Origin of the sequence: Caulobacter sp. UNC358MFTsu5.1 (assembly GCF_000712075.1) — a bacterium.
Classification (GTDB): Bacteria; Pseudomonadota; Alphaproteobacteria; order Caulobacterales; family Caulobacteraceae; genus Caulobacter.
Window position 1 is genome coordinate 53064 of the sequence record NZ_JONW01000007.1, and the last position, 230686, is coordinate 283749.

Consider the following 230686-nt stretch of genomic DNA (forward strand, 5'->3'; position numbering starts at 1 on the left):
CGCCGGACGAGGCGATCGAGGCGCTGGGCGCCTTCGCCCGCCATATCGGCCTGGCTTTCCAGATCCGCGACGACCTGATCGACGCCCAGGCCTCGCCCGAGGCGGCCGGCAAGGACGTCGGCAAGGACGCCGCCATGGCGACGGTGGTCTCGACCCTGGGCCCGGCCGGCGCGCGCCAGGCCATGGAGGAACACCTGGCCAAGGCCTCCGACGCCCTGGCCGCGATCGGTCGCGGCGAGCTGTTGGGCCGCTACGTCGGCGACCTCTTCGCCCGGCGCAAGGCGGCGGCGTGACCCCCCCATCCGTTTCGTCGGACCCGCCCGTCGCCGCGCCGGTCCTGACGGTCAGCGGCGCGGTCCACGCCTATGGCGGCAAGCCCGTCCTGCGCGGCGTCGACCTGGTGCTGCATCCCGGCGAAATCTACGCGCTGCTGGGCCCCAACGGCGCGGGCAAGACCACCCTGATCCGCGCCATCTGCGGGCGCATCCGGCCGGACGAAGGCGTGGTCCTGCTCAAGGGGCTCGATCCTACACGCGTAGCGGGCGCCCGGTCCGGCCTGGGGCTGGTTCCCCAGGAGATCGCCCTCTACCCGAACCTGACGGTGGTGGAGAACGTCCAGACCTTCGCCGCCCTGGCCGACGTGCCGCGCGCCGGTCTGCCGGCCGCCGTGCGCCGCGCCCTGGAGCTGACCCGAACGATCGACCGCGCCCATGTGCCGATCAAGCACCTGTCGGGCGGCTATAAGCGCCGGGCCAACATCGCCGCCGCCATCGTCCACGAGCCCGGTCTGCTGATCCTGGACGAACCGACCGTCGGCGTGGACCTGGACGCCCGCGAGGCCGTGGATGCGGTGATCCGGGGCTTGCGCGACCTGGGCGTGGCGGTGCTGATGACCACCCACGACCTGGACCAGGCCGGCGCCCTGGCCGATCGCGTCGGCTTCCTGCGCGAGGGGCGACTGGTGCTTGAAGGCGAGCCCCATGCCCTGATCGCCGAGGCGTTCGGCGAGCGGATGGAGGTCCAGGTCCACCTGGCCCACGAGGTCGACGCCGCCGGCGAGGGCCGCCTGGCCGCCGAGGGGCTGGAACGCACCAGCCGGTCGACGGTCTGGACGCGGCTGGACGCCGACGGCTATGCAGCGGCGGCGAAGCTGGACAAGGGGCTGCGCGAAGCGGGTCTGACGCCGCACGAGATCCGGGTGCGCGAACCGTCCCTGGCCAATCTGTTCTCGCTGGTGGCCGACCGGAAGCTGGCCGCGTGATGCAGCCGCTGTGGAAGATCGCCGCCATGGTGCGGGTGATGGCGCTGGACCTCTGGCGCGACCGCGGCGCCCTGCTGATGACCTTCCTGCTGCCGCCCCTGGTGTTCCTGATCTTCTCGTCGGTGTTCGCAGGGACGACGGGCGACGACATCCAGTTGAAGCTGGCGGTGGCCGATACCGCCCACACGCCGGACTCGGGGCGGCTGGCGGCGGCGCTGGCGGCCTCGCCCGAGGTCCGCGCCGAGCGGGCGCCGACGGCCGGCGAGGTGCGGCGGCGCGTGAAGGCCGGCCTGGCCGACGCCGGCCTGGTGATCCGGGCCGACCCGGCCTCGGCCGAGAAACCGTTCCTGATCGTCGCCGATCCCGCCCGCGCCGTCGCCGCCCCCTTGGCCCAGGCTCGCGTGCAGCAGGTGCTGGCCAACGCCCTTCCGGACGTCACCCTGCGCCGCACGATCACCCAGCTGGAGCCCGCCCTAGGCGGCTTCACCGACGAGCAGATCGAAAACGCCGACAGCGCCGCCGCCCTGATGCGCCAGACGCCCACCCACGACGACGGCGGTTTCTTCGAGCGCGAGGCGATCAAGGACGCCAGGACCGGCGGCGGGGTGATCGCCTACTACGCCGGTGCGGTGATGATGCTGTTCGCCCTGTTCTCGGCCATGCAGGGGGCGCTGGGCCTGATGGACGAGCAGAGCACGGGCGTGGCCGACCGGCTGCTGGCCGGCACGGCGGGCATGGGGCCGGTGGTCAGCGGCAAGTTCCTGTTCCTGGTCGGCCAGGGGCTGGTCCAGGCCCTGCTGATCTTCGCCACCGCCCAGGTCGTCTACGGCGTGGCGGTGGTCCAGCACCTGGCGCTGTGGTTGCCGACCACCCTGGCGGCCAGCGCCTGTGCGGCGGGGGTGGCCCTGGGGCTGGTCTCGCTGTGCCGCACGCGTGAACAGGCCCAGATGCTGTCGACCTTCGTGATCCTGGTTCTAGCGGCCATCGGGGGCAGCATGGTGCCGCGCTTCCTGATGCCGCCCTGGCTTCAGGCGGCGGGCTGGCTCACGCCGCACGCCTGGACCATTGAGGCCTATCAGGCGATCCTCTGGCGCGACGCCGGGATCGGCGGGGTGTATAAGGCCTGGTGCGTGCTGACCGTCGTCGGGCTGTTCGGCCTGGTGGTCGCGCACACCTTGGCGCGCCGGCTTCGGCGGTAGACGGGACGACGATGGCGACCCTCGGTCTGGACCTGGCCCTGTTCCTGGCGGCCCTGGCCTTCATGGAAGGCTTCGCCTGGGTCACGCACCGCTATGTGATGCACGGCTGGGGATGGGCCTGGCACCGCTCGCACCACGAGCCGCGCACGGGCCGGTTCGAGCTGAACGACCTATTCGCGGTGGTGTTCGCCGCGCCGGCCATCGTGGCCATCTATTTCGGCGTGCACGGCGCGCCCTGGCTGTTGCCGATCGGCCTGGGGATCACGGCCTACGGCGCGATCTATTTCGTGTTCCACGACGGTATGGTGCATCAGCGCTTCAAGGTCCCGCTGGGCCGCTCGCGCTACTGGAAGCAGCTGATCCAGGCCCATCGCATCCACCACGCGGTTCACACCAAGGACGGGGCGGTGTCGTTCGGCTTCCTGCTGGCCAGGCCGGTGCGGGAGCTGAAGGCCAAGCTGCGCGAAAGAGGTGTCGACGCCTAGAACGACAACCGGGGAGGGGACGATGACGGAAACAACGACGACCGGGACAACGGTCAGGACGCCTTGGCACCTGTGGCTGGTGGGCGTCGTGGCGGTGCTATTCAACAGCATCGGCGTCTATGACTTCGTGATGAGCCTGGCGCAGGGGCCCAGCTACCTGGCCAACGCGGGCATGACGCCGGCCCAGATCCAGCACTTTCAGCAGATGCCGGCCTGGATGACCCTGGACTGGGCGGTCGGAGTGTTCGGCGCCCTCGCGGGCTCGGTGCTGATCCTGCTGCGCAACAAGCTGGCCTGGCCGGTCCTGGCCGTGTCGCTGGCGGCGTTCCTGCTCATGCAGGTCTACACCTATGTCCTGACGGACGGCGGCAAGATCATGGGCCAGTCGATGGCGATCACCAGCGCCGTCATCGCGGGGCTGCTGGCGTTCTTCATCTGGTACGCGTGGTGGATGACGCGGCGGGGGGTGTTGAAGTAGGGCGCAGGGCGGCGAATGCTTGCCCCCTACGGATCGCTTCGCGATCGTCTTCCCCCATAGGGGGAAGAGCCGCGCCGCTCCGCCCCTATGGGGCGGACAGACCGCGAAGCGGTCAGGTGGGGGCAAGTGGGTGCGTTCGGGTGCTCAGATCCGCGACCACAGCGCCGGCCGCTCCGGCGCCTCGCCCCAACGATCCAGCGTCGCCGACCTCAGCGCAATGACGCCGCCTTCCAGCGCGCGCCAGGCCTTCATCCGGCCGCTGACCACGACCCGCTCGTCCCAGGCCGCGTCGCCCGCCTTCACGACGTCCAGGCCGATCTGGCGATAGACCCCGCGGGCCGCGCCGATCGCCCAGGCGCAGCGCAGCGGCAGGTCGCGCAGGCCCCAGCGGGCGGAGGTGTAGTAGGGCTCGGCGGCGTCGACCAGGCGCTTGGCGAGGACGGCCACGGCGGCCCGGTGGGCCGGATCGGCGACCGCGTCCTCGGGCACGCCCGCCTCGGCCAGCCAATCGCCGGGCACGTAGACCCGGCCGTTGCGGGCGTCCTCGACGATGTCGCGGGCGATGTTGGTCAGCTGGAAGGCCAGGCCCAGGTCCTGGGCGCGGCGCAGGGTGGGCAGGGCGTCCGGCTTCACCCCCATGACCAGGGCCATCATGGTCCCGACCACGCCGGCCACGCCCCAGCAGTATTCCAGCAGTTCGTCGAGCGTCTTGTAGCGGCGGCCGGCCACGTCCATGGCGAAGCCGTCGATCATGTCGAGGGCATAGCGCTCGGGGATGCCCCGCCGCAGGGCCACGGTCTGGAAGGCGGCGAACACCGGGTCGGTCGGCGTCTGGCCCGCCATGGCCGCGCGGGTCTGGGCGTAGAGCGCTTCCAGCCGGGCCGGGGCGTCGGCTACCGGGCTCATGCCGTGGCCCAGGGTCTGGCCGTCGATCACGTCGTCGCAATGCCGGCACCAGGCGTACAGCATCTCGGCGTCGGCCCGGGTCTGGGCGTCGAACAGGGCGGCGGCGGCGGCGAAGCTCTTGCTGCCCTTCTGGATGGCCTCCCGACTTTTCGCCTCCAGGTCGCTCATGCGGGCAGCGTCTCCCCCTCGACAACGTAGTCGTCGATCATCAGCCCCGCCGTCGCCTTGGCCGATCCCACGACGCCCGGGATGCCCGCGCCCGGATGGGTGCCGGCCCCGACGAAATAGAGGTTGGGGATCACGTCGTCGCGGTTGTGGGTGCGGAAGAAGGCGCTCTGGGTCAGGATCGGCTCCAGCGAGAAGGCCGCGCCTTTCCAGGCGTTCAGATCCTTGACGAAGTCGTCCGGGGTGATGAACCGGCTGGTGACCAGATCGGCCGAAAGTCCTGGAATGTAGTGCTTTTCCAGATAGGCCAGGATCTTGTCGCGGTACTTGGGCCCCTCGACCGACCAGTCGATGTTCGCGGTCTTCAGGTTGGGCACCGGCGACAGGGCGTAGAAGGCCGAGCAGCCCTCGGGGGCCATGGCCGGGTCGCTAGCGGTGGGGTGGTGCAGGTACAGCGAGAAGTCGTCGGCCAGGCCGTCCTTGCCGTAGATCTCGCCGATCAGCTCGCGATAGCGGTTGCCGAAGCAGATGGTGTGGTGGCGGATTTCGGGGTGGGTGGTCTTCAGGCCGAAATAGACCACGAACAGCGACGGGCTCCAGCGCTTGGCCTCCAGGGCCTTGCCGACCTTGGCGCCCCTTGGATCGTCCGCGAGCAATCGCCGATAGGTGTGCATGACGTCGGCGTTGGAGGCGACGGCGTCGAAGGCCTCGAACTGGCCGTCGGCGCGGATCACGCCGGTCACGCGGCCGGCCTTGGTGGTGATCTTCCGGATCGGCTGGCCCAGGTGGATCGTCCCGCCCAGGTCTTCCAGCAGCTTCACCAGCGCCCGGATCAGGGCGTGGGTGCCGCCGCGCGGGAACCAGACGCCGCCGCGCCGCTCCAGGGCGTGGATCAGGGCGTAGATCGACGAGGTGGCGAACGGGCTGCCGCCGACCAGCAGGCTGTGGAACGACAGCGCCTGGCGCACGTGCTCGTCCTTCACGAAGCCGGCGACCTTGTCATAGACGCTGCGCCAGGCCTGCAGCTTCATCAGGGCCGGGGCCGAGGCGATCATGCTGCCGAAGTCGAGGAACGGCACGGCGCCCAGCTCGACATAGCCCTTCTGGTACAGTTCCTCCGAATAGGCGTGGAAGCGGCGGTAGCCCTCGACGTCGGCGGGGTTGCGCCTGGCGATCTGGGCGTCGAGCTTTTCCTGGTCGTTGACGTAGTCGAAGACGTCGCCGTCCTCCCAGACCAGCCGATAGAACGGATCGACCGGCAGCAGCTCGACATAGTCCTCGATCCGGCGGCCGCCGAGTTCGAACAGTTCCTTCAAGCAGTCCGGGTCCGTGACCACGGTCGGGCCGGCGTCGAAGGTGAAGCCCTCGTCGTGCCAGACATAGGCCCGGCCGCCGGGCTTCTCGCGCCCTTCGAAGACGGTGACGTCGAAGCCCGAGGACTGCAGGCGGACGGCCAGGGCCAGGCCCCCGAACCCCGCGCCGATCACGGCGGCCTTCGGCTTCGGCGTCGTTGTCATGCGTCTTGTCCCCCGAACACCGAGCTCTCGCCGATGCATTTGATGGCCGCCGAGATCGGCACCGGCGGCTTGCCGATCAGGATGCGGGCCTTGTCGAACCGGCTCAAGCGCGCGGCGTAGAAGCGTTGGATCAGGCCTGGCGACAGACGGTAGAAGCGCTCGAGCACCTTGTAACGATCCCCCGGCGCGCACGCTCGGAACAGCATGCGATTCAGCAGGCGCAGGAAGCGCCGCCGACGCCAGACGGTCTTGGACTGGGCCTCGACGCAGGCGCGGACGGTGGCGCTGGTGATGCGGGGCAGGGCGGCGATGGTCTCGGCCAGGCGCGCGGCGTCGGGCAGGGAATAGCCGGTGGTCGGCTGGAACAGGGCCGCGCGCAGGCCCACCTCGGCGATGTGCGGCCGCGCCTCGCGCCAGTAGGCGTCGATGTCGCCGCCAAGGGCGATGGGCAGGACCCCGTCCTCCTCGCGCTCGACCTTGGCGATGGTCCAGCCCTGGGCCTTGGCGTAGGCGGCGATCGACCGGCGCAGGGCGGGGCGGTCCAGCGCCGGGCCGTCGCTGTAGCGGGTGTCCTCGATCAGCAGCCGCGTGGCGTCCAGGGGCAGGACATAGACGAAGCGGTAGCCGTCCTCCTGCGAGACCGTGGCGTCCATGATGATCGGCCGGGTCAGGCCGTGCGGGGCGGACAGGCGCACGCCCTGGCCGACGAACTTCTGGTAGCCCAGGGCCAGGCTGCGGCTCTTGCGCGGGCCGCGGCCGTCGATCACCGCCCCCGCCGCGATGGTCCGGCCGTCGGCCAGGGTCACCTGGTGCGGATTGACGTCCGACACCTTGGCCGACAGCCAGGCGTCCTGGCCCAGGGCGGCGGTCACCGTCTGGTGCAGGCGTTGGGAAGTGATGGCCAGGTAGTCGGTCGGCAACTGCCGGCTGTGGCCGGGAAAGCGGACCTCGTAACCCGACCAGCGATGGACGATCAGGGGCCGCAGCCAGCCGGCCTCCACCGCGTCGACGTCGGTGGCGAAGTGGCACCAGGTGTGCTCGCCGCCGACGGTCGGGCCCTGTTCCAGCAGGATCACGCGCAGCCGGGGCCGCAGGCTCTTCAGCCGCAGGGCGATCAGGCCGTTGGCCAGTCCGCCGCCCACCAGGACGACGTCGGCGCGCTGGGAAGACGACGCGGAGACCATGCTTCGGCTCTAGCATGATTGGGCGAAGCTCAAGCGACTTCTGACGCGCGTCCGCACATATTGCTTGTGACCGACCGAGAGGCTAGGCACGCGCAAACAGGAGACGCCGATGTCGGAAGCCAGAATCATCGACGGCAAGGCCTTCGCGGCCAAGCTTCGCGAAGACGTCGCCGCCGAGGTGGCGCGGCTGAAGGCCGAGCACGGCCTGACGCCGGGCCTGGCCGTGGTGCTGGTCGGCGAAGACCCCGCCAGCCAGGTCTATGTGCGCAGCAAGGGCGAGCAGACCCTGGCCGCCGGCATGCATTCCGAGACCCACCGCCTGCCGGCCGAGACCAGCCAGGCCGAGCTGCTGTCGCTGGTCGAACGGCTGAACGACGATCCGGCCATCCACGGCGTGCTGGTGCAGTTCCCCGTTCCCGACCACATGAGCCAGGCGGCCATCGTCGCGGCGATCTCGCCCGACAAGGACGTCGACGGCCTGACCGTGACCAACGCCGGCCGCCTGGCCAGCGGCCTGCCGGCCCTGACCTCGTGCACCCCGGCCGGCTGCATGGTGCTGCTCAAGGACGTGGTCGGCGACCTGTCGGGCAAGCGGGCGGTGGTGATCGGCCGCTCGAACCTGATGGGCAAGCCGATGGCCCAGCTGCTGCTGCAGGCCGACTGCACCGTCACCATCGCCCACTCGCGCTCCAAGGACCTGCCGGGCATCTGCCGCGAGGCCGACATCCTGGTGGCCGCCGTCGGCCGGCCCGAAATGGTCAAGGGCGACTGGATCAAGCCGGGCGCGGTGGTGATCGATGTCGGCATCACCCGCTTCCCGTCGCGCGATCCGGTCGCCGCGGCCGCCGGCAAGACCCGCCTGGTCGGCGACGTGGCCTTCGACGAGGCCAAGGCCGTGGCCGGGGCGATCACCCCGGTGCCGGGCGGCGTGGGCCCGATGACCATCGCCATGCTGCTGGCCAACACCGTCAGCGCGGCCAAGCGCCTGAACGGGGTCGCCGAATAGTGCGGATCCCGGCCGCCCTGGTCCTGGCCGCGGGCCTGGCGGCCTGTTCCCAGCCCGTCCCGCCCGCGCCGACGCCGGCCCAGGCCCTGGCGCTGGCGCCGGCCGATCCGCGGCTGGCGGCGCTGTACGGCGAGTCCTGCAAGGCCTGCCACGCGATCCCCGGCACGGGCGCGCCGCTGGTCCATGACCGAAAGGCCTGGGACCCGCGCTGGAAACAGGGTGAGGCCGTACTGCTGGACCACGCCGTCCAGGGCTTCCAGGCCATGCCGGCCGGCGGGCAATGCGCCGCTTGCACCCCGAACGATTTCAACGCTCTGATACGCTTCATGGCGGGGCGCGAAGATCCCGCTCGATAAGATCGCGGGGGGCGGACGGATGACGATATCGAGACGGGGGGCGCTGCTGGCCGGCGCGGGCCTGGGCGTCGCGGCGGTCGGCGGCGGCTATGCGGTCGCCACCCACGACAAGCCCGAGCCGCCGGCCCCGCCGACCACCGACGCCAGGGGCCATCTGCTGTGGCGCAACTGGTCGGGCGTGCAGCACGCCTATCCCGCCGCCCGCCTGGCCCCCAAGACCGAGGCCGAGGTCGCCCAGGGGCTGAAGACCGCCGTGGCGCCGATCCGCCCGGTGGGGGCCGGCCACTCGTTCACCGCCCTGGCGCCCACCGACGGCACGCTGGTGTCGCTGGACGGGCTGTCGGGGATCATCGCGTGGGAGGGCGACGAGGCGATCGTCGCGGCCGGTACGCGTCTGGGCGCCCTGGGACCAGCCCTGGCCGCCAAGGGCCGGGCCATGGCCAATCTGCCCGACATCAACAAGCAGGCCCTGGCCGGGGCCCTGGCCACCGGCACCCACGGCACGGGCGCGACCCTGAAGGCCCTGCACGGCGACGTCGCCGCCCTGCGCCTGATCACGCCCAAGGGCGAGGTCATCGACTGCGGCGCGCATCGCGACGCCGACGTCTTCCAGGCCGCGAAGGTCTCGCTGGGCGCGCTGGGGGTGATCACCCAGGTCCGGCTGAAGACCACGGCCAACCGCCGGCTGGAGCGTAACGTCTGGCTGGAACCGTTCGAGGACGCCCTAGCCCAGGCGGAGGCGCGCTGGGCCAAGCACCGCAATTTCGAGTTCTACGCCGTGCCGTTCACGGGCCTGGCCGCCTGCATCAGCCACGACGAGACCGACGCGCCGGCGATCCCGCGCGGCCCGGACCAGGACACCGTCTTCCTCGACGCCCTGAAGGGCCTGCGCAACCTGCTGGGCTTCTCGGCCCCGCTGCGCAAGGCGGCCGCCAGGGCCCTGCTGGGCGGGACCAAGCCGGAAAAGGCGATCGACGAGGGCTGGAAGCTGCTCTCCACCGAACGGCCGGTGCGCTTCAACGAGATGGAGTACCACCTGCCGGCCGGCGTGCAGCTGAAGGCCCTGGCCGAGATCGTGGCCATCATCGAGAAGGAGCGGCCCGACGTCTTCTTCCCGATCGAATGCCGCCGCATCGCGCCCGACGACGCCTGGCTGTCGCCTTCTCAAGGCGAACCTCGGGGCTCCATAGCGGTCCACGCCCACTACAAGGACGAGTTCGCCTTCCTCTACACCCTGATCGAGCCGATCTTCCGCCGCTACGGCGGCCGGCCGCATTGGGGCAAGCTGCACAGCGTCTCGGGCGACCAGTTGGCCGGGCTCTATCCGCGCTGGAACGACTTCCTGAAGGTGCGGGCCCAGCTCGATCCGGACGGGCGGATGCTCAATCCGTACCTGAAGGGGCTGTTCGGGGTCTGAGCGCTCAGGCCGTCCGCGCCAGCACCACGTGGCCGCCGCGCTCGGGCCCGGCGCGGCCGGCGCCGGGCCAATAGCGTTCGGCGAGGCCTTTCGGGCCCAGGTCCTCGATCTCGGCGAAGCCCAAGCCCGTCAGCGTCTCGCGCAGGGCCGGCGGTTCGAAATAGCTGAGCCACGGCTCGCCCAGCGCCGCGACGCGCTCAGAGCGGGCCTGGTGCGCCGCGCGGGCCTCGTCGGACAGGGCGGCGGGCGGGTCGGCGTAGTCGAAGGCGACCTCGGCGCCGCCGGGCAGGCTCCCGATCGCCGCCAGGGGGGCGCGCACCGCCTCGGGCGTCAGATAGGGGATCACGCCCAGCCACATGAAGAAGGTCCGCCGGGTCGGGTCCAGGCCCGCCGCCGCCAGGCCGTCCAGCAGGGCCTCGCGCTCGAAGTCGACGGGGGCGTGGACGACGTCGTCGGGGACGGCGATGCCGGCTTCGTCCAGGCGGCGACGTTTCCAAGCCTGGGTGGCGGGATGGTCGACCTCGAACACCCGCAGCCGGTCGGCCAGCGGATTGCGGTAGGCGAAGGTGTCCAGCCCCGCGCCCAGCACCACCAGCTGGCTGACGCCGCGCTGTTCGACGCCGGCCGCCAGGGCGCTTTCGGCCAGGTGGGCGCGGGCGGCGATGAACACTCGCATCCCCCGCCGCTCGGGATGGGCCAGGGCGTCCTTCGCCACGCTTTCGGCGTCCTGGCCCAGGATGCGCAGGGCCAGCGGATCGCTGAAGATCAGGCCGCGCTCCAGCACCTGATGGGCGGCGCGGTGCGTGGCCGCCATCCAGGCCGTGCGGCTGGGTTCTTGTTCGAGCATGTGATCCCCTGCGTGGTCGAGGTCGGGAGATAGGGCGGGGACCGCGCATGCAAAAGGCCCCGGCGCGGACCGGGGCCTTTGGAAAGGTCTAGTTTGGGAAGGTGATCAGCCGGCCAGGTATTCGGCGACCTTGGCTTCCAGCTCGGCGGCCAGGACCTTGCCCACGGGGTGGGTGTCGACCTTGATGTCGTCGCGCACGCAGGCCTTGATGGCGTCGATGTGGGCGTCGACCAGGAACATCGGCGCGCTCAGGCGGGTCTCGGGGTCGTCGATCAGCCGGCACAGCGAGGCGGCCAGGCGGGTGATCAGCGGGAATTCGTAGGTGGCGCCCAGGCCCTTCAGGTCGTGGGCGCGCAGATAGAGGGTCTCGACCGTCTCGGCGGTCAGGCCCTGGGCGCGGACTTCCTGGCGGGCCGCTTCCAGCTTGACGATCTCGTCGTTGAGCCACTGGGCGAAGTTGCCCGACAGGCTTTTCAGCGCGGCTTCGGCCTTGGCGATGGCCGCCATATCGATCCCGCCACGACCGCCAACCTTGAGCTTGAGCATGTTCGGCACCTGAATCACTTCCGCGGCGGACTTGTTGGTCACGGACGCTTCCCCCTGGGCATTGGTCTGAAATGTAGGATCAAGGCGTTAACATTAGATGAGACGCCCATTTCTACCCTGACCAAAGGGCGGGGAGCGCCCTGACCAATAAGTCCAACGTTGTCAGGCCGAGAACTGCTCTGTCAGGACCCGCTCCTCGAGGCTTCGACCGGCGTCGAAGAGCATGGAGAGGCTGGCGCTGCTGTCCTCGGCGATGTGGACCTCGACGACGTCGCGGACCTCGAAGTTATCGGCCACGGCGCTGACGGGTCTCTTATCGCATTCCAGGATCTCGAACGTCACCCTGGCCGACTGCGGCAAAAGCGCGCCGCGCCAGCGCCTGGGGCGGAAGGCGCTGATCGGGGTGAGGGCCAGCACCTGGGCGCCGATCGGGATGATCGGGCCGTGGGCCGACAGGTTGTAGGCGGTGGAGCCGGCCGGGGTGGCCAGCAGGGCGCCGTCGCAGACCAGCTCGCCCATCCGCACCTTGCCGTCGATGCTGATGCGCAGCTTGGCGGTCTGCCGGGTCTGGCGCAGCAGCGACACCTCGTTGATGGCCAGGGCCCGGTGCTGCTTGCGGTTGGCGTCGATGGCGACCATGGCCAGCGGGTGGATCACGGCCCGCTCGGCGGCGTTGATCCGCTCCAGCAGGCCGTCCTCGCTGTACTCGTTCATCAGGAAGCCGACCGAGCCGCGGTTCATGCCGTAGATCGGGGTCTGGCGCTGCAGGGTCTCGTGCAGGGTCTCCAGCATGAAGCCGTCGCCGCCCAGCGCCACGATCACCTGGGCGTTCTCGTCGCCGACGTCGCCGTAGCGCGCGATCAGCCGCTCGCGCGCCTCCTGCGCCTCGGGGCGGTCGCTAGCCTTGAAGGTCAGGCGAGTCACGAAGGGCAGGGGCTGGAACATTGCGCCAAGTGGCTGGATCGGCGGCGGGTTGTCAAACCGGTGCTGGGCCTCAGTCGCGCAGCGGGTCTTGTTCGTCGGTGAAGGTCCCCGAGAACCATGCGGCGAGCGCCCATCGCGTCGCGACGCAGGCGATCGACGAGACGATCAGCGTCGCGACCAGGGCGGAACGGATGGTCGGGTCGAAATGTCGTCCGCCCGCCAGGTCGAAGACCAGCAGCGCGCCGGCGATCAGGGCCAGGGCCAGGGTCGTCCACAGGCAGCGGACGGCGTGGACCCGTCCCCGATTGGAAGAGAAGCCGCTCATCGGTCCCTGGGGTCTCAGGCCGCGCTGACCGCCTGGCGGAAGGCCATGGCCGCGATGTCGGGCGCGAACGGGCCGAACGCGCCGCTGGCCTTGCGGGCGGCTTCGGGGCCGCCGCCGGGGCGACCGCCGTTCAGTTCGCGCACATGGGCCAGGATGGTCGGGAAGACGCTGCGGTCGATGCCGACGGCCGAGCAGGCCAGGGCCAGCAGTTCGGGGCGGTTGCTGTCGATCGCGCGGCGGACCTGGCGCACGTCGAAGCGGCCCAGGCGGGCCAGGGCGAACAGGAACAGCGGCAGGCGGCGCTCGCGCAGCACCCGCAGCAGGTAGCCGGGCCGCAGCTGGCCGGCGGCGTCCAGCTTCTCGACCAGGGCCGCCTCCATCTCCTCGCGGTCCTCGGCCTGCTCGACGGTCGGCTTGTCCACCAGCGGCGCCCCGGCGTGGGCGGCGCGCAGCGAGGCTTCGACGGCCAGGGCCATCTTGTCGGGATCCAGCTGGAAGCGGCTGATCAGGCTGTCGCGCAGGGCGCGGCCCACCCACAGGTACAGCTGCTCGGCCAGGTCGCTGGACAGGTTCGGATGCCGGGCCAGGGGCGAGCGCAGGGCGACCACGTCGCGCGCCTTGTCGACCAGTCGGCGCAGGCCCTCGGGCGAGATCTGGGCGGTCGGATTGCTGGCCAGGGCGGTCAGCACGGCCGACTCGTCCTTGGCCAGGATGGCGTCGACCACGGCCGGCGACAGCTGGGGCCGGCGGGCGATCTCGATCTGGTGCTCCAGGGTGGCCTGGACCAGCAGGCGGATCAGGTCGTGGTCCTGCAGGATCGGGCTGCGGGCGATGATCGGCCGGGCGATCTCGATCTCGTCGAGCGCCAGGATGTTGATCAGGGCCGGCGGGGCCCAGGTCGCGTCGGCCAGGCTCTGGGCCAGGCGGGCGCGGATGTCGCGCTCGGCCTCGACCACCAGGGTCATGAAGATCGAATCGAGCAGGATCTGGACCTCGGGCGCGGTCGGCTGGCCGCGCGCCTGGCCCGCGTCGCACATCTCCACGATGCCGGCGAGCAGGCGCTCGCGATCGGCCGGCTCGCGGCTGCGGGCCAGGGACAGGAGCTGCGCGGTCTGGGCGGCCTGGCTCAACCAGCCTCCTCGAAATCCAAGCTTAACCAAGACGGACCTTGGCGGCGTCAGATGAAAACATGCTTAAACAGGTGAATCCACGCAGGGCGATGACAAGCGTCGCGATGCCGCAGGACAAGACCGTCGGAAGCACGGCGAGGGAGACGAAAGACGCATGGGCCAACCTCTGATCCTCGCGCTCGATCAGGGCACCACCAGCACCCGGGCCATCCTGTTCCAGGCCGACGGCAAGCCGGTCTGCGACGCCAGCCGGCCGCTGCGCCAGAGCTATCCCCGCGACGGCTGGGTCGAGCACGACGCCGAGGAGATCTACGCCGCCTGCGTGGGCGTGCTGCGCGACACGGTCGAGAAGTGCGACCGCGACGCCGCCGACATCGCCGCCCTGGGGATCACCAACCAACGCGAGACGGTGGTGGTGTGGGACAAGGCCACCGGCCGCCCGATCCATCCGGCCGTCGTCTGGCAGGACCGCCGCACGGCGGATGTCTGCGACCGCCTGCGCGACGCGGGTCACGAACCCGCCGTCACCGCCGCCACGGGCCTGCTGCTGGATCCCTATTTCTCGGGCACCAAGATCGCCTGGATCCTGGACAAGGTGCCCGGCGCGCGGGCCCGGGCCGAGGCCGGCCAGCTGCTGTGCGGCACGATCGACACTTGGGTGATCTGGCGGCTGACCGGCAACCGGGTCCACGCCACCGACGCCACCAACGCCTCGCGCACCCTGCTGTTCGACATCCAGGCCCAGGCCTGGTCGGACGAGATGCTGGCGCTGCTGAACGTGCCGCGAGCCCTGCTGCCGACCGTGTTGGACTGCGCGGCCGACTATGGCGAGGTGACGGCCGACATCCTGGGGCGGCCGTTGCCGATCCGCGGCGTGGCCGGGGACCAGCAGGCGGCGCTGATGGGGCAGGGCTGCATCCGGCCCGGCGAGATGAAGGTCACCTACGGCACCGGCGGCTTCATGCTGGTCAACACCGGCGAGGATCGTCCGCATTCCGCCTCGCGCCTGCTGACCACCGTGGCGGCCCGGGTGGGCGGCCGCACGACCTACGCCCTGGAAGGCTCGATCTTCGTGGCCGGGGCGGCGATCCAGTGGCTGAACGAGGGCATGGGCGTCACCGGCGGCCCGCGCGGGGCCGAGGCCCTGGCCCGCTCGGCGCGCGACGGCCACGGGGTGGTCGTGGTGCCGGCCTTCACCGGCCTGGGCGCGCCCTGGTGGGACGCCGAGGCGCGGGGCGCGGTGTTCGGCCTGACCCGCGACGCCGGCCTGGCCGAGATCGCCCTGGCCACCTTCGACAGCTGCGTCTTCCAGGGGCGCGACCTGATCGAGGCCATGCGGGCCGACGCGCCCTCGGCCTTCGAGGACGCGGCCCTGCGCATCGACGGCGGCATGGCCAGGAGCGCCTGGTTCAGCCAGCGGCTGGCCGACCTGACCGGCATCCCCGTGCACCGCGCCAGCTACCAGGAGACCACGGCCCTGGGCGCGGCCCTGTTCGCCGGGGTCGGGGCGGGGGTCTACGCCTCGGTCGAGGAGGCGGTCCAGGCGCGTCCCGAGGCGGAGATGCTGACCCCGGGCGTCAGCGTCAACGTCCGCGAGGAGGCCTATGCGCGGTGGCTCGACGCCTTGCCCAGAGTGCGTTCGTGAGTACGAGTTCCCAAATGACCTACCCCATCGTCGGCCGGATCCACCGCCTCTCCCCGAAGCTCGACGCCGTGATCGCGCCGGACGCCCGGATCCAGCAACTGGCCGACGGCTTCATCTGGTCGGAGGGGCCGGTCTGGGTCCGCGACGGCGGTTACCTGGTGTTCTCGGACGTGCCGGGCAACGTCATGTACCGCTGGAGCGAGACGGACGGCCTGTCCGAGTTCCTCAACCCGTCCGGCTATGACGGCCCGCCCACCGACGCCTTCGCCGAGCCGGGCCAGAACGGCATGGCCCTGGACGCCGCCGGTTTCCTGCTGGCCTGCGACCACGGCAACCGGGCCCTGGCCCGGATCGACCTGAAGACGAAGAAGAAGACCTTCGTGATCGACCGCTGGCGGGGCAAGCGGTTCAACAGCCCCAACGACCTGGCGGTGGCCAAGTCGGGCGCGATCTACTTCACCGATCCGACCTACGGCCTGAAGGGCCGCAACGCCTCGCCGCTGCGCGAGCTGGACTTCAACGGCGTCTATCGCCTGCGTCCCGACGGCGGCCTGGACCTGCTGGACGCCGACCTGACCTTCCCGAACGGGATCGCCCTGTCGCCGGACGAGCGCCGGCTGTACGTCTCGGTCTCCGATCCCGACGGACCCGAGCTGGTGGTCTACGACCTGGGGGTGGACGGCCTGCCGACGGGCAAGGAACTGTTCTTCGACGCCATGCCGCTGCGGGTCGCCGGCGGCCCGGGCCTGCCGGACGGCATGTGCCTGGACACCGGGGGGCGGCTCTACGCCACGGGGCCGGGCGGGGTGCTGGTGCTGACGCCGGAGGCCGAGCTGATCGGCGTGATCGAGACCGGCACGGCCATCGCCAACTGCGCGTTCGGCGAGGACGGGAGTACGCTGTTCCTGGCCTCGAACCACACGCTGGCGCGAGTGCGGCTGAAGACGACGGGTCTGGTCTGGTGAACCGGCTGGGGACAGTCGCATGCGACTGTCCCCATCAGTAGACTCGGCGCCTACGGATTGGCGTCCAGATACGCCTTCACCCGGGCGAACAGCTCCTCGAACATCGGCGTGGTCAGCCGGCCGGTGTTCGTGTTCAGCCGCGAGCAGTGATAGCTGTTGAACACCCGATACGGACCCGCCTGGAACTCCGTGCCGTGGCCGGGCAGGCCCGCCGAGGCCTTCAGGCCCAGGGCTTTCAGCAGGTTGCGGCGCGAGACGTCGCCCAGGGTGACGATGGCCTTCAGCTTGGGGAACATCTCCAGCCGCGCCGTCAGGAACGGCCGGCAGTTGTTCTCTTCCGAGGTCTCGGGCTTGTTGCCGGGCGGGGCGCAGCGGACGGCGTTGGTCACCGCCGCCCCGATCAGCTTCAGGGAGTCGTCGGGCCGGGCCTCGAACTTGCCGGTGGCGAAGCCATACTTGATCAGGGTGTCGTAGAGCAGGGTCCCGGCATAGTCGCCGGTGAACGGCCGGCCGGTGCGGTTGGCGCCCTTGCGGCCTGGGGCCAGGCCCACGACCAGCAGTCGGGCCTCATGGTCGCCGAACGACGGGGCGGGGCCGTTGAACCAGTCGGGATACAGGTCCTGGTTCTCGCGGCGATAGGCCACCAGGCGCGGGCACAGCGGGCAGTCGCGCGGCGGCTCGGCGGGCGAGGGGACGACCTCGCCGGGGATGTTGGAGTGCTGGGCCATGACTAGTCCTCGTCGTCCTGATCACGCTCGGCGCCGCGCGCCGGCTCGGTGACGAAGCGGGGCAGGGGGTTCCGGCTGGCCTGCGGACGGCCGATGATGTTGCCCAGGTCGGCCAGGTCCACGAAGTTGTCGGCCTGGCGGCGCAGGTCGTCGCTGGTCATCGGCGGCTGGCTCTTCATGGTGGAGACCACCGTGACCCGGCGGCCCTTGCGCTGGACGGCCTCGACCAGGGCGCGGAAGTCGCCGTCGCCCGAGAACAGCACCAGGTGGTCGACCGTGGCGGCCATCTCCAGCATGTCGACGGCGATCTCGATGTCCATGTCGCCGCGCCAGCGCTTGCGGCCTTGGCTGTCGGTGAACTCGCGGGCCGGCTTGGTCACCAGGGTGAAGCCGTTGTAGTCCAGCCAGTCGACCAGCGGCCGGATCGGGGAATACTCCTCGTTCTCGGCGATGGCGGTGTAGTAATAGGCGCGCACCAGCACCCCGCGCTTGCGGAACTCGTCCAGCAGCTTGCGGTAGTCGATATCGAAGCCCAGGGCCTTGGCGGCCGAAAAGAAATTGGCCCCGTCGATGAACAGCGCCAGGCGCTCGGTCGGGTAGAAGGTCACGTGATCGGAATTCCTTGAAAAATCAGCTCGATCAAAATGGACTGGACCAGGCGGTGGTGGTCGCCCTGGGCTGCAGCCTGCCTGGATCATACCCGAGTCGCGAGGCCCTGCTGGAAGCGGCCGTCGAGGCCCTGGCGGCCGAGGGGCTGGCGGTGACCGCGCGCTCGTCCTGGTGGACCTCGGCCGCCTGGCCCGACCCGACGGCGCCGGCCTATCTGAACGGCGTGGCGCTGGTCGAGACGGCCCTGACGGCGGACGGGACCCTGGCGGCCCTGCACCGCATCGAGGCCCGCTTCGGCCGCGTCCGCGCCGAGGCCAACGCTCCGCGCACCCTGGACCTGGACCTGATCGCCCACGGCCGGACGGTGCTGGAGGGCGCGGTGGTCGTCCCGCATCCCCGGGCGCACGAGCGGCTGTTCGTGACGGGACCTCTGGCCCAGATCGCGCCGGAGTGGCGGCACCCGGTCAGCCGACGGACGGCGGTGGATTTGACTACGACCGCCTCGGTGGGAACGGACGCGAGACCTGTGTGAGACTTGGGGACACGCGCATGCGCATGTCCCCGGCCGCGGCTCCGACGGGGATATGCACTTGTGCGTGTCCCCAACCGCTTCAGCGACATTGCCAAACTTTAATTCGCCCCCCGGCCAAGGCGGTTCGATAGTCCGCGCCAAATCGTGCTGAGCGCCCTCGCGCCCGCGCCCCCTGGGGACCATCCTTCATGACCTTCACCCGTACGCTGCTCGCCTGCGCCGCCGTCGGCGCGCTGCTGACCTCCGCGCCCGCCTTCGCCGCCGACCTGAAGAGCGGCGTCGACAAGTCGGCCTTCGACACCTCGATCAAGCCGGGCGACGAGTTCTGGACCTACGCCAACGGGACGGCGATCAAGGCCAATCCGATCCCGCCGGACCGCAGCAGCTACGGCGTCGGCGCCATCCTGGTCGAGAAGACCGCCAAGCGCACGGTCGACCTGATCCAGGACGCGGCCAAGGCCGGCGGCAACGCCGACGCCAAGAAGGTGGGCGACTACTACGCCAGCTACATGGACGAGGCGGCCATCGAGAAGGCCGGGCTGGCGCCGATGCAGGCGGGCCTGGCGCGGATCGCGGCGATCAAGACCCGCACCGACCTGGCCAAGGTGCTGGGCGGCAACGTCCGCGCCGACGTCGACGCCCTGAACGCCACCGACTTCTACACCGACAACGTCCTGGGCCTGTGGGCTTCGCCGGCGTTCGACGACACCAGCAAGTACGCGCCGTTCCTGCTGCAGGGCGGCCTGGGCATGCCCGACCGCGAATACTACCTGTCGGACAAGGACGCGATGAAGACCGTCCGGGCCAAGTATCAGGCCCACATCGCCAAGGTCCTGGCCCTGGGCGGCGTCGCCGACGCCGAGGCCAAGGCCGCCCGGATCATGGCGCTGGAGACCAAGCTGGCCCAGGCCTCGGGCAGCCGCGCCGACAGCGCCGACGTCCAGAAGGCCAACAACAGCTGGACCCAGGCCGACTTCGCGACCAAGGCCCCGGGGCTGGACTGGAAGACCTTCTTCACCGCCGCCGGCCTGGGCGACCAGCCGCGCTTCATCGTCTGGCATCCGACCATGGTGGTCGGCCTCGGGCAGGCCGCCGCCGGCGAGAGCGTCGACACCTGGAAGGACTACCTGGCCTTCCACTACCTGGACCACTATTCGAACCTGCTGCCCGAGGCGTTCGTGGACGAGCGCTTCGCCTTCTACGGCAACGCGCTGTCGGGCACGCCGCAGCTGGCGGCGCGCTGGAAGCGCGGGGTCAACTCGACCAACGCCGTGCTCGGCGAGGTGGTCGGCAAACTCTATGTCGAGCAGTACTTCCCGGCCCAGTCCAAGGCCGAGGTCGCGTCGATGGTCGACAACATCAAGGCCTCGTTCGTGCGTCGCATCGACGGGCTGGACTGGATGGACCCGGCGACCAAGGCCGAGGCCCGCCGCAAGGTCGAGGTGTTGAAGGTCGGCGTCGGCTATCCCGACAAATGGCGCGACTATTCGGCCCTGGAGATCGTGCGCGGCGACCCGGTCGGCAACGTCCAGCGCTCGGAGAAGTTCGAGACCGCCTACTGGATCGGCCAGCTGGGCAAGCCGGTCGATCGCGGCCAGTGGGTGATGACGCCCCAGACCGTCAACGCCGTGAACCTGCCGATGCTGAACGGCCTGAACTTCCCGGCCGCCATCCTGCAGTCGCCGTATTTCGACGCCGAGTTCGATCCGGCGGCCAACTACGGCGGCACCGGAGCCACGATCGGCCACGAGGTCAGCCACAGCTTCGACGACCAGGGCGCCCAGTTCGACAGCCAGGGACGCCTGCGCAACTGGTGGACGCCCAGCGACTACGACCACTTCCAGAAGGCCGGAACGGCCCTGGCCGACCAGTTCGACGGCTACAAGCCGTTCCCCGACCTGGCCGTGAACGGCAAGCAGACGCTGAGCGAGAACATCGCCGACGTCGCCGGCCTGGCCGCGGCCCTGGACGCCTACCACGCCTCGCTGGGCGGCAAGCCGGCCCCGGTGATCGACGGCCTGACCGGCGACCAGCGGTTCTTCCTGGCCTTCGCCCAGAGCTGGCGCGGCTATGACCGGCCCGAGGCCCTGCGCCAGCAGCTGGTCACCGACGGCCACGCCCCCGACCAGTACCGCGCCGACACGGTCCGCAACCTCGACGCCTGGTACGCCGCCTTCGACATCAAGCCGGGCGACGCCCTGTACCTGCCGCCAGAAAAGCGCGTGAAGGTCTGGTAGGGCAGGTCCTTCAAGTCCCGGGCCTCGCGCCCGGGACGCTCTTGCCCGAGAACCGCCGATGGCCCCGATCAAGGTTGATCCCGCCCACGTCCGCGAATTCGTCGACGCCGACGCCTTCCATGACTGGCTGTCGCGTCACCACGACAAGGAGGACGAGGTGTGGATCAAGATCCACAAGGTGGACTCGGGCCTGCCGTCGATCACCGCCAAGCAGGCGATCGACGTGGTGCTGTGCTGGGGCTGGATTGACGCGGTCCGCAAGGCCTTCGACGACAAGAGCTTCCTCCAGCGCTACACGCCGCGCGGCCGCAAGAGCATCTGGAGCCAGATCAACGTCGACAACGTGGCCCGCCTGGTCGACGAGGGGCGGATGACCCCGCACGGCCTGCGCGAGGTCGAGGCGGCCAAGGCCGACGGCCGCTGGGACCGCGCCTACGCCGCCGGCAAGGACATGAAGATCCCCGACGATCTCCAGGCCGCCATCGACGCCAGTCCGAAGGCCAAGGCGATGCTGGCCAAGCTGTCGGCGCAGAACCGCTTCGCCCTGGCCTTCCGCACCCACAACATGAAGACCGAGGCCGGCCGCAGGAAGAAGATCGAGACCTTCGTCGCCATGCTGGAGCGCGGCGAGACGATCCATCCGCAGAAGAACCGTTAGGGCGGGGCGCCTCCGCGCCGTTCCGCTGGACTTCTCCCGACGAACACGGCATAAGCGCCCCCTCGCGAAAGCCGGGACTCTACCGATGCGGCGTTGTGTAACGCCGCCCGAGACCCTATTTTGCGATAACCAAGGCTCATAGCCCGAGGAATTCATGGCCCGCGTCACCGTCGAAGATTGCGTCGAGAAGGTCCCGAACCGCTTCGCTCTGGTCCTGCTGTCCGCCCACCGGGCGCGCGGCATCTCGGCCGGCGCCTCGCTGCTCGTCGATCGCGACAACGACAAGAACCCCGTCGTCGCCCTGCGCGAGATCGCCGACGACGTGGTCGATCACGAGGGCCTCAAGGAACAGCTGATCACCACGCTGCAACGCGTCGATGAGCACACCGAAGCCGAGGAAGAGGCCGAAACCCTCGCCCTGCTGGCCGATCCCACCCACATGCAGATGAGCGAACTCGAACTCGTTCGCGCCCTGCAGAGCGACCGCGACGGCGGTCAGGAGGAGCGGTACTGAGCCCCGACGGCGCAGACCCTCTGATCCTTGAAGCGGCGCCCGCCGCCGCTCCGTCCGAACGCGCGCCCGATCCTGGATCGGGCGCGTCGTCGTCTGTGGCCCCGGCCGCTCCCCCCGCCAATGATGGCCCGGCGCCGACCCCCGCGCCCAAGCCGCGCCAGAAGTTCCTCCGCCAGTACGAGCTGATCGAGCGCGTCCACGCCTACGATCCGACGGCCGACGAGGCCCTGCTGAACCGGGCCTATGTCTACGCCATGCGCATGCACGGCTCGCAGACCCGGGCCAGCGGCGACCCCTACTACGCCCACCCGATCGAGGTGGCCGGCATCCTCACCGAATACCGGCTGGACACCGCGACCATCGTCACCGCCCTGCTGCACGACGTGATCGAGGACACCCCGGTCACCAAGGAGGAGATCGCCAAGCTGTTCGGCGAGGAGATCGCCGAGCTGGTCGAGGGCGTCACCAAGCTGTCGAAGCTGGAGCTGCAGGCCGAGCACGCGCGCCAGGCCGAGAACCTGCGCAAGTTCATCCTGGCCATCTCCAAGGACGTCCGCGTCCTGCTGGTCAAGCTGGCCGACCGTCTGCACAACATGCGGACGCTGCACTACATCAAGAGCCAGGCCAAGCGCGAGCGCATCGCCCGCGAGACGCGCGACATCTACGCGCCCCTGGCCCGCAACATCGGCTGCCACCGCATCTGCACCGAGCTGGAGGAGCTGTCGTTCGAGCACACCAATCCGGTGGCCCGCAACGCGATCATCCGGCGCCTGGACACCCTGCGCGCCGAGCAGGGCGGGGCGGTGGCCCTGGTCAGCCAGGAAATCTCGGCCCGCCTGGAATCGGCCGGCTTGCCGGCCCGGGTCTTCGGCCGCGAGAAGTCGCCCTATTCGATCTGGCGCAAGCTGCAGCGCAAGTCGATCGGCTTCTCCCAGATGTCCGACATCTACGCCTTCCGCGTGATCGTCGACTCCGAGGAAGACTGCTACCGCGCCCTGGGCGTGGTGCATCGCGCCTGGTCCAGCGTGCCCGACCGCTTCAAGGACTTCATCTCGACCCCCAAGCGCAACAACTACCGCTCGCTGCACACCACCGTGGTGGGGCCGCGCGGCATGCGCATCGAGATGCAGATCCGCACCGAGGCGATGGACCGGGTCAACGAGGACGGGGTGGCCGCCCACTTCCGCTACAAGGACGCCTCGTACGGCCTGGACCTGGAAGGCATGGAGGCCGCCGGCGGCCGCGATCCGCTGGCCAACCTGCGCCAGCTGGTCCAGGTGCTGGAGCACGGCGGCGACGCCGAGGAGCTGGTCGAGCACGCCAAGCTCGAGATGTTCCTGGACCAGGTGTTCGTGTTCACGCCCAAGGGCAAGCTGGTCAGCCTGCCGCGGGGCGCGATGCCCCTGGACTTCGCCTATGCGGTCCACACCAGCGTCGGCGACACCTGCATCGGCGTGAAGATCAACGGCGAGCTCAAGCCGCTGCGCACCCTGCTCAACAACGGCGACGTGGTCGAGGTGGTGCGGGGCTCCAAGCCCGTGGTGCCGCCGGACTGGCGCTCGCTGACGGTGACGGGCCGCGCCCGCTCGGCCATCCGCCGCCACATCCGCCAGACCGAGAAGGAAGAGTTCCTGCGCCTGGGCCGGGCCTCGGTGGAGCAGGTGTTCGAACGGGCCGGCAAGAAGCTGAAGGACGTGTCGCTGCGGCCGATCCTGGAGCGCTTCGCCCTGGAGACGGAAGAGGGCCTGTTCGACGCGGTCGGCCGCGGTCGCGTCCTGCCGGGCCAGGTGCTGGAGACGGCCTTCCCGGGCATGAAGGACGCGGTGATGGCCGAGGCCACGGCGCGCCGCAAGATCGAGGGCGCCACGGCCGCCCGGCTCTATGTGCGCGGCGGCGGCCTGACCCCCGGCGTGTCGCTGCACTTCGCCCACTGCTGCAGCCCGGTGCCGGGCGACCGCATCGTCGGCATCGTGCGCGAGGACGGCGAGGGCCTGGACGTCCACACGATCGACTGCCCCAAGCTGGCCGAATACGAGGACCGCGAGGACCTCTGGCGCGACCTGAACTGGACGCCCGAGGCCGAGCGCGAGACCGTGTCGCTGGCCCGCCTGCACGCCACGATCGGCAACGCGCCGGGCGTGCTGGGCCAGGTCTGCACGATCATCGGCGAGGCCGGCGGCAATATCGTCAACCTGCGCATGCACCACCGCCAGAGCGACTTCTTCGACGTCGATATCGACGTCGAGGTGCGGGACGCCAAGCACCTGACCAACATCTCGGCGGCGCTGCGCACCTGCCCGACGGTCGAGACCGTGGACCGGACGCGGGGCTAGGGCCTCACTCCGCCGTGGACTTGGCGCGCAGCATCCGATCCACCCGCCCGGCCAGGTCGGCGACGGCGAAGGGCTTGGTCAGCACCTCCATGCCGGGCTGGATGTGGCCGTGGTTGAGGACCGCGTTCTCGGCGTAGCCGGTGATGAACAGCACCTTGAGGTCCGGGCGCAGCACCCGCGCGGCGTCGGCCACCTGGCGGCCGTTCAGGCCGCCGGGCAGGCCCACGTCGGTGATCAGCAGGTCGATCCGCGCTTCCGACTGCAGGACCTTCAGGCCCGCCGGGCCGTCCGCCGCCTCGGCGCAGGCGTAGCCCAGCTCGGCCAGGGTATCCATGATCAGCATGCGGATGGTCGGCTCGTCGTCCACCACCAGCACGGTCTCGCCGGCGCTGGCCTGGGGGAACGGGGCGAGGGGAAGGACCTCCTCGATCTCCTCGTCGCCGAAATGGCGGGGCAGGTAGACGCAGACCATCGTCCCGTGGCCCAGTTCGGAATAGATGCGGACGTGGCCGTGCGACTGCTTGGCGAAGCCGTAGACCATCGACAGGCCCAGGCCCGTGCCTTCGCCCAGGGGCTTGGTCGTGAAGAAGGGGTCGAACACCCGCTCCTGGATCGCCTTGTCCATGCCCACGCCGGTGTCGCTGACGCAGACGGTGACATACTGGCCGGGCTCGATGCCGCGCTCGGCGGCCGCGCGGCGGTCCAGCCAGGTGTTGCCGGTCTCGATGGTGATGCGCCCGCCGTCCGGCATGGCGTCGCGGGCGTTGATGCACAGGTTCAGAAGGGCGTTTTCCAGCTGGTTGGCGTCGACCAGGGTCGGCCACAGGCCGGCGGCGGCGACGGTCTCCACGGCGATCGAGGGTCCCACGGTGCGCCGCACCAGGTCGACCAGCTCGGTCATCAGCCGGTTGATCACGACAGGCTTGGGCGACAGCGTCTGGCGGCGCGAGAAGGCCAGCAGGCGATGGGTCAGGGCGGCGGCCCGCCGCGCGGCCCCCTGGCCGGCGGCCAGGTAGCGCTCGACGTCGTGGGTGCGGCCCTGGGACAGCCGCGTGCCGATCATCTCGAACGAGCCGGCGATGCCCGACAGCAGGTTGTTGAAGTCGTGGGCAAGGCCGCCGGTCAGCTGGCCCACGGCCTCCATCTTCTGGGCCTGCCGCAGGGCGTCCTCGGCCTCCTTCAGCCGCTCCTGCTCCAGCAGGCGCTCGGTGACGTCGTAGACGAACTGGTAGGCGCCGGTCCGTTCCCCGTGCTCGTCCCGCAGCACGCCGAACCGCATCTCGTAGCAGCGGCGGTCGCGGTCGGGCGAGCCGAACTCGGCGACCTCGACGAACTCCTCGCCGGCCAGGGCGCGAGCCCAGACCTCGCGCACCTGGGCCTGGTTCTCGGGCTGGTCGGCCAGCAGGTCCAGCATGCTGTCGCCGACGCTGGGCCGAAGGCCGAAGATCCTTTCGAACTCGCGCGCGGCCGCCCCGTTGATGGCCAGCCAGCGGAAATCGAGATCGGCCACCTGGACGAAGGCGTTGGTGCCCTCGACGATGTCGGCCAGGATCCTGCGTTCGGCCAGGGCGGAGGCGACGCGGGCCTCCAGCGTCTCGTTCAGCTGGCGCAGGGCCAGTTCGGCCTTGCGGCGTTCGGTGACGTCCTGGAACAGCACCGCCACCTGCCGGCGGCTGGGCGGTTCGATCCGGAACGACGACAGCGACAGGTGGCGGCCGGTGGCGATCAGCTCCTGCTCGAAGCGGATCGGCTGGCCGGTCCGCAGCACGGCGCCGTAGCGCTCGACCCAGCTGTCGGCCTCGTCGCCGACCATCTCGCGCAGCTTCTGCCCGACCACGTCGGGGATGCCGGCGTGACGGGCGTAGGCGGCGTTGGCGTCCACGTGGACATAGTCGCTGAGCGGCCCGTGCGGGCCGTCGAAGAACTCGATGATGCAGAAACCCTCGTCCATCGAGTCGAACAGGGTGCGGTACTGCCGCGCGTCCTCGTCGCGCTTGCGCAGCGACAGCCGCAGGTCCAGCTGGCTCATCACCTGGCGGGCCAGGACCTGCAGGGTCCGCTGCTGCAGGGCGGTCAGCGCCTTGGGTTCGGTGTCGAGCACGCACAGCGTGCCGATCGGCAGGCCCTCGGGCGTCTTGAGCAGGGCGCCGGCGTAGAAGCGCAGGCCCGGCTGGCCCGTCACCAGCGGATTGCCCTGGAACCGCGCGTCGGTCGTGGCGTCGGGCACCAGCAGGAAGTCGTCCTCGAGGATGGCCTTGGCGCAGAACGAGGTCTCCAGCGGCGTCTCGCGCACGCCCAGCCCGACCTCGGCCTTGAAGAACTGCCGGTCCTCGTCGATCAGGTTGACCACGGCGATGGGCGCGCCGCAGATCTCGGCCGCCAGTTGGACGATCTCGTCGAAGGCGGCTTCGCGCGGCGTGTCGAGGATCTCGTAGCGGCGCAGCGCCTGGAGGCGTCGCGCCTCCCGCGTTTCCCGCTCGGCCCCTTCGGCCTCATCCATGATGGTCACGACACCCGCCCCAGGCCTCTACGGCTTTCCCGACGCCATGAACCCCGCGCCGCCCGTCGGCTATGACGCTTAGCTTGGCGATGGGTTCCCGAAAATCCTATCCGACCGGCGCAGGCTCGTTCGTCGCCGCCAGGCGCAGGGTGTGCGACAGCTCCTCGACCGAATAGGGCTTGTGCAGCAGCGGGAAGCCGTGATGGGCGTCGGTGGCCAGCACATGGCTGTAGCCGCTGGTCAGCACCACCCGGGTCGAGGGCCAGCGCGCCTTGACGATCCGCGCCAGCTCGACGCCGCCGATCCCGGGCATGACCACGTCGCTGAACACAATGTCGAACGTCGCGCCACCCTCCAGCCGCGCCAGGGCCTCCACCGCGTTGCACGCCAGCTCGGTGCGATAGCCCAGGTCCTGCAGCAGCTGGGTCGCGAACTCGCCGATCGCCGCGTTGTCCTCGACCACCAGGACGCGCCCGTCATGGCGGCTGCGGAGCGGTGCGCGCGAGGCGTCGGCGGCGCTTTCGACGCGCCGGGTGCGGGGCAGGTAGAGGGTGAAGGTCGAGCCGTGTCCCACGCGGCTTTCCACCGCCACATCGCCGCCCGACTGCTTGGCGAAGCCGTAGACCTGGCTCAGGCCCAGGCCGGTGCCTCGCCCCACCTCCTTGGTGGTGAAGAAGGGCTCGAAGATCCGCGCGAGGTCGTCCTCGGCGATGCCGTAGCCCCCGTCCGCCACGGCCACGGTGACGAAGTCGCCGCGGCTGGCCGCGTGGCCGCGGATGGCGGGGATCGCGTCGGCCGCGTCGATGCGGACCGCCAGAACGCCTTCGCCGTCCATGGCGTCGCGGGCGTTGATCGCCAGATTGATCAGGGCGGTCTCGAACTGGTTGATGTCGGACTCCACGAAGCAGTCCTCGCACAGGGTCGAGATATCCAGCCGGATGGGCGCGCCCAGGATCGACCGCAGCATGTCGCCCAGGGTCTCGACCTTGGTGGCGACGTTGAAGTGCTCGGGCTTCAGGGCCTGGCGGCGCGAGAAGGCCAGCAGCTGGCTGGTCAGCTTGGCGGCTCGGTCGGCCGTGTCCGAGATGGCGTCGATGTAACGGCGGCGGCGGTCGATCGGCAGGTCGCGGCTGCGCAGCAGGTCGGCCGACGAGCGGATCACGGTCAGCAGGTTGTTGAAGTCGTGGGCGACGCCGCCGGTCAGCTGGCCGATGGCCTCCATCTTCTGGGCCTGGCGCAGGGCCTCCTCGGCCTGTTTCAGCGCCTGCGCCTGCTGCTTCTCGTCGGTGATGTCGCGGCCGTAGCCGTAGACCAGGCCGTCCTCGAACGCGGTGTTCCACGAGATCCAGCGCACGCCGCCGTCCAGGGTGCGGTAGCGGTTCTCGAAGCCGGTGACCTGAGAGCCGTGGAAGACCGCCTCGAGCGCGTGGTCGGTGACGACGGCGTCCTCGTTCACGACGAAATCCGCGATGCGACGGCCGACCACGTCCTCGACGCGATGACCCAGGATGCGGGTCCAGGCCGGGCTGACCGATTGGAAAACGCCGTCACTATCGACCACCACCATCAGGTCGCGGGCGTTGGTCCAGATGCGGTCCGACCGTCGCCGCTCGTCCTCGACGTTGCGGGCCTGGGCGAAGGCCCCGGCCGCGCGGTCGGCGACCAGGGTCGCCAGGTCGCGCAGGCCCTGGTCGTCGCGACGGTGCGGGTTGAGGCCCAGCACCAGGATCGCCGCCGGCTCGCCGTGCGCGCTGGGGATCGGGACGATCAGGCTCTCGGTCGGCGGGATCGACCAAGCGCCCGTCGGATAGGTCCCCTGGGGCAGGCGGAGTTGGACCGGGGCCGGGCCGATGTCCTCCAGCGGCCAACGACGCTGGAGCAGGTCGCGCCCTTCCTCGGTGGCCGAGCAACCGACCAGCCCGCCCAGCGGGTCGCTCACATAGGCCAGGGCGAAGGGGAAATCCTCGGTGTTGGCCGCCAGGGCGTCGCAAATCCCCTGCAGCACGGTGTCGTGGGTCACCGCACCGATCAGGCATTCGCCCAGGCGACGCAGGGTCCCCAGCCGCCGCTCGCTGATCACCCGCTCGGTCTCCTCGGTGACGACGCACATCAAGCCCTTGATGTCGGTCCCCTCGCGCAGCGGGCTGTAGGAGAAGGTGTGGTAGGTCTCCTCGGGATAGCCGCTGCGCTCGAGCAGCAGCAGCAAGGCCTTGTTCCAGGTGGGGACGCCCTGGCGCACCGAATGGACCTGGGCCTCGACGTCGGCGTAGACCTCGCGCCAGACCTCGTGGAACGGCCGGCCCAGGGCCGTCGGATGCTTGATCCCCAGGGTCGGGATGTAGGCGTCGTTGTAGAAGAAGCGTAGATCGTCGCCCCAGCCCAGCCACATCTCGAACCGCGAGGTCAGCATCATGGCCAGCGGCGTCTTCAGGCCGGTGGGCCAGGTCTCGGGCGGACCCAGCGGGGAATCGGACCAGTCCGCCTCGCGCATGCGGCGCGCCATCTCGCTGTCGCCCGGGAAGACCTGGGCGAGCGTCAGGCTCCTGTCGAGAGGCGCAAGGTCCACGAGGTTTCCAGCGAAGCGGCGAACAGCTTCGCTATAACGCCGCTTTTCGGAAAAAGCTCCGGCCTAGGCGCGGACGGCCGCGTGCAGGGTCTTCAGCGTCTTGAGCAGGCCCGCCGCGTCGGTGAGGGGCAGGCAGCTGGGACCGTCGCACAGGGCCTTGTCGGGATCGGTGTGGAATTCCAGGAACACGCCGTCGGCGCCGGCCGCCACGGCGGCCTTGGCGATGATCGGCACGCCTTCGCGGCGGCCGCCGGTCGAGCCGCCGGCGGTCCGCGGGTCGGCGCCCGGCAGCTGGACGGCGTGGGTCGCGTCGATGGTCACCGGCACGCCCAGGTTCTGCATCTGCTGGATGCCCAGCATGTCGACCACCAGGTTGTTGTAGCCGAACGAGGCGCCGCGCTCGCACAGCACGATCTGCAGGTCCGGCGCGGCCTCGCGGGCCTTGTGGATGATGTTCTTGCAGTCCCAGGGGGCGATGAACTGGGCCTTCTTGACGTGCAGCCAGCCGCCCTGGGCGGCGGTGGCGCGCGAGGCGGCCACGATCAGGTCGGTCTGACGGCACAGGAAGGCGGGGATCTGCACCAGGTCGGCGACGGCCGCCACCGGCTCGGCCTGGTCGACCTCGTGGATGTCGGTGGCGATCGGCACGTCCAGCTTGGCCTTGACCTCGGCCAGCATGGCCAGGCCGTCCTTCAGGCCCGGACCGCGGTAGCTGGTGATCGACGAACGGTTGGCCTTGTCGAAGCTGGCCTTGAACACATAGGGCAGGCCCAGCTCGGCGGTGACCGCCTTGAGCTCACGCCCGACCTCCAGGGCCAGGTCCAGGTTCTCCAGCACGTTCAGGCCGGCGATCACGGCCAGAGGCTGGCCGGCGCCCATCGAGATGTTCCAGCGCTTGAGGGTGACGACGGACATGGCGGTGTTCCTGGTTCGCCGGCGGCGGTCGCCGGCTGCAAATCAAGCGGCCAGCTTATGCCCGCTCTAAACCTTTGAAGCCAGGGCGGCGACCGCGTCGAGCGTCGCGGCGGTCAGGGGCGAGGGCAGGGCGTCCAGCGGGAACCAGCCCCAGTCGGCCAGGGCCTGCGGTTCCTGGATCGCCGGTTCGCCCACGCAGCCGTCGGCGCGGTAGGTGACGGCCACCCAGTGGCTGTCGTCGGCGATCATGTCGGTGACGCACAGCACGGGACCGGCGACGATGGTGATCCCCAGCTCCTCCAGGATCTCGCGTTCGGCGCAGGTCCGGCCGCTCTCGCCCCAGTCCAGCTTGCCGCCCGGCTGGCCCCAGTGGCCGGCTTCCGGATGCCGCTTGCGCTGGACCAGCAGGATGCGGCCCTGGCCGTCGAGGATGGCGGCGCCGCAGCCTATGCGAGGGCGGAGAGGGACGGATGATTCATCGGACATGCGTCCTTCCCTACACCGGCCTGCGCGTCGCGCCAGTCCAGGGTCTCGCCGATCTTGGCGAAGGCGGCCGCGACACGGTTCATGTCGGCCAGGCGCTGATAGACGTCGGCGTGGACGGAACCGTCCGCGCGCATGGCCAACAGGTCGAGTTCGGCGGCCTTGTGGAAGAGGTTGGCCGAGGTCGCGACGGTGTATTCGGTCATGGGAAGCCCCTGGGTCGTCCCGCCCCGCGCACGCGGGGACCACACCACAGCGCGCGAGCTTCGCCGTTGTTCCCTTCTCGGGCGATCCGGCGCGTCGCGGTTTGTAGACTCGCACGGGTTCGCTATATCCACCTCTCATGACCAACGACGACGTCCTCGACGAATTCCGCGCCGCCGGCGCCCTGCGCGAAGGCCACTTCGTGCTGTCCTCCGGCCTGCACAGCCCCGTCTTCCTGCAGAAGAACCTGGTGTTCATGCGGCCCGAGCGCTGCGCGCGCCTCTGCAAGGCCCTGGCCGAGAAGATCGTCGCCACGGTCGGCAAGCCCGACGTGGCGGTGTCGCCGGCCGTCGGCGGGATCATCCCCGGCTACGAGACCGCCCGCTGGCTGGACGTCGCCTCGATCTATGTCGAGCGCGAGGGCGGCGGCTTCAAGTTCCGCCGCGGCTTCCACCTCGAGCCCGGCCAGAAGGTCGTGATGGTCGAGGACATCGTCACCACCGGCCTGTCGTCGCGCGAGTGCATCGCCGCGATCCAGGAAGCCGGCGGCGAGGTGATCGCCGCGGCCTGCATCGTCGACCGCTCGGGCGGCAAGGCCGACGTCGGCGTGCCGCTGGTGGCCCTGGCCAGCCTGGAAGTCCCGGCCTATCCGGCCGACGCCCTGCCGCCCGAACTGGCCGCCATCCCGATCGAGGACCCGGGCAGCCGGCGTCTGAAGGGCTGACCGGCATGCTGCGGCTCGGCGTCAACATCGACCACGTGGCCACGATCCGCAACGCGCGCGGGTCCAGCTATCCGGAACCGGTGCGGGCCGCCGAACTGGCCCTGGCGGCCGGCGCCGACGGCATCACCGCCCACCTGCGGGAAGACCGTCGCCACATCAGCGACGCCGACATCGCCCTGCTGACCGACCTGTGCCTCAAGCGCGGCAAGCCGCTGAACTTCGAGATGGCGGTCACCGACGAGATGGTCGGCATCGCCCTGCAGGCCCGCCCGCACGCCGCCTGCCTGGTGCCCGAGCGCCGCGAGGAGGTCACCACCGAGGGCGGCCTCGACGTCGTGAAGGGCGCCAACCGCATCGCCGACGCCACGGCGCGCCTGCGCACCGTCGGGGCGCGGGTCTCGCTGTTCATCGAGGCCGATCCGGTCCAGATCCGCGCCTCGGTCGAGGCCGGGGCCCAGGTGGTGGAACTGCACACCGGCGCCTATTGCGACGCCGCCCGCGAGGGCCACGCCGACAAGGCCGCCGCGATCCTGGAGCGCCTGAAGGCCGGCGCCGCCCTGGCCGCCGACCTGGGCCTGGAAGTCCACGCCGGCCACGGCATCGACTACGCCACGGTCAAGCCGATCGCCGCCATCCCGCAGATCGCCGAGCTGAACATCGGCCACTTTCTGATCGGCGAGGCGATCTTCGTGGGCCTGCCCCAAGCCATGCAGCGCATGCGGGCGCTCATGGACGCGGCTCGCCTGGAGCAAGCGGCGTGATCATCGGGATCGGCTCGGACCTGTGCGACATCCGCCGGATCGAGAAGTCCCTCGAGCGCTTCGGCGACCGCTTCACCAACAAGGTCTTCACCGAGATCGAGCGCAAGCGGTCCGAGCGTAAGCCCGACCGCGCCTCCAGCTACGCCAAGCGTTTCGCCGCCAAGGAGGCCTGCTCCAAGGCCCTGGGCACGGGGCTGAAGGGCGGGGTGCACCTGGCGGGCATGGGCGTGGTCAACCTGCCGTCCGGCAAGCCGACCATGGCCCTGACCGGCGGCGCGGCCGAGCGCCTGGCCAGGATGGTCCCCGAGGGCATGACCCCGGTGATCCACCTGTCCCTGACCGACGACCACCCCTACGCCCAGGCCTTCGTGATCATCGAGGCGGTGCCGACGGTCTAGGCCCCCGCTTTGCACCTCCGATCCCCGAGCGCCTGAAACGGCGCCGTTCTGGGACGGGGGACCCACATGGCGATCTGGAGCGATATCGAAGGCAAGCAGGCCCAACCGGCGCGTCGCAGGCGCCAACTGATGCCCTGGCAGCAAAGGCCGTTCGCCTGGCTGCTGGTCGGCTGGGGCTTCTTCGCCCTGGTGCTGGCGGCGGTGTTCGCCACAATTTGAGCCCGTATTGCACGGTCAAGCTGTGAGGGGGCGCTGCGTCGCCACGCCCTCGCCATGAAGGCGAGTTAACGGGCGCCGCGCTTGCCCCCGTCGTAAACCCCGTCTAGCTAGGCGCGTCGGGTTCGCCCGCAGCCCATTCCGTCGAGAGCCCTACAGCGCATGACCGAAGCCGCCGACATCGAAACCCCCGACGACAAGGCCGGGGCGGTCAAGGAGTTCATCGAGATCGTCAAGACGGTCGCCTACGCCCTGGGCATCGCCCTGGTGCTGCGGGTGCTGCTGTTCCAGCCGTTCACGATCCCGTCGGCCTCGATGGAGCCCAACCTCTACCAGGGCGACTACATCATCGTCTCGAAGTACAGCTACGGCTGGTCCAAGCACTCGATCCCGTTCAGCCCGGGCCTGTTCGACGGCCGCATCCTCGGCAAGGCGCCCAAGCGCGGCGACATCATCGTCTTCAAGCTGCCGCGCGACCCGCACGTCGACTACATCAAGCGCCTGATCGGCCTGCCCGGCGACAAGGTCCAGGTGCGCGGCGGCGTGGTCTACATCAACGGCAAGGCCCTGGAGCGCAAGGAGCTGCCCTCGGCCCTGGTCGACACCGGCTACGGCACCATCCGCGCCGGCCGCTTCGAGGAGACCAATCCCGAAGGCCGCAAGTACGCCACCCAGGACTACGGCCCCGACAGCGAGGCCGACAACACCGGCGTCTATACGGTGCCCGAGAACTGCTACTTCTTCATGGGCGACAACCGCGACAACTCGCTGGACAGCCGCTTCGACCCGGGCGTCTCGGCCTTCAAGACCGGTTCGGGCGCCTGCAAGTGGGACTTCGCCAACGACCAGTACATCGGCATGCAGGAAGGCGTGGGCTTCGTGCCGGCCGAGAACCTGGTGGGCCGCGCCCAGCTGATCCTGCTGTCGTGGAACGCCGACGCCCACCTGTTCAAGCCGTGGACCTGGTTCCTGGACGCCCGTCCGAGCCGCTTCTTCCGCGTCCTCAAGTGACAGACCGGCGCGCCGTCGCCGTCGGCGACCTGGAGCGCCGGATCGGTCACACGTTCCAGGACCGCCAGCTGCTGGAGCTGGCCCTGACCCACGCCAGCGTGGGCGACGGGGCCAAGAAGGCCGGCGACAACGAGGTGCTGGAGTTCATCGGCGACCGCGTGCTGGGCCTGCTGGCCGCCGAGGCCCTGGCCGAGCGCTTCCCCAAGGCCAAGGAAGGCGAGCTGGCCCCGCGCCTGAACGCGCTGGTCAGCCGCGAGACCTGCGCCCGGGTGGCCCGCGCCGCCCAGCTGGGCCCGGCCCTGCGCCTGTCGGCCTCGTCCAGCAAGATCGGCGGCCGCGAGACCGACTCGATCCTGGCCGGCGCCGCGGAGGCCCTGATGGCGGCGCTGTACCGCGACGGCGGGCTGGAAACGGCGCGCCGCGTGTTCCTGGACCTGTGGACCGACGAGTTCGAGCGCGCCAACCAGGGCAAGCCCCGCGACCCCAAGACCGCGCTGCAGGAATGGGCGCAGGGCAAGGGCAAGCCGCTGCCGTCCTATCGCGTCCTGGATCGTACGGGCCCGGACCACGCGCCGGTGTTCACCGTCGAGGCCTCGGTCAAGGGCGTCGACCCCGCCATCGCCAAGGGCAAGTCGCGGCAGGAGGCCGAGAAGGCCGCCGCCAAGGCGCTGCTGGAGCGGGAAGGGGCGTCGGGGGCTTAGCGGCTCACCCACTTGCCCCCTACGGACCGCTTCGCGGTCGTCTTCCCCATAGGGGGAAGAGCCCGCCGCGCCTGAAGGCTCCGCCCCCCATGGGGGGCGGACAGACCGCGAAGCGGTCAGGTGGGGGCAAGTATGGTCGCCCCCGAGCCCCATCGGTGCTACACGCACGCGCAATGACTGAACATACCCCCGAACAAAACACCCGCGCCGGGTTCGCCGCCATCATCGGCGCTCCGAACGCCGGCAAGTCCACCCTGGTCAACCGCATGGTCGGCGCCAAGGTCTCGATCGTCACCCAGAAGGTTCAGACGACGCGCTTCCCCGTGCGCGGCGTGGCCATCACCGGGAACACCCAGATCGTCCTGGTCGACACCCCTGGCATCTTCACCCCGCGCCGCCGCCTGGACCGCGCCATGGTCCGGTCCGCCTGGGCCGGCGCCGAGGATTCCGAGGTCGTCGTCCACCTGGTCGACGTGCAGGCCGAGCTGGCCGTGCGCGAGCGCCGCGCCACGCCGGGCGAGCACCGCTCCAGCCAGGACGTCCAGACCATCATCGAAGGCATCAAGGCCGCCGGCCGCCAGGTGATCTTGGCGCTGAACAAGATCGACGGCGTCAAGCGCGACACCCTGCTGGCCGTCACCCAGGAGCTGTTCGACACCGGCGCCTATTCGGAAGTCTTCATGATCAGCGCCTCCACGGGCGCGGGCGTCGACGATCTGATGGCCAAGCTGGCCTCGCTGATGCCGGAGGGCCCCTGGCTCTATCCGGAAGACCAGACCGCCGACCTGCCGGCCCGCCTGCTGGCCGCCGAGATCACCCGCGAGAAGATCTATCTCCGCGTCCATGAGGAGCTGCCCTACGCCGCCTCGGTCGAGACGACCGCCTTCCAGGAGCGTCCCGACGGCAGCGCCCGCATCGAGCAGACCATCTATGTCGAGCGCGACGGCCAGCGGGCCATCGTGCTGGGCAAGGGCGGCGAGGTGATCAAGTGGATCGGCAAGGCCTCCCGCGAGGAGCTGGAGGACATCCTCGACCGCAAGGTCCACCTGTTCCTGCACGTGAAGGTCAAGGAGAACTGGGCCGAGGAACGGGGCCTGTTCAACGACATGGGCCTGGATTTCGACGTCTAGGGAAGGCCCTCCAAAAAGGGTGTCATCCCGGAAGCCTCGCAGAGGCTGTCCGGGACCCAGGGGCGGCCGCACCGCATTCGCCCAGTCCCCTGGGTCCCGGCTCTCCGCTTCGCCGCGGCCGGGATGACAACGTTTTTGACCAAGCCTTGATTTGGCGATACGCGCCCCGATTTCAGCGCGACAACAAGCAGGGGAGCATCGCCGCCGTGACCAAACTCGACACCGCCATCACGCCCGCTTCCGCTTCGGTCGATCTCGACGCCTATTTCGCCCGCATCGGCTATGACGGCCCGCGCGAGCCGACCCTGGCGGTGCTGCGCGCCCTGCACCAGAAGCACCCGGACGCCATCGCCTTCGAGAACGTCGACGTCCTGCTGGGCAAGGCGATCAACCTGGATCCGGCCGCCATCGACGCCAAGCTGATCACGGCCGGGCGCGGGGGCTACTGCTACGAGCAGAACGGCCTGTTCAAGCGCGTGCTGACGGCCCTGGGCTTCGAGGTCGGCGGCCTGATGGCGCGGGTGCTGTGGATGGTCCCCGAGCACCTGCCGCCGCGTCCGCGCTCGCACATGGTGCTGGCCGTGCGGGTTCCGGGCGACGACACGGTCTGGCTGGCCGACGTGGGGTTCGGCGGCTGCGTGCTGACCGCGCCCCTGCGGCTGTTTTCCGACGAGGTGCAGGCCACGCCCAACGGCGACTTCCGCATCCTGCCGGTCGACGAGCTGGGCGGCGAGCGGCGGGTCCAGGCCGACCTGTCGGGCAAGTGGGCGGCGACCTACCAGGTGGCCCCCAGCGGCCTTTGGGCCGACCAGGACTACGAGCAGGCCAATTTCTACACCTACGCCCATCCCGGCTCGCACTTCACCTGGAGCCTGACGGCGGGCCGGGTGACGCCCGACGCGCGCTACGCCCTGAAGAACAACCGCCTGACGCACCGCGACGCGGCCGGCGCCTTGGTCGAGCAGCGCGACCTGTCGGCCGATGAGCTGGAAGCGGCCCTGCGCGACGTGATCGGCCTGCCGGTCCAGCCCGAATGGCGGCCGCTGATCGAGAAGATCGTGGCCTGGGGCGCGCCGGCCTAGGAGCAGGCCTCGCACGGGGCGGCGATCGGCGCCTTGCGCTCGCGCCGTGCGGCGAGGACCAGGCCCACGCCCAGGGCGGCGGTCAGGGCGGCGTAGGCCGCGGCGCTGACCGGCCCCAGGCCGTCCACCAGCACGCCGCCGAAAACCGCGCCCATGGCGATCGCCACCTGGAAGGTCGAGGTCAGCAGACCTCCCGCCAGCTCGGCCTGGTCGGCGGCTTCCGACGTGGCCCACGACTGGAAGCCGACGGGCAGCATGGCGAAGGCGAAGCCCCAGACGGTCAGGGCCGCCGCCGCGACCAACGGCCAGGCGCCCAGGGTGACGAGCGCGACGGCCGCGACGGCGACTAGGCCCGCTCCGCCCAGCACGGCCAGGCGAGGATCGCGCTCGGCCAGGAAGGCGCCGGCGAAGTTGCCGAAGAAGCCGGCGACGCCGAAGGCCAGCAGCACCAGCGAGATCGCGCCGACCTCCAGGTGCGTGACCTGCTCCAGCACCGGCCGCACATAGGTGAAGCCCGCGAAGTGGCCGGAGATCACCAGCAGCACGCCGACCAGCGCGACCGCGACGCTGGGCCGGCGCGCCACCTCCAGCAGGCCGCGCAGGCGCGGCGGGGCCGTCGGGGCCAGTCTCGGCAGGGTCAGCGCCTGGGCCAGGAGGGCCAGCCCTCCGACCACGCCGGCGATCACGAAGGCCGCCCGCCAGCCCAGGGTGTCGCTGACATAGGCGCCGACCGGCGCGGCCGAGACCGTCGCCACCGACACGCCCGTGAAGACGATCGACATCGCCCTGGGAAGAGCTCGGGCTGGCACGAGGCGCATGGCCAGGGCCGCGGCCATCGACCAGAAGCCGCCCAGGCTGGCGCCCAGCAGGATCCGGGCGACCAGGAGGGTGGGCAGGTTGGCGGCGAAGACCGTCAGCAGGTTCGAGGCGCAGAGCAGGGCCATCAGGCCCAGCAGCACCAGCCGCCGATCCAGGCGTCCGGTCAGCACCGGCGTCAGCGGCGCGGCGATCGCCCCGACGACGGCCGTGGCGGTCACCGCTTGCCCCGCCGCGCCGACGCTGACGCCGAGATCGGCCGCCAGGGGCGTCAGCACGCTGGCCGGCAGGAATTCCGAGGTCACCAGGGCGAAGACGCCCAGGGCCAGGGCGCCGATCGCGGTCCAGAGGGCCGGTGTTTCAGGCTCGCCGATCGGGCTCGAAGCGTCCTGCGTGGGTCGGGCGATGGTCGAGCCGTCCATGGCGATCTCCGGCGGCCGCCCCCCTGGGGCGGTTCAAGCAACTGTGGGCCGCTGAGATAGGGCCGCGCCGAGCCGGCCGCCCGGGCGCCCTGAGTCCAAATTTCCCCGGGGTGCGTCCAGCATTTCTGGGTGGCCAGGCGCATGGCCTGGCTCGCAGCAGCGAGGCTCAAGTCAGGGTTCAGGGATTCGAATATGGAGCGTGCGGCCGCGCCTAGACTCCCGGCGGCGGCCGCGACCAGCTCTGGTGGGGCAGGGGCTCGGGCGGGAAGTCGAACAGCCGCCGCCGCAGGCGCTCGGCGTTGTTCAGGTGCTCCTCGATGGCGTCGACGTCGGATTGGCGGGCGAACATCAGGTTGTCGCCGTCCGAGCGCCACAGCCCGTCGGCCTTGGCGAAGACGTCCAGGGCGGCCAGGGTCTCGGCATAGGTCCGGTCGCGCAGGTCGGCCTCGGCGCCGTGGCGGGCGACAGCGACCTTGGTGTCCTCGTCCAGCCGGGCCAGGACGTAGTCGCGGACCAGCGGCGGCGGGTCCGCGCGCCGCAGGGCTTCGTCGATCGCGACCCGGGTCTCCTTCCAGCGCCTGGCGTCGTCGATCTCGGCCTGGGCGACGGCGTCCAGGGTCCCGCGCAGGCGGGCGGTCAGGGCGCGGACGTCGGCGGGCGAGCCGATGGTCACCGGCGAGATCACCAGCCGCTGGTCGGTGGCCTTCAGTCGAGGGTTCAGGACGGACAGGGCGGCCGTGTCGCCGGCCCGGTCCTTGGCCGCGATCGCCGCCAGCTCGGTCTTCAGCCCCGGGACGGTGGCCCAGGCCTCGCGGGCCTTGTGCAGGTCGATCTGGTGCTCGACCGTGCGCACGCCGTGCAGGACCACGGGCGACAGCAGCGAGGCGGCGAAGACGCACGGCGCCAGGATGTTGAAATAGATCGGCCCCCGGGTGGCGTCGCGCGAGCGGACATAGCCGAAATAGAGCAGGGCCCACAGCGCCAGGCTGATCAGGGCGCAGGGCACGATGCTGAACAGGAACCGGGTGTTGATCAGGTCCGACAGGTCGAAGCGTTCGCCGTCCAGGCCTTGCAGGCGCAGGCTGTAGGCGATCGCCAGGCCCATGCCGATCAGCACGGTCACGACGAGGGCCGGCCAGGTGGCCGGCGGCTTGTCCAGCTTGCGGCTGTAGACGCGCGACGCGACCAGCGACTCTCCGCTCATGACCTGCACTCCCCCGCTGTGCGAGCTCCTGGCTAGCGGATCAACCTTAGGGCAGGCAATAGGCTTCGCGCGTCCGGAGGTGACGGCGGACTTTCGGCTCGGCGCCGGGATCGCGACGTCGTATGGAGAGTCCATGTTTTGTTCCGCGACCAAGACCGCCTGATGGAGTGGGAAGACGAGGCCTTCGTGCTGTCGGCGCGCGCCCATGGCGAGACCGGCGCGATCGTCGAGCTCTTGACCCAGGAGCGGGGCAAGTTCGCGGCCCACGTATCGGGCGCGGCCTCGCGGCGGATGAAGCCGTTCCTGCAGGCGGGGGCCAAGGTCATCGCGCGCTACCGCGCCCGGGTCAGCGACCAGATGGGGGCGGCCAGTCTCGAACCGATCGGCGAGGGGCCGGCGTCGCTGTTCGACGAGCCGCTGGCGCTGTCGGGCCTGTCGGCCGCCGCCGCCGTCGCCGCCGGGGCCCTGCCGGAGCGCGAGGCCCATCCCGGCGCCTTCCACGCCCTGGAGGCCCTGATCGCCGCCCTGGCCATCCCGGAGATCTGGCCGGCGGTCTACGTGCGGTTCGAGGCCGGGCTGCTGCAGGACCTGGGCTTCGGCCTGGACCTTTCGAAATGCGCCGCCACCGGCGCGCTGGACGACCTGGTCTATGTCAGCCCGCGCACCGGCCGGGCGGTCAGCCGCGAGGCCGGGCGGCCCTATCACGACAAGCTCCTGCCCCTGCCGCCGTTCATGCTGTCGGCCCAGGGCGGCCTGACCGACGGCGACGTCAAGGCGGGCCTGGACATCACGGGCCACTTCCTCGAGCAGTTCGTGTTCCACCCGCTGAACCGGCCGCTGCCGCCGGCTCGCGTCTGGCTGCTGGACCGGCTGGGCGAGGCGGGGAGGCTCTAAAAACTCCGCTCATCCCGGCGAATGCGGGGATGAGCGGCTTGAAAGGGACGAACCGTCACAATGCGCGGCTATCGGGACTCGAGTTTCGGAGTCCCGCCATGTCCCTCGTCCTCGACCGCTACGCCCTGAACCGCCGCCGGCTGCTCAAGACCTTCGGGGCTTCAGCCGTCACCGCCCTGTCGATCCCGCTGATCGGCGAGCAGGCCTTCGCCCAAGCGGTGTTCGCCCAGTACCCGTTCCAGCTGGGCGTGGCCTCGGGCGATCCCTGGCCGGACGGCTTCGTGATCTGGACCCGCCTGGCCCCCGAGCCCTTCGAGATCGGCTACGGCATGCCGACGGCCCCGGTCGCCGTCGACTGGGAAGTGGCCGCCGATCGCGGCTTCAAGACCGTGGTCGCCAAGGGGACCGCCGTGGCGACGCCCGAGCTGGGCCACAGCGTTCACGTCGAGGTCTCGGGGCTCGAGGCCGGCCGCGACTACTGGTATCGCTTCATGGCGAGCAAGGAGCGCAGCCTGACCGGGCGGGCCCGCACCGCCCCGGCCGCCGGCGCCGCCCTGGACCGCGCCCGCTTCGCCGTCGTCGGCTGCCAGAACTACGAGCAGGGCTACTACACCGCCTTCCGCAAGATGGCGCAGGACGCACCGGACTTCGTCTTCCACTACGGCGACTACATCTACGAGGGCCGCGGCAACCGGATGTGGAACAGCGCCGACGGCCCGCGCGAGAACGCCCGCCAGCACTTCGGCGGCGAGATCTACAGCCTGGACGACTACCGCCGCCGCTACGCCCAGTACAAGATGGACGCCGACCTGCAGGCCGCCCACGCCGCCGCGCCCTGGTTCGTGGTCTGGGACGACCACGAGACCGACAACAACTGGGTCTCCGACATCGACCAGGACGGCGCCGATCCCAAGATCTTCAACCTGCGCCGCCAGGCCGCCGCCCAGGCCTATTACGAGAACATGCCGCTGAGGGCCTCGTCGTTCCCGGCCGGGACCTCGATCCAGATCTATCGCCGCGCCGCCTGGGGCAAGCTGCTGGAGCTGAACCTGCTGGACACCCGCCAGTTCCGCACCGACCAACCGTGCGGCGACAAGCAGGTGGCCTGCGCCACCCTCGACCGCCCCGAGGCCGAGGTGATCGGCCTGAAGCAGGAGAAGTGGCTGGTCGACGGCCTGACCGCCTCGAAGGCCACCTGGAATGTCCTGGCCCAGCAGGTGATGATGATGGACCTGGACCGCGACCCCGGTCCGGGCGTGGTCGTCAATCCCGACAGCTGGGCCGGCTACCGCACGCCGCGCAACCGGCTGCTCAAGCAGATCCGCGACCGCAAGATCGCCAACACCGTGGTCCTGACCGGCGACGAGCACCAGAACTTCGCCGGCGAACTGCACCTGGACGGCGCCCATCCCGAGGGCCGGCCGATCGCCACCGAGTTCGTCACCACCTCGATCACCTCGGGCGGCGACGGCGTGGACCAGACCGACACCTTCGCCAAGATCCAGGCCGCCAACCCGCAGCTGAAGTTCAACAACAGCCAGCGCGGCTACGCGATCTGCGACGTGACGGACAAGCGCTGGGTCACCGAGTTCAAGGTGCTGGACGCCGTCACCCGCCGCGACGGCGCCCTGACCACGCGCAAGAAGATGGCGATCGAGGCGGGCGATCCGCGCCTCGTCGAGGCCTGACGGGCGAACAGGAACAAAACGCGTTCGAAGGGGGGATTTGCCGCGCGGGATTGGCTAGGATGGCCGCCACGCGTAACGAATCTCCCCGATGAACAAACCAGTCCTACCTCCCCCCGGCGGCCCGGAAGACGGCCGCATCCTCGACGAGCCGCTGAGCGAGGCGCTTTCGAAGCGCTACCTGGCCTATGCGCTGTCGACGATCGGTTCGCGGGCGCTGCCCGACGTGCGCGACGGCCTCAAGCCCGTGCACCGTCGCGTGCTGCACGCGATGAACAACATGCGCCTCAACCCCGAAGGCGCCGCGCGCAAGTGCGCCAAGGTGGTCGGCGAGGTGATGGGTAACTTCCACCCGCACGGCGACCAGTCGATCTACGACGCCCTGGTCCGCCTGGCCCAGGACTTCGCTCAGCGGGTGCCGCTGGTCGACGGCCAGGGCAACTTCGGGAACATCGACGGCGATAACCCCGCCGCCATGCGCTACACCGAGTGCAAGATGACCGCCGCGGCCATGCTGCTGCTGGACGGCATCGACGAGGACGCGGTCGACTTCAAGCCGTCCTACGACGGCCAGGACGAGGAGCCGGTGGTCCTGCCGTCGGGCTTCCCGAACCTGCTGGCCAACGGCAGCTCGGGCATCGCCGTGGGCATGGCCACCTCGATCCCGCCGCACAACCCGGCCGAGCTGATCGACGCTTGCCTGCTGCTGCTGAGCAATCCCGACGCCACGACGGCCGAGATCCTGGAGCGCGTGCCGGGTCCTGACTTCCCGACCGGCGGCGTGATCGTCGAAGGCCGCGAGAGTCTGCTGGAGACCTACGAGACCGGTCGCGGCGGCGTGCGCACCCGCGCCCGCTGGGAGAAGGAAGACACCGGCCGCGGCACCTACCAGATCGTCGTCACCGAGATCCCGTACCAGGTGAAGAAGTCCGACCTGGTCGAGCAGTTGGCCGACCTGATCGACAGCAAGAAGGCCGCCCTGCTGGGCGACGTGCGCGACGAGAGCGCCGAGGACATCCGCTTGGTCCTCGAGCCCAAGTCCAAGAACGTCGAGCCCGAAGTGCTGATGGAGAGCCTGTTCAAGCTCTCGGCGCTGGAAAGCCGTTTCCCGGTCAACATCAACGTGCTGGACGCCAAGGGCACGCCGGGCGTGATGGGCATCAAGCAGTGCCTGATGGCCTTCCTGGCCCACCGCCGCGAGGTGCTGACTCGCCGGGCCCGCCACCGCCTGGCCAAGATCGAAGCCCGCCTGCACATCCTGGACGGCCTGCTGATCGCCTACCTCAATCTGGACGAGGTGATCCGCATCGTCCGCTACGAGGACGAACCCAAGCAAAAGCTGATCGCGGCCTTCGCCCTCTCGGAGATCCAGGCCGACGCCATCCTCAACACCCGCTTGCGCCAACTGGCCAAGCTGGAGGAGATGGAGATCCGCCGCGAGCACGCCGAGCTGGTGGAAGAGCGCGACGGCATCCTGGGCATGCTGGCCAGCGACAAGAAGCAGTGGGACCTGGTCGGCACGGGCCTGCGCCAGGTGCGCGCCGTCCTGGTCAAGATCGCCCACCCGCACGACAAGCCGCGCCCGACGGGCGTGATCGGCCGCTCGATCTTCGCGGACGCCCCGGTGGTCGACGCCGAGGCGGCCATGGAGGCGATGATCGTGCGCGAGGCGATCACCGTAATCCTGTCGGACCGCGGCTGGATCCGCGCCGCCAAGGGCAAGATCGAAGACCCGTCCGAACTGAAGTTCAAGGAAGGCGACAAGCTGGGCTTCCTGGCCCCGGCCGAGACGACCGACAAGCTCTTGCTGTTCACCAGCGACGGCCGGTTCTTCACGATCAGCTGCGCCAACCTGCCGTCGGCGCGCGGCCACGGCGAACCCGTGCGGATGATGATCGACCTCGACGACAAGGTGAAGATCATCGACATGTTCCCGTTCAAGGCCGGGCGGAAGCGCTTCCTGGCCTCGAAGCAGGGCTACGGCTTCCTGATGCCGGAAGAGGAGGCGATCGCCAACCGCAAGGCCGGCAAGCAGGTGCTGACGGTCGACGCGGCCGGCGCGGCCTTCTGCCTGGAAGCCGTCGGCGACCAGGTGGCGGTGATCGGCGACAACGGCAAGATCCTGATCTTCCCGCTGGAGGAGCTGCCGGAAATGCCGCGCGGCAAGGGCGTCAAGCTGCAGGCCTACCGCGAGGGCGGCCTGCGCGACGCGATCTCGTTCAACACCGAGACGGGCGCCTTCTGGATCGACACCGCCGGCCGTCGCCGCGACTGGCTTGAGTGGAAGGACTGGATCGGCCGTCGGGCCGGGGCCGGCAAGCTGTCGCCCAAGGGCTTCCCGACGTCCAAGCGGTTCCGGCCGAAGTGATGACCGGGACCGCCGCGAGCGCCGCGCTTTGGGCGGTCCCGGATATCCGCTAGGCTTCATCCGGGATGACAGGATCTGATCGCATGAACGCGGTGCTCAAGCGCACCGCCGGCGCCGTGGCCGCCTTGTTCGGCCTGGCCGCCGCCGGGGCCGCGGGCGCCGCGCCGCCCTTGCCCCTGGCGGCCAAGCCGGAGACGGCGGGGTTCTCGGCCGAGAAGCTGCGCAGGCTGGACGAGACGATGCAGGCCCTGGTCGACCAGGGGCAGATCGCCGGCGGCGTCACCGTGCTGGGCCGTCACGGCCGGGTCGTGTCGCTGAAGACCTTCGGCAAGCGCAGCCTGGAGACCGGCGAGGCCATGCCCGCCGACGCCCTTTTCCGCATCCGCTCGGAGACCAAGGCGGTCACCGGCGTGGCGATGCTGATCCTCTATCAGGAGGGGCGGTGGCGGCTGGACGATCCGATCACCGAATACCTGCCCGAGCTGGCCGAGCTGCGCGTGGCCTCGGGCGTCGACGCCGAGGGGCGGCCGATCCTGACCCCGGTCAGCCGGCCGCCGACCATGCGCGAGCTGATGACCCACACGGCCGGTTTCGCCTACGGCCTGGCCGACGATCCGGCCAGCCTGGCCGACCAGGCCTATTTCCGGGCCGGGGTCCTGCAGTCCGACACCCTGGACCATCTTGCGCGCAAGGTGGGCATGCTGCCGATGTACGCCCAGCCGGGGACGATGTGGCGCTACAGCGTGGCCGCCGACCTGCAGGGGCTGATCGTCGAGCGCCTGTCGGGCCAGACCCTGCCGGTGTTCATGGAGGAGCGGATCTTCCGTCCCCTGAAGATGAAGGACACCGCCTTCTGGGCTCCGCCCGAGAAGCTGCCGCGCCTGGCGGCCCTGTATGACGGTGACCCGGCGACCGGCAAGCTGATCCCCGCCGTCGAGGGGCCCTGGCGCGACGTCACCAAGCCGCCGGCCGCGCCGTCGGGCGGGGGAGGGCTGCTGTCCACCGCCGGCGACTTCGCGCGCTTCGCCCAGATGATCCTGAACGGCGGGACGCTGGACGGGGTGCGGATCCTGACGCCCGAGAGCGTGGCCCTGATGCGGCTGAACCACCTGCCGCCCAGCTTCCAGGTCACCACCAACGGCACCGCGGGGGTGCTGCGCCCCGACCAGAAGCCGTTCCCGTTCAGCGCGGGCATGGGCTACGGCCTGGACGTGGCGGTGGCGGTCGACCCGCGCCTGTCCGGCGCGCCGGTGGGGCCGGGCACGATCAGCTGGGGCGGCAGCGCCGGCACCTGGTTCTGGATCGACCCCAGCAACGACCTGTTCTTCATCGGCATGATCCAGCGCCTGGGCGGCGTGGGCTCGGGCCTGGACGCCACCACCCGCACGGTGGTCTACCAGGCGCTGGAGAAGCCGCCGGTCAAGGAAGCGCGGCTGAACACGTCGTCCCGCTGAACTGCGCGCTGATTTGGGCGCCGAAAGATTACAGGGTGTTCACTCTGTGAATACGGCGTCATGAAGCAGACGTAACGAGTATTCGTAGAGCAGTATCGGCATCCTACCCCTCGAAAGCGGCGCGGACGGCGTCGCCAAGACAGGGGAGGCCGGTATGGGCCAGTTCATCGCCAAGTTTTCGACGGTCGCCCTGCTGGGGCTGGCGGTCCTGCCGGCCCTGGGCCTGACCCAGGCCGCCCAGGCGGCGCCCGTCGCTTCCAGGTCGGAGGAGCCGGCCGTGCTGGCCCGCATCCCGATCGGCGACCTGGACGTGTCCCGTCCCGACCACGCCCGCCTGCTGAAGGCCCGTGTCGACACCGCCACCGCCGCGGTCTGCGACGCCCGCATCCGGGCCCAGCGGCTGGACCGCTGGTCGGCCGCGGCCTGCCGCATCGATGTCCGGGACGAGGTCGCGTCCAAGCTGTCGGCCCCGCAACTCCGCGCCCTGCGCTCGGTCGGCGGCTGACCCCGAGATCCTCCCCCCTCTCGGGGAGGTGGCGGGAGCGCCGGACATGCCCTTGCCCGGCCGTTTTTCCCTCAGAGCGCTCGAATGGCGTCGCATGCTCCCAGCCCCAAAGGGAGACGCCCCGAGGCTCCCGCCCTTTCTTTCCCTCTCTCTTAGAGAGAGGGAGGGACCCGCCGCGAAGCGGTGGGAGGGTGAGTGGTTACAGTCTTTCAGGGTGGAGCGATGACGAAGACGGTTCTGCATTAGCGGCCCTATAGACGGCGGCGGTCTGGGTTCTTTCGAAAAGGCTCGAAGGCTCCGGGTTTGCCAGCCAACGGTGAAACCACTCACCCTCCCACCGCCTGACGGCGGCGGGCCCCTCCCTCTCTCTAAGAGAGAGGGGTTTAGGGCGCGCATCCCCGCCTCATCGCGAACCAACCCACTGATATCGCTGACCTAAATCTTTATTCCCCGCAGGGTTTCCCGGCGGCCGCATAATCATCCCACCTCGACGCGGGAAAGGGCGCATGGCCAGCGACCGATGCGGCGGCGGGGGGCGATCGAGCGGGAAGCTCCTTCGGCGGTCCGAAAGGATCAAACCCCATCCATCTGGTGCCGGCTGGGCTCGGAACACGGATACAGCGTTGGATGGGGGCCGGTTGAGCAGCAGGCGGGCGATGAGACGCTCGCGGTCCGGGACTGGGGATCGTTGCTCCAGCCCGCCCGCCGGAGGCTTCAAGGCGGCGAGGTTCTAAGAGAACTCAGCGCCGTCGCGCTTCCGGATAACGACCGCGCGGAGCGAACGGGCTTCGTCGAAACGGTATTCTCAATTTCTTCCGGACGATGTCCGGCGCTCCGCAGCCCTTTCCATACCTTCAGCGAGAGATCGCGTGAGGCCGAGAAGCCGCGCGTGAAGACCCCCTCAGCCGCTTCGCGACAGCTCCCCCTGAGGGGGAGCATCCGCTCGGCCTGGATCCTCCCCCTCAGGGGGAGGTGGCCCGGAGGGCCGGAGGGGGAAGGCACGGCGCTTTCGTTTCCGCCCTGGGCCTTCTATATGCAACCGCTCCTCGACTCCCCCGGAAGACCCATGGCCCGCATCCTGATCACCTCCGCCCTGCCGTACATCAACGGCATCAAGCACCTGGGCAATCTGGCGGGATCCATGCTGCCGGCCGACGTCTACGCCCGCTTCCAGCGTGCCCGCGGCCACGACACCCTCTACATCTGCGCCACAGACGAGCACGGCACCCCCGCCGAGCTGGCCGCCGCCGCCGCGGGCCAGGACGTCCAGACCTACTGCGCCGAGCAGCACGTGCTGCAATACGAGGTGGGCGTGAAGTTCGGCCTGTCGTGGGACTGGTTCGGCCGCTCGTCCTCGCCGCAGAACCACCGCCTGACCCAGCACTTCTGCGAGGTGCTGGAAGAGCGCGGCCTGATCGAGGAACGCGTCGACCAGATGGTCTATTCCATCGACGACAAGCGCTTCCTGCCCGACCGCTACATCGAGGGCACGTGTCCGCATTGCGGGTTTGAAAAGGCGCGCGGCGACCAGTGCGACAACTGCGGCAACCTGCTGGACCCGACCGACCTGATCAATCCGTACTCGGTGATCTCGGGCTCGCGGAACCTGGAGGTGCGCGACACCAAGCACCTCTATCTGCTGCAGACCAAGATGGCCGACCGCATCCGGACCTGGGTCGACGGCCACGCCGACTGGCCGCTGCTGGCCAAGTCGATCGCCTACAAGCACCTGGACGAGGGCCTGATCGACCGGGGCATCACCCGCGACCTTTCCTGGGGCATCCCGGTGACCAAGGGCGAATTCCCGCGCCCGGGTTTCGAGGACAAGGTCTTCTACGTCTGGTTCGACGCCCCGATCGAATACATCGCCGCCACCCAGGAATGGGCGCAGGCCCAGCCGGACCGCGACTGGAAGTCGTGGTGGCGCACCGACGAGGGCGCGGACGACGTCCGCTACGTCCAGTTCATGGGCAAGGACAACGTCGCCTTCCACACCGTCAGCTTCCCGGCGACCATCCTGGGTTCGGAAGAGCCGTGGAAGAGCGTCGACATGCTCAAGGCCTTCAACTGGCTCAACTGGTACGGCGGTAAGTTCTCGACCTCGAACAAGCGCGGCGTGTTCATGGACGCGGCCCTGGAGATCCTGCCGCCCGATCTGTGGCGCTGGTACCTGACCTCGAACTCGCCGGAGAGCAGCGACACGGCCTTCACCTGGGAGCAGTTCGCCAGCGCCGTGAACCGCGACCTGGCCGACGTTCTGGGCAACTTCGTCAACCGCATCCTGAAGTTCACCGAGAGCAAGTTCGACGGCGTGATCCCCGAGGGCGGCGCCCCCGGCCCGCTGGAGGAGAAGCTGTTCGCCGACGTCTCCGCGCGCCTGGCGGACTTGGCCGAGCAGATGGACGCCATCGAGGTGCGCAAGAGCGCCCAGGCCCTGCGCGCCCTGTGGGTGGTCGGCAACGAGTATCTGCAGGAAGCCGCCCCGTGGACGGCGATCAAGACCGACCGCGACCGCGCCGCCGTGATCGTCCGCACCGCCCTGAACCTGGCGGCCCTGTACGCCCGCATCTCCGCGCCGTTCATCCCGTTCGCCGCCGAGAAGATCGCCGAGGCCTTCTCGCAGGCCTATCCGGGCGCTTGGCCGACCACCGAAGCGGCCGCCGAGCTGTCGACCCTGCCGGTCGGCCTGTCGGTCCGCGCGCCGGAGGTGCTGTTCAAGAAGATCGAGGACGAGCAGATCGCCGAATGGACCGAGCGCTTCGGCGGGGCGGAATAGGGTGACCGACGGGGCGGGGGCAGGGCGCCTTTCAACCCAAACCCGCCTGGGCCTGTTCTACGTCGTCTCGTATCTCGGCACCGGCGTCAGCCTGCCGTTCATCGCCACCTATTTCCGCTCGCGCGGCCTGAGCGGGGCCGAGATCGGGCTGATCCTGGCCGTGCCGATGCTGGCGCGGCCGTTCACCGGACCGGTGCTGGCGGTGTGGGCCGACGGCTTCGCCCTGCGGCGCACGCCCCTGGCCCTGCTGGCCCTGGGGGCGGCGGCCGGCTACCTGGCCCTGCCGGTCGCGCCGGGCTTCTGGGGGCTGCTGGCCTGCTGGCTGGTGGGCATGACCTGCCTGACCACCCTGACCCCGCTGATCGACGTCCTGACCCTGCGGCGCTCGCGGCTGGACGGCTTCAACTACGGCCTGCCGCGCGGCGCGGGCTCGGCGGCCTTCATCGTCGCCAACCTGGCCATGGGGGCGATCCTGGCGGTCATGGCGCCCAGCGTGATCGTGGCCTGGATCACCACGGCGGCCGTCGGCGTCGCCGTGATCTCGGCCCTGGTCCTGCCGGCCGACCGCGTCCACGAGGCTGGAGCCCCCCAGCTCGGCTCCGCCGAGCGCTGGAAGGGCCTGGGCGGCCTGCTGCGCGACCGCACCTTCGTGCTGGCCGTGGTCACCGCCGGCCTGATCCAGGGGACGCACGCCTTCTACTACGGCTTCTCGGCCCTGCTGTGGCGCAAGGAGGAAATCTCGGCCCCGATGATCGGCGTGCTCTGGGGCGTCGGGGTGGCGGTCGAGGTCGGCTTCATGTGGTTCGCCGAGCCGTGGCGGCGCAAGGTCGGGCCCGAGAAGCTGCTGGTGCTGGGCGGGGCGGCGGCGCTGCTGCGCTGGAGCGCCTACGCCTTCATGCCGCCGCTGTGGCTCCTGTTCCCGCTGCAGGCCCTGCACGCCCTGACCTTCGCGGCCAGCTTCATGGCCTCGCTGCGGCTGATCGAGCGCCTGGCCCCGCCCCAGAGCGCCTCGGCCGCCCAGGCGATCAACTCGGCCCTGTCGGCCGGCTTCGTCCTGGGCGTGGGCACGCTGGCGGCCGGCCCGCTGTTCGACGCCTTCGGGCCGAGGGGCTACCTGGCCATGGCGGCGATGGGCGGGCTGGGGCTGATCGGGGCGGTGATGCTGACCAAGCGGGCGGGGCGCTAGCGTGGTCGGGGACATGCCCTCGCGGCGTGTCCCCATGACCGGGCGCGGCCCTCTTCGATGGGGACACGCCGCAAGGGCATGTCCCCAGCCGCGAGGCCTAGATCTCGTAGTCCAGCTCGCCTTCCAGCCAGGCGACGATCCGTTCGGCGGCGGCGACCGGGTCCATCTTGGTCGTGTCGATCCGCAGCTCGGGATGCTCGGGCGCCTCGTAGGGGCTGTCGATGCCGGTGAAGTTCTTCAGCTGGCCCGATCGCGCCTTCCTGTAGAGACCCTTGATGTCGCGTTCCTCGGCCACCGCCAGCGGGGTGTCGACGAAGACCTCGACGAACTCGCCGTCCTGCAGGATCTCGCGCGCCAGGCGGCGCTCGGCCCGGAACGGCGAGATGAAGGCGGTCAGCACGATCAGGCCGGCGTCGACCATCAGCTTGGCGACCTCGGCCACCCGGCGGATGTTCTCGACCCGGTCCTCCTCGGTGAAGCCGAGGTTCTTGTTGAGGCCGTGGCGGACGTTGTCGCCGTCCAGCAGATAGGTGTGGCGACCCAGGGCGTGCAGGCGCTTCTCGACCAGGTTGGCGATCGTCGACTTGCCCGCGCCCGACAGGCCCGTCAGCCACACCACCCGGCCGCGCTGGCCCTTCAGCGCCGCCCGCGAGGCCTTGCTGACGTCGGTGTGCTGCCAGTGGATGTTGTCGGCCCGGCGCAGGGCGAAGTTCAGCAGGCCCGCGCCGACGGTGCGGTTGCTGATCCGGTCGATCAGGATGAAGCCGCCCAGGTCGCGGTTCTGGGCGTAGGGCTCGAACGGGATCGCCTGGTCCAGCGACAGGTTCACCAGGCCGATCTCGTTCAGCTCCAGCTTCTTGGCCGCCAGGTGCTCCAGGGTGTTGACGTTCACCCGGTGCTTGATCTCGGTGACGCTGGCGCCGACCATCCGCGCGCCGATTTTCAGGAGATACGAGCGTCCCGGAGGGAGGGCCTCGTCGTCCATCCAGACCACGGTGGCCTCGAACTGGCCGGCCACGGCGACGGGATCGTCGGCGGCCACCAGGATGTCGCCGCGGCTGACGTCGATCTCGTCGGCCAGGGTGATCGTCACCGACTGGCCGGCATAGGCCTCAGGCAAATCGTCGGGCTTGGTGACGATGCGGGCGACGGTGCTCTCGCGGCCCGAAGGCAGGGATTTGACGCGGTCGCCCGGACGAACGGTCCCGGCGGCGATCTGGCCCGAGAAGCCCCGGAAGTCGAGGTTCGGACGGTTGACCCACTGCACGGGCATGCGGAACGACTGGCCGCGCAGGTCGTCCTCGACCTCCACGCCCTCCAGCCAGTCCATCAGGATCGGGCCATCGAACCACGGCGACCGCTCGCCGCGCGCGGCGATGTTGTCGCCGCCCAGGCCCGAGATCGGGATGGGGGTGAAGGTTTCCAGGCCGATCTGGTCGGCGAAGGCGCGGTAGTCGGCGACGATCTTGTCGAACACCGCCTGGTCCCAGCCGACCAGGTCCATCTTGTTCACCGCCAGCACCACGTGGCGGATGCCCAGCAGCTTGACGAGATAGCTGTGGCGGCGGGTCTGGGTCAGCACGCCCTTGCGGGCGTCGATCAGGATCACGGCCGCGTCGGCGGTCGAGGCGCCGGTGACCATGTTGCGCGTGTACTGCTCGTGGCCGGGGGTGTCGGCGACAATGAACTTGCGCTTGTCGGTCGAGAAGAAGCGATAGGCGACGTCGATGGTGATGCCCTGCTCGCGCTCGGCCGCCAGGCCGTCGACCAGCAGGGCGAAGTCGATCGCGCCGCCCTGAGTGCCGACCCGCTTGGAGTCGGCCTCGAGGGCCGCCATCTGGTCCTCGAAGATCATCTTGCTGTCGTAGAGCAGACGGCCGATCAGGGTCGACTTGCCGTCGTCCACCGACCCGCAGGTGATGAAGCGCAGCAGCGACTTGTGCTGGTGGGCGACCAGATAGGCGTCGATGTCCTCGGCGACGAGGTCGGAGGGTTTGTAGACCTTGGTCATCTAGAAATACCCCTCCTGCTTCTTCTTCTCCATCGAGGCCGACTGGTCGTGGTCGATGACCCGGCCCTGGCGCTCGCTGGTGGTGGCCAGGAGCATCTCCTGGATCACCTCGGGGAGGGTGGAGGCGGTGCTCTCGACCGCGCCGGTCAGGGGGTAGCAGCCCAAGGTCCGGAAGCGGACCGACCGCATCTGCGGAACCTCGCCGGGCCGCAGGCGGAAGCGGTCGTCGTCGACCATGATCAGCGCGCCGTCGCGCTCGACCACCGGGCGCTCGGCCGCGAAGTACAGCGGCACGATCGGGATGTTCTCCAGATGGATGTATTGCCAGACGTCCAGCTCGGTCCAGTTGGAGATCGGGAAGACGCGCAGGCTTTCGCCGGGATGCTTGCGGGTGTTGTACAGCTTCCAGAGTTCCGGCCGCTGGTCCTTGGGGTCCCAGCGCTGCTCGGCGGTGCGGAAGCTGAAGACGCGCTCCTTGGCCCGGCTCTTCTCCTCGTCGCGGCGGGCGCCGCCGAAGGCCGCGTCGAAGCCGTACTTGGCCAGGGCCTGCTTGAGGCCCTCGGTCTTCCAGAGATCGGTGTGCAGGGCGCTGCCGTGGTCGAACGGGTTGATGCCGCGAGCCTCGGCCTCGGGGTTCTTGTGGACCAGCAGGTCGAAGCCGAGTTGCTGGGCGATGGTGTCGCGCAGCTCGTACATCGCCTTGAACTTCCAGGTCGTGTCGACGTGCAGCAGCGGGAAGGGGGGCTTGGACGGATAGAACGCCTTGGCCGCCAGGTGCAGCATCACCGCGCTGTCCTTGCCGATCGAATACAGCATGACCGGGTTTTCGCACTCGGCCGCCACTTCGCGCAGGATGTGGATGCTTTCGGCTTCCAGGCGCTGCAGGTGCGTCAGGCGGGCCGGGGACAGCGCACTCATGGACGGGTCCGCAAAGGCGTCGTGCGACAGCGAAGCGACTTGGGTAGGGGGCAAAACGCTTATCCGCAAATGGAAAGCTCCGCCGACGCACGGAGGCGCGGCGACGGAAGGGGGGATGTTGGTCGTGGACCTAGGTCCCGGGGGGCGAGCGGGCAAGGCGGGGAAATCTGCAGGCGCTGTGAGCTTCGATGGCGCCACGCGGCGGGAGCGGGGCCTTTCATGACCAAAAGTTCACTCGCCTCCCGCGACGAACCGCCGCATAACGCCGCTATCGGAAAATGGGCTTCCCGATGTCCTCCCTGGCTGAATTCATCGCCGCGATCGTGCTCTGGCTGTCGTCGATGGCGCTTTGCCAGTTCGGCATGGCCGTCGAGCATCGCGCCAAGGAGCCGCCCAAGGCCGAACGGGTCATCGCCCGCTCGCCCCGCCAGCAGGCCGTCCAGACCATCGAGCGCTGTCCCAAGCTGCATCGGACCGAGGTCAGCGCCTAGGATCGCGCCTGGGTCCCGGACGCGCCAACCCCTTCGCCAGATTGGAAAACCGGCGGAACCCGCTATGCGGGCCGGCTTTTCGCCGCTAGGTTTATTCGTTGCGTGCGAGAGGGGCGTCCGCGCGGCGATGTTCATCCGGCCCCGAGCCGTTTCGCCCTGGGACTATGGCTGCGTATGAAGCCCAAGAAGCGCCAACCGCTTGATTTCACCGGCATTCCCGTGGAGCCGCCGGTCGATGACGTCGATCGCGCCATCGAGGCGGAAGCCGAACCCGATGCGGACGCGCCGGTCAGTGAACCGGACCTGGACCTCGATATAGCCGCCGTTCCCGACGCGTCGGCCCCGCCGATTCTCGACCGTGGTCCGCTGGACCTCGGGCCCGAACCCGCGCCGGAGCCGCCCGCGGCCCCCGCGCCGCAGACCTCGCGCGCCAGCGCGCGCCGCGGCTTCTTCGGCTCTGCGTCCAAGCCGGCGCCCAAGTCCGAGCCTGAACCCGAAGCCCAACCTGAATCCAAGGCCTTCGAACCGGTCGAACCGCCGACGGTCGAAGCCGTCGATCCCGAGCCGGAAGCGGTGATCGAGCCGGCGCCGCCGCCGAAGTCGAACTTCAAGCCGCCCGAACCGGAAGCCGATCCAGCGCCGTTCACCCCGGCCCGGGGCCGGCGCAGCGCGCCGGTCGAGGCCGAGCCCCTGGCTCCGCTGCCGTCGTTCCTGACCGCGCCGGTCGCCAGCCAGGCGGCCCAGCCGCCGGCCCCGGTCGTCGAGCCGGAACCGCCGGCTCCGTCCAAGCGGTTCGAGGCGGCGGTGTCCAAGCCGCGCGAGACGGCGCCGGCCGCGCCCGAGACGCCCGTCACCACGCTGTCGACGGCCCGCGAAGGCAAGAAGCCGATGCCGGCGCCGCTGTTCTGGAGCCTGGCGGTCGCCGCCGCGGCGCTGTGGACCCTGGGCCCGATCGCCTTCGCGCTAGGTTACGGCGCGGGCGTGCCCGCCCTGAAGGTCGACCAGTTCGCCCTGACCGTGTTCGCGGCCCTGGCCGTCGGGCCGGCCGTCTTCACCCTGCTGGGCGCCTACATGCTGCGCCAGGCCATGGGCGTCTCCGCCGAGCTGAAGCACAGCCGGACCGTGACCGACCGCCTGGTCACCCCCGCCGCCCTGGCCGCGGCCGGGGTCGACGGCATGGTCGAGCGCATCCGCGGCCAGATCGACGCGGCCACCGCCGCCGCCGAGGACGCCCGCAACCGCGTCCAGGAACTGCGCGAGGCCCTGGCCGAGGAGACCCTCGCCCTGGCCCAGACCACCAGCGAGTCCGCCCGCATGGTGCAGCAGCTGTCCGAGGGCCTGGGTCACGAGCGCCAGGCCATGCACGCCCTGTCGACCACGCTGGACGCCCAGTCCACGGCGGTGGTCGACGCCATCGGCAGCCAGGCGCGCATGGTCGCCGAGGCGTCCGACCTGGCCGAGACCCAGCTGCGCGAGGCCGAAGCCGCCCTGGCCGCCCGCGCCGCCGACCTGGCCGCCGCCGCCGCCGAGGCGTCGGACGCCGCCCGCGTCGGGGCCGAGGACCTGTCGCGCCAGATCGCCCGCCTGGAGACCGCCGGCCAAGGCGTCGGCGACCAGATGGGCGCCGTCGAGCGCACCCTGGCGTCCCAGCGCGCCGCGCTGGTCGCCGCCAGCCAGCAGCTGCGCACCGACCAGGAGGATTTCGCCGCCGAGAGCGAGACCCGCACCGCCCAGCTCACCGAGTTCATCGGCCACACCCGCGCCGGCGCCACCGAGATGAGCGACATGGCGGCCATGGGGGCCGAGGTACTGCGCGGCCTGATCGGTTCGGCGGCCCAGCAGCTGCGTGAAGTCGCCGAGACCGCCCGCGCCGAGCGCGAGGCCCTGGCGGCCGAGACCTCCAGCGCCATCGCCGCCCTGGCCAGCGCCGCCGGCGGCCAGCGCGCCGACCTGGAAACGGCCCTGGCCCAGGCCATGGAAGCCATGGCCGAGGCGGCCCGCAAGGCCAACGAAGGCGTCGAGCTGCGCGTCGAGGCCGCCCGCATCCGCGTCGACCAGCTGAACGAGATCGCCTTCGCCGCCGGCCAGAAGGCCGACACGGTGTTCGAGTCCCGCATGGACGAGGCCCGCGACCTGATCGAGCAGTCGGCCCAGGTGGTCGAGCAGGCCGGCGCCCGCACCGCCCAGAAGCTGTCCGAAGCGGTCGAGACCGCGCGCGGCACGATCACCGAGATGGAGGCCATGCTGGCCGACGTCGGCCGCCGCACCGCCGACCTGCCCGCCGAGGCCCTGGCCCGCGCCAACGAGGTCCGGGCCCAGATCGAGCAGGGCATCGAGGACCTCCGCACCTCCGCCCGCCGGACCGCCGAGGAGACCGCGGCGATCGACCAGGCCTTCCAGGAGCGGGTCCGCCGCAACTACGACATGCTCAGCGAGGCCGTCGGCCGGATGGGCGCCGTCCAGCCTCCCGCCGCCACGCCGTCCCGCGCGCCGCCGCCACTGAACCGTCAGGTCCAAGCCGCCGCGCCGCCGCCGCCGTCTCCGCCGCAGTCCACGCCGGCCCCAAGGCCCGCCAACGAGCCCAGCGCCGAGGAGGCCGGGCTGCGGCCGCGCCTGCGTCTGACGCCGACCGCCACCGACGACGAATTCCGCTCGGTGTTCGACGCTGCCGGCGGTCGCAACGCCGCGCCGTCCGCGCCCGCCGAGCGGGCCGAACCGCAGCAGGGCGGCGGCCTGTCGTGGCGCAACCTGCTGTCGGGCCTGGAGAGCGCCGCCCCCGGCGACGCCGCCTTGGGCGAGAAGATGGCCGGCGAGATCCTGGCCATGGGCATCGATCCGACGGCCCTGCTGCCCCGCGCCCGCATCGACGAGATCGCCGCCACGATCCAGACCCACGACGAGGGCGCATCGCGCGAGGTGGTCAAGAAGCTGGCCCCGGCCGCCATCCGCCGGCTGGTCCGCCGCCTGTTCTCCGACGCGGGGCTGCGGGCCGACGCCGAGCGCTTCCTGCGCCGCTACGCCGGCATGATGGACGAGGCGTCCGAGCAGGACCGCGAGGGCTTCCTGGTGGCGGCGCTGCTGTCGTCCGACGCCGGCCGCGCCTATCTGCTGCTGGACGCGGCCTTCGGGGACCTGGCCTAGGGTGAAGCGCCTGTTCGACGCGGCGGCGTCAGGTGCGGCGCTGCTGCTGCTGGCCGTGCCGCTGCTGGTCGTGGCGGCGGTGGTGCGCCTGACCTCGCCGGGGCCGGCGCTCTACTGGTCGCAGCGGGTGGGGCGCGGCAACGCCCTGTTCGCCATGCCCAAGTTCCGCACCATGCGGATCGACACGCCCGAGGTCGCCACCCACCTGCTGGCCGATCCCGACCGCTGGCTGACGCCGCCGGGGGCTTTCCTGCGCAAGACCAGCATCGACGAGCTGCCGCAGCTGTGGAGCGTGCTGGTCGGCGACATGAGCCTGGTCGGCCCGCGCCCCGCGCTGTTCAACCAGCACGATCTCGTGGCGCTGCGCACCGAAGCCGGCGTCGAGGCGCTGCGGCCCGGCGTCACCGGCTGGGCGCAGATCAACGGCCGCGACGAGATCGCCATTCCGGAGAAGGTGGCCCTGGACGCCGAATACCTCCGACGCCAGGGGTTCTGGTTCGACCTGACGATCCTGGTGCGGACGGTCCTGCCCGTGGTGACGGGCCGGGGCGTCACCCGCTAGGCGAGGTCGCCGTACGCCGTCTCCAGCGCCGCCACGAAGGTCGCGTTGCTCGCCAGGTCGCGGCTGAACACCGGCTCCAGCTTCAGGAACTGCGCCACGTCGGCCTTGGCGTCGCCGGTGCAGGCGGCGGCCGTGTCGACCAGGCGGTCGGCCAGCGGGTCGACGATCTTGACGCCCTCGGCGACGCGGCGGCGGACGAAGTGCATCCAGGCCGCCAGGGGCAGGGCCAGGCGGTCGACAGGCCGGCCGGCCGCCAGGGCGTCGGCGACGGTGCCCAGGATGCGGAACGGCAGCTTCTGCGAGCCGTCCCAGGCGATCTGGCTGAGCAGGTGGCGGATCTCGGGATTGCGGAACCGGCCCAGGATCGCCTGGGCGTAGGCCTGTAGGTCCAGGCCGCGCGGCGCGGTCAGGGTCGGGATGATGTCCTGGACCATCAGGTCCTCGGCGATCCTGGCCAGCGCCGGATCGCTGATCGCCTCGAACACCGTCTCATGGCCCTTCAGCAGGCCGGCGTAGGCGATGGTCGAGTGGACGCCGTTCAGCAGGCGCAGCTTGGCGCGCTCGAAGCCGCGCACGTCGTCGGTCAGGGTGACGCCGACCGACGCCAGGTCCGGGGCGTTGTCGCCCAGCACGTCCTCGACGACCCACTGGGTGAAGGCCTCGCGCTGGATCGGCCAGGCGTCGGTCAGGCCGGTGGCGGCCTCGACCCGGGCCCGCAGGGCGTCGTCGGTGGCGGGGGTGATGCTGTCGACCATGGTGCGCGGGAAGCGGCCCTCGGCCTCGATCCAGGCGGCCAGGGCGGGGTCGATCGCCTCGGCGAAGGCGACGACGGCCGCCTTCAGGCGCCAGCCGTTGTCGGCGAGGTTGTCGCAGGCCACCACGGCGTAGGGCGGCAGGCCCACCTGATGGCGGCGACGCAGGCCCTCGACCACGTAGCCGACGGCGCTGACCGGCGCGCGGGGGTGCTCCAGGTCGTGGACGATGTCGGGATGGGCCGTGTCCAGCTTGCCGTCGCCGGTCAGGCAGTAGCCCTTCTCGGTGACGGTCAGGGTGACCATGCGGGTGTCCGGCGCGGCCAGGCGGGCGAAGACCGACGGCGGGTCCTCCGGCGCGACCAGCACCTCCAGGATCGAGCCGACCACGCGGAAGGTGGTCTCGGCGTCCAGCTGGGCCAGGGTGTAGAGGCCGTCCTGCGGCTGCAGGGCGTCGCGGACGCCGGGGCTCTTCAGCGACACGGCGCAGATCCCCCAGCGCGGGTCCTTGGCCAGCAGCTGGTCGAAATAGAAGGCCTGGTGGGCGCGGTGGAAGGCGCCGGGGCCGAAATGCACGACGCCGACCGTGACCTTGTCGCGGTCGTAGGCGGGCAGGACTACGCCCGGGACGGCGGCCGGATAGCTGACGGCGTTGAGGCGGAGAGGACGGGAAAGGGTGTCGGTCACAGAGTAACGCCTTGCTTCCAGATGGCGATTTCACGCTCGCCGTTGAGTTCGGCCTTGGTCGGCTGGCCCGAGGCCGTGGCCACGACCAGGTCCATCAGGGAGTCGGCCGCCGCGTCCATGGTCTGGCCCGATAGCACGACCCCGGCGTCGAAATCGATCCAGCCCGGCTTGCGGGCGGCCAGGGCCGAGTTCGAGGCGATCTTCAGGGTGGGGGCGGGGAAGCCCAGCGGGGTGCCGCGACCGGTGGTGAACAGGATCACCGTCGCCCCGGCCGCCGTCAGGGCGGTGGACGAGACCGCGTCGTTGCCCGGGGCCTCCAGCAGGGTCAGGCCGTGCGGTCCGACCTGCTCGCCGTAGCGCAGCACCTCGACCAGCGGCGCGCGGCCGCCCTTCTGCACCGCGCCCAGGGACTTCTCCTCCAGCGTGGTGATGCCGCCGGCGATGTTGCCGGGCGAGGGGTTCTCGTAGATCGGCTGGTGGTTGTCGATGAAGTAGCGCTTGAAGTCGTCGATCACCCCGACGGCCTCGTCGAACACCTGGCGGGTCGCGGCGCGGGCCAGCAGCACGCCCTCGGCGCCGAACACCTCGGGGATCTCGGTCAGCACCGGCGTGCCGCCGGCGTCGGAGACCTTGTCGGCGATGCGGCCGACCAGCGGGTTGGCGGTGACGCCCGAGAAGCCGTCGGAGCCGCCGCACTTGAGGCCGACGACCAGTTCCGACAACGGGGCCGGTTCGCGGCGGTCCTTCTCGGCGATGGCGACCAGGGCCTCGACGGCGTCCAGCCCGTCCTCCAGCTCGTCCTCGACCATCTGGGTGGTGAACGAGCGCAGGCGTTCGGGGTCCAGGCCCGGCGCGGACTCCAGCAGGGCCTTCAGCTGGTTGTTCTCGCAGCCCAGGCCCAGGATCAGCACGCCGCCGGCGTTGGGGTGGGCGGCCAGGCCGGCGATCAGCTTGCGGGTGTGGGTCAGGTCGTCGCCGAGCTGCGAGCAGCCGAACGGATGGGGGAAGGCGAAGACGCCGTCCACGCGGCCGGCGAAGCGGGCGTTGGCCTTCTCGGCGATGCGCCGGGCGGTGTTGGCCACGCAGCCCACGGTGCACAGCACCCAGATCTCGTTGCGGGTGCCGACCCGGCCGTTCTTGCGGCGGTAGCCCAGGAAGGTCCCGGCCGGCGGCGGAGCGTGCGGCTCGGGATGGGCGTCGGCGTAGACGAAGTCCTCGACGCCCGACAGCCGGGTCTCGACGTTATGAACGTGCACGTGGTCGCCGACGGCGATGTCGGCCGTGGCCCGGCCGATCGGCCAGCCGTACTTCAGCACGTCGTCGCCAGCGCTGGCAGGACGCACCGCGATCTTGTGGCCCTTGGGGATGTCGACGCGGGCGACGATCGCCTGGCCGTGCAGGTCCAGGGTTTCACCGGCGACGAGGTCGCGCAGGGCCGTCGCCACGTGGTCGCGCGGATCGACGCCGTGGATCGATTCGGAGGGACTGGAGGTCGGGTCGACGATCAAAGCCTTGGTCATTGGAACTTTTCGTGCTGCCATCCCGTCTGTACGGCGGGGAAACCGGTGTCACCATAGGGCAAATACGCCCGGTGGTGCAGTTGTAGCGACGCCGCCGTGCGATAGAGTATGACAAAACAAAACAACGATCGCCGCATGGAAACGCTTTGACCTCGTCCAAATCCCCGTTGCCGGAGACTGACGGCATGGAAAACGACGCCGCTCTCGACGGCGGCCTCGAAGGCGGCCGCAAGCGCGCCACGATCAACGACATCGCCCGTCTGGCCGGCGTGTCGAAGAAGACCGTGTCGCGCGTCATCAACCAGTCGCCGTTCGTGCGTGACGAGACCCGCGAGCGCATCGAGGCGGTGATCGCCGAGTGGGGCTATGCGCCCGATCCCCAGGCCCGGGGCCTGGCGTTCCGCCGTTCGTTCCTGATCGGCATGATCTACGACAACCCCAACCCGCAATATGTCGTGAACATGCAGCTGGGCCTGCTGGACGGCATCCGCGGCTCGGGCTTCGAGCTGGTGGTCCACCCGTGCGACCGCTCCAGCCCCACCTTCCTGCAGGACATCCGCACCTTCATCGAGCGCCAGAAGCTGTTCGGCGTCGTGCTGCCGCCCTCGGTGTCGGAAGACGAGCGGGTGGCCAAGCTGCTGCGCGAAATCGGCTGCGAGTACATCCGCATCGCCTCGGTCGAGCTGGACAAGCCCGAGCACATGATCGTCGGCCACGACCGCCTGGGCGGCGAGGCCATGGGGGCCTATCTGGTCGAGCTGGGCCATCGCGAGATCGGCTTCATCAGCGGCCTGCCCAGCTTCCGGTCGTCGCACGAGCGGCGAGGGGGCTTCGAGGACGCGCTCAACAAGGCCGGGCTGGAGCTGAAGCCCGACTATGTCGTCCAGGGCGCCTACACCTTCGAGTCGGGCCTGGCCTGCGGCGAAACGCTGCTGGCCAAGACGCCCCGGCCCACTGCGATCTTCGCCGGCAACGACGAAATGGCGGCCGGCGTCCTGCAGGCGGCGCGACGCGCGGGGCTGCAGGTGCCGACCGACGTGACCGTGGTCGGGTTCGACGACTTCCAGATCGCCCAGGCCGTCTGGCCGCCGCTGACCACCATCCACATCCCCACCCGCGAGGTGGGCCGGATCGCGGCCGAGAAACTGATCGGCGCGGCGGTCCGCGAGAAGCGTGACCCCAACAGCACGATCCCCTATCTGGTGGTTCGCGACTCGTCCGGCGCCCCGCCTGCAAGGTAGGGTGGAAGGCACGATCGCGGCGGCGCCTTTGGCTTGCATGGCGCCATGACACCGGTTACCAAGCGCGTCGAAAACGGCCCGCGGAAGCCGTCGGCGGAGTAGGGAGTAGATGACGCCATGACCCGGCCTCTGGTTTTTCACGACGACCGCCTGTTCCCGGCCGACGAGCGCACGCGGGGGATCGCCCGGGCGCTGTACGGCCAGGTCAAGAACCTGCCGATCATCAGCCCGCACGGCCATACCGATCCGGCCTGGTTCGCGACCAATGCCCCGTTCGAGGACGCCACCGATCTGTTGCTGGCGCCGGACCACTATCTCTTCCGCATGCTCTACAGCCAGGGCGTCTCGCTGGACGCGCTGAAGGTGCGCTCCAAGGCCGGGGTGCCCAGCACCGACCCGCGCGAGGCCTGGCGGCTGCTGGCCCAGAACTTCCACCTCTTCCGCGGCACGCCCTCGTGGCTGTGGCTCAACCACGTGTTCAGCCAGGTGTTCGGGATCAAAGTGTTCCTGAGCGCGGAGACCTCCGACCTCTATTTCGACACCATCAACGAGGCCCTGGCCACCGAGGCGTTCCGGCCCCGGGCCCTCTTCGACCGCTTCAATATCGAGACCCTGGCCACCACCGAGGGCCCGCAGGATCGGCTCGAGCACCACAAGGCCATCCGCGAGAGCGGCTGGGGCGGCCACGTGGTCACCGCCTATCGCCCCGACGCGGTCATCGACTTCGAGGATGAGCGCTTCGGCCGCTCGTTCGAGCGCTTCGCCGAGGTCTCGGGCCAGGACGTCACGACCTGGAAGGGCTATCTGGAAGGCCACCGGGTGCGCCGCCAGGCCTTCATCGCCGCCGGGGCCACGTCTTCGGACCACGGCCACCCGACCGCCGCCACCGCCGACCTGTCGGCCGTCGAGGCCGAGGCCCTGTTCCAGAGCCTGCTGAAGGGCGATGTCACCCCGGCCAAGGCCGAGCTGTTCCGCGCCCAGATGCTGACCGAGATGGCCCGCATGAGCCTGGACGACGGCCTGGTCATGCAGATCCACCCCGGCTCGCACCGCAACCACAATGTCGGGCTTCTGGCCAGCCACGGCCGCGACAAGGGCGCCGACATCCCCATGCGCACCGAATATGTCGAGGCGCTCAAGCCGCTGCTGACCAAGTTCGGCAACGACCCGCGCCTGTCGATCATCCTCTTCACCCTGGACGAGACGGTCTACAGCCGCGAGCTGGCCCCGCTGGCCGGCCACTATCCGGTGCTGAAGCTGGGCCCGTCCTGGTGGTTCCACGACAGCCCCGAGGGCATGATGCGGTTCCGCGAGCAGGTCACCGAGACGGCCGGCTTCTACAACACCGTCGGCTTCAACGACGACACCCGCGCCTTCCTCTCCATCCCCGCCCGCCACGACGTGGCCCGCCGCGTCGACAGCGCCTTCCTGGCCCGCATGGTCGCCGAGCACCGCATGGACGAGGTCGAGGCCGCCGAGCTCATCGTCGACCTCACCTACACCCTGCCCAAACGCGCCTACAAACTCGACCAACGGCCCGACTGGGCCCGGCCCGTCGCGCCCCTCAAACACGCCGCTGAATAGATTTTCCGGAGCTTCCAGATGTTCACCAAGACCTACCACGCCACTCACCCGGACATGATGCTCGCGGTCAGCAACGACGACCTGCGCGATCGCTACCTGATGGAAGGCCTGTTCCAGGACGGTAAGATCGTCCTGACCTACAACCACGCCGAACGCTTCGTCGTCGGCGGCGTGGTGGCAACCTCGGCCGTCAAGCTGCCCGACCAGACCGAGCCCGCCTCGGCCGCCGGCCACCCGTTCCTGGAACGCCGCGAGCTGGGTGTGATCAATGTCGGCGACACCACCGGCAAGATCACCGTCGACGGCGTGGCCTACGAGATCGTCCCGCGTGACGGCCTGTACGTCACCATGGGCGCCAAGGACGTGACCTTCGAAGGCACGGGCGGCCAGGCCGCGCGCTTCTACCTGGTCAGCCTGCCGGCCCACGCCGCGTTCGAGACCAAGAAGCTGGCCTTCGCCGACGCCATCCCGCTGGAGCGCGGTGCGCTGGAGACTTCCAACGAGCGCACCATCTACCAGTACATCGTGCCGACCACCTGCAAGTCGGCCCAGCTGCTGCTGGGCATGACCGTGCTGAAGCCGGGCAGCGTCTGGAACACCATGCCGCCCCACCTGCACGACCGCCGCTCGGAAGCCTATTTCTACTTCGGCCTGGGCGAGAACGACCGGGTCTTCCACTACATGGGCGAGCCGGACGAGATGCGTCACATCGTGATCGCCAACGAGGAAGCCGTGATGAGCCCGCCGTGGTCGATCCACATGGGTTCGGGCACCGCCAACTACACCTTCATCTGGGCGATGGGCGGGGAGAACCTCGACTACACCGACATGAACGTGCTGGATATCTGCCAGCTGAAGTAGGAGCGGGGACCGCTCCACTTCGCCGCGGCCGTCATCCCGGCCGTGGCGGAGCCAAGAGCCGGGACCGCTGGACGCGCATGCGTTTCCGGCGGTCCCGGACCGGCCTTCCGGGCCGTCCGGGATGACAAGATTCAGGATCAGGAAGCACGCACCATGGCCAATCCGTTCAGCCTCGAAGGCAAGGTCGCCCTCGTCACCGGCGCCAACACCGGCATCGGCCAGGGGATCGCTGTCGCTTTGGCCAATGCGGGCGCGGACATCGCCGCCGCGGGCCGCAGCGAGCCCACGGAAACCAAGGCCCTGGTCGAGGCGACCGGCCGCAGGTTCCTGTCGATCAAGGCCGACTTCGGCTCGACCGAGCCGGTGCAGCGCGTGATCGACGAGACCGTCGCCGCCTTCGGCAAGATCGACATCCTGGTCAACAACGCCGGCATCATCCGCCGCGCCGACAGCATCGAGTTCACCGAGGCCGACTGGGACGCGGTGATGGACACCAACCTGAAGGTCGTCTTCTTCTTGACCCAGGCCTTCGCCCGGCAGGCGCTGAAGCAGGGGCCGGTGAACGGCGTGGCCGGCAAGGTGATCAACATCGCCTCGCTGCTGTCCTTCCAGGGCGGCATCCGCGTGCCGTCGTACACGGCCAGCAAGAGCGGCCTGGCCGGCCTGACCAAGATCCTGGCCAACGAGTGGGCGGCCAAGGGCATCAACGTCAACGCCATCGCCCCCGGCTATTTCGACACCAACAACACCGAGGCCCTGCGCAACGACGCCGACCGCAACGCCTCGATCCTGGCCCGCATCCCGGCCGGCCGCTGGGGCCAACCGGGCGACCTGGGCGGGGCCGCCGTGTTCCTGGCCTCGCCGGCCGCCGACTACGTCCAGGGCATCACCTTGCCCGTCGACGGGGGCTGGCTGGCCCGCTAGGGGCAGAAATCTGCGCAAAAGCGAATTTGGTACCGCAACCATTGCGCCGACCGCCTTTTCGCGGTCGGCAAAGCGCGGTAGAGGCGCCGCTGCGTCAGCAAGGGCCCCCGAGAAGAGCTCGCACAAGGCTGGCGTTTCGTACGTTTCCATCCTGATGAACCGTCGCACGCTCGCGGCGGTCGCGGAGCTTCGCGCATGCCTCTGTCTCTTGGCTCGTCTCTTGGTGAGGGGGATCGTCCCACCAGCCGCCACGTGCGACAGAACGCCAATCTGCTCAGCGAGCTGCTGAACGAGGCGATCGCCTATCTGGACGGGCCCGAAGCCGCCGCCCTGGTGGCCAAGGCCCGCCGCGCGGCCTCGGCCGAGGACGTGGCCAACGGCGACGCCCCGGTGCTGGACAGCCTGTTCTCCGAGGTCTCCAGCGACCAGGCCATCTTCCTGGCCCGCGCCCTGGCCAGCCACTCGATGCTGGCCAATATCGGCGAGGACGTCGCCGGCCGCCGCCGCCACGCCGAGGGCGAGGCCGGGCCGGGCGATGATCGCCCCCGCACCCTGGTCGACGCCGTCAAGGCGCTGGTCGCCGAGGGCAAGTCGCCGGCCGAGCTGACCAAGGTCCTGGCCGCCATGAACGTGGTGCCGGTGCTGACCGCCCACCCGACCGAGGTGCGCCGCCGCAGCATGGTCGACCGCGAGACCGAGATCTCGCGCCTGATGGCCCTGCGCCGCCACCACCTGCCGCCGGCCATGGACGCCGAGATCCGCGAGCGCCTGTTCCGCGAGATCGCCCTGATGTGGCGGACGCGCCTGTACCGTCCCGAGCGGATCACCGTGAAGGACGAGATCCGCAACGCCCTGTCGATCGTCCGCACCTCGATCCTGCCGGCGGTCATCGACCTCTACGCCGACTGGTCGCAGCAGATCGGCGAGCACGGCCGGATGGCCCCGCTGCTGAAGATGGGCTCGTGGCTGGGCGGCGACCGCGACGGCCACCCCGGCGTCAACGGCGACACCCTGAAGCTGGCCTTCGCCTCGCAGTCGCGGGTGATCCTCGACTGGTACGCCGGCGAGGTGCGCAAGCTGTGGTCGAACCTGGCGGTTTCCACGGCCTACACGCCGGTCTCCGAGGAACTGCTGGCCCTGGCCGCCCAGACCCGGGATCCGTCGGTCCATCGCCTGGACGAGCCGTACCGCCTGGCCCTGGAGCTGGTGTTCGACCGCCTGACCGCCGTCTCGCAGAAGCTGACCGGCCAGCCGGTGGCCTTCGCCAACGGCACGACCGACGTCGAGCCCTACGGCCATCCGGACGCCTTCGTCGCCGACCTGAAGATCGTCATCGACAGCCTTGAGCGGCAGGGCGGCGAGCGCCTGGTCGGCTCGGCCCTGCGCACCCTGGTCGAGGTGGCCCAGGCCTGCGGCTTCCACCTGATGAGCCTGGACCTGCGCCAGAACGCCGACGTCCACGAGCGGACGCTGCACGAGCTGTTCCAGCGGGCCGGCACCGGGGTGAAGTACCTGGAGCTGGACGAGGAGGCCCGGTCCAAGCTGCTGATCGGCGAGCTGTCGCACCAGCGGCCCCTGGTCTCGCCGTTCACCGCCTACGGCGAGGAGACGACCAAGGAGCTGGCGACCATGGAGGCCGCCGCCCAGATGGTCCGCGACTACGGCCACGGCTGTCTCGGGGCCTATGTGATCTCCAAGTCCGCGACCCTGTCGGACATCCTGGAGCCCCTGGTCCTGCTCAAGCAGGTGGGCCTGGTCTGGGGCGGGGCCGCGCCGCGCGCCTCGGTCAAGATCAGCCCGCTGTTCGAGACCATCGGCGACCTGGAGAACGGCCCCCGCGTGCTGCGCCAGTGGCTGGAACTGCCGCTTTCCCGCACCATCCTGGGCGACCGGCCGGTGCAGGAGATCATGCTCGGCTATTCCGACAGCAACAAGGACGGCGGCTACGTGGCCAGCCGGCGCGGCGTGGCGCGCGGCGCTTCGGCCCTGGCCTTCGAGGCCGAGCGCATGGGCGTGGGCCTTCAGCTGTTCCATGGCCGCGGCGGCAGCGTCGGGCGGGGCGGGGGACCGGCCGCCGAGGCCGTGCTGGCCCAGCCGGCCGGCACCGTCCAGGGCCGTATCCGCATGACCGAGCAGGGCGAGATGATCGCCCGCCGCTTCGGCGACCAGCCGACCGCCCGCCGCAACCTCGACGGCCTGGCCGCCGCCGTGCTGATGGCCAGCGAGCGCGAGGCGTCCCGTCCGGACCCCAAGGTCGAGGCGGCCATGACCGCTCTGGCCGAGGCCTCGTTCCACGGCTTCCGCGCCCTGGTGTACGACGACCCGGCGTTCGAGGACTTCTTCTGGTCGGCCACGCCGATCGGCGAGATCGTCGGTCTGAACATCGGCAGCCGCCCGGCCAGCCGCACCGCCAGCCGCAAGATCGAGGACCTGCGGGCCATCCCGTGGGTGTTCAGCTGGTCGCAGGCCCGCTTCATGCTGCCCGGCTGGTACGGTTTCGCCTCGGGCGTCGAGCGGGCCGGGCTGTCCACGGGCCAGCTGCAGGACCTGGCCGGCGGCTTCGACTTCTTCGGGGCCCTGCTGTCGAACATGGAGCTGGCCCTGGCCCAGAGCCACATGGGCATCGCCGCCCGGTACAAGGACCTGTCGCCCGGCAAGGACGCCGCCCAGCGGATCTTCGACGCCATCCGCCGCGAGCACGACAGCGCCTCGGAGATCGCCCTGGCGATCCGCGGCGGCTCGGCCCTGCTCGACAACCAGCCCGAACTGGCGGAGTCGGTCGCCCTGGCCGGCCTGTCGGTCGACCCGCTGAACCACCTGCAGCTGGAGCTGCTGGCCCGCCGGCGGGCAGGGGACCAGGACGAAAACATCCGCCTGGCCATCCAGCTGACCGTCGCCGGCATCGCCGCGGGGTTGCGGAACACGGGGTGAGGGCAGGGGACGGCTTAGGGGACACACACTCACACGATGGCCTCGCCAGGACTGGCGGAATGCGCGCCGTGAGTGTGTGTCCCCACCTTGTTCCACTGTTTTTTCAACACCGCCGTCAAAACGGAAAACATCGTTTTGACGGCGCTTGCACAAGGCGTCGCTTCGGAGTAGATTCCTAAATGACACCGGTGGCAAAGTGGCCAGGCCACAATGACACCGGTATCACCTGACGTTTCGAACTGGCCTACCCAGTTCCAGGCGTCCGCGGCTCTTTCTGAGTTCGCTCCTGCGCAAACTTTCAGGGCGTCGAGCTTCGGCTCGGCGCCCTTTATTTGAGGGGCCGACGTGCAGCGACCAAAAGGGGGTTGCACGAAGGGCCCGGCGAGGGTGGAAACCCAGGGGTGGAAAACCAAGGACGACAGCAAGCGAATTGACGTTGGGGGAGCCTCGGGTGTGGCGTCGGTCGGCGACGCGGTCTAAACGGTCGCCCAGCGCCCAACGCGGCGAAATCTTCCACGCCGAAGCCCGCAAGCCGGGCCGCACGCAAGATCGATCCTTTGAGGAGCAGTACTGATGGTGAAAGACCGCATGGCCGTGCTGACGGCGCTGATGGACCAGGGCGTCATCCCGGTTTTCTATCACCCCGACGTCGAGGTCTGTAAGAAGGTGATCCAGGCCTGCGCCGACGGCGGCGCGCCCTGCATCGAATTCACCAACCGCGGCGACTTCGCCAGCCACGTCTTCTACGAAGTGACCCGTCACTTCGCCTCGGCCGATCCGCGCGTGATCATGGGCGTGGGCTCGATCGTCGACGCCCCGACCGCCGGCATCTACATCGCCAACGGCGCCAAGTTCGTGGTCGGCCCGATCCTCAACGCCGACGTCGCCAAGGTCTGCAACCGCCGCAAGATCCCGTATTCGCCGGGCTGCGGCTCGGCCTCGGAGATCTCGTACGCCGAGGAACTGGGCTGCGAGATCGTCAAGGTGTTCCCGGGTTCGTCGGTAGGCGGTCCCGACTTCGTCAAGGCGGTGCTGGGCCCGATGCCCTGGACCCGCATCATGCCGACCGGCGGCGTCGATCCCGACGAAGCCTCGGTCAAGAAGTGGTTCGGCGCGGGCATCGTCGCCGCCGGCATGGGCTCCAAGCTGATCACGCAGGAGCTGCTGGACGCCGGGGACTACGCCGGCATCACCAAGAAGGTCCGCGAGACGGTGGACCTGATCAAGAAGGTTCGTGGGAAGGCCTAAAGACCTATGACTGACAACATCCTCAACATCCGCCCGGCTTCGGAAACGAAGTGGGACTGCGCTTCCTTCGGTGAAGTGATGCTGCGCTTCGATCCCGGCTTCGGCCGGGTGCGCAACGCGCGTCAGTTCCAGGTCTGGGAAGGCGGCGGCGAATACAACGTCGCCCGCGCCTTCAAGAAGTGCTGGGGCAAGCGCTCGACGGCCGTCACCGCCCTGCCGGTGAACGACCTGGGGTGGCTGGTCGAGGATCTGATGATGCAGGGCGGCGTCGACACCTCCCACATCATCTGGCGCGACTTCGACGGCCTGGGCCGCAACACCCGCGTCGGCCTGAACTTCACCGAAAAGGGCTTCGGCGTCCGCCCGGCCCTGGGCTGCTCGGATCGTGGTCACTCGGCCGCCTCGCAGATCCGCCCCGGCGAAGTGAACTGGGAAAAGCTGTTCGGCGAAGAAGGCGTGCGCTGGTTCCACACCGGCGGCATCTTCGCGGCCCTGGCCTCGAACACGGCTGAAGCCGTGATCGAAGCCGTCGAAGTGGCCCGCAAGTACGGCACCGTGATCTCCTACGACCTCAACTACCGCGCCAGCCTGTGGAAGTCGCAGGGCGGCAAGGAAGGGGCCCAGAAGGTCAACCGCCACATCGCCCAGTACGTGGACGTGATGATCGGCAACGAAGAAGACTTCACCGCCTGCCTGGGCTTCGAAGTCGAGGGCCTGGACGAGCACATCAGCGCGATCGACCCGGCCAACTTCAAGAAGATGATCCAGACGGCCGTGAAGGAGTTCCCGAACTTCAAGGTCGCCGCCACCACCCTGCGCAACGCCAAGACCGCCTCGGTCAACGACTGGTCGGCGATCCTGTACGCCGGCGGCGAGTTCTACGCCTCGATGATGCGCGAGAACCTCGAGATCTACGACCGCGTCGGCGGCGGCGACGGCTTCGCCTCGGGCCTGGCTTTCGGCTTCATGGAAGGCAAGGGCCCCCAGGCCGCCGTCGAGTACGGCGCGGCTCACGGCGCCCTGGCCATGACCACCCCGGGCGACACCTCGATGGTGCGCCAGGCGGAAGTCGAGGCCGTGATGAAGGGCAAGGGCGCGCGGGTCATCCGCTAGTCTTCGCCCTCGTCGGCTGAACAAGCAGAGCCCCCGGTCGCGAGACCGGGGGCTTTTTGCTGGGCGGCTCGCGGCCACGGTCGGTCGCCGCGTCCTGCTCGGCGATTTCGGCGAAGGCGGCGGCCAGCATCTTCGTCAACCTGGCGCGGATCGCCCGGGCTCGCTCGGCGCGGCTGCGAGGAGCCAGCCACGGGCGAGGGTAGTCTTCGTGCGCGGCCGCCTTCTTCCAGACCTCGCGCCAAAAAGCTTGCACGCGCGCCGGCGTCCGTTCCGGATCGGGTTGGATGAGACCGGCCGCCAACCTGGCGCGGCGCTCGCGGGCGCGGGTCCGGGATCGGGGCATGGCTGCTCTCCTTTTCGGGCACGGCTTGGCCACTTCACGCGGAAAGCCGCTGAAGGTCGGGGAGGGCTGCGGAGCGTCGGGCCAGGCCCGGAAGCTTTTGTAGAAATACCGTTTCGACCAGGACCGACGCTCCGCGCGATCGTTGTCCGGGAGCGCCCGGCGATCGGCCCTGTTCGGACCTCGCCGGTCTTAGCCCCCGACGGGCGGGCCGGGCCCACGAAGCCCGGTCCCGGAACGCACGGATCACTCCGCGCCTGTCGCGCCGCCGACCCTCATCCAACGCCGTATCTGTGGACCACGCCCGGCCGGCACCAGATGGATGAGACGCGGCCCCTCACGAGACCGCCGCCGACGAGCACGCCCGCTCGACCGCCCCCCAAGGCCGCGAAGGTCGCAGGCCTTAGCGCCCTCCCCATCGCCTCGAGGTGGTCTGATTATGCGGCGGCGTGAGAGGGGGAGGATAAGTGATTTCGGAGCGTTGTTTTCGTTCAGGAAACACGCCGGGAAAGAGGGGGATAAGTTTTTCTTGGCGTATGTCCCGCCTGTCGTGAAGTGTAATATAATCTCAAAATATGACTTGACGATTTAATATGTGAGACTTTAGTCATTAGTGCGATAAATGGAGTCGCGCCTTGTGCGATCGGGCCAGGAAGCGGCGGGGCGGGATCGCATGAACCGGAAGAGCTTGACGGCCGTCCTCGTCGCCTTGGGCACCGCCGCGTCGTTCAACGCCGCCGCCCAGGACGCGCCGCATCTGAAACGGCAGGGTGAGGCCACCCAGCTGATCGTCGACGGCAGGCCCATGCTGATCCTGGGTGGCGAACTGGCCAATTCGACAGCCTCGGACCTCAAATACCTGAACGCCCAATGGCCGACGCTTAAGACCATCGGCCTGAATACCGTCGTAGCTCCGGTCGAGTGGGACCAGATCGAACCCAGCGAAGGCGTCTACGACTTCGCCCCGGTCGAGGGCCTGATCCAGCAGGCGCAGGCCAACCATATGAAGCTGGTGGTGTTGTGGTTCGGCGCCTGGAAGAATTCGATGTCCAGCTACGCGCCGCCCTACATCAAGCACGACTACAGGACCTATGCGCGGGCTCGGGACGACAAGGACGTGCCGCGCGACATTCTCAGCCCCTATGACCCCGACACCCTGAAGGCGGACCAGCGCGCGTTCGCCGCCCTGATGGCGCACATCAAGGCGTTCGACAAAAGCCACACCGTGGTCATGGTGCAGGTCGAGAACGAGATCGGCATGCTGCCGGTGGTCCGCGATTACGGCCCCCAGGCGCAGGCGGCGTTCGAAGGGTCCGTTCCCAAGGCGTTGATCGACTATCTGCGCCGGAACAAGGCGACGCTTCACCCCTATGTCCGCGACGCCTGGACCGCCAACGGCTCCAAGATCGCGGGAACCTGGTCGGAAGTCTTCGGCGACGGCGTCGAGGGCCAGCAGATCTTTCAGGCCTGGGGGTTCTCGGTCTTCGCCAATGACCTGACCAAGGCCGGCAAGGCGGCCTATGACCTGCCGATGTACGTCAATGTGGCGCTCAATCGTCCCGACCAGAAGCCGGGCCAATATCCCAGCGGCGGCCCGCTGCCGCATCTGTTCGACATCTGGAAGGCCGGCGGCCCCGCCATCGACCTGATCGGCCTGGACGCCTATTTCCCCGACTACGTCCACTGGGCCGACCAGTTCAAGCGGCCCGACAATCCGGTCTTCGTTCCGGAAGCCAATCGCGCCGGCCAGATCGACGCCGGCGGCAACGCCTTCTACACCCTGGGCGAACTGGACGGCATCGGCTTTGGCCCCTTCGCCATCGAGACCCTGGCCCATCCCGAAACCGATTCCCTGACCGACGCCTACCGGGTGCTGCGCCAGATCGCGCCGCTCGTCCTGGCCAACCAGGGCAAGGGCACGATGCGCGGTTTCAAGGCGCCGCTCAGCTACGAGGGCGTGGTGGACGAGACCCCACGCACCTTCGATCTGGGCGGCTATACGATCACCGCCTCCATGGTCGATTCCAGGACCCCCAAGGCCACTCAGACGATCGCCGCTCACGGCGGCCTGATCATCCAGACCGGCAAGGACGAGTTCCTGGTCGCCGGCCGTGGCGTGATCCTGCGTTTCGCCGACGCAGCCAAGTCCGGCGACCAGGTCGGCGTCGAGCAGATCGTCGATGGGGAGTTCGTCGATGGCCGATGGGTCGGCGGTCGCTGGCTGAACGGCGACGAAAGCGGCCAGGGCCGCTACCTGCGCCTGCCGCCGGACCGCTTCAGCATCCAGAAGCTGAAGGTCTATCGCTACCAATAGTCCGAAGGTCGCCGGGTCTGAGACGACTTCGCGCGACCTGTCCGAACGGAGCCAGCATGAAACGCCCGCGCCTTCGCTTATCGACCCAAGCCGTCGGTGTTCTCCTGGCCGTCGCGTGCGCGCTTGCTTCGAGCGCCGCCCTGGCCAACGTGCCAGGCGGCGGCGATGGCAAGGGTCCCGACGTGTCGGTCAAGGACGACGGCGACAGCCTTGTGCTCGACAACGGCGTCGTGGCGATCCGCATCGACAAGACGGACGCCTCGATCAGCCGCTTCACCTACAAGGGCCTGAACCTGTTCGAGGGCGGTCATGGCGGCGGCCGGTTCTACTGGAGCTGGAACACGCCCGCTTATGGCGGGCCGCGCGGAACCGCGACCCTGAGCGTCGATCCGGCGTCCAACCACGGCGACTATGCGGAGGTCCGGATCCACAGTCCGTGGTCGGGCCAGGCGACCGACGCGGCCATGGATGTCGACGTCTACTACAGCCTCCGGCGCGGCGCGCAGGGCTACTACGTCACCGCCAGACTGGACCACCCGGCATCATATCCCCGGACCGACGTCGGTGAATGGCGCTCCAACGCCTATGTCAGCCCGATCTTTGACTGGCTCAGCGTCGACGCCCTGCGCCAGCGAAAGATGCCGACCGTGCAGGATATGGCCGCCTCGATCCTCGTGCCGGGCGCGCCCAAGGAAGTGCGCCAACTGACCACGGGCGAGTATGCTGGCCAGTTCGAATGCAAATATTCCTACAGCGCCGACCTGGGCGACCTGAACGTCTGGGGCTGGAGCAGCACGACCAAGCGCTTGGGCATCTGGATGACCGTCCCCAGCCACGAATACTACAACGGCGGCCCCATGAAACGGGAGCTGACCGCGCACATGGACCACACGCTGCTCAACATGCTCAACGGCTCGCATTACAGCCAGGGCACGCAGCTTTCCATGGCGGCGGGCGTCTCGTTCAAGAAAACCTGGGGGCCGTACTTCGTCTACGCCAACAGCTACCGGGGCGCGGCGGACGACGCGTCGTCAAAGGTCGTCCAGGCGCTTTGGGCCGACGCCCAGGCGCAGGCGGCGGCCGAGCGGTCGGCCTGGCCCTACGGCTGGTTCAAGAGCGCCGACTACGTCCCGGAGTCCGGACGCGGCGCGGTTCGAGGGACCCTGACGGTGGACGACCGGGGCAAGCGGGCGACCAGCGCGGCGGGGGCCTGGATCGGCCTGGCGCCCGACGACCAGGGAACCGACTTCCAACTGCAGGGCCGGACCTACCAGTTCTGGGTCAAGACCGACGCTGACGGCCGCTTCAGCATCCCGCACGTGCTGCCCGGCGCCTACCATCTCTGGGCGTTCGGCGCGGGCGCCATCGGCGCCTTCCACAAGGCCGATGTGGAGGTCCGCCCTGGCCGCGCCCTGGATCTCGGCGCCCTGCGGTGGACCCCGTCGCGAACGGCCGACACGGTCTGGGAAATCGGCGTTCCCGACCGGGACTCCAAGGAGTTCCACGACGGCGCATTCAACTACACCCAGTGGGCGACCTACGCCGCAGCCCTGGCTGACGCCGACAAGGGACTGACCTACACGGTCGGCAAGGACGACTGGCGCAAGGATTGGAACTACGCGCAGTTCGGCTCGGCCCCGTGGACGATCAGGTTCTCACTGACCCAGACCCCCGCCGAGGCCGCCTCGCTGTACATCGCCCTGGCGTCCTCGGAGACCACCCTGGCGGTCAGCGTGAACGGAACGGAGGTAGGCCGCTACAAGGCTCCGCACCCCGATCACGCGCCCGTCCGCCTGGGCAGCCATGGTCCGTTCGCGGAAACCCGCATCGCCATCCCGCCCGGGGTGCTGAGGAAGGGCGCGAACACCATCGCTCTTTCGCAGGTCCTGGCGGAGGGCAAGACGGGAACCACCCAGTACGACTACCTCCGGCTAGAGGCCGCGGGCGCGCGATTGGCCGTCGGCCCGACCTAGCCGCTGGACCGCGGCGTTCAATACACCGCCGCCACCATCCGCCGTCCGACCAGGATGCTCTGGTCGTCGTACTTGTGCTTGTCCGAGCGCTTGGGCAGTTCGATCTTCGGGCGGTCGACGCGCTCGTAGGGCACCTGGGACAGGATGTGGGCGATGCCGTTGAGGCGGGCGCGCTTCTTGTCGTCCGAGCGCAGGATGTACCAGGGCGACTCCTCGCGGTCGGTGGCCGCCAGCATCTGGTCGCGGGCCCGGGAGTAGTCGTACCAGCGCGAATAGGACTCCACGTCCATCGGGCTCAGCTTCCACTGGCGCAGCGGGTCGTTGACCCGGGCGTGGAAGCGGCGGTCCTGCTCTTCCATCCCGACCTCCAGCCAGATCTTGATCAGGATGATGCCCGAGCCGACGATCCAGCGCTCGGCCGTGGGGCAGGCTTCCAGGAAGTCGCGGTGCTCGTCCTTCGAGCAGAAGCCCATCACGTATTCGACGCCGGCCCGGTTGTACCAGCTGCGGTCGAAGATCACGATCTCGCCGCCGGACGGGAAGTGGGCGATGTAGCGCTGCATGAACAGCTGGGTCTTCTCGCGCTCGCTGGGGGCGGGCAGGGCGGCCACGCGGAAGACGCGCGGACTGACCCGCTCGGTCAGGGCCTTGATGAAGCCGCCCTTGCCGGCCGCGTCGCGGCCTTCCAGCACGACGATCACCCGGGCGCCGGTCGCCTTGACCCAGTCCTGCAGGTGGCAGAGCCGGACCTGCAGCGTCTCCAGTTCCTCCAGATAGACCTTGTCCTTCATCTTCCCGGGCTTGCCGCCGGAAGCGCCGGGGGAGGTGTCCGAGGACTTGCCCTCGGCGGCGTGTTTCGCCTTGGCCATGGAAGTGCTCCTCAAGTGAAGACGTGACCGATCAGGGCGCCGGCCCAGGCGGCGACGGCCACCAGGACGACGCCGGGGGCCACCCGCAGGGCGAAGGCGCGACCGCCGCTGGTGGCGGCCACGACGATCTTGGTGACGGTGTTGGTGGTGAAGCCGGCCAGGATGGGGATGACGACCTCCGCGGGCTGCATCCGGCCGGTGGCCGCCAGCGAGGCGATCGAGATGGCCGGGGCGTGGGTGTCGACGAAGCCGGCGACGCCCGCCGCCAGGATCGCGCCGGTCTCGCCGAAGTTGGCGCGCAGGGCGGCCGAGGCCAGCAGGACGATCGACAGGGTCGCGGCGAAGACCAGAGCGCCGGTCAGGCTGAAGGCGCTGTCCGAGGTCTGCTCGTCCGGAGGCGGCGGCGTGCGCAGGGCCGCGACGGTGAAGATCGCGCCGTAGCCGCAGGCGGCCAGGCCGGCGCCGATCAGCGGGGCGGCCATGGCCTGGAGGGCGGCGGGGCTGGTGGCGCCCACGACGACGGCCATCTGCACCACGGTGGCGACGGTGGACAGCACCGCGCCGGCGACGGCCGAGGTCATGACCTTGGGGTCCTTGGCCGCCCGCGCGCCCATCGCCCCGATCGTCGCCGAGCTGGACACGAAGCCCGAGGCCAGGCCCGAGATCGGCAGGCCGAACCGGGCGCCCAGGATCCGGGTGGCCAGGTGCCCGGCCGCGCCGATCAGCAGCACCAGCACCACCAGCCGCCAGACGGACTTGGGATTGAGCGCCGCGTACGGACCCATCTGCTGGTCCGGCAGCAGCGGCATGATCACGATCAGGGCCGCGCCCAGGATCAGGGCCGAGCGCACCTCGTCCTCGGTCAGGACCGTGCGCACGAAGTGGTGCAGGCGCTTGCGGCTGGACAGCAGCAGGGCCGCGACGATGGCCACCGCCCCGGCGGCCGAGGGGGCCTTCATGGCCAGGGCGCCGGTCAGCACCGTCAGCAGGATCGCGAACTCGGTCGTCAGGCCGGGGCCGTCCCGGTCGCGGTTGAGCCAGTAGCTCAGGCCGGCCAGGGCGGCGACGGCGACGGCCAGGACCGACAGCAGGACCACGCCGCCGCAGACGACGGCCACCGCGCCGGCCAGGGCCGCGATGGAGAAGGTGCGCACGCCCGCGTCGGCCGGACCGGCGGGGTCGTCCAGGGCGCGCTCGCGTCCGGTCCCGATCAGCAGGCCCACGCCCAGGGCGACCAGAAGATTCAGCAGGGGCGCACCGGAGGCGTCTGGCAAGGCGTCTGACTCCCGAGCGCTTCCGGCCGGCTCGCCGGCGCTCGCCCGCGAGTGTTGTGCGCCATGGCCGGATCGGACAATCCGAAAAAACCCGAAGGCCCCGCGGGGTCGAACGGCGCCGTCCGTTTCGCGGCAGGCGTCCTAATTCGCGAGCTTTGCCGCTAGTTCTCACAAAGGTTGTGAATCGGCGGCTTCTGTGTCAACGTTTCTTCTCAACAAGGAATGGGGCGTTTCATGCGTATCTTCCTGTACATCGTGGCAATACTGATCTCGCTCGCCGTGACCGTGCTTCCCTGGATCCTGATCCAGCCGATCACCTTCGTCACCGTCCTGGTCTCCGTGGCGGGGCTGGCGGCGCTCGTCGTGTCGATCTGCGGACTGGTGCTGGGCTGGGGCATCAGCCTGAGGGTCGGCGGCAGCACCTGATCGCGTTTTCCCGCGTAGGCGGGGATGCAGAGCGGCCGCCGGATCGCTCCGACGGCCGTTTTGTCGGGCGCACGGCGGGGTCGTCGCCCCGCTGACGGCTCGCGAACGCCGCCCGCAGCTTGACCGCTGACAGCTCCAGGATCACGCTCGCCGTAGCCCTTGCCTTGGGGGAGGCGACGTCATGATCCTGAAATCCACGATCCGTGCGCTCTGCGTCTCGGCCGCTCTTGCGGCTGGGGCGGCCGGGGCGGCGCAAGCCCAATCCACGCCCAAGCCGGCCACGCCCAAGCCGGCCACGCCCAAGCCGGCCGCGTCCAATCCGGCGGCGCCCGATCCGGCCGTGCCGATGGTCCAGCGCACCGAGAAGCTGAAGCTGCAGGGGCGGCGCGGCGAGAGCCTGCTGCGGCCCGGCTACGCCGTGGGCGAGTACACCGGCTCGGCCAAGGCGGTGGGCAAGAGCGTCAAGGCCCTGGGGTCCTATTCCAAGGACAGCATGAAGGCGTCGTTCTCGGTCGCCGCGCCGGACTGGTCCGCGCCGGTCGAGGGCTCGTGCGAGGGCGGCCAAGGGCGGATCGGCCTGGGCTGGATCACCTTCGACCATGACGACCTGCTGTATGTCTGCACCTATTCGCAGGGCGGCGCGCCGCTGAAGGCGGCCATGAGCCTGGCGCTGTCGAAGGGCTCGTTCCTGGGCAATCTCAGCCAGCCGCAGCGGGCGGGCGAGCTGCAGTACCAGGGGATCACCCTGCGGGCCCAGACCAAGCGCCTGGGCGGCCTGCCGTTCGGCGGCGCGGGCCGGGGTGGGGTGATGGGCTATGTGATCACCCGCGACGGCGTCGAGGTGGGCGGGGTCGACTTCAACGGCCTGGCCCCGGTCTTCTACCTGCCGCCCAAGGGCGCGTCCGACCGCGACGCGGTGGCGGTGTTCGCCCTGACCCTGTTCAATTTCCAGGATCCCGGGCGTAACCTGTAAGGCCTGTTCCGGCCGGCCTTTCCGCCGTTCACGGAAATGTTCGCGCTCACCTCAAGCGGGGCCATTGACGGCGGCCCGCGCGGGCTCAATCTGGCGGCGGATCAACCCTAGCCTGCGGCCACCCCGACATCATGATTTCCCTGGCCGCCGCGACGCCGTCGCGCCGTCGATCGACGCCCCCAGCCGGGGCGGCGCGATGAGCGAACCGACGATCTTCTTCTCCGAGGTCAACGAGCGGCAGGGCATGTTCCACCGCCGGGCGTTCCTGATGGGCGGCCTGGCGGGCGCGGGCCTGCTGGCCCTGGGCGGGCGGCTGGCCCAGCTGCAGCTGATCGAGGCCCGTCGGTACCAGAAGCTGTCGGCCGGCAACCAGTTCAACTACCGCCTGGTCGCGCCGCCGCGCGGGGCGATCTACGACCGCAACGGCGTCGTGCTGGCGTCCAACCGCCCGAACTTCCGGCTGATGGTCAGCAAGGAGTCCAAGGACTTCGACGCCGGGGCCACCCTGGACGAGCTTGCCCTGCTGGTGCCCATCGACGGCACGCGCCGCGCCCGCCTGATCAAGGACATCGCCCGCGCGCCGAAGAAGGCCCCGGTGGCCGTGATGGAGGACATGACCTGGGAGGAGTTCTCGCGGGTCAACATCCGGGCCCCGGAGCTGCCCGGTGTCACGGCCGACATGGGCGAGGTTCGGGTCTATCCGTTCGGCGGCGCCTTCGCCCACGTGATCGGCTATGTCGCCAAGGTCTCGGACCGCGACCTGAAGAAGGCCGAGGCCGATCCCGGCCAGGACCAGGCCCTGCTGCACCATCCGGGCTTCCGGATCGGCAAGCTGGGGGTCGAGAAGGCGTTCGACGGGGCCCTGCGCGGCCAGGCCGGGGCCAACAAGGCCGAGGTCGACGCCCAGGGCCGCACGGTGCGCCTGGACCCCGAGGGCGACATCCCCGCCAAGGCCGGCGCCGACATCCGCCTGACCCTGGACGCCGACATCCAGAACCGGGCGCTGGAGGTGATGGGCGACGAGAGCGGGGCGATCGTGGTCATGGACTGCCGCACCGGCGACCTCCTGGCCATGGCCTCGGCCCCTAGCTTCGACGCCAACCGCTTCGTGAAGGGCCTGTCCGGTCCCGAGTACAGGGCCCTGGCCGAGTACGAGCGCAAGCCCCTGCTGGACAAGGTGATGACCGGCACCTATCCGCCGGGCTCGACCTTCAAGCCGACCGTGGCCATGGCGGCCCTGACGGCGGGCGTCGATCCGACCGAGCGGGTGCTGTGCACCGGCGGCTGGGCGTTCGGCGGCCGGGTCTGGCACTGCCACAAGAAGGGCGGCCACGGCGTGCAGGACATGCACGCGGCCATCAAGAACAGCTGCGACGTCTATTTCTACCAGATGGCCCTGCGCATCGGCCCCGACCCGATCGCCGCCGCGGCCAAGGCCTTCGGCTACGGCGGGACCTTCGACATCGGCATCCCCGGCCAGAAGAAGGGCCTGGTGGGCTCGCGCGACTGGAAGAAGACGACCTTCAAGCGCGACCCGGTCTGGCATCCCGGCGACAGCGTGCCGTACGGCATCGGCCAGGGCTACATCAACGTCAACGCCCTGCAGCTGGCGGTGATGACCGCGCGCCTGGCCAACGGCAAAAAGGCGCTGAACCCGCGCCTGGTGAAGTCGGTCGGCGGGGTCGAGCAGCCGCACGGCGACGCCGTGCCCGACCTGCCGTTCCCGCAGGAGCACCTGGAGATCGTCCGCGCCGGCATGGCGGCCGTGGCCAACGACCCGACCGGCGGCGCCTTCAAGCAGAGCCAGCTCGGCCTCGGCGACGTGAAGATGGCCGGCAAGACCGGCACGGCCCAGGTGCGCCAGTACGCGGCCGGGGCGTCGCGCAGCAACCAGGGCATCGCCTGGAAGCTGAAGGACCACAACCTGTTCATCGCCTTCGCGCCCTATGACGACCCGCGCTACGCCCTGTCGGTGATCATCGAGCACGGCGGCCAGTTCGGCTCCAGCGCCGCCGCGCCGAGGGCACGCGAGGTGATGCGGGTGGCGCTGCTGAAGGACCCGGAGATCCGGGCCAGGATCGAGCGGCCGATGCCGCTGCCGGAGGCTCCGGAGACGGACGTTGAAGAGGGCGACGCCGGGGCGGCGGATGCGCCGATCACGGTGGATCCGGAGGGGTGAGCCCTTTCCCTTTCAACCGCTCATCCCGGCGAATGCCGGGACCCAGAGCCTAGAGCCGGGTGGCTGATTGGAGGGGCTCGGCATTTTGGGTGTCAACCACACCGCCATTCCATCTGGGTCCCGGCATCCGCCGGGATGAGCGGAGTTTTGGGGCGGTGATCTAGCCCTTGAGCACCCGCTCCAGCACCTCGACCACCAGCCCGTGGTCCTCCACCTGCGGCAGGCCCGAGACGGTGATCGCGCCGATGCAGCCCAGGCCTTCCAGGCTGAGCGGGAAGCCGCCGCCGTGGGCGGCGTGGTCGCGGGGCGGGAGGCCGTAGCGTTCCTCCAGGGTCTCGCCGGAGGCCTTCAGCTTCAGGCCCACGGCCAGGGTGCTGGTCGCCAGGGTCAGGACGACGTTGCGCTTGCGGCGCACCCACTCGGCGTTGTCGGGACCCGCGCCCGGCAGGGCGGCGTGGAACAGCGGGCGGCCCGGCAGGCTGATGTCGATGGCCACCGGCGCCTGGCGGGCCAGGGCGGCGTCGCGCAGGGCGGTCCCCAGGGTCCAGGCGTCGTCCAGGGTGAAGCGCGGGAAGACCAGGGCCTTCTCCTGGGCGGCGATGGCGGCCAGCAGCTCGCTGTCCGTCACAGCGAAAGCTCGCGGCCTTCGGCGGCGCTGCGGGCGGCCAGGTCGATCAGTTCCATCACCGCCAGGGCCTCCTCGGGCGAGGCGGGGTTGGGGCCGTGGCCCGACAGGGCGTCGCGGATGGCGGCGTAGTAGGCCAGGTAGTCGCCCGGGACGCCCTGCACCACGCGGCTGGCGGTTCCCTCGCCGTCGGGGACGGTAAGGGTCCCGGGACGCGGATCGGCGCCCCAGCCTTCGGAGCCCGGGACGACGCCGGCCTTCAGGGCGTTCTCCTGCTCGTCCAGGCCCTCCTTGTGGAAGCTGGCCCTGGTCCCGTGCACGGCCATCCGCAGGCGCGAGTCGATCGTCATCTGGCTGGCGTGCAGCAGCACCCGCAGGCGCGGATAGCGCAGCACCAGGTGGAAGTAGTCGGGCGCCTGGCCGCCGTCCTTCTGGACCGCCAGGTCGGCGTAGACGGCGTCCGGCCGGCCGAACAGCTGCAGGGCCTGGTCGATCAGGTGCGGGCCCAGGTCCAGCAGCACGCCCGCGCCCGGCTTCTCGCGCCAGCGGTCGCGGACCACCGGGCGGTGGCGGTCGAAATGGCTCTCGTACTGCACGATGTCGCCCAGCGTCCCGTCGGCGATCAGGGCCTTCAGGGTGAGGAAGTCGCTGTCCCAGCGCCGGTTGTGGAAGATGCTCAGCAGCTTGCCGGCCCGCCGGGCGTGGTCGGCGACCGCGCGGGCCTCGTCCAGGGTGACCGCGAACGGCTTGTCGATGACCACGGCCTTGCCGGCGTCCAGGGCCGCGTGGGCCTGGGCCGCGTGCAGCGGGTCGGGGGTGGCGATGACGATCAGGTCGATCTCGGCGTCGGCCAGGGCGGCGTCGAGGTCGGGCGCGACCTTCACGTTCGGATGGTCGGCATGGACCTTGGCCGGGTCGCTGGAGACCACGGTGTGCAGCAGCAGGCCGGGCGTGGCGGCGATCAGCGGGGCGTGGAAGACCTTGCCGACGAAGCCGTAGCCGACCAGGGCGACCTTGAAGGGGAGGGGAGAGGACATGGGAGTCGTTATACCCTCTCCCATGGGGAGAGGGAGGGGCCCATTGCGGAGCAATGGGAGGGTGAGGGGGTAAGGGGTCGGACGGCGTGCCGGCAGGGCGTTTGTGGAGAGAGAGGGCGTAACCCCTCACCCTCCCGCGTCCTGCGGACGCGGGTGCCTGCCTCTCCCTATGGGAGAGGGCGCAAAGAAAAAGCCCCCGACCTTTCGATCGGGGGCTCGTCTGTTCAGGGGCTGACGAAGACCTAGATCTTCGCCGGCTCCATCTTGGGGCTCAGCAGGTGGATGACCAGCAGGGCGACCAGATAGGCGCTGCCGGCGACGATGAAGATCGGCGTGTAGGTGCCGATCCGGTCCAGGACCTGGCCGATGTACTTGGAGAACACCATGCCGCCCACGGCGCCCAGCATGCCGCCGATGCCGACCACCGAGCCCACCGCGCCGCGCGGGAACACGTCCGACGGCAGGGTGTAGAGGTTGGCCGAGAAGCCCTGGTGGGCCGCGGTGGCGACGCCGATGATCAGGACGGCGGTCCACAGGTTGTCGACATTGGCCGCGAAGATCACGGGCATGGCCAGCAGGGCGCAGACCAGCATGGTGGTCTTGCGGGCGTTGTTGATGCTCCAGCCCATCTTCATCAGCTGCGACGACAGCCAGCCGCCAGCCACCGAGCCGACGTCGCTCATCAGATAGATGGCGATCAGCGGCGGGCCGAAGCTCTTGAGGTCGAGGTGATAGCGCTTGCCCAGGAAGTCGGGCAGCCAGAACAGGAACATCCACCAGATCGGGTCGATCAGGAACTTGCCCAGGGCGAACGCCCAGGTCTCCTTCTTGCCCAGCAGCTTGACCCAGCCGATCTTCTCGACCGGATCGGCCGGATCCTGCTCGATGTGGGCCAGTTCGGCGGCCGACAGGCGCTTCTGCTCGCGCGGGCGGCGATAGACGATCAGCCACAGCGGCAGCCACAGCAGGCCCGCGACGCCGGTGACGATGAAGGCCATCTGCCAGCCGAAGGCGATGACGATGCCCGGCACGACCAGCGGGGTGACGATGGCGCCGATGTTGGTGCCGGCGTTGAAGATGCCGGTGGCCAGGGCGCGCTCGTTCTTGGGGAACCACTCGGCCACGGCCTTGATGCCGCCCGGGAAGCCGCCGGCCTCACCGATGCCCAGCCCCATGCGGGCGAAGGCGAAGCCGCCGAAGCTGCGCGCCAGGGCGTGGGCGATGTGGGCGCCCTGCCAGATCAGGAAGGCGATGCCGAAGCCCCAGCGGGCCCCGATCTTGTCCATGATCTTGCCCCAGGCGAGGTAAGCCACGGCGTAGGCCAGCTGGAAATAGAACACCAGGTCGGCGTAGTGGGTCTCGTCCCAGCCGAATTCCTTGCTCAGGTCGGCCTTCAGCAGGCCGATGGTCTGGCGGTCGACGTAGTTGATCACCATCGCCAGGAACAGCAGGCCGACAATGACCCACCGGTACCGGCCGATCTTCGCGGACGGAGCCGGCATCGTTGGAGCGTCCATGGACGTCACATCCTCACCCTTAGGCTTGTAGTTATTCCGACGCCCCCGCCGGTTTCCGATCGTTAGACACCTTCAGGCGAACCGGATACCGGCTCGCTCGAAGGCTACGCGTATAGAATAATCGGCCCTGAAGCACGACTTTGGCTTTAGGCCGGCACGGCCACGCAGGCGACGCTTCCGAACGGACCGAAGTCTACGCGGGAGCTCTCGCCGGCGGCAATGTCATGAATGCCGGTGCTGGCGCCGGTGGTCACCAGCATTCCCTTTTTAAGCGGTCGGCCGCGCGAGGCCACGTGGCCCAGCAGGAAGGCCAGGGCCGCCAGGGGCGAACCGGGGATCGAGGCCGCGCCGCCCTTGCCGACGGACACGCCGTCGATGAAGGTCTCGGCCGGCATGTCTTCCCAGGCGATCTCGCGCCAGTTCTCGATCACCGGGCCCAGGATCTGGCCGTCGTTGTTGCCGAAGTCCGACGCCACGATGGGCGGACCCAGCTGGTTGATGGTGGCCAGGGGGCTGCCGGCGATCTCGATGCCGACGATCAGCTCGCCCACGTATTCGGCGGCTTCCTCGGCGGTCCATTCGGTCTTGTCGGCCGGGGCGTCCTTGCCCAGGCGGATGATGAACTCGGCCTCGACGGCGGTGAAGCCGCCGGCTATGGCGCGGAAGGGGGTGGGCTGGTCGCCCGCGTCCCAGACCTTGGTCTTGAAGATGCAGCCGGCCAGGCGTTCGGCGCCCAGGCGTTCGCGGTGCTGCGGGGGCACCAGGCCCACTTTCCAGCCGACCAGTTCGTCGGGCCAGAGGTCGATCGCCAGGTCCTGGACCGCGTAGCCCTCGGCCATGGATTGGGGAAGCACGCCGCCGGGATAACCAGGAACCGACACGCCCTTCAGACGCGCCTCGACGAATTGTGGGGCGATGGACGCCGGTGCGAACACCTCGCTCTCGGCCTCGGAAACGGTCACGCCGCGAATCCTCCCTCGCGAAAAACACACTACAGTCCCGTTAAACGGGCTTTGGTCGTGCATAATGGAAACCGGTGTCATTGACAATCGGTCCCGCGACACCGGTGACAATGGATTGTCATGCCCCTGTCGTAGGGATTTCATCCGGTTCCATGATCGATCATCCCAAAATCCGCCGCGCCATCCTGGCCCTGCCCGAGGCCGAGGCGGGCGAATCCGAGGATTCGCTGAGCTTTTCGGTGCGCGGCAAAGGGCTGTCCTGGCCGTATCTGGCGCGGGCCACGCCGAAGGGGCCGCGCCAGCTGGTGCCGGGCGTCCTGGCCGTGCGCTGCCGGATGGAGAAGAAGGAGCTGCTGCTCGAGGCCGCGCCGGAGACCTTCTTCGAGGACGACCACTATCGCGGCTATCCGGCGGTGCTGGTGCGGCTGGACGTGGTCGAGACCGACGAATTGAGCGCGCTGCTTCAAGACGCCTGGCGGGTGGTCGCGCCAAAGAGCCTGGTCAAGCGTTTCGACGCGGGGGCTTAAGGAACCGCCCGCCCGTCGCGCGCCTTCATCCAGGCACGACAGGAGCCTTCCCATGGCCCAAGGACAGCTCGCCGAATACCGCCGCAAGCGCGACTTCCAGAAGACCGCCGAGCCCAGCGGCGACACCGCCGTGGCCTCCGCGCCGCACGCCCGGTTCGTGATCCAGAAGCACGACGCCACCCGCCTGCACTACGACTTCCGCCTGGAGGTGGACGGGGTGCTGAAGTCGTGGGCGGTGACCAAGGGCCCGTCGCTGGACCCGGCCGACAAGCGGCTGTCGGTCGAGGTCGAGGACCATCCGCTGGACTACGGCGACTTCGAGGGCACGATCCCCAAGGGCCAGTACGGCGGCGGCACGGTGCAGCTGTGGGACCGCGGCTACTGGTCGCCCGAGCCGGGCTTCGAGGACGTGGCCAAGGCGCTGAAGAAGGGCGAGCTGAAGTTCGTGCTGGAGGGCGAGCGCCTGCACGGCTCGTGGGTGCTGGTGCGGATGAACTGGGACCGCAACGCCAAGGACGGGAAGGGCAAGCGGTCGAACTGGCTGTTGATCAAGCACAAGGACGAGGCCGCGCGGCCGGGCGAGGGGACCTTGGTGCTGGAGGAGGACGCCTCGATCGCCTCGGGCCGGACCATGGCGCAGATCGCCGAGGGGAAGGGCCGGGGACCCAAGCCGTTCATCCTCAAGTCCAAGGGCAAGGGGGACGCCGTGTGGAAGAGCCGGACCAAGGCCGAACGCGAGGCCTTGCAGAAGGAGGCGCTGGAGACGCGGACCTTCGCCGAGCCCAAGGCCGCGCCGAAGAAGGCCGCCAAGCCCGCCGTACTGCCTGACTTCATCGAACCCCAGCTGTGCAAGTCGGTGGAGCGTCCGCCGTCGGGGCCCGGCTGGGCGCACGAGATCAAGTTCGACGGCTATCGCGTGCAGCTGCGCGTCGAGGACGGCCGGGCGGTGCTTCGCACCCGCAAGGGCCTGGACTGGACCGAGAAGTTCGCCGCCATCGCCGAGGCCGCCGCCGACCTGCCCGACGCCATCCTGGACGGCGAGGTCGTGGCCCTGGACGCCGCCGGCCAGCCCGACTTCGCCGGCCTGCAGGCGGCCCTGTCGGACGGCGACAGCGGCGACCTGATCTTCTTCGCCTTCGACCTGCTGGCGCAGGGCGGCGAGGATCTCCGCGGCCTGCCGCTGCGCGAGCGCAAGGCGCGGCTCAAGGCGCTGATGGGCCAGGACGAGCCGCGCCTGCGCTTCGTCGACCACTTCGAGACCGCCGGCGACGCGGTGCTGATGTCGGCCTGCAAGCTGGAGCTGGAGGGCATCATCTCCAAGCGGCTGGACGCGCCGTACCGCTCGGGCCGCAGCGAGACCTGGGTCAAGTCCAAGTGCCGGGCGGGGCACGAGGTGGTGATCGGCGGCTGGACGACGACCGGAACGGCCTTCCGCTCGCTGATCGCCGGGGTCTATCGCGACGGCAGGTTGGCCCATGTGGGCCGGATCGGCACGGGCTTCGGCCGCGACAAGGTCGCCAGGCTGCTGCCCCGGCTGAAGGCGCTGGAGAGCAAGACCTCGCCGTTCGAGGGGCAGGGCGCGCCGCGCAAGGCCGACAACATCCACTGGGTGAAGCCGGAATTGGTGGCCGAGATCGAATATGCCGGCTTCACCGGCGACGGCGCGATCCGCCAGGCGGCGTTCAAGGGCCTGCGCGAGGACAAGCCCGCCGCCGAGGTCGAGGCCGAGGTCCCGGCGTCGGCCGAGACCGCCGAACTGGCCGAACCGACGCCGCGCGCGGCCAAGCCGGCCAAGGCGTCTGCCACCGCCAAAGCCGACAGCGTCGTGCTGGGCGTGACGATCTCCAGCCCCGACAAGCCGCTGTGGCCCGACGTCGACGGCGCGCCGGCCAGCAAGATCGACCTGGCCCGCTACATGGCCGCCGTCGGCGAATGGATGCTGCCGCACGTCAAGGGGCGGCCGGCCTCGATCATCCGCGTCCCCGACGGGATCGGCGGCCAGACCTTCTTCCAGCGCCACGCCATGCGGGGCATGTCGTCCCTGATCGAGCAGGTCGACGTGAAGGGGGACAAGCAGCCCTACCTCCGGTTCGACCGGGTCGAGGCCCTGGTCGCCGCCGCCCAGATCGCCGCCGTCGAGATCCATCCCTGGAACTGCCAGCCGAACGATCCGGAGGTCGCCGGCCGGCTGGTGTTCGACCTGGACCCGGCGCCGGGCGTCACCTTCGAGGACGTGATCGCCGGGGCCCGCGAGGTCCGCGACCGGCTGGAGGAGCTGGGCCTGGTCAGCTTCTGCAAGACCACCGGCGGCAAGGGGCTGCACGTGGTCACGCCGCTGTCCGACAATGTCCCGTGGGACGCGGCCAAGGCCTTCGCCCGCGAGGTCTGCGCCCGCATGGCCGCCGACGCGCCGGACAAGTACCTGATCACCATGAGCAAGAAGGCGCGGGAGGGGCGGATCTTCCTGGACTACCTGCGCAACGACCGCACCTCGACCGCCGTCGCCCCGCTCTCGGCCCGGGCCCGGCCCGGCGGCACGGTGTCGATGCCGCTGAACTGGACCCAGGTGAAGGCGGGGCTGGACCCGACGAAGTACACGATCCGCACGGCCCCCGACCTGATCGCCAAGAGCACGGCCTGGGAGGACTATTTCGACGCCGCCAAGCCGTTGAAGGCGGCGATCAAGCGGCTGGGGTGAACTCACTGCATTCCCAAACCGGTGTCATCCCGGAAGCCCCGCAGGGGCTGTCCGGGACGCAGGGGACTGGGTTGGCGCTTTGCGGCTCACCTGGGTCCCGGACAAGCGCTGCGCGCTTTCCGGGATGACAACGACAGTTCAGCTGGCCTGCCGCGCCTCCGCGGCCAGCTTGTCGGCCTGGCGCTCCAGGTCGTCGGCCTGTTCCGGCAGGCGGTTCGACAGGTCCCGCAGCTCGGCGTCGGTCACCGTGTTGCCGCGGGCGCGGTTGTCCTCGATCTGCTTGGCGCGATAGGCCGGGTCGCGCAGGCGGGCGGCTTCCTCGCGCATCTGCTGGGCGCCCTGGCGCATCTGGACGGCGCCCTGGGCCATCTGGGCGCGGGCCTTGACCATGGCGCGGGCGGCCTCGGCGCGGGCCTGTTCGCCGATCCGGCGGGCCCATTCGCCGTCGGCGCGGGCCTGCTCGGCGTTGGCCCGGGCCTGTTCCGCGTCCACACGCGCCCGCTCGGCGGCGTGGCGGGCTTCGCGGCGCGCGTCGGCCGCTTGGCGTCGGGCTTCGGCGGCGGCCGCGCGGGCCTCGGTCGCGGCCTGCTGCTCCTCGGGCGTGGCGTAGCGGAAGTAGCTGTAGCTGTAGGCGGCGCCCGCGGGAGGGGCGGGGGGCGGCGGCGGCGGCGCGGGCGGAAGCGGCGGAAGCGGCGGAAGCGGCGGAAGCGGCGGTTCGGGCGCGTTCAGCGGCGGCGGCGGAGGGGGCGCAGGCGGCGGCGGAAGCTCGGCCATCGCGATCGCCTCGGCCGGCGGCGCGGGGGGCGCCGGCGGGGCCGGAGGGGCGGGCGGAGCAGGCGGCGCCTCGGCGGCCGGAGGCGCGGGCGGGGCCGGCGGCGGGGGCGGCGCGACCCAGACCTGGCGGGTGACGGCCAGGGCGGCCAGCGGCGTGGCGACGACGGCCATCACGGCGACGGCCAGGACCACGGTGAGCGGCCGGCGGCGAGCGGAAGTGTTCGTCATGATGCAGGCGATCCTTGTCTTCAGCGTGCGGGCGTCGGCGGCCATGGCGGTCGCGGCGATGCGGGCGGGATGGGCGGGCGGGACGGGGCTGGCGGCCAGGCCGATCAGGGCCCGGGCGTAGAGGGCGCGATCGACGGTCTCCAGCGCCACGGCGTCGGCGGCCTCTTCCGAGCGTTCGATCAGGACGGCGTGCAGCCGCCAGACCAGCGGGTTGAACCAGAACATCGCCACGGCCAGACGCGACAGGACCAGGAAGATCCAGTCGTGGCGGCGCAGGTGGGCCAGCTCGTGGGCCAGGATGGCGGGGGCGGCGCGGCGCTCGGCCAGGCTGGCGGGGTCGACCAGGACGAAGCCCGGCGCGACGCCCCAGCTGAGCGGGCCGGCGATCCGGTCGCTGGACACCAGGCCCGGGCGGTCCTCGGGCGACAGGCGCTCCAGCGGCGCCAGCCAGTCGGGACAGCTGACGGCGCGGCCCTGGCGGGTCCAGCGGTTCAGGGTGTGCAGCCCCAGCAGCAGCCGGCCGACGACGAGCGCGAAGCCCAGCAGCCACAGGCCGCCGATCAGGCCGGCGCCGGGACGCGGCCACGACCAGGCTGGCGCGCTCGACGCGGCCAGGTCGGCCGTCGCGACCGGCGTCGCCAGCGGGACGGCGGGCAGGAGGGCGGGCGGCGGGGCGGCCGGCAGCAGGGGCAGGCTCATCGCGGGCAGCAGGTTCATGATCACCGGCAGGGCCAGCAGCAGGCAGACCGCGGCGCGCAGGATGTCCACGCGCTCGACGGCGCGCTGGGTCAGGAGCCGGGCGCAGGCCAGGCCGACGGCGGCGACCAGGCTGGACTTGGCCAGCAGCGAGATCAGCAGGATCCAGGTCATGGCTCGCGCTCCCCCCCGCCGTTCACCGCCTTGTCGATGGCCTCCTCCAGGGCGGCGGCTTCTTCCGGCGTCAGGCGCTGGCCCAGGCCCAGCAGGGCGGTGGCGGCGCTGGCGGCCGAGCCGGCGAAGAAGGTGTCGATCATCCGCCGCAGGGCCCCGGCCGCGACGGCCTCGGTGCGCTGGACGGGGCTGTAGAGGAAGCCGTCGGGACCGGCCGCCCGCTCGACCAGGCCCTTGGCCTCGAGCCGCGAGAGCAGGGTGCGGACGGCGGAGTCGCTGAGCGGGTCCGACAGGGCGGCGCGGACGCCAGCCGCCGTGCCGCCTTCCAGCCGGCAGAGGGTCTCGAAGACCTCGCGTTCGCGTCGGGGCAGGGATTCGATCACGGCGGGCTCGCAACGGTTGGCGCTACAAATGTAGCGTTACACGTGTAGCGAGGCGGGCGAAGTGAATTCGCCGTAATCCGGGCGGGGACCCCCGAACGCCCTCGCGTCGCCCCGCCTTCGCCCCCTCATGGTCAAGATTGCGCGCGATAAGAGGATCATGAGCCCGCGCGCCCGCCTCCTGACCCTCGCCGCCGTCCTCGGCCTGGCCTTCGCCGGCGTCGCCGAGGCCTCGGTCGCGCCGAAGCTGGTCGAGACGCCGGCCACCGCGCCGGGCGAGGCCATGGCCGTGCTCTATTCGGGCGACGGCGGCTGGGGCCCGCTGGACCGCGGCGTCGCCAAGGTGCTGGCCAAGGACGGCGTCCCGGTGCTGGGCGTCAATTCGCTGCGCTACTTCCTGGACAAGCGGCCGGCCCAGGCCGTGGCCGACGACCTGGCCGACCAGCTCCGGCGCCACCAGGCCAAATGGGGCCGCCAGAAGATCGTGCTGGTCGGCTATTCGTTCGGCGCCGACGCCCTGCCGGCCATCGTGCCGCTGCTGCCGGCCGACCTGCAGGGCCAGATCCAGAGCGTGGTGCTGATCGGGACGGGCCCCCACGGCGACCTGACCTTCCGCCCCGCCAGCTGGCTGAACCGGCCCACGGCCCACTCGTTCGAGGTGGCTCCCGCGGTCGAGGCCCTGAAGGGCGTGCCGATGACCTGCATCTACGGCGACAAGGAGCGGCTGGACATCTGCCCCAGCCTGCCGATCCGGCAGGTGAAGCTGCACGGCGGCCACCACTTCAACGGCGACTATGCGGGCCTGGGCCAGGCCGTCGCCAAGGCCGCCTCGCTCTAGCGGCCCGCCCGGGAGCTCCCAAACCGTTGTCATCCCGGAAAGCGCGCAGCGCTTGTCCGGGACCCAGGTGAACCGCAAGGCGTCAGCCCAGTCCCCTGGGTCCCGGACAGCCTCTGCGAGGCTTCCGGGATGACAGCGGTTTTGGGGCTTTGCTCCAGGAACCCTCAAGGTAACCGGCGCCCGCGCACATCGGCGTGAGCGCATCGTGACCCGGCCCCGGGGGATCAAAACCCCGCCAACGCGCGTTTTGAAGGCCTGTACACATCGGAGAGGGCCTTCTCGCCATGACCGCGTTCGGGTCGGTCGTTCGGCATGCGCCGAGCGATCTGCCGCCACCACCAGTCGCCTTGCCGCCCCGCGCGGCGTTGTTTCTCGATCTTGACGGAACCCTGGCCCCGATCATGCCCCGACCCGAACAGGTCGGGCCCGACGCACGCCGCGCGGCGTTGCTGACCGACCTGACGCGCGCCCTCGACGGCCGGCTGGCGGTGGTCAGCGGCCGGGCGCTGGAGGACCTGGACCGCATCCTGGAAGGCCGCGTGACCTCGGTCGCGGCGGTGCACGGCCTGGTGCGCCGGGGCGCGCACGGCGTCGACCGCGCCAAGCCCCATCCCGACCTCGAGCACGCCCGCGACGTGCTGCGCGACCTGGCGCGCAGCGACCGGGGCCTGCTGTTCGAGGACAAGGACCTCAGCGTCGCCCTGCACTACCGCAACGTCCCCTCGGCCGCCGACGCGGTGATCGAGGCGGCCGAGCGCCTGGCCCAGGGCTCGGAGCTAGCCCTGCAGCTGGGCGACATGGTCGCCGAGTTGCGCACGCCCGGCCAGGACAAGGGCAAGTCGGTCGCCGCCTTCCTGCGCGAGGCGCCGTTCGACGGCGCGACGCCGGTGTTCGTCGGCGACGACCTGACCGACGAGGACGGCTTCGCCGCCGCCGCCCGCCTGGGCGGCTACGGCGTGCTGGTCGGTCCCGAGCGGCCCACCCAGGCGTCGTATCGCCTGGACGACTGCGACGCCGTGTTCGGCTGGCTGGGCGCGGGCCTGGACGCCCTGGGGAGGAGCGCCGCATGAGCCGCCTGATCGTCGTTTCCAATCGCGTGAACCCGCCCACCGGCAAGGGCGACGAGAGCGTCGGCGGCCTGGCCATGGCCCTGGCCGCGGCCCTGCGAGAATATTCCGGCATCTGGTTCGGCTGGAGCGGCAAGACCACCGACAAGTTCACCGGCCAGCTGAACATGCAGAAGGCCGACGGCGTCACCGTCGCGACCGTCGACCTCGAGGAGGGCGACTACCAGGAGTACTACAACGGCTACGCCAACAAGACCCTGTGGCCGCTGTTCCACTTCCGCGTCGACCTGACCGCCTACGACCGCTCGTTCGGCGAGGGCTACGACCGGGTCAACAAGCGGTTCGCCGAGACCCTGCTGCCCCTAATCGAACCGGACGACGTGATCTGGGTGCACGACTACCACCTGATCCCCATGGCGCGGGAGCTGCGGCGGCTGGGCGTGACCAACCGCATCGGCTTCTTCCTGCACATCCCCTGGCCGGCCCACCAGCTGGTGGTGACCCTGCCGCGCCACCGGCCGCTGGTGGAGGCGATGTTCCACTACGACCTGATCGGCTTCCAGACCGAGGAGAGCGTCCAGGCCTTCGAGGGCTATGTCTTCAACGAGGTGGGCGGCGAGCGCACCGAGGACGGGCGGCTGACCGCCTTCGGCCAGACCACCCGGGCCGGCGCCTTCCCGATCGGCATCGACGCCGAGGACTTCGCCCGCATCAAGGACAGCCCGCGCGCCCTGCGCGTCTACGACCGGCTGATGGCCCACAGCGTGTTCCGCAAGATGGTCGTGGGCGTGGACCGCCTGGACTATTCCAAGGGGCTGGAGGAGCGGCTGATCGGCTTCGAGCGGTTCCTGCACGACAATCCCGAGGCGCGGCGCGAGGTGATGCTGCTGCAGATCGCCCCGATCTCGCGCGACGAGGTCGAGGCCTACCAGGACCTGCGCGGGCGGCTGGACGGCCTGATCGGCCGGATCAACGGCGCCTATGCCGACATGGACTACAACCCGATCCGCTACCTGAACCGCAGCTACCGCCGCGACGAGCTGGCGGGCGTGTACCGCGCCTCCAAGGCGGCCCTGGTCACGCCCCTGCGCGACGGCATGAACCTGGTGGCCAAGGAGTACGTGGCCTCCCAGACGCCGGACGATCCGGGCGTGCTGATCCTGTCGCGCTTCGCCGGCGCCGCCCGGCAGCTGAAGGACGCGCTGATCATCAACCCCAACAGTCCCGAGGAGATCTCGGACGCCCTGACCCGGGCGCTGAACATGGACATCGACGAGCGCAAGCGGCGGTTCGAGAGCCTGATCGACAATGTCACCCGCCAGGACGTCACAGCCTGGCGCGACGATTTCGTGGCCCAGCTGCGCGACCCTGACCCGGCCCAGATCAAGCAAGACGGCGCCAAGTTCGCCCTGACGGCGCCGACGCCGAGCGCGCCCCCGGCCGCGCCGTCCCTGGCCGTGCGGATCGGGGGGAGGGCGTAGGCGTTCAAGACCGGTCCGGGATTTTCCGTCCTGGATCGGGACCCGGCGCTGGTCGGGACCTTCTAGACGAAAGGCGATCCCATGGCCGCGCGACCCACCTGGCAGGGCCATCTGAGGCTGTCGCTCGTCACCTGTCCGGTGGCGCTGTACACGGCCGTCAGCCCCGGCGGCGAAGTGCGGTTCAACCTGCTGCACCCCAAGACCCACAACCGCATCAAGATGGTCGCTACCGATCCCGACCTGGGGCCGGTGGACCGGGCCGACCTGGTCAAGGGCTACGAGTACGAGAAGGACCACTATGTGATCCTGACGCCCGAGGAGATCGAGAGCGTGCGGCTGGAGAGCACCCGCACCATCGACATCGAGCGCTTCGTCGACGCCGACGCCATCGACCGGCTGTACTGGGACAATCCGTACTTCCTGGTGCCGGACGGCAAGCTGGCGGTCGACGCCTACACCGTGATCCGCGACGCCATGGCCGGGGCGGGCAAGATCGCCCTGGGGCGGGTGGTGATGCACACGCGCGAGCGGCTGCTGGCCATCGAGCCGCGCGACAACGGCCTGGTCGCCTACAGCCTGCGCAGCCACGACGAGGTGCGCGACGCGGGCGAGCTGTTCGACGACATCCCCGACCGCAAGGCCGACCCTCAGATGGTGGCCATCGCCGAGAAGATCATCGAGCAGCAGGAAGGCCCGTTCGATCCCAGCCAGTTCAAGGACCGCTACGAGGACGCCCTGCGGGCCCTGATCAAGCAGAAGGAAAAGGGCGGCAAGGCCAAGGTGACGGTGGAAGAGCCGGAGAACACCAACGTCGTCGACCTGATGGAGGCCCTGCGCAAGAGCCTGGGCCAGAAGCCGGGCGCGGCGGCGAAGAGCGCGGCCAAGAAGGCGCCGGCCCACAAGACCGCCGCCAAGAAGCCGGCGGCGCGCAAGAAGGCGTCCTAGGGCGGGGCGACATTCGGCCGCCACCGACCTTTAACTTCCGTCATCCCGGGCCCTGGGCCCGGGACCCCTCTGTCCGCCGCAAGTGCGGGAGGGGCGGTTCGCTGGCGAACCGCTTGCATCTCACGTGAAAGCTGAACCAGGGGTCCCGGGCACAAGGCCCGGGATGACGGATATATTGGGATGATGTCGAGGAGCCTCAGCCCTTCGTGCAGGCCAGGGTGTCGCCCAGGCTGAGCGGGGCGCCGGCCCGCGAGATCATCCAGTCCACGGTCATGGTCGTCGGGCCGGTGCGGCTGTAGACGAACTGTTCGCCCGGCTCGCCCGCGCCCTGGCGGGTCCAGGTCCAGCGATCGCCCTCCCAGCCGGGCGAGGCGTACCACCGCAGGCCGCTGAAGCCGTCGGCGGTCGAGGCGCGGAAGCCGCCAGCGACCTTGGCGAAGCTCCAGGTCTCGTTGGCCTTGTAGGTTCCCGGCGCCTGGTCGCGGTGCTGCTTGAGCAGGGCGCCGGTGTCGGGGTCGCGGCTGAACGTCATGGCCGAGGCCAGGGGCTTCTTCGACGGCTCGAAATGGCCGGCGCAGGTCCAGGCGCCTTCGAAATAGGCCAGGGGATCGGGGGCGACGGAGTCGGGCGACGCGACGGCCATCAGGCCGGCGATCAGAAGGCTTGTCGGCATGGGTCCTCGCGACGTGTCGGCGGGCAGGAAAGCATCATCGCCGCGGTTCGTCACGCCTCGGCCAATAGGCCGCACCCCGACGGCCGGCCCTTCCGGTCAATTTCGCTTGTCAGGCGACGGAGTGATCGGCGACATGCCGGCGGGTACAGTCGCCGGACCAGCATGAAACCGTATTTCGTCGCGCTCGCCTGCCTGACCCTGCTGGGCTGCGCGAGCTTCGTGCGTCCGCCGCCGACGCCCACCGGCGATCTGGAGTGCGCGGGCGCGGCCGGCGTGCGCCCGACGGTGGTCCTGGAGGCCGGGGCGTTCGGCGGGGCGGCGGACTGGTCGCTGGTCGCCGAGAGCCTGGCCCGGAAGGGCTACCGGGCCTGCGCCTACGACCGTGACGGCCTGGGCCTGTCCACCATGCACGACCTCGACCGCTCGCCCACGGCCGTCGCGACCCGCCTGCACGACCTGCTGGACCGGAACGGCGTGACCGGGCCGGTGATCCTGGCCGGACACTCCAACGGCGGGCTCTATGTCGAGGCCTTCGCCCGCCGGTGGCCCGAGCGGACGGCGGGGCTGGTGCTGGTCGACGCGGTGGGGACCGACGTCAGGGATCACCCGCTGGCCCTGGCCGATCTGGAGCACGAGGCGCGCCTGGCCGCCTTCACCCCGACCGCCCGCGCCCTGGGCCTGACCCGGCTGGCGCCGCTGATGGACGACATCTCGCCCGCGGCCGAGGCGGCCGCCCGGCGGCGGTCGACCTGGACCGGACGGACCAGCATCCAGGCGGGGCTGGCGGAGGTGCGGGCCTTCCTGCCGGGCCTGGCCGAGGTGGACGCCCTGCCGCCGCTGCGGCCGACGATCCCCGTGGCGGTGATCGTCGCCAGCCGGTCGCCGGCCGCGCCGCTGGACCGCGACTGGCGCGCCGCCGAGGTCGCCCCGGCGAACCGCGCCTGCCGGGCGGTGGTCATCGACGCCTTCGCCAGCCACACCTCGATCCTCGACGCCCAGCGCGACTACGTGGTCGACGCGGTGGCGTGGCTGGACGGCGCCCAACCCTGGGCGGGCGTGAAACGCTGTTGAGACCCCAATGATCCGCTCATCCCGGCGAATGCCGGGACCCAGATGGAATGGCTTTGAGGCTGACGCCAAAAGCACCGAGTTCTTCCAACCCGCCGCCCAATCTTAGGATCTGGGTCCCGACACTCGCCGGGATCAGCGGGATTGAAGGAGCCGCCGCCGCACCGGCGCGTCGTAGAGGCGCAGCGCGATCCAGGCGACGACGGGCGCGACCGCCACGGCCAGGGCGGGGAACCACAGCGGCAGCACGGTCCGCCAGCCGTCGGGATAGAGCCGCAGCATCACCGCCCAGGTCGCCCAGTGCAGGGCGTACAGGGGGTAGGAGACGTCGCCCGTGGCCCGGCAGATCGCCCCGGCCACGCCTTGCGGGTCGTGGGCGCCAACCGTCACCAGCAGCGGGAACAGCACGACCAAACAGGCGTAGTCGTAGAGGCCGTTCCACGCGGTGAGGCCGCGCGGGAAGACCGGGACCACCAGCACCACGAACAGGGCGATCGCCGGCAGCCACAGGCGCGGCCGGCGCGCCGGCGTGCGATAGCGCCAGCAGGCCCAGCCCAGGCTGAAGCTGAAGGTCGCCCGCACCACGCCCAGCCAGAAGGTCGCCTGGTCCCAGCCCGTCTCGACCCCGTTCAGGGCCAGGGCCGTCCACAGCACGACCCCGCCGCTCAGCAGCACGACGGCCGCCAGCACCATGTCCGGGGCGCGGCGCAGCGGGAACCACAGGGCGCTGACGATGACCTCCAGGCACAGCGACCAGGCCGGCGGGTTGAAGGGGAAGAGGGTGGGGAAGGTGTACTCGGCCGGATGGCCCATCCGGGGGATCAGCAGCAGCCCCTTGGCCAGGTTCGGCCAGAACGGCGGGCTGTGGCGAGAGGTCAACACCGCGCCGACCAGGGTCGACAGCACCAGCAGCGGCCAGATCCGCACGACGCGAATCCGCAGGTAGGCGAGCCAGCCGATGTCGCGCCGCTCGAACGCGTGGGCCAGGACGTAGCCGCTGAGGCAGAAGAAGAAGTCCACCGCCAGATAGCCGTGGGCGAAGCGGCCCGGCCGCCCCGACCAGTCGGCCGCGTGGTACAGCAGCACCCCCAGCGCCGCCACGGCCCGCAGGCCGTCCAAGGCCGCGAGGCGTTGTGTCCTGTGTTCCCTCACGCGCCGTTTTTCTCAGGATCGCGGCCCGGGACGCAAGAGGGGACGCTAGCCCCAGGCGGCCATCAGGGCCATCACGATCCCCACCTCGACCGCGTCGCTGAAGCCGTGGGCGATCATCGGGGCCAGCAGGCTGCGCGAGCGCTCCATCAGCCAGACATAGGTCAGGCCCCAGGCGAAGGCGTAGACCTGCTGGGCCAGGGCCAGGTGCAGCGGGTTGTGCAGGAAGCTGTCGTAGTGGGCCAGGCCGAACAGCACGGCCACGACATAGGCGGCCACCGGCAGGTCCAGCCGGCCGATGCGCAGGCGTCCGGGGACCAGCACCGCCAGCATGCCCACCAGCAGGCCGCGGAAGATGATCTCCTCGTTCGGTCCGGCCGCCAGCATCACGCCCAGCCAGCCGGCGATCGCGCGAGGCGAGCCGATGTCGTAGCCGCCGTCCGGCGCGGCGTGGGCCAGCAGCTGGGGCCAGTAGTCGGCGATCAGCATGACCAGGCCCATGCCGACCCCGATGGCGACCGCCAGGCCGGCGTAGGTCTTGCCCGGCGGCCAGCGCAGATGGCCGTCGGCCTGGGGCAGGGCCTGGCGCATCACCGCCAGGGCGACCAGGCCCGTGATGACCTGGAACAGGGTGGCCAGGGCCACGAAGATCCAGACCTCGCGATGGAAGAAGTCGAGGTTGTGCTTGAACAGCCAGCGGGCCGCCTCGCGGCCGGGGACCAGCAGGGTCTGCATCAGCACGGCGGCCAGCGCGATCGGCCACAGGGTGGACCAGGGGCGGAACCGGAAGCCGGTGACTTCGATGAAGGGGCGGGGCGACGGGGGCAGGGCGAGATCGGTCATGCCGACCTGATGCCAGCCTCAGGCCGCGCGGGTCTTGAAGCGATGTTGCAGGGCTTCGATCCGCCAGGCGCCGGGCGAGCGGCCCGTCAGGGCCTTCACGTCGCGGCTCATATGGGCCTGGTCGGCGAAGCCGGCCTCGGCGGCGATGTCGGCCAGCGGCGCCTCGTCCTCGACGATCAGCCGCCAGGCGCGGCGGGCCCGGGCCTCGACCCGGAAGCGCGCCGGACCCACGCCATAGGCGTCGCGGAACCAGCGGAAGGCGGTCTCGCGCGCCACGCCCTGGTCGCGGGCCCAGGCCTCGACGGACGGAGCGTCGTCGCCGGATAGCGCCTGGGCCAGCCGGTCGGACGGGTCGGAGAGGGCGGGACCGCCTTGGGTCAGGCCCTCCAGCAGGGCGGCGGCGGCCTCCAGCGGGTCGCGTTCGGCCAGCCGGGCCAACAGGTCGGGATCGCGGGCGCGGGCCATGGCGGGACCGGTCAGGTCCGAGGCCAGATGGCCGCAAAGCGGCAGGTTCAGCACCAGGGCCTTGCCCGGACGCCGGTTCCAGTGGCCCGAGAAGCGCCCGTGCAGCAGCACGTCGCCGGCGCGCACCCGCCAGCGGCCCCGCTCGCCGGCCTCCTCGTAGCCGCCGTCCAGCACGACGGCGGCGTAGGCCTCGTCGTGGATGTGGCGGGCGATGGTCTCGCCGGGGACGAGGCGCGAGCGGAGGGCGGTCATGACCGGCAGCTTAGCGGCGAAACCGCGTTCGGCGACTTAAAGCCTCGTCATATTCGGCCCCCGGGACAGACTTTCACGGATGGGCCCGCAGATAGGCGATCAGGTCGGCGCGGTCCTGGGGCGAGGCCGTGCGGGCGCCCATCGAGGTCCCCGGCACGAAGCGCTTGGGATCGGCCAGCCAGGCGTCCAGCGTCTGGTCGTTCCAGGTGAAGGTCCGGGCCGCCAGGGCCTTGCTGTAGCGGAAGTCCGGCACGGCGGCGACGTGGCGGCCATAGACCCCCCGATGGCGCGGCCCGAAGCGGTTGCCGTCCAGACTGTGGCAGAAGCCGCAGCGGCTGCCGTACAGCCGCTCGCCCCGGGCGACGTCGCCGGCCAAGGGGGCGGCGAGGGCGGGCGCGGCGGTCGCCAGAAGCGCCAGGATCAGAAAGGGCGTACGAAGCGCCATGGTCGTCTCCATCGGTGGATGGCGACTCCCATAGACCGAGGGTTCCCGGCTAATAAGTACGCACTATTTTTATACCGTCCGCCCCAGATCGATAGGCGAGGTCGCCATGTCCAAGCAGCTCGCCCCCTGGTGCCCGGTCGCGGCCACGGTCGATGTGATCGGCGGCAAGTGGAAGCCGACCATCCTGTTCCACCTGAAGGACCGGCCGCGCCGCTTCAACGAGCTGCGCCGCCTGATGCCCGATATCACCCAGCGCATGCTGACGCTGCAGTTGCGGTCGCTTGAGGACGACGGGATCGTCTCGCGCACCGTCCACGAGGTGGTGCCGCCGTGGGTGGAATACGCCTTCACCGAGCGCGGCCTGACCCTGGGGCCGCTGCTGGACGCGATGGAGGACTGGGGGCATGCGTACGGAAAACCCCTCTCCCATGGGGAGAGGGAGGGACCCGCCGCGTAGCGGTGGGAGGGGGAGGGGGTAAGGCGTCAGACGGCGTGCCGGCAGGGCGTTCCCGAGAAATCGGCGAGGGTGTAACCCCTCACCCTCCCAAGCTTCGCTTGGGCCCCTCCCTCTCCCTCTGGGAGAGGGTTATCTGACCGACGTCCACGGCCGGCTGAGCAGCACCGCGCAGTTGATCAGCCCGACCAGGGAATAGGTCTGCGGATAGTTGCCCCACAGCTCGCCGTCCGAGAAGCCGATGTCCTCGGACAGCAGGCCGGCGGTGGTGCGGCGGGCCAGCATCTCCTCGAACAGGTCGCGGGCCTCGTCGATGCGCCCGGCCAGGTACAGGGCCTCGACCAGCCAGAAGGTGCAGATGTTGAAGGCCGTCTGCGGCGCGCCGAAGTCGTCGGGGATGGCGTAGCGCAGCAGGTACGAGCCCTTGCGCAGGCCCGCCTCGATGGCCGCGACGGTGGCGACGTTTCGCGGGTCCCTGGCCTCGATGAAGCGCAGGTCGACCAGCTGCAGCAGGCTGGCGTCCAGCTCGTCGCCCTCGAAGGTGGCGGCGAAGCGGCCGAGAGGCTCGTTCCAGGCCCGCTTGTCGATCGTCTGGCGCACCTTGGCCGCGCGGTCGTTCCAGAACGCGGCGCGGTCGTCGAGGCCCAGCTGGGCGGCGGCGTTGCCCAGCCGGTCGCAGGCCGCCCAGCACATCACCGCCGAATAGGTGTGGACATTGGCCCGGCCGCGGAACTCCCACAGGCTGGCGTCGGGCTGGTCGTGCAACTGGAAGGCCCGCTCGCCGACGGGCTCCAGGTTCTGGAAGTCCTCGACCGTGCCGGGCCGCAGCAGGCGCTCGTCGAAGAAGGCCTGGACGGTGGACAGGATGATCTGGCCGTAGACGTCGTGCTGCTGGTGCTCGAAGGCCTGGTTGCCGATCCGCACCGGCCCCATGCCGCGATATCCGGGCAGGTCGGGGGCGAAGCGCTCGGTCAGCTGCGGCTCGAAGCCCACCCCGAACAGCGGCTGGATGTGGCCGCCCGCCGCCCGGTCGACGATGTTGCGCAGATAGCCGAGATAGTTCTCCAGGATGTCGACCGCGCCCAGCCGGTTCAGGGCCTGGACCACGTAATAGGCGTCGCGCAGCCAGCAGTAGCGGTAGTCCCAGTTGCGGCCGCTGTCGGCGTGCTCGGGGATCGAGGTGGTCATGGCCGCCACGATCGCCCCGGTCTCCTCGTGCATGCAGAGCTTCAGGGTGATGGCCGCGCGGATCACGGCGCTCTGGTAGTCCAGCGGCACAGCCAGGCCGCGCACCCAGTCCATCCAGTACTCCTGGGTCTGCTGCAGCATGCGGTTGCAGGTGGCCCCGATGTCGGCGTTGAAGCCCTCGTCGGCGCCCAGGAACATGGCGATCGGCTTCTCCAGCCGGAAGGTGCGCTCCTCCAGCACGTGCGACACCGGCCCGTCGGTGGACAGGCGCAGCGTCATGTCCGAGCACAGGAAGCGGATGTGGTTGGAGCCGTGGGTGGTCTCGGCCAGGCGCGCGCCCCAGCTGGCGGTGGGACGCAGGCGGATGGTGATCCGCGCCACGCTGGTCAGCGGGCGGATCAGGCGGATGAAGGCCGTGGGCCGGAAGCTGCGGCCGTACTGCTGGTAGCGGGGCGAGAAGTCGATGATCTCGACGCTGGCCCCGTCGGCGTCGGTGATCACCGTGCGCAGGATCGGAGTGTTGCGCAGATATTCCTGCTCGACCGTCCGTGCGCCGTCCACCGCCACCTCCCAGGTCCCCTTGGCGTCCGGGTCGCCGGGCTCCAGCCCGCCCAGCAGCGAGCTGAACACCGGGTCGGAATCGATGCGCGGCGCGCAGGCCCAGACGAAGCGCCCGCAGCGGTCGATCAGGGCGCTGACCGCGCAGTTGCCGATCGGGAAGAGGTCGAGGTTCTGGGGCATGGTTGGGTCCAGCTCATCTTGAATTTCAGTTCGAACCGCGGAGCGGGGCAGGCGTCACCGTCTCATCAGGATCGGGATGGTCGAGTGCTTGCTGGTGTGGGCCGCGACGTGGGCGCCCAGGTGCTCGATCGTGATGTCGGTCGAGGCCGAGCCGATCGCCAGGCCGTCGATCTGCAGGTGGTCGATGCCGATCGGCAGGCGCGGGTCGGTCAGGCAGACCTCGCCGCGCCAGCCGTCGATGGTTATCCCCAGGCACGCCTGCAGCATCATGAAGGCCGAGCCGGCCGCCCAGGCCTGGGGCAGGCAGGCCACCGGATAGGCCACCGGCGGCTCGCCGGGCTGGCGCGGGAAGCCGCAGAACAGCTCGGGCAGCCGCATCTCGTAGTGGGCGGCGGTCTCGAACAGGCCCGAGGTCATCTCGACCACCCCGTCGCGGTGGCCGTAGCGAGCCAAGCCCATGGCGCAGATGGCGGTGTCGTGCGGCCAGACCGAGCCGTTGTGATAGCTCATCGGATTGAAGCGCGGCTCGCCCTGGGCCAGGGTCCGCACGCCGAAGCCGTTGTGGAACGCGGCCGACAGCAAGGTGTCGGCGACCTTCTTCGCCCGGTCGGGCGAGGGCAGGCCGCAGAACAGCAGGTGGCCGGGATTGCTGCCCTTCACGCGACAGGGCTTGCCGTGGCCGTCGATGGCCATGGCGTAGAAGCCCTTGTCCTCCATCCAGAACCGGGTCTCGACCTCCTGGCGCAGGTGCTCGGCCTTGGCCCGCCAGCGCCTGGCGTTGTCGGGGTCGCCGCGCCGCTCGGCGAGGTCGGCCATGCCCTTGAAGGCGGCGAAGGCGTAGCCCTGGACCTCGACCACGGCGATGGGGCCGTCGGGGAACTTGCCGTCCTCATGGAAGACGCTGTCCTCGCTGTCCTTCCAGTTCTGGTTCGACAGGCCGGAGTCCAGGCCGCGGGCGTAGTCGATCAGGCCGTCGCCGTCGCTGTCGCCGAAATGCTCGATCCAGGCGATCGCCGCCAGCAGCGGCTCCCACAGACTGTCGATGAAGTCGAGATCGCCCGTGCGCTCGGCGTAGGCGCAGGCCAGGGCCACGAACAGCGGCGTGGTGTCGACCCCGCCATAGTAGCGGCCGAACGGCAGCTCGCCCAAGGCGGTCATCTCGCCCTTGCGGGTCTCGTGCATGATCTTGCCGGGGGCGCTGTCGCGGAAGGCGCTGACCTCCTCGGCCTGATGCTCGGCCAGATAGCTCAGCACGCCCCTGGCCAGGCCCGGCTCGATCCACAGCACCTGCCAGGCGGTGATGATGGCGTCGCGGCCGAACGGGGTCGAGAACCAGGGGATGCCGGCGTAGGGGTAGGGGCCGGTGGCGAACTGGGTGGTCAGCAGGGCCAGGTCGGCGCGCGACTTCTCCAGCCAATCGTTGAACAGCCGGCCGGAACTGTGCAGCCGGGCGCCGCGCCGCCGGCGCCGGCGCATGTCGATCCGGGCCCGCGCCGCCGCCGCCCGCCAGCGCTCGCGCGTGGGCGGATGGGCGTGGTCGACCCCCACCTCGACATAGAGGTCGAAGTGGGTTTCGGGCGTCAGCATGAACATGAAATCCGCGCGCTGCGGGGCCAGGCGTCCGGGCGGCTCGGAGAACGAGATGATGCTGGTGCGCCGCACGCCGTCCAGGCCGTCATAGGCGTAGGAAACGCTGCGGCCGTTCATCTGGGCGGGCAGAACCCGGCCCCGGGCGGGACGTTTGGAGCCGCGCACCTCGAACATGTCGTGGAAGTCGGCGTCGTACTCCAGGCTGACCGGCAGGATGACCATGTCGCGGCTGTAGTTGACGAAGCGCAGGCGCTCGTACAGCCGCTGGTCCCACAGGAACCGCTTGCGCTCGACGTGGATCGCGCCGTGCGGCGCGGCCGCGCCGCCCAGGGCCGGCAGCGGCTCGTTTGTCGAGTGCGAGGTGAAGAACACGTTGTCCTGCGACACCGCCGCGCTCAGCAGGGCGGGCGAGCGGCCGCCCAGCAGCAGGCGCAGCCGCGACAGCAGGCGGGTGTCGTCGTGGAACAGGCCGTCGGCCGCGCCCAGCACGTCGCCGAAGGCGTCGGCCACCAGGAAGGTGTCCTTGTCCTTCAGGGCGAACAGCCGATAGGGAACGCGCGGTTCGCCCGTTTCGCCCTGTTCGACGGCGCCGCCCGGCGTGGGGCCTGGTGTGAGATCGTCCATATCTTTCGGCCCCTTGCGCTGAGGTCCCTCGAAAGCCCGCCGCGCCGCGCGGTCGCGGCGGGCGGGCCCCAGATTCCTAAAACCTGATCATGTCTCCGACGCGGCGGGCGCGCCGGGCAGGGTCAGGCGCTTTGAGCCAGCGTCAGGCGCGGCGGCGCGGACGCCTCTTCCAGCCGATCATAGAGCTGCAGGTACCGGCGGGCCATCGCGGTCGCCGAGAACCGGATCTCGAACCGGCGGCGAATGTCGAAGCGGTTGAGGCGGTCCAGGCGGCCGAGGGCGGCGACCGCCTCGTCCTCGCCCCGGACGATGAAGCCGGTCAGGCCGTCCTCGATCACCTCGGGCACCGAGCCGCAGTCGTAGGCGATCACCGGCGTGCCGCAGGCCATGGCCTCGATCATCACCAGGCCGAAGGGCTCGGGCCAGGCGATGGGGAACAGCAGGGCGTCGGCGCCGCCCAGGAAGTCGGACTTCTGATGGTCGCCGATCTCGCCGACGAACTCGATCAGCGGATGGTCCATCAGGTGCTCGATCTCGTCGTGGAAATAGGCGCGGTCGGCCGCGTCGATCTTGGCGGCGATCTTCAGCCGCTTGCCCAGGCGCTTGGCGATGGCGATGGCCCGATCCGGCCCCTTCTCGGGCGAGATGCGGCCGAGGAAAGCCAGGTAACCCTCGGATTTCTCGCGGAAATCGTAAATCTCTTCGGCCATGCCGTGCAGCACGGTGCCGGCCCAGTTGGCGAAGGGCAGGGGCTGGCGCTGGTCGTCCGAGATCGAGACTAGGGGGAACTGCGGCCAGCGGCGATAGACCCCCGGCAGGTCCTTCAGGTCCAGGCGCCCGTGCAGGGTGGTCAGGGTCTTGCCCGCCATGTCCTCGAACATCGGGAACTGGATCATGTCGGTGTGGAAGTGGATCACGTCGAACCGGTGGGCCTGGCGGCGGACCTCGGCCAGCATGGCCATGTGGGCGGCCAGGTCGGACTTCAACGGCTCGGGGTCCAGGCGGATGGCCTGGTCGCGCACGACGACCAGCTCGGCCTTGGTGCGGGCGTCGCCGGAGGCGAACAGGGTCACGTCGTGCCCCAGGTCGACCAGGGCGTCGGTGAGGTGGGCCACGACCCGCTCGGTGCCCCCGTAAAAGCGTGGCGGCACAGCTTCGTACAGGGGCGGAACCTGGGCGATCCTCATCGATGAAATCCTGACGCTGGAAGGGCGCGGCGATGCGCCCCGACGTCGGATCAAACCGTCGGTGTGGCGTTAAGGTTCCGCATGGAAAATAAAGAACCATAAGCGGTCTGAACCGTTCGCCTTAGACGATACGGGCGTTGACGCGCCGGGGTCGTGACGGCCATCTGAGGGTGCGCGGACTGGCCGCGTGCGAGCGTGCGACGAGACCTTTCGACGGTGATCAAGTCCTGGACCAAACGTGACGCACTGCTTGGCGGCGCGCTTTCTTTTCTGACCCTGTCGTCGGCCGCCGCGCAGATCCAGAACCCGCCCGTGGTGAAGGCTCCGCAGCGGGCGCCGCAGCAGCCGGTTCCCGCGCCGACCCCGCCCACCAGCGTCGCCCTGCGGCCCGACCAGATCGACCTGCTGGTCCGCACCCTGGGCCAGGCCTACACCCACGGCTTCGAGCCCGCCGCCTTCGCGCCCGATCCGCTGCTGCCGCTGTTGAGCGCCCGCGACGCCCTGACCCGCCAGGGCGCCCAGGCCCAGCTGATCGACCTGACGCTGCGCTACGCCCGGGCCGTGCGCACCGGCCGTCTGGCGCCGGACGCCTTCCCCGAGGACTGGGGCCTGCGCCCCATGCCCTACGATCCCGGTCCCGACTTCGTGCTGGCCGTCCAGCAGGATCGCCTGGGCCCGTGGCTGGACAGCCTGCCGCCGCCCTATACTGGCTACCAGACCCTGCGGAAGGGCCTGGCGACCTATCGCGACATCGCCGCCAAGGGCGGCTGGAAGCCGATCGCGGCGGGTGAGCCGCTGAAGCTGGGCGCCAAGGATGATCCGCGCATCGTCGCCTTGGAGGCCCGCTTGGCGGTCGAGGACGCGACGGTGGCCGTCGACAAGGCCCCGGTGTTCGACGAGGCCCTGCAGCAGGCCCTGATGCGCGCGCAGAAGCGCTTCGGCCTCAATCCGGACGGCGCCGTCGGCCCGGCCACCCTGGCGGCCCTGAACGTCCCCGTCGAGCGCCGGATCGACCAGATCCTGGCCAATATGGAGCGCTGGCGCTGGCTGCCCCAGCAGCTGCCGTCCGACCGCATCCAGGTCAACATCGCCGCGGCGGTGATGAGCGTCTTCCACGACGACGCCCCGAACCTGACCATGCGGGCGGTGACGGGCCGTCCCGGCGACGAGACGCCCATGCTGCAGTCGACGATCCACTCGATCGTGCTCAATCCGCCGTGGAACGTGCCGTCCTCGATCGCCGCCAAGGAGCTGTGGCCCAAGGAGCGGGCCAATCCCGGCTACCTGGCCCGCAACGACTTCATCGTCATCTCGACGGGCGAGGGGACCTCGCGCCTGCAGCAGAAGGCCGGCCCCAAGGCGGCCCTGGGCCTGGTGAAGTTCGACTTCGACAACCCCTACGGCGTCTATCTGCACGACACGCCCAGCCGCTCGAAGTTCGCCAGCTTCAGCCGCCTGGCCAGCCACGGCTGCGTGCGCCTGGAAAAACCGATCCCCCTGGCCAAGCAGCTGCTGGCCACCAATCCGGACTGGCAGCCGGACGTGGTCGACGCGACCATCGCCTCGGGCAAGACGGTGCGCGCCCAACTGGGTCAACCCATAGCGGTCTTCCTGCTGTACTGGACCGCCTACATGACCCCGGACGGGCAGATGAACTTCCGCGACGACCCGTACGGATGGGACACCGTGCTGGTGCAGCGTATTGCCGCATCACGCCCCGGCTCAGCTTGACCCCCGGGCTCTCCTGAGGCCTCTTCCCCGGCGTTGGGCTTTTCAATTTGGAAAGACTCAGTCGGCTTTAGTGCTCGCGTGAGGGTCGCCAAGTGCGGCGGCCCGGCCTTCCGGCGCTCGCGAGGTCAGTCCGGGGAAGCGTACCATGATCGAACGACGCAAGCTGTTGGGGCTCGGCCTCGGCGTGCTCGGGGCGAGCGCGGTGGGGCCGATGGCGGCCTTCGCCCAGTCGAAACTGGGGTTCTCCGATCCGATCGCCGACCTGCTGCAGCGCCAGTCCGATCTGCCCGAGGGCATGGCCGACGACGCGCTTCCCGCCGCCGCTCCCGCGGCCGCCCCGATCGCCCAACCGGTTTCCCGCGCCGCCGGTCACCAGCCCCGCTGGCTGAAGCTGCACAACATCCATACCCAGGAAAAGATCGAGGCGGTCTATTTCGAGAAGGGCGAGTACGTGCCCGACGCCGTCCAGGCCCTCGACAAGGTGCTGCGCGACTACCGCACCGGCGACGTCTATTCGATGCACCCCGAGCTGTTCGACACCCTGTCGGACCTGCACCAGAAGACCGGTTCCAAGTCGCACTTCCAGGTGATCTCCGGCTACCGCTCGCCCAGGACCAACGCCATGTTGCATGAACGCAGCGGTCAGGTCGCCAAGCGCAGCTTGCACATGGACGGCAAGGCCATGGATGTCTATCTGGAGGACGTCGCTCTGGATCGTCTGCGGGCCGCCGCCCTGGATCTCGGACGCGGTGGCGTGGGTTATTACCCCGTCAGCAATTTCGTCCACGTCGACGTCGGACCCGTCCGGCGTTGGGTCGGCTCCTAAGAGGGCCGCACACCAGAGGAAAGCCCGGATGGCCAAGGCCGAACGTCACAGCAACCCGTTCGGATGGATTCTCCTGGGAGCCCTGGTCGGCGCCATCGCCACGGCCGGCGTGCTGCTGATGGCCTCCTCGATGAACTTCAATCGCGGCTACGAAGAAGGTCCGACCGAGATCCGCACGGCCGCCGACGACGCCGCCGCCGCTGCGGCCGCGGCCCGTCCGACCCCGGTGGCCACCGCCCCCAAGCCCGAACAGCCGGCCCCCGCCGCCGTCGCCCCGGCGCCCGCCGAGCAGCCGACGGTCGACGCCCAGATGGCTGACGACGCCGCCGCGGCGGGCATGACCTCGCGGGCGGGCAGCGAGCAGCCGACGAACTAGGCCGCGTCGCTCTCGGGCTTCTTCAGGTTCGTCAGGAAGGCCCGCGCGGCCGTGCGGTGCATCACCGCCAGGGCGTCTTCCAGCGCGTCGATGCGCTCGGCCTGCTTCAGGACCAGCCGCTCCAGGTCCTGCAGGCGTTCCTCGATCGGATCTCGCATGATGTCCTCCGCGTTCCCGGAGGCCATCGAGCGCCCGGCGCGCGGACAGGTCAAGACGGTGCGTTTGCACGCGAAAAGAAAAAGGCCCCGGATCGCTCCGGGGCCTTTCCCTTGTGGGAACCGAAAGCCCTAGGACTTCGGCGCGGCCATCGGCGGCAGCTTGCCGGCGGCGGCCTTCATGGCCTCGTGCTGAGCCGGGGGCAGGGGGATCAGGCCGCGGCCCTGCAGGTAGCCGCCACGGCCGGTCGCCGCGTCGGACACGAACTCGGCGATGAACTCCTTCAGGCCCGGGGTCACCCCGACCTGGTCCTTCTTGACGTAGATGTAGAGCGAGCGCGACAGCGGGTACTGGCCGCTGGCGATCGTCTGGGCCGAGGGCTTCACGCCGTTGACGGCCGCGCCCTTGATCTTGTTGCCGTTCTCTTCGAGGAAGCTGTAGCCGAACACGCCCAGCGCGCCCGGGGTCTTCTCGATGGTGCCGACGATGGCGTTGTCGTTCTCGCCGGCGTCGACCCAGCCGCCGTCCGTGCGCAGCGGATCGACCTTGGCCTTGAAGGCCTTCTCGTCGCTTTCGGCCAGCGACTTGGCGGTCGGGAATTTCTTGGCGCCGCCCTCGATGGCCAGCTCGACGAAGGCGTCGCGGGTGCCCGAGGTGGGCGGCGGGCCGTAGACCAGGATGCGGTTGGCCGGCAGGCCGGCGCCGACGTCCTTCCAGGTCTTGTACGGGTTGGCCACGAACTGGCCGCCGCGCAGGACGTTCTGGCCCAGGCCCAGGAACAGGTGCTCGACCTTGAAGCTGTAGTCGGGCGAGGACTTGTCCATGGCCACGACGATGCCGTCGAAGCCGATCTTCAGCTCGACGATGTTGTTGACGCCCTTGGCCTTGCAGGCCTCGAACTCGGACTTCTTCATCGGCCGCGAGGCGTTGGCGATGTCGGGGAACTTCTCGCCCATGCCGCCGCAGAACATCTTGATGCCGCCGCCGGTGCCCAGGCTCTCGATCTTGGGCGACTTCTTGCCGGTCTTCTTGGCGAAGTTCTCGGCGGTGCGGGTGGAGAACGGGAACACGGTCGACGAACCGGCGGCCCAGACATAGTCGCGGGCGGCGTGGGCGCTGGATGCGCCGGCCAGCAGGCCGAGCGCGGCGGTGGCTCCGAGCAGGGTCTTCATGGGGGACATTCCTACTTTCGAGGGGGCGAGAAGAAGGGGAACGCACGAAGCGTACGTCCCATGCCGCCGTCATTTGTCACAGTTTGGCGACAGTTTTGCGACAGCGTCCGTTCACGGACGATCCCGCCATCCGGCCGCCCGCCATTTGGCGCCGCCCAGCGGGCGCGACGGTGCGATTGACCACCTAGGGTCGAGGTTCTACGCTTCCGGTAGCGTTCCGAGGAAGGGCGTCCGCATGAAGTCGATCCTTGTCTGCATGGCCGCCCTGTCTTTCGCGGCTCCGGCGCTCGCCGGCGAGTGGCCCAAGCAGGACTGGCGCCTGCTCAAGGTCACGCCCATGCCGCAGCAAACGCCGTCGGCCGCCCAAAGGGATGGCGGCGCCTCTCCGCCGCAGGTCCTGGCGACCGGCCCCGTGAGCGGCCGCCTCGGCGGCCCAGCGCCTGGCAGCCGGCAGAACATCGCCCTTGATCTGAACTCGATCGATCGCACCGGCGACAATGTCGAGCTCCGCTATTTCGTCTGGCCCGACGGGCGTTCGGAGATCACCGAGGTCTCGTCGCGGATCGACTGCTCGCGGACCGGCGAGCAGGTCGTGTCCTGGCGTCGATACGATCGGGACTTTGTCTCTGTCGGGGCCGGCGAGGAAGGCGTGAGGCGGACGGACGCGACCGCCAGGGCGGTCGCCGGCTACGCCTGCCATCCCAGCCGGGGCCAGAACGTCAGCGGGAAGTCCCTGCCGGAAGTGGTCCGCGGCGGATAGCGCGCCTCGGAGGCCTACAGCAGGTCCAGCACCCGTTCCTTGGGCCGGCACAGGACCACGCCCTTGGGCGTGACCACGATCGGACGCTCGACCAGGATCGGTTCGGCGACCATGGCGTCCAGGATCTGGTCGTCGGTGACGCCCGGCGCGGTCAGGCCCAGGGCCTCGGCCGGCGTGCCGCGCACCCGCAGCCATTCGTGCGGCCGCACGCCCGCCTGGGCCATCAGCTCGGCCAACTGCTGGCGGGTCCAGGGGCGCTTCAGATACGGGATGATCGACGGCTCGTGGCCGGCGTCGCGGATCATCTGCAGCACGTTGCGCGAGGTCCCGCAGTTGGGATTGTGGAAGATCGTGATCGGAAAGTCGCTCATGGCCCCGGTGAACCAGCCGCCGCGCGGGAAGTAAAGTGCGGGCGCGTCATCCCGCCGCGCCGCCGTCCATGGTCAAGTCAACCAAGCGGCAACCCTGCCCGGCGATCCTGCGCGCCAGTACGCGTAGAGGACTTTCCCGCCCATGACCGCCTTTGCCGCCCTGCGCAGCATGGCCTTCGCCTGCCTGATCACCTGCGCCGCCATGACCGCCGCCTGGAGCAGCCTGCGCCACGCCGTCTGGCCGCATGACGAGGATCGTGGCGACGTGGTGTGGATCAGGACGGCGAGCCGTTAGGCCGCCCGAGGCGACGGGCCCCCGCTACTTCACCACGCCGAAGCGGAACTCGGTCGTCTGCTTGAACGTCTGGCCCGGCCGCAGGACGGTCGAGGGGAAGTTCGGGTGGTTGGGGCTGTCGGCGAAGTGCTGGGTCTCGATCGCCAGGCCCGCGCCCTTTTCGAGGCCGGTCCCGTCGGGACGCTTCAGCGCGCCGTTGAAGCTGTTGGCGGTGAACAGCTGGACTCCCGGCTGGGTGGTGGCCGCCTCCAGGGTGCGGCCGCTGGCGGCGTCGACCACCCGCACGGCCGGGACCAGCCGGCCGCGCCCCCCGCCGTCGACGACGAAGTTGTGGTCGAAGCCGTTGGCGAACTTGATCTGCGGATCGTCGGCCGTGACCCGGTCGCCCAGCCGCGTGGGCTTGCGCAGGTCCAGGGCCGTGCCGGCCACGGGGGCGATCTCGCCGGTCGGCAGCTTGCGGGCGTTGATCGGGGTGAAGGTCTGGGCCAGCACCTGGACGGTCTGGTCGTAGACGTTTCCGCCGCTCGCCAGGTTGAAATAGGCGTGGTGGCTGAGGTTGATCACCGTCGGCTTGTCGGTGACGGCGCGGTAGTCGATGCGCAAGGCGTTCTTGCGGGTGACCGTGTAGGTCACGGTCGCCTTCAGGGTTCCTGGATAGCCGCCTTCGCCGTCGGCGGCGGTGTAGGCCAGGGTGACGCCGGCCTCGCCGTGGCGCTGGAACGTCGTCCCCGTCCACAGCCGCGTGGCGAAGCCGGTGGGGCCGCCGTGCGAGGAGACGCCCTCGGCGCTGCTGGGCAGGTCGTGGCGCACGCCGTCGATCGTGAAGCCGCCGTTCGAGATGCGGTTGGCGTAGCGGCCCAGCAGCGAGCTGAAATTGGCCCGGGTCTCGTAGGCCTTCAGGTCGGCCAGCTCCAGGACGACGTTCTGCACGCGGCCCTCGCGGTCGGGGACGTTCACCTGGGTGATGACGCCGCCGTAGGACAGCACCTTCACGCTCATGCCGTGGTCGTTCTTCAGGGTGAACACCTCGACCGGTGCGCCGGCGGCGGTGACGCCGTACGGGGCGCGGGTCGCTTCGGCGGCCAGGGCCGGGCCGGCGGCCAGCAGCAGGGCGGCGGTGGCGAGGGTCAGGGTCCTGTACGCGGCGACAGCCATGGTTTCCTTCCCGGGATGCTCGTGTCGAGCTGTTATGGAAACCGGTGTCAGCCAAACGGCGGGCGAGATCAAGAGGCCGCTTCCGACGGATCGGAAACGGCCTCCCGATTTCGGTTCAAGTCTTCGTCAGGCTAGAACTGCCAGTCGAAGCCCAGGCGCACCGAGCGGGGCGTCTGGTAGGCCCGGACCTGGCCGTAGGTCAGGCTGGAGAGCCCGCCGGCCGTCTCGCCGAACTCGTCGTAGTCGGTGCCGCCCTGCAGGTTGAACAGGTTGAAGATGTCGGCCCGCAGCACGAGGTTGCTGTCGGTCTTGCTGCCCACCACCGGTACGACCGGCACGAAGCGGGCCGGCACGGTGTAGCGCAGCGAGACGTCGAACCGGGTGATCCAGTCGCTGTCGAACGAGGTCCCGCGGTTGACGATCTTGCCGCCGCAGAAGCGGGCGTTGGCCCCGTCGCCGTTGGCCTCCTGCCAGTCGGGCGCCGCGTTGGGCGGCGCCAGGCCGATGCAGCCGTACTTGCGTGGCGACAGGACCGAGAGATTGCCGCCCAGCAGCAGGTCCTCGAGCACGGCGTAGGAGCCGAACAGCTTGATCTGGTGCCCGCGGTGGTTGGGCAGCAGGCCGTAGGTGCCGGGGACATAGGCCAGGCGGTCGAAGTCGACGGTGATGCCGGCGTCGGTCTGGCCGTTGTCCGAGCGGGCCGCCCCTTCGAAATTGCCCTTCGATTCCGACAGCACGTACGAGCCGCGCAGGCCCCACTTGCCGTCGAACTCGCGGTCGAAGTTCAGCTCCAGCCCCAGATACTCGCGCTTGGCCTTGGGGAAGGCCATCTGCTGGGCGCTGATGGTGATGGTCTTGGCGGTTGTCTCGCCGGGCAGGGGATTGGACAGCTTGACCACCACGTCGCTGCCCGGATTGATGATCAGGAACTGGTGCGAGCCGTTCCAGACGTCGGTGCACCCGGTCTTGGCGGCGTTGGTCTGGGCGTAGCCGTTGGCCGAGCACCAGACCCGGATCGCCTGGTCCATCACCGTGTCCTCGCTGACCCGGCCCAGGTTGCGGTAGGTCAGGTTCACGCCGACCTTCCACAGGGCGTCGATCCGGTGCTCGTAGCCGATGATGTACTCGTCTTGATAGGTGGACTTCAGGTTCAGGGCCGAGACGGTGTCGGGCGCCGGCGCCAGGCCGTTGTTGCGGATCACGCAGGCCTGGGTGTTGACCGGCGCGATGCTCTTCACCGTGGCCACGCAGGGCACCAGGCTGCCGCCCGTGGCCTGGACGCCCACCCCGCCGATCGGCTTGCCGGTCAGAGGATTGAGCGTGAAGGTCGAGCCCGGCCCGCCGACCGGGAAGAAGAACTCCGAGGCGTCGATGGCGGGCGAGGCGGCGCGGAACGCCGTGTTCGAGGCCACCGGCAGGTAGGTGCGCCCGTACGAACCGTACAGCTTGTCGGTGCGGTTCCCGAACAGGTCGTAGGCGAAGCCCAGGCGCAGGGCGATCTCGTCGTCGAACTGCGAGAACGCCTGGCCCAGCGGGTTCATCACCTTGAACTGGTCCTTGCGGACGCCGAGGTTCAGGGTCAGGTCGCCGGTCACGTCCCAGGCGTCCTGGATGTAGTAGGCCCTGTTGCGCCCGGAATAGCCGCCGCCGGTCTCGAAGCGGCGCATCTCGACATATTCCTGGTTCGGCCCGATCGCGCCGCCCTGGGCCCCGCTGGCCCCGGCCTTGCGGTAGATCCAGTTGCGCTCGCCGTTGCGGACGGTGAACTGGGTCAGCAGGGTCTTCTCCTCGTCGAAGCCGCCGCGGATGTGGTGGTCGCCGAAGAACTTGAAATAGAGGTCGGCGTCGGCCCGGTAGAACTCGCGGTTGGCCAGGGACGGCACGGTCGACGAACTGGCGGTCTGGCGGCTGACGGTGGTGGCCGTGCCCGAGCGGTTGTCCTGGATCAGGGGCTCGGTCAGCAGGTTGCTGATCGACTTGTTGTCGACCTCGCTGCGGCCATAGGCGGCCGACAGGGTCAGCCAGTCGGTGAAGGTGCCGGTGTAGCGGGCCACGTAGTTCTCGCCGCCCTGGTACAGGCTGTCGGCGCTGGAGCGGTCGGGCAGGACCTGGTCGTTGGCCAGCAGGTACTGGTAGGTGTCGCGCTTGCGCTTCCGGCTGGTGTCGAAATAGGTGAACTCCAGGTGCTGGCGGCTGGTGACGTAGGCGTCCAGCTTGAAGGCGTAGAACGGATCGGCCGTGCGGTCCTTGGTGACGCTGGCGCGGGTGACGCCGGGCGCGGGGTTGGGGTTGTTGGTCCCGTTCTCCACCTTCAGGTCCTGGAAGGTGGCCAGGCCGTAGAAGAACAGACGGTCGCGGATGATCGGGCCGCCGGCCTCGACCGTCAGGCTGTTGTCGGTGCGGTGGGCCAGCGAGTTCCGCGAGATGGTGGTGTTGGGCATCTGCTCGCGCCACTTGTCGGGCTCGTAGCTGCCATGCAGGGCGAAGGTGAAGTCGTTGGAGCCCGACTTGGTCACGGCGTTGACCATCGCGCCGGTGCCGCGGCCGAACTCGGCGGGATAGCCGCCGGTCTTGACCTCGACCGACTTGTAGAACTCGAACGGCACCACGGCCGCGCCGATGCCGTTGACGAAGTTGGTGATGTTCAAGCCGTTGATATAGAAGACGTTCTCGCCGACCGAGGCGCCGCCCACCGCCGGTTGGGACTGGCCCTGGACGACGAAGTTGGTGGCGGAGTCGGCGGGGATGGCCGACGGGGCCAGCAGCACCAGCGAGGTGACGTTGCGGGCGATGGGCACCTGCTTGGTCAGGGTCTCGACATCGACCACCAGGCCGGTCGTGGTGCCCGCGAAGTCCAGCTGCGGATTGGCCGTGCCCGTGACCACCACCTCGGAGACGCTCGCGCCTTCCTCGTTGATCGTGAAGCCGAAATTGGCCGTCGAGCCGACGGTGACGCGGACGTTGGAGTCGTTGACCGGCTGGTAGCCGGCCTTGCTGATCGACACGGCATAGGCGCCCGACGGGATCAGGGCGATGCGGAACCGGCCGTCGGCGTCGGTGACCAGGTCGCGTTCGAAGCCCTGGGCCAGCGACTTGACCTTGATCGCGGCGCCGGCCACGGGCGTCCCGGAAGCGTCGGTGACCGTGCCGGCCAGGGCGCCCGAGCTGTAGTCCTGGGCCAGGGCCTGGTGCGGCGCCAGGCCGGCCAGGATCGCCAGCCCCAAGAAGGAGGCGAGCGGTGCGGCCGAGGCCAGGCCGGCCGCCATGGTCGTGGCCAGCAGCCGTCCGCGCCGGGTGGCGGATCGTCGAAGTTGCGAACTCGAATGGGTGGACATGTAACCCCCTGTGTGTGAGCGCGAAGAGATTTCGCGTTATCTCAGACAGCGAATTACGGTCGTCGGGGTCAATAGATCGCGGGTTGATTATTAAAATACTGAAATGTTGTCGCGATACTGACACGGTTGAATTTGTGTACAGGGCCGTAAGTGTATTTATCTTATTCTGTATATGATGTGTGAATATTGTTCACGCACGAAAGCCCGCGCCGGCGACGCCGGCGCGGGTGTTCTTTCGGCGGAGGTCCTGGTTCAGGCCGCGGGGACTTGGACGGTGGTCGGGATCGAGGGGCCGCGCCAGGCCGCGCGGGCCGCGAACAGGGCGATGGGCAGGCCCACCCCGAACATGTGGATGGTCAGGCCGCCGATCAGCACGTCGAGGTGCGGCGGGGGGCGGGGGCCGAACCGCAGCAGCAGGACCACGTAATTCATCACGACGTAGCAGCCGATCCCGTACAGCGGTCCCCACAGCCAGGGGCGGCGGTTGAGGGCGGGCAGGGCGCGGCTGGCCGCGACATAGACCAGGGCCATGACCAGGGCGATGCCGACGTGCAGGGCCCCGCCCAGGGCCGCGGCGGCCGCGCCGCCCGCGTAGGCGGCCTTGCCCAGCACGCCGCTGGCGATCGATTGCAGGATCTTCTCGGGGCCGGTCCCGCGGGTCAGGCCGAAGAAGGTGAAGGCGTAGGTGATGTCCAGCAATGCGGCCGTCACGCCGCCGGCCACGACGGCCAGGCCGGGGCTGATCTCACGCGCGGAACGGGACGGGGAAGGGGACAGGGCCATGGTCGATCTCAGTTGGGGCGCGTGGCGCGATGAAGGGCGGCGTCGGGCGTCGCGCGGACGTCGGCGGGCGCCGGGTCCGGCGCGGCGGCGATCGGGGTCTGGGCGGCGATCAGCTGCTCGATGCGGGCGGCCAGGGCCTGGCCGCGCGGCGACAGCCACAGCCGGCGCTCGCGCGGGTCCTCGACGCCGACCACGCAGTCCAGCAGGTCCAGCGACGGCGGCAGCGGCCGGTCGATCCGGGGCCCGGCCAGGGCGCGGGCAACGCGGGAGGCCCCGGCGTCGGTCAGGCCGCAGGCCAGGCCCAGTTCGGTGACGTTGATGCCGGGGTTCTCGGCGACATAGAGGAAGGCCCGCACGCTGGTCAGGCTGATGGCGGGATGGATTCGCCGGAAGGTCTCCAGCGCCGCCAGCACGGCGTCGCGGCGGCGGATGCGGACGACCTCAGCCGTCATGATAGACCGCCAGGAGGCTGGGACGGGTCCTGTAGCGGCGCGGCGCGGCGGTCTCGCCGGCCTTGACCTCGCCGTTCAGCCGGGGCCGCAGGTGGTGGAAGGTGAAGGCGGCCGTGGCGTATTCGGCGCGGACGACCTCCAGCAGGGCTTGCGCCCGCCGCTGGTGCTCGGCCGCCTCGACATAGTCCAGCGCGGAGACCTCGATGGTGATCTGCGCCCGCAGGGTCAGCATCGGGATGTCCTTGGAGCGCGCGGTCATCTGAGCCCTCTCCGTAAGCATCGACTCTTGCCCGTCGATCTTGCCAGCCGGGGCCGCGGTGTCAGGCGTCGGGAGACCAACGGTCGGCGTCCTGCTGCCAGCGGCGGGATCGTCTGCCAACGGCGCCGCTCCGTCTGCGAACGGCGCTTTGCGCGGGGCCGCCCAGCGGCGACAATGGACCATGACGTCGACGCCGGCCGCGCAGCAGCAGTCCCGGACCATCCTGATCGCCACGGCGGGGGTCTGGCTGCTGGCGTACGCCGCCCTGACCCTCAGCTGGGTCACGGCCAAGGCCCCGCACTTCTGGGACGGCTCGGTCCGGCGCGCGATCATCTGTGTGTTCGGCGCCTTGATGTGCCTGGCCATGCGGCCGCTGCTGCTGCGCTCGACGCCCTGGCCGTTCAGCCTGCGCCTGGCCCTGATCGCCGGCCTGTCTCTGATCGGCGCGCTGGTCTTCGGCGTGGTCGACTACGTGATCTATTGCGAGATCCTGCCGCGCTGGCCGGACTCGACCTTCTGGGGCGTGATGCTGATCGGCCGGACGGTGTTCTGGTTCTTCGCGGCCTGGGCGGCGATCTTCACGGCCGTCCACGCCGACCTGGCCGCGCGCGAGGCGCGGTTCAAGCTGGAGGCGGCGCGGGTGCTGGCCACCGAGACCCAGAACCGCATGCTGCGCTACCAGATCAGCCCGCACTTCCTGTTCAACACCCTCAACGCCCTGGCGACCCTGGTGATGGAGCGTCAGAACGACCGGGCCGAGCAGATGATCCTGGGCCTGTCGGGCTTCCTGCGCCGCTCGCTGGAGCGCGACGTGCGCGAGATGGTCACCCTGGCCGAGGAACTTGACGGCGAGCGCCAGTACGTGGCCATCGAGCAGATCCGGTTCGGCGACCGGCTGCGCTATGTGGAGCGCGCGCCCAGGGCCCTGACCGACGCCCTGGTCCCCAACCTGATCCTGCAGCCGATCATCGAGAACGCGGTCAAGCACGGCTTGGCCCGCAGCAGCGAGCCGCTGGTCATCGAGGTCGTGGTGGCGGCCGAGCGCGACGCCATGATGTCGGTCACCGTCACCGACGACGGCGTCGGCGGGGTCGGGGCGCCGCCCGGGCTGGGCGTGGGGCTGGAGAACGTCCGCCGCCGCCTGGAGACCCGCTACGGCGAGCGCGCCCGCTTGACCTGCGGCGCGCGCGAGCCCCGGGGCTTCCAGGTGCGCCTGGACCTGCCGGTGGAGCGCGCATGAGGAAGCGGGGATGAGCGACGAGGCCCTGACCGTCCTGCTGGCCGACGACGAGCCGCTGGCGCTGCGCCGCCTGCGCCGCCTGACGGGCGAGGTCGAGGGCGTGCGGATCGTGGCGACGGCCAGCGACGGCGACCAGGCTCTGGCCCTGGCGCGCGAGACCGCCGCCCAGGTGGTGATCATCGACATCAAGATGCCGGGCCGCGACGGGGTCAGCGTGGCCCGCGCCCTGGCCGGACCAGAAGGCCCGGTGGTGATCTTCGCCACCGCCTTCGACCGCTACGCCATCCAGGCCTTCGACCTGGCGGCCGTGGACTACCTGCTCAAGCCCTTCGACGGGGCGCGGGTGGCCGAGGCCCTGGCCCGGGCCCGGGCGCAGATCCGGGCGCGCGAGGCCGAGCAGCGGATCGGCGAGCTGCGGGCCATCGTCCAGGACCTGAGAGAAGGCGGGCGCGCCGCCGACAGCCGCTTCGAGACCGAGCTGTGGATCGACGGCCGGGGCGGGGCCCAGCGGGTGCTGGTGCGCGACCTCGACTGGATCGAGGCCGAGCGCGACTATGTCCGCCTGCACGTGGGCGCGCGAAGCTATCTGGTCCGGGACTCGATCCGCAACCTAGTCGAGCGGCTGGACCCCGAGGCCTTCGTGCGCATCCATCGGTCGGCGGTGGTCCAGCGCGATCGGGTGGCCCAGCTGGCGCCGCGTCCCGGCGGCGGGCTGACGGCGGTGCTGTCGACCGGCGCCCGGCCGGCGGTGGGCCGCAGCCACGCCGCGGCGGTGCGGCGGCTGTTCCGGCGCTCGTCGGGCCGGACGCGGACGTCCGAGCCTTCGTAAGAGGGCCGCTGCAGGTCTGGATATCTTGGAGAGGAGCGCGGGGCGGAGCCGCCGCGTCGGACGCCAGGGGCTGTCCGGAAGAGCCGCGTCGTTCGACCGGGTGGGGCGAGCCGACGGGCGGGCGCTTCAGCCGTGTCGCTTGAAGGCCGGGATGAGCGGCCGGCGGTGAGGCCGGCCGCTCGCCGAGGGATTAGCCGTTGACGGCGTCCTTCAGTTGCTTGGCCGGCGTGAAGGCGACCTTCTTGCTGGCGGCGATTTCGATCGCGGCGCCGGTCGAGGGGTTGCGGCCGGTGCGGGCCGGCTTGGCCTGGACCTTGAACTTGCCGAAGCCCGGGATCGAGACTTCTTCGCCCTTCACGGCGGCGGTCGTCAGCGACTTGAAGACGCCGTCGATGATGGCCTTGGCTTGAGCCTTGGTCAGCTTGTCGTCGGCGGCCACGGCGGCGTCGACCAGATCCGAAACGTTCATAAATCAGCTCATCTGCTGGGAATCAAAAGAGACCCAACCCTGCCGGGCCAAACGCGCTTTGTCACCTCATGTTGAGAACAAGGGTTAACGCGCCGATCCGACGAAGGCGGGCAGGCGTCAGCTTGCGGAGAATCCCCGCCATATCAACCCCTTAAAGGAGCTCGGCGGCGCTGATCGCTGTGGAAATCTCGGCGCCGGCGGCAGGGCGGGCCGATTGTGCGGGTGCGAAGGCGACAGGCGAATCCGCGAGAATCGCCGAGGGAACCGCCCGGCTAGGGTTCGGCGGTGCGGATCGCGGCGGGGCCGGCGGGCAGGGCCAGGGTCGCTTCGTGACGCAGTTTCCGGCCGTCGAAGGCGAAGGATTCGACCGTCTGGCCGACCATGCACTGGACCAGAAGACGCCGGGAATCGCGCGACCAGGCCACGCCCTGGCCCCAGGCGCCGACCGGGGCCTGGGCCACCTTGACCAGCCGTCGGCCGTCGATCCGCCAGACCTGGACCAGGCCCTGGAGGTGATAGCCGGGCGCCTTGGTCGAGAGGTTGGAGCCCTCGTTGACGTTGACGGCCACGTAACGGCCGTCGGGCGACATCTTCAGCCCCTCGGGCGTCAGGCCCACCGACACGGTGTCGACGACGACGGGGACGGGCGGGGCCAGGTCGATCAGGCTGATGGTGTCGACGTCGCGGCCGCCGCCGCCGATGTTGCCCGACACCGCGAAGCGGCGCGGCCCGTCGGTGTCGATCTGGTAGGGCCGCAGCCCGGCCGCCAGGCTCACGGACGTCAGGGTCACCTTCGCGCCGTCGACGGCCAGCTGGACGATCCTGTGGTCGTGGTCGCGCGAGACCAGCGCCCGGCGGTCGCCGTCGAAGAAGATCGGCATGGCCGGCGAGGAGTCCGGGTCGCCCACCTTGACCTTGCCGGCCGGCGCGGCGACGCCGTCCGCCAGGGTGAAGACGCTGACCGTGCCCTCGGCGCGGTTGGCGACCATGGCCAGGGTCCCGGCGCGGTTGATCGACACCCCCGAGGCCCCGGCCCCGGCGTGCAGGGTGGCGGTGACCTTCAGGGTCTTCAGGTCAATGATGCTGACCAGGTCGTCGGGAACGATCCGGGTCGGGTCGGCCGGGTCGATCCTGCGGGCCGAGGTGACCAGGGCGAACGACCCGTCCGGGGCCACCGCGACGCTGGACGGCGGGCCGATGACGCTGGTCGGCGCGGCCACCTCGCCGACGATCCGGGGCGGCGAGGCCGACAGGTCGATCAGCGACACCGAGTCCGGACGCGGATGGGCCGGGACCACCTGGGCGCCGTCGTCCAGCACCTGCTTGCCGTCGTTGGCCGAGACCGCGATCTGGGCGTGGCCCGTTCCGGCCAGGGTCTGGGCCAGGGTCAGGGCCAGGACGGCGGCGAGGAGCGGGCGGACGGGCATGCGGAAGATCCTGACGGTTCGGCGCGCGGCGCGCCAGTTGCGGCGAACGGCAAAGCGCGCGAACGCCGGGAGGGACGTTCGCGCGCCTCTGCTGTCGATGCGCGCGGCGGGGACAAATCCACCGCGCCATCGCTTCATCCGGGACTAGTAGGTGTAGCGAACGCCCAGAATGAACTCGCGACCCGTGTGGTGGTAGAACGAGCTCCGGTCGGCGACGGAGTCGTTGAACTGGTCCTGGTACTCGTCGGTCAGGTTCACCCCTTCGAAGGTGAGCTTGAAGTGGTCGTTGATCGTGTACTGCAGCGAGGCGTCGACGTTCAGCGTCTCGTTGGTGCCGTCGGCGTTGGTGCCGGCTTCCGAACCTGGGACGCGGGTCAGGTAGCTGTCACGATAGGCCACCGAGGCCCGGGCGCTCCATTTGCTGTCCTCGTAGTAGATCGTGGCGTTGTACGAGCTGGGCGACAGGCCCGTCAGGTTGGCCGTGGCCACCACCGCGCCGGCGCCGTTCAGGTAGTTGATCGACGATTTGACGTGCGTGTAGTTCAGCAGCACGCCGGTGTGGCTGAGGAAGCCCGGCAGGAAGGTCAGCGGCTGCTGGTAGTTGATCTCGTAGCCGGTCAGGTCGCCGCCGGGGGTGTTGCTGGGGGCGGTGAACTGCCACTGGGCGTCCACGCTGCAGCCGTTGGTCGTGCCGCAGGCGGCGATGGCCACGCTGTCGGGCAGGCCGAATGGGTTGCCGGTGAAGGTCGAGTTGGTCTGCAGCGTCTGGACGAAGCTGCCGATCTCCTTCTTGAACAGCGCCAGCGACAGCAGGCCCGACTGCTGGAAGTACCATTCGAACGACAGGTCGTAGGCCTTGGCCCGGAACGGGTCGAGGTTGGGGTTGCCGGCGCTGACGCTGCGGCCCGCGCCCGAGACGCTGATCGTCGCGCCCGGCGTCAGGCTGCCCAGGTCCGGCCGCGACATCACCTTGGCCGCGCCGAAGCGGATCAGGAAGTTGTCCATCGGCTCGTAGACCACGTTCATCGACGGCAGGGTGTCGCTGTATTCGCGCGACGCCTCGATCGCCACCGGCGCGCCGCTGACATAGGTGTAGCCGTTCGAGTTCTGCTTGGTCTTGACGTACCGGACGCCGAAGTTGCCGCGCAGGGGATGGCCGGCGACCTCGGTGTTGAAGTCGGCCTGGACGTAGCCGCCCAGGTCCTTTTCCTCGACGCCGCGGTTGTTGCCCAGCGCCGGCTCCTTGCCCAGCTTGAACGTGCCGCCATAGGCGGTCTGGTCGTAGAGGCTGAGCACCGAGGCGGCCTTCTGGACGTCGGGGATCAGCACGTCGACGCCGGCGAAGTTGGCGATCTTGCCGTAGGTCGAGCGGTCGATCGCCACCAGGGCGGCCGGCACGGTGGGCTCGATATTGGTGCTGGTGCCGTTCGAGCGGCGCACCTCGGTGGTGTCGAACTTGTATTCCTTGTACGAGCCGCCGGCGCTCAGCTTGAAGATGCCGAGATTGGCCCATTCGCCGTCCAACTGGGCGACGTCATAGGTGTTGACCGCCGACTGCGGGCGCTCGCGGATCTGGGTCAGCACCCACTTGGTGGGGTCGGTCAGGGCCGCGCTGCCGTAGTCGATCTTGGGCAGGTTGCCGTCGCTGTAGTCGTAGGAATAGCCCTGGACGTTGAACTGGTCGAACTGGACGGTCGTCTGGATCGGGTTCTGGTGGTCGGACTTGGAGTGGCCGAGCAGGCCGGTGATCTTGATGTCGTCGGTGATGTTCTGCTCGAGGTTCACGCCGAACTGGGTGAACTTGGTGTCCAGCTCGTCGAAGCGGTTCTCGACCCGCAGGTCGACGTTGTCGAACTTGCCGGCGATCATGGTGTTGTTGCTGTCGATCGTCGACGAGACCACGTGGGTCTGGGCGATGCCGCACGAGGTGGCGACGTTGGCGGCCGTGCAGGCCCCGCCGACGCTGAACGACGGCGCCTCCAGGTACTGCTCCTCGCGCGTGCCCTTGAAGTCGGCGTAGAGGGCGTCGAAGCTCAGCAGGGTCTTGTCAGTGGGCCGCCACTGCAGCGACAGGGTGCCGCCCAGGCGCTTCTGGTCGTCGGTGTAGTTGTCGTATCGCGGGAAGCGCGGGTGGAAGGCGGCGTTGTTGGCGGCGGCGGCCGGGTTGACCGTGGTCGGCAGGCCCGCGCCGTTGGGCAGGGCGTCGAAGCCCGGGCTGAAGGCGTTGCCGGTGGCCCAGCGCACGGTCGAGGAGCCGTTGTCGTCCAGCTGGCGCTTGGTGTAGGCGACCGACAGCAACGCGCCGAAGGTGTCGTCCTTCCACGTGTTGGAGATCATGAAGGCGCCGCGCGGATTGGTCGACTTGGCCAGGTCGTTGTAGCTGCCCTGCACCGAGCCGGCCATCTTGAAGCCGTGATAGTCGAAGGGGCGGGCGGTGCGCAGGTCGACCGTGGCGCCCAGCGAGCCTTCCTCGATGGCCGCCTCGGCGGTCTTGCGCACGGTGATGGCGCTGAACAGGTCCGAGGCGAAGACGTTGAAGTCGAACGAGCGGCCGCGGTTGGTGCCGCCGCCGGCGTCCGAGCCGCCCGCGGTGGTCAGGGCTTCCATGCCGTTGATGCGCACGCGGGTGAACTGGGGACCCAGGCCCCGCACCGAGATCTGGCGGCCCTCGCCGCCGTCGCGCGCCAGGGCGACGCCGGGGATGCGCTGGATGGATTCCGAGAGGTTCAGGTCGGGGAACTTGCCGATGTCCTCGGCCAGGATGGAGTCGACGGCGGCCGACTCCTCGCGCTTGACGTTCAGCGCCTTGGCCAGGCTGGAGCGGAAGCCGGTGACGACCACTTCTTCCACCGAGGTCTGATCATCGGCGGCGGCCGGCGCGGCCTGCCGCGCGGCGGCGGGGGTGGCGGCGAGGCCGAAGCAGACAGCGGCCATGGACGCGCTCGCCAACCAGACGCGGCGTTGAACTGTAGACATGTATCTTCCCTCCCGACGGGACTTTAGTCCGGACCCTGTTCGGTCCTGTTTTCGGGAAGGGGCGGCGCTCGGTCCGGTCATTCGGAGCGGCGGCGGAACCTCGTCCCGCCAGGAGACTAGGAGCTCCCGGCGGCGCGCCGCCAATGCCGTTCCGGAACGTCGCGATGCCGGTCCGGCATCACGCCGCGAGCGACATCAACCGTTCGTAGCGCTGGAGGATGCGCTCTAGCGTCGAACGCTTGATCGGCTTGCCGTCGCGCAGCTTGGTCCAGGTGGTTTCGCTGATCGCATAGCAGTCGAACAGATGCTCGCGCGTCACGGCGGGCAGCCGGGCGCGCAGGCGTTGGACGATGTCGCGGGGTACGGTGAGGGTTTCGGCCATGGGCAGGGTAACGCCCCCGGAGCGCGTCCGCTCCGGGGTCTCCAAGTTGGATCAAGGGGCGATGACGGTGTTGTTGAGCTGGGTGATTTCCGGTGCGTCGGCCGGGGTGAGGATGCGGACCCGGTAGCCGGTCTTCCAGCCGGCCTTGAGCGAGACCTGAACGGTCTTGGGCTTCAGGTCGAGCGGGGCGGGCAGGACCGGGGTGGTGGTCCGGGCCAGCTCCTTGCCCGAGGCGTCCTCCACCACGACCACCGAGGCCGGAGCCGGCTTGGCGCCCAGGCTGTGCACGGTGATGGTCAGGCCCGACTTGCCGGCCTTGACGTCGTCGCGGCCGATCCCGAGGTCGGGACGGTCGGTGACGGGCGTGGCGGCGGGGGTCTGCAGGGCGAACTCCCAGGTCGTGGTCTTGCCCGGTGCGAAGGTCATGTCGAGGCCGACGGTGCGCTCGAGGGCCACCGAAGCGGCCGGATCGCTCGCGCCTTCCACGGCCCGCGTCACCGACCACCGGCCGGCGGCGACGTCCCATCCGGTCATCACCGCGTGAATCGGCTGGGCGGTCAGGTTGTAGCCGGTGACCTTGAAGCTTTTCTGTCCGCCGGTGACCAGGATGCCGACGTCCTCGGCCGCGGTCGGGGTGTCGAACCGCCAGCTGACCAGGGCGCCGGGGAACATCTGGTTGCGGGCCAGGGCCATGGCGCCCAGGCGCGAGCGCTGCAGGACGGCGCTGGACAGCTCCACGCGGTCCGACCACCAGTGGGCCTCGGTGACCATCCACATCCGCTGTTCGGCGGTGACGATCTCGTCGCCATAGGCCTTTTCGAGATAGGCGGTGTCGCCGGTCGAGCGCCAGGCCTCGTACAGCAGGAACGGATCGTCGGCGCCCTTGGCGATCGCCGCCTTCAGGCCCGGGGTCTGGGCGTCGCGCAGGCCCAGCATGTCGATCACGTCGCTGTTGAGCTCGTCGACGCCCTTCAGGCCGGTGCGGGCCATCTCGCCCTGCAGCGGACGCAGGTACTTGTCGTCGCCGGTCCAGCGCCAGGCGGCCCAGAACAGCTGCATGGCCGAGACGTTGCCGCGGCCCTTGCCGACCAGTTCGCCGCGCGACTGGCCGGTGGCGGCGTGGATGTCCTCGGGGAAGCGCCAGGTCCCGTCCGGGTCCTGCTTGCCGTGCGCCAGGTGGCCGTCGGCCAGGTCGACGATCAGCTTCTTGATGGTCGGATCGCCGTTGAAGTCGGCCAGCACGATGCCGGGGTGCAGGATCAGGTACGAGTAGGGGTGCGACCAGCCCCAGGGGCCGTCGCGCGAGACGTCGGTGGCCGAGAAGAACCGGCTGACGGCGTGCACGTGGCCGTCCTCGGCCTTGTGCATCACGGTGGGATAGGCGCGGGCCGTCTCCATCAGCCGCTCGACGATCTTGGGATCGCCGAAGCTGGTGTACATGGCCTCGGCCTTGAGGTTGATCGCCTCCTCGTACGAGTGCAGCTCGTCGGTTTTGATCTTGCCCAGGCCCAGCGGCATCATGTCGTTCTTGTAGGCCGCGTCGAGCAGGGCGTTCAGCGACGCGGTGGTCTTGTCCGGGATGTCGCCCATCAGGGCCAGGGGCGGCCACTGGTGGGTCAGGTCGTTGTCGTCCGAGATGCCGCCGCCGAAGTCGCCGTAGGGCGACTGGCGGTTGTCGATCCACCACTCGATGAACTTGCGGACCCGCTTGAGGTCCTCGACCTGCAGGAAGGCCCACTTGGGCACGCCGGCCGGGGCGGTCGGCAGGGTGACGGCCGGACCCGGCTGCTCGGGATTGAGCTCGAACCACATCTCGCGGCCGTGCGGGTTCTTGGGGTCGACCTTCAGCAGGTCCGACAGCTCCAGGTCCAGGCGGGCGTAGCGGGCCAGGCGTTTGGAGACGTCGTGCTCCTCCACCAGGAAGGCCAGGTTGTCGCGGGCCTGGGCCAGACGGTCGGCGACGTGCTCGGCCTTGGCGTCGTCGGCCGGCTTGAACTTCAGGCGCACGGCCATGCCGTCCAGCGACTTGGCGTCGAAGTCCGAACCCGCGCCGGCGATGCTCAGATACAGGCTCTTGCCGGCGGGCAGGATGCGGTCGCGGGTGTCGAGGAACACCGTGCGGGCCTCGCCCGGCTTGACCGAGACGTTGACGTCCAGCAGGTCGCGGCCCGGCCATAGCGGGTCCTTGACCTTGATGTTCAGCGGGAACAGGCCGCCGTGGGTGGCCTTGACGTTCAGGGCGGGGATGTCGATCGCCACGCCGTCCAGGCCGACGTCGGCGCCTTGCCAGCCGTACTCGAACTTGCCCACCGGACCGCCGGGGCGGCCCAGCCGGAAGTCGGCGGGGATCAGGATGTGGACGATCGGCTGGCTCGGGCCGGCGACGTCGGCCCGAGCCTTGAGCGGGGCGCCGGCGGGCAGGGCGGCCACGGTGGTCCGCTCGCCGGCCGCGTACCGGCCCTTCACGAAGGTCGAGAGCTCGTCCAGCGTCGGGTAGGTGGCCGGGTCGGCGCCCGGGCGCACGACGTAGCTCAGGGTGAACTCGTCCGGCTCGGCGGCGGCGCTGACGTTGTAGGCCCCCAGCTCCTGGATCGGGGTTTCCTGCACCACGTTGTCGAACCGCAGCTTGCCGCCCTTCAGGGCTGCGAACTGGTTGAAGGTGCGCAGTTCGCCCTTGGGCCGCTTGGCCAGCGGGGTCTCCTTGCCGGCCGCGTCGATGGTGGTCAGGGACCCGTAGGCCGCGCCCTGGAACTCCAGCCGGTTATAGGGCTCGTCCGGCAGGGTGAAGGTGACGGCCTTGCCGCCCTCCACATAGACGTTCCAGTCCGGCAGCTCGAAATAGTCGTGGCGGCCGGGCAGTTTCGAGCGGTTGTAGACGCCGGGCCAGGTGGTCTCGGGGATGCCGTCCGAGCCCAGGCTCATGCGCTCCTTGATGTCGTACTGGTCGGTGAACTCGACCTTGCGGATCGTGGTCCGGGCGTCGGCCAGGTAGGGCGGCGGGTCGGCCGGGCGGTTCCAGCCGTAGCGGTAGAGCCAGGTCTTGGCGTCGGTGGTCGCCGGGGCGGCGGCCGGGGCGGGGTCCTTGCCGGCGGCCAGGCCGGCGACGGCGGCGTCGTCCAGGGCGTGGTCGTAGACGCGGATGTCGTCGACGTCGCCGCCGCGGATGAACTGGTAGGCGCTCTGCACCTGGTGGGGCGAGATCACCCGGCTGTGCGGGCCGAACTGGTCCAGCCCCGCGTCCAGGGCCGCGGCCTGGGCCTTGGAGGCCACCGGCTTGCCGTCGATGTAGAGGGCGATGCCCTTGGCCTCGTCCCAGGTGAAGGTGACCAGGATCCACCGGTCGGCCTTGGGCGCCTCGGCGGTGGTGCTGACCCGCACCCGCGCGAGGTTGTCGTCGGTGACGAAGGCGTCGAAGCCCTTGCCGTTCCAGTCGATGCGCAGCCAGGCCATGTCCCAGCTGGTGTGGTCGGCGTAGCCGACGCGGAACAGCGGGAAGGGCGTGGTCCCGACCGGCTCGCGGGCCCGCCAGTAGAAGCTGAGCGTGCCGCGCTGGGCGTAGATGTTGCCCGGGGCCATCCAGCTGAGCGTCTCGTCGCCGGACGCCTCGATATAGGGCCCGTGGACCGGGTCCTTCTGGATCTTGACCTTGTCGGCGAAGTTGGGGACGGCCACGCCGCCCGCGACGTCGGCGGTCAGGCCTTTGTCGCCGGTCAGGTGGAACAGCAGGCCCCCATCGCTTTGCTGGGCGTCAGCGGCGTGGGCGAAGGCCGGAACGGCCGTCAGCGCGGCCGACAGTAACAGGGCGGCCCGGAGGGTCTGGTTTACGCGGGCCACTCGCCCCTCCCTAGAAACGCTCGTATCGAGTCTTGTTTTGGAAACCGGTGTCATTCAGGGCCACGCTAATTTCAAGACGTTGCAGGTTTGTTTCGGCCGGCGAGGGTTTCGCGGGCCTTGTCCATGTCCAGGGCGCCGTCCCACTTGGCGATGGCCACGGTGGCGACGCTGTTGCCGATCAGGTTGGTCACGGCGCGGGCTTCGTTCAGGAAGCGGTCGACGCCCAGCAGCAGGACCAGGCCGCTGACCGGCACGGCGTGCAGGGTCGACAGGGTGGCGGCCAGGGTGATGAAGCCCGCGCCGGCCACGCCGGCCGAACCCTTGGAGGTCAGCAACAGCACGGCCAGGATCACCAGCTGGTCCATCAGGCCCAGGTGGGTGTTGGTGGCCTGGGCGACGAACACCGTGGCCAGGGTCAGATAGATGCAGGTGCCGTCGGCGTTGAAGGTGTAGCCAGTCGGCAGGACCAGCCCGACCACCGGCTTGGCGCAGCCCAGGTCCTCCAGCTTCTGCATCAGCCGGGGCAGCACGGCCTCGGTCGAGCAGGTGCCCAGCACCACGAAGATCTCCTCGCGGATAAAGCGCAGGAAGGCCCAGAACGGCAGGCCGGCGGCTCGCATCACCCCGCCCAGCACCACCACCACGAAGAACAGGCTGGTGACGTAGAGGGCGACCAGCAGGTGGGCCAGCGACCACAGGGTGCCGATGCCGTACTTGCCGATGGTGAAGGCCACGCCCGCGCCGGCGCCCAGCGGGGCCAGGCGCATGACCATCCCCACGACCTTGAAGATCGCCTCCAGGAACAGGTCCAGCATCTCGACCAGCGGCTTGGCGCGCGCGCCCATCTGGCTGATCCCGGCCCCGATCAGGACCGACAGCAGGATGACCTGCAGCATCGCGCCCTTGGCGAAGGCGTCGACCAGGGTGGTGGGGATGATGTCCATTAGGAACGGCACGACGCCCTGTTCCTTGGCCGCCTCGGTGAAGCTGGCCAGGGCGTGGCCGTCGAGGTTGGACGCGTCGATGTTCATGCCCGCGCCGGGCTTGAGCAGGTTGACGACGATCAGCCCGATGATCAGGGCGATGGTCGACAGCACCTCGAAATAGACCAGCGCCTTGACGCCGATGCGGCCCACCTCCTTGAGATCGCCCATCTTGGCCATGCCGACCACCACGGTGCCGAAGATGATCGGCGCCAGCAGCATCTTGATCAGCTTGATGAAGCCGTCGGCCAGGGGTTTCAGCGCCGTCCCGACGTGGGGGAACCACAGACCGACGAGAGCGCCGATCACGATGGCGATCAGCACCTGGACGTAGATCTGGGAGAGCAGTCTCTTGAGCGTCGGAATGGTCGTTTCCCCTTGAAGGAAGCCCGGCGTTGGACCGCCGGGTCTTCTGGTCGTGCGGTGTTCTAGGCGGCCTTGATGCTGGCCAGGGTCACGTCCTCGGTCAGGGTCCGCATCAGGGCGATCAGCTCCGACTTGGCCTCGAAGCCGACGCCCGGCACGTCGGGCAGGCCGACATAGCCGTTCTCGACCGCGATGCCGTCCGCGAAGCCGCCGAACGGCTTGAAGACGTCCGGATAGGACTCGTTGCCGCCTAGGTGCAGGCCGGCGGCGATGTTCAGCGACATCTGGTGCCCCCCGTGCGGCACGATCCGACGCGACGACCAGCCGTTCTGGTCGAGGACCTCGAGCGTTCGCAGATATTCGACAAGGCCGTATGACAGCGCGCAGTCGAACTGCAGGTAGTCGCGGTCGGGGCGCATGCCGCCGTGGCGCAGCAGGTTGCGGGCGTCCTGGTGCGAGAACAGGTTCTCGCCGGTGGCCATGGGCAGCTCGTAGTGCTTCGAGAGCTCGGCCTGCAGGGCGTAGTCCAGCGGGTCGCCCACTTCCTCGTACCAGAACAGGTTGTAGGGCTTCAGGGCCTCGGCGTAGGCCAGGCCGGTCTCCAGGTCGAAGCGGCCGTTGGCGTCGACCGCCAGGTTCTGGCCGTCGCCGACGATCTCCAGCACCGACTCGATGCGGCGCAGGTCGACGTCCAGCGACGCGCCGCCGATCTTCATCTTCACGACCTTGTAGCCGCGGTCGCGATAGCTGCGCATCTCGGCCTGCAGCTGGGCGTCGTCCTTGCCCGGATAGTAGTAGCCGCCGGCGGCGTAGACCCAGACCTCGTCGTCGGCCTGGCCGCCGCGATAGCGGTCGGCCAGCAGGCGGTAGAGGGGCTTGCCGGCGATCTTGGCCACGGCGTCCCAGACGGCCATGTCCAGCGTGCCGACGGCGACCGAGCGCTCGCCGTGCCCGCCGGGCTTCTCGTTCGTCATCAGGGTCTTCCAGATGGCGAACGGGTCGAGGTTGTCGTTGTCCTGGTCGATCAGGCTGTCCGGCGCGGCCTCGGCCAGGCGCGGCAGGAAGCGCTCGCGCATCAGGGCGCCCTGGCCGTACCGGCCGTTGGAATTGAAGCCGTAGCCGATCACCGGCTTGCCATCGCGCACCACATCGGTGATGACGGCGACGACCGAGCAAGTCATCTTCGAGAAGTCGATATAGGCATTGGCGATCGGCGAGGCGATGGAAACGGTCTTCTCGCGGATGTCGAGGATACGCACGGTGTTCTCCAGTTGGTGACTGGACCCTAGGCAAGCGGAAAACCGCGAGCCAATGCCGTTCTCGGCGATCGCTATGCGCAACAGGCATCATCTATGGAATTGATCTGGCTCGAAGATTTCGTCGCCCTGGCCGAGACGGGGAACTTCTCGCGGGCGGCCGAGAACCGGCATGTGACCCAGCCCGCCTTCAGCCGCCGGGTGCGGGCCCTGGAGGACTGGGTGGGCGCGCCGCTGTTCGATCGGGCCACCCCGGGCGTCACCCTGACCGCCGCCGGCCAGCAGTTCCGCACGGGCGCTGACGAGCTGATCCGCCGGATCATCCAGCTGCGTCGCGAGAGCCGCGAGGCGGGCGGGCAGGAGGCGGCCACCCTGCGCTTCGCGGCCACCCACGCCCTGTCCTTCACCTTCTTCCCGCAATGGATGCGCGACCTGGAGGCCGGGACCAACATGGGTCCGATCCGGCTGATCTCCGACAGCATGCAGGCCTGCGAGGAACTGATGATGCACGGCGAGGCGCAGTTCCTGCTGTGCCATCACCACGCCGCCGCGCCCAGCCGGTTCGGGGCTCAGTTCCGCTCGGCGGTGGTCGGTCAGGACGCCTTGGCGCCGTTCTCGGCGCCGGACGCCGACGGCAAGCCGCGCTGGAGCCTGATCGACGGCGCCGAGGAGGTCCCGTACCTGGCCTATAGCGACGAGTCGGGCCTGGGGCGGATCGTCGAGGCCCAGCGCTTCGCCGACCGCATCCAGGGGCTGCGCACGGTGTTCTCGGCGCGGCTGGCGGCCAGCCTGATGACCATGGCGCGCGAGGGCAGGGGCGTGGCCTGGCTGCCGGTCAGCCTGGTCGAGGCCGAGGTCGCCCTGGGGCGACTGGTGCGGGCCGGCGGCGCGGACCTGGAGATCCCGGTCGACATCCGCGTCTTTCGCCCGATCACCCGCCAGAGCCCGGCCGCCGAGGCCTTCTGGAGCGAGCTGGCGGCGCGATAAAAAGAAAGGGCGCCGATGGGGGGGACTATCGGCGCCCTGGTGTCACAGTGATGGACGTGGGTCGCCCCTGACGGCGACGTGTGCAACTTAGGGTTTCGAGGCGATGGCCGCCAATGCCGAAACGGCCTAGCGCCATGCCTGATCGGCATGGCTCTTCAACCGCTCATCCCGGCGAATGCCGGGACCCAGGTCCCAAAGCGGTGTGGCTGATTGGAGAGGCTCAACGCTCGTGGCGTCAGCTTCAAAGCTTTTCCATCTGGGTCCCGGCATTCGCCGGGATGAGCGGAGTTGGGGGGCTTATTTCACCGACCCGCCGGCCTCGACGTTGAACGACTTGCCGTCCGCGGCCGCCACCGTGGTCCTGGCCGTCGTGACGGCGGCGTTGCGGACCAGCAGGCCGCGCTTGGCCTCGATGCGGACATTGCGCAGGGTCAGGCCCGCGATCGGGCGCTCAGGCAGGCCCACGGCGATGCCGGCCAGGTCGGCGCCGGTGGCGGTCAGGCCGTCGACCACGATCCCGTCCATGTCCGGCGTCTTGTCGGGGACCACCGGCTGGGCCGCGTCGTCCGGCCCCGGCCAGATCTGGTTGCCTAGGATGAAGCCGCCGGGCTTCAGCTGGGCGCTGGCGGCCTTGATATCGAGCGGGCGGTACTCGTAGTAGCTGGTGAAGACCAGCGGGGTCTCGACGTCGGTCATGCGGTTGTCCTTGAACACCACGTCGCGGACCTTGCCGCCCTTGCCGCGCATGGTCTTGATCCGCAGGCCGTACATCGAGCCGTCGAAGCTGTTGTTCTCGACCCGCACGCGGGCCACGCCGCCGCTGGTGCCGCTGCCGATGCAGATGCCGCGGCCCGCCAGGATGGTGTTGCCCGAGATCAGGATGTCGGACGACACCGCGTCCGGATAGCGGGCGTCCGGCCCGTTCGACTTCACCGCCACGATGTCGTCGCCGACGCTGATGACGTTGTTGGTGATCACCACGTGGCGGCTGTTGATCGGGTCGATGGCGTCGGTGTTCGGAGCGCTGGACGGGGCGGTGATCCGTACACGGTCGATCGTCACGTGGTCGCTGTCGTTCAGCACCAGGTGGAACGACGGCGAGTTCTCGATCCGCACGCCTTCGAAGCGGACATTGGTGCTGTGGCTGACCAGGATCAGGCGCGGACGGTCGTCCTTCTGCTGCTGGCGGGCCTGGCCGTCGGTGGCGAAGTTGGGGCTGGAGCGCCAGATCGCCCGGATGCGCTCCCACCAGACCGCGCCTTGGCCGTCGATCAGGCCCTCGCCGACCACGGCGACGTTGTCGGCGTCCTTGACGTTGATCAGCCCGGCCCGTTCGCCCTGCGGGAACAGGGCCGGGTCGGTGGCGGCCAGCACCTCGGCGCCCTTCTGGATCTCGAGCCGGATGTTGGACTTCAGCCAGATCGGGCCGATCAGATATTCGCCGCGCACCACCCGCACCGTGCCGCCGCCGGCCTTGGCGCAGTCGTCGATGGCGGACTGGAAGGCCTCGGTGTCGAACCAGATGCGCGTGCCGCCGGCCCCGTGCTCGCGCACGTCGCAGACCTTGTCGGGGAAGCGGTTGACCGATTGGGCGTGGGCGGCGGTCCCGGCCAGGGCGGCGAGCGCGGCGGAGGCGAGCATCAGGCGGCGCGCGGTCGAGGTCTTCATCGGTCGGTCATCCCTAAGGTTCGTCGCGACGGCTGCGCGTCGCTGGCGGCGGCGCAGTCTAGGGCGCGTCGCGGTTCAGCGCCCATGCCGATGACGGTCGAGGTCATGCCGAACGGGCATGGCCCGGCCGGGGCTTCAATCCAGCTTGCGGCCGTCCAGCCAGGTCTCGATCAGCTTGGCCGCCTCGGCGCTGTGCTTCTCCAGCATCAGCATGTGGCCGTCGCCGTGCAGGCCGTGGTCGGCCATGCGGACGAGGTCGGTCTTCACCCCGGCCTGGGTCAGGTAGCGCGCCGTGCAGTGGTCGTAGCCGGCGTGGTACGAGGCCTCCGACATCAGGATCATGACCGGGAAGCGCGACAGGTTCGCCAGCCTGCGCGCCGGCTCGGCCTGCCGCCAGCAGCGGACCAGGTCGGGGCGCTCGGGCGCGGCCTCCTGGACCCTGGCCAGGTCGGCGGGGTCGGCCAGGGGCGGATCGTAGGTCAGGGGCGTGGTCGTCAGGCCCCAGGGACGCGAGAGCTTGTCGGGGTCGCTGTCGCCCCACGGCGGCGGGGCGCCGAAGAACGGCGGGCCGCTGGGCTCGACCGCGACGATGGCCTTGACCAAGTCCGGTCGCGCTTCGCCGATCGCCCAGCCGAACGCGCCGGACTGCGAATGGGTGACGATCACGGCCGGGCCGATCCTCTCGAGCAAGGCCGCGCCCGCGTCGGCCACCAGCTTGGCCGAGACGCCGCCGCCCGTGCTCGAGACCTGCGAGGCGTAGAACTGGTCGAAGATCGGGTCGCCCGGCTTGCCGGTGGTCCCGGGCCACTGGTCGTGCAGCCGGGCCTGGGGCCAGCCCTGGGGTTGGCCGTCCTGGGGCGGGAAGTCCTGCGGGGCGGTGAAGCGCTTGGCGACGAAGTCCGGCGGCTGGCGGGTGGCCGGGCCGTAGGCCTTCTCGTCGTAACCCGAGGCGCCGCGCCCCGGCTGGTCCATCAGATAGACCGCCCAGCCCTGGTCGACGAACTGCTTGGCCCAGCCGGGGCGGCCGTCCGGCGTCGAGAGGAAGTTGGTGATGGTCTGGCCGGCGCCGGGGATGAACACCAGGGCCGTCTTGTGCCGCCGCTTGGCGGGCGTCAGGTACAGCACGTGGGCCTGGCCGGTCATGACCTTGCCGCCCTCGGCGTAGTGGCCGCCGACGAAGAAGGTCCCGACATCGGCGATCGCGGGGGAGGGCGCGGCGGCCTGTACGGGCGCCGCCGTCGACAGGCCCAGCGCCGCCGCCATCGCCAAGCCGCACCAGCCTCGAATGCTCGCCATCGTCAACGCCTCCCTTTTTGACGCGCAGCCTGGGCCGGGCGAGGGGCGATGGCCAATGCCGAACCGATCTCGCGCCATGTCCGTTCGGCATGGCGCGAGACTTGAGGCGCAATCTCGGCGACCGAATACCCTAGTAAAATCAACGACAAAACAGTTGTCATCCCGGAAGCCCCGCAGGGGCTGTCCGGGACCCAGGGGACTGGGCGAAGGCTTTGCGGTTCACCTGGGTCCCGGACAAGCGCTGCGCGCTTTCCGGGATGACAACTGAAATTCGAAGCTTCTGCGCCCCGGGAACGAATTCAGTGCGCGAACAGCGCCAGCGGCACCGCGTCGGCCATGGCCTTGTAGCCGGCCAGCGAGGGGTGCAGGCCGTCGCCGGAGTCGAAGGCCGGCGACAGCTTGCTGGGGTTGGCCGGGTCGGCCGTCAGCTTGTCGAAGTCGATCACCGCGTCGAAGCGGCCGGGCGTGCGGATCCAGGCGTTGATCGCCTGGCGGTCCTGCTCGTTGGCCGCGTCGGGGTGGTAGTAGCCCGAGCCGCCGAACGGCATGACAGTGGCGCCGTAGACCTTGATGCCCCGCTCGCGGGCCCGGCGGATCATCTGGTCGTACGAGGCGATCATCCGGGCCACCAGGGCGGCGTGGGCCTCGGGCGTGGCGGGCTGGTCGCGGGTCAGGGTGCCCAGGTCGTTCACGCCCTCCAGCAGGATCACGTACTTCACCCCGGCCTGGTTGATCACGTCGCGGTCGAAGCGGGCCAGGGCGTTGGGGCCCAGACCGTCCAGCAGCAGGCGGTTGCCGCCGATGCCGGCGTTCAGCACGCCCACGCCTTTCGTGCGCGGGTCGGCCTGCAGGCGGGCGGCCAGGATGTCGGGCCAGCGGTTGTTGCCGTTGGTGGTGACGCCGTAGCCGTCGGTGATCGAGTCGCCGAAGGTCACCAGGCTGGCGCCCGCCGGGCGCTGGACATCAACGGCCGCGATCACGAACCAGCGGTCCAGCGACTTGGCGTTCGTCAGCTCGGCGGCGGTCAGCTGGTCGCCGGAGGCGAACCACGAGGTGGTGCGCGAGCCGGGGTGGCTGGTCTGCTGGGCGGGCGGCGCGCCGTCGAAGCGGATCGTGATCGCCAGGTTGGCCAGGGGCGCGGCCGGGAAGTCGATGGGGTCGGACAGGTATTCGGCCCCGGCCGGGATCGTCGTCTCCGGGCGGCCGGAGAAGGTCAGGGCGCGGTCGCTGGCCGGGTCGATGCGGGCCGAGCCGGGGGCGGCGGCCAGGGCCACGTGGACGCCGGCCAGCTTCAGCGGCTCGGTCCCGAAGGCGTTGGACAGCTTGATGCGAATCTTGCCGCCGCCGGTGCTGAGCCGCAGCGTCTGGCGCAGCGTGCCGTCGGCGACGTCGGCGGCGGGCAGGGCGTCCTTGGCGGCGGGAATCATCTGGGCCGTGGCCCACGAGGCGACCCAGCGCTCGCTCTGCGCCGGCTTGGCGGGCGCGGCCCAAGCGACCGTGGGCGCGATCGAGATAGGGCCGGCGCCGATCGAAAGCGCGATCGCCAGCCCGACCAGGGCGCGTTTACCGATATCCATGCTTCCTCCAAGCCCGTCCGACGAAGGGTCTTTGTCTGCTCGCCCCCGACTCTGGGGGATGGAATGAGACCGGTACCATAAAAAACTTGAGTGGTCAGACCTCTCCTTCCATACTGTGGACCAACGTCGGCGAGCAACGCCGCCACCGTCCGTTCGACGGTCCGTTCCATCGTGGGGAAACGAAAGAGATCATGAGCCAGACCGTCACCCGCCGCACGCTCGGCGTCAGCCTGGCCGCCCTGGCCGCCGCCACCTCGACCCTCGCCCGCGCCGCCGCGCCCAAGGCCGGGAAGGGGGACAAGCCCCTCTACAAGGATCCGACCCAGTCGGTGGAGCTGCGCGTCCGCGACCTGCTCTCGCGCATGACGCTGGAGGAGAAGGCCGCCCAGCTGGTCGGGATCTGGCTGACCAAGAACAAGATCCAGACCGACGCCGGCGAGTTCTCGCCGGAGGCGGCCAGCAAGAACTTCCCCAACGGCCTGGGCCAGATCTCCCGCCCGACCGACCGCAAGGGGCTCAAGCCCGCCACGGTGGTCGACGCCGCCGCCGGCGCCGACGACGGCTCGGTCAACCGCAACGCCAAGGAAACCGCCCGCTACATCAACGCCGCCCAGAAGTGGGCGATGGAGAAGACCCGCCTGGGCGTCCCGCTGCTGATGCACGACGAGGCCCTGCACGGCTATGTGGCGCGCGACGCCACCAGCTTCCCGCAGGCCATCGCCCTGGCCTCGACCTTCGACACCGAGATGACCGAGAAGGTCTTCGCCGTCGCCGCCCGCGAGATGCGCGCCCGGGGCTCGAACATCGCCCTGGCCCCGGTGGTCGACGTGGCCCGCGACCCGCGCTGGGGCCGCATCGAGGAGACCTACGGCGAGGACCCGCACCTGTGCGCCGAGATCGGCCTGGCGGCGATCCGCGGCTTCCAGGGCAAGACCCTGCCGCTGGCCCCCGACAAGGTGTTCGTCACCCTCAAGCACATGACCGGCCACGGCCAGCCCGAGAACGGCACCAATGTCGGCCCGGCCCAGATCGCCGAGCGCACCCTGCGCGAGAACTTCTTCCCGCCGTTCGAACGGGCGGTGAAGGAGCTGCCGGTCCGCTCGGTCATGCCGTCGTACAACGAGATCGACGGCGTGCCCTCGCACGCCAACCGCTGGCTGCTGACCCACATCCTGCGTGAGGAGTGGGGCTACAAGGGCTCGGTCCAGAGCGACTACTTCGCAATCAAGGAACTGATGGCCCGCCATAAGATGACCGACAACCTGGCGGACACGGCCGTGATGGCCATGAACGCCGGCGTCGACGTCGAGCTGCCGGACGGCGAGGCCTACGCCCTGCTGCCCGAGCTGGTGAAGTCGGGCCGCATCCCCCAGGCCGCCGTCGACCAGGCCGTCGAACGCGTCCTGGCCATGAAGTTCGAAGGCGGCCTGTTCGAGAACCCCTACGCCGACGAGAAGACGGCCGACGCCAAGACCGCCGCGCCCGACGCGATCGCCCTGGCCCGCGAGGCCGCCCGCAAGGCCGTCGTGCTGCTGAAGAACGACAAGGGCCTGCTGCCGCTGGACCCCTCCAAGTTCAAGCGCATGGCCCTGTTGGGCACCCACGCCAAGGACACCCCGATCGGCGGCTACAGCGACATCCCGCGCCACGTGGTGTCGATCCTGGACGGCCTGCAGGCCGAGGCCAAGAAGAGCGGCTTCGCCCTGGACTACGCCGAGGCGGTGCGGATTACCGAGAGCCGCGTCTGGGCCCAGGACGAGGTCAAGCTGGTCGACCCGGCCGTCAACGCCAAGCTGATCGCCGAGGCGGTCGAGGTGGCCAAGAAGGCCGACATCGTCGTCATGGTGCTGGGCGACAACGAGCAGACCAGCCGCGAGGCCTGGGCCGACAACCACCTGGGCGACCGCGACAGCCTGGACCTGATCGGCCAGCAGAACGACCTGGCCAAGGCGATCTTCGACCTGGGCAAGCCCACGGTGGTGTTCCTGCTGAACGGCCGTCCGCTGTCGGTGAACCTGCTGGCCGAGCGGGCCGACGCCCTGGTCGAGGGCTGGTACCTGGGCCAGGAGACCGGCAACGCCGCCGCCGACATCCTGTTCGGCCGCGCCAATCCGGGCGGCAAGCTGCCGGTCAGCATCGCCCGCGACGTGGGCCAACTGCCGATCTACTACAACCGCAAGCCCACGGCCCGCCGCGGCTATCTGTTCGACGAGACGACGCCGCTCTATCCGTTCGGTTTCGGCCTGTCGTACACGACGTTCGACATCTCGGCCCCGCGTCCGGCCAAGGACCAGATCGGGACCAACGAGAGCGTCAAGGTCGAGATCGACGTGACCAACACCGGCAAGGTCGCCGGCGACGAGGTGGTCCAGCTCTACATCCACGACGAGGCCGCCTCGGTGACCCGTCCGCTGCTGGAGCTGAAGCACTTCAAGCGCGTGACCCTGGCCCCCGGCGCCAAGCAGACGGTGACCTTCGAGGTCTCGCCGCTGGACCTGTCGCTGTGGAACCTGGACATGAAGCGCGTGGTCGAGCCGGGCAAGTTCACCCTGCTGTCGGGCCCGAACTCGGCCCAGCTGAAGCCGGCGACGCTGACGGTCGCCTAGGGCGCGGGACCCCCTCAGTCGCTTCGCGACAGCTCCCCCTCTGGCGGAGGTGGCCCGGAGGGCCGGAGGGGGCGCGCGCGAAGTGAAGTTTTGGGAGTAGACCCATGATCCGCACCGCCGTGTCCGCCCTGGCCCTGGCGGCGGCCCTCGCCGTGGGCGTGGCCATCGCAGCGCCCGCCCGGGCCGGCGAGCCGGCGGCGGTCTCCGCCACACCGGCGGCCGGCGCCTTCCCGCTGATCGCCGCCGGGCGCTCGGCGCGGATCGAGACCGACGTCACCGACTGGCCGGGCGTGCTGCGCGCGGTCAACGACGTCCGCGGCGACCTCTCCAAGCTGTCGGCCGACGCCCGGCCGGCGCAGGACGCGCCGGTGGTGATCATCGGCACGATCGGCAAGAGCGCCGTCATCGACGCCCTGATCGCTTCGGGGAAGCTCGACGTCACCGGGGTCAAAGGCCAGTGGGAGGCCTTCGTCCAGCAGGTGGTCGAGAACCCGCGTCCGGGCGTGGCCCGGGCCCTGGTCATCGCCGGCGCCGACAAGCGCGGCACGATCTTCGGCGCCTACGACCTGATCGAGCGGGCTGGCGTCTCGCCCTGGAGCTGGTGGGCCGACGCGCCGATCCCGGTGAAGGACCAGGCCTATGTCGCCGCCGGCCGGCGTGTGCTGAAGCCGGCGGTCAAGTATCGCGGCATCTTCCTCAACGACGAGGACCCGGCGCTGTCGGGCTGGGCCCAGCAGCGGTTCGGCGGGGTGAACCACGAGTTCTACGCCAAGGTCTTCGAGCTGACCCTGCGCCTGAAGGGCAACTTCCTGTGGCCGGCCATGTGGGGCAAGTCGATCTATGACGACGACCCGCTGAGCGCGCCCCTGGCCGACGAATACGGCGTGGTGCTGGGCACCTCGCACCACGAGCCGCTGGGCCGCGCCCACGTCGAGTGGGAGCGCTACGGCCAGGGCCCGTGGGACTACGGCAAGAACCCCGACAAGCTGCGCGACTTCTGGCGCGAGGGCGTCAAGCGGATGGGGGCGAACGAGAGCGTCCTGACCGTGGGCATGCGCGGCGACGGCGACGAGCCGATGACCCAGGGCACGGCGACCAAGCTCCTGGAGACCATCGTCGCCGACCAGCGCAAGATCATCGGCGAAGTGACGGGAAAACCTCCGGAAAGCACCCCGCAGGTCTGGGCGCTCTACAAGGAGGTGCAGGACTATTACGACGCCGGCATGCGCGTGCCCGACGACGTGACCCTGCTGTTCTCGGACGACAACTGGGGCGACATCCGGCGGCTGCCGGAACCGGGCAAGACCCGGCCGGGCGGCTACGGCGTCTACTACCACTTCGACTATGTGGGCGGGCCGCGGAACTACAAGTGGCTCAACACCAACCAGGTCTCGCGCACCTGGGAGCAGATGAAGCTGGCCCGCGACTACGGCGCCGACCGGCTGTGGATCGTCAATGTGGGTGATCTCAAGCCCATGGAACTGCCGACCGAGTTCTTCCTCGACATGGCCTGGGACCCGGACGCCATGACGGTGGGCAAGATGGCCGGCTTCACCCGCGACTGGGCCGCCGCCCAGTTCGGTTCCGAGCACGCCGACGAGATCGCCGCCCTGCTGGACGGCTACACGCGTCTGAACGCCCGCCGTAAGCCCGAGCTGATCGACGGCTCGACCTTCAGCCTGGTCAATTTCCGCGAGGCCGAGCGGGTCGAGGCCGAGTGGGCCGACCTGGAGCGCCGCGCCGACGTCCTGCGCCGCGTGCTGCCCAAGGATCAGGACGACGCCTTCTTCCAGCTGGTCTGGTTCCCGATCCAGGCCAGCGCCAACCACACCCGGCTCTACATCGCCGCTGGCCGCAATGCGCTGTACGCCAAGCAGGGGCGGATAGCGGCCAACGCCGAGGCGGGCAAGGTCCAGGCCCTGTTCGCCCGCGACGCCGAGCTGGTGCGCCAGTGGGACGAGGACCTGGCCGGCGGCAAGTGGCGCAAGATGATGAGCCAGACCCACATCGGCTACACCTACTGGCAGCAGCCGCCGAGCAACGTGATCCCGGCGACCGTGGCGGTGAAACCCGCCGCCGGCTGGGGCGTCGCGGTCGAGGGCCGGGCGGACGTGGTGGCCGACGCCGCCGACCTGCCGCCCCTGGCCCGCGACGGCGCCGCCGGCCGCTGGATCGACGTGTTCAACCGGGGCGCCGCGCCCCTGGCCTTCAGCGCCAAGGCCGGCGAGCCCTGGCTGAAGGTCGCGTCCGGCCCGGCCGCCGCCAATGGCGACACGCGGCTGGAGGTTTCGGTCGACTGGAAGGCCGCCCCGGCCTCGGCGCGCCGGGTCCCGATCGTCCTGACCGGCGCCGACGGCAAGACGGTGACGGTCACGGCGGTGGTCGACGGCGCGCCGCGCAAGACCGCCAAGGCCGCCTTCGTCGAGGCCGGCGGACCGCTGGCCATCGAGGCCGAGCACCATGCGGCGGCCGCAAGCGCGGGCGGCGTCTCCTGGACGACCATCCCGGGCCTGGGCCGGACCCTTTCAGGCGTGACCAGTTCGCCCTCGACCGCGCCGTCCAGCGCGCCGGGGCAGGGGGCTTTCCTCGACTACGCCATCGACCTGGAGCAGGCGGGCGACTTCGACCTGCGGGTCTTCACCGCCCCCAGCCTCGACTTCCGGGGCGGAAGCGGTCTGCGCTACGCTGTTTCGCTGGACGACGCCCCGCCGGTGATCGCCAACCTGCACGAGGGCGAGACCCGCACAGGCGAGGGCCAGAAGAGCTGGGAGAAGGCCGTGGCCGACAATACCCGCGTCCAGACGATCCGGCTGACCGCGGCCAAGGCCGGCGCCCACCGCATCCGGCTGTGGCGCGTCGATCCCGGCGTGGTGTTCGAGCGGCTGGTGATCTCGCGCGGCGAGCTGCCGGCGAGCTATCTGGGGCCGGTGGAAGGCGTGCGGCGCTAGGGCTTTGTTTCGATCCCGGGCCCTGCGATAGTCGGGGCGAGACGAGGAGGCTGAAGATGCGTCCTTTCCCGTTGAGGCTCGCGATCCTGACCCTCGCCGTTACAGCTGTTGGGGGCCTGCTGGCCGGGGCCGTCCAGGCCCAGCCCGCGCCGGGCGGGCGGAGCTGGGGCAAGCCCGGGATCTCGTTCCTGCAGTACCGCACCGACGCCGTCGAATGCGCCTGGCTGGCGGGCAGCGCCACGCCCGTCTCCGTGCCCACGGTCGATCATGTGTTCGCGATGGACGGCCAGGACATCTTCGAGGTGATCGAGAGCGCCAAGCGCAGCCAGTACCGCACCTTCAACAACGTCGCCGACCAGCTGGAGCCGGCGCTGGAGACCTGCCTGCGAGGCCGGGGCTACCGGCCGTTCAAGCTGACCGACGTGCAGGACGCCCAACTGAAGCAGCTTAAACGCGGCTCGACCTCGCGGCATCGCTACCTCTACGGTCTGGCGATCGATCCGGAAGTGCTGAAGGGGCAGGGGCTGTAGGGCTCCAGGTCCCCAGGCGCCGCCGGCGGCGAGGAGGAGCTGGGCATGTTCGACGTCGCCGGATCCTGGACGGGGTTCGTCCCGATCGGCCGCTGGCTTCCGGCCTATCGCCGCAGCTGGCTCTCCGCGGACATCCTGGCGGGGCTAGCGCTGTGGGCGGTCATGGTCCCCGAGGGCATGGCCTATGCCGGGATCGTCGGCGTGCCGGCGATCATGGGTCTCTACACCCTAACCCCGCCCCTGATCGCCTACGCCCTGTTCGGGACCTCGCGTACGCTGGTGGTCGGTCCGGACACCGCCACAGGCGTGATCTCGGCCCTGACGGTGGGGGCGCTGGCGGCGCGGGGCTCGGCGGACTTCGGGGCCCTGACCGGCACGCTGGCCGTGCTGATCGGCGTGTTCTTCCTGCTGTTCGGCCTCCTGCGGCAGGGATGGATCGCCGCCTTCATCGCCACGCCGGTGATGCGCGGTTTCATCGAGGGGCTGATCTGCGTCACCATCCTCGGCCAGGTCGCGCCGCTGCTGGGCCTGCACGGCGTTCAGGGCGACGTCTTCGAGAAGCTGCGGTTCATCGCGCGGAGCCTGGACCAGGTCGCGCCCGCGGCGGCCCTGACCGGCCTCCTGAGCCTGGCGGCGATGCTGGCGCTGCGCCGCCTTTCGCCCCGGCTGCCCGCCGCCCTGATCGTCGCCGTGGCCGGCGCGGCGCTGGTGGCGCTGCTGGGGGCGACGGCGGCGGGGGTCAGCGTGGTCGGGCCGCTGCCGTCGGGCCTGCCGCACCTGACCCCGCCGCGCGTGTCGCCGGACCTGCTGTTGGCCCTGACCCCCGGGGCGCTGTCCATCGTGCTGGTGGGCTACGCCGAGGCGCTGGGCGCCGCCCGGGCCGACGCGGACGGCGACGACGTCGATCCGAACCAGGAGCTGATCGCCCACGGCTTCGCCAACCTCCTGAGCGGCGTCCTCGGCGGCTTCCTGGCGGTCGGCAGCCTGTCCAAGACCTCGGTCGCCATCGGCGCCGGCGCCCGGACCCAGGTCGCCAACCTGGTCGCGGCCTTGCTGTGCTTCCTGACCCTGATCTTCCTGACGCCCCTGTTCCACGGACTGCCGCACCCGACCCTGGCCGCGATCGTCATCGCCGCCATGCTCCACTTGTCCAAGCCCGCCTACCTGCGCCGGCTGGCGGTCGAGGCGCCCGGGGAATTCGCCATGATGGTCGTGGTGATCGCCGGCGAGCTGGTCCTGGGCGTGATGCAGGGGATCGCTCTTGGCGTGCTGCTCTCGCTCCTGATGCTGATCTACAAGGCCAGCCATCCGAAGAGCGCGGTGCTGGGCAAGCTGCCCAAGGAGCAGGCCTATCGCGACATCCGCCTGCACCCCGACGCCCGGACCTTCCCGGGGCTGCTGATCTTCAATCCGGGCGGGGACCTGTTCTTCGCCAGCGCCGGCCATTTCGAGCGCGAGCTGAAGGCGGCCGTGGCCAAGGCGTCGCCGCCGATAGGACACGTGCTGATCGACGCCAGCGCGATCAGCCTGGTCGACACCAGCGCGTGCGACGTCCTCCTACGCGTGATCCGTGGCCTGAAGGACGACGGCGTCTTGGTCGCCTTCGCCCGCGTGCGCGACCCGATCAAGGACCGGCTGCAGCGCGCCGGGATCGTCGACGCCGTGGGCGAGGGGGCGTTCTATGATCGCCTGACCGACGGCGTGACCGCCGCCCTGGGCCATCGGGTCGCCTGAAGGCGCTAGAGGCAGGCGTCCCGGACGATGGTCGCATCGAAGGTGTCGGGCTCGGGGGCGGTCCAGGCGGCCTCGGTGAAGCCCAGGGCCTGGGCCTGGCCCTCCAGGTTGTTGTCGGCGTGGCGATAGGCCTTCAGCCTGCGGAAGACCTGCCGGGCGCAGTCGACCTCCTCGACCAGCTTTTCCGAGCGGTAGGGCGCCAGGGCGACGCCGTCTGCGGCGTCGGTCTGGACGGCCTGGTACTCGTGGCGGATCCAGACCTCCTGGTAGGGCGACCCGGGCGGATTGGCGGCGGTTTTGGCGAAGACCAGGATCGAGCGGTCCTGGACGCCGCCGATGAACGGCCAGTCGCGCGGCTGGACCTTCTCGGCCCACAGCGGGATGGGACGGGTCGCCTGCTTCTCGGGCGAGACGGTCACCGGCGCGACGGCCGTGGGGGCCTCCTGGAGGGGAGCCGTCTGCAGCATCAGGATCAGATCGAGCATGACCGCCTCCCGGGGATAGCGCTGTCAGATGGCGACGCGCTTGGCGATGGCGCTGCGCCGGGCGCCGGTCTCCTGCTTGGCCCGTTCGACGGCTTCCGTCTCGGTGGCGTGCAGCAGGTGGTCGATGACGCGTTCCAGGTGGTCGCGCATGGCCTGGCGGGCGGCGGCCGGGTCGCGGGCCTTCAGGGCCTCGAACACCCGGCGGTGTTCGACGATGCGCGGCTCCAGCCCCATGCCGCGGGCGCGGGTCAGGATGTTGCGGGCCAGGGGCGAGCGGTTGCGCCAGTCCCACAGGTTCTCGATCGTGGCGATGATCGCGCCGTTCCCGGAGGCGCGGGCGATGACCATGTGGAACTCGCGGTCGGCGTCCTCGCCGAGGATCTCCTCCTCGCGGGCCATGCGCTCCATCAGCGCCTCGAGTTCCTGGATCTGGTCGTCGGTGATGGCGGTGGCGGCCAGGGCGGCGGCCTCGCCCTCGAACAGGCGGCGGGCCTCGATCAGCTCGAACGCCCCGATCTCGAAGGCCGGCTCGGCGCTGGCCGGAGTGACCGGGCGCACGTCGCCGGTGACATAGATGCCCAGGCCGTGGCGGGCCTCGATCATGCCCAGCATTTCCAGGGCGATCATGGCTTCGCGCAGGGTGGGGCGGCTGACGCCGAACTGTTCGGCCAGCTCGCGTTCCGTGGGCAGGCGGTCGCCAAGCTTGTACTGGCCGCCCTCGATGGCCTCGGCGATCGAGTCGGCGATGCGGCGGTAGAGCTTGACGTTCTCGGCCATGTGTCTTCGTCAGTTTCTCGGCGGCGGACCCGAGGGCCCCTCAGACTCGCGATAGCATAACCGACCTGACCCGCGCGGGCTATTTTTGACACCGGTCTCCAAAGTCCGACTTTCGTCCTAAGGCCTTGGCGAAAAACGATGTCGGGACAGCCTCACCAGTCGTGCATGGAGCCGTCCTCGCGACGGGCGATGGGCAGGTAGGCGCGCTTGTAGGGGTGCTTGGCCGCTTCGGCTTCGTCGATGTCGACGCCCAGGCCGATCGCCTCGCCGGGATGCAGCATGCCGTCGGCGAAGCTGTAGGCGTGCGGGAACACCGCGTCGGTCGCCTCGGTGTGGCGCATGTATTCCTGGATGCCGAAATTGGGGATCGACAGGTCGAAGTGCAGGGCCGCGGCCATGCAGACCGGCGACAGGTCGGTGGCCCCGTGGCAGCCGGTGCGCACGTGGTGCAGGTCGGCGAAGCTGGCGATCTTGCGCAGGTGGGTGATGCCCCCCGCATGGACCACCGTGGCGCGGATATAGTCGATCAGCTGTTCCTCGATCAGCTGCTTGCAGTCCCAGATCGAGTTGAAGATTTCGCCCACCGCCAGCGGGGTGGTGGTGTGCTGGCGGATCAGGCGGAAGCTGGCCTGGTTTTCGGCGGGGACGGCGTCCTCCATCCAGAACGGCCGGTAGGGCTCCAGGTCCTTGCCCAGGCGCCCGGCCTCGATCGGCGTCAGGCGGTGGTGGACGTCGTGCAGCAGGTGCAGGTCCCAGCCCAGCTTGTCGCGGGCCGCCTCGAACAGGGCGGGGGCGCTGCGCAGGTACTTCTCGGTCGACCACAGGCTTTCGGTCGGCAGGTCGCCGTCGGCCGGCTCGTAGAAGAACTTGTCCTTGGAGACGCCGTAGACGCCCTTCAGACCGGGCACGCCCGACTGCAGGCGGATGGCCTTGTAGCCCTTCTCGGCATAGGCCTGGGCGTTCTCGAGGGTCTCCTCGATCGTCGCGCCGTTGGCGTGGCCGTAGACCATCACGCCGGTGCGGCAGGCGCCGCCCAGCAGCTGGTACAGGGGCAGGCCGGCGATCTTGGCCTTGATGTCCCACAGGGCCATGTCGACCGCCGCGATGGCGGCCATGGTCACCGGGCCGCGACGCCAGTAGGCGCCCTTGTAGAGGTACTGCCAGATGTCCTCGATCTGATGGGCGTCGCGCCCGATCAGGCAGGGAATCACGTGATCGGCCAGATAGCTGGCCACGGCCAGTTCGCGGCCGTTCAGCGTGGCGTCGCCGACGCCGTGCACGCCGTCGCTGGTCTCGATCTTCAGGGTGACGAAATTGCGCCCCGGACAGGTGACGATGACGCGAGCGGCGGTGATCTTCGGCATGGGACGCTTTCGTTGACCCGACGTTGACGCAATTGGCAAAAGTCGGATGGTAGCGGTATCGGTCTAAATCAGACGGGGCAGTTGTCAACCTATTGGTCTGACCACTGGCGTCATGGTGTCTCGACCTTTGCTAAAGGTAGCGGTATCACAAGATCAAGACCGTCGCGCCCCCTCGCGTCGCACGGCATGCTGTCGTCAGGGAGAAAACATGCGTCTTGTGTCTTTCGTACGGGGGCTCTGCCTGGCGGCCGGCCTGTTTTCGGCGTCGCTGGCGGCTTCGGCGGCCCGCGCCGAGGACGGCTATGACCTGTGGCTGCGCTACCGGCCGCTGCCGGCGGCCCAGCGGCCCGCGGCCCGCCTGATCGCGCCCAGCGCCGACACGCCCACCCTGAAGGTCGCGCGCGCCGAGCTGCAGCGCGGGCTGGACGGCCTGGTGGGCGGCGCCCCGGCCTCGGACGCGCCCTCGATCCTGATCGGCACCCCCGCCGGCTCGCCCGCCGTGGCGGCCCTGAACCTGCCGCTGAAGGGCGCGGGCGACGAGGGCTACCTGATCCGTACGGTCGGGAAGACCACCGTGATCGCCGCCAACAGCGACGTCGGTGTGCTGTACGGCGTCTTCGCCTATCTGCGCCTAGTCCAGACGGGCCAGGGCGTCGACACGCTGGACGTCCTGTCGGCCCCCAAGGTCAATCATCGCCTGCTGAACCACTGGGACAACCTGGACAGCCATGTGGAGCGCGGCTACGCCGGCGCCTCGCTGTGGGACTGGTGGAAGCTGCCCGACTACAAGGATCCGCGCTACGTCGACTACGCCCGCGCCAACGCCTCGATCGGGATCAACGGCACGGTGCTGAACAACGTCAACGCCAAGGCTGACAGCCTGACCGCGCCGTATATCGCCAAGGCCGCGGCCCTGGCCGACGTGTTCCGGCCGTACGGCATTAAGGTCTATCTGTCGGCCCGGTTCTCGGCCCCGATCGAGATCGGCGGCCTGAAGACCGCCGACCCGCTGGATCCGGCCGTGCGCGCCTTCTGGAAGGCCAAGGCCGACGAGATCTACAAGGTCATCCCCGACTTCGGCGGTTTCCTGGTGAAGGCCAATTCCGAAGGTCAGCCCGGTCCGCAGGACTACGGCCGCACCCACGTCGACGGGGCCAACATGCTGGCCGACGCCGTTGGGCCGCACGGCGGGATCGTGATGTGGCGGGCCTTCGTCTATTCGCACGAGCAGCCCGATGACCGCGCCAAGCAGGGCTACAGCGAGTTCAAGCCGTTCGACGGCCAGTTCCGCGACAACGTCATCGTCCAGGTGAAGAACGGGGCGATCGACTTCCAGCCGCGCGAGCCGTTCCACCCGCTGTTCGGCGCCATGCCCAAGACCAACCTGGGCATGGAGTTTCAGATCACCAAGGAATACCTCGGCTTCGCCACCCACCTGGTCTATCTGGGCCCGCTGTTCGAGGAGACCCTGAAGTCGGACACCTATGCCGAGGGCAAGGGTTCGACCGTGGCCAGGGTGGTCGACGGGACGCTGGACAGCCGCCCCCTGACCCTGATGGCCGGGGTCTCCAACATCGGCCGCGACCGCAACTGGACGGGCTCGCAGTTCGACCAGGCCAACTGGTACGTCTTCGGCCGTCTGGCCTGGGATCCGGAGGCCTCGACCCAGGACATCGCCGCCGACTGGGCGAAGATGACCTTCTCGACCGACCCGCGCTTCGTCGCTCCGACCGTGGCGATGATGATGGGCTCGCGCGAGGCGGCCGTGGACTACATGACCCCGCTGGGCCTGCACCACCAGATGGGCCGCAGCCACCACTACGGGCCCGGCCCCTGGGTGACGGGCGGCCCGCGCGCCGACTGGACCAGCGTCTACTACGCCAAGGCCGGCAAGGACGGCATCGGCTTCGACCGCACCGCCACGGGCAGCAACGCCACGGCCCAGTACGCGCCCGTCGTCGCCAAGCGCTTCTCGGACCTGAAGGCGATCGACGAGAAGGACCTGCTGTGGTTCCACCACCTGCCGTGGACCTACAAGCTCAAGTCGGGCCAGACCCTGTGGGACGGCCTGGTCACCCACTACTCGCACGGCGTGGCCACGGTGGACGGCATGGGCAAGACCTGGGCGACCCTCTCGCCCTATGTCGATCCCGAACGGCACGCCCAGGTCGCCGACTTCCTGGCCATCCAGCGCAACGAGGCCCAGTGGTGGCGCGACGCCTCGATCGCCTATTTCCAGACCTTCTCGGGCCTGCCCCTGCCGGCCGGCGAAGCGCCCCCGGCCCGTTCGCTGGACTACTACGAGGGCCTGAACTTCCCGTACGCGCCGGGTGGCGGCTGAGGCCCGATCCCGCGCGCCGTCAGACGAGCCGGCTTTCGTTCTGCTCGAAATAGCTGGGCTGCGATGACCAGGTCACCGGGCACGCCGGGGTGGGGGGAATGGTCCCCATCACCGGCGGCTGGGGGAAGTACTGGGTGGTGACCTGAACGTTCTCGGCCGCCGCCTGGCCGAACAGCATCATGATCAGCTGCAGGGACTCGTCGAGCCCTGACGAGATGCCGCCGCCGGTCAGCCGGTTGCCCGACACCACGAAGCGCGGATTGCTGGTGTCGACGTCGATTTCGCAGAAGCTCTGCAGGCAGGCGATGAACGCCCAGTGCGTGGTGGCCCTGTAGCCGTCCAGCAGGCCCGCCTGGGCCAGCAGAAGCGCGCCCTCGCACACGGAGCACACCCAGGTCGCGTTCCGGGCCGTCTGGCGCAGATAGGCCAGGTAAGGCGAGTTCGGATCGCTCATGATCCGGCCCAGCACGTCCGGATCGCCGCCGGGCGTCCACAGGATGTCCAGCTCCGGGACCTCGTCGAAACTGGCCTGGGCCTCGAAGCGGACGCCGCTCAGGGCGGTCACCGGCCCGCCATCCTCCGAGACGATAACCGTCTCCAGCGGCTGGTCCTTGCCGGCCCAATGGAACATCTCCAGCGGCCCCATGACGTCCAGCAGATCGACGCCCTCGTAGACGGGTATGCCCAGCTTCATCTCGTCCCTCCCGTGTCTTTACGACGTGGACAACCTTCGCGCGTTTTTCCTGGAACGGTCAACTCGCGGCGGCGCGGGACATAAAAAAACGGCGTGTCCGAAGACACGCCGCTGGGGAAACGCGAGGAAGGAAGGTGTCGCGTTTAAGGTTCCTAGAACTGGCCGCGGATACCGATCAGATAGGTCGCGCCCGGGTCGTAGAGGGTGAAGGCGGCGTTGTCGTACTGGAAGGTCTGACGCTGCTTTTCCTTGGTGATGTTGATCGCGTTGAACGTGATCTGCGGCGCGTACTTCCAGGGCAGCTGGTAGCTGGCCGACAGGTCGACCTGCTTGTAGGCGTCGGTCTTCAGACGGGCGACCGGCACGCTGTTCTGGTTCGGGTCCGAGCTGATCTGGGCGTCGTTGTAGTTGTACGACAGCCGGACCGTGGCCCCGTGGCCTTCGTAGTAGCCGGTGATGTTGTAGGTGTAGGGCGACACGCCCACCGCCACGGCCGGGGCGCCGCTGCCGTTGGCGCTCTGGTTGATGCGGGTGTAGTTGGCCGTGAAGCCGGTGCCCGGGATCAGGAAGTCCAGCGGCTGGACCCAGTTCAGTTCGTAGCCGCGGATGGTCAGGGTGCCGCCGGCGTTGACCTGCTGGCTGACGGTGACCGTCGCGACGTTCGGGCCGCCGCGCAGGTCGATGGCCGCCTGCTGCTGCTGGGTCAGGTTGGCGTAGGCCACGCCCAGCTGGCTGAACGGGATGGTGTTCGTGCCCTGGACGGTGAAGCCGTTGATCACCTTCTGGAACAGGGCCACGCCGAAGTAGCCGGCGCCGCCGGTGTACCACTCGCCGCCCATGTCGAAGTTGTTCGAGGTGTAGGGGTTGAGCGCCGGGTTGCCCTGGTTGGCCGACTGGGCCGACGGGTCGCTGAACGTCGTGCCCGGCAGCATGGCGCTGGGGTTGGCCCGGGTGATGGTGCGCGAGGCGGCCATGCGCAGGTTGATGTTGTCGCGCACCTTGTAGACGGCGTTGAAGGCCGGCAGGAACGCGTCGTAGCGGGTCTGGCGTTCCAGGGTCGTCGTCACGCCGTTGACGGTCTGCGGGCCGCGGATCGTCTGGTCGGTGGTCACGTAGCGGCCGCCGAAGTTGAAGGCCAGGTCGCGCTCCAGGATCTGGGTGACGGCGTTGCCTTCGATGTAGGCGCCGGTCGTCTCTTCCTCGATGAAGCCCGACGCGGCGGCGGTGGCCGCGGTGGCCACGGCCGGGGCCGTGTCGTTGAAGCGGTCGAACTGACTGGCCTTCTTGAACGAGTCGTAGTCGACCGTGATGAAGCCCAGCGGGCCCGGACGCAGGTACGAGGCGAGCTGGGCCTGGGTGATGGCCGAGCCGGCCTGGCCGTTACAGGCCGGGGTCGGCGTGGGAACGGCGTTGTTCACCAGGCCGCCGCCGCAGGTGAAGGTCTGCCAGGCGGCGCTGTTGTCCAAGGCCTGGATCGAGCGGCTGATGTCGTCGTAGGCGACGCCGACCTTGATGTAGTTCTCGCTGCTTTCGCCGATCTTCAAGTTCCAGTGCGTGCCCTTGTTGGAGGTGACGCGCTTCTCGTTCTGGATGTTCAGGCGGCCGCCGGCGAAGGTCCAACCCAGGTTCGGGTCGTTCAGGTTGGCGGCGGTCTTGATCAGCGGCATGTCGCCGCCGGTGTTGTCGAAGTCGACGGTCAGGCCGTTGGGCGAGTTGACCAGGATGGTCGGCGCTTCGCGGAAGAACACGCTGCGGCTCAGGTTGAACTGGCCGTCCAGCAGCAGCCACGGATTGATCTGCCAGGAGCCGCCCGGGTTGATGTTGTAGAACTCGGTCTTCTCGTCATAGGGCCGCGCTTCCAGGAAGAACTGGGAGTTGGCGAAGGTGCCCTTGGTGACGACGTTGTTGCTGTCGACCTTGACGTTCAGCGGGATCATGCCGCTCGAGTTGCGGACGATCCAGTCCATGTCGAGGCGGTTGAAGTTGTTGTGGGTCTTGCCGCCCAGCAGGTCGATATAGAAGGCCAGGGCGTCGTTCGGACGCCATTCGCCCGAGATCAGCAGCGAGTCGCGGTTGCGCTTGCCTTCGCTGTAGGACTGGCGGCCCAGGCGCGGCAGCAGACCGTCGCCCAGCTGCTGGGCGGTGGTGCCGGGGTTCAGGCCTTCCAGATAGGCCTTGGTGACCGGCGTGCCGGCGATCAGGCCGTTGCCGGCGTTGGCCGGCACGGTGTCGGCGAACTTGAAGCCGTTGCCGCCGATGGCGCTGTTGCAGGTCGGGTCGGCCGAGGTCGGGGTCGCCGTGCCGGTGGGCGTGGTGCCGCACTGGGCGTAGGTCAGGTTGGCGTTGGTCCAGCCGATGGTCTCGAAGCCGTCGGTGCGGCTCTTGGTGCGGACGCCGGCATAGCCCAGCAGCAGGCCGAATTCGCCGTGGCTGGTGTCCCAGGAGTCGCTGGCCAGGATGGCGCCGCGCGGGCTCCACTTGCCGGCGCTCTCCTGGTAGCTGGCCTGGGTCGAATAGGTGAAGTGGCGGCCGGGCCGGTCCAGCGGACGGGCGTTGCGCATGTTGACCACGCCGGCGACGCCGCCTTCGACCTGGCTGGCCGTCGGGGTCTTGGCGACGTCCAGGCGGGTGAACAGTTCCGTCGGGAACAGGTTCAGGTCGACTTCGCGGTTCTGGTTCTGGGCGTCGGTGCGGCCCGACGAGGCCACGGCGATCTGCGAACCGTTCAGCAGGATCTTGGTGAAGTTGGTGCCCAGGCCGCGCACGGCGATGTTCAGGCCGTCGCCGTTGATTTCACGGGTCAGCTGGATGCCCGGGATGCGGTTCAGCGACTCGGCGATGTTGAGGTCGGGGAACTTGCCGATGTCTTCGGCGAAGACCGAGTCCTGGAAGGTGATGCTCTCGCGCTTGGCGTTCGTGGCGTCGGCGAGGCTCTTGCGGAAGCCGGTGACGACCACTTCCTCGACCGTGTCGGAGCTGGTGGCGGCGGGCGCCGTCTGTTGAGCGAAGGCCGGCGCGGCGGCCAGGCCGGTCAGGCAGCTGGCGCCGACGAGCGCCAGACGCAACGCGCGCGAGTGGAATGAGTGGACCATGTTTCTCCCCTTGACGTCTCGGTGCTCTGCGCACCTGTCGTTCTGCCCCTTCCCAATCCCGCCTTCGATCGTCCGCGCACGGCGGCGATCGAATGGTCATGGTAGCGGTCACAACATGATCGTTACGAGGTAAGGCCTCGCAAGTCAACGAGGTCATACCTCTAGAAAAACCAATGTCCGACCATTTGCCGCCCGGTGTTGCCGGCCGAACACCCAAGGGAACGTGAACATCGACGATAAAAGGTCAAATGTCTGACAAATGAGAAGACGGGTATGGTCTTACCAATGACGTTCGATCGGTGAAGATGCACGGAATTCGGTCGAGCGCGCAGGCAATCGGTTCGAGTCGACGCGGCCGCGTCGACTCGAGATGTCAGACAGAAGAGTCCTGGGCGATTTAGACCGCCGCGCAGTTTTCGGCGATGAAGGTCATGTGGTCGGGCATGACCTGGGCGGACTTGGCGATGACGCCGCGAATGTTGTCCATGTTGGCGCGAAGTTGGTGGTCGGACATCACATCGGCCATCGGGTCGTGGCCGCGCGGCTCGATCCCCTGGCCGATCATCACCGCGAACCAGCTGGTGTCGGTGAACAGCTCCTCGTTCTCGCGGAACACCCGGCCGTAGCTTTTGAACACGGCCATCTTGTCGGCCAGATAGTCCGGGATCGGCATCTCCCGCAGATAGTCCCAATAGGGCGTGTCGTTCCGCCGGGTGGCGTGGAAATGCAGGATGAGGAAGTCGCGGATCGTCTCGTAGTCGAACTGCATCACGCGGTTGTAGCGGTCGATGTCGGGCTGCTCGAAACGCCTGTCGGGGAACATGGCCAGCAGGCGCGAGATGCCGACCTGGATCAGGTGGATGCTCTGGCTTTCCAGCGGCTCCATGAAGCCGGCGGACAGGCCGATGGCCACGACGTTCTTGTTCCAGCTCTTCTTGCGCCGCCCGGCCGTGAAGCGGAGCGTGAAGGGATCGCGAAGCGGCTCGCCGTCCAGATTGGCCAGCAGGTAGGCGGTCGCCTCGTCCTCGCTGATGCGCGCGCTGGAATAGGCGTAGCCGTTGCCCAGGCGATGCTGCAGCGGGATGCGCCACTGCCAGCCGGCCGGTCGGGCGGTGGCGCGGGTCACGGGATTGGTCGAGCCGCCCAGGGCGCAGGGCACGGCCACGGCGCGGTCGTTGAGCAGCCAATGGGACCAGTCCTCGAAGCCGGTCTTCAGGGTCTGTTCGATCAGCAGGCCCCGGAACCCCGAGCAGTCGATGAACAGGTCGCCCTCGACCCGCTCGCCGCCCTGCAGGGTCACGGCCTCGATGAAGCCGTCCTCGGCGCGCTGGTGGACGTCGACGATCCGGCCTTCCTGGCGGCGCACCCCGCGCTCCTCGGCGTAGCCGCGCAGGAACCGGGCGTAGAGGCCGGCGTCGATGTGATAGGCGTGGTCGATCTTGCCCAGCGGCGAGTTGGGCTGGTTGTTGGCCCGCATGAACTTGCCCTGGGCCGACGCCACGGCCTGCAGCGAGTAGTCGCCGAGGTCGGCGGCTTCGCCCATCGCCTTCTGCCGCAGCCAATAGGCGTGGAACGACACCCCCTCCATGTCGACGCCATAGGGGCCGAACGGGTGGTGGTACCGGTGGCCGATCGTCTTCCAGTCGATGAAGTCGATGCCCAGCTTGAAGGTCGCCTTGGTGCGGCGGACGAACTCCAGCTCGTCCAGGCCCAGCATGCGGTTGAAGATCTTGATCTGCGGGATCGTGGACTCGCCGACGCCCACCGTGCCGATCTCCTCGGACTCCACCAGGGTCACCTGGGTGTAGCCGTCCTTCAGGAAACGACCCAGCGCCGCCGCCGTCATCCAGCCAGCCGTGCCGCCGCCGACGATGACGACCTTGCGCAGGCGTTGATTGGTCATGCGGGAACTCATGCTGGGATGTTGGCGGCCGCGTCGGCGGCGCAGTAGCGGGCGATGAACGCCTGGTGGTCCGGCATGGCCTGGGCCGTCTGGCCGATCAGGTCCGCCATCCGCTTGAGGCGATGGACCAGGGCGGCCTCGGGCAGGGTGTCGACCAGGGCGTCGTACTGGCGCGGCACGATCCCCTGGCCCAGCAGCACGGCGATCCAGCTGGGCTCGGCGAACAGGTCGTAGTCGGACTGGAAGATGCGGCCCCGGCCGGCGAACAGCTCGATCTTGCGCGCCAGGGTGTCGGGGATCTCCATCGTCCGGACATAGTCCCAATAGGGCGTGTCCGAGCGCTCGGTGGCCTTGAAGTGCAGGATGATGAAGTCGCGGACCAGCTCGACCTGCTGGGCGGTCAGGCGGTTGTACTCGTCGATCTCCAGCGGATCGAAGCCTTTGTCCGGGAACAGGGCCAAGAGCTTGGTGATCCCCGCCTGGATCAGGTGGATGCTGGTGCTCTCCAGCGGCTCCAGGAAGCCGGACGACAGGCCGATGGCGACGCAGTTCTTGATCCAGGCCTGGTCCCGGCGACCGGCCTGGAAGCGCAGGAAGTTGGGATCGGCCTGGGCCGGACCGTCCAGCCCTGCGGTCAGGGCGGCCAGGGCCTCGTCGTCGCCGATATGGGCGCTGGAATAGACGTAGCCGTTGCCGGTGCGGTGCTGCAGCGGGATGCGCCAGCGCCAGCCGGCCTTGTCGGCGGTGGCGCGGGTATAGGGCGTCAGCCCGTCGCCGCCGGTGGCGCAGGGCAGGGCCACGGCGCGGTCGTTGGGCAGCCAGCGGCTCCAGTCCAGATAGCGCCCGCCCAGGGTCTGGCCGATCAGCAGGGCGCGGAAGCCCGTGCAGTCGATGAACAGGTCGGCCTCGATCGTGCGGCCGTCCTCCAGGGTGACCGACTGGATGAAGCCGTCCTCGCCGCGCAGGGCCACGTCGGCGACCTTGCCCTCGATCCGCGTCGCGCCGCGCTTCTCGGCGAAGCCGCGCAGGAAGCGGGCGTAGAGGCCGGCGTCGAAGTGGAAGGCGTATTTCAGGCTCGACAGCACCTTGGCCGGATCGGGATCGGGCATGGCGAAGCGGTTCTGGCGCGCGGCGACCGCCGCCAGGTTGAAGTCCTCGATCGGCCCGACCCGGTCGCGCACCTTGCGCCAGATCTGGTGGAACTTGATGGCCTCGATATCCAGGCCGAAGGTCCCGAACGGGTGGATGTAGCGGTCGCCCAGGCGCGTCCAGTCGCGGAACTCGATGCCCAGCTTGAAGGTCGCGCGGGTGGCCCGCATGAACTCGCGCTCGTCGATGCCGAGCATGGCGTTGAAGGTCAGGATGGGCGGGATGGTGGCCTCGCCGACGCCGACCGTGCCGATCTGCTCGGATTCGACCAGCACGACCTCGACCTGGCCGTTCAGCACCTTGGACAGCGCGGCGGCGGTCATCCAGCCGGCCGTGCCGCCGCCCAGGACCAGGACCTTACGGATAGGGGCGGGAGTCATGCGCGGTCCTTCAGGGCGTCGGCGTGCGGCGGCATGGCCTGGGCGGCCTGGCGGATCATTCTGCGCAGCCGGGCCAGGGCGGCGTCGGCCTGGGCGGGAGGGATGCGGTCGGCCAGCCGGTCGTGGCGGCGCGGCGTGATCCCGTGGCCGAGAAACGCCCCGACCCAGGCGCCTTCCACGAAGGTCTCCTCGTCGTACAGCACCACGCGGCCCCGGCTCTCGAACTGGACCTGCTTGTACGCCAGGGCCGGGGAGGGCGCGGCGCGCCGAGCCTGGACCCACGGCGGCTCGGTCCGCGTGGCGGCCGCGTAGCGGAACACGGCCAGGTCGCGGGCCCGGTCCTGCTCCTCGGCCATCAGCCGGTTGTACTCCATCGCCGCCAAGGGCGAGCCGTCGGCGGCGGGCAGCAGGGCGATCAGACGGCCGACGCCGCTCTGGATGGCCTGGGCGTCGTCGCCGTTCAGCGGCTCCAACTGGCTCGCGGCCGGGCCGACCGCCACGCAATTGCCCGACCAGACCTGCCGGCGGCGGCCGTTGCGCAGGGGGACGATCGTCGCCTCGCCGCCCAGGATATCGCGCGCCTCGTCGTCGGAGGTCAGGCCCCCGGCGTAGGCCAGGGTCACGGCGTCGCCGCCGCGCAGCGGGACGCGCCGCAGCCAGCCCTCGGCGATCGCCTCGAACTCGGTCAGCGGCGGCGGGGCGGCGCGGGGCGCGACCTCGCGCAGGGCCAGGCGGTCGCAGGGCAGGGCGGGCTCGTCGACCCAGCCGGCGTCTTGTGTCGCGCCGATCAGCCGGCCGTCCGGCGTGACGTCGATGAACAGGTCGGCGACGATCCGCTCGCCGTCGGCCAGGACCACGGCGGCGATCCGGCCGTCCTCCGCCAGGACGACGTCGGCGATCTCGCCCGCGCGGGCCTCGACGCGGCCCGCCGTCGCCCGCAGCGCCGCGACATAGGCGGCGGCGTCCAGGTGCAGGCCGTAGGACAGGGTCGACAGCACCGAGCGAGGGTCCTCGCTGGGCGGGGCGAACCGGCCCAGCCGTCCGGCCACGGCGGCCAGGCTGTAGTCCTCGTAGCGGCCGGCGTCGCCCCGCTCGCGGGCGCGCAGCCAGTGATGATGGAAGGCCACGCCGTCGAAGCCGGCGCCGGCGTCGCTGAAGCCTTCCACATGGTCGTGGCCGGGATCGGTCCAGCCGCTGTAGCGCGCGCCCAGCTTGAAGGTCCCGCGCGCGCTCCGCATCAGGGCCGCTTCGTCCAGGCCGAGCAGGCCGTGGAAGGTCCGCAGGGCGGGCAGGGTGGATAAGGCTCCCCGGGGCGCCGAGGCCGCGGTCTCGACCAGGCGCAGGGTCCCATCCCCGGGTAGGACCCGGGCCAGGGCGCAGGCCGTCATCCAGCCGGCGACGCCGCCGCCCAGGACGGCGACGCTGTTCAGGGACGGGCGGCTCATGCGGCGGCTCCCGAGGCGGCGCAGGAGCGGGCGATCCAGTCGTCGTGGGCGGGCATGGCCCGCACCGTGTCGGCGACCGACTCGCGGATCGCCTTCAGGCGCTGGGCCAGAGCCGCGTCGGGCACGCTGTCGCTGACCGGGTCGTACATCCGGGGCACGACGTTCTGACCCAGATAGACGGCCAGCCAGCTGGGCTCGAGGAAGAAGCCGTCCTTGTACTTCACGACCACGCCCCGGTCGCGGAACAGGTCCATCTTGTAGGCCAGGCTGTCGGGGATGGGCAGGTTGCGGCGGTCGTCCCAGAACGGTGAACCGACCCGCTGGTTGGCGTGATAGTGCAGCACCAGGAAGTCGCGGATCCGCTCGAACTCCAGGGTCATGACCCGGTTGTACTCGTCCTGGTCGGCCTGGGCGCAGTCGCGGTCGGGGAACAGCTCCAGCAGGGTGGTGATCGCCACCTGGATCAGGTGGATGCTGGTGCTTTCCAGCGGCTCCAGGAAGCCGCTGGCCAGGCCCACGGCCACGCAGTTCCTGCTCCACTGCTTGCGGCGATGGCCGGCGACGAACCGCAGGAAGCGCGGATCGGCCTGGGCCTTGCCCTCCAGACCCGCCAGCAGGGCGTCGGCGGCGTCGTCGTCGCTGATGTGGGCGCTGGAATAGACGTAGCCGTTACCCACCCGGTGCTGCAGCGGGATGCGCCAGCGCCAGCCGGCCTCGTCGGCGGTGCAGCGGGTGTAGGGCGTCGAGGCCTCCACCGTCTCGCACGGCACGGCGGCGGCCCGGTCGCAGGGCAGCCAGCGCGTCCAGTCCTCGTAGCCGGCCTTCAGGGCCTGTTCGATCAGCAGGCCGCGGAAGCCGGAGCAGTCGATGAACAGGTCGGCCTCGATGCGCTCGCCGTTCTCCATCGTGATCGCCTCGATGAAGCCGTCCGCGCCGCGCAGGGCCACGTCGGCCACCTTGCCCTCGGTGCGCACCACGCCGCGCGCCTCGGCATAGGCGCGCAGGTAGGCCGCATAGAGCCCGGCGTCGAACTGGTAGGCGTAGTTGTAGGTCGAGGCCACGGAGCGCAGGTCGGAGGAGGGCGGGGCGAACCGGTTCTGGCGCGCGGCCATCACCGGCAGGGAATAGGCCTCCAGCGGCGTCGGATCGCCGCCCTGGCGGGCCCGCAGCCAGTGATGGTGGAAGCCCACCCCGCCGATCGCCGCGCCATAGGCGCCGAACGGGTGGATGTAGCTGTCGCCCGGCTTGCCCCAGCCGCGGAACTCGATGCCCAGCTTGTAGGTCGCCTGGGTCTTGCGCATGAAGTCGGCCTCGTCGAGGCCCAGGGCGGCGTTGAAGTGGCGGATGTGCGGCACGGTCGCCTCGCCGACGCCGACGGTGCCGATCTCGGCGGACTCCACCAGGCGCAGGGCGATCGGCAGGCCGGCCAGCTTGGCCGACAGGGCCGCGGCCGTCATCCAGCCGGCGGTGCCGCCGCCGACGATTAGAATGTTCCGGACGGCTCGATCCGTCATGCGTTCCCCCTCTCGCGAGCGTACCCCGCCTTCTATGGGCGGTCATCCCGTCTGGCCCCGAATGGACGTCGAGGTCCACGCGGATTGGTCAGACGACGTTCGTTCCGTCACGGGAAGAAACGCCGTCTGTCGTCCGTTTTTCCTGGTTGCAACACGTGGGAGCAACCAAATTATCCTGATAAAACAGAAGACTGATCGAAAACAATCTTCTTTTCACCAGTCAAGTTACCGGTACCTTGACGTCGGCGGGCTTTGCCATATCATCTGACCATAATGGTCGATTCAATAGGCCAATGGTAGCGGTAACCCGCCGCCATGAAGAATAACTGGGGAGGCAGACGAAATGGACTACGTCCAAGGCGCGCCCGCATGCGCGAGCGGCAATTCGATTTCAAAACTCAAGTACGGCGTTTCCGCCCTGGCGTTGGGGGTGGTGCTGATCGCCGGCCCGGCCCTGGCGCAGACCAAACCGGCCGATGACGCGGCGACGGTCGACGAGGTGGTCGTCACCAGCATCCGCCAGAGCCTGAAGAGCTCGCAGCAGCTCAAGCAGAGCTCCGAGATCATCGGCGACTCCATCACCGCCGAGGACATCGGCGCCCTGCCGGACCGTTCGGTCACCGAAGCGCTGCAGCGCATCCCGGGCGTGGCCATCAACCGCTTCGCCGCCGGCGTCGACCCCGACCACTTCTCGACCGAAGGCAGCGGCGTCGTCGTGCGCGGCCTGAACTTCGTGCGTTCGGAGCTGAACGGCCGCGACACCTTCTCGGCCAACAACGGCCGCGCGCTCAGCTTCGCGGACGTGCCGTCCGAGCTGATGGGCGGCGTCGATGTGTTCAAGAGCCCCTCGGCCGACATGATCGAGGGCGGCATCTCGGGCACCGTCAACCTGCGCACCCGCCTGCCGTTCGACAGCACCAAGCGGCTGCTCTCGCTGTCGGCCGAAGCCAGCTACGGCGACTTCGTCAAGCGTTGGGCGCCCACCTATACGGCGCTGTACAGCGACCAGTGGGACACCGAGGCCGGCACGTTCGGCCTGCTGCTCAGCGCGGTCGATTCCAAGCTGTTCACGCGCGCCGACGGCACCCAGGTGTCGAACTTCGGTTGCCGCACCGACTTCACCAGCGCCCAGACCGCCAATCCGCAGGCCGTGAACTGCCCGCAGGGCGGCAAGGGCGTGTGGTTCCCGCGCGGCGCGGCCTTCCGCAGCACCGAGACCGAGCGCGAGCGCACGGGCTACGCCGCGGCCGGCCAATGGCGCAGCACTGACGACACGATGCTGGCCACCTTCCAGTATCTGCGCTCGGAATCGACGCAGTCCTGGACCGAGCACGCGATGGAAATCGCCACGGACAACGTCCAGGCGGCCGGCGACTCGCGCCCGATCGACGGCACCACCTTCGGCGTCGACAGCAACGGCATCTTCACCAACGGGATCATCACCGGTCCGCAGGGCTGGCGCGACGACCAGAACGGCGCCGATCCGCGGACGCCCAACTTCGGCCTGCAAAGCAACAACATCAGCCGCAGTGTCGAGCAGAAGTACGTCACGTCCGACTACGGCTTCAATTTCAAGTGGACGCCGAACGAACGCTGGGGCGTGTCCTTCGACTACCAGCACGTCGACTCGACGGTCGACAACCTGGACGTCGGCGTCTGGGCCTCGACCTTCCAGAACCTGGACCTGAAGCTGAACGGCTCGGACATGCCGGTCTTCACCTTCCTGCCGCCGTCCAGCGGCGCGGGGGTGCCGACCTGCGCGCCGCCCAGCGGCAACTGCCCGACCTATTTCCGCGGCGCCCACAACAGCTTCCAGGACCCGTACAACAGCTTCTGGCGCTCGGCGATGGACCACATCGAGCAGAGCGAGGGCAAGGAAGACGCCGCCAAGATCGACGTCGACTACCGCTTCGCCGAGAACAGCTGGCTGGACTCGGCCCGGGTCGGCGTCCGCTGGGCCGAGCGCGACCAGACCACGCGCTTCTCGACCTATAACTGGGGCGTGCTGAGTGAAATCTGGGGCGGCGGCGGTCCGGTCTGGTTCGACGACCAGGTCAACGGCAACCCGGCCACGCCGGGCGGTTCGAACAGCGTCGCCCACACCGAGCTCTATCCGTTCACCGACTTCATGCGCGGTGAGGTCCCGGTCCCGACCGGTCTGGACGCGCGTCCGTTCTACAACGGCAACGCGGCCAAGGACTACGCGGCGATGTCGGCCTTCGGCCTGGCCGTCGGCGACGAGTGGCGCGCGCGACTGGTCAACGGATGTCCGCAGAACTGGGTCCCGCTGGCCCAACGCTGCAACACGGTCGCCGGAACGCCCTTCCTGCCGGGCGAGATCAATCCGATCAACGAGAAGACCAAGTCGGCCTACGCCATGCTGCGCTTCAAGCATGACTTCGACGGCGACGTGCGGGTCACGGGCAATGTCGGCCTGCGCTACACCAGCACGACCCGCGACGCGACGGGCTTCCTGACCTTCCCGAACGCGATCCAGGCGACGGATGCGTCGTGCGACCTGGCGTTCACCAACTGGCAGGCCCTGCCGGATCCGAAGGCGCCTTTCACGCCGACGGCCTTCTGCGGGCTCACGCCGGCCACCCGCCAGCAGGTGCGGAACTTCACCAACGGGGCCACGATCCCGCAGAGCGCCCACGCCAAGTTCGACTACTGGCTGCCCAGCCTGAACGTGAAGGTGGCCCTGCAGGACGGTTGGCAGCTGCGCTTCGGCGCGTCGAAGACCATCACGCCGCCGGAAGTGGGCCTGACCCGCAACTACTACGACGTCAAGCTCGACACCAACGCGACCGGCATCATCAACGGCGTGGTCGGCGGCAACACAACGGTCGGCAACCCGTACTTGAAGCCCACGCAATCGATCAACATCGACGGCTCGGCGGAATGGTACTTCGCTCCGGTCGGGTCGGTGACGCTGGCCCTGTTCTGGAAGGAGCTGACCGATGTGGCGACCAACACCACGGCGCGCGTTCCGTTCACGAACAACGGCTCGACGTTCAATGTGCTGGTGACCACGCCGGGCAACTCCGACGTCAAGGCCCACATCAAGGGCTTCGAAATCGCCTACCAGCAGTTCTACGACTTCCTGCCCAAGCCGCTGGACGGCTTCGGCATCAACGCCAACTACAGCTACATCGACAGCAAGGGCGTGCCGCAGAGCACGCTGTCGGCCACCGACCCCGACGTCGGCGCCGGCCGCGTCTCGACGGTCGACACCAGCCTGCTGCCGTTGCAGGGCCTGTCCAAGCACAACGCCAATCTCGCGGCCATCTACGAGAAGGGCAAGATCTCGGCTCGCCTGGCCTACAACTGGCGTTCGGACTTCCTGCTGACGGTCCGCGACGTGATCGTGCCCTACGCGCCGATCATGAACGAGGCCACCGGCCAGCTGGACGGTTCGCTGTTCTACACCGTCAACGACAAGGTGAAGATCGGCGTGCAGGGCGTGAACCTGACCAACGAGGTCACCAAGACCACCCAGGTCCTGAACGACCAACTGCTCAAGGCCGGGCGGTCCTGGTTCATGAACGACCGGCGCTACACCTTCGTGCTTCGCGCCAGCTTCTAGATCCCGAGGCGGGACCGGTCGGACGTCGTCCGGCCGGGATCGTCTCGGCGCGTACCCTTCGGCCTTCCGCGGACGAGGGATTCTTCTACCCCAAACTCACCGCGCAACGTCCCCGACGTTGCGCGGTGTTCTTGAGAGGGCTTCAGCGTGACGTTCCGCCGGTCTGTTTTTTCGAGGCGTGGTCTTATGGCGTTTGGGGCCGCCGCCGGCGCGGCCTGCGCGGTTCCGGGTCTGGTCCGGGCCGCCGAACGTCCCCCCGGGGGCTCGCTGGCCGACCTGGCCAAGGCCAAGGGCGTGCGGTTCGGCAGCGCGGTGGGCGCGGGCAAGCCCGGCTCCCTGACCGGCACGCTGGACGATCCCGGCTATCGCCAGGTGCTGATCGACGAGTGCGGCGTGCTGGTGCCCGAGAACGAGCTGAAGTGGTACGTCCTGCGACCCGATGCGGAGACCTTCGCCTTCGAGCGCGCCGACCGCATCGCCGCCTTCGCCAAGGCCCACGACATCGCCCTGCGCGGCCACACCCTGTTGTGGCATCACCCCAAGTGGTTCCCGGCCTGGCTCAGCAACTACGACTTCGGCTCGGGACCGGCCGGCAAGGCCAAGGCCCAGGCGATGCTGACCGCTCACATCGCCACGGTCATCAAGCACTATCCGCAGATCGACTCCTGGGACGTGGTCAACGAGACCATCGACCCTAAGGACGGCGCGATCCGCCGCACGGTCTTCTCCGACGCCATGGGGCCGGAGGCGACCCTGGACGTCGCCTTCCAGACGGCCCGCGCCTTCGCGCCCAAGGCCCGGCTGGTCTACAACGACTACATGGGCTGGGAGGCCGGCAACGAGGCGCACCGCACGGGCGTGCTGAAGCTGCTGGAAGGCTTCCGCAAGCGCGGGACGCCGGTCGACGCCCTGGGCGTCCAAAGCCACCTGGGCACCCAGGACCCCGCCGCCTCGGCCATCCTCGGGCAGCCGCAGGAAAAGGCCTGGCGCGCCTTCCTCGACGAGGTCGCCGGCATGGGCTACGACCTGCTGATCACCGAATTCGACGTCAACGACCAGAACCTGCCGGGCGACGTCGCCGGTCGCGACGCGGCGGGCGCCGCGCTCGCCAAGGCCTATCTCGACCTGATGCTGGACTACCGCCAGACCAAGGAGGTGCTGGCCTGGGGCATGGTCGACAAATATTCGTGGCTGCAGGGCTTCACACCCCGCAAGGACGGCCTGCCCAAGCGCGCGACGCTCTATGACGACGCCTACAAGCCCAAGCCGATGCGCGAGGCGGTGGCGGCGGCGTTCCGGGCCGCGCCGGTGCGGGCTTGAACCGCCGAGCGGCGCTGCTCGGCGCCGCGCTCGCGGCTTTCGCCGGTGGTTCCGCGCCGCGCGCCCAGACCCCGCCGCCCGCCGCCGGCGGCCTGACCGCCGAGCAGGACCACCGGCTGATGCTGGACCGCTTGGGGATCAAAACCCTGCGGCCGGGCGTCGACGGCTACAATTCCGCCGCGCCCAACTACGTCAACCAGGACGAGGCCAAGGCCGGGCCGTTCAGCCCGCTGCCCGACCCGCTGGTCTTCCCCGACGGCCGTCCGGTGGCGACGCCCGACGACTGGTGGAAACGCCGCCGCCCGCAGTTGGTCGAGCTGTTCTCGCGCGAGGAGCACGGCCGTGTGCCCCAGCGCACGCCGGAGATCCGTTGGCGGGTGGTCAGCGAGAAGCACGAGGTCCGCAACGGCGTGGCGGTGCGCGAGCGACGCCTGGCCGGCGACCTGGACAACCGCGCCTGGCCCGCTGTCTCGGTCAGCCTGGACCTGCTGCTGGTCACGCCGGAAGGGCGGGGCAGGCGGCCCCTGGTGCTGGAGTTCGGCTTCCCCGACGGCGCGCCGTGGCTGAAGGGACGGCCCGCGCCCCCCGGACCCGATTGGCGCGACCTGGTCCTGGCCCGGGGCTGGGGTTATGCGATCGTCGACCCGACCAGCGTCCAGCCCGACAACGGCGCGGGCCTCTCCCGAGGCGTCATCGGCCTGGTCAATCACGGCCGTCCGCGCGCCCCCGACGATTGGGGCGCCCTGCGCGCCTGGGCCTGGGGCGCCAGCCGGGTGCTGGACTTCCTGGCGACCGACCCCGCTGTCGATGACCGCCGCGTGGCGATCGAGGGCCTGTCGCGCTACGGCAAGGCCGCCCTGGTCGCCATGGCCTACGACCAGCGCTTCGCCGCCGGCCTGATCGCCTCGTCGGGCGAGGGCGGAGCCAAGCTGCACCGGCGCAAGCGCGGCGAGCAGTTGGAGAACCTGGCGGCCAGCGGCGAGTACCACTGGATGGCCGGCAATTTCCTGCGCTACGCTGGGCCGCTGACCGTCGACGACCTGCCGGTCGACGCCCACGAACTGATCGCCCTGTGCGCGCCCCGACCGGTGTTCATCAGCGTCGGCAACGACCAGGCCGACGGCTGGGTGGATTCGCGCGGCATGTTCATGGCCGCCGTCGCCGCCGGTCCGGTCTACCGATTGCTGGGCGCGCGCGACCTGGGCCTCACGGCCTTCCCCGAACCCCTGACCCTGGCGGCCGACGGCGAGCTGGCGTTCCGGCAGCACGAGGGCGGCCACACGCCCGGTCCGAACTGGCCCTACTTCCTGGACTTCGCTTCGCGCTATCTTGAGCGCCCCTGAGTTCTGTCGCCAAGTCCTGTAAGAGCGTCGCATGAGCCTGTCCTTTCCGCCCCTGGAAGAGCGTTGGAACGTCACGCGCGAGGTTCTGCGCGCCGAGATCGTCCCGGCCTACCGGCCGGTGGTGCTGCGGGGCTTTGCGGCGGACTGGCCGGCGGCCCAGGCCGGTCTCGAGGGGGCGGAGGCTGCCGCAGCCTATATCAAGGGCTTCGACAAGGGCGCGGCCGTCGAGGCCTTCGTCGGCGCGCCGGAGATCGGCGGCCGCTTCTTCTACGGCGACGCCGAGCGGGCGCTGAACTTCGAGCGGCGGCAGGGCGCGATCTCGGCCATCGTCGACGACATCCTGGCCCTGGGCGCAGAGGCGAACCCGCCGTCGGTCTATGTCGGCTCGGCCCCGACGGAGCGGGTGTTGCCCGGCTTCGCCGAGGCCAACCGCCACGACCTGCTGGCCGTGCCAGTCGAGCCGCGCATCTGGTTCGGCAACGCCGTCCGGGTGCAGACCCACTACGACATGGCCGACAACATCGCCGTGGTGGCCGCCGGCCGCCGGCGCTTCACCCTGTTCCCGCCCGAGCAGACGGCCAATCTCTATGTCGGGCCGCTGGATTTCACCCTGGCCGGCCAGCCGATCAGCATGGTCGAGCTGGAGGCTCCCGACCTCGAGCGCTATCCGCGCTTCGCCGGGGCGATCGAGCACGGCCGCTCGGCCGAGCTGGGCCCCGGCGACGCCATCTACATCCCCACGGCCTGGTGGCACCACGTCCAGTCGCTCGACCGCTTCAACGTGCTGGTGAACTACTGGTGGCGCGACCTGCCGCCCGAGGCCGGGTCGCCGTTCGAGGTGCTGGTCCACGGCCTGCTGGCCGTGCGCCACCTGCCCAAGCCCCAGCGCGACGCCTGGCGGGCGATCTTCGACCACTACCTGTTCGAGGCCGACGGCGATCCCGCCGCCCATCTGCCCGAGGCGCGCAAGGGCGTGTTGGGGCCGCTGACGCCGCGCCTGGCGCAGAACATCCGCGCCTTCCTCAAGCGGTCCTTGGGCTGACGCCCGTCCTCAGGCGTGGGCGATGATCGGCAGGAAGGTCTCGGCCGTCAGGCTGGCGCCGCCCACCAGCACGCCGTCGACGTTCGGCGTCGCCAGGATCCCGGCCGCGTTGGCCGGGGTCACCGAGCCGCCGTACAGCAGGCGGATGCGGTCGCCGGCCGGGCCCAGCGCCGCGCGGCAGGTCTCGCGCAGCACCGCGTGCATGGCGGCGATGTCCTGGTCCGTGGCCGAGCGGCCGGTGCCGATGGCCCAGATCGGCTCGTAGGCCACCGACAGCCAGTCGCCGTCGGCGTCGGCCGGCAGGCAGTTCTCCAGCTGGGCGCCGACCACGGTCTCGGCCAGGCCGGCCTCGCGGACGTCCAGCGCCTCGCCCACGCACAGGATCACCGACAGGCCGTGCCGCCGCGCGGCCTCGACCTTCTCGCGCACCTCGGCGTCGGTCTCCTGGCGACCGGCCCGGCACTCGCTGTGGCCGACGATGGTGAAGGCCGCGCCGGCGTCCTTGACCATCGGCGCCGAGAGGCACCCGGTGTGCGCGCCCTTGTCGGCCGCATGGATGTCCTGGGCGCCCACGTGCAGGGCGTCGGCGGCCTGCCAGGCGGCGGTGATCAGGGTGGCGGGCACCGCCACGCCGACGTCGACGGCCGGCGTCCGCCGCGCCGCCGCGTCGATGGCGTCCAGGACGGGCAGGGCGTCGCGGCCGCCGTGCATCTTCCAGTTTCCGACCACGAACTTCCGGGCGGGCTTATCCATAGCGAGCTGCATTCGGTCTCCGTGCGCCGGTCCTGTCCGGCGCCTGTGTCTTGAAAGGGCGAGGGAAGGGCGGTCAGGCCTGTTCCAGGATTCTGGAGGGGTGGTCGTGGCGGGCCAGCCGCGCGCCGAGCGCCGCCAGTTGCTCCCACAGGGCCGGCGGCAGGCGGGGACCGAACGTCTCGTAGGCCGGCGGGATCAGGGCGGCCTCGGCGCGCCAGATCTCTGGGTCCACGGTCAGCAGCAGGTCCAGCTGGGCGTCGGTCAGGTCCAGGCCCGTCAGGTCCAGGCCGTCGCGGGCGGGCAGGCGGCCGATCGGGCTGTCCACGGCTTCGGCCTCGCCCTCCAGGCGGTCGACGATCCACTTGAGCACCCGGCTGTTCTCGCCGTAGCCCGGCCAGACGAACTTGCCGCGCTCGTCCTTGCGGAACCAGTTGACGAAGTAGATGCGGGGCAGCTTGGCCGGATCGGCGCCGGCGCCGACCTTCAGCCAGTGATTGAAGTAGTCGCCCATGTTGTAGCCGCAGAACGGCAGCATGGCGAAGGGATCGCGGCGCAGCTCGCCGATGCTGTTCTCGGCCGCCGCCGTGCCTTCCGAGGCGACGTTGGAGGCCAGGAACACCCCGTGCTCCCAGTCGAAGGCCTCGGTGACCAGCGGCACGGCGCTGGCGCGGCGGCCGCCGAACAGGATGGCCGAGATCGGCACCCCGGCCGGGTCCTCCCACTCGTCGGCGATGACCGGGCACTGGCCGGCGGGCACGGCGAAGCGGGCGTTCGGATGGGCGGCGGGTTCGCCGGACTCCGGCGTCCAGGCGCGGCCCTTCCAGTCGGTCAGCCCCTCGGGCGGGGTCTCGGTCAGGCCTTCCCACCAGACGTCGCCGTCGGCGGTGAGGGCCACGTTGGTGTAGACGCAGTTGGAATGCAGGGTGTCGACGGCGTTGCGGTTGGTCTTCACCCCCGTGCCCGGCGCGACGCCGAAGAAGCCGGCTTCCGGATTGATCGCGTACAGACGGCCGTCCGGTCCGAACCGCATCCAGCAGATGTCGTCGCCGATGGTCTCGGCCTTCCAGCCCGGGAGGGTGGGCTGCAGCATGGCCATGTTGGTCTTGCCGCAGGCGCTGGGGAAGGCGGCGGCCACGTAGCGCACCTTGCCGGCGGGCGAGGTCAGCTTGAGGATCAGCATGTGCTCGGCCAGCCAGCCCTCGTCGCGGGCCATCACCGAGGCGATCCGCAGGGCGTAGCACTTCTTGCCCAGCAGGGCGTTGCCGCCGTAGCCCGAGCCGTACGACCAGATCTCGCGGCTCTCGGGGAAGTGGACGATGTACTTGTCGTCGTTGCACGGCCAGGCGACGTCGGCCTGGCCCTCGGCCAGGGGCGCGCCCAGGGTGTGCAGGGCCGGCACGAAGAAGCCGTCCTCGCCCAGGGCGTCCAGCGCCGCCCGGCCCATCCGGGTCATCACCCGCATCGAGACGGCGACATAGGCGCTATCGGTGATCTCCACGCCCAGGGCGCTGATCGGCGAACCGACTGGCCCCATCGAGAAGGGCACGACGTACATCGTCCGTCCCCGCATGCAGCCGTCGAACAGGCCGTTCAGGGTGCGGCGCATCTCGTCCGGGTCGCGCCAGTTGTTGGTCGGGCCGGCGTCGGCCTGGTCGGCCGAGCAGATGAAGGTGCGGCTCTCCACGCGGGCGACGTCGCGCGGGTCGGAGGCGGCGTGGAACGAGTTGGGGCGAAGCTCGGGATTGAGGCGCTTGAGCGTGCCGAGGGCGACCAGTTCGTCGGTCAGGGCGGCCCATTCCGCGTCGGAGCCGTCGCACCAGTGGATGGCCTTCGGCTTGGTCAGCGCGGCGACCTCGTCGACCCAGGCCAATAGACGCGCGTGTTTCGTCGGGGGCGCGTTAGCGCCCGGCCCTTGGTTCTGCATTTCACGTCCTGCTGCAAGTTGGCGAAACTATTGCTCGCCTTGCGCGCACCATAGCGTGAGGAATCGAGGGGAAAAGGCTAATGTTTTCAATGACAACGTTGTCGTTGAAAATCAGGGCGCCAGTTGCCGCGAGGGCGGCATGTTTTCGCGTCCGGCGCCCGATTAGGAGGAAGTCGATCCCGAAGCGCGGCCGTTGTCGCGCCGAAATGACCGCCTCCGCGCGGCCTTCCGGGCGAATCAAGGCGGCCTTTTTCGCCGTCGCGGCCCGGCTTGTGTGGAAACTCACCCCGCCCGGGTGACCGTCGGCACATCGTCCGCACGCCGCGCTCCGCATCTTCATCGGACGGGGCTCGCCCGCCGGCGGTTCGGCGCGGTCGTCTCCCCGGAACGGAGGAAGTTCCATGCTCAGCAACAAGGAAGCCCTGGCGCTGGCCGACCAGATCGAAGCGGCCCTGCCCGACGCCGAGGCGTTCGGCGCGTCGGGCGGCGACGATCTCTGCAAGACCTATCGGTCGCTCGCCCCCAGCATCAAGGCGCTGCTGCCGGTCATCGCGCTGATCCCCGGCGTGGGGCCGGCCGTCGCCAAGGCGCTGAAGCTGCTGATGGGGATCGCCGACCAACTCTGCCCCACGTCCTAGGCTTCGCGCCCCGGAAGGCCTCGCGCCGCCGAGGTTCGAGGCCTTCGAACCCCCTGGGTCCCACCGGTCACGCGCCGACGCGTTTGCGCCCACACCCCCCAAACGAGGGTTGTCTCCCATCCCCGCTCCTCGCTAGCTCGGGCGTCGCTGTTCGGGGAACGGCGTGCGTATAAGTGGCTGAATGGGGTGAAATATGTCGGGAATCCAACATAGCCGCGGCAAGAGTCCGCGCAATCCGCGGGCCCTTTGGCTGGCGGGAACGGCGCTTGGATGTTCGCTGCTGGTCCAACCGGCGGCCGCCCTGGCCGCCAACGAGTGCGGCGCGCCCGCCGGCGGCGTGGTGACCTGTCCGTCGCCCATCACCACCGGCGTCAGCTACACGACGATCGACGACCTGATCCTGAACCTGCCGGCCGCGACGTCCAACACCGGCGCGATCGCGGTGGATGTCGTCGGCGGGGCCGGAAAGGTCAGCGTCGTGGCGGCCGACATCTCCACTAGCGGAAACGAGGCCCCCGGCCTGTTCGTCACCACCACCAGCGGCGCGATCGACGTCAACGTGACCAAGGCGGCCACCTCGGGCGCCGACATGGTCAACCAGATGACCAACGACGCGATCGTCGCGCTGTCGGACAGCGGCGCGGTCAAGGTCAAGGCCGGGGAGGTGTCGACGGCCGGGGTCTACACCTCCGGCGTCGCGGCCCAGTCGAAGACCGGCGACGTCACGGTCGAGATCGACAAGATCTCCTCCTCGGGCCTGGGCGGCAGCATCGTCCTGGCCCGTTCGCTGGACGGTCCCAGCGCCACGCCGACGGGCGGGGGCAAGGTGACGGTGGTGGTCGGCCAAGCCTCGACCACCCAGGCCAACGGCGTCATCGGGGCCGTCGGCTTCGGCGACGTCTCCGTGACCGCCGGCCAGATCGTCGCGTCCGGGGCTCCGACCGTCGGTCCCGCCGGTCACACCTCGTTCGGCCAGGGGATCGGCGCGCGCAGCTACAACGGCGACGTCGACGTCAAGGTCGACGAGCTGTCGACCAGCGGCGTGGGCTTCCTGGGCGTGACCGCCACCGCCCTGGCGGGCGACGCGACGGTCGAGAGCGGAACCGTCACCACGGCCAGCGACGGCGCCTATGGCGTCTATGTGCGGGCCGGCGGCACGGCCAAGGTCGTGGCGGGCGCCACCACCACCCATGGCGCGGTGACCAACGACGGCACGACCCACTACACCGACGCCATCCGTGTCGAGGCGACCGGCCTGATGGACGTGACCTCGCAGCACGCGACGGCGACGGGCGACGGCGCCACGGCGATCCTGGCCAGGGGCGACGGGTCGATCAGGATCGACAGCGGCGAGGCCTCGGCCTCGGGCGGCGCGATCACCGTGGGCGGCGTCCAGGTGTTCTCGAACGCTATCAGCGCCCAGAGCTTCCTGGGCGACATCGACATCACCAGCGGTACGGCCAGCGCCCAGGGCGCCCAGTCGTGGGCGATCTACGCCTCGGCGGGCAACGGCGCGATCAGCATCGACAGCGGGACGGCCACGGCGGCCGGCGCGGGCGGCCGGGCGATCTACGCCAACGGCGGCGAAGGGGTGACGATCCGCAGCGACGTGGCCTCGACCACGGGCGCGCCCAGCGGGTCCAACGCCGCCGACGCCATCATGGCCGTGACATTCAACAAGACGGCCAAGATCGACATCACCAGCGGCTCGGCCAGCACCACCGGGAACAACGCCCGCGGCATCTACGCCTGGACCACCGGCGACATCGCCATCGACAGCGGCGAGGTGACCACCACGGGGAACAACGCCCACGGCGTCATGGTCGATTCCGACGGCGCGCTGGTGTTCGGCACGCCGCACGTCCCGGCCGGCGGCGTGGGGACGGTGAACATCGTCAGCGACAAGGTCAGCGCCACCGGGAACGGGGCGATGGGCGTGTGGGTCGACTATGCGGGCCCGATCAGCATTGACAGCGGCGAGATCACCGTCGGCAACGGCGTGGGTCTCTACGTCTACGGCCAGAACACGGTGGACGTCTCGGCCGACAAGGTCACGGCGACCGGCACGGGCGTGGTGGTCTACGGCCGCGAAGGCGCGGTGAACCTGACCACGGGCACGGTCTCGGCCGGGACCCAGGGCGACGTGGGCGTCTTCGCCCAGACCACCAGCGGCGACATCGTGATCAGCGCCCAGTCGACCAAGACCCAGGGCGACATGCTGACCGGCTTCACCGCCGACGCCGTGGGCGGGATCTCGACCAGCGGCGACATCAGCATCACCAGCGGCGACGCCCAGACGACCGGCCGCTCGGCCTTCGGCGCCTATGCGATCAGCCAGACCGGCGCGGTGTCGATCGACAGCGGTTCGGTGACCACCGCCGGCCAGGGTTCGACCGGGATCTACGCCCGCGGGGCCAGCATCGCGATCGACAGCGGTTCGGTCGTCACGACGGGCGACGCCGCGCGCGGCGTCTACGCCTGGTCCAACGGCGACATCGCCATCGACAGCGGCGAGGTGACCACCACCGGCGCCAACGCCCACGGGATCATGGTCGATTCCGACGGGGCGCTGGTCTTCGGGACGCCGCATGTCCCGGCCGGCGGCGCGGGGACGCTGAGCATCGTCGCCGACAAGGTCTCTGCCACCGGCGCGGGCGCCATGGGCGTCTGGGCCGACTACGCCGGTCCGATCAGCATCGACGCCGGCGAGATCACCGTCGGCAACGGCGTCGGTCTCTACGTCTATGGCCAGGGCGCCGTGGACGTCTCGGCCGACAAGGTCACGGCCGACGGCACCGGCGTGGTGGTCTACGGCCGCGAGGGCGCGGTGCACGTCACCACGGGGACGGTCTCGGCCGGGACCCAGGGCGACGTCGGCGTCTTCGCCCAGAGCACGACGGGCGACATCGTCGTCGACGCCGGTGTGACCCGCACCGCCAACACCGGCCTGCACGCCGGCTTCACGGCCGACGGCGTGGGCGCGCTCTCGACCGGTGGCGGCCACGTGACCGTCAACAGCGCCGACTCGGCGGTGGTCGGCCAGTTCGCGACCGCCGTCTGGGGGCAGTCGATCGGCGGCGAGGTCGAGATCAACAGCGGCAAGGCCCGCGCCGGCAGCGACGGCACCCTGGCCGTCTTCGGCCGCGGCGACACGGTGACGGTCGTCAGCGCGGACGCCGAGATCACCGGGACCGGCTCCCGGGCGATCCAGGTCCTGGCGGATCACGGCGACCTCACGGTGACCTCGGGCCGCGCGGTCGCGAAGGACGCCAACAGCGTCGCCATCGACCTGTACGCCAGCCACGACGCCGCCCTGACCGTCACCGGCCAGACCGTGGGCGGATTGGCCGGCGTGCGGGTCTCCGCGCTGAACCAGGCCGAGGTGACCGTCGGGGCGGACGCCTCGATCACGGCCCTCAGCGGCGCCGGCGTCGAATTCCGCGCCGTGCCCGTGCCGGGCGGGACGGGTTCGCCGGCGGTGGGCTACGGCGCCAGCCTGACCACGGCCGGCCACATCGGCGGCGCGCCCGGCGCGCTGGCGGTGCGGTTCGCGGACGGGGACGACACCCTGACCCTGCTGACCGGCGCCAGCTTCACCGGCGCCGTCGACGGCGGGGCGGGTCTGGACGCCCTGGTGCTGAACGGGACCTCCAATCAGCCGTCCGCCGGCCAGACGTTCGGCGGGGTCCTCAACTTCGAGACCGCCACGGTCGCGGCCGGCGACTGGACCCTGACCGGCCTGCTGCAGGCTGACAGTATCGACATCGCCTCTGGCGCGACCCTGCGCATCGACGACCGCCAGGACGCCAACGCCTGGCTGGAGACGACGACGCCGGGCGCCGGCCTGTCGGTCCACAACGACGGCACGCTGATCTCCCGCAGCTTCGACGACAACCTCTACGCCGACAGCGGAACGCTCTCGATCAGCGGGACGGGCGAGGTGGAACTGCAGTCCGGCGCCATGCTGGCGTCCGGCGCCTGGACCTATACGGGGACGACCCGGGTGAGCGGCGGCGAACTGCACGTGGTCACCGACATCGGCGGCGGCCTGGAGCAGACCGGCGGCGTCGTGGTGGTCGGCGCCGACTACGCGATCGACGACGCGGGCCTGGGCACGGTGAAGGTCGCCGGCCATGGAACGACGGGAAGCTTCGCGGGCGGCCTGAAGGTCGACGGCGGCCAGTTCTTCCTAGGCCAGGACGGCGACTACACCCTGGCCAACGCCCTGTCGGGCGCGGGCGGCGAGGTGATCTGGGCCGGCGGCGGCGACCTGACCCTGTCGGGCGCCTATTCGCGGACCGGGACGCTGGTCAACGGCGGCGGCCTGGTGACGATCGCCAACCTGTCGGCCGACTCCCGCCTGGCCCTGATGGGCGAGGCCTTCGCCCTGGGCTCCGGCGCCAAGAAGACGGGCGGGCTCTCGGGCGACGCCGATCTCGACATCGGCGCCGGGACCCTGACGATCACCCAGATCAACGCCTCCAGCTATGCGGGCGACCTGAGCGGCGCGGGCGGCCTGATCAAGTCCGGCGCGGCGACCCTGACCCTGTCGGGCGCGGCGACCTACGCCGGGCCGACGACCGTGTCCGCCGGGACGCTGCTGCTGAAGGGCGCGATGACCAGCGACGTCACCGTGGCCTCGGGGGCGACCCTGCAGATCGGCGACGGCGGGACGACCGGGGCCCTGACGGGCGACCTGGTTATCGCCGGCACGGCCGTCTTCAACCGCTCGGACGAGTACGACTACGCCGGCGACATCACCGGCGCGGGCGAACTGATCAAGAAGGGCGCCTCGCGCCTGACCCTGTCGGGCCAGTACGGCTTCACCGGCACGACCACCGTCCAGGGCGGCTCGGTGCGGATCCTGCATCTGCCGCAGACCGCCCAGGTGCAGGTCGATAACGGCGTGCTGGACCTCAGCGGCCTGACCCAGACCATCACCAACCTCAGCGGCGGCGCGACCGGCGGCGTCGACATCACCGGCGGCGCCCTGACCGTCAACCAGTCGGGCAGCACCACCTTCGCCGGGTCGATCACCGGGTCGGGCTCGTTCACCGTCACCGGCGGCGGCGTGATCGAGCTCAGCGGCGCCAACACCTATACCGGCGACACCACGGTCACCGCCGGCAAGCTGAAGGTGAACGGCTCGGTGACCTCCGACGTCACCGTGGGCTCGGCGGGCGCCCTGGGCGGCTCGGGCGTGATCGGCGGCGACGTCTTCGTGCAGGGCGGCGGCCAGGTCACTCCCGGCAATTCGCCCGGCACCCTGACCGTGGCGGGCGACTTCACCTTCGCCACGGGTTCGACCTACCAGGTCGAGGTGCTGCCGACCGGCGAGCACGACCTGATCGTCGTGGGCGGCGCCACCACCATCCAGACCGGCGCCAAGGTCGCCGTCCTGGCCGGCGGTCCGGCGTCGCAATACGCGCGGCTGAGCCAGTACGGCATCCTGACCTCGGCGGGCGGGATCACGGGGCGGTTCTCCAGCGTCACCAGCGACATGGCGTTCCTGACGCCCAGCCTGACCTACACGGCCAACGCCGTGCGCCTGAACCTGCTGCGCAACGACATCCGGTTCGCCAGCTTCGCCACGACCTCGAACGAGGCCCGGGTGGCCGACGCGGCCGAGGCCCTGGGCCTGGGCGCGCCGGTCTACGACGCCCTGGTCACCCAGAACGCGGGCGGGTCCGCCCAGGCCTACAGCGCCCTGGACGGCCAGATCTACGCCGACGTCTCGACCGTCCTGGCGGGCGAGGCGGGCCGGCTGCGGCAGGCGATCCAGGCGCGGACCTCGGCTCCGGCCGAGGTGTCGGGCGGCTGGGGCGACGTCCTGGCGGGCTGGAGCAAGATCGACGCCGGCGCCGGCGCGGCGGGCCTGAAGGTCAGCGGCGCGGGCCTGGTCGCCGGCGGCGACAAGGTGCTGGGCGCTGCCCGCCTGGGCCTGGCGGCCGCCTATGGCGAGGCCGACGGGACGGTCTCGGCGCGCGGCAGCCGCGCCGAGAGCAAGAACGGCCAGGTCGCGGCCTACGCCGCCAGCGTCTTCGGACCGCTGCGCGCCGACGTGGGCGCGGCCTACGCCTGGTCGTCGATCGACGCCGAGCGGGCCGTAGTGTTCCCGGGGAACCAGGATCGCGTGAAGGGCAAGTACGACGCCACGGTCGGCCAGGTGTTCGGCCAGGTGTCCGCGCCCCTGACGCTGGGCGCGGCCGTGGTCGAGCCTTTCGTGGCGGCCAGCTATCTGCGGGTGAAGAGCGACGACTTCAGCGAAACGGGCGGCTTCGCGGCGCTGAAGGTCGAAGGCGTCACCCGCGAGCTGGGCTTGGTCGACGTCGGGGTCAAGGTGAGGGGGCAGTTCGACGTGGGCGGGGCCTCGGTCCTGCGCCCGCGCGTCGCTGTCGCCTGGCGCATGGCCACGGGCGACCTGGCGGGCCAGACCGCCAACGCCTTCACTGGCGGGACGGCCCGTTTCGTGGTCAGCGGCGCCAAGTACGACGCCGGCGCCCTGGCCGTGCAGCTGGGCGCCGACCTGGCGTCGGGCGATCGGGCGCGGTTCGGGGTCACCTACGAGGGGACCTACGGCGACCGCTTCGAGGCCCAGGCGATCCGCGCCGGCGGGTCCTGGCGCTTCTAGGTCTGGGGGGAGGCGCTCTGGGGGGAGCGCCTCCTTGGGGGGATCCGGTCGAGGCCGCCTAGCGCGTCCTCGACCGGTCTTCGCCCAGCATCCGCACCAGTTCGGCCTGGCGGGTCGCGCCGGTCTTGCTGAAGATCGACTTCAGGTACGAGCGCACGGTGTTGCGCGACAGGTTGGTGATCAGGGCGTAGCCGGCCAGGGTGCCGCCCTCGACCAGGAAATAGGCCAGCTTGGCCTCGGCCTCGGTCAGGCCGTGGTCTTCGCGGTAGGACGCCAGCGCCTGTTCCTCCGAGCGACCCTTGGCGCGCCCGAAGATCTCCATGGCCCGCAGCACATAGGGATGGCCGTCCGCGGCCGCCTTGGCCAACCGAGCCTCCAGGCTCGGATAGACCCGCGTCAGCGGCTTCAGGTTGTCGAACAGGGCGTCTTGCTGTTTCTTGTTCGTCATAAACGGCGGCGAGTTGTTTCTCGTTCGTCGCAAAGCATGGCCTGGGGGGCGTTCGCGTACAATGGTGTCGATTGCAGCGGCCGTCCCGCGTCAAGGGCTGGTCGAAATGAAGGCCGCTCCGGAGACGCCGCGCAGGCCCTTCGCCGATTTCCGCCAGAACCTCAGCTACACCATCGCCCAGCGGGTGATCACGAGGGTGCTGCGCAAGGGACTGGCCAGTCATTCCAGGGGCGAGGCCGAGTTCGCCGAGTTCCTGCGCAAGGCCCGGGCCTGGCACGACCGCTACGACGGGGTCCTGCCGTCCCTGGAGGTCGACGCCACCTGGAGCGCGACGCCCGACTACGCCGCGCCGTCGCCGCCCACCCGCGCCGATTGGTTCGCCCCCCGCGACAAGGCGCCGCGCGGCACGGTCTTCTATGTCCACGGCGGCTCGTTCGTCGCCGAGCGCAGCCCGCGGATCGGCCAGCTGGTGGGCCGGTTCGCCGCCGCGGCCGAGGCCAGCGTCTACGCGCCGTCCTACCGTCTCGCGCCCGAGCATCCCTGTCCCGCGGCGGTCGACGACATCGTCGAGGCCTGGCGCTGGCAACTGCGCCATCGCCCCGACGAGCCGGTGGTGGCCCTGGCCGAGTCGGCCGGGGCGGCGATCATGATGGCTGCCTTCCAGGTGATCCGTGATCGCGGCGAGCCCATGCCGGCCGGCATCGTGCTGCTGTCGCCCTGGCTGGACCTGTCGCTGCAGAGCTGGTCGGTCATGGCCGCCTCGATCGCCAAGACCTCGCCGCACACCATGGAGTCGCTGGCGATGTTCGCGCACTTCTATTTGCAGGGCCGTTCGGCGATCGAGCCGATCGCCTCGCCGCTGTTCGGCAGCTTCGACGGCTTCCCGCCGCTGCTGGTGCACGCCAGCCGGACCGACATCCTCTATGACGACTCGATGCGCCTGGCCGACAAGGTGCGCGACGTCGGCGGCGACCTGACCCTGCGCCACTGGGCCGACGAGACCCATTTCTGGGAGCGGATGAACACGCCCAAGGCCCGGCAGTCGATCGAGCTGGCGGCGGGCTTCATCAGGCGCCGCCTGGACGACCGGCGGGTCGGCGCCCAGTAGGCGCCGGCCGGTCCGACTCCGGCCGGTCCTAGATGGAGCGGCCCTGCTTCTGGTCCTCGTGGATGTCCAGCAGGACCTTCATCAGCTCTTCGTCCTCGCTGGACATCACGCCCAGCACCTCGGCCTCGTCGCAGCCCTCGGCCGCCAGGTAGGCGTGGCCCATGCTGGAGTCGAGATAGATCGACTGGCCCTGGTCCAGCACGACCGGATCGTAGAACTCGGTGTTCACGACGATCCGCCCCTTCAGGACGAAGATGTACTCCTCGCCCGCGTGGCGGACCAGGTCGCCGAACTGCTCGGCGCTCTTGGCGCGGATCTTGGTGATCACCGGGATCATGCGCTTCCCGCGCAGCTCGGTGCACAGGTAATAGTAGTCGTAGTTCGGGGTCTCGACGCGCACGGCGCGCTCGACCTCGCCCAGGCTGCGGCGCGCGGTGACCGTCTGGGGCTGGTTGGCCTCTTCCTCGGCGAACAGTTCGGACATGCGCAGGCCCAGGCGCTGGGCCAGCAGCTGCAGCTTGTCGTAGGTCAGGGTCAGGCGGTCGTGCTCGACCTTGGAGAGCGTCGAGACGGGGATGCCGCTCTTCTCGCTCATCTGTTTGAGGGTCCAACCCTCCCGGTCCCGCAGGCCGCGAAGCAGTTTTCCGAGCGTGTGGGCGTTGGAAGGCAAGCGCCGTGACTCCTCAAGGCGGTTGACGGATTTTCCAATCAGGATAGCAATTGTCCTGATCAGGATTGTTCATTCCCAATCTATCGGCTGGGCCGAGCGGGGGCAATCCTACCGGCAGGCGAGGGGAGCCAAGGAATGCGAACGATCAAGGGGGCCGCGATCGCGGCGTGCGCTCTGGTGGCGGGGTTGGGCCCCGTCCAGGCCCAGACGCGGCAGGAGACCGCGCCGCCGCCGGTCGCCAAGGCGGTTGTCCCGGCGGCCAATCCGGCGGCGGCCCCGGCGGTCGCGCCGTCCGCCGCGCCGGCGCTGACCAAGGCCGACGTCGACCTCTGGCTGGACGGCTACATGCCCTACGCCCTGCGCACGGGCGACATCCCCGGCGCAGTGGTCACGGTGGTCAAGGACGGCCAGATCCTGACGACGCGGGGCTTCGGTTACGCCGATCGTGACAAGAAGACGCCGGTCGATCCCTACAAGACCCTGTTCCGTCCGGGCTCGATCTCGAAGCTGTTCACCTGGACGGCGGTGATGCAGCAGGTCGAGGCCGGCAAGATCGACCTGGACGCCGACATCAACACCTATCTCGACTTCAAGATTCCGCCGCGCAACGGCAAGCCCGTGACGACCCGCCAGCTGATGACCCACACGGCCGGCTTCGAGGAAGTGGTCAAGGAGCTGATCTTCTACGGCAAACCCGAGCCGGAGCTGGGCGCCTATCTGAAGAACCACGTGCCCAAGCGCATCTTCGACGCGGGCGAGACGCCGGCCTATTCGAACTACGGCACGGCCCTGGCCGCCTACATCGTCGAGCGGGTGTCGGGCGAGAAGTTCCAGGACTATCTCGACCGCCACGTGATGGGGCCGCTGAAGCTGGAAAACACCACGTTCCGGCAGCCGCTGCCCGCGAACCTGGTCGGTCACGACGCCACGGGCTACGACAAGCCCGGCAAGCCGTCGAAGGGCTTCGAGATCGTCGGCCCGTTCCCGGCCGGCTCGGCCTCGTCCACCGGCGCCGACATGGGCCGGTTCATGATCGCCCACCTGCAGGGGGGCGAGCTGGACGGCCAGCGCATCCTGTCGGCGGAAACCGCCCGCGTGATGCACGACAGCCCCGTGGACAGGGTCAATCCGCGCTCGCTGATCGGGCCGCTGGACCGCATGGAGCTGGGCTTCTTCCAGACCTCGATCAACGGCCGCACCGTGATCGGCCACCTGGGCGACACCGAGGGCTTCCACTCCTCGCTGCACCTCTACATGAACGACGGCGTGGGCCTGTACCTGTCGCTGAACAGCGGCGGCCGCGAGGGCGCGGCGGGCGTGCTGCGCACGGCCATCTTCCGCGACTTCTCCGACCGCTACCTGCCGCCCGTCGCGGGCGCGCCGGACGGCAAGGTCGACGCCAAGACCGCCGCCGAGCACGCCAAGGCCATGGCCGGCACGTGGGACGTCAGCCGCCGCGCCGACAGCACCTTCCTGTCGCTGTTCTACATGATGGGCCAGGCGAAGGTCGCGGTGGGCCCCAAGGGTGAACTGATCGTCCCCAGCATTCTGGGCCCCAACGGCCGCCCGAAGGAGTGGGTCGAGATCGCGCCGTATGTCTGGCGCGAGGTCGGCGGCCACGACCGCCTGGCCGCCCAGGTGGTCGACGGCAAGCCCGTCCGCTGGAGCTGGGACTTCGGCTCGCCCTTCATGGTCTTCGACCGCATCCCGGCGGGCCAGGACGGCGCCTGGCTGCTGCCCGCGATCGCGGCCAGCGTCGGCGTGCTGCTGCTGACCTTCCTCTACTGGCCGGTCGTGGCCCTGGTGCGCCGCCGTTACAAGACCAAGGCCGACATCTCGGGCAAGGCGCTGACCGCCTCGCGGGCCGCGCGCGCCGGGGCGGGCCTGCTGCTGGCCCTGATCGTCGGCTGGGGCGTCGGCGTGACCAAGCTGACCTCCAGCGCGGCGGCCATGGCCGGCGGGATGGACGGGGTGCTGCTGCTGCTCCAGGGGCTGGGCTGGGTCGTCCTGCCGCTGGCCCTGGCTGCCGCCGGCTGGAACCTGTGGCTGACCTGGACCGACGGTCGCGGTTGGGTCCGCAAGGCCTGGAGCGTGGTGATGCTGCTGGCCCCGCTGCTGCTGCTCTATGTCGCCGTGACCTTCCACCTCCTGGCGATGTCGGTGCACTACTGATGGGCCGGCTGGCGCTGGACATCGCCGCCGAGACGCTGCGGCTGGCCCAGCCGTTCCGGATCGCGGGCCATGTGTTCGACACGTCCGACATCATCGTCGTGACGCTGTCGGACGGCCGGGCCAAGGGACGCGGCGAAGCGTCCGGGGTCTTCTTCCTGGGCGAGACGGTCGACGGCATGCGGGCTCAGATCGAGTCGGTCCGGGAGGCGATCGAGGCCGGGCCGACCCGCGAGGCCCTGCGCTTCATCCTGCCGCCGGGCGGGGCCCGCAACGCCGTCGACTGCGCCCTCTGGGAGCTGGAGGCGGCGGTGACCGGCCAGCCGGTCTGGCGGCTGGCGGGGCTGGACGCTCCCCGGCCGCTGCGCACCACCTTCACCCTCGGGGCCGACACCCCCGAGGCCATGGCTAAGGGCGCGGTCGGCTACACCCAGGCGCGGTCGATCAAGATCAAGCTGACCGGCGACCTGGCCCTGGACCAGGCGCGGGTGCGGGCGATCCGCGCGGCCCGGCCGGACGCCTGGCTGGGCGTCGACGGCAACCAGGGATTCGTCCGCGCGGACCTGGACGCCCTGGTCGATACCCTGGTCGAGCAGCGCGTCTCGCTGCTGGAGCAACCCCTGGCGCGCGGCCATGAGCCCGAGCTGGAGGGCTTCGACAGCCCGATCCCAATCGCCGCCGACGAGAGCGCGGTATGCCTGCCCGACGTGGCGGCGGCGGTCGGCCGCTTCCAGGTGATCAACATCAAGCTCGACAAGTGCGGCGGTCTGACCGAGGGCCTGCTGATGGCGGCCAAGGCCCGGCGGCTGGGCCTCGGCGTCATGGTCGGCACCATGGTCGGCACCAGCCTGTCCACCGGTCCGGGCTTCGTGCTGGGCCAGGTGTGCGACCTGGTCGACCTGGACGGCCCGACCTTCCTGGCCCAGGACCGGCCGCCCGGCGTCGTCTATCGCGACGGTACCGTCTGGGCGGGCGAGGACGTCTGGGGCGCTCCGGCCTCGGCGGCCGCGGCATGAGCGGCAAGGCTCTCGACGCCCCGCCGTGGTTCGGTCAGCCGCGCGGCCTGACCGTCCTGTTCCTGACGAACATGTGGGAGCAGTTCTCCTACTTCGGCATGCGGGCCCTGCTGGTCTACTACATGACCAAGCAACTGCTGATCGCCCAGGGCTCGGCGTCCCTGATCTACGGGACCTATACGGCCTGCGCCTATTTTACGCCGATCGTCGGCGGGGTGATCGCCGACCGCCTGCTGGGCAAGCGCCGGGCCATCATCATCGGCGCCAGCGTCATGGCCGCCGGCCATTTCATGATGAGTTTCCCGGACCTGCTCTACGTCGCCCTGGCCACCATCGCCCTGGGCAACGGCCTGTTCCTGCCGACCCTGCCCAGCCAGATCAACGATCTCTACGCCCAGGGCGATCCCCGGCGGGGCTGGGCCTACAACGTCTATTATCTGGGCATCAATATCGGCGGCTTCCTGGCGCCCCTGCTGTGCGGGACCCTGGGCGAGGTGTTCGGCTGGCACGTCGGCTTCGCGGCGGCGGGCCTGGGCATGCTGGCGGGACTGCTGATCTATCTGTGGGGCCAGCGCTACCTGCCGGCCGAGCAGGGCAGGGTGCAGGCCGGCGCGGTCGAGCCTGCGCGCGGGCGCATGGCCCTGCCGACCGTGCTGGTCCTGGCCGCCGTCGCCCTGTCGGTGACCGTCTTCCGCGGGGCCTACGAGCAGGCCGGCAACACGGTGGCCCTGTGGGCCGACGCGGGCGTCGACCGGACCTTGGGGTCCTGGACCGTGCCGATGACCTGGTTCCAGTCGCTGAACCCGCTGCTGGTCATGGCCATGACGCCGATGCTGCTGGCCGGATGGAAGAAGCGGGCCGACGCCGGACGCGACACCTCGCCGGCCCTGCGCATGGCGACCGGGGCCCTGATCGTGGCCGGCGCCTATCTGATGCTCTGCGCCGTCTCGGCCCTGGCCGGGGGCAAGGCGCACTGGCTGTGGCTGGTGGCGTTCTTCGGGGTCTACACCTTCGGCGAGTTGTTCATCCTGCCCACGGGCCTGGGCCTGTTCGCGCGCCTGGCCCCGCCCGGGTTCGGAGCGACCACGGTGGCGGCCTGGTACCTGACCATCTTCGCCGGCAGCCTCAGCGCCGGCCTGGTGGGGACCCTGTGGAGCCGGATGCCGCACACGGCCTATTTCGCGCTGCTGGCGGGCCTGGCCGTCACGGCCTCGATCCTCCTGCGGCTGATCGATCCTTGGGCGCGCCGCGCCGAAGCGCACGGGCCGTCCGCCTAGTCGCGCAATCGTCATTGACAATTCTCTGATTGGGATAACAGTGGCCTAATTAGGATTACATTTGCGTAATGGGCCGGGTCGAGCACGGGAAAATCCGAGCGGACCCCAGCGCCGATGGGAGCGATCACCGCTCCGGGGACGTCGGGCGCTTCAACGAGGGGGAATGAAATGAAGCTTCGTCGTACGACCTTGATGATCTCCAGCGCCATCGGCGCGCTGCTGATCCAGACCCCGGCCTTCGCCGCGGACGACGCGTCCCGGTCGGCGGTGACGACCGTCGAGGAGATCGTCGTCACCGCGCAGAAGCGCGAACAGACGCTGATCGACATCCCGCAGTCCATCTCGGTGGTGTCGGGCGAGACGCTGGAGACCCAGCAGGCCACCAACTTCACCGACTATCTGAAGCTGGTTCCCGGTCTGCAGCTGGTCCAGGCCACGCCGGGCCAGGGCCGCCTGGTCCTGCGCGGCGTCAACGCCGGCGGGGTGGCCTCGACCGTGGCCGTCTACATGGACGAGACACCGTTCGGCTCGAGCAGCGCCCTGGTCAACGGCGGGGTGCTGGCCGGCGATTTCGACACCTTCGACGTGTCCCGCATCGAGGTGCTGCGCGGCCCGCAGGGCACGCTGTACGGCGCCAGCTCGATGGGCGGTCTGCTGAAATTCGTCACCAACGCGCCCGACACCAGCGGCTACAGCGCCAAGGCCCAGGTCGCGCTCGAGGACACCAAGGGCGGCGACCTGTCGTACCGCACCACGGCGGTGGTCAACATCCCGCTGAGCCAGACGGTGGCGGTGCGGGCCTCGGGCTTCTACCGCAAGGACGGCGGCTTCATCGACTCGATCGGCACCGGCGGTTCGGACGTCGAGAGCGACATCAACGACGGCAAGGTCTACGGCGGTCGCGCCTCGCTGCTGTTCAAGCCGAACGACGCCTTCGACCTGCGCCTGACCGCCATGGCCCAGGACATCAAGGCCGACGCTTCGGGCGAGGTCGAGAGCGATCCCGACACCCTGAAGACCCTGTACGGCCGGCCGACCCTGTCGCAGTTCGTCCCGAGCTTCTCGGACATCAAGTACCGCGTCTACAACGGCGTGCTGAACTACGATTTCGGCGCGGCCACCCTGACCTCGTCCACCAGCTACAGCAGCCTGAAACAGACCAAGAGCGACGACGCGACGTTCCTGAGCCCCCTGATCGAGCTGGTGTTCGGCGAACCCAACGAGCTCTATCTGGGCCAGGACACCAACAACGAGAAATGGACCCAGGAAATCCGCCTGGCCTCGAACCCCGGCTCGGCCTTCGACTGGCTGGTCGGCGGCTACTTCACCGACGAGAAGGGCCTGATCTTCCAGGAGTACGTAGCCGTCCAGCCCGGGACCCTGACCAGGCTGACCACCCTCCCGCTGCTGGCCGAGCTGAATCTGTACTCGCGCTACAAGGAATACGCCGGCTTCGCCAACGCCACCCTGCACCTGGGCGACCGCTTCGACGTCGACGTCGGCGGCCGCTACAGCCACAACAAGCAGAGCGCCACCCAGGAGGCGAACGGCGTGCTGGCCGGCGGGACGCCGGTCGCCAGCGACCTGCGCTCGTCCGACAACGTCTTCACCTATTCGCTGGCGCCGAAGTTCAAGCTGGACGATCGCCGCGCGATCTATGCGCGGATCGCCAAGGGCTACCGGCCCGGCGGTCCGAACGTGATCCCGCCCAGCGCCCCGGCGGGCACCCCGGCCAGCTTCGATCCGGACACCGTCACCAGCTACGAGGCGGGCTACAAGGGCGAGACCGCCGATCATCGCTTCAGCCTGGACCTGTCGGCCTACCACATCGACTGGAAGGGCATCCAACTGCTGACCGTGGTCAACAACTTCGGCATCAACGCCAACGGCGCAGACGCCAAGAGCAACGGCGTCGAGTTCAACGCCACCGCGCGGCTGACGTCCGGCCTGACGGTGTCGGCCAACGGCGCCTACACCGACGCCAAGCTGTCGGGCGACACCAGCGACCTGGTCGGCGGCAAGAAGGGCGACCAGCTGCCGTTCACGCCGAAGGTCAGCCTGGGCCTCAACGGCGACTACAGCTGGACGATCGACGGCAAGGACGCCTATGTCGGCGCCTCGCTGCGGGTGATGGGCAAGCAGACCGGCGCCTACGACGCCGACTTCCAGGCCGCCAACGGCCACCAGCGCAAGGTGGCGTCCTACGAGGTTGTCGACCTGCGCGCGGGGATCAGCTTCGGCCAGGTCGAGCTGGAGGCCTACGTCAAGAACCTGACCGACTCCGACGGCAAGACCTCGACCAGCGCGGTGACCTCCAGCGGCTTGCCGATCTATCCGGGCGGGGCGATCGGGACGGGCGTGATCCGGCCGCGCACCATCGGCGTCAGCCTGACGGCCGGCTTCTGATCGGATGAGCGCCATCGCCAGAGTTCCGCGTGACGAGGCGCCGGAAGAGGCGGGCGGCCTGCCGTCGCCCTACCTGCTGTTCCTCGGCGACACGGTCGAGCCGGGCTACGCCAAGACCGCGTTCGGCCTGCGCGACTGGGTCGCCGAGCGATGCGTCGGCGAGTTCGCCCTGCCCGGGGCGGGGGTCAGCACCGGCCTTCCGGCCCTGACCCCCGCCCAGGCCGCGGCCGAGGGCGCGCGGGGCCTGGTGATCGGCGTGGCCAATGTCGGCGGGGTCATCCCGCCGGCTTGGGTCGCCGGTCTCGTCGAGGCGCTGGAGGCGGGGCTGGACCTCGTTTCGGGCATGCACGCGCGCCTGTCGGACATTCCCGAGCTCAAGGCCGCCGCCGCGCGGGCGGGTCGGCGGCTGATCGACGTGCGCACGCCGCCGCCGGGGATCCCGGTCGGAACCGGCAAGCCCCGGGCCGGACGCCGTATCCTGACCGTCGGCACAGACTGCGCCCTGGGCAAGAAGTACGCGGCCCTGGCGATCACGCGGGGGCTGAAGGGCAGGGGGCTGGACGTCGACTTCCGCGCCACGGGCCAGACGGGGATCATGATCGCCGGCGCCGGCCTGCCGATCGACGCGGTGGTCTCCGACTTCATCGCCGGCGCGGCCGAGATGCTCACTCCCGCCGCCGCGCCGAGCCACATCGACGTCATCGAGGGGCAGGGCTCGCTGCTGCATCCGGCCTATGGCGCGGTGTCGGTGGGCCTGCTGCAGGGCAGCCAGCCGGACGTCTTCGTGGTCTGCCACGAGCCGGGCCGCACCGAGATCCTCGGCCATCCCGGCCACGCCGTCCCGTCGATCGAGGCGGTGATCGCCGCGACCGTGGCCCTGGGGAGGGTGACCAGTCCGAACATCCGTTGCGCGGGGATCAGCCTCAACACCGGCAAGCTGTCGCCCGAGGCGGCCCGGGCCGAGATCGAGGCGACGGCCGCGCGGCTGGGCCTGCCGGCCGCCGACCCCCTGCGGGGCGGACCGGCGTTCGAGCGGCTGCTGGACGCCTGTCTCGCATGAGGGGCCTGGCATGACCGGCAAGGCGTCCGGCTGGTTCAGCCGCTGGCTGCTGCCCGGCCTGGCGTTCAAGGCCGCCGTCATCGGCGGCGGCTATGCGACCGGACGCGAGATCGCCGAGTTCTTCCTGCCGGCCGGTCCCTGGGGCGGCCTGGCCGGCCTGGCCCTGGCGACGCTGGTCTGGAGCGGCATGTGCGTCCTGACCTTCCTGTTCGCACGGGCCAGCGGGGCGCGGGACTACCGCACCTTCTTCAAGGCCCTGCTGGGGCGCGGCTGGGTCGCCTTCGAGCTGGCCTACGCCCTGTTCGTCGTGCTGGTCCTGGCGGTGTTCGGCGCGGCGGCGGGCGAGATCGGCCACGCGGTGTTCGACGCGCCCCGGTGGGCCGGCATGCTGGCCCTGCTGGCGGGGGTCACCCTGTTCGCCGCGTTCGGCACCCGGGTGGTCGAGCAGCTGTTCGCCTGGGTCTCGATCCTGCTGTACGGCGTCTACGGCGTCTTCCTGGTGCTGGCCCTGACGACCTTCGGCCACGACATCGCCGCCGCCTTCGCCGTCCCGGTCCGGGTCGGGGGCGACGCCCTGGTCGGCGGCGCCACCTACGCCGGCTACAACATCATCGGGGCGGTCATCGTCCTGCCGATGACGCGGCACCTGCTCAGCGACCGCGACGCCGTCGTCGCCGGCCTGGTCGCCGGGCCGCTGGCCATGATCCCGGCCATTGTCTTCTTCGTCTGCATGTGCGCCTACGCACCGGAGGTCGGCGGGGCGGCTCTGCCGTCCGACGTGCTGCTGGCCAAGCTGGACCTGCCGGTGTTCCGCCTGCTGTTCCAGCTGATGGTCTTCGCGGCCCTGCTGGAGAGCGGCACGGGGGCGGTCCACGCCATCAACGAGCGCGTCGCCGGCGCCGTCCAGGCCCGGCTGGGGCGGACGTTCGGCGTTCGCGCCCGCGCCCTGTGCGCCCTCGGCCTGCTGGTCTTCTGCATGGTGCTGGCCGAGCGGGTCGGGCTGGTCGGCCTGATCGCCGGCGGATATCGCCTGCTGGCCTACGCCCTGATCGCCCTCTACGTCGTGCCGCTGGCGACGGTGGGCCTGCTCCAACTCGTCCGACGACGTCCCGCCCTGCTTCCGGAGGTCCCATGATCAGCCTCATCCTCGCCGCCGCCCTGCAGGCCGCGCCGCTTGCTGCTGTTGGGGCCGCCGCCGGTCCCGTCTTCCAGCCGCCCAAGGGCTTCGACGCCCATGTCGAGCAGCTGCGCCAGAAGGTCGGCGCGCCGGGCCTGTCGATCGCCATCGTCGATGAAGGCCAGACCGTGCTGGCCAAGGGTTGGGGCGTGCGCCGGCTGGGCGCGCCCGAGAAGGTCGACGCCGACACCCTGTTCATGACCGGCTCGACCGGCAAGGCCTTCACGACCGCCGCCCTGGCCACCCTGGTCGACGCCGGCAAGCTGTCGTGGGACGACAAGGTCGCCGACCGCCTGCCGGGCTTCCAGATGTACGATCCGTGGGTGACGCGCGAGATGACCGTGCGCGACCTGCTGGTCCACCGCAGCGGCCTGGGCCTGGGGCAGGGCGACCTGCTGTTCGTGCCGCGCAGCAACATCCCGCGCGCCGAGGCCGTGCGCCGCCTGCGCTATCTCAAGCCCGCCACCAGCTTCCGCAGCGGCTACGCCTACGACAACGTCCTCTACATGGTGGCCGGCCAGCTGATCGAGGCGGTCAGCGGCCAGACCTGGGAGGACTACACGCGCGAGCACGTACTGGTCGCGGCGGGCATGACCGGCGCGACCACCGACGGACGTCGCTTCCAGATCGCCAACCGCGCCCAACCGCACGCCCGCATGGACGGCGGCCTGCGCGGGGCGGGGACGCAGGAGGTGCTCGACGAGCGCGACGAGCTGTCCACCGCCGCCGCGCCCGCCGGCGGCATGGCCGTCAGCGCCAACGACATGGCCAAATGGCTGAAGCTGCAACTGGCCCACGGCGCGCTGCCCGACGGCAAGCGCCTGTTCAGCGAGGCCCAGCACGAGGCCATGTGGCGGCCGGAGGTGATCCAGCCGCTCGACAAGGTCCCGCCGGGCATGGAGGTCACCAAGCCGACCTATTCGCTCTACGCCCTGGGCTGGGAGCTCCAGGACTATCGCGGGACGCAGATCGTCTGGCACAGCGGCGCGGTGTTCGGCTTCAAGACCGTGGTGGTGCTGATCCCCAGCCGCAACGTCGGCTTCTCGATCGAGCTGAACAGCGAGGACGGCGAGCTGCCGCGCGGCCTGATGAACGAGCTGCTGGACCACTATCTGGACCTGAAGCCCGAGCCGTGGACCGACCGCTACATCGCCTACAAGAAGCAGCTGGTCGCCGGGGCGCTGAAGAGCCTGGACGGCGTCCAGGCCAAGCCGGCGGGCGTGGGGCCCTCCCTGCCGACCGCGAAATATGCCGGGACCTACGCCGATCCTTGGTACGGCGACATCGCGGTGACGCAAGGGCCGGACGGCCTGCGCATCGACTTCAAGTCGACCCCGCGCATGGCCGGCAAGCTGGAGCACTGGCAGTACGACACCTTCATCACGCGCTTCGACGACAAGGCGCTGGAGCCGGCCTATGTCACCTTCGGCCTGGACGCCGACGGCGCGGTCGAGCGCGTGACGATGAAGCCGGTCTCGCCGATCGCCGACTTCAGCTGGGACTACCAGGACCTGCTGTTCACGCCGAAGGCCGCCCGGCCGTGACGCGGGCAAGATTCTCTATCGGAGATATAATTCTCTGATCAGAAAATTTCGATTGCCGTCGGTGCGCGTCTGGGCTTAGGTCGTCCGGTCGCGGAAGGGCGAGGGGTGTCCGTCTGAAGACCAGGCGAGGCCTCCGTGAACCAGATCAGACCCGGACCGCTGCAATCTTCGCGAAGCGCCGCCCCCGTGCGGGACGGCCTGGAGGCGGACCTCCAGATCATGGCGCGGCTCGAGGGCATGCCCCTGCCGACGACCATGGAGATGGCGCGGCTGTTCAACGTCTCGCCGACGACCGCCTTCCGCATGCTCACGCGCCTGCGGCAGAACGGCATGCTCAGGCTGGTGGACCGCGTCCGCCTGCCTGAAGCGGCCTGCCACGGCATCGTCGACCTGCGGACCCGGCTGGCCAGCGCCGGCGACCTGCGGCGGCTGGAGGACAGGCTGGCCGGCGACCCGCACGTCTCCCTCGCCGCCGCCGTCACCGGCAAGCACAGCTACCGCATCACGCTGATCCACGCGACCGCGGCCGAGGCCAACGCCTGGTTCAAGGCCATCCTGACCGAGCCCGCGGTGATCGACGGAACCTTGCGGTTCTGCCGGCCCATCCTCGAGCGCCACCACTACGCCAAGGCCCTCGTCGGGGAAGGCCCTGGCTAGGGTGGCGTTGGATCACAGGGCGTATTTCAGCGTGACCAGCCAGGTCCGGGGATCGGGATAGTTCTTGTAGTAGACCCCGGTGGCCGGCGTGTAGGTGACGCTGACCGGCTCGTCGGAATCCAGCAGGTTGCGGCCCGACAGCACCACGCTCCAGCGCGGGTCCGGGGTCTGCCAGGTGACCACCCCGTTCAGGAAGGTCTGGGCCGGGGCCTCGTCCTGCGGGCGCTGCAGGGCGTTGAAATAGGTCTTGGTCTGGAACTGGGCGTTCAGGCCGACGCGGAGCGCGCCGGGGATCTCGATCGGCACGTCGTAGGTCAGGGCGCCCGAGAGGCTCCAGCGCGGCGAGTTCAGCAGCCGGTGGCCGTCTGCGTTCACCCCGATCCCGCCGGCGTTCTTGTAGGTGTCGTAGACCGCGAACAGGTAGCCCGCCGAGGCCTGGAGGCTCAGGCGCGAGGTGGCCCGCACGTCGGCCTCCAGCTCCACGCCGTAGGTGTGGGCCTTGCCGGCGTTGCCCCGGATCGAATTGCCCGGATAGGCCGGGTCGCTGTAGCTGACCTGCAGGTCCTGGTAGTCGTTGTAGAACACCGCCAGGTTCAGCCGCGCGCGGTGGTCCAGCACCTCGGTCTTCAGGCCGGTCTCGTAGGTGTCGACCTCTTCCGGCGCGAAGGGGCGGGTGGCCAGGTCCAGCCGCGTGGCGCGGTTGTCGAAGCCGCCCGATTTGAAGCCCTTCGACCAGGTCAGGTACTGCAGGACGTCCGGGGTCCACTGGAACTGGGCCGACAGCTTGGGCGTGACGGCCGAGAAGATCTTGTCGGCCTGGCCGGCGATCGACTGGCCCACCACCTGGCCCTGCAGGTTCAGGACCTTGTTGTCGAAGGTGAATTCCTTCTCCTCGTTGGTCCAGCGCAGGCCGCCCGTGAGGGTCAGGCGGTCGCTGACCGCGTAGCTGGCCTCGCCGAACACCGCGTAGGCGTCGGTGTTGGTGATGTTGTGGGCGCGGGCGAAGCCGTAGTTGCCGGGGGTGACCACCGGGTCGGTCGGCAGGGCGTTGCGGCGGCTGTAGCCGTCGCGCTGAACGAAGAACCTTTCGTGCAGGTAGAACAGGCCGCTGGTGAAGGTCAGCTTGCCGTAGTCGCCGTTCAGCTGGATTTCCTGGGTGGCGTACTGGTCGTTGTAGTGGATCAGGTTCTTCTGGATCAGCGCCGCCTCGCCGTCGTTGTCGTAGTTGACGGGATTGAGGTTGAAGCCGCCGTACGAGGTCACCGACTTCAGTTTCAGATTGTCGTTCACGTCGTACTGGATGCGCAGGGCGCCGCTGATCTGGTCCAGGTCCTGGGTCGGCTCGACCTCGGAATAGGAGCGGTCGATGCGGTGCGCGCCGTTGGGCTGGTTGACCGGCACGTAGCTGCGGGTGTCGCTGCGGTCCTTCAGGGCGTTCAGGGTGAACAGCACGTCCCAGCGATCGGTCGGCGTCCAGCGCAGCTTGCCGCGATAGGCGTCCAGGTCGATGCGGTTGACGTCGTGGTTCAGCGTCGGGTCGAAGGTGACGCCGTCGCGGCTGTGGTGGATGTACGACAGGCTGCCGGCCAGCTTGCCCTCGACCAGCGGCCCTTCGATCAGGCCGCGCACGTCGACCGCGCCGTAGTTGCCCAGGCCCACCTCGGCCTTGGCGCGCAGGGCGTCGCCCGGGTCGCGGGTGATGATGCGCAGGGCGCCGGCGCTGGAGTTGCGGCCGTACAGCGTGCCCTGCGGGCCGCGCAGCACCTCGACCCGCTCCAGGTCGTTGAACTCGACCATCGAGCCGATCTGGCGCGGGATGTAGACGTCGTCAACATAGACGGCCAGCACCGGCTCCTGGATCGGATCGCTCTCGCCTACGCCGCGCAGCGCGTAGGTCTGGGTGGTGTGGCTGATGGTGACGCGGCTGATGGTCAGGTTCGGAATCTGGCCCGCCAGGTCGCGGATGTTGTCCACCTTGCGGTCGGCCAGGACCTGCTGGTTGAAGGCCGAGATGGCGATGGCGGTCTTCTGCAGGTCGGTGGCCCGGCGTTCGGCGGTGACGATCACCTGCTCGACCGCCGGAGCCGCCGTGGCGTCGACCTCGGCGGCGGCCGGCGCCGTCGGCGTCGCGGCTTGGGCCGCGACGGCCAGCGCCAGGGCGGAGGCTCCCGCGACCCAGTACAATGCAGCATATCGTGACGACATGATTATCCCCGTTCTTGTTCCGAGGGATAAGCATCGAATATAGGTTGCGCCTCAAACCATATAAAATCTATAGACTTTAAGGTCAGCTCATATCGTGAACTTAAATATATTCAATGAGCACCGTCACTTGTCGGGCAAGGCGCCGCTCAGGCGGTCGTCCCACAGGGGGCGCACGTCGACCTTTCCGGGGATCAGGCCGGCGGTCGCGAAGGCGTCGGCGACGCCCTGCTGCGAGGCGATGGCCGCGTCGCTGATCCGCAGCAGCCGGGTCGGGGCGCTGCGTTCCCTGAACTCGCGCAGATACAGCGCCGCGGGCACGTTGGTGGCGACGCTGCGGGCCTGGGCCCAGCGCGCGTCGTCGGCGTTGGCCCACTGCGCCACCTTGGCGTAGCGCCCCAGATAGTCGCCCAGGGCCTGGCGCCTGAGCGGATCGTCCAGCGCCGACTTGGCGGCGGCGACCAGGTAGTTGCCCGACAGGATGCCCAGGGCCGTGCGCAGCACCCGCGCTCCGGCCGCTCGCGCCTGCTGCACGACCACGCCGTAGATCACCCAGGCGTCGATCGCTCCGCTGGAGAAGGCCGCCAGCCCGTCCTGCGGCGACAGGGCGACGGGCTTGATGTCGCTCCAGGCCAGGCCCGCCTCGTCCAGCAGGCGCAGCAGGATGTAGTGCGAGGTGGTCGCCTTCACATAGCCGATCCGCTTGCCCTTCAGGTCGGCGAAGGCCTGGGCCTTGCTGTCCTTGGGCACCAGCACGACCTGGTTGTTCACGTCGCCCTGCAGCACGGCGACGATACGCACCTGGTTGCTCGGCGACCCGGCGACGAAGATCGGCGGGATCTCGCTCATGCCCCCGATGTCCAGGGCGCCGGCGTTGATGGCCTCGGCGATCAGGTTGCCGCCGGCGAACTCCGACTTGGCGACCTTGTAGGGCGTGTCGGCGACGCCGGCCTGCGGGAAGAAGGCGTCCAGATTGCCGCGATAGGTGGCCGCGCGCAGGGTCAGGTCCTCGAGCGAACCGGGCGCGGAGGATTTGGGCGAGCAGGCGGCCAAGGCCGAGAGGCCGGCGACCGACAGGCCCCCGGCGAGGAGGTGGCGACGGGAGAGCATCATCAGTCGAATAGGTCCGGCTCTTCTTCGGTGACCACGTCCCAGTAGGGCTGGAAGGCCCAGAAGCCGCCGGCCTCGCTGCCGACCTGGCCGGCGGTGTGCTTCGCGACCTCGGGCGGCATCGGCTTGGTGGGGCCGGCGGCCTCGGCCAGCAGCTGGGTCTGGCAGGCGTTCTCCAGCGCTAGATAGCGCCAGACGGCGGCCTCGACCGACTGGCCGACGGTCAGGATGCCGTGGTTCTGCAGGATGACGGCCTTCTTCGACCCCAGGGTCTTGGCGATCTTCTGGCCCTCGCTGGTGTCGAGCACCACGCCGGAGAACTCCTCGAACAGGGCATGGTCCTCGTAGAAGGCGGCCGAGTCCTGGGTCAGCGGGTCCAGCAGCCGGCCCAGGGCCGACCAGGCCTTGCCGTACAGCGAATGCGAGTGGGCGGCGGCCACCACGTCGGGGCGGGCCTCGTGCAGCTGGGAATGGATCGCGAAGGCGGCGCGGTTCAGGCGGGCCGGGACCCTGGCCGGCGGCTGGACGATCTCGCCCGAATGGCTGACCAGCATCAGGTCCGAGACCTTGATGCGCGAGAAGTGGACCCCGAACGGATTGACCCAGAAGTGGTCGGTCAGTTCCGGGTCACGGGCGGTGATGTGGCCGGCCCCGCCCATGTCGAAGCCGTAGCGGCCGAACAGGCGGTACGAGGCCGCCAGGCGCTGCTTGCGATAGAGCCGCTCCTGCTCGTGGGTGGGCTGGACGGGCAGGACCTTGGAGCCGAACTCCGGCAGCACGGTCTCGATCTTGGCGGGATGCGGCCCCTGGCTCTGGAAGGCCCGGGCGTGGCTGATGGCGGTCATGGCGATGTCCTTCAGTAGCCGCGCGACAGGTCGACGACGTCGGCCAGGGGCGCGCCGGACCGGAAACGGGCGAGGTTCTCGGCGAAACGGGTCGCCAGGTTGATGCGGGTGTCGGGCGTGTGCACCGAGGTGTGCGGCGACAGGCGCACCTTGGGGTGGCTGTAGAACGGATGGCCCTCGGTCAGCGGCTCGGGGTGGGTGACGTCCAGGCTGGCGCGGGAAACGCGGCCGTCGTCCAGGGCCTCCAGCAGGGCCTCGTCGTCGATCAGGGCGCCGCGCGCGATGTTGATCAGGTGCAGGCCGGGCTTGGCGGCCGCCAGCACCTCGCGGCCGATCAGGCGCTGGGTCTCCGGCGTGGCGGGGGCGGCCAGCACGACGTGGTCGCTGCGGGCGAACAGCGTCTTCAGGTCGGCCACGCGCTCGACGCCCGGCGTCGGGATCGGCTTGTCCGAACGGCGGGTGGCGATGACGTTCAGGCCCAGGGCCTGGGCGCGCGGGGCCAGGGCCTCGCCGATCGCCCCGAAGCCGACCAGGCCCAGGGTGGTCCCGGCGATCAGCTTCAGCGGCTGGGGCGCCCAGCGCGCGGCCTTGTCGATCCAGATGTCGGGCAGGCGCTTGGCGTCGGCCAGGATCGCGGCCAGGGCGAACTCGGCCAGGGCCACGGCCGACGAGCCGCGCGCCGAGGTCACCACCGGGCCGTCGAACAGCCAGTCGGGGTAGAAGTCGATGCCGACCGAGACCAGCTGCACCCACTGGACGTCGTACGGCCAGCCCTTGGGCGGCTCGGGCGGCAGCACGCCGCCGGCCTTGCGGAACGGGGCGGCGACCAGGACCTTGGCCTGGGCGGGCAGGGGCGCGGCCAGGCCCGGCGGCACGGCCACGATCTCGGCGTCGCCGACGTGCTGGGCGAAGACGGAGTTGAACAGGTCCGGAAGTTGGCTGGCGACGATCAGGCGGCTCATCTGGAGGCCTCGTCGCGCGCCGCGAACGCGGCCTTGCCGGCGCTGGTCAGCACGACGTCCGACTGCGGGGTGTGGACCCGGCCGCACAGCACGTCGCGATGATGGCGCTCCAGGTCGTTGTGGCGGGTCAGGCCCGGATTGCCGGTCAGCTTCAGGGCCTTCTCGACCACGCTGATGGCGTTCTCGGTCACCAGGTGCTTGACCAGGCTGGCCTCGACCCCGCCGACCTCGCCGCGCGCGGCCGCGGCCAGCAGCACGTCGTTGGAGAGCAGCAGGCCGTCGATGTCGCCGACCGCCTCCTGGAAGCGGGGCAGGGTCGAGAGGGCCGCGCCCAGGTTGGCCGGTTTGCGGTTGGCCAGGAAGTCGACCAGCCAGTCGCGGGCGGCCCGGGCCTGGGCGTCGTAGATCGCCGCCGTCAGCACCGCCGACCAGGCCGCGAAGCTGGCCGGATACGGCGGCGGGGCGCCGGCGGGTTGCGGGTCCAGTGCGTGGTCCAGCGGAACCAGGACATCCTCGAAGACCACGTCGTGGCTGGCGCTGGCCCGCAGGCCCAGGTGATCCCAGGTCTCCTCGATGACGATGCCCGGGGTGTCGGCGCGGACCAGCCAGCCGCCGACCAGGGGTTCGTCGTCGTCCGAACGGGCCCAGACCACGAACCAGGTCAGGGCGGTCGAGCCGGTGGAGTAGATCTTGCGGCCGCTGATCCGCCAGCCCTCGGGCGTGCGGCGGGCGACGGTGGCGGGCAGGCCGCCGCGGGCCGGGGTGCCCAGGTCGGGCTCGACGCGCAGGGCGTTGATCAGGGCCCCGTCGCGGATCGCCTCGCCGATGACCCGCTGCTTCAGATGCTCCGGCCAGCCCGAGCGACCCTCGACCGAGGCGTGGAACAGGTACTGCATGACCAGCACCAGCGCCGTGGCCGGTTCGCCCCGGGCGACGGCGGAGACCACCTTCAGGGCGGTGGGCAGGTCGGCCTCCAGCCCGCCCAGGCGTCGGGGCGCGGTCAGGGCCAGCAGGCCCGCCTCGCGCAAGGCGTCGAAATTGGCGGTCGGGAAGCTGGCCTCGCGGTCGTGACGCGCGGCCGTCGCGGCGAAGGCGGCGGTGAGACCGGGCAAGACCGCGTCGAGATCGGGCAGGGCTGACGCTTCAGAATTTCTAGAAATCACCGCGAGGGGCATGAGACATGAGCCGTTACGGCGCGCGCGCCTTTGCCCGTAGAAGGACGCTTAAATCCTACCTAATCAATAGACTTATCCTCAGGCGTCATATCAGAGTTTCTGATAGACCGGGGGCGGGCCGGAGACCTCGTCAGGCGCGCTCCAGCGCGCCCAGCACGGCCGCCGCGACCTGGACCGCCTGGACGCGGATGTCGGGCACGGCGTTGATCTCCCACAGCGCGCCGCGCGTGATCGGCCCCACGGCGAACAGGGTCGCGTGCGGGCGCCCTCCGGCGTGGATCACGCGATGGCCGGAGTCGATGTCCAGCCCCAGCCTCAGGGGATCGGCGCGGATCAGGCCGCGGTCGGCTAGGGCGGCCAGCAGCGGCTCGGTGGACCGCTCGACGTCCGCCGAGGGGCCGGTGCAGTTGACCACCAGGTCCGCCTCCAGCCGCCAGGCGTCGGTCTCGCCGCGCGGACGCCAGACCGCTCCGGCGCGGCCGCCTTCCAGGACGTCGACCCGCTCCAGCTTGCCGGCCAGGACGCGCAGCCGGCCGTCCGTCCGCATCCGCGCCACCTGTTCGGCGATCTGGGGCGACAGGCGGTGGCGGTGCACGTCCCAGAAGGCGCGGGCGTGGCGCAGGAAGGCGGCGCGCCGCTTCAGGCTCCAGCCGCGCCACAGGTCCTGGGAGGCCGGCCGCAGGGCGTCGATCGCCGTCCGCCAGCCGTGCTGGTCGGCCGCCGCCCGTAGCCAGGCCACGGCCTGGACGGGCGACAGCGAGGCGTCGGGCGGGGCGGGCAGGGGCGAGGGCGGCTCGCCCAGGTGCTCGCGCGGCGTCAGGCCCCGGCGCGACAGGGCGATCAGGGGGCGGCCCGGCGCCAGGCGGTCCAGCGACAGGGCCGCGTCGATCATGGTCAGGCCGCTGCCCAGCAGCAGGATCGGGCCCCGTCCGGCCGGGGCGGTGGCGGGATCCCAGCGCCAGGGATCGGCGACATAGGCGTCGGACGCCTCCAGGTCGGGTCCGACGGCGTCGGGCGGGCGCGGCGGCGGATTGCCCAGGGCCAGGACCACGGCGTCGGCGGCGAGGGGGCGGCCCATGCCGCAGGTCAGGGTCCAGCCGTCGCCGTCGGGCGCGATCGCCGTGATTTCGTCCGGCGTGATCAGCAGGCGCCCCACCGCCTCGGGCCCTCCGGCCAGGGACGCCAGCTGCCGCTGCAGATAGCGGCCGTAGTCGCCGCGCGTCGCGAAGCCGCCCGGGCCGACGTCCAGGGCCTGGTCCTTCAGCCACAGGGCGAAGTCGTCGGGCCGGTCCGGCCAGGCGCTCATATTGCCGGCCCGCACGTTCAGCCGGTGGGCCGGGTCGTCGGTGGCGTAGGCCGGGCCCAGGCCGATCGGGCTGCGCCGCTCGATCAGAGGCACCTTCACCCGGTCGGACTGGCGCAGCAGGTGCAGGGCGGTCATCACGCCGCTGAAGCCGGCGCCGATCACCGCGACGACGGGCGGAGAATCCATATCCCATCTAATAGATAGGATATGACGCCTAATCCAGCCTCGGGACGAACGCGGCGGCCTCCGTTTCCTCGACCAGTTCGCGCAGCAGGCCCAGCCCGGCGGGCCAGGGACCGTGCCCGGACTCCACGTTGATGTGGCCGGCCCTGCCGAGGTCGACGAAACGCGCGCCCCATCCCCGGGCGAAGGCGCGCGCCTGGGTGATCTCGACAAACGGATCGTCGCGGCTGGCCACGACCAGGGTCGGGAAGGGCAGTCGCTGGCGCGGCAGCGGCGAGAAGCCCCGCAGGAGCGGGCCCACCGGGCCGTGCCGGTTCACGTCGGCGGGCGCGACCAGCAGGGCGCCGGCGACGCCCCGGCCCGCGCTGATGGCCGCCAGGTGGGCGACCACGGCGCAGCCGAGGCTGTGGGCGATCAGCACCGCGCCGGGGTTGCGACGCACCGCCTCCGCCAGGCCGGCGGTCCACTCGCCCAGGGTCGGCCGCTCCCAGTCCGACTGCTCCACGCGCTCGGCGGTCGGCAGCGTGCGCTGCCAATGGCTCTGCCAGTGGTCCGGACCGGAATTGAACAACCCCGGTACGATGAGGAACGGCGGATCACGCCGGTCCCGGGCCATCGGTCATTCCGCCGCGATCTTCTGAGCGGCCCAGCGATGCTCGGGCACGGGAAGCCCCAGGTGTCCGCGCAGGGTGTCGTGCTCGTACTCGGTGCGGAACAGGCCCTTGGCCTGCAGAAGGGGCACGACCTTCTCGCGGAACAGGGCGAAGTCGCCCGGACCGGTGACGTGCAGGATGAAGCCGTCCACGGCCCGGCCAACGAACCAGCGCTCGATCTCGTCGGCGACGGTCTGGGGCGAGCCGACGAAGTTGGCCTTCCAGCGCCCGAAGCGTTCGGCGGCCTGGCGCACGGTCAGGTTCTCGGCCTGGGCGATCCGGACGATGCGCTCGGCGTGGCCCTTGTAGCTGTTGAGGCTGAGCTTGCTGACGTCCGGGAACGGGCCGTCCAGTGGGTACTGCTTGAAGTCGTGGTAGCCGAAGGCCCGGCCCAGCTCGACCAGCAGCTTGTCGATCTCGCGGCTTCCCGCCTTGGCCTCGGCGATGGCCTGGGCCTCCTCGTCGGTGTCGGCGATGATCGGGGCGATGCCCGGCAGGACGCTGATGTGGTCGGGATCGCGGCCCAGGGCCGCGGCGCGGGCCTTGAGGTCGGCGTAGTACTCCACGGCGTCCTCGAAGGTGTCGACGCCGGCGAAGACCCCTTCGGCGATGCGCGCGCCCAGATCGCGACCCGGACCGCTGACCCCAGCCTGGAAGATCACCGGCTGGCCCTGGGGCGAGCGCGACAGGGCCAGCGGACCGGCCACCGAGAAGTGCTTGCCCTTGTGGTTCAGCGCGTGCTGCTTGGTCTTGTCCAGGAAGACGCCCGCGGCCTTGTCGCGCGGGAAGGCGTCGTCCTCGTAGCTGTCCCACAGGCCCTGGACGACGTCGACGAACTCGCCGGCCCGCTCGTAGCGCTCGCCATGCTCGAAGTGCTCATCGCGACCGTAGTTGCGCGCGGCGCCCTCCAGGCCGGTGGTCACCACGTTCCAGCCGGCGCGGCCCTTGCTGATGTGGTCAAGCGAACCGAACTGGCGGGCCACGTTGTAGGGCTCCCAGTAGGAGGTGGTCAGGGTGCCGACGAGGCCGATCTTCGACGTCGAGACCGCGACGGCCGACAGCAGGGTCAGGGGCTCGAGGCGGTTGAGGAAGTGGGGCGCGGTGTCGGGGGTGATGAACGGGCTGTCGACGATGAACACCAGGTCGAACTTGGCGGCCTCGGCCAGGCGCGCGTTGTCGATGTACCAGTTGATGTCGATGCTGGCGTCGCCGGGCAGGGCCGGGTCGCGCCAGCGGGTGTGGTCGGTGCCGACCCCGGCCAGGATCGCGCCGAGTTTCAGTTGGCGGGTGGGGTTCTGCGTCATGGGGAAGCCCTCGAGTTGAAGGCCGACGCTACGATCCGACGGCGGGCGGCGATAACGAGCACTGCTGAACAGCCCGATTTGCCCTGTTTAACTGAGGGGTGAAAATATCAAGGATTACAGGGTGTTTTCGGTTTTCTTTCGCCGCTTCGAGGAAAATTGCGGCGGCTACCACGACCGACGGACGGTGAGGGTCAAGGTGCGCGGCGTCGCGCCGTAGATCTGGTCGCGGCCGAAGGCGCTGGAGATCGCCCGGTCGGGCGTCTCCTTGTCGAAGACGTTGCGCACGGCCAGCGCCAGGCTGGTCGGTCCGTGGTCGATCGTCAGGGTCACGGTGTCGAGCGCGCCGGCGGGCAGGTACAGATAGTCCGGGTCGTCGGGGCGGAAGGCCGAGGTGAGAGCCGAGCGCCGCTCGTTCTGCCAGCTGAGCAGGGCCGAGGTGTCGGGCCCCAGGGCGTGGCGATAGGCCAGGGTCGCGGTGTGCCGATAGCGCGGGATGTTCGGCGCCCGGTCGCCGGGCTCGGCCTGGAACTCCGCCCGCGCCAGATCGGAGACGCTGGTCAGGCGGGCGTCGGTGAAGGCGCTGTTGAACTCCAGGGTGAAGCCGCGACTGAGGTTGGCCTTGAGGGCCGCTTCCAGGCCCTGGATCCGCGTGGAGCCGATGTTCATCACATAGCTGAACGCGCCCTTGGGCGTGGCGTTGGCGAACTGCATGTCGTGGAAGTCGATGTGGAAGGCCGCCGCCTCGACGACCACGGCATTGCGCAGCAGTGCGCGGCGGGCGCCGATCTCGTAGTTCCACAGGTGGTCCGGGGCGAAGGTCTGCACCGCCTGGGCCGGGTCGGGGGTGGTGTTGACGCCGCCGGGCCGCGCGCCTTGGGAGGCCTGGAGATAGAGGGCGCCGTCGTCGTCCAGCCGCCATTCGGCGCGGACCCGCAGGTTGAACTCGCCGCCGTCGGCCGCGCGCTCGGGCATCGAAGTGGTCGAGCCGCTGATGATGTTGGGGATCAGCACGTCGGTCCAGGCCGCCCGCCGGGTGGCGGCGTAGCGGCCGCCGGCGGTCAGGATCAGCCGCTCGCCGATCGGCTGGACCAGCTGGGCGAAGACGGCGGCCTGGTTGAAGCGCGACCCCAGGGTCCGAAGGCCGGTGTAGCCGGCGGCCTCGTCGACCTGACCCTGGTCGTCCAGGACGTGGGCGGCGCTGCGCGTGTGCTCGCGGCGGCGCTCGAAGAACAGGCCGGCCGTCCAGCGCCCCGACCCCAGGTCGCCGTCGGCGCGCAGCTCCTGGACCAGCGACTGGATCTCGGTGGCCTGGACCAGCACGCTGGGCGCGCGGCTGTTGACGTAGGCGGCGTAGGCGTCGAGCTGCCCGGGCCCGCAATCGGCCTGGATCGCGAAGTAGCGCTGGCAGCCGGCCGGGTCGTCGGCCAGGCCCAGGACCACCTGGCTGGAATCCAGCCGCCGGCCCAGGTTCCAGCCGTAATAGGCCGTCGTGCTGGTGAGCACGGTGTGGGGCAGGCGCAGCGTCAGGGTCAGGCTGGACAGGCCCAGGTCGTGGTCGCTGCTGTTGAGGCTGTAGCGGTCGGACAATCCGGGGCCCAGCGCGCCGTTCCAGACCGAGGTGTCGCCGATCCGGCGCTGCTGGTAGACGGCCAGGCCCGACGCCTCGAGCCGGTCCGACAGCCGGGCCTTGACGGCCACGCGCACACCCTGGGTCGTCTCGTCGTTGGTGTCGTCGCGGCCCAGGCGGACGTTGTCGATATAGCCGCCGTTGTCCCGGCGGTAGGCCACCAGGCGGACCGCCAGGTCGTCGCTGACCGGCAGGTTCTCGGCCACCGCGATCATGCCGCCCGCCGCGCCGCCGCGGACGAAGCGGGCCTGCAGGTTGGCGCTCCCGGCGTAGCGGCCCAGCACGGCCGGGTTGGGTTCGATGCGCAGTTCGCCGCCGATCGCCCCGGCGCCGTGGTCGAAGCCCTGGGGGCCGCGCAGGACATCGACGTGGTTGATGTCCACCAGGGCCAGGTCCGGCGTCACCAGGCCCGGGTCCGAGTTGGTGCCGGACGGACCCGAGACCGGGGCGCCGCCGAAATAGACCGGGGTCGTCGCCTCGCCCGCGCCGTAGACCCCCCGCAGGGCCAGCTTCAGCTGGCCGGCGCCGGACGGCAGGGCGTTGAGGGCGGGCGACAGGCGGGCGACCTCGCCCGGGTCGAAGACACCGCCGCCGGCCAGGACGCGGGCGCTCAGGCGCTCGACATTGGGCGGGGCCTCGTCGGAGACGGCGGTGACGATCACGGTGTCGACGGGGTTGGACTCGCCGGCGGACAGGCGCGGGCGTTCGGTCGTCGCGACCTGGGGCGCGGGGGGCGGCGCGCGGGCGGTGATCAGGATCATCCGCTCGCCGACGATGCGGTAGTCGAGGTCGGACCCGCGCAGCAGCCGCTCCAGCGCCTCCTCGATCGTGAAGGTCCCGTTCAGGCCGGCCGTGCGCCGGTCCTCGACGACGGCCGCCGAGAACAGAACCTGCTTGCCGCTCTGCAGCGCCACCCGCTTGATCGCCTCGGCCAGGCTGGACGCCGGGATGGCGAACGCCTGACGGGGCCCGGCCGGCGCTGCTCCGGCGGGCTGGGGCGCAAGGGCCGAAGACGCGGCGAGGGCGCCCAGGAGGAAAAGAATTGCGCGCGTCAAGGGAGGTTGTTGAGTAGTATATCTTAAGTTGATTTGACGATAGATGTGAATGGCCGTGGTATATCAGTGTACTCAGATTGAGCGCCAATGATGCATAGCGCGGATCATTGGGCAAAAATCTAAAGGTGCTGGCGAAACGCGCGATCGCGACTTGACGCGAGGCGGGGCAGGGGTGAACCGGGGCGGGTGTTCGCGAAACGGGCGATAAGCGGGGCAGGGGAGCCGTCTCCGGCGCAGACCGAGGTCTGGCGGTACGCGCCGATGCTGCGTGGCTATTTCATGCGGAGGATGGGCGGCGACGTCGACGACCTGGTCCAGGAGGTTCTGCTGCGCATCGAGCGGCGGCAGAGCAAGGAGCCCATCGACAATATCGAGGGCTACCTCTTCCAGGTGGCGTCCAGCGTCCTGAACGACACCCTGCGGGCCGACCGGTCCCGCCAGCGCTCCAAGCACACCGAACTCACGGAATTTCATCACCCCGTTGAGGTTTTGTCGCCGGATCGCGTCTTGGAAGGGAAGCAACAGCTGGCCCTGGCCCTGAGCGTCCTGGAATCGATGCCCGAGCGGTCCCGGCAGGCGTTCATCCTCGTCCGGTTCGAGCAGATGAGCTATTCGGCGGCGAGCCGCGTGATGGGGATTTCCGTCAGCGCGGTCGAGAAACACATCATGAAGGTGGTTCGGCGACTGACCGAGCGCCTGCGGAGCGACGATGATCCAGGACGGAACGATGCGAACGGTTGACGAGCAGGCGCTGGACGCCGCCGCCGGCTGGCACGCGCGTCTGGGATCGGGGCGGGTCAGCGCCCGCGAACAGCAGGACTTCGACGCCTGGATCGACGCGGCGCCGGAACACCGGAAGGCCTGGGACGAAACCCGGAGCGCCTGGGCGCTGGTGGGCGAGCTGGCCGATCATCCGGCGCTGGCCCAGGCCCGTCGCCAAGCGCGCAAGCCCGCCGCTCCGCGCTATTGGACGCCGGTCGCGATCGCCGCCGGTCTGGCCGCCGCCGTGGCGCTGGGCGTCACCTGGAGGGCCCTGGCGCCGGCCAGCCTCGCGCCGGCCGAGCAGGCGCAGGTGGCCGCGATCGACTATGCGACGCCGGTCGGCCAGGTCCGCCGCGTCGCCTTGGCCGACGGCACGGTGGTCATGCTCGACGCCGATTCCGCGATCTCCGCCGCCTTCGACGGCAAGACGCGTCGCGTGACCCTCTCGCGCGGGCGGGCCCAGTTCCAGGTCGCCCACGACGCGGCCCACCCCTTCGTGGTCACGGCCCAGGGGCGCAGCGTCACGGCGCTGGGCACGGTGTTCGACGTCGATCTCGAGCCCTCGGCCGTCACGGTGACCCTGCTGCAGGGCAAGGTGGCGGTGCGCGAGCTGACCGCCCGCCAGGACGCCCGCCAGGCCATACTGGCGCCGGGCGAGCGGCTGGTCGCGCCCGGCCAGGGCGCCTGGTCGCGGCGCGCGATCGACACGACCCAGGCCGCCCGCTGGCTGAAGGGCGACCTGGTGTTCGACGAGAGCGAGCTGGGCGCGGTGGCCGCCGAACTGAACCGCTATTCCAGCCGCAAGCTGGTGCTGGCTGACGCGGGCCTGGCCCGCACGCCGATCAGCGGCGTGTTCCGGGCCGGCGACCCCGAGGCCCTGGCCGAAGGCCTGGCGGCTAGCGGCGTCGCCCGTGTCGCGCGGCGCTCGCCCGACCAGATCGTCCTGACCAAACCCTAGGCGTCCGGCGCCCCGTCCTCCGGAAAATTCGCCCCCGTGAAGAAAAAACGTCGGGCGGGGGTGAGGGACCTTCCGCCGCTTACGTCTGACTTTGCGGCCGTCAGGGGTCCCGGAAATGCACCCGGGCGCACGGTCGTCGGTCGAGGGGATAAAATCGCAATGAACACCAGGACTTCCATCCGCGCCGCCATGCTTGTGACGACGGCGCTCACCGCTTCGGTCTGGAGCGGCCAGGCGCTGGCCCGCCAGACGGCGACGCCGCAGGACGATGCCGCCGCGGTCGAGGAGATCATCGTCGTCGGCACCCGCATCGAGGGCTCGAAGGTCACCGCGGCCCTGCCCGTGACCTCGATCGACGCCAAGCAGATCGAGGCGATCGGCGCGACGTCGGGCGACGACCTGTTCCGGGCGATCCCCCAGATGGGCGACGTCAACTACAACTCCAGCTACATCCCCAATAGCAGCAACTCGGCGCGGGGCGACATCGGTTCGGTGAACCTGCGCAACCTGGGTTCGGGCAACACCCTGGTCCTGCTGAACGGCCGCCGCGTCGTGGCGCACCCGACCAGCCAGGCCGACGGCTCCAACCTGGTGCCGGTGATCACCTTCAACACCAACGCCATCCCCACCACCGGCCTGTCGCGCCTGGAAGTGCTGCGTGACGGCGCCGGCGCCATCTACGGCTCGGACGCGGTGGCCGGCGTGGTCAACACCGTGCTGAAGGACAACTACAGCGGCGTCGAGGCCGAGGCCCAGTACGGCATGGCCGAGGGCACGCACCTAAAGGAGTACGGCCTGAACGTCCTGGCCGGCCACAACTTCGAGCGCGGCAACGTCACCGTGTTCCTGAACTACAACCAGCGCACGGCCCTGCGGTCGGGCGACCAGGACTTCACCGCCTCGGCCGACAAGCGTCCGCTGTTCGCGGGCACCCGCTTCGACGGCGCCGCCTCGCTGGACGGTCGCGCCACGACCACGCCCTGGGGCAACTTCACCGCCGCGGCCCGCGTGACGCAGAACGGCACGGCCATCACCAGCTCGGCCGGCGCCTTCCACATCCAGCCGACCACCAATCCGGGCTGCCTGGCCAGCGCTGGCTCGGGCATCTGCTACGACGACGGCACGGTGGCCACCTCGGGCGACGACCGCAACCTGCGCTACGATCCGCAGGCGGGCGCGGGCACCTCGATCATGCCCGAGCTGAAGCGTCTGAACATTTATCTGACGGGCAACTACGACATCACCGAGAACGTCCGGGCCTACGGCGAGGTCGGCTACTACACGGCCACCACCCACGCCTTCCAGAGCCCTGTCTACATGACCTCGGCCCAGGTCGTGACGGTTCCCACCACCAACTACTGGAACCCCTTCGGCCCGACCACCTTCAACGGCGTGGCCAACCCGAACCGTCTGCCGGGCATCAACGCCCCGGCCGGCGGCCTGAACGTGACGATGGCCAGCTACAGCTTCGCCGACCTCGGCCCGGCCAAGGTCGACGTCAAGAACACCCAGAGCCGCTTCCTGGGCGGCTTCAAGGGCGAGAAGTTCGGCTGGCATTGGGACACGGCGCTGCTCTATTCGCAGGCCGAGGTGAAGGACACCTCCGACGGCATCAGCGCGACCCTGCTCCAGAAGCAGCTCGCCCTGTCCACGCCCGACGCCTACAACCCGTTCAACGGCGGCAACCTGGCCAATCCCAGCGTCGGCGACGGCACGCCCAGCAACGCCGCGTCGCGCAACGCCATCATGGTCAAGAGCACGCGCGACAGCACCAGCACCCTGGCGTCGTGGGACTTCCGGGTCTCCAAGGCCGACCTGTTCCACCTGCCGGCCGGCGACGTCGGCGTGGCGGCCGGGATCGAGGCGCGCCGCGAGACCCAGAAGGACGATCGCGACGCCCGCGTGGACGGCACGATCAAGTTCAAGAACACGGTCACTGGCGTCACCTATGACAGCGACCTGATCGGCACCAGCACCTCGCCCGACACCAAGGGCCACCGCACCGTGGCCTCGGCCTACGCCGAACTGGCCGTGCCGGTGATCTCGCCGGAGATGGGTATCCCGCTGGTCCGCAATGTCGAGATGCAACTGGCTGGCCGCTACGAGGACTACAGCGACGTCGGCGACGTGGCCAAGCCCAAGGTCGCCGTGGCCTGGGACCTGGTCGACGGCCTGCGCCTGCGCGGTTCGTGGTCGGAAGGCTTCAAGGCCCCCAACCTCGAGCAGATCAACGCCACGGTGGTGACCCGCTCGAACACCCGCACCGACTATGTGCGCTGCGAGGCCGACCTGCAGGCGGGCCGCATCTCCAGCTTCAGCAACTGCACCCGCACCCAGAGCACGGCCGCCCAGCGGTCGGGCAATCCGGACCTGAAGCCGGAAACCTCGACCTCGACCGGCTTCGGCGTGGTGTTCGAGCCGAAGTTCATCGACGACCAGTTCGGCCACTTCACCTTCACCGTCGATTACTGGCGCGTGAAGCAGAAGGGCATCGTCGGCATCTTCGGCGAGGGCAACGCCCTGATCCTGGACTACCTGGAGCGCATGTCGGGCGGCTCGAACCCGAACGTCGTGCGCGCGGCCCCCACCGCCGACGACATCGCCGCCTTCAACGGCACGACCCTGACGCCGGTCGGCACGGTGCTGTACGTCAAGGACCAGTACGAGAACCTGCTGCCGCAGGAAGCCCGCGGCATCGACTACAATCTGATGTGGCGCCTGCACGGCACCCGGTTCGGCGACTTCGACGTGAACATCGGCGCGGCCCAGCTGCTGAAGTTCTACCAGTCGCCGTCGCCGGCCATCGCCGAACTGCTGGCCGCGCGCTCGGCCGGCAAGATCAACGCCGGCACGACCATCACCGGGGGCGGCGATCTGCTCAAGCAGAACGGCAAGCCCGAGCTGAAGTGGACCGCCGCCCTGACCTGGCGCCTCGACCAGGTCACCGTCGGCGCCTTCACGCAATACACCAGCGACGTGCAGGACACCTCGCTGCTCGACTCGGCGGGCGCGGCCTGGACCGTCGACTCCCAGCTGACCGGAAATCTGTACGCCCAGTACGATTTCACGGACGGCTGGGCGTCCGACACCAGCCTCAAGCTGGGCGTGCGGAACATCACCGACGAGAAGCCCCCCCTCTCGTCGAACGGGTACATGGGCAGCCTCTACCAGCCCTACGCCCGGTACTGGTACGCCAGCATCCGCAAGCGCTTCTAGTCCACGCTCCCGAGGCCCCGGCGTCATCCCCCCCGACGCCGGGGCCGCCTTGCTTTCCAGAGTATGCCCATGATCCGTAACTGCTTCCGCGCTCCGCTGCGCCGCCCGCTGCTGGCGCTCACCGCCGCTTTGATGCTGGGCGCCGCGCCGCTTTCGGCCCTGGCCCAGGAGGGCACCGGCGGCGATATCGTCGGCTACGGCCAGATCCACCATCCCGAGATCGGCCGCGGCGGCATGGTGGTCGCCCAGAACCGCATCGCCGCCGAAGTCGGCGCCGAGATCCTGCGCAAGGGCGGCAACGCCGTGGACGCGGCGGTCGCCACCGCCTTCGCCGAGGCCGTCAGCCTGCCGCGCGCCGGCAATCTGGGCGGCGGCGGCTACATGCTGATCCATGTCGCCAAGACCAACGAGACGATCGCCATCGAATATTACGGCCAGGCCCCCCTGGCCACGACGCCGGACCTGCTGGTCGGCCCCGACGGCAAGGCGGGCGGCAAGCTCAGCCAGAGCTTCAAGGGCGTGGCCGTGCCGGGCACCGTGGCGGGCCTGTGGGAAGCGCATCACCGCTACGGCAAGCTGCCCTGGAAGGTCGTCGTCGATCCGGCCGTGCGGATGGCCAAGGCCGGCGTGGTCCTCAGCGACGACGAAGCCAACGCCCTGAACGGCGAGCGCAAGGCGATGCTGGCCGACCCCGGCGCGGCCAAGGCCTTCTTCAAGAAGGACGGCTCGTCCTACCAGCCCGGCGAGCGCCTGCCGCAGCCGGATCTGGCCTGGAGCCTGGCCCAGATCCGCGACAAGGGCGTCGACGCCTTCTACAAGGGCGAGGTCGGCAAGCGCATGGTGGCCGGGGTCAAGGCCGGCGGCGGCGTGATCTCGATGGACGACCTAGCTGCCTACAAGGCCAACGTCTCGCCGCCGATCTGGGGCAAGTACCGCGGTTACAAGATCGCCTACATGCCGCCGACGGCCTCGGGCGTAACCCTGGCCGAGGTGATGAACATCCTCGAGACGTTCCCGATGAAGGACCTGGGCTCCAACAGCGTGGCCAGCCTGCACGTGCTGTCCGAGGCCATGAAGATCGGCTGGACCGACCGCCAGTACGTCGGCGGCCCGCCGCAGTGGACGACGCCCGTCGCCGGCCTGACCAGCAAGCCCTACGCGGCCGAGCGCGCCAAGCTGATCTCGATGACCGCCTCGCTGTCGAGCAAGGACCTGAAGGGCGGCGATCCCTACCGCTACGAAAGCCCCAACACGACGCACTTCTCGGTGGCGGACGCCGAGGGCAACGCGGTCAGCAACACCTTCACGCTCAGCGCCTCGTTCGGGGCGCACGTGGTGGCGCCGGGCACGGGCTTCCTGCTCAACAACTCGATGGGCAACTTCTCGTGGGGCAAACGCGCCGAGGCGAGCACCGCCAACAAGCCCGAGCCGGGCAAGCGGGTGGGCTCGACCATCACCCCGCTGATCGTCTTCAAGGACGACAAGCCGTGGCTGGTCACCGGCACGCCCGGCGGCGGCTATATCATCGCCACCATGGCCCAGATGCTCAGCAACGTGATCGACCACGGCCTGAACGTGGCCGAGGCGGCCGAGCGTCCGCGCATGAACCAGTCGGGCGTCGACGGCCCGCTGGAGCTGGAGGCCGGCTTCTCGCCCGACATCGTGCCGCTGCTGGAGGCCAAGGGCCACAAGGTGACGCCGTCGATGACCATGGGCAGCACCCAGTCGATCCTGATCGACGGCGGCCTGTTCTACGGCGCGGCGGACACCCGTCGTCCCGACGCCGCGGTGGTGGGCGCGCGCTAGCCGCCGCCCCATCCGTCAAGAAGAAAGGGCCGCTCCGAGGAGCGGCCCTTTTGCTATTCGGCGCCGGCGTTCTTGCGGTAGTCCAGCGGCGGGGCGCGGTCGCCCAGCAGGGGCTTGTAGACGAAGCCCGTGCCCTGGCGCTGCTTGAGCTCGGCCTTGGCGCTGGCGACCAGCTTGGGATCGCTGAACACGTCGGCGCCGGTGAGGGCGATGGACTTGGCGGCGACCACGGCGCCCTTCACGCCGATCGTCGTGCCGGCGGTGGCGGCGTTCTGCCAGCTGTGGCCGGGCGAGCCGGGCACGAAGGTGGCGGTGACCAGGCCGACGGTCGGCACGTTCCAGCTGACGTCCGACACGTCGGTCGAACCGCCGCTGGCGCCGCCGCGATCGTAGGGGGCGATGGTCTTGACCGAGGCCAGGTCGCCGCCGCCGTCGGGCAGGCTGGTGGCCAGCTTGGTCGCGAAGGCGGTCTCCTCGGCTGTCCACTGCTCGCCGCCCACGCGGCGCAGGTTGGCGTCCATGGCGCGGCCCAGGGCGTCGTTGGGCAGCATGCTGTAGACGCCGCCGGTGACCTCCCAGTCGACCGTGGTGCCGGTGGCCAGGGCCGCGCCCTTGGCGGCGTTCTCGACCCGGCCCCAGACGTCGCGGACGATCTTCGGGTCGACGTGGCGGACGTAGTAATAGACCTCGGCGAAGTCCGGCACGACGTTGGGCGCCTTGCCGCCACTGGTGATCACGTAGTGGATGCGGGTGCCGTCCGGCACGTGCTCGCGCAGGAAGTTGGTGGCCACGTCCATGATCTCGACGCCGTCCAGGGCCGAGCGTCCCTTGGACGGCGAGGCGGCGGCGTGGCTCGACACCCCGTGGAAGCGGAACTTGCCCGAGAGGTTGGCCTGGGACGGCGCCTGGGCGGCGCTGTTGACGTTGCCGGGGTGCCAGTGGATGGCGATGTCCACGTCCTTGAACAGGCCCTCGCGCACCATGTAGACCTTGCCCGAGCCGCCTTCCTCGGCCGGCGTGCCGTAGACGCGCAGCTCGCCCTTCACGCCGTGGGCGACCATCCATTCCTTCAGGGCGATGGCGCCGTTGACCGAGGCCGCGCCGAACAGGTTGTGGCCGCAGCCGTGGCCGGCGTCGCGGCCGGGCAGGGGCTGCTTCTCGGGAACGGCGGCCTGGGCCAGGCCGGGCAGGGCGTCGTATTCGGCCAGCACAGCCACGACCGGGCCGGGGCCCGTCTTGAAGCTGGCCACGAAGGCCGTCGGCTCACCGGCCACGCCCGGCGTCACGGTGAAGCCGGCCGCCGTCAGCTGCTCCTGCAGCAGGGCCGAGCTCTTGGTCTCCAGGTAGCCCAGCTCGGCGAAGTCCCAGATCTTCATGGCCGCGTCCGCGAGCTGCGGCTGGCGGGCGTCGACCCGGCGGATCAGCTCGGCGCGATCGGCCTCCTTGATCGGCGCGGCCTGGGCGCCGGCGACGACGAGCGCGCTTGCCGAAGCCAGCGCCATTGCGAACCACGAACTCTTCAATGTTCCACCCTTCTTGTCGGCGCCGAGCGTCGGCGCACGGATTAAGACGTAGCGCGCGGACAAAGCATCACCTCGGGCGGATCAAGAATCTCGCCGCGAACCGAAGAGGCGGAACGGGAGCGTCGCCGAAAAGGCGAGGGCGCGTCCAGATACGAAAAATCCGGCCAAGCGGATGGATTTCGCCCAAAACCAGAGGCGGCTCCCCGTCGGGGCTGGACCTTGTCCGAAAAGGTCCTCTAGGAAGAGAAACGTGTGATGTTGATCACATAGCGAGGGCGGAAACACTTGAGGGGCCAGACGAAGAAGCAACCGCCTTCCGGTTCGGTGAACATCAAGCAGGTCGCCGCCGAGCTCGGCGTCTCTCTGGCCACGGTGTCGCGCGCGCTCTCCCATCCGCATCTGCTCCGCGCCGAGACGCGCGAGCGCGTCCTGGCGGCCATAGACCGGCTGGGATACCAGCCCAACCTGATCGCGCGCGATCTGCGCCTGCGCGAGAGCCGTCTGGTCTTCGTGGTCGTCCCCAGCCTCAGCCCGTTCTTCCTGGAGGTCTTCCGGGGGGTGGAGCGCGGAGCCAGGGAGGGCGGCTACACGGTGCTGATGGGCCACAGCGAGCGCGATCCGTCGCGCGAGCAGCTGTTCCTCGACCAGGTGGCCAGCCGCCGCGCCGACGGCGTGATCCTGGTCACCAGCGCCGAGCCCGGCCTGATGGCGGCCCGCAAACGGCACATGCCGCCGGTCGTCGCCGCGCTCGAGACGATCGAAGGGCAGGCGTTCCCGACGGTGCGCGTGGATCACCGCAAGGCCTCGATGGACGCCACCAACCATCTGCTGGCCCTGGGGCATCGCCGGATCGCCCACATCGCCGGCCCGCAGAAATCGCCGATGGCGGCGCATCGTCTCGAAGGCTTCCAGGCGGCGATGGCGGCCGCAGGGCTGGACGCGACCGCCTATCCGCAACTGGCCGGCAATTTCACGGTCGCGTTCGGCGAGGAGGCGATGGAGGCCCTGCTGGCCTGCAATCCGCCGCCGACCGCGGTGTTCGCCGCCAACGACGAAATGGCCGTCGGCGCGATCCAGACCATCAAGCGCGCCGGTCTGCAGGTCGGGCGCGACGTGTCGGTCATCGGCTTCGACGACCAGCGGATCGCCAGTCTCTACGAGCCCTCGCTGACCACCATCAAGGTGCCGACCGAGGAACTCGGCTACCGGTCCATGCTGTCGCTCTGGGACCTCCTGCGCGGCAGGCCCGCGGAGGAGGACACGGTTCTCCAGACCTCCCTGATCATCCGATCGACCACCGGACCGCCCCCTGGCTGAGCTCGACGTCGCCGTAACGCGCCCCGATAGCGCTGGTCGTGAGCCTATTGCTCCAAATGGAAACGTTTACAATTGAATTGAATTGCTTGATATGAGTTTCAGAGACGCTTCGATGCGCTCCCTGGTTCAACATAGATCATTGTGAATTCAAGACTTCATGAGCAAAAGGGAACGGGCCGTCACTCTTCGGGAGGTTGCGGAGGCGGCGGGCGTGTCCGTTGCGACAGCGTCGCGCGCGTGCTCGAAGCCGCAGCTGGTGACGCCGGAAACCCGTGAGCTGGTCGCTGCGGCGATCGATCGCCTGGGCTATCGTCCCAATGTGATCGCCCAGGATCTGAAGCGCGCCTCGACGGGGGTCGTCCTGGTGGTGGTGCCCAGCCTGAGCCCGTATTTCCTGGACATCTTCCGGGGGGTGGAGGCGGCCGCCGCCGAGCTGGGCTACACCGCGCTCGTCGGCCACAGCGACCGCCGGGGCGACCGCGAGGTGGCCTTCGTCGATCGGGTCCGCAGCCGGCGCGCCGACGGCGTGATCCTCGCCACCAGCGTGGACTCCGGCGGGCTGCATTTGGGGCGTCCGCCCATGCCGCCGGTCGTCGTGGCGCTGGACGAATGCGGCGCCGGATACCTGCCCAGCGTCAGCGTCGACCACGAGGCGGCGGCGTTCGCGGCCACCTCGCATCTGCTGGCCCTGGGCCATCGGCGCATCGCCCATATCGCCGGCGCGGCGGGGTCCAGCATGTCGGAGCATCGCCTGCAGGGGTTCCGGCGGGCCCTCGCGGCCGCGGGGACGCCCCTCGATCCGGAGCTGCTGTTCCAGGGGGATTTCACCGTCGAGGCCGGGGAGCGGGCGATGGAGCGCTTCCTGATGATCCCGCATCGGCCCACCGCCGTGTTCGCGGCGAACGACGAGATGGCGCTGGGCGCGCTGCGGGCCTGTCGACGGGCCGGCCTCAAGGCGCCGCGCGACCTGTCCATCGTCGGTTTCGACGACCAGAGAATCGCCGCCCTGACCGAACCGTCCCTGACGACGGTCGGCGTTCCGACCCTGGCGCTGGGCCGCCAGGCGATGCTGCAACTGGGCCGGATCCTGGCCGGCGAGGCCGTACAGCAAAAGCTTGTTCTGCCGACGAAATTGACCCTGAGAGCTTCGACGGGGCCGCCGCCCTCGGCGTGAAATCGACGCCGTCGCGCGGCGCCGCTTGACACGTGTCGATGCAATGATAACGTTTACATAACGAGCTTCCGGAGCGGAGGCCTTGGTCAGTTGGGTAGGAAACACTTGATGAGAGCGCGTCTTCGCGCGGCGGTCGCCGCGAGCGTTTTGGCTTTCGCCTGCGGCGGTTCGCTGGCGATGGGCGTCGGCCCGGCCCTGGCGGCCGACAGCGCGGCCGCCGAGCCTCACGTTCTGCGTCTGGATCCCGCGCTCGACGCCGTCATCCCGCCCGGCGCGACGCTCGAGAAGGTGGCCGGAGGCTTCGGCTTCGTCGAGGGACCGCTGTGGGTCGGGGGCGAGCTGCGCTTCTCGGACCTGACGGGTAACAAGCTCTACGCCCTGGGCGCCGACAACAAGGTGCGGCTGCTCCTGGACAAGTCCGGCGGACTGCAGAGCCCGCCCGCCGGCGCCTTCCAGGGGTCCAACGGCAGCGTGGTCGGCCCGGACGGCGCCATCCTGCTCGAGCAGCACGGCGCGCGGCGGATCGCGAAGGTCGGCGACGACATGACGCTGACGCCGTTCCTGACCGGCTACGACGGCAAGCGCTTCAACAGCCCCAACGACATGGTCTATGCGCCCGACGGCGCGCTGTGGATCACCGATCCGCCCTACGGTCTGCTGGGGCAGGACAAGGATCCGGCCAAAGAGCTGCCGTTCAACGCGGTGTTCCGCTACGCCAACGGCAAGCTGACCCCGGTGATCACCGACCTGCCGCGCCCGAACGGGATCGGGTTCTCGCCCGACGGCAAGACGCTCTACATCTCCAACTGCGAGCCGGAGATGTTCGTCAACGCCTATGACGTGAACCCGGACGGCACGGTGTCGAACGGCCGCCGCTTCATCACCTATCCCGGCCCCAACCCGATCGACGTGCCCGACGGCCTGAAGGTCGACAGCCAGGGCAACGTCTGGACCTCGGGCCCGGGCGGCATCCGCATCATCGCCCCGAACGGCAAGGTGCTGGGCCAGCTGAAGACGTCCGACCGGGCCCAGGCCAACCTCGTGTGGGGCGGGCCGGACTGGAAGACGGCCTACATCATGGGCGCCGGAAATGTGTACCGCCTGCAACTGGCGATACCCGGCGAAGCGCCGCTGTACAGCCGATAATCACAAGAACAAGAAAGGGTTGGGAGGATGTCTATGAACCGTCGCAAAGCCATGGGCGTGGCCGCCAAGGCCGCTGTCGTCATCGCCGCCGTCGGCGCGGGCGCCGGCGTGGGGCGGGCCTCGGCCCAAGCCAAGACCAAGCCGATCGTGCTCTACTGCGATCTGAAGGTCGATCCCGCCCGCGAGCAGGAGATGCTCAAGCACTTCCACGAGAAGTTCAAACCGGCCGGAGCCAAGTTCAAGGGCTTCATCGATCTGAAGATGCTGAAGCTGCGCACCCTGATCCAGGGCGACAAGCTGCCGGACGGCGTCAACTACCGCTTCCAGCTGACCTATGAGAACGAGGAACTGCGGCAGATCTGGATCCACTCCACGACCCACGCCGAGCTATGGCCGGGGATCGAAAACACCCTGACCGACAAGAATTTCCACGTCTCCCTGTTCGACGAAGTCTGACCGGGCCGATGGGTGGGAGCAGTGTCATGAGCGCATCGAAGGTCGGCGGCGTCCGGTGGACGCTGGTGTTCTGGATGTTCGTGGTCGCCGCGGTCTCGTACCTCGACCGCAACAACATCTCGATCGCCGCAGCCATGATCCAGAAGGATTTCGGCCTCACCAACCTCCAGCTCGGCGGCGTGTTCAGCGCCTTCGTGATGGGCTACGCCTTCACCCAGCCCGTGGCCGGCCGCATCGCCGACCGCTTCGGCCCTTACCGCGTGATCGCGGTGGGCATCGTCTGGTGGAGCGTGCTGACGGCGCTGACCGCCGCGGTGCCTTCGGGGCTGACCTTCTCGCTGACCTTGCTGATGATCGTCCGGTTCGTGCTGGGCGTGGGCGAGGCCGTGATCTTCCCCGCCAGCAACCGCCTGGTGGCCACCTGGGTGCCCCGGTCGGAGCGCGGCCTGGCCAACGGCGTGATCTTCGCGGGCGTCGGGATCGGCGCGGGCGTGGCCCCGCCGCTGATCACCCACCTGATGCTCGCGCATGGTTGGCGCTCGGCCTTCTATGTGACCGCCGTGGTGGGTGTGGCCGTCCTGGCCGCGTGGCTGGTCTTCGTCCGGGATCGTCCCGAGCACCATCGTTCGGTCGGCGCGGCCGAGGCGGCCTACATCCGCCAGGGCGCCGGTCATGGCGTCGCCGCGGCCCGGCCCGCGCCGTGGCTGAAGATCGTGAAGGATCGCCAGGTGGCGCTGCTGACGCTCAGCTACTTCACCTACGGCTACGTCGCGTACATCTTCTTCACCTGGTTCTTCAAATACCTGTCCAGCGTCCGGGGCCTGGATCTGAAGGCCAGCGCGATCTACGGCATGCTGCCGTTCCTGGCGATGGCGGTGTGTTCGCCGCTGGGCGGCTGGATCGCCGACCGCCTGACGCCCCGGTTCGGCAAGCGGATCGGCCGCTGCTGGACCGCCGCCTTCGCCCTGGCCCTGTCGGCCGTGTTCGTGGCCCTGGCCACCCAGGTCGCCGACGCCCGACTGGCCAGCCTGTTCCTGGCCGGCGGGGCAGGGGCCCTCTACCTGTCGCAGAGCGCCTACTGGACCCTGTCGGCCGACATCGGCGGCGGTTCCGCCGGCTCGGTCTCGGGACTGATGAACATGGGCAACCAGCTGGGCGGCGTCGTCACCGCCTCGCTGACTCCGCTCCTGGCCGATCGCTTCGGCTGGACCGCCTCGTTCGTCTTCGCCGCGGTGCTGTGCCTGGCCGGCGCCCTGGCCTGGCTGTTCATCGACCCCGACGCCCCTCTGTCGGAAGCCGACCTGGGCGCCGCGCCCGCCCTGAAAACCAAACCGTCCGTCGTCTGATTATGTCCCGCGTTCACAGGACCCGCCGCATGTCGCCTTCCGTCAAATCCCTGTTCGTCGCGATGCTCCTGGCGGGCGTCTCGGGCACGGCCGCGATGGCCCAGAGCGCCACGGACTGGCCGAACTACGGCTATGACGCCGGCGGCACCCGGTTCTCGCCGCTGAAGCAGATCACCCCGGCCAACGTCTCGCGCCTGAAGCCGGCCTGGTCGTACGACATGCGTCCCGCCGATGTGCCCAAGCCCGATATCGAGGACCTGAAGGCCCGCGCCCAGCGCAACTGGATCGCCCAGGCCGGCGTGCGGCCGATGCCGATGCCCGGCGGGGTCAAGCCGCCGCCCGGGACGGCGACGCCCCCGGTCCCCGGCGGCATGGGCGCGCCGCCCGTGCCCAGCTCGGCCAGCGAGTTCACGCCCCTGGTCGTCAACGGCACGATGTACCTGTCGACCTCGTTCGGCCGCGTGGTCGCCCTCGATCCGGTGACGGGCAAGGAGAAGTGGGTCTTCCGCCTGCCGCACGACGAGATGATCTCCAGCGGCCGGGCCGTGCGGGGCTTCCACTACTGGCCCGGCGACAAGGCCAACGGCCCGCGCCTGGTGATCGTCACCGCGAACCTGAAGCTGTTCACGCTGGACCCGGCGACGGGCAAGCTCAACAGCACCTTCGGCGACGGCGGGGTGCTGAGCCTGCGCACGCCGGACGTGCTGGGCAATTATCCCAACGGCCAGCTCAGCGCCGACGCCTTTCCGGTCATGTATAAGAACGTGGTCATCGTCGGCTCGCGCGGTCAGGAGAACCCGCCGCAGGGCCCGCGCGGCGACGTGCGCGGCGTCGACGTGATCACCGGCAAGACCCTGTGGAAGTTCAACGCCATCCCCGAGCCTGGCGAGCCGAACTTCGGCACCTGGCAGGGCGACAGCTGGAAGAACGTCGCCGGGGTCAACACCTGGAACATGCTGACCGTCGACGAGGCGCGCGGCGTCGTCTACCTGCCGTTCGCCACGCCCGCCTTCGACCGCGACGGCCGCGGCCGCATCGGCGACGGCCTCTACGGCACCTCGCTGGTGGCCGTCGACGCCGCGACCGGCAAGTACATCTGGCACTTCCAGACCGTGCACCACGACCTGTGGGACAACGACATGCCGGCCGCGCCCACGCTGATGGACGTGAAGATGGGCGGCAAGGTGATCCCGGCGGTGGCGGCGATCAACAAGTCGACGATCCTGTTCATCCTGGACCGCACCACCGGCAAGCCGCTGTTCAAGGTCAACGAGACGCCGGTGCCGGCCAGCCACGTGCCGGGCGAGGTGGCCTCGCCGACCCAACCGATCCCGGTCAAGCCGCCCCCGCTGGCCAAGCAGGGCGTCGACCTGGACAAGGACATCTCGGACATCACCCCCGAGCACGAGGCCTTCTGCAGGAAGCTGGTCGCCGACAACCGCATGGTCGGCACCACCATGTACACGCCGGTCGGCTTCAACGAGGCCACGGTGACCTTCCCGGGCACCGGCGGCGGGGTCAATTGGGGCGGCGGCGCCTTCGACAAGGCCAACGGCAACTTCGTCATCAACGTCACCAACCAGGGCAGCCTTCAGTTCCTGGCCTTCGCCCCCGACGGCAAGCTGCAGCTGACAACCTCCGCCAACAGCTGGTTCGCCGACGTGCGCGACGGCGGCATGCAGTGCCAGAAGGGACCGTGGGGCGAACTGGTGGCGGTCAACGTCTCGACCGGAGACATCGCCTGGCGCACGACCCTGGGCGTGACCGACAAGCTGCCGGCCGACAAGCGCCTGACGGGACGTCCCAATGTGGGCGGGCCGATCGTGACCGCCGGCGGGCTGATCTTCATCGCCGCCACCGACGACAAGCGCTTCCGCGCCTTCGACGCCAAGACCGGCAAGCAGGTCTGGGAGGCCCCGCTGGCCGCCTCGGGCCACGCCACCCCGATGACCTACAAGGGGCGCGACGGAAAGCAGTACGTGTCGCTGGTGGCCACCGGCGGCTCCTATATCGGCTCGCCCAACACCAGCGACCTGCTGGTGACCTACGCCCTTCAGTAACCGCTTGATCCCACGAGGCGCCTTATGTCGATCCGAAACGTTCTCGCCGCCGCCGTCCTGACCTCGGTCCTGTTCAGCTGGGCCAGCGCCCAGACGGTGACCCCGGCGCCGCAAACCGCCTCGCCGGCGCCGGACGCCCAGGCCGCCACGCCCCCGCCGCCGGCGTTTCCGGAGGCGCCGGCCCGCAGCGGCAAGGACATCCTCGAAAGCTCGTGCACGGGCTGCCACGACCTGGGCGTCCTGACCGCCACGCCCCACGCCGCCGAGGAGTGGCCCGGCGTCCTCAAGCGCATGGTCGGCAACGGCCTGAACATCACGCCCAGCGACCTGAGCACCGTCCAGGCCTACCTGGTCGAGCACTATTCGGCCGAGCCTGGCGCCCACTAGCCGTCGCCCGTCCACCTTCCGTTTCAAGCCCCAGGGGGCCTCGATGAAGACCTTGCTGCTCGGCCTGTTGGCCGCCACCGCCCTGGGCGGCGCCGTTCAGGCTCAAGCCCCGGCGTCGCCGGCCGCCCCGGCCTCGGCGCCGGCGCTGATCCGCGAGCCGCCGTCGAACCTGCAGACGGGCCTGGACATCGACCGCTTCATCGGCGACCCGGCGCGCTCGATCACCCGCATCGCGCGCGACGCCATCATGACGCGGAAGATCCTGACGGCCGGCGACCCCGGTCAGCCTGGTCCCGACGGCGCGGTCCTGCGCTACCGCAAGGAGGTCGTGCTGGGAACGATCCAGCCGGGCGAGGCCTCGACCCTGAACGGCGTGCCCGAGCAGCAGATCATCTACGTCACCCACGGCCAGGGGCGGCTGGACGACGGCGTCAGGGCCTGGGACCTCAAGCCGGGCTACGCGATGCTGATCCCGCCCGGCGCGGTCCATCGCCTGGCCAGCGTCGGCGACGCGCCGCTGGAGATGATCATGATGTCGACCGCCTCGCCGCCGACGCCGGCGGGGGGCGAGATCCTGGTGCGCGACACCGCCAAGATCCTCTACATCGAGCAGGGCGTGCACTGGACCAACATGTCCAAGTCGCCGTTCAGCGATCTCGGCGAGCGGTTCCTGATCGTCTACATGGGCCCGATGACCGTCGCGGGCGCCCACGCCCACACGCCCGAGACCGAGGAGGGCTGGGTCAAGATCACCGACGGCCCGACCTTCATGCAGGTGGGCAGCGAGATCCGCCGCTGGCCCGCGAACGTCGGCCTGCTGTCGCCCAACAACGGCCAGACCGTCCACGCCGCGATCAACACCGGCGACAAGGTGGAGTCCTGGTTCTACTTCCAGGGCCGTCCGGCCACCGCGCCCCAGGCCCCGACCAACGGCCCGCGCTCGCCGCTGGGCGGCCGCGTCTGGACGCCCGAGATCGCCCAGTCCGCCATCGACGCCACCGTCGCGCCGCACGCGCTGACGGCCGCGCCGGCCAAGCGTAAGTAGGGGAGGCGGGTCTCTTGCGCAGCCCTTCGGCCATGTCTGGATTGGGACGCCTGATCGGGGTGTTGACGGCCGCCGCCGGTCTTTCCGCGGCGACGTCTGCGCTCGCGGCGCCATGTCCGGCCCAGCCGAAGGCCGCCGAGGTCGCCGGCCTGTGGCGCACGCTCACGCCGATCCCGCCCCTGGACATCCAGGGCGAGGCTCAGGCGATCTGTTTCCGCAAGGCCTTCGTCGCCGCCCTGGCTCCGGATCTGGGGCCGCGCGTCGGCTACAAGGTCGGCATGTTCAGCGCCGCCGCCCGCAAGGCGTTCGGCATCGAGCGGCCGCGGTTCGGCGAGCTCTACGCCAAGATGATCCTGCCGGAAGGTCAGGTCGCGCCGGCCGCGTTCGGGGTCGGCGGCGTCTGGGAATCCGACCTTCTGCTGGTCGTCGGCGACGACAGCCTGAACGAGGCGACGACGCGCGAAGAGGCCTATCGGGCCCTGCGCGGCTTCAAGCCCTTCATCGAGCTGACCAGCCGCAACTATGCCGATGGCTTCAAGCCCGGCGCCGACCAGATCGCCGCCCTGGACGTGGGCGCGCGCCTCGGCGTCGCGGGGCGGGAATATCCGCTGGCCCAGACGCCGGAGGGCATGGCGGCGCTGGAAAACCTTTCGATCGACGCGATCGTCAAGGACGCGAACGGCGAGCGGATCGAACAGGCGGTCGCGCGCGAGACCCTGGGCGACCTGCTCGACATCGCCCTGTTCGCCCGTGACGCGGTGCGCGCCGAGGGCGGGCGGCTGCGTCCCGGCGACGTCGTGAGCGTCGGCGTCTTCACCCCCGCCCACGCGCCCGCGCCCGGGCAGGTCGTCACCGTTCGCTATCATCTTCTGGCTCGGCCGGTCGATGTCTCGGTGGAGTTCCGCTGAGATGACCCGTCCGACGCCCTCCCTCTTCGATGGCGCGCCGCCCGTTGCGGTCGCGGCCATCTCCAGCCCGCCCTCGTCCCTGCGTGCGGAACTGGCCCTGGCGCGCGAGCGTCGGGGCCGCTCTTTCGCCCCGGGAAGCGCACGGTCCCTCATCCTGGCAGGAGCGACGTCATGAAAACCCTGCGATCCAAGCCGATGCTGAGCCTGGCGATGGCCGCCATGGTCGTGTGCGTCGGCGCCTCGCCCGCGGCCGCCCAGACCAAGGCCGGTTCGGCCAAGACCAAGGCCGTTCAAGCCAAGGCCCCGCCGGCCCCGCCGGGCGACATCGCGGCCGGCAAGGCGGTTTTCGAGATGCGTTGCGCGATGTGCCACGCCTCGGGCGGCGCCGGCGGACCCATGGCGCCGCGGCTCGTGGGCGTCTACGGCGCCAAGGCCGGTGGCCAGCCCAATTTCAAGTATTCGTCAGCACTGACCACCGCGAGCCCGCAATGGAACGCGGCCAATCTCGACGCCTTCCTCGCCAAGCCCCAGGGCTTTGTCCCTGGAACGAGAATGATGATCGCCACGCCCAAACCTGATGACCGGCGTAATCTGATCGCGTACCTGGCCTCCCTGCGAAAGTAGGGCGGACGGGCCTACCAAAACTTGCGAGCAGGTTGGCTCGCGGACGACTCCCATCGCCGGCGTTCTACGCCGACGGACGCCCCCGCACGTCTGTAATTGTGGGGTTAAGTCTAGGAAAAATAAGGATAAATTCCTCAGAAATTCGATTGACTACGAGTTTTTGCGGACGTATCCGGTGGCAAAACAAATAAAATAGAAAATAGGGGTTGGAAATGAAAACGTTTTCAATAACAAAGATGCTCTTCCTTGGGGTGAGCGTTGCAGCGATCTCTACCCAAGCTTTTGCGCAAGAAGCCAAAAGCGACGCCAGCGACGCTTCGAACGCTACGGTTGAGGAAGTGGTCGTTACGGGGTCGCGGATCGTCCGGAACGGCAACAACGCGCCCACGCCGGTGACCGTGGCCACGGCCGAGGCGCTGCAGACCAACACGCCGTCCAACATTCCGGACGCGCTCAACAAGCTGCCGGCGTTCGCGGGGTCCCGCGGCCAGGCGACGCTCGGCGCCGGCAGCACGCCCAACCAGGGCAACTATCTCAACCTGCGCGGCTTCGGCGTCGAGCGGACCCTGATCCTGATGGACGGCCGGCGGGTGCCGGCGACCAACGCGGCGGGCAACGTCGACACCAACATCATTCCGCAGATGCTGGTCCAGCGGGTCGATATCGTGACCGGCGGCGCCTCGGCGGTCTACGGTTCGGACGCCGTCACCGGCGTCGTCAACTTCGTGCTCGACAGGAAGTTCTCGGGCCTGAAGGGCGTGGTCCAGGGCGGGACCTCGTCGCGCAGCGACAACAGCTCCTGGCGCGCCGGCCTGGCCGGCGGCAGCGACGTCTTCGACCGCGGCCACGTGATCTGGAGCCTCGAGCACTACCAGTCGGAAGGCATCAAGTCGAAGTACGACCGCGAGCTGGGCGACTCCATCTACCAGGAGGCCGGCAACGGCACCGCGGCCAATCCGTTTCACCTCATCCGGGACGGCCGGGTCTCCAACACCAGCTTCGGCGGCCTGATCACCACCGGTCCGCTGGCCGGCCAGATGTTCATGCCGGACGGCTCGCTGGCGACGTTCAACGCGGGCACCCCGACGGGCAACTCCAACCTCTCCAGCGGCGGCGACGGCGGCTATGTCGTCGGCAACACCCTGCTGGCGCGCCTGCGCACCGACCAGGCCTTCGGCCGCTTCGAGTATCAGCTGAGCGACGACGTCACCGGCTTCATCCAGCTGTCGGGCTCGGAGTCCCGCGTGGTCTACCGCGGCCGCAACATCTCCCGCGCCGCCGGCGGCCCCAATGCGATCACGATCTACAGCGGCAACGCCTTCCTGCCGACCAGCGTCCAGTCGGTGCTGACCAACACCAACACCGCTTCGTTCAACCTGGGCCTCTACGACGTGGATATCGGCCAGAAGGCCGAGATCGACGCCCTCACCGACGCGCTCCAGGCGACCTTCGGCCTGCAGGGCAAGTTCCACGACAAATGGAACTGGGAGGCCTACTACACGCACGGTGAAAGCCGGCTGCGGATGCCGACCCGCTACAACATCAACAACCCGCGCTATTACGCGGCGATCGACGCGGTCAAGGACGGCGCCGGCAACATCGTCTGCCGCGTGAGCCTGACCAATCCGGGCCTCTATCCCGGGTGCGTGCCGCTGAACATCTTCGGCCAGGGCGCCGGGTCCCAGGCCGCGATGAACTACGTGCTGGGCACCACCCAGTTCCAGACCATCAACAAGATGGACGACGCGGCGTTCAACGTCGCCGGCGACCTGTTCGACACCTGGGCCGGCCCGGTCTCGGTGGCCGCGGGCTACGAATACCGCTCGCAGAGCATGGTCCAGACGACCAACGCCAACCCGCAGGACCCTGTCGACTTCACCGGCCTGCGCGGCGGCTTCAACAGCAACACCCAGGCCTGGACCCAGAACATCGTCGCGCCGGCCCAAGGCTCGAACAGCGTCTGGGAAGCCAATATCGAGGCGGTCGTCCCGCTGCTTAAGGACGTCGTCCTGGCCAAGAACCTCGAGTTCAACGGCGCCTTCCGCTACACTGACTACAGCACCAGCGGCGTGGCCAAGACCTGGAAGGTGGGCCTGAACTGGAACCCGATCGACGACCTGCGCTTCCGCCTGGTCCAGTCGCGGGACATCCGGGCGCCGACGCTGAACGACCTCTACGCCGGCCAGACCGTGGCCCTGACGGGCTACACCGATCTGCACACCGGCGTGGCGGGCTTCGTCAACGGCTCCAGCCAGGGCAACCCGAACCTGCAGCCCGAGGTCGCCGACAATCAGGTCGCCGGCGTCGTCTATCAGCCGCACTGGCTGCCGGGCTTCAGCATCTCGCTGGACTACTACAACATCGTCATCAACAACGCGATCGGCAGCGTCGGCGGCAACAACACCGCCACGCAGCAGGAATGCGAACGTTCGGGCGGGACCAGCGTGCTCTGCTCGCTGTACGTCCGGCCGCTGCCCTTCAGCGATCGGTCGGCCGCGAACTACCCGACCCTGATCCTGACGCAGAGCCTGAACATCGCGAAGACCTACACCCACGGGATCGACATCGAGGCGGGCTACGCCTTCAACCTCGAAGACATCCATTCGCCGGTGCCGGGTCAGATCGACGTCCGGATGCTGTACTCGAACCAGCCGGTCCTGAAGTCGCGGGCCCTGCCCAGCGCGGTGACCCTGAACCAGGCGGGGGCGGCGAGCCTCGGCCCGGGCTCGGTGGCGCCGGCCAAGAACCGCGTGAACCTGACCGTGAACTACAAGCTGGACAGGTTCCAGGCTAACGTCACGGCGCGCTACTGGTCCAAGCTGGTCCCGAGCTCGAACCCGACGCTGGTTTATTCGGACCCGAACATCCCGTCGATCACCTATGTCGACCTGAACGTCAGCTACGACCTGGTCTACAACGAGCACAAGGCCACGGCGTTCGTCACCGTCGCCAACGTGTTCGACAAGCAGCCGCCGGTCTACGCCTCGACCTCGTTCACCGGAAACCCCGGCTTCTTCTATCCGACGCCGACGGGCTACGACGTGGTCGGCCGCTACTTCACCGGCGGTCTGCGCTTCAGGTTCTAGGCGCCTCCCCCGGAGAGAGCCGCGCCTTGCCCCCCCGGCGCGGATCTCTCCACCCTGAAGGGGTCGCGCCTGGCGCGACCCCTTCGTTCTAACGCATGGTTGGCGTCCGATGGCACGCAAGACCCTTCACGCACTCTGCCTGGGCCTGCTGGCCGGCGCGGCGCTCGGCCTCGGGCCCGCGGTGGCTCAGCAGGCGGCGCAGCAGGCGTCCACGCCGGCGCCGCACGCGCCGGTGATCCCGGCCAAGACCGCCCTGGCGGCCGCGCCCCAGGTCAAGATCGGCAACAAGCTGTTGTCGGCGACGGTGCTGTTGCCCGATCCCGACAAGGGCTTCTATCGCGGCGTCCGGTTCGACTGGGCCGGCATGATCGCCAGCCTCACCTACAAGGGCCACGAGTACTACGGCCTGTGGTTCGACGGCGTCGCGCCCGATGTCCGCGACTACGCCTTCCGTGGCGACGAGATCGTCGCTTCGCCCAACACCGCGGCCGTCGGGCCGGCCGACGCCTACGACCCGAGCCAGCCTCTGGGCTGGGCCGAGGCCGCGCCCGGCGGGACCTTCGTCAAGATCGGCGTGGGCGTGCTGCGCAAGCCGACCGACGGCGCCAACTACAGTTCGTTCCGCGCCTATGAGCTGGTCGATCATGGGACCTGGAAGGTCCAGGCAAAGGCCGACCGGGTGGTCTTCACCCAGACGGTGTCAGACCCGATCAGCGGCTACGGCTATGTCTACAGCAAGGAACTGCGCCTGCAGCCAGGCCAGCCGGTGCTGGAGATCCGTCACAGCCTGAAGAACATCGGCGCCAAATCGATCACGACGACGACGTTCAACCACAACTTCCTGACTCTGGGCGGCGCGCCGGCCCAGGCGGGACTGCGGGTGGGCGCGGCCTTCGACCTGCGGCCCGGCAAGCCGCTGAAGGACGTGGCCGCGGTCGAGGGGCAGACGCTGACCTACCAGCGCGCACTTGGCGCCGAAGAGGTCTTCTCGACGCCGTTCGCGGTCGGCGATCCTGCGTCGTCGGCCTATGATCTCTCCGTGCGGAACGCCCATGGCGTCGGGTACGGCGTGCGCGCGGACCGTCCGCTGACCAGTCTCCAGCTGTGGTCGATCCGCAGCATCGTCGCTTTCGAACCCTTCTTGACCCTGGCGGCCCAGCCGCAGCAAACCGTGACCTGGACCTACAGTTATCGTTATGCAGCCCAACCCTAGTTCAGAGCTCTCGACCTCCAGCCCATCCGCCTTTCCGACGGCGGAGTTCGGCAGGGCGTCTCGGCATCGCCCCATGGTGACGCTGGATCGCCAGACGTTCCTCGATCTGCGCAATGTGCTGCGGGCGACGACCAAGGACTGCCTGCGCGAGACCTTCGGCGTCAGCGAGACGACGTGGACGAAGTTGCGCGACGGCCGACCGGTGAAGCAGATCACCCTGGACAGGCTGCTCGCCCGTTATCGCGCCATCATGGACGCGGACGAGGTCGTCCGGCGAGTCCGCGCCGCCTGACCGCGTTTCGAAAGTCGACCGAGCCGTGGGGGGCGGCGCAGTGGGATGAGGGCGAACGCACCGACACACTATGTCCGTCGAACCGCAGGTAGGAAATGATCCTGCAAACTTCGCCCCGTAGGGGCGGGGTGAGAGCTCGGTTCGATCGCAGTCTAGCCATCCGTTCTCGCGACCTGCTTGGCAGGATTTGGGCCAGGTCATGGCCGTGTTATGCAGGAGATTGAGGTCGTGGGACGAGGTGGAAATCCGCGAGGCCGAGCGCACTTGCGATGGATGGGCCTCCTGGCCCTGGCCGCCTTGGCCGCCTGCGGCGGCAAGCCCGACAAGGGCGGAGCGGGCAGGGGCGGCCCCGCGACCGTGGGCTATGTCGTGGTGCAGCCGACCAGCGTGCCGCTGACCACCGAACTGACCGGCCGCACCGTCGCCTATCAGAGCTCGGAGGTGCGGCCGCAGATCTCGGGCGTGATCGAGAAGCGGCTGTTCACCGAGGGCGCGCTGGTCCAGCGCGGCCAGCCGCTCTACCAGATCGACTCCAGCCTCTATCGCGCCGCGGCCAACCAGGCCCAGGCCGACCTCGAGAGCGCCAAGGCCAACCAGGAGGCCGCCCAGGCCCAGGCCGACCGCTACAAGCCCCTGGTCGCCATCGAGGCGGTCAGCAAGCAGGACTACGTCAACGCCGTCGCCGCCGCCCGCCAGGCGGCCGCGACCGTGGCCCAGAAGCAGGCGGCGCTGGACACCGCCCGCATCAACCTGCGCTTCACCACCGTGCCGGCCCCGATCAGCGGCCGCATCGGCCGTTCACTGTTCACGGTCGGGGCGCTGGTCACCAGCAGCCAGGCCGATCCGCTGGCCACCATCCAGCAGCTGGACCCGATATATGTCGACATCCAGCAGTCCAGCGCCGACGTGCTGGCCCTGCGCCGGGCCCTGGCGGCCGGCGGCGCCGCGCCGACCAGCGCCCAGGTCCGCCTGACCCTGGAGGACGGCGGCGACTACGACCAGATCGGCGTCGTGGAGTTCTCCGAAGTGGTCGTCGACCAGGGCACCGGCACGGTGACGCTGCGCGCCCGCATGCCCAATCCCAAGGGTCTGCTGCTGCCGGGCATGTTCGTGCGGGCCAGCTTCGCCCAGGCTGTCGACACCACCGCCTTCCTGGCGCCGCAGTCGGCCGTGTCGCGCGATCCCAAGGGCAATGCGACGGTCTTCGTCGTCGGCCCCGACAACAAGGCCGAGCCGCGCAAGATCGTCGCCGAGCGCACCCTGGGTCCCGACTGGGTCGTGACCAAGGGGCTCAAGCCGGGCGACAAGATCATCACCCAGGGCCTGGGCAAGATAAAACCGCACGCCCAGGTCAAGCCCGTGCCCGCCGACTCGCCCCAGCGCATCAAGCCCCGCAAGCCCGGCGACAAGAAGGGCGGTTGATCGATCATGCTCTCGCGCGTCTTCATCGACCGACCCATCTTCGCCTGGGTCATCGCCATCATCGTCATGCTGGCCGGGGCGGGCGCGATCACGCGCCTGCCGATCGCCCAGTATCCGGACGTCGCCCCGCCGCAGGTCTCGGTGCGCGCCACCTATCCGGGCGCCTCGGCCGACGCGATCCAGAACAGCGTCACCCAGGTGATCGAGCAGTCGCTGACGGGCATCGACGGCATGCTGTATTTCAGCTCGTCCTCGACCTCGCGTGGCCAGGTCAACATCACCGTCACCTTCGAGAAGGGCGTGGACCCCGACATCGCCCAGGTGCAGGTGCAGAACCAGGTGCAGCAGGCCGTCTCGCGCCTGCCCACCCAGGTCCAGCAGCAGGGCATCACGGTCCGCAAATCCAATCCCGACAACCTGCTGCTGGTCGGCGTCTACGACTCCACCGACAAGCTGACCAACCAGGACGTCTCCGACTTCCTGGTCTCCAACCTGCAGGACAACCTGGCCCGCACGCCGGGCGTGGGCGACATCAACGTCTTCGGCGCCCAGTACGCCATGCGCGTGTGGCTCAACCCGCAGAAGCTGGCCAGTTTCGGCCTGATCCCAGGCGACGTGGTCACCGCCATCCAGAACCAGAACACCGAGGTCGCCGCCGGCGAGCTGGGCGGCCAGCCCGTGCCCGACACCCAGCTGCTGAACGCCACGGTCACGGCCCAGTCGCGCCTGCAGACCGCCGCCCAGTTCGCCAACATCGTGCTCAAGGCCAACGCCAATGGCGCCAACGTCCGGCTCGGCGACGTGGCCCGCGTCGAGCTGGGGGCCGAGAACTACAACGCCCGCAGCCGCGTCAACGGCCATCCCGGCGCCGGCATCGCCGTGCTGCTGGCCCCCGGCGCGGACGCCCTGAAGACCGCCGAGCTGGTCAAGGCCGAGGTCGAGAAGGCGTCCAAGACCTTCCCGCCGGGCCTGAAGTTCGCCTACGCCAACGACACCACCGACTTCATCAAGCTGTCGATCGAGGAGGTCGTGAAGACCCTCTTCGAGGCCATCGTGCTGGTGGTCGTGGTGATGTTCGTCTTCCTGCAGAACTGGCGCGCCACCCTGGTGCCGGCCATCGCCGTGCCGGTGGTGCTGCTGGGCACGTTCGCGGTCTTCTACCTGGCGGGCTTCTCGATCAACACCCTGACCCTGTTCGGCCTGGTGCTGGCCATCGGCCTGCTGGTCGACGACGCCATCGTGGTGGTCGAGAACGTCGAGCGGCTGATGGAGGAAAATCCGGGCATGTCGCCGCGCGAGGCGACCATCCAGTCGATGAACGAGATCAGCGTCGCCCTGGTGGCCATCGCCCTGGTGCTGTCGGCGGTGTTCCTGCCGATGGCCTTCTTCGGCGGCTCGACGGGCGTCATCTACCGGCAGTTCTCGGTGACCATCGTGGCGGCCATGGTGCTATCGGTGCTGGTGGCCCTGATCCTCAGCCCGGCCCTGACCACGACCTTGCTCAAGCCCAAGCAGCATGTCGACGACCGCGAGCCGCGCGGCTGGTGGGCCAGGACCTTCCCGGCCCCGACCCGATGGGCCCACCAGGGCGGGCGCCGCTTCAACGACGCCTTCGACGACACCGCCCGCCGCTACCAGGGCGCGGTGCGCTCGGTGATCGGCCGCAAGGGACTGTTCCTGGCCATCTACGGCCTGGTGGCGGTGCTGCTGGCGGTGCTGTTCGTGCGCCTGCCGACCGGCTTCCTGCCGACCGAGGACCAGGGCAGCATCTCGCTGCAGATGCGTCTGCCGGCCGGCGCCACCCAGGGGCGGACGGCCCAGGTCCAGCGCCAGGTCGAGCGCTACTTCACCGACAACGAGACCGCCAACGTCAAGACGATGTTCACGGTCAGCGGCGGCGGGGGCGGCGGGGTCAACGGTCAGAACACCGGCCAGGGCTTCCTGAACTTCACCGACTGGAAGGATCGCAAGGGCAAGGAGAACACCGCCGACGCCATCGTGGCGCGCGCCTCCTCGGCCTTCCAGGGCTTCCGCGACGCCCAGGTCTTCGCCCTGGTGCCACCGGCCATCCGGGGCCTGGGCCAGTCTGACGGCTTCACCATGGAGCTGCTGAACTCCAGCGGCATGTCGCGGGCCGACTTCAACGCCGCGCGCGACAAACTGCTCCAGGCCGCCAACAACGATCCGGGCCTGAAGTCGGTGCGCCTGACCGAACTGCCCGACGTGGCCACCTTCAAGGTCGACACCGACGCCCAGAAACTGGCCTCGCTGGGCCTGACCCAGGCCGACGTCAACTCGACCCTGTCGACCGCCTGGGGCGGCCGCTACGTCAACGACTTCGTCGACCGCGGCCGGGTCAAGCGCGTCTACGTCCAGGGGGACGCGCCTTATCGTTCCGAGCCTTCGGATCTGAGCCAGTGGTTCGTCCGCGGCTCGGCGGGCCAGATGGCGCCGTTCTCGTCGTTCTCGACGACCTCGTGGTCGCAGGCCCCGACCACCCTGTCGCGCTTCAACGGCACCCCGTCCTACGAGTTCTCGGGCTCGGCCGGCGACGGCGGCAGCTCGGGCCAGGCCATGAAGCGCATCCAGGAACTGGCCGCCCAGATCCCGGGCGTGACCATCGCCTGGTCGGGCCTGTCGTATCAGGAGCAGCTGTCCTCGGGCCAGGCGCCGCTGCTCTACGCCCTGTCCCTGCTGGTGGTGTTCCTGTGCCTGGCGGCGCTCTACGAGAGCTGGTCGATCCCGGTGGCGGTGCTGCTGGTCATTCCGCTGGGCCTGGTCGGGGCGGTGCTGGCGGTGACGCTGCGCGGGCTGATCAACGACGTCTATCTGCAGATCGGCCTGCTGACGACCATGGGCCTGGCGGCCAAGAACGCCATCCTGATCGTCGAGTTCGCCGAGCAGGGCGAAAAGCGCGGCCAGCCGATCATGGAGGCGGCGCTCGACGCCGCCCGGATCCGCCTGCGGCCCATCCTGATGACGAGCCTCGCCTTCATTTTCGGGGTCCTGCCGCTGGCCATCTCGACCGGCGCGGGCGCCAACAGCCGCATCGCCATCGGCACCTCGGTGATCGGCGGCATGCTGACGGCGACGATCCTGGCGATCTTCTACATCCCGCTGTTCTTCATCCTAGTGCGCCGCGGCTGGCGGGAAGGACGCAGGCATCTGGGCCACGGCGAGGAGCCGCCGGTCCCACCGGCCTCCGGCCAAGAGGAGCCCGCCTGATGCGCCGCGTCGTGACCCTGCTCGTCGCCTCGGCCGTCCTGGCCGGCTGCTCCATGGAGACGCCGTACGTGCGGCCGGCCTCGCCCGCGCCGGCGGCGTTCCCGTCCGGCGGCCCTTATCCGGCCCAGCCGGCCGAGGCGGCGACGTCGATCCGCTACGCCGAGGTCTTCACCGATCCGCGTCTGCGCACCCTGGTGGACCAGGCCCTGGCCAACAACCGCGACCTCCGCGTCGCCGCCGCCGACATCCTGGCGGCCCGCGCCCAGTACCGCATCCAGCGGGCCGACCGCTTCCCGCAGGTGGACGTGACGGGCCGCTACGCCCGCGCGGGCGACAACGGCCCGGACACGGGCTCGAACAAGGGCAACTCCTACTCGGCGCAGCTGGGCGTCACGGCGTTCGAGCTGGACCTGTTCGGGCGCGTGCGCTCGCTGACCGGCGCGGCCCTGCAGCGCTACATGGCCACCGAGGAGGCCGCCCGGGCCGTGCGCCTGACCCTGGTGGGCGACGTGGCCGAGGCCTGGCTGACCTACGCCGCCGACGCCAGCCTGCTGCGCATCGCCGAGCAGACCGTCGCCAACGCCCAGCGCGGCGTCGACCTGACCCAGGAACGGCTGAGGGGCGGGGTCGCGCCCCGCACCGACCTGCGCCAGGCCCAGACCATCCTGGCCGCCGCCC

General features: G+C 69.8%; 180 protein-coding genes and 1 pseudogene (2 of these 181 only partly in view). 101 read left to right on the plus strand and 80 right to left on the minus strand.

The features are described 5' to 3' along the window. The 5 genes in view from BR39_RS0112995 to BR39_RS0113015 are tightly spaced (at most 22 nt apart) and all read left to right on the plus strand, a layout consistent with a single transcriptional unit that may run on beyond the window. A protein-coding gene (locus BR39_RS0112995; protein ID WP_029912426.1) for a polyprenyl synthetase family protein crosses the window boundary here: on the plus strand, window positions 1–293 show its final stretch. It extends 601 nt beyond the left edge of the window; the window shows 293 of its 894 coding nt (coding positions 602–894); its start codon lies off the left edge, out of view; the stop codon is at window positions 291–293. Next, window positions 290–1261, plus strand: a complete 972-nt coding sequence (locus BR39_RS0113000; protein ID WP_029912428.1) for an ABC transporter ATP-binding protein — start codon at window positions 290–292, stop codon at window positions 1259–1261. The genes BR39_RS0112995 and BR39_RS0113000 overlap by 4 nt, the downstream gene beginning before the upstream one ends. Beyond that, window positions 1261–2460: an ABC transporter permease gene (locus BR39_RS0113005; protein WP_029912431.1), complete on the plus strand. Its 1200-nt coding sequence runs from the start codon at window positions 1261–1263 to the stop codon at window positions 2458–2460. Before BR39_RS0113000 ends, BR39_RS0113005 begins: the two co-directional genes overlap by 1 nt. An 11-nt stretch (window positions 2461–2471) precedes the next feature. Beyond that, window positions 2472–2945 (plus strand): sterol desaturase family protein, encoded by a 474-nt coding sequence (locus tag BR39_RS0113010; protein ID WP_029912435.1) that lies wholly within the window; start codon window positions 2472–2474, stop codon window positions 2943–2945. A 22-nt stretch (window positions 2946–2967) separates the two neighbouring features. Then, window positions 2968–3423: a hypothetical protein gene (locus BR39_RS0113015; RefSeq protein WP_029912438.1), complete on the plus strand. Its 456-nt coding sequence runs from the start codon at window positions 2968–2970 to the stop codon at window positions 3421–3423. Window positions 3424–3567: 144 nt separating this feature from the next. Here the strand turns inward: BR39_RS0113015 and BR39_RS0113020 are convergent, their stop codons facing one another. The 3 genes from BR39_RS0113020 to crtY are packed head-to-tail and all read right to left on the minus strand — an operon-like array spanning window position 3568 to window position 7195. Continuing rightward, window positions 3568–4497, minus strand: a complete 930-nt coding sequence (locus BR39_RS0113020) for a phytoene/squalene synthase family protein (protein WP_029912442.1) — start codon at window positions 4495–4497, stop codon at window positions 3568–3570. Beyond that, window positions 4494–6011 (minus strand): phytoene desaturase, encoded by a 1518-nt coding sequence (locus BR39_RS0113025; RefSeq protein ID WP_029912445.1) that lies wholly within the window; start codon window positions 6009–6011, stop codon window positions 4494–4496. Before BR39_RS0113025 ends, BR39_RS0113020 begins: the two co-directional genes overlap by 4 nt. Beyond that, window positions 6008–7195, minus strand: a complete 1188-nt coding sequence (crtY, locus tag BR39_RS0113030) for a lycopene beta-cyclase CrtY (RefSeq protein ID WP_029912448.1) — start codon at window positions 7193–7195, stop codon at window positions 6008–6010. The genes BR39_RS0113025 and crtY overlap by 4 nt, the downstream gene beginning before the upstream one ends. Window positions 7196–7304: 109 nt before the next feature. On the opposite strand from crtY, the gene folD reads away from it, so the two are divergent. The 3 genes from folD to BR39_RS0113045 are packed head-to-tail and all read left to right on the plus strand — an operon-like array spanning window position 7305 to window position 9974. Further along, window positions 7305–8201 carry a bifunctional methylenetetrahydrofolate dehydrogenase/methenyltetrahydrofolate cyclohydrolase FolD gene (folD, locus tag BR39_RS0113035; protein WP_029912449.1) on the plus strand — a complete coding sequence of 299 codons (897 nt, stop codon included), beginning with the start codon at window positions 7305–7307 and terminating at the stop codon, window positions 8199–8201. Then, window positions 8201–8557 (plus strand): cytochrome c5 family protein, encoded by a 357-nt coding sequence (locus tag BR39_RS0113040; protein WP_029912452.1) that lies wholly within the window; start codon window positions 8201–8203, stop codon window positions 8555–8557. The genes folD and BR39_RS0113040 overlap by 1 nt, the downstream gene beginning before the upstream one ends. Before the next feature lie 19 nt (window positions 8558–8576). Then, on the plus strand, window positions 8577–9974 hold the full coding sequence (locus BR39_RS0113045; protein WP_029912455.1) for a D-arabinono-1,4-lactone oxidase: 1398 nt from the start codon (window positions 8577–8579) through the stop codon (window positions 9972–9974). 4 nt (window positions 9975–9978) lie between these two features. On the opposite strand, the gene BR39_RS0113050 is transcribed toward BR39_RS0113045, so the two are convergent. The 5 genes from BR39_RS0113050 to BR39_RS0113070 form a co-directional block, all read right to left on the minus strand. Next, entirely contained in the window at window positions 9979–10821 is an 843-nt protein-coding gene (locus BR39_RS0113050) for an SAM-dependent methyltransferase (protein WP_029912458.1), read from the minus strand. A 105-nt stretch (window positions 10822–10926) separates the two neighbouring features. After that, entirely contained in the window at window positions 10927–11409 is a 483-nt protein-coding gene (locus BR39_RS0113055; protein WP_029912462.1) for a hypothetical protein, read from the minus strand. A 120-nt stretch (window positions 11410–11529) separates the two neighbouring features. Beyond that, window positions 11530–12312, minus strand: a complete 783-nt coding sequence (locus BR39_RS0113060) for an NAD kinase (protein ID WP_029912465.1) — start codon at window positions 12310–12312, stop codon at window positions 11530–11532. Window positions 12313–12361: 49 nt separating this feature from the next. Continuing rightward, window positions 12362–12616, minus strand: a complete 255-nt coding sequence (locus BR39_RS0113065) for a hypothetical protein (RefSeq protein WP_029912468.1) — start codon at window positions 12614–12616, stop codon at window positions 12362–12364. A gap of 14 nt (window positions 12617–12630) precedes the next feature. After that, window positions 12631–13716, minus strand: coding sequence for a DUF2336 domain-containing protein (locus tag BR39_RS0113070; protein ID WP_035018468.1), 1086 nt, complete (start codon window positions 13714–13716; stop codon window positions 12631–12633). 184 nt (window positions 13717–13900) lie between these two features. On the opposite strand from BR39_RS0113070, the gene glpK reads away from it, so the two are divergent. Both glpK and BR39_RS0113080 read left to right on the plus strand, forming a co-directional pair. Continuing rightward, window positions 13901–15391: a glycerol kinase GlpK gene (glpK, locus tag BR39_RS0113075; protein WP_029912475.1), complete on the plus strand. Its 1491-nt coding sequence runs from the start codon at window positions 13901–13903 to the stop codon at window positions 15389–15391. Window positions 15392–15405: 14 nt separating this feature from the next. Beyond that, window positions 15406–16356 carry an SMP-30/gluconolactonase/LRE family protein gene (locus BR39_RS0113080; protein WP_035018421.1) on the plus strand — a complete coding sequence of 317 codons (951 nt, stop codon included), beginning with the start codon at window positions 15406–15408 and terminating at the stop codon, window positions 16354–16356. A 50-nt stretch (window positions 16357–16406) separates the two neighbouring features. Here BR39_RS0113080 and BR39_RS0113085 read toward each other — a convergent pair whose 3' ends face one another. Further along, complete coding sequence (locus BR39_RS0113085) at window positions 16407–17084, minus strand: uracil-DNA glycosylase (protein WP_029912481.1); 678 nt, start codon at window positions 17082–17084, stop codon at window positions 16407–16409. Between the two features lie 2 nt (window positions 17085–17086). Then, on the minus strand, window positions 17087–17692 hold the full coding sequence (locus BR39_RS0113090; RefSeq protein ID WP_029912484.1) for an NYN domain-containing protein: 606 nt from the start codon (window positions 17690–17692) through the stop codon (window positions 17087–17089). A gap of 14 nt (window positions 17693–17706) precedes the next feature. Here BR39_RS0113090 and folK point away from each other — a divergent pair, with 14 nt between their 5' ends. From folK to BR39_RS0113115, 5 genes are all read left to right on the plus strand, one after another. Continuing rightward, window positions 17707–18225 (plus strand): 2-amino-4-hydroxy-6-hydroxymethyldihydropteridine diphosphokinase, encoded by a 519-nt coding sequence (gene folK / locus BR39_RS0113095; protein ID WP_051695624.1) that lies wholly within the window; start codon window positions 17707–17709, stop codon window positions 18223–18225. Between the two features lie 188 nt (window positions 18226–18413). Beyond that, the gene (locus tag BR39_RS0113100) at window positions 18414–20462 is read left to right on the plus strand and encodes a M13 family metallopeptidase (RefSeq protein ID WP_029912490.1); all 2049 of its coding nucleotides are present in this window, start codon (window positions 18414–18416) and stop codon (window positions 20460–20462) included. 58 nt (window positions 20463–20520) lie between these two features. Further along, window positions 20521–21120 carry a YdeI family protein gene (locus BR39_RS0113105; RefSeq protein WP_029912493.1) on the plus strand — a complete coding sequence of 200 codons (600 nt, stop codon included), beginning with the start codon at window positions 20521–20523 and terminating at the stop codon, window positions 21118–21120. A gap of 154 nt (window positions 21121–21274) precedes the next feature. After that, window positions 21275–21634, plus strand: coding sequence for a DNA-directed RNA polymerase subunit omega (gene rpoZ, locus BR39_RS0113110; protein ID WP_007671240.1), 360 nt, complete (start codon window positions 21275–21277; stop codon window positions 21632–21634). A gap of 95 nt (window positions 21635–21729) precedes the next feature. Then, on the plus strand, window positions 21730–23967 hold the full coding sequence (locus BR39_RS0113115) for a bifunctional (p)ppGpp synthetase/guanosine-3',5'-bis(diphosphate) 3'-pyrophosphohydrolase (RefSeq protein ID WP_029912498.1): 2238 nt from the start codon (window positions 21730–21732) through the stop codon (window positions 23965–23967). A gap of 4 nt (window positions 23968–23971) precedes the next feature. On the opposite strand, the gene BR39_RS0113120 is transcribed toward BR39_RS0113115, so the two are convergent. From BR39_RS0113120 to BR39_RS0113140, 6 genes and pseudogenes are all read right to left on the minus strand, one after another. Then, a complete protein-coding gene (locus BR39_RS0113120; protein ID WP_369795643.1) occupies window positions 23972–25996 on the minus strand; it encodes a PAS domain-containing protein in 2025 nt (674 codons plus the stop codon). Window positions 25997–25999: 3 nt separating this feature from the next. Beyond that, a pseudogene (locus BR39_RS27455) lies at window positions 26000–26467 on the minus strand (GAF domain-containing protein); the annotation flags it as partial. Between the two features lie 106 nt (window positions 26468–26573). After that, on the minus strand, window positions 26574–29033 hold the full coding sequence (locus tag BR39_RS0113125) for an ATP-binding protein (RefSeq protein WP_051695627.1): 2460 nt from the start codon (window positions 29031–29033) through the stop codon (window positions 26574–26576). Between the two features lie 63 nt (window positions 29034–29096). Then, window positions 29097–29948, minus strand: a complete 852-nt coding sequence (kdsA, locus tag BR39_RS0113130; RefSeq protein ID WP_029912504.1) for a 3-deoxy-8-phosphooctulonate synthase — start codon at window positions 29946–29948, stop codon at window positions 29097–29099. 66 nt (window positions 29949–30014) lie between these two features. Further along, window positions 30015–30434: an NUDIX domain-containing protein gene (locus BR39_RS0113135; protein WP_029912506.1), complete on the minus strand. Its 420-nt coding sequence runs from the start codon at window positions 30432–30434 to the stop codon at window positions 30015–30017. Next, a complete protein-coding gene (locus tag BR39_RS0113140; RefSeq protein WP_029912508.1) occupies window positions 30395–30637 on the minus strand; it encodes a hypothetical protein in 243 nt (80 codons plus the stop codon). The genes BR39_RS0113135 and BR39_RS0113140 overlap by 40 nt, the downstream gene beginning before the upstream one ends. Before the next feature lie 137 nt (window positions 30638–30774). On the opposite strand from BR39_RS0113140, the gene pyrE reads away from it, so the two are divergent. From pyrE to BR39_RS0113180, 8 genes are all read left to right on the plus strand, one after another. Then, window positions 30775–31359 (plus strand): orotate phosphoribosyltransferase, encoded by a 585-nt coding sequence (gene pyrE, locus BR39_RS0113145; protein WP_029912509.1) that lies wholly within the window; start codon window positions 30775–30777, stop codon window positions 31357–31359. Between the two features lie 5 nt (window positions 31360–31364). Next, the gene (locus tag BR39_RS0113150; RefSeq protein WP_029912511.1) at window positions 31365–32120 is read left to right on the plus strand and encodes a pyridoxine 5'-phosphate synthase; all 756 of its coding nucleotides are present in this window, start codon (window positions 31365–31367) and stop codon (window positions 32118–32120) included. Then, window positions 32117–32518 (plus strand): holo-ACP synthase, encoded by a 402-nt coding sequence (gene acpS, locus BR39_RS0113155; protein ID WP_029912514.1) that lies wholly within the window; start codon window positions 32117–32119, stop codon window positions 32516–32518. The genes BR39_RS0113150 and acpS overlap by 4 nt, the downstream gene beginning before the upstream one ends. Before the next feature lie 66 nt (window positions 32519–32584). Beyond that, the gene (locus BR39_RS26735) at window positions 32585–32737 is read left to right on the plus strand and encodes a hypothetical protein (protein ID WP_197026699.1); all 153 of its coding nucleotides are present in this window, start codon (window positions 32585–32587) and stop codon (window positions 32735–32737) included. A 159-nt stretch (window positions 32738–32896) separates the two neighbouring features. Beyond that, on the plus strand, window positions 32897–33745 hold the full coding sequence (gene lepB / locus BR39_RS0113165) for a signal peptidase I (RefSeq protein WP_029912518.1): 849 nt from the start codon (window positions 32897–32899) through the stop codon (window positions 33743–33745). Next, entirely contained in the window at window positions 33742–34446 is a 705-nt protein-coding gene (gene rnc, locus BR39_RS0113170; protein WP_029912522.1) for a ribonuclease III, read from the plus strand. Before lepB ends, rnc begins: the two co-directional genes overlap by 4 nt. Window positions 34447–34619: 173 nt before the next feature. Continuing rightward, entirely contained in the window at window positions 34620–35576 is a 957-nt protein-coding gene (era, locus tag BR39_RS0113175) for a GTPase Era (protein WP_029912524.1), read from the plus strand. Window positions 35577–35782: 206 nt separating this feature from the next. After that, window positions 35783–36658: an arylamine N-acetyltransferase gene (locus BR39_RS0113180; protein ID WP_051695629.1), complete on the plus strand. Its 876-nt coding sequence runs from the start codon at window positions 35783–35785 to the stop codon at window positions 36656–36658. Here the strand turns inward: BR39_RS0113180 and BR39_RS0113185 are convergent. Beyond that, on the minus strand, window positions 36655–37896 hold the full coding sequence (locus tag BR39_RS0113185; protein WP_029912530.1) for an MFS transporter: 1242 nt from the start codon (window positions 37894–37896) through the stop codon (window positions 36655–36657). The genes BR39_RS0113180 and BR39_RS0113185 overlap by 4 nt on opposite strands. 211 nt (window positions 37897–38107) lie before the next feature. After that, window positions 38108–39100, minus strand: a complete 993-nt coding sequence (locus BR39_RS0113190; protein ID WP_029912533.1) for a hypothetical protein — start codon at window positions 39098–39100, stop codon at window positions 38108–38110. Window positions 39101–39262: 162 nt separating this feature from the next. Here BR39_RS0113190 and recO point away from each other — a divergent pair, with 162 nt between their 5' ends. The 7 genes from recO to BR39_RS0113225 all read left to right on the plus strand — a co-directional run bounded on the left by recO (window position 39263) and on the right by BR39_RS0113225 (window position 49968). Beyond that, complete coding sequence (recO, locus tag BR39_RS0113195; RefSeq protein WP_029912535.1) at window positions 39263–39994, plus strand: DNA repair protein RecO; 732 nt, start codon at window positions 39263–39265, stop codon at window positions 39992–39994. Window positions 39995–40092: 98 nt separating this feature from the next. Then, complete coding sequence (locus tag BR39_RS0113200) at window positions 40093–41682, plus strand: alkaline phosphatase (RefSeq protein WP_029912538.1); 1590 nt, start codon at window positions 40093–40095, stop codon at window positions 41680–41682. Between the two features lie 88 nt (window positions 41683–41770). Next, window positions 41771–44047 carry a DNA topoisomerase IV subunit A gene (parC, locus tag BR39_RS0113205; protein WP_029912539.1) on the plus strand — a complete coding sequence of 759 codons (2277 nt, stop codon included), beginning with the start codon at window positions 41771–41773 and terminating at the stop codon, window positions 44045–44047. An 83-nt stretch (window positions 44048–44130) separates the two neighbouring features. Then, entirely contained in the window at window positions 44131–45501 is a 1371-nt protein-coding gene (locus tag BR39_RS0113210) for a serine hydrolase (protein WP_035018427.1), read from the plus strand. A gap of 154 nt (window positions 45502–45655) precedes the next feature. Beyond that, window positions 45656–46006, plus strand: a complete 351-nt coding sequence (locus tag BR39_RS0113215; protein ID WP_029912543.1) for a UrcA family protein — start codon at window positions 45656–45658, stop codon at window positions 46004–46006. Between the two features lie 1066 nt (window positions 46007–47072). Then, complete coding sequence (gene metG / locus BR39_RS0113220) at window positions 47073–48782, plus strand: methionine--tRNA ligase (RefSeq protein ID WP_029912545.1); 1710 nt, start codon at window positions 47073–47075, stop codon at window positions 48780–48782. Between the two features lies 1 nt (window position 48783). Next, on the plus strand, window positions 48784–49968 hold the full coding sequence (locus BR39_RS0113225) for an MFS transporter (protein WP_029912547.1): 1185 nt from the start codon (window positions 48784–48786) through the stop codon (window positions 49966–49968). A gap of 97 nt (window positions 49969–50065) precedes the next feature. Here BR39_RS0113225 and cysN read toward each other — a convergent pair whose 3' ends face one another. Together cysN and cysD are read right to left on the minus strand one after the other, a co-directional pair. Then, window positions 50066–51979 carry a sulfate adenylyltransferase subunit CysN gene (gene cysN, locus BR39_RS0113230; protein WP_029912550.1) on the minus strand — a complete coding sequence of 638 codons (1914 nt, stop codon included), beginning with the start codon at window positions 51977–51979 and terminating at the stop codon, window positions 50066–50068. Beyond that, window positions 51980–52897: a sulfate adenylyltransferase subunit CysD gene (gene cysD, locus BR39_RS0113235; protein WP_029912553.1), complete on the minus strand. Its 918-nt coding sequence runs from the start codon at window positions 52895–52897 to the stop codon at window positions 51980–51982. 290 nt (window positions 52898–53187) lie between these two features. On the opposite strand from cysD, the gene BR39_RS0113240 reads away from it, so the two are divergent. The 3 genes from BR39_RS0113240 (at window position 53188) to BR39_RS0113250 (ending at window position 57091) form a co-directional block, all read left to right on the plus strand. Then, on the plus strand, window positions 53188–53388 hold the full coding sequence (locus BR39_RS0113240; RefSeq protein WP_156035765.1) for a hypothetical protein: 201 nt from the start codon (window positions 53188–53190) through the stop codon (window positions 53386–53388). Between the two features lie 174 nt (window positions 53389–53562). Further along, the gene (locus tag BR39_RS0113245) at window positions 53563–56529 is read left to right on the plus strand and encodes a hypothetical protein (RefSeq protein ID WP_029912559.1); all 2967 of its coding nucleotides are present in this window, start codon (window positions 53563–53565) and stop codon (window positions 56527–56529) included. 1 nt (window position 56530) lies between these two features. Further along, window positions 56531–57091, plus strand: coding sequence for a sugar transferase (locus BR39_RS0113250; RefSeq protein WP_029912562.1), 561 nt, complete (start codon window positions 56531–56533; stop codon window positions 57089–57091). Here the strand turns inward: BR39_RS0113250 and BR39_RS0113255 are convergent. Both BR39_RS0113255 and BR39_RS0113260 read right to left on the minus strand, forming a co-directional pair. Continuing rightward, entirely contained in the window at window positions 57088–58530 is a 1443-nt protein-coding gene (locus BR39_RS0113255) for a mannitol dehydrogenase family protein (protein WP_029912565.1), read from the minus strand. The two genes, BR39_RS0113250 and BR39_RS0113255, sit on opposite strands and share 4 nt — an antisense overlap. Then, window positions 58527–60050 carry an altronate dehydratase family protein gene (locus BR39_RS0113260; RefSeq protein ID WP_029912569.1) on the minus strand — a complete coding sequence of 508 codons (1524 nt, stop codon included), beginning with the start codon at window positions 60048–60050 and terminating at the stop codon, window positions 58527–58529. Before BR39_RS0113260 ends, BR39_RS0113255 begins: the two co-directional genes overlap by 4 nt. A 185-nt stretch (window positions 60051–60235) precedes the next feature. Here BR39_RS0113260 and BR39_RS0113265 point away from each other — a divergent pair, with 185 nt between their 5' ends. The 9 genes from BR39_RS0113265 (at window position 60236) to BR39_RS0113310 (ending at window position 74579) form a co-directional block, all read left to right on the plus strand. Then, window positions 60236–61291, plus strand: a complete 1056-nt coding sequence (locus tag BR39_RS0113265) for a LacI family DNA-binding transcriptional regulator (RefSeq protein WP_029912571.1) — start codon at window positions 60236–60238, stop codon at window positions 61289–61291. A gap of 117 nt (window positions 61292–61408) precedes the next feature. Continuing rightward, window positions 61409–62875 carry a glucuronate isomerase gene (uxaC, locus tag BR39_RS0113270; RefSeq protein ID WP_029912574.1) on the plus strand — a complete coding sequence of 489 codons (1467 nt, stop codon included), beginning with the start codon at window positions 61409–61411 and terminating at the stop codon, window positions 62873–62875. A gap of 18 nt (window positions 62876–62893) precedes the next feature. After that, entirely contained in the window at window positions 62894–63736 is an 843-nt protein-coding gene (kduI, locus tag BR39_RS0113275; RefSeq protein ID WP_029912577.1) for a 5-dehydro-4-deoxy-D-glucuronate isomerase, read from the plus strand. 153 nt (window positions 63737–63889) lie between these two features. Continuing rightward, on the plus strand, window positions 63890–64660 hold the full coding sequence (gene kduD / locus BR39_RS0113280) for a 2-dehydro-3-deoxy-D-gluconate 5-dehydrogenase KduD (RefSeq protein ID WP_029912580.1): 771 nt from the start codon (window positions 63890–63892) through the stop codon (window positions 64658–64660). A 195-nt stretch (window positions 64661–64855) separates the two neighbouring features. Continuing rightward, window positions 64856–67591 (plus strand): phosphoenolpyruvate carboxylase, encoded by a 2736-nt coding sequence (ppc, locus tag BR39_RS0113285; RefSeq protein WP_029912582.1) that lies wholly within the window; start codon window positions 64856–64858, stop codon window positions 67589–67591. Window positions 67592–68164: 573 nt separating this feature from the next. Continuing rightward, on the plus strand, window positions 68165–68839 hold the full coding sequence (locus tag BR39_RS0113290) for a bifunctional 4-hydroxy-2-oxoglutarate aldolase/2-dehydro-3-deoxy-phosphogluconate aldolase (protein ID WP_029912584.1): 675 nt from the start codon (window positions 68165–68167) through the stop codon (window positions 68837–68839). Between the two features lie 6 nt (window positions 68840–68845). Further along, window positions 68846–69952 carry a sugar kinase gene (locus tag BR39_RS0113295; protein ID WP_029912585.1) on the plus strand — a complete coding sequence of 369 codons (1107 nt, stop codon included), beginning with the start codon at window positions 68846–68848 and terminating at the stop codon, window positions 69950–69952. 1013 nt (window positions 69953–70965) lie between these two features. After that, window positions 70966–72606, plus strand: a complete 1641-nt coding sequence (locus BR39_RS0113305; RefSeq protein ID WP_029912590.1) for a DUF5597 domain-containing protein — start codon at window positions 70966–70968, stop codon at window positions 72604–72606. A 182-nt stretch (window positions 72607–72788) separates the two neighbouring features. Then, a complete protein-coding gene (locus tag BR39_RS0113310; RefSeq protein WP_197026700.1) occupies window positions 72789–74579 on the plus strand; it encodes a polysaccharide lyase family protein in 1791 nt (596 codons plus the stop codon). A gap of 17 nt (window positions 74580–74596) precedes the next feature. On the opposite strand, the gene ppk2 is transcribed toward BR39_RS0113310, so the two are convergent. Then, entirely contained in the window at window positions 74597–75448 is an 852-nt protein-coding gene (gene ppk2, locus BR39_RS0113315) for a polyphosphate kinase 2 (protein ID WP_081916760.1), read from the minus strand. Window positions 75449–75459: 11 nt separating this feature from the next. Continuing rightward, window positions 75460–76722 (minus strand): DUF4010 domain-containing protein, encoded by a 1263-nt coding sequence (locus BR39_RS0113320; RefSeq protein WP_029912596.1) that lies wholly within the window; start codon window positions 76720–76722, stop codon window positions 75460–75462. 234 nt (window positions 76723–76956) lie between these two features. On the opposite strand from BR39_RS0113320, the gene BR39_RS0113325 reads away from it, so the two are divergent. The 3 genes from BR39_RS0113325 to mrdA all read left to right on the plus strand — a co-directional run bounded on the left by BR39_RS0113325 (window position 76957) and on the right by mrdA (window position 80300). Next, window positions 76957–77148 carry a hypothetical protein gene (locus BR39_RS0113325; RefSeq protein WP_029912599.1) on the plus strand — a complete coding sequence of 64 codons (192 nt, stop codon included), beginning with the start codon at window positions 76957–76959 and terminating at the stop codon, window positions 77146–77148. Window positions 77149–77329: 181 nt separating this feature from the next. After that, window positions 77330–78121: a hypothetical protein gene (locus BR39_RS26740; RefSeq protein ID WP_029912602.1), complete on the plus strand. Its 792-nt coding sequence runs from the start codon at window positions 77330–77332 to the stop codon at window positions 78119–78121. A gap of 196 nt (window positions 78122–78317) precedes the next feature. After that, the gene (gene mrdA / locus BR39_RS0113335; protein WP_029912605.1) at window positions 78318–80300 is read left to right on the plus strand and encodes a penicillin-binding protein 2; all 1983 of its coding nucleotides are present in this window, start codon (window positions 78318–78320) and stop codon (window positions 80298–80300) included. Between the two features lie 160 nt (window positions 80301–80460). Here mrdA and BR39_RS0113340 read toward each other — a convergent pair whose 3' ends face one another. The 4 genes from BR39_RS0113340 to BR39_RS0113355 all read right to left on the minus strand — a co-directional run bounded on the left by BR39_RS0113340 (window position 80461) and on the right by BR39_RS0113355 (window position 84441). Continuing rightward, window positions 80461–80928 carry a heme-degrading domain-containing protein gene (locus BR39_RS0113340; protein ID WP_029912608.1) on the minus strand — a complete coding sequence of 156 codons (468 nt, stop codon included), beginning with the start codon at window positions 80926–80928 and terminating at the stop codon, window positions 80461–80463. Next, window positions 80925–81962, minus strand: coding sequence for an oxidoreductase (locus tag BR39_RS0113345; RefSeq protein WP_029912611.1), 1038 nt, complete (start codon window positions 81960–81962; stop codon window positions 80925–80927). The genes BR39_RS0113340 and BR39_RS0113345 overlap by 4 nt, the downstream gene beginning before the upstream one ends. Window positions 81963–82204: 242 nt before the next feature. Next, window positions 82205–83479, minus strand: a complete 1275-nt coding sequence (locus BR39_RS0113350; protein ID WP_029912612.1) for an MFS transporter — start codon at window positions 83477–83479, stop codon at window positions 82205–82207. A 146-nt stretch (window positions 83480–83625) separates the two neighbouring features. Beyond that, entirely contained in the window at window positions 83626–84441 is an 816-nt protein-coding gene (locus BR39_RS0113355) for a 2-keto-4-pentenoate hydratase (protein ID WP_029912615.1), read from the minus strand. Between the two features lie 152 nt (window positions 84442–84593). On the opposite strand from BR39_RS0113355, the gene BR39_RS0113360 reads away from it, so the two are divergent. Both BR39_RS0113360 and ligD read left to right on the plus strand, forming a co-directional pair. Continuing rightward, complete coding sequence (locus BR39_RS0113360; RefSeq protein ID WP_029912617.1) at window positions 84594–84968, plus strand: MmcQ/YjbR family DNA-binding protein; 375 nt, start codon at window positions 84594–84596, stop codon at window positions 84966–84968. Window positions 84969–85020: 52 nt separating this feature from the next. Continuing rightward, window positions 85021–87666, plus strand: a complete 2646-nt coding sequence (gene ligD, locus BR39_RS0113365; RefSeq protein ID WP_029912619.1) for a DNA ligase D — start codon at window positions 85021–85023, stop codon at window positions 87664–87666. A gap of 138 nt (window positions 87667–87804) precedes the next feature. On the opposite strand, the gene BR39_RS27360 is transcribed toward ligD, so the two are convergent. After that, complete coding sequence (locus tag BR39_RS27360; protein WP_051695632.1) at window positions 87805–89538, minus strand: M56 family metallopeptidase; 1734 nt, start codon at window positions 89536–89538, stop codon at window positions 87805–87807. Next, a complete protein-coding gene (locus tag BR39_RS0113380) occupies window positions 89535–89921 on the minus strand; it encodes a BlaI/MecI/CopY family transcriptional regulator (protein ID WP_029912621.1) in 387 nt (128 codons plus the stop codon). Before BR39_RS0113380 ends, BR39_RS27360 begins: the two co-directional genes overlap by 4 nt. 157 nt (window positions 89922–90078) lie before the next feature. Here BR39_RS0113380 and BR39_RS0113385 point away from each other — a divergent pair, with 157 nt between their 5' ends. From BR39_RS0113385 to BR39_RS0113400, 4 genes are all read left to right on the plus strand, one after another. Then, window positions 90079–90756, plus strand: coding sequence for an AcvB/VirJ family lysyl-phosphatidylglycerol hydrolase (locus BR39_RS0113385; RefSeq protein ID WP_029912624.1), 678 nt, complete (start codon window positions 90079–90081; stop codon window positions 90754–90756). Between the two features lie 284 nt (window positions 90757–91040). Next, window positions 91041–91826: a trehalose-phosphatase gene (gene otsB, locus BR39_RS0113390; RefSeq protein ID WP_029912626.1), complete on the plus strand. Its 786-nt coding sequence runs from the start codon at window positions 91041–91043 to the stop codon at window positions 91824–91826. After that, on the plus strand, window positions 91823–93304 hold the full coding sequence (locus tag BR39_RS0113395) for a trehalose-6-phosphate synthase (RefSeq protein WP_081916762.1): 1482 nt from the start codon (window positions 91823–91825) through the stop codon (window positions 93302–93304). Before otsB ends, BR39_RS0113395 begins: the two co-directional genes overlap by 4 nt. Window positions 93305–93385: 81 nt before the next feature. Then, the gene (locus tag BR39_RS0113400; protein ID WP_029912632.1) at window positions 93386–94249 is read left to right on the plus strand and encodes a Ku protein; all 864 of its coding nucleotides are present in this window, start codon (window positions 93386–93388) and stop codon (window positions 94247–94249) included. A gap of 196 nt (window positions 94250–94445) precedes the next feature. On the opposite strand, the gene BR39_RS0113405 is transcribed toward BR39_RS0113400, so the two are convergent. Further along, on the minus strand, window positions 94446–94922 hold the full coding sequence (locus tag BR39_RS0113405) for a hypothetical protein (RefSeq protein WP_029912636.1): 477 nt from the start codon (window positions 94920–94922) through the stop codon (window positions 94446–94448). Window positions 94923–95084: 162 nt separating this feature from the next. Between BR39_RS0113405 and BR39_RS25825 the strand changes: the two genes are divergently transcribed. Further along, window positions 95085–95993, plus strand: a complete 909-nt coding sequence (locus BR39_RS25825) for an alpha/beta fold hydrolase (RefSeq protein ID WP_051695637.1) — start codon at window positions 95085–95087, stop codon at window positions 95991–95993. Between the two features lie 132 nt (window positions 95994–96125). Here the strand turns inward: BR39_RS25825 and BR39_RS0113415 are convergent, their stop codons facing one another. From BR39_RS0113415 to BR39_RS0113430, 4 genes are all read right to left on the minus strand, one after another. Then, window positions 96126–97109 carry an acyltransferase gene (locus tag BR39_RS0113415; protein ID WP_231499459.1) on the minus strand — a complete coding sequence of 328 codons (984 nt, stop codon included), beginning with the start codon at window positions 97107–97109 and terminating at the stop codon, window positions 96126–96128. Window positions 97110–97187: 78 nt separating this feature from the next. Then, window positions 97188–97982: a CPBP family intramembrane glutamic endopeptidase gene (locus tag BR39_RS27365; RefSeq protein WP_029912645.1), complete on the minus strand. Its 795-nt coding sequence runs from the start codon at window positions 97980–97982 to the stop codon at window positions 97188–97190. An 18-nt stretch (window positions 97983–98000) separates the two neighbouring features. Continuing rightward, the gene (locus BR39_RS0113425) at window positions 98001–98699 is read right to left on the minus strand and encodes an AraC family transcriptional regulator (protein WP_029912648.1); all 699 of its coding nucleotides are present in this window, start codon (window positions 98697–98699) and stop codon (window positions 98001–98003) included. A gap of 73 nt (window positions 98700–98772) precedes the next feature. Further along, complete coding sequence (locus BR39_RS0113430) at window positions 98773–99144, minus strand: cytochrome c family protein (protein ID WP_029912651.1); 372 nt, start codon at window positions 99142–99144, stop codon at window positions 98773–98775. A gap of 106 nt (window positions 99145–99250) precedes the next feature. Here BR39_RS0113430 and BR39_RS0113435 point away from each other — a divergent pair, with 106 nt between their 5' ends. Beyond that, complete coding sequence (locus tag BR39_RS0113435; protein ID WP_029912654.1) at window positions 99251–99601, plus strand: helix-turn-helix domain-containing protein; 351 nt, start codon at window positions 99251–99253, stop codon at window positions 99599–99601. Between the two features lie 129 nt (window positions 99602–99730). Here the strand turns inward: BR39_RS0113435 and BR39_RS0113440 are convergent, their stop codons facing one another. The 3 genes from BR39_RS0113440 to BR39_RS0113450 form a co-directional block, all read right to left on the minus strand. Continuing rightward, window positions 99731–101527 carry a glycoside hydrolase family 15 protein gene (locus tag BR39_RS0113440; protein ID WP_029912657.1) on the minus strand — a complete coding sequence of 599 codons (1797 nt, stop codon included), beginning with the start codon at window positions 101525–101527 and terminating at the stop codon, window positions 99731–99733. Window positions 101528–101581: 54 nt separating this feature from the next. Then, window positions 101582–103741, minus strand: coding sequence for an amylo-alpha-1,6-glucosidase (locus BR39_RS0113445; protein ID WP_029912660.1), 2160 nt, complete (start codon window positions 103739–103741; stop codon window positions 101582–101584). Between the two features lie 122 nt (window positions 103742–103863). Further along, a complete protein-coding gene (locus BR39_RS0113450) occupies window positions 103864–104928 on the minus strand; it encodes a glycosyltransferase family 4 protein (protein WP_029912663.1) in 1065 nt (354 codons plus the stop codon). 219 nt (window positions 104929–105147) lie between these two features. On the opposite strand from BR39_RS0113450, the gene BR39_RS0113455 reads away from it, so the two are divergent. The 3 genes from BR39_RS0113455 to BR39_RS0113465 all read left to right on the plus strand — a co-directional run bounded on the left by BR39_RS0113455 (window position 105148) and on the right by BR39_RS0113465 (window position 107861). Continuing rightward, window positions 105148–106659 (plus strand): murein L,D-transpeptidase, encoded by a 1512-nt coding sequence (locus tag BR39_RS0113455; protein WP_029912665.1) that lies wholly within the window; start codon window positions 105148–105150, stop codon window positions 106657–106659. A gap of 145 nt (window positions 106660–106804) precedes the next feature. Next, on the plus strand, window positions 106805–107485 hold the full coding sequence (locus BR39_RS26170; RefSeq protein WP_081916770.1) for a DUF882 domain-containing protein: 681 nt from the start codon (window positions 106805–106807) through the stop codon (window positions 107483–107485). A 28-nt stretch (window positions 107486–107513) separates the two neighbouring features. Continuing rightward, window positions 107514–107861, plus strand: a complete 348-nt coding sequence (locus tag BR39_RS0113465; protein ID WP_029912671.1) for a hypothetical protein — start codon at window positions 107514–107516, stop codon at window positions 107859–107861. Here BR39_RS0113465 and BR39_RS0113470 read toward each other — a convergent pair. Together BR39_RS0113470 and BR39_RS0113475 are read right to left on the minus strand one after the other, a co-directional pair. Then, on the minus strand, window positions 107858–108019 hold the full coding sequence (locus BR39_RS0113470; protein ID WP_156035766.1) for a hypothetical protein: 162 nt from the start codon (window positions 108017–108019) through the stop codon (window positions 107858–107860). The genes BR39_RS0113465 and BR39_RS0113470 overlap by 4 nt on opposite strands. Window positions 108020–108148: 129 nt before the next feature. Beyond that, window positions 108149–109189: a substrate-binding domain-containing protein gene (locus BR39_RS0113475; protein WP_029912677.1), complete on the minus strand. Its 1041-nt coding sequence runs from the start codon at window positions 109187–109189 to the stop codon at window positions 108149–108151. A 235-nt stretch (window positions 109190–109424) separates the two neighbouring features. Between BR39_RS0113475 and BR39_RS0113480 the strand changes: the two genes are divergently transcribed. Beyond that, complete coding sequence (locus tag BR39_RS0113480) at window positions 109425–109949, plus strand: hypothetical protein (RefSeq protein ID WP_029912680.1); 525 nt, start codon at window positions 109425–109427, stop codon at window positions 109947–109949. Window positions 109950–109963: 14 nt separating this feature from the next. Here BR39_RS0113480 and arsC read toward each other — a convergent pair whose 3' ends face one another. Further along, window positions 109964–110320, minus strand: coding sequence for an arsenate reductase (glutaredoxin) (gene arsC / locus BR39_RS0113485; protein ID WP_029912683.1), 357 nt, complete (start codon window positions 110318–110320; stop codon window positions 109964–109966). Window positions 110321–110462: 142 nt separating this feature from the next. Between arsC and BR39_RS26505 the strand changes: the two genes are divergently transcribed. After that, the gene (locus BR39_RS26505) at window positions 110463–110615 is read left to right on the plus strand and encodes a hypothetical protein (RefSeq protein ID WP_156035767.1); all 153 of its coding nucleotides are present in this window, start codon (window positions 110463–110465) and stop codon (window positions 110613–110615) included. Between the two features lie 24 nt (window positions 110616–110639). On the opposite strand, the gene BR39_RS0113495 is transcribed toward BR39_RS26505, so the two are convergent. From BR39_RS0113495 to BR39_RS0113515, 5 genes are all read right to left on the minus strand, one after another. Beyond that, complete coding sequence (locus BR39_RS0113495; RefSeq protein ID WP_029912685.1) at window positions 110640–111770, minus strand: aldose epimerase family protein; 1131 nt, start codon at window positions 111768–111770, stop codon at window positions 110640–110642. A 131-nt stretch (window positions 111771–111901) separates the two neighbouring features. Continuing rightward, window positions 111902–115105 carry a TonB-dependent receptor domain-containing protein gene (locus BR39_RS0113500; RefSeq protein WP_029912689.1) on the minus strand — a complete coding sequence of 1068 codons (3204 nt, stop codon included), beginning with the start codon at window positions 115103–115105 and terminating at the stop codon, window positions 111902–111904. A 252-nt stretch (window positions 115106–115357) separates the two neighbouring features. Further along, window positions 115358–115888, minus strand: a complete 531-nt coding sequence (locus BR39_RS25830) for a hypothetical protein (RefSeq protein WP_051695640.1) — start codon at window positions 115886–115888, stop codon at window positions 115358–115360. Window positions 115889–115896: 8 nt separating this feature from the next. Beyond that, window positions 115897–116340, minus strand: coding sequence for a hypothetical protein (locus BR39_RS0113510; protein WP_029912695.1), 444 nt, complete (start codon window positions 116338–116340; stop codon window positions 115897–115899). After that, window positions 116330–116599, minus strand: a complete 270-nt coding sequence (locus BR39_RS0113515; RefSeq protein ID WP_029912698.1) for a hypothetical protein — start codon at window positions 116597–116599, stop codon at window positions 116330–116332. Before BR39_RS0113515 ends, BR39_RS0113510 begins: the two co-directional genes overlap by 11 nt. A gap of 181 nt (window positions 116600–116780) precedes the next feature. Here BR39_RS0113515 and BR39_RS0113520 point away from each other — a divergent pair, with 181 nt between their 5' ends. Together BR39_RS0113520 and BR39_RS0113525 are read left to right on the plus strand one after the other, a co-directional pair. Further along, a complete protein-coding gene (locus BR39_RS0113520; RefSeq protein ID WP_051695643.1) occupies window positions 116781–117839 on the plus strand; it encodes a sensor histidine kinase in 1059 nt (352 codons plus the stop codon). A 10-nt stretch (window positions 117840–117849) separates the two neighbouring features. Further along, complete coding sequence (locus BR39_RS0113525) at window positions 117850–118668, plus strand: LytTR family DNA-binding domain-containing protein (protein WP_051695646.1); 819 nt, start codon at window positions 117850–117852, stop codon at window positions 118666–118668. Between the two features lie 190 nt (window positions 118669–118858). On the opposite strand, the gene BR39_RS0113530 is transcribed toward BR39_RS0113525, so the two are convergent. From BR39_RS0113530 to BR39_RS0113560, 7 genes are all read right to left on the minus strand, one after another. After that, the gene (locus BR39_RS0113530; protein ID WP_029912708.1) at window positions 118859–119137 is read right to left on the minus strand and encodes an HU family DNA-binding protein; all 279 of its coding nucleotides are present in this window, start codon (window positions 119135–119137) and stop codon (window positions 118859–118861) included. Between the two features lie 272 nt (window positions 119138–119409). After that, window positions 119410–120564: a mandelate racemase gene (locus BR39_RS0113535; protein WP_029912710.1), complete on the minus strand. Its 1155-nt coding sequence runs from the start codon at window positions 120562–120564 to the stop codon at window positions 119410–119412. Between the two features lie 144 nt (window positions 120565–120708). Then, a complete protein-coding gene (locus BR39_RS0113540) occupies window positions 120709–123498 on the minus strand; it encodes a TonB-dependent receptor (protein WP_051695650.1) in 2790 nt (929 codons plus the stop codon). Window positions 123499–123718: 220 nt separating this feature from the next. After that, entirely contained in the window at window positions 123719–123922 is a 204-nt protein-coding gene (locus BR39_RS0113545; protein ID WP_029912718.1) for a hypothetical protein, read from the minus strand. Window positions 123923–123973: 51 nt separating this feature from the next. Then, the gene (locus tag BR39_RS0113550) at window positions 123974–127756 is read right to left on the minus strand and encodes a LamG-like jellyroll fold domain-containing protein (protein ID WP_029912721.1); all 3783 of its coding nucleotides are present in this window, start codon (window positions 127754–127756) and stop codon (window positions 123974–123976) included. A 71-nt stretch (window positions 127757–127827) separates the two neighbouring features. Then, on the minus strand, window positions 127828–129105 hold the full coding sequence (gene dctA / locus BR39_RS0113555; protein ID WP_029913443.1) for a C4-dicarboxylate transporter DctA: 1278 nt from the start codon (window positions 129103–129105) through the stop codon (window positions 127828–127830). Window positions 129106–129167: 62 nt separating this feature from the next. Further along, window positions 129168–130364: a mandelate racemase/muconate lactonizing enzyme family protein gene (locus BR39_RS0113560; RefSeq protein WP_029912723.1), complete on the minus strand. Its 1197-nt coding sequence runs from the start codon at window positions 130362–130364 to the stop codon at window positions 129168–129170. A gap of 93 nt (window positions 130365–130457) precedes the next feature. Between BR39_RS0113560 and BR39_RS0113565 the strand changes: the two genes are divergently transcribed. Beyond that, window positions 130458–131348 carry a LysR family transcriptional regulator gene (locus BR39_RS0113565; RefSeq protein WP_029912726.1) on the plus strand — a complete coding sequence of 297 codons (891 nt, stop codon included), beginning with the start codon at window positions 130458–130460 and terminating at the stop codon, window positions 131346–131348. Between the two features lie 297 nt (window positions 131349–131645). On the opposite strand, the gene BR39_RS0113570 is transcribed toward BR39_RS0113565, so the two are convergent. The 3 genes from BR39_RS0113570 to BR39_RS0113580 all read right to left on the minus strand — a co-directional run bounded on the left by BR39_RS0113570 (window position 131646) and on the right by BR39_RS0113580 (window position 135889). Then, the gene (locus tag BR39_RS0113570) at window positions 131646–133016 is read right to left on the minus strand and encodes a glycoside hydrolase family 28 protein (RefSeq protein ID WP_029912729.1); all 1371 of its coding nucleotides are present in this window, start codon (window positions 133014–133016) and stop codon (window positions 131646–131648) included. 135 nt (window positions 133017–133151) lie between these two features. Beyond that, window positions 133152–134312 (minus strand): alpha/beta hydrolase, encoded by a 1161-nt coding sequence (locus BR39_RS0113575; RefSeq protein ID WP_197026701.1) that lies wholly within the window; start codon window positions 134310–134312, stop codon window positions 133152–133154. Window positions 134313–134611: 299 nt separating this feature from the next. Beyond that, on the minus strand, window positions 134612–135889 hold the full coding sequence (locus BR39_RS0113580) for an SGNH/GDSL hydrolase family protein (RefSeq protein ID WP_029912733.1): 1278 nt from the start codon (window positions 135887–135889) through the stop codon (window positions 134612–134614). Between the two features lie 191 nt (window positions 135890–136080). Here BR39_RS0113580 and BR39_RS0113585 point away from each other — a divergent pair, with 191 nt between their 5' ends. From BR39_RS0113585 to BR39_RS0113600, 4 genes are all read left to right on the plus strand, one after another. Beyond that, window positions 136081–138495 (plus strand): glycoside hydrolase family 3 N-terminal domain-containing protein, encoded by a 2415-nt coding sequence (locus tag BR39_RS0113585; protein ID WP_029912736.1) that lies wholly within the window; start codon window positions 136081–136083, stop codon window positions 138493–138495. 104 nt (window positions 138496–138599) lie between these two features. After that, entirely contained in the window at window positions 138600–141443 is a 2844-nt protein-coding gene (locus BR39_RS0113590) for a glycosyl hydrolase 115 family protein (RefSeq protein ID WP_029912740.1), read from the plus strand. Between the two features lie 56 nt (window positions 141444–141499). Continuing rightward, window positions 141500–141973 (plus strand): hypothetical protein, encoded by a 474-nt coding sequence (locus BR39_RS0113595; protein WP_081916774.1) that lies wholly within the window; start codon window positions 141500–141502, stop codon window positions 141971–141973. A gap of 45 nt (window positions 141974–142018) precedes the next feature. After that, the gene (locus BR39_RS0113600) at window positions 142019–143707 is read left to right on the plus strand and encodes a SulP family inorganic anion transporter (RefSeq protein WP_029912745.1); all 1689 of its coding nucleotides are present in this window, start codon (window positions 142019–142021) and stop codon (window positions 143705–143707) included. Window positions 143708–143712: 5 nt separating this feature from the next. Here the strand turns inward: BR39_RS0113600 and BR39_RS0113605 are convergent, their stop codons facing one another. The 3 genes from BR39_RS0113605 to manD form a co-directional block, all read right to left on the minus strand. Then, on the minus strand, window positions 143713–144192 hold the full coding sequence (locus BR39_RS0113605; protein ID WP_029912748.1) for a surface-adhesin E family protein: 480 nt from the start codon (window positions 144190–144192) through the stop codon (window positions 143713–143715). A gap of 24 nt (window positions 144193–144216) precedes the next feature. Beyond that, window positions 144217–144969 (minus strand): FadR/GntR family transcriptional regulator, encoded by a 753-nt coding sequence (locus BR39_RS0113610; RefSeq protein ID WP_029912751.1) that lies wholly within the window; start codon window positions 144967–144969, stop codon window positions 144217–144219. 152 nt (window positions 144970–145121) lie between these two features. Continuing rightward, window positions 145122–146333, minus strand: coding sequence for a mannonate dehydratase (gene manD / locus BR39_RS0113615; protein WP_029912754.1), 1212 nt, complete (start codon window positions 146331–146333; stop codon window positions 145122–145124). 208 nt (window positions 146334–146541) lie between these two features. Between manD and BR39_RS0113620 the strand changes: the two genes are divergently transcribed. Then, window positions 146542–148674, plus strand: coding sequence for an alpha-glucuronidase family glycosyl hydrolase (locus BR39_RS0113620; protein ID WP_029912755.1), 2133 nt, complete (start codon window positions 146542–146544; stop codon window positions 148672–148674). Window positions 148675–148693: 19 nt separating this feature from the next. On the opposite strand, the gene BR39_RS0113625 is transcribed toward BR39_RS0113620, so the two are convergent. From BR39_RS0113625 to BR39_RS0113650, 6 genes are all read right to left on the minus strand, one after another. Next, a complete protein-coding gene (locus BR39_RS0113625) occupies window positions 148694–149368 on the minus strand; it encodes a DJ-1/PfpI family protein (RefSeq protein WP_051695657.1) in 675 nt (224 codons plus the stop codon). Between the two features lie 152 nt (window positions 149369–149520). After that, window positions 149521–152460 carry a TonB-dependent receptor gene (locus BR39_RS0113630; protein ID WP_029912762.1) on the minus strand — a complete coding sequence of 980 codons (2940 nt, stop codon included), beginning with the start codon at window positions 152458–152460 and terminating at the stop codon, window positions 149521–149523. A gap of 397 nt (window positions 152461–152857) precedes the next feature. After that, window positions 152858–154363 carry a tryptophan halogenase family protein gene (locus tag BR39_RS0113635; protein WP_029912764.1) on the minus strand — a complete coding sequence of 502 codons (1506 nt, stop codon included), beginning with the start codon at window positions 154361–154363 and terminating at the stop codon, window positions 152858–152860. An 8-nt stretch (window positions 154364–154371) separates the two neighbouring features. Further along, entirely contained in the window at window positions 154372–155892 is a 1521-nt protein-coding gene (locus BR39_RS0113640; protein ID WP_029912767.1) for a tryptophan halogenase family protein, read from the minus strand. Then, window positions 155889–157337 carry a tryptophan halogenase family protein gene (locus tag BR39_RS0113645; protein WP_029912769.1) on the minus strand — a complete coding sequence of 483 codons (1449 nt, stop codon included), beginning with the start codon at window positions 157335–157337 and terminating at the stop codon, window positions 155889–155891. Before BR39_RS0113645 ends, BR39_RS0113640 begins: the two co-directional genes overlap by 4 nt. After that, window positions 157334–158851, minus strand: a complete 1518-nt coding sequence (locus tag BR39_RS0113650) for a tryptophan halogenase family protein (RefSeq protein ID WP_029912772.1) — start codon at window positions 158849–158851, stop codon at window positions 157334–157336. The genes BR39_RS0113645 and BR39_RS0113650 overlap by 4 nt, the downstream gene beginning before the upstream one ends. 343 nt (window positions 158852–159194) lie before the next feature. Here BR39_RS0113650 and BR39_RS0113655 point away from each other — a divergent pair, with 343 nt between their 5' ends. The 4 genes from BR39_RS0113655 to BR39_RS0113670 all read left to right on the plus strand — a co-directional run bounded on the left by BR39_RS0113655 (window position 159195) and on the right by BR39_RS0113670 (window position 166142). Further along, window positions 159195–162437, plus strand: a complete 3243-nt coding sequence (locus tag BR39_RS0113655; protein WP_029912775.1) for a TonB-dependent receptor — start codon at window positions 159195–159197, stop codon at window positions 162435–162437. A gap of 186 nt (window positions 162438–162623) precedes the next feature. Next, the gene (locus BR39_RS0113660; protein WP_029912777.1) at window positions 162624–163757 is read left to right on the plus strand and encodes an endo-1,4-beta-xylanase; all 1134 of its coding nucleotides are present in this window, start codon (window positions 162624–162626) and stop codon (window positions 163755–163757) included. Then, window positions 163754–165100, plus strand: a complete 1347-nt coding sequence (locus BR39_RS0113665) for a S9 family peptidase (protein ID WP_231499461.1) — start codon at window positions 163754–163756, stop codon at window positions 165098–165100. Before BR39_RS0113660 ends, BR39_RS0113665 begins: the two co-directional genes overlap by 4 nt. A 31-nt stretch (window positions 165101–165131) precedes the next feature. Continuing rightward, window positions 165132–166142 (plus strand): cupin-like domain-containing protein, encoded by a 1011-nt coding sequence (locus BR39_RS0113670; RefSeq protein ID WP_029912780.1) that lies wholly within the window; start codon window positions 165132–165134, stop codon window positions 166140–166142. Between the two features lie 9 nt (window positions 166143–166151). Here BR39_RS0113670 and tpiA read toward each other — a convergent pair whose 3' ends face one another. Together tpiA and BR39_RS0113680 are read right to left on the minus strand one after the other, a co-directional pair. Next, entirely contained in the window at window positions 166152–166907 is a 756-nt protein-coding gene (gene tpiA, locus BR39_RS0113675) for a triose-phosphate isomerase (RefSeq protein ID WP_197026702.1), read from the minus strand. Between the two features lie 61 nt (window positions 166908–166968). Then, window positions 166969–168819 carry a phosphoenolpyruvate carboxykinase (GTP) gene (locus BR39_RS0113680; RefSeq protein ID WP_029912784.1) on the minus strand — a complete coding sequence of 617 codons (1851 nt, stop codon included), beginning with the start codon at window positions 168817–168819 and terminating at the stop codon, window positions 166969–166971. A gap of 401 nt (window positions 168820–169220) precedes the next feature. On the opposite strand from BR39_RS0113680, the gene BR39_RS0113685 reads away from it, so the two are divergent. Then, window positions 169221–169457 carry a hypothetical protein gene (locus BR39_RS0113685; RefSeq protein ID WP_029912787.1) on the plus strand — a complete coding sequence of 79 codons (237 nt, stop codon included), beginning with the start codon at window positions 169221–169223 and terminating at the stop codon, window positions 169455–169457. Window positions 169458–169650: 193 nt separating this feature from the next. Next, the gene (locus BR39_RS0113690) at window positions 169651–176088 is read left to right on the plus strand and encodes an autotransporter domain-containing protein (RefSeq protein WP_029912790.1); all 6438 of its coding nucleotides are present in this window, start codon (window positions 169651–169653) and stop codon (window positions 176086–176088) included. Between the two features lie 58 nt (window positions 176089–176146). Here the strand turns inward: BR39_RS0113690 and BR39_RS25340 are convergent, their stop codons facing one another. Further along, a complete protein-coding gene (locus BR39_RS25340) occupies window positions 176147–176536 on the minus strand; it encodes a hypothetical protein (RefSeq protein WP_035018432.1) in 390 nt (129 codons plus the stop codon). A gap of 106 nt (window positions 176537–176642) precedes the next feature. Between BR39_RS25340 and BR39_RS0113700 the strand changes: the two genes are divergently transcribed. Beyond that, window positions 176643–177644, plus strand: a complete 1002-nt coding sequence (locus tag BR39_RS0113700; RefSeq protein WP_029912793.1) for an alpha/beta hydrolase — start codon at window positions 176643–176645, stop codon at window positions 177642–177644. Window positions 177645–177672: 28 nt separating this feature from the next. Here the strand turns inward: BR39_RS0113700 and BR39_RS0113705 are convergent, their stop codons facing one another. Next, a complete protein-coding gene (locus BR39_RS0113705; protein ID WP_029912794.1) occupies window positions 177673–178314 on the minus strand; it encodes a helix-turn-helix domain-containing protein in 642 nt (213 codons plus the stop codon). A gap of 135 nt (window positions 178315–178449) precedes the next feature. Between BR39_RS0113705 and BR39_RS0113710 the strand changes: the two genes are divergently transcribed. The 8 genes from BR39_RS0113710 (at window position 178450) to BR39_RS0113745 (ending at window position 189620) form a co-directional block, all read left to right on the plus strand. Next, entirely contained in the window at window positions 178450–180486 is a 2037-nt protein-coding gene (locus BR39_RS0113710; RefSeq protein ID WP_029912796.1) for a serine hydrolase, read from the plus strand. Further along, window positions 180486–181499 (plus strand): dipeptide epimerase, encoded by a 1014-nt coding sequence (locus BR39_RS0113715; protein ID WP_029912798.1) that lies wholly within the window; start codon window positions 180486–180488, stop codon window positions 181497–181499. Before BR39_RS0113710 ends, BR39_RS0113715 begins: the two co-directional genes overlap by 1 nt. Then, a complete protein-coding gene (locus BR39_RS0113720; protein ID WP_035018434.1) occupies window positions 181496–182776 on the plus strand; it encodes a peptide MFS transporter in 1281 nt (426 codons plus the stop codon). The genes BR39_RS0113715 and BR39_RS0113720 overlap by 4 nt, the downstream gene beginning before the upstream one ends. Window positions 182777–182944: 168 nt before the next feature. Beyond that, the gene (locus tag BR39_RS0113725) at window positions 182945–185182 is read left to right on the plus strand and encodes a TonB-dependent receptor (RefSeq protein WP_029912802.1); all 2238 of its coding nucleotides are present in this window, start codon (window positions 182945–182947) and stop codon (window positions 185180–185182) included. Between the two features lie 4 nt (window positions 185183–185186). After that, the gene (locus BR39_RS0113730; RefSeq protein ID WP_029912804.1) at window positions 185187–186242 is read left to right on the plus strand and encodes a DUF1611 domain-containing protein; all 1056 of its coding nucleotides are present in this window, start codon (window positions 185187–185189) and stop codon (window positions 186240–186242) included. A 10-nt stretch (window positions 186243–186252) separates the two neighbouring features. Beyond that, the gene (locus tag BR39_RS0113735) at window positions 186253–187377 is read left to right on the plus strand and encodes a membrane protein (RefSeq protein WP_029912806.1); all 1125 of its coding nucleotides are present in this window, start codon (window positions 186253–186255) and stop codon (window positions 187375–187377) included. Further along, on the plus strand, window positions 187374–188963 hold the full coding sequence (locus BR39_RS0113740) for a serine hydrolase (RefSeq protein ID WP_029912809.1): 1590 nt from the start codon (window positions 187374–187376) through the stop codon (window positions 188961–188963). Before BR39_RS0113735 ends, BR39_RS0113740 begins: the two co-directional genes overlap by 4 nt. A gap of 135 nt (window positions 188964–189098) precedes the next feature. Further along, window positions 189099–189620: a hypothetical protein gene (locus tag BR39_RS0113745; protein WP_156035768.1), complete on the plus strand. Its 522-nt coding sequence runs from the start codon at window positions 189099–189101 to the stop codon at window positions 189618–189620. A gap of 12 nt (window positions 189621–189632) precedes the next feature. On the opposite strand, the gene BR39_RS0113750 is transcribed toward BR39_RS0113745, so the two are convergent. The 9 genes from BR39_RS0113750 to BR39_RS0113790 all read right to left on the minus strand — a co-directional run bounded on the left by BR39_RS0113750 (window position 189633) and on the right by BR39_RS0113790 (window position 202042). After that, entirely contained in the window at window positions 189633–191825 is a 2193-nt protein-coding gene (locus BR39_RS0113750; RefSeq protein WP_029912814.1) for a TonB-dependent receptor, read from the minus strand. Between the two features lie 123 nt (window positions 191826–191948). Further along, window positions 191949–192935 carry an ABC transporter substrate-binding protein gene (locus BR39_RS0113755; protein ID WP_029912817.1) on the minus strand — a complete coding sequence of 329 codons (987 nt, stop codon included), beginning with the start codon at window positions 192933–192935 and terminating at the stop codon, window positions 191949–191951. Further along, on the minus strand, window positions 192935–193777 hold the full coding sequence (locus BR39_RS0113760; protein WP_029912820.1) for a class II aldolase/adducin family protein: 843 nt from the start codon (window positions 193775–193777) through the stop codon (window positions 192935–192937). Before BR39_RS0113760 ends, BR39_RS0113755 begins: the two co-directional genes overlap by 1 nt. Before the next feature lie 11 nt (window positions 193778–193788). After that, window positions 193789–194739 (minus strand): D-isomer specific 2-hydroxyacid dehydrogenase family protein, encoded by a 951-nt coding sequence (locus BR39_RS0113765; protein ID WP_029912823.1) that lies wholly within the window; start codon window positions 194737–194739, stop codon window positions 193789–193791. Then, window positions 194736–195851, minus strand: a complete 1116-nt coding sequence (locus BR39_RS0113770; RefSeq protein ID WP_231499465.1) for an acyl-CoA dehydrogenase family protein — start codon at window positions 195849–195851, stop codon at window positions 194736–194738. The genes BR39_RS0113765 and BR39_RS0113770 overlap by 4 nt, the downstream gene beginning before the upstream one ends. Before the next feature lie 193 nt (window positions 195852–196044). Beyond that, window positions 196045–197406: an FAD/NAD(P)-binding protein gene (locus BR39_RS0113775; RefSeq protein ID WP_029912829.1), complete on the minus strand. Its 1362-nt coding sequence runs from the start codon at window positions 197404–197406 to the stop codon at window positions 196045–196047. 28 nt (window positions 197407–197434) lie between these two features. Then, on the minus strand, window positions 197435–198019 hold the full coding sequence (locus BR39_RS0113780) for an alpha/beta hydrolase (protein ID WP_029912832.1): 585 nt from the start codon (window positions 198017–198019) through the stop codon (window positions 197435–197437). A gap of 3 nt (window positions 198020–198022) precedes the next feature. Continuing rightward, on the minus strand, window positions 198023–199360 hold the full coding sequence (locus BR39_RS0113785; RefSeq protein WP_029912835.1) for an LLM class flavin-dependent oxidoreductase: 1338 nt from the start codon (window positions 199358–199360) through the stop codon (window positions 198023–198025). 165 nt (window positions 199361–199525) lie between these two features. After that, window positions 199526–202042 carry a TonB-dependent receptor gene (locus tag BR39_RS0113790; protein WP_081916778.1) on the minus strand — a complete coding sequence of 839 codons (2517 nt, stop codon included), beginning with the start codon at window positions 202040–202042 and terminating at the stop codon, window positions 199526–199528. Window positions 202043–202303: 261 nt separating this feature from the next. On the opposite strand from BR39_RS0113790, the gene BR39_RS0113795 reads away from it, so the two are divergent. From BR39_RS0113795 to ggt, 4 genes are all read left to right on the plus strand, one after another. Continuing rightward, window positions 202304–202783: an RNA polymerase sigma factor gene (locus tag BR39_RS0113795; protein WP_081916823.1), complete on the plus strand. Its 480-nt coding sequence runs from the start codon at window positions 202304–202306 to the stop codon at window positions 202781–202783. Beyond that, complete coding sequence (locus BR39_RS25345; protein ID WP_051695663.1) at window positions 202770–203762, plus strand: FecR domain-containing protein; 993 nt, start codon at window positions 202770–202772, stop codon at window positions 203760–203762. The genes BR39_RS0113795 and BR39_RS25345 overlap by 14 nt, the downstream gene beginning before the upstream one ends. 159 nt (window positions 203763–203921) lie before the next feature. Continuing rightward, on the plus strand, window positions 203922–206978 hold the full coding sequence (locus tag BR39_RS0113805) for a TonB-dependent siderophore receptor (RefSeq protein ID WP_029912848.1): 3057 nt from the start codon (window positions 203922–203924) through the stop codon (window positions 206976–206978). 69 nt (window positions 206979–207047) lie between these two features. Then, entirely contained in the window at window positions 207048–208784 is a 1737-nt protein-coding gene (gene ggt / locus BR39_RS0113810) for a gamma-glutamyltransferase (RefSeq protein ID WP_051695664.1), read from the plus strand. A gap of 53 nt (window positions 208785–208837) precedes the next feature. Here the strand turns inward: ggt and BR39_RS0113815 are convergent, their stop codons facing one another. Next, window positions 208838–210286, minus strand: a complete 1449-nt coding sequence (locus BR39_RS0113815; protein ID WP_035018436.1) for an amidohydrolase — start codon at window positions 210284–210286, stop codon at window positions 208838–208840. Window positions 210287–210631: 345 nt separating this feature from the next. Between BR39_RS0113815 and BR39_RS0113820 the strand changes: the two genes are divergently transcribed. The 10 genes from BR39_RS0113820 (at window position 210632) to BR39_RS0113865 (ending at window position 220770) form a co-directional block, all read left to right on the plus strand. Then, on the plus strand, window positions 210632–211624 hold the full coding sequence (locus BR39_RS0113820; protein WP_029912855.1) for a LacI family DNA-binding transcriptional regulator: 993 nt from the start codon (window positions 210632–210634) through the stop codon (window positions 211622–211624). 157 nt (window positions 211625–211781) lie between these two features. Beyond that, entirely contained in the window at window positions 211782–212798 is a 1017-nt protein-coding gene (locus BR39_RS0113825) for a LacI family DNA-binding transcriptional regulator (RefSeq protein WP_029912858.1), read from the plus strand. Between the two features lie 108 nt (window positions 212799–212906). Next, the gene (locus tag BR39_RS0113830) at window positions 212907–213944 is read left to right on the plus strand and encodes an SMP-30/gluconolactonase/LRE family protein (RefSeq protein WP_029912861.1); all 1038 of its coding nucleotides are present in this window, start codon (window positions 212907–212909) and stop codon (window positions 213942–213944) included. Between the two features lie 33 nt (window positions 213945–213977). Next, window positions 213978–214400: a hypothetical protein gene (locus BR39_RS0113835; protein WP_029912864.1), complete on the plus strand. Its 423-nt coding sequence runs from the start codon at window positions 213978–213980 to the stop codon at window positions 214398–214400. Between the two features lie 26 nt (window positions 214401–214426). After that, entirely contained in the window at window positions 214427–215746 is a 1320-nt protein-coding gene (locus BR39_RS0113840; protein WP_081916784.1) for an MFS transporter, read from the plus strand. A 29-nt stretch (window positions 215747–215775) separates the two neighbouring features. Next, window positions 215776–217806: a PQQ-binding-like beta-propeller repeat protein gene (locus BR39_RS0113845; RefSeq protein WP_029912870.1), complete on the plus strand. Its 2031-nt coding sequence runs from the start codon at window positions 215776–215778 to the stop codon at window positions 217804–217806. A gap of 24 nt (window positions 217807–217830) precedes the next feature. Beyond that, on the plus strand, window positions 217831–218193 hold the full coding sequence (locus tag BR39_RS0113850; RefSeq protein WP_029912873.1) for a cytochrome c: 363 nt from the start codon (window positions 217831–217833) through the stop codon (window positions 218191–218193). 43 nt (window positions 218194–218236) lie between these two features. Continuing rightward, entirely contained in the window at window positions 218237–219238 is a 1002-nt protein-coding gene (locus BR39_RS0113855) for a cupin domain-containing protein (protein ID WP_029912876.1), read from the plus strand. A 14-nt stretch (window positions 219239–219252) separates the two neighbouring features. Continuing rightward, on the plus strand, window positions 219253–220146 hold the full coding sequence (locus BR39_RS0113860; protein WP_156035769.1) for a fumarylacetoacetate hydrolase family protein: 894 nt from the start codon (window positions 219253–219255) through the stop codon (window positions 220144–220146). A gap of 171 nt (window positions 220147–220317) precedes the next feature. Beyond that, the gene (locus tag BR39_RS0113865) at window positions 220318–220770 is read left to right on the plus strand and encodes a c-type cytochrome (protein WP_029912881.1); all 453 of its coding nucleotides are present in this window, start codon (window positions 220318–220320) and stop codon (window positions 220768–220770) included. Window positions 220771–220834: 64 nt separating this feature from the next. On the opposite strand, the gene BR39_RS26745 is transcribed toward BR39_RS0113865, so the two are convergent. Then, entirely contained in the window at window positions 220835–221176 is a 342-nt protein-coding gene (locus tag BR39_RS26745) for a hypothetical protein (protein ID WP_197026703.1), read from the minus strand. Between BR39_RS26745 and BR39_RS0113870 the strand changes: the two genes are divergently transcribed. The 6 genes from BR39_RS0113870 to BR39_RS0113895 all read left to right on the plus strand — a co-directional run. After that, window positions 221163–223856 carry a TonB-dependent receptor domain-containing protein gene (locus BR39_RS0113870; RefSeq protein WP_197026704.1) on the plus strand — a complete coding sequence of 898 codons (2694 nt, stop codon included), beginning with the start codon at window positions 221163–221165 and terminating at the stop codon, window positions 223854–223856. The genes BR39_RS26745 and BR39_RS0113870 overlap by 14 nt on opposite strands. A 109-nt stretch (window positions 223857–223965) precedes the next feature. Beyond that, window positions 223966–225069 (plus strand): hypothetical protein, encoded by a 1104-nt coding sequence (locus BR39_RS0113875; RefSeq protein WP_051695673.1) that lies wholly within the window; start codon window positions 223966–223968, stop codon window positions 225067–225069. A gap of 73 nt (window positions 225070–225142) precedes the next feature. Continuing rightward, the gene (locus BR39_RS0113880) at window positions 225143–225361 is read left to right on the plus strand and encodes a hypothetical protein (RefSeq protein ID WP_029912886.1); all 219 of its coding nucleotides are present in this window, start codon (window positions 225143–225145) and stop codon (window positions 225359–225361) included. Between the two features lie 273 nt (window positions 225362–225634). After that, window positions 225635–226783, plus strand: coding sequence for an efflux RND transporter periplasmic adaptor subunit (locus tag BR39_RS0113885; protein WP_029912888.1), 1149 nt, complete (start codon window positions 225635–225637; stop codon window positions 226781–226783). Between the two features lie 6 nt (window positions 226784–226789). Beyond that, window positions 226790–230008: a multidrug efflux RND transporter permease subunit gene (locus BR39_RS0113890; protein WP_029912897.1), complete on the plus strand. Its 3219-nt coding sequence runs from the start codon at window positions 226790–226792 to the stop codon at window positions 230006–230008. Next, a protein-coding gene (locus BR39_RS0113895) for an efflux transporter outer membrane subunit (RefSeq protein ID WP_029912900.1) crosses the window boundary here: on the plus strand, window positions 230008–230686 show its 5' end (the start). It continues 713 nt past the right edge of the window; the window shows 679 of its 1392 coding nt (coding positions 1–679); it begins with the start codon at window positions 230008–230010; the stop codon falls past the right edge of the window. The genes BR39_RS0113890 and BR39_RS0113895 overlap by 1 nt, the downstream gene beginning before the upstream one ends.

Excerpts from the sequence above, each read along its gene's own strand:
- BR39_RS0113005 (WP_029912431.1), top strand. The coding sequence starts at position 1,261 with ATGCAGCCGCTGTGGAAGATCGCCGCCATGGTGCGGGTGATGGCGCTG.
- BR39_RS0113010 (WP_029912435.1), top strand. The coding sequence starts at position 2,472 with ATGGCGACCCTCGGTCTGGACCTGGCCCTGTTCCTGGCGGCCCTGGCC.
- BR39_RS0113015 (WP_029912438.1), top strand. The coding sequence starts at position 2,968 with ATGACGGAAACAACGACGACCGGGACAACGGTCAGGACGCCTTGGCAC.
- BR39_RS0113020 (WP_029912442.1), bottom strand. The coding sequence starts at position 4,497 with ATGAGCGACCTGGAGGCGAAAAGTCGGGAGGCCATCCAGAAGGGCAGC.
- BR39_RS0113025 (WP_029912445.1), bottom strand. The coding sequence starts at position 6,011 with ATGACAACGACGCCGAAGCCGAAGGCCGCCGTGATCGGCGCGGGGTTC.
- crtY (WP_029912448.1), bottom strand. The coding sequence starts at position 7,195 with ATGGTCTCCGCGTCGTCTTCCCAGCGCGCCGACGTCGTCCTGGTGGGC.
- folD (WP_029912449.1), top strand. The coding sequence starts at position 7,305 with ATGTCGGAAGCCAGAATCATCGACGGCAAGGCCTTCGCGGCCAAGCTT.
- BR39_RS0113045 (WP_029912455.1), top strand. The coding sequence starts at position 8,577 with ATGACGATATCGAGACGGGGGGCGCTGCTGGCCGGCGCGGGCCTGGGC.
- BR39_RS0113050 (WP_029912458.1), bottom strand. The coding sequence starts at position 10,821 with ATGCTCGAACAAGAACCCAGCCGCACGGCCTGGATGGCGGCCACGCAC.
- BR39_RS0113060 (WP_029912465.1), bottom strand. The coding sequence starts at position 12,312 with ATGTTCCAGCCCCTGCCCTTCGTGACTCGCCTGACCTTCAAGGCTAGC.
- BR39_RS0113065 (WP_029912468.1), bottom strand. The coding sequence starts at position 12,616 with ATGAGCGGCTTCTCTTCCAATCGGGGACGGGTCCACGCCGTCCGCTGC.
- glpK (WP_029912475.1), top strand. The coding sequence starts at position 13,901 with ATGGGCCAACCTCTGATCCTCGCGCTCGATCAGGGCACCACCAGCACC.
- BR39_RS0113080 (WP_035018421.1), top strand. The coding sequence starts at position 15,406 with ATGACCTACCCCATCGTCGGCCGGATCCACCGCCTCTCCCCGAAGCTC.
- BR39_RS0113085 (WP_029912481.1), bottom strand. The coding sequence starts at position 17,084 with ATGGCCCAGCACTCCAACATCCCCGGCGAGGTCGTCCCCTCGCCCGCC.
- BR39_RS0113100 (WP_029912490.1), top strand. The coding sequence starts at position 18,414 with ATGACCTTCACCCGTACGCTGCTCGCCTGCGCCGCCGTCGGCGCGCTG.
- BR39_RS0113105 (WP_029912493.1), top strand. The coding sequence starts at position 20,521 with ATGGCCCCGATCAAGGTTGATCCCGCCCACGTCCGCGAATTCGTCGAC.
- rpoZ (WP_007671240.1), top strand. The coding sequence starts at position 21,275 with ATGGCCCGCGTCACCGTCGAAGATTGCGTCGAGAAGGTCCCGAACCGC.
- BR39_RS0113120 (WP_369795643.1), bottom strand. The coding sequence starts at position 25,996 with ATGAGCCAGCTGGACCTGCGGCTGTCGCTGCGCAAGCGCGACGAGGAC.
- kdsA (WP_029912504.1), bottom strand. The coding sequence starts at position 29,948 with ATGTCCGTCGTCACCCTCAAGCGCTGGAACATCTCGATGGGCGCCGGC.
- BR39_RS0113135 (WP_029912506.1), bottom strand. The coding sequence starts at position 30,434 with ATGTCCGATGAATCATCCGTCCCTCTCCGCCCTCGCATAGGCTGCGGC.
- BR39_RS0113140 (WP_029912508.1), bottom strand. The coding sequence starts at position 30,637 with ATGACCGAATACACCGTCGCGACCTCGGCCAACCTCTTCCACAAGGCC.
- pyrE (WP_029912509.1), top strand. The coding sequence starts at position 30,775 with ATGACCAACGACGACGTCCTCGACGAATTCCGCGCCGCCGGCGCCCTG.
- BR39_RS0113150 (WP_029912511.1), top strand. The coding sequence starts at position 31,365 with ATGCTGCGGCTCGGCGTCAACATCGACCACGTGGCCACGATCCGCAAC.
- BR39_RS26735 (WP_197026699.1), top strand. The coding sequence starts at position 32,585 with ATGGCGATCTGGAGCGATATCGAAGGCAAGCAGGCCCAACCGGCGCGT.
- lepB (WP_029912518.1), top strand. The coding sequence starts at position 32,897 with ATGACCGAAGCCGCCGACATCGAAACCCCCGACGACAAGGCCGGGGCG.
- era (WP_029912524.1), top strand. The coding sequence starts at position 34,620 with ATGACTGAACATACCCCCGAACAAAACACCCGCGCCGGGTTCGCCGCC.
- BR39_RS0113185 (WP_029912530.1), bottom strand. The coding sequence starts at position 37,896 with ATGGACGGCTCGACCATCGCCCGACCCACGCAGGACGCTTCGAGCCCG.
- BR39_RS0113190 (WP_029912533.1), bottom strand. The coding sequence starts at position 39,100 with ATGAGCGGAGAGTCGCTGGTCGCGTCGCGCGTCTACAGCCGCAAGCTG.
- recO (WP_029912535.1), top strand. The coding sequence starts at position 39,263 with ATGGAGTGGGAAGACGAGGCCTTCGTGCTGTCGGCGCGCGCCCATGGC.
- BR39_RS0113200 (WP_029912538.1), top strand. The coding sequence starts at position 40,093 with ATGTCCCTCGTCCTCGACCGCTACGCCCTGAACCGCCGCCGGCTGCTC.
- parC (WP_029912539.1), top strand. The coding sequence starts at position 41,771 with ATGAACAAACCAGTCCTACCTCCCCCCGGCGGCCCGGAAGACGGCCGC.
- BR39_RS0113210 (WP_035018427.1), top strand. The coding sequence starts at position 44,131 with ATGAACGCGGTGCTCAAGCGCACCGCCGGCGCCGTGGCCGCCTTGTTC.
- BR39_RS0113215 (WP_029912543.1), top strand. The coding sequence starts at position 45,656 with ATGGGCCAGTTCATCGCCAAGTTTTCGACGGTCGCCCTGCTGGGGCTG.
- metG (WP_029912545.1), top strand. The coding sequence starts at position 47,073 with ATGGCCCGCATCCTGATCACCTCCGCCCTGCCGTACATCAACGGCATC.
- cysN (WP_029912550.1), bottom strand. The coding sequence starts at position 51,979 with ATGACCAAGGTCTACAAACCCTCCGACCTCGTCGCCGAGGACATCGAC.
- cysD (WP_029912553.1), bottom strand. The coding sequence starts at position 52,897 with ATGAGTGCGCTGTCCCCGGCCCGCCTGACGCACCTGCAGCGCCTGGAA.
- BR39_RS0113240 (WP_156035765.1), top strand. The coding sequence starts at position 53,188 with ATGTCCTCCCTGGCTGAATTCATCGCCGCGATCGTGCTCTGGCTGTCG.
- BR39_RS0113245 (WP_029912559.1), top strand. The coding sequence starts at position 53,563 with ATGAAGCCCAAGAAGCGCCAACCGCTTGATTTCACCGGCATTCCCGTG.
- BR39_RS0113260 (WP_029912569.1), bottom strand. The coding sequence starts at position 60,050 with ATGACCAAGGCTTTGATCGTCGACCCGACCTCCAGTCCCTCCGAATCG.
- BR39_RS0113265 (WP_029912571.1), top strand. The coding sequence starts at position 60,236 with ATGGAAAACGACGCCGCTCTCGACGGCGGCCTCGAAGGCGGCCGCAAG.
- uxaC (WP_029912574.1), top strand. The coding sequence starts at position 61,409 with ATGACCCGGCCTCTGGTTTTTCACGACGACCGCCTGTTCCCGGCCGAC.
- kduI (WP_029912577.1), top strand. The coding sequence starts at position 62,894 with ATGTTCACCAAGACCTACCACGCCACTCACCCGGACATGATGCTCGCG.
- kduD (WP_029912580.1), top strand. The coding sequence starts at position 63,890 with ATGGCCAATCCGTTCAGCCTCGAAGGCAAGGTCGCCCTCGTCACCGGC.
- ppc (WP_029912582.1), top strand. The coding sequence starts at position 64,856 with ATGCCTCTGTCTCTTGGCTCGTCTCTTGGTGAGGGGGATCGTCCCACC.
- BR39_RS0113290 (WP_029912584.1), top strand. The coding sequence starts at position 68,165 with ATGGTGAAAGACCGCATGGCCGTGCTGACGGCGCTGATGGACCAGGGC.
- BR39_RS0113295 (WP_029912585.1), top strand. The coding sequence starts at position 68,846 with ATGACTGACAACATCCTCAACATCCGCCCGGCTTCGGAAACGAAGTGG.
- BR39_RS0113305 (WP_029912590.1), top strand. The coding sequence starts at position 70,966 with ATGAACCGGAAGAGCTTGACGGCCGTCCTCGTCGCCTTGGGCACCGCC.
- ppk2 (WP_081916760.1), bottom strand. The coding sequence starts at position 75,448 with ATGGCCAAGGCGAAACACGCCGCCGAGGGCAAGTCCTCGGACACCTCC.
- BR39_RS0113325 (WP_029912599.1), top strand. The coding sequence starts at position 76,957 with ATGCGTATCTTCCTGTACATCGTGGCAATACTGATCTCGCTCGCCGTG.
- BR39_RS26740 (WP_029912602.1), top strand. The coding sequence starts at position 77,330 with ATGATCCTGAAATCCACGATCCGTGCGCTCTGCGTCTCGGCCGCTCTT.
- mrdA (WP_029912605.1), top strand. The coding sequence starts at position 78,318 with ATGAGCGAACCGACGATCTTCTTCTCCGAGGTCAACGAGCGGCAGGGC.
- BR39_RS0113345 (WP_029912611.1), bottom strand. The coding sequence starts at position 81,962 with ATGTCCTCTCCCCTCCCCTTCAAGGTCGCCCTGGTCGGCTACGGCTTC.
- BR39_RS0113350 (WP_029912612.1), bottom strand. The coding sequence starts at position 83,479 with ATGGACGCTCCAACGATGCCGGCTCCGTCCGCGAAGATCGGCCGGTAC.
- BR39_RS0113360 (WP_029912617.1), top strand. The coding sequence starts at position 84,594 with ATGATCGATCATCCCAAAATCCGCCGCGCCATCCTGGCCCTGCCCGAG.
- ligD (WP_029912619.1), top strand. The coding sequence starts at position 85,021 with ATGGCCCAAGGACAGCTCGCCGAATACCGCCGCAAGCGCGACTTCCAG.
- BR39_RS27360 (WP_051695632.1), bottom strand. The coding sequence starts at position 89,538 with ATGACCTGGATCCTGCTGATCTCGCTGCTGGCCAAGTCCAGCCTGGTC.
- BR39_RS0113385 (WP_029912624.1), top strand. The coding sequence starts at position 90,079 with ATGAGCCCGCGCGCCCGCCTCCTGACCCTCGCCGCCGTCCTCGGCCTG.
- otsB (WP_029912626.1), top strand. The coding sequence starts at position 91,041 with ATGACCGCGTTCGGGTCGGTCGTTCGGCATGCGCCGAGCGATCTGCCG.
- BR39_RS0113395 (WP_081916762.1), top strand. The coding sequence starts at position 91,823 with ATGAGCCGCCTGATCGTCGTTTCCAATCGCGTGAACCCGCCCACCGGC.
- BR39_RS0113400 (WP_029912632.1), top strand. The coding sequence starts at position 93,386 with ATGGCCGCGCGACCCACCTGGCAGGGCCATCTGAGGCTGTCGCTCGTC.
- BR39_RS0113405 (WP_029912636.1), bottom strand. The coding sequence starts at position 94,922 with ATGCCGACAAGCCTTCTGATCGCCGGCCTGATGGCCGTCGCGTCGCCC.
- BR39_RS25825 (WP_051695637.1), top strand. The coding sequence starts at position 95,085 with ATGAAACCGTATTTCGTCGCGCTCGCCTGCCTGACCCTGCTGGGCTGC.
- BR39_RS27365 (WP_029912645.1), bottom strand. The coding sequence starts at position 97,982 with ATGACCGATCTCGCCCTGCCCCCGTCGCCCCGCCCCTTCATCGAAGTC.
- BR39_RS0113425 (WP_029912648.1), bottom strand. The coding sequence starts at position 98,699 with ATGACCGCCCTCCGCTCGCGCCTCGTCCCCGGCGAGACCATCGCCCGC.
- BR39_RS0113430 (WP_029912651.1), bottom strand. The coding sequence starts at position 99,144 with ATGGCGCTTCGTACGCCCTTTCTGATCCTGGCGCTTCTGGCGACCGCC.
- BR39_RS0113435 (WP_029912654.1), top strand. The coding sequence starts at position 99,251 with ATGTCCAAGCAGCTCGCCCCCTGGTGCCCGGTCGCGGCCACGGTCGAT.
- BR39_RS0113440 (WP_029912657.1), bottom strand. The coding sequence starts at position 101,527 with ATGCCCCAGAACCTCGACCTCTTCCCGATCGGCAACTGCGCGGTCAGC.
- BR39_RS0113445 (WP_029912660.1), bottom strand. The coding sequence starts at position 103,741 with ATGGACGATCTCACACCAGGCCCCACGCCGGGCGGCGCCGTCGAACAG.
- BR39_RS0113450 (WP_029912663.1), bottom strand. The coding sequence starts at position 104,928 with ATGAGGATCGCCCAGGTTCCGCCCCTGTACGAAGCTGTGCCGCCACGC.
- BR39_RS26170 (WP_081916770.1), top strand. The coding sequence starts at position 106,805 with ATGATCGAACGACGCAAGCTGTTGGGGCTCGGCCTCGGCGTGCTCGGG.
- BR39_RS0113465 (WP_029912671.1), top strand. The coding sequence starts at position 107,514 with ATGGCCAAGGCCGAACGTCACAGCAACCCGTTCGGATGGATTCTCCTG.
- BR39_RS0113470 (WP_156035766.1), bottom strand. The coding sequence starts at position 108,019 with ATGCGAGATCCGATCGAGGAACGCCTGCAGGACCTGGAGCGGCTGGTC.
- BR39_RS0113475 (WP_029912677.1), bottom strand. The coding sequence starts at position 109,189 with ATGAAGACCCTGCTCGGAGCCACCGCCGCGCTCGGCCTGCTGGCCGGC.
- BR39_RS0113480 (WP_029912680.1), top strand. The coding sequence starts at position 109,425 with ATGAAGTCGATCCTTGTCTGCATGGCCGCCCTGTCTTTCGCGGCTCCG.
- arsC (WP_029912683.1), bottom strand. The coding sequence starts at position 110,320 with ATGAGCGACTTTCCGATCACGATCTTCCACAATCCCAACTGCGGGACC.
- BR39_RS26505 (WP_156035767.1), top strand. The coding sequence starts at position 110,463 with ATGACCGCCTTTGCCGCCCTGCGCAGCATGGCCTTCGCCTGCCTGATC.
- BR39_RS0113495 (WP_029912685.1), bottom strand. The coding sequence starts at position 111,770 with ATGGCTGTCGCCGCGTACAGGACCCTGACCCTCGCCACCGCCGCCCTG.
- BR39_RS0113500 (WP_029912689.1), bottom strand. The coding sequence starts at position 115,105 with ATGTCCACCCATTCGAGTTCGCAACTTCGACGATCCGCCACCCGGCGC.
- BR39_RS25830 (WP_051695640.1), bottom strand. The coding sequence starts at position 115,888 with ATGGCCCTGTCCCCTTCCCCGTCCCGTTCCGCGCGTGAGATCAGCCCC.
- BR39_RS0113510 (WP_029912695.1), bottom strand. The coding sequence starts at position 116,340 with ATGACGGCTGAGGTCGTCCGCATCCGCCGCCGCGACGCCGTGCTGGCG.
- BR39_RS0113515 (WP_029912698.1), bottom strand. The coding sequence starts at position 116,599 with ATGACCGCGCGCTCCAAGGACATCCCGATGCTGACCCTGCGGGCGCAG.
- BR39_RS0113520 (WP_051695643.1), top strand. The coding sequence starts at position 116,781 with ATGACGTCGACGCCGGCCGCGCAGCAGCAGTCCCGGACCATCCTGATC.
- BR39_RS0113525 (WP_051695646.1), top strand. The coding sequence starts at position 117,850 with ATGAGCGACGAGGCCCTGACCGTCCTGCTGGCCGACGACGAGCCGCTG.
- BR39_RS0113530 (WP_029912708.1), bottom strand. The coding sequence starts at position 119,137 with ATGAACGTTTCGGATCTGGTCGACGCCGCCGTGGCCGCCGACGACAAG.
- BR39_RS0113535 (WP_029912710.1), bottom strand. The coding sequence starts at position 120,564 with ATGCCCGTCCGCCCGCTCCTCGCCGCCGTCCTGGCCCTGACCCTGGCC.
- BR39_RS0113540 (WP_051695650.1), bottom strand. The coding sequence starts at position 123,498 with ATGGCCGCTGTCTGCTTCGGCCTCGCCGCCACCCCCGCCGCCGCGCGG.
- BR39_RS0113545 (WP_029912718.1), bottom strand. The coding sequence starts at position 123,922 with ATGGCCGAAACCCTCACCGTACCCCGCGACATCGTCCAACGCCTGCGC.
- BR39_RS0113565 (WP_029912726.1), top strand. The coding sequence starts at position 130,458 with ATGGAATTGATCTGGCTCGAAGATTTCGTCGCCCTGGCCGAGACGGGG.
- BR39_RS0113570 (WP_029912729.1), bottom strand. The coding sequence starts at position 133,016 with ATGAAGACCTCGACCGCGCGCCGCCTGATGCTCGCCTCCGCCGCGCTC.
- BR39_RS0113575 (WP_197026701.1), bottom strand. The coding sequence starts at position 134,312 with ATGGCGAGCATTCGAGGCTGGTGCGGCTTGGCGATGGCGGCGGCGCTG.
- BR39_RS0113580 (WP_029912733.1), bottom strand. The coding sequence starts at position 135,889 with ATGGATATCGGTAAACGCGCCCTGGTCGGGCTGGCGATCGCGCTTTCG.
- BR39_RS0113585 (WP_029912736.1), top strand. The coding sequence starts at position 136,081 with ATGAGCCAGACCGTCACCCGCCGCACGCTCGGCGTCAGCCTGGCCGCC.
- BR39_RS0113590 (WP_029912740.1), top strand. The coding sequence starts at position 138,600 with ATGATCCGCACCGCCGTGTCCGCCCTGGCCCTGGCGGCGGCCCTCGCC.
- BR39_RS0113595 (WP_081916774.1), top strand. The coding sequence starts at position 141,500 with ATGCGTCCTTTCCCGTTGAGGCTCGCGATCCTGACCCTCGCCGTTACA.
- BR39_RS0113600 (WP_029912745.1), top strand. The coding sequence starts at position 142,019 with ATGTTCGACGTCGCCGGATCCTGGACGGGGTTCGTCCCGATCGGCCGC.
- BR39_RS0113605 (WP_029912748.1), bottom strand. The coding sequence starts at position 144,192 with ATGCTCGATCTGATCCTGATGCTGCAGACGGCTCCCCTCCAGGAGGCC.
- BR39_RS0113610 (WP_029912751.1), bottom strand. The coding sequence starts at position 144,969 with ATGGCCGAGAACGTCAAGCTCTACCGCCGCATCGCCGACTCGATCGCC.
- manD (WP_029912754.1), bottom strand. The coding sequence starts at position 146,333 with ATGCCGAAGATCACCGCCGCTCGCGTCATCGTCACCTGTCCGGGGCGC.
- BR39_RS0113620 (WP_029912755.1), top strand. The coding sequence starts at position 146,542 with ATGCGTCTTGTGTCTTTCGTACGGGGGCTCTGCCTGGCGGCCGGCCTG.
- BR39_RS0113625 (WP_051695657.1), bottom strand. The coding sequence starts at position 149,368 with ATGAAGCTGGGCATACCCGTCTACGAGGGCGTCGATCTGCTGGACGTC.
- BR39_RS0113630 (WP_029912762.1), bottom strand. The coding sequence starts at position 152,460 with ATGGTCCACTCATTCCACTCGCGCGCGTTGCGTCTGGCGCTCGTCGGC.
- BR39_RS0113635 (WP_029912764.1), bottom strand. The coding sequence starts at position 154,363 with ATGACCAATCAACGCCTGCGCAAGGTCGTCATCGTCGGCGGCGGCACG.
- BR39_RS0113640 (WP_029912767.1), bottom strand. The coding sequence starts at position 155,892 with ATGACTCCCGCCCCTATCCGTAAGGTCCTGGTCCTGGGCGGCGGCACG.
- BR39_RS0113645 (WP_029912769.1), bottom strand. The coding sequence starts at position 157,337 with ATGAGCCGCCCGTCCCTGAACAGCGTCGCCGTCCTGGGCGGCGGCGTC.
- BR39_RS0113650 (WP_029912772.1), bottom strand. The coding sequence starts at position 158,851 with ATGACGGATCGAGCCGTCCGGAACATTCTAATCGTCGGCGGCGGCACC.
- BR39_RS0113655 (WP_029912775.1), top strand. The coding sequence starts at position 159,195 with ATGGACTACGTCCAAGGCGCGCCCGCATGCGCGAGCGGCAATTCGATT.
- BR39_RS0113660 (WP_029912777.1), top strand. The coding sequence starts at position 162,624 with ATGGCGTTTGGGGCCGCCGCCGGCGCGGCCTGCGCGGTTCCGGGTCTG.
- BR39_RS0113670 (WP_029912780.1), top strand. The coding sequence starts at position 165,132 with ATGAGCCTGTCCTTTCCGCCCCTGGAAGAGCGTTGGAACGTCACGCGC.
- tpiA (WP_197026702.1), bottom strand. The coding sequence starts at position 166,907 with ATGCAGCTCGCTATGGATAAGCCCGCCCGGAAGTTCGTGGTCGGAAAC.
- BR39_RS0113680 (WP_029912784.1), bottom strand. The coding sequence starts at position 168,819 with ATGCAGAACCAAGGGCCGGGCGCTAACGCGCCCCCGACGAAACACGCG.
- BR39_RS0113685 (WP_029912787.1), top strand. The coding sequence starts at position 169,221 with ATGCTCAGCAACAAGGAAGCCCTGGCGCTGGCCGACCAGATCGAAGCG.
- BR39_RS0113690 (WP_029912790.1), top strand. The coding sequence starts at position 169,651 with ATGTCGGGAATCCAACATAGCCGCGGCAAGAGTCCGCGCAATCCGCGG.
- BR39_RS25340 (WP_035018432.1), bottom strand. The coding sequence starts at position 176,536 with ATGACGAACAAGAAACAGCAAGACGCCCTGTTCGACAACCTGAAGCCG.
- BR39_RS0113700 (WP_029912793.1), top strand. The coding sequence starts at position 176,643 with ATGAAGGCCGCTCCGGAGACGCCGCGCAGGCCCTTCGCCGATTTCCGC.
- BR39_RS0113710 (WP_029912796.1), top strand. The coding sequence starts at position 178,450 with ATGCGAACGATCAAGGGGGCCGCGATCGCGGCGTGCGCTCTGGTGGCG.
- BR39_RS0113715 (WP_029912798.1), top strand. The coding sequence starts at position 180,486 with ATGGGCCGGCTGGCGCTGGACATCGCCGCCGAGACGCTGCGGCTGGCC.
- BR39_RS0113720 (WP_035018434.1), top strand. The coding sequence starts at position 181,496 with ATGAGCGGCAAGGCTCTCGACGCCCCGCCGTGGTTCGGTCAGCCGCGC.
- BR39_RS0113725 (WP_029912802.1), top strand. The coding sequence starts at position 182,945 with ATGAAGCTTCGTCGTACGACCTTGATGATCTCCAGCGCCATCGGCGCG.
- BR39_RS0113730 (WP_029912804.1), top strand. The coding sequence starts at position 185,187 with ATGAGCGCCATCGCCAGAGTTCCGCGTGACGAGGCGCCGGAAGAGGCG.
- BR39_RS0113735 (WP_029912806.1), top strand. The coding sequence starts at position 186,253 with ATGACCGGCAAGGCGTCCGGCTGGTTCAGCCGCTGGCTGCTGCCCGGC.
- BR39_RS0113740 (WP_029912809.1), top strand. The coding sequence starts at position 187,374 with ATGATCAGCCTCATCCTCGCCGCCGCCCTGCAGGCCGCGCCGCTTGCT.
- BR39_RS0113750 (WP_029912814.1), bottom strand. The coding sequence starts at position 191,825 with ATGTCGTCACGATATGCTGCATTGTACTGGGTCGCGGGAGCCTCCGCC.
- BR39_RS0113755 (WP_029912817.1), bottom strand. The coding sequence starts at position 192,935 with ATGATGCTCTCCCGTCGCCACCTCCTCGCCGGGGGCCTGTCGGTCGCC.
- BR39_RS0113760 (WP_029912820.1), bottom strand. The coding sequence starts at position 193,777 with ATGACCGCCATCAGCCACGCCCGGGCCTTCCAGAGCCAGGGGCCGCAT.
- BR39_RS0113765 (WP_029912823.1), bottom strand. The coding sequence starts at position 194,739 with ATGAGCCGCCTGATCGTCGCCAGCCAACTTCCGGACCTGTTCAACTCC.
- BR39_RS0113775 (WP_029912829.1), bottom strand. The coding sequence starts at position 197,406 with ATGGATTCTCCGCCCGTCGTCGCGGTGATCGGCGCCGGCTTCAGCGGC.
- BR39_RS0113780 (WP_029912832.1), bottom strand. The coding sequence starts at position 198,019 with ATGGCCCGGGACCGGCGTGATCCGCCGTTCCTCATCGTACCGGGGTTG.
- BR39_RS0113785 (WP_029912835.1), bottom strand. The coding sequence starts at position 199,360 with ATGACGCAGAACCCCACCCGCCAACTGAAACTCGGCGCGATCCTGGCC.
- BR39_RS0113795 (WP_081916823.1), top strand. The coding sequence starts at position 202,304 with ATGCTGCGTGGCTATTTCATGCGGAGGATGGGCGGCGACGTCGACGAC.
- BR39_RS25345 (WP_051695663.1), top strand. The coding sequence starts at position 202,770 with ATGCGAACGGTTGACGAGCAGGCGCTGGACGCCGCCGCCGGCTGGCAC.
- BR39_RS0113805 (WP_029912848.1), top strand. The coding sequence starts at position 203,922 with ATGAACACCAGGACTTCCATCCGCGCCGCCATGCTTGTGACGACGGCG.
- ggt (WP_051695664.1), top strand. The coding sequence starts at position 207,048 with ATGATCCGTAACTGCTTCCGCGCTCCGCTGCGCCGCCCGCTGCTGGCG.
- BR39_RS0113815 (WP_035018436.1), bottom strand. The coding sequence starts at position 210,286 with ATGGCGCTGGCTTCGGCAAGCGCGCTCGTCGTCGCCGGCGCCCAGGCC.
- BR39_RS0113825 (WP_029912858.1), top strand. The coding sequence starts at position 211,782 with ATGAGCAAAAGGGAACGGGCCGTCACTCTTCGGGAGGTTGCGGAGGCG.
- BR39_RS0113830 (WP_029912861.1), top strand. The coding sequence starts at position 212,907 with ATGAGAGCGCGTCTTCGCGCGGCGGTCGCCGCGAGCGTTTTGGCTTTC.
- BR39_RS0113835 (WP_029912864.1), top strand. The coding sequence starts at position 213,978 with ATGAACCGTCGCAAAGCCATGGGCGTGGCCGCCAAGGCCGCTGTCGTC.
- BR39_RS0113840 (WP_081916784.1), top strand. The coding sequence starts at position 214,427 with ATGAGCGCATCGAAGGTCGGCGGCGTCCGGTGGACGCTGGTGTTCTGG.
- BR39_RS0113845 (WP_029912870.1), top strand. The coding sequence starts at position 215,776 with ATGTCGCCTTCCGTCAAATCCCTGTTCGTCGCGATGCTCCTGGCGGGC.
- BR39_RS0113850 (WP_029912873.1), top strand. The coding sequence starts at position 217,831 with ATGTCGATCCGAAACGTTCTCGCCGCCGCCGTCCTGACCTCGGTCCTG.
- BR39_RS0113855 (WP_029912876.1), top strand. The coding sequence starts at position 218,237 with ATGAAGACCTTGCTGCTCGGCCTGTTGGCCGCCACCGCCCTGGGCGGC.
- BR39_RS0113865 (WP_029912881.1), top strand. The coding sequence starts at position 220,318 with ATGAAAACCCTGCGATCCAAGCCGATGCTGAGCCTGGCGATGGCCGCC.
- BR39_RS0113875 (WP_051695673.1), top strand. The coding sequence starts at position 223,966 with ATGGCACGCAAGACCCTTCACGCACTCTGCCTGGGCCTGCTGGCCGGC.
- BR39_RS0113880 (WP_029912886.1), top strand. The coding sequence starts at position 225,143 with ATGGTGACGCTGGATCGCCAGACGTTCCTCGATCTGCGCAATGTGCTG.
- BR39_RS0113885 (WP_029912888.1), top strand. The coding sequence starts at position 225,635 with ATGGGCCTCCTGGCCCTGGCCGCCTTGGCCGCCTGCGGCGGCAAGCCC.
- BR39_RS0113890 (WP_029912897.1), top strand. The coding sequence starts at position 226,790 with ATGCTCTCGCGCGTCTTCATCGACCGACCCATCTTCGCCTGGGTCATC.